Here is a 230,686-nt window from a genome sequence, read left to right as displayed (position 1 = left end):
CCGGGACGTCCGACCGTCGGCCGGATCGTCCTCGCGCCGTCGCTGGACTGGGACCGGCAGCCATCGCACGACACGTTGCTTTACGATGCCGGAGTGCACGGTGCGCCGACCTCCGACCAGGCAAACCCGTCCAGCGTGGAAATCCGGCCAGGACGCTTCCTGACCGTCACGTCCGATCCCTACACCTCGCAGATCGTCGGCGTGTTTTCCAACCTGACCGACTATCTACCGAATCGTTAGGCCGGCCAGCGATCCTTCTTCGCGCCAGTCGCGGAGCAGGTTGAGGAAGGCGACCGCGCCGCGTCCGTAGGACGCGGCGCGCGCCGTCGTCGGCGACGGTTGTCCCTCGTTGTTGTAATAGCCTGGGGTGCACTCGGTGAGGAATGCGCGCCGCAGCTCGGAAAGCTCGACGATGGCGCGGACCCACTCCTGCTCGGCAGCCGGATCCGCCTCGACCGTACGACCGCCGCGCCTGGCCGCCTCGGTCAGCACGTAGGCCAGATGCTCGGCCTGTTCGGCCAGCATGTGTGGAAAGTTTGGCGTGAGGCCGGACTGCATGACGCTCACGACGAAGAGGTTGGGGAACCCGCTCACGTAGAATCCGTGCAGAGTCGAGGGACCGTCGCGCCATCTGTCCGTGAGCGTGACGCCGTCCCTGCCGACGACCTCGAAGCCGACGCGTCGCGTGAATGCCGTCCCGACCTCGAAACCGGTGGCATAGATGAGCAGGTCGAGCTCGATCTCGCGGCCGTCCACCACGACTCCGCGCTCGGTGATCCGGTCGACGCCTTTTCCGTTGGTGTCGACCAGTTCCACGTTCGGCCGGTTGAAGGTGTCCAGGTATTCGTCGTGGAAACACGGCCGCTTGCAGAACTGGTTGTAGTACGGCTTGAGCGCCTCGGCGGTGCGCGGATCGCCGACGATGGCGTCGACCCGTGCGCGGATCTGTTCCATCTTCCGGAAATCGGCCAGCTGCACGAGCTCGCTGGCGTCGGTGTCGCCATCGCGTGAGGCTTTGGACCTGAGCACCAGCAGATTGCGGATGATGTCGGTCCAGCCGTCGCCGACCAGATCCTCTTCCGCTGGCTGACCGTTGACCAAGGCGTTGAAGTTTTCCATCCGGTGCCGCTGCCAGCCTGGTCGCAGACCGGCGACCCAGTCGGGATCGGTCGGCCGGTTGGCGCGTACGTCGATCGACGACGGTGTGCGTTGGAAGACGTACAGTTTCTCCGCGGCAGCACCGAGATGCGGCACGCTCTGCACGGCGGTGGCGCCGGTGCCGATGATGCCGACCCGCTTGCCGGCGAGCCCTGGGAGGCCGTCGGCGGTGCTGCCGGTGTACGCGTAATCCCAGCGACTGGTGTGAAAACTGTGGCCGGCGAAGTCCTCGATGCCTGGCACGCCAGGAAGCTTTGGCCGGTGCAATGGTCCACCGGCGGTGATCACGTAACGGGCGCGGATGCGGTCGCCACGACTGGTGCGGACAAGCCAGCGCTCGTCGGCGTCGTCCCACCGCATGCCGACGACCTCGGTCTGGAACAGCGCGCGCTCGTACAGCCCGAAGTGCCGACCGATCTGCTTGCTGTACGCCAGGATGTCGGCGCCCTTGGCATACTTCTCGGCCGGCATGTAACCGGTTTCCTCCAACAGCGGCAGGTAAATGTAGGACTCGATGTCACACGCCGCGCCGGGATAACGGTTCCAGTACCAGGTGCCGCCGAAATCGCCGCCTTTCTCGACGATCCAGACGTCGTCCAGGCCGGCCTCGCGCAACCGAGCCGCCGCGAGCAGGCCACCGAAGCCGCCACCGACCACGACGACTTCGGCAGTGGTGCTCAACGGCTCGCGCGTGATCGGTTCGGCATACGGATCGTCGAGGTAGTGACCGAACGTGCCGGTCGGCTCCACGTACTGGTCGTTGCCGTCGGCGCGCAGCCGTTTGTCGCGCTCCGCGCGGTACTTCTCGCGCAGCGCGGCAGGATCGAAGCCGAGATCCGCGGTCATTCACCAGCCCTTTTTAGAATCCGGTTCTACGATAGGCGGCGGGCCGGTGGGATGGCAAGGTCAGGTGGCAGGTCTGCCGCGTACGGTGACCTCGGTGAGGTGCAAGCTGCTGCGCGCCCGCGCCTGCACGCCGTAGGTGTCGCCGGCATCGGTGGGCGCCGCGGCGTCGGTTTTGCCGCCGAAATCGAAGAGGTGGGAGCCGTCGGCGCTGGCTTGCAGACGACCTTGATCCACCGCGCTGGTCTCGTCAATAGCAAATGTCAGATAGCCGCGAATTCGTCCGACGAGGCGCTACGGCCGGGTCAGCCCGGCGGCCTCGTACGCGCACATCGCGTGCTCGCCGGTGAGCGCATCCAGCAGCTTGACGGCACTCTCGGAGGCTCGTACGCCGGTGGCGGCGGAGAATTCCGTACGATGCTGGACGTCAGCGGGCAGCGGACCGACGATCCGCACCCCTGGCACGAAAAGCAGCTCGCTCAGCTGCTGGATGGCCAGATCCGCGCGGCCGTCGACGATGGCCAGCGCGGTGAATCCCTGTTCGATGACGGTGGCACGCGCGTTGACCTCGTCGGCGATGCCGAGCTTTTCCATCAGCTGCGCGAAATAGATGCCACTGGCACCGGTACGCGAGTACGCAACGGAGCGTGCCGACCGCAAGGTGGCGATGAGCGCGTCGACCGTACTGATGTCCGAACTGTCGCCGTCAGGTGCGACGGCGATGCCGATGCCGACGCTCGCCACCTCGCGGATGGAGTCGGCGGCGACGAGCCCGCTGCCACCGAGCGCGGACACCGTGGCGGTGACGCCGACGAGTACGTCCGGACGCGCGCCATCCTCGATCCGGCGCAGGAGTGCCTTGGTCGGCTCAAAGACACCGTCCACCACGATGCCGGTTTCCTTCTGGAACGCTGGCAAAATGGTGTCGTCGAGTGCCTTCTTGATGGCGAGCGCACTGAAAAACGAGACAGACATGGTTCCCCTGAGCTAGGCGGATGCGGTCGCGAGCAGGTCCGGTCCGCCGAAGTTGCCGGATTTCAGCAGCAAAGCGGCCGGCCGACCCGACACCGGATACAGCCACGGCACGCCGCGCGCCGCCTCCGGCCCGAGCGCCGCGCCGTCGATCCCAAGCGCGGTCACGACCGCGCCCGAGGTTTCGCCGCCGGCGGCGACCAGCCGCCGGACTCCGCGCTCGACCAGGCCGACCGCGATCCGTCCGGTGGCCTCCTCAAGAACGGCCGCAGCCTGGTCGGCGCCGATTTTCCGTTGGATGTCGCGGAGTTGGTCCGGTGGCGCGGACGAATAGATGATCGGCGCGTCTCCGGCCGGCAGAGCGTCATACCAGTCCAGGGCGCCGGCGGCGAGATCGGTCTGTGCCAACGGATCCAGCCGGAATGCCGGACGGCCGAGACCGGCCATGACCTCGAGCTGTTCGAGCGTACGCGCCGAGCAGCTGCCAGACAGCACGGCGGTCGGTCCTTCGGTGGGGAAGGTGTCGTCGTCGATCGGGGATGGTGGATGTTCCTGGGCGTACGCCTCGGCGAGTCCGCCGGCCAGGCCGGCAGCGCCGGCGATCAGCGGCTGGGAGACGACAGCGCGTCCAAGTGTCCGGATGTCCTCGTCGTCGATGGCGTCGGCGAGGACATACCCAGATTGGTCGGCGAGCGCATTTTGGACCGCTGCCGCGCCTTTTCGTACGGTCGTCAGATCGATGAGCGCCACGTTTTCGTCGGTCTGCGCGGCCAGCAGACGCGGCAGCGACGAGTCGGTCATCGGCGTCAGCGGATGATGACGCATGTGCGACTCGGCCAGCAGAACACCGTCGACGTGCAGATATCCGTGATATTGCGTGCGTCGGTGCTCCGGTGAGCTCGGTGTGAGCAGGACCGTACGCGCCGACAACGCGGCCGCCAGCGTGTCCAGGACCGGCCCGATGTTGCCGCGCGGTGTGGAGTCGAAGGTCGAGCAAAACTTGAAATACACCTGATCCACCCCGCTGGCGCGCAGCCAGTCGAGCGCTCGCAGCGAGAGCCCGGTCGCTTCGGCGGCCGGCAACATGCGGCTTTTCAGTGCCACGACAAGCACATCGTGCGGCGGCAGGTCACTGGTCGATGCCGGCGTGCCGAAGAAAAGGAGCGTACGCAGGCCGACTCGGCGATACGCGACGGCCGCGTCGGTCGCACCGGTGTAGTCGTCGGCGATCACACCGATCATGCCGGATCTCCGCCGATCGCTGCCTTCAGCGCGACGGCCGCCGCGTGTGGCCCGGAAATCACCGGTCGCGCCAACGCGGCGGACAGTCTTTCCGCGGCGGGGGCGAGAGAATACTGCGCGAGCAGCACGGCGTCGTACGAGTCGTCGCAGGCGTCCCGCAGCGCGGTGAAGAGCGTGTCGAGGTCGTTCTTTTTGGCCGCCTCGAAGGCATCCGGTGCGACGACGCCGACCGCCTCGATGCCGGAGCCGGCGACGTACGCGCGAAACCGCGCCAACGAGTCGGTCATGGCGGTCTCAAACGAGGCGAGCACGGCGATCCGGCGATAGCCGCCGTCGAGGGCGCGTTGGAAAGCGGCCGAATCCGGCGCGAAAACCGGCACCGCCGACGCCACGCTGTCGACGACCGGTCCGTAGAGTGAGCAGGTCAGCAGCACACCGTCGGCGCCGCCGTCGATCGCGTAGGCGATCAGCCGTCGCATCCGGTCGGCCAGCGGGGGCGTCAGGCCGTCGGCGGCATCGGCGAGCAGCCGGTCGTCGAGAATGTTCCACGCCAAAGCCTCGGAAAACTCCTCGGCGAGACCGGTCTCTGCCGGCGCGATCGCGGCTGGAGTGGCACTGATCAATGCGATTCTGACGGTCATCGGGCCAACTCCGCGATCCAGCCGAGACCGGACAACGTGTCCTTGGCCGGCCGGTATTCGCAGCCGATCCAACCGCCATAGTCGCCATCACGCAGCGCGCCGAAAACGGTCGGCCAGGCGATTTCGCCACTGCCGGGCTCGGACCGGTCCGGTGGATCGGCGATCTGGACATGGAAGATTCGCGGCAGAAACTCACGTAACCGGTGGACAAGATCGCCTTCGTCGATCTGTACGTGATATATGTCGAAAAGCAGGCCGACCGCGGCGCTGCCGATCGCGTCGACCACGGCCGCGGCCTGTGCCTGGTTGTCCAGCACCATGCCAGGAACGTCGCGTTTGTTCTGTGCCTCCAACAACAGCCGCACGCCGGTGTCACGCGCACGCTCGGCGGCCCAGGCGATGTTCACCACATATTGCGCGTACGCACGGTCGTGGCTCACGCCCGCCGGCCGTGCGCCACCCATGACGTGGAGAAACTGGCTCTCCAGCGCGACGGCGTATTCCAGGCCGCGCTCGATGCCGGCGCGGAAGTCGGCGACCCGGCCCGGCAGGCAGGCGAAACCGGCGCGTTCCGGCGAGCCGGCCGGTCCCGACGGTGTGTTGATCAGCACTTGGCGCAGGCCGGCATCGGCCAGTCGGCGGCGCAGCTCGGCGGCCGGATACGCGTACGGCGCCGGATATTCGACGCCGGTGAAGCCGGCCGCCGCGGCCGCGTCGAACCGTTGTTCGAACGGCAGCTCGGTGAAAAGCCACTTCAGGTTGGCGTCGAACCGCAGGCCGTTGGCCGCGTGCATCAGTGCACCTCCACCACGAGACGTCGCTGTTTACGCAGCCTACTTGTCGTCGGCGACGGTCGCTGCGCGCCAGACCTCCGCGGTGGTAAGGAAAGCCGACGAGCTCGGCCGGTCATCGACCTGGACGTGGCCGGGAAGGGCTTTGCCGGCAACCGAAATCGTGGCCGACCGCAGCGGCGCGATGACCAGGCTCAGGTCGTGGCCGCCGGTGGCCAACGGGAAGTCGTCGGTGGTGAACTGCCGCCGGTCGAGTACGCCGGACATCTCGATCCGGATGTCGGCGGCCGCCGCGGTCAGGCCGGTGGCCAGATCCATCGACACCTCGACGGCGTCTCGCTCGACCGCGGACCGCCGCCAGGGAAGGCCGGCGACCTCGGGGAAGGAGCGTACGAAATAGTCGGTCAGCCAGTCGGCGAGGTCGGCCTCCTCCGAGACGACGCGTACGACCCCGTCGTGCCACAGCACCACCGCTGTGCCGGCGCCGCGGATCGACCAGTCCACCATCCAGACCGATGCGTACGCGGTCACCGTGTCGTCGTCAAACAGCCGTACGCCTGGGTTGGCGCCAACAAGGATCACGCGTCGACTCACGGAAAGATGTTAGAAGCTCGCGTCCTCATGCACGACAACTACCGGACACTCGGCGTGGTGAAGGACCGTGCGGCTGACCGAGCCGAGCGTCATCGCGGCGAAACCGCGGTGGCTGCGGGCACCGACGACGATCAGCCGCGCCGACTGGCCGAGGCGTACCAGTTCGCGCCGCGGATGTCCTCGCGGTGCCAGAAAATCAACGACTATGTCAGGAGAACGGCGAGTCCAACGGCGTAACGCGGTGGACAGCACGAGCCGCTGCTCCGCGTCCATCTTCTGCCAGTCGGCCAGCAGCGGCACGACTCCGCCGAGGTCGTTCCACACGTGTACGGCCAGCAGCCGGCAGTTTTCCCGGTCGGCAGCCGCAAAAGCATAGTCGATGGCCGGACGCACCTGCGGGTTCACGCCGCGCCGGCCGTAGTCGACGCCAAGCAGGATCGGACCCGGGACGCGGTTGTGGACACCGCTCGGCCGCGGCACCACCGCGACCGGACAGGTGGCGTGCGAGACCACGGCACTGCCGGTCGAGCCGAACAGGAGGCCGGCCGGCGACGCGCCGACGACCAGCACGGACGAGATGTCGGCGACCGATATCAGCGCCCGCACCGGCGACTCGCGACTCAGCTGGGTCATGACGGCGACCTCCGGAGCGACGACGTTCGCCCGCCGTACGGCCGCCTGGAGCACGCGGTTGCCGCGCTGTTGGGCAACCAGCTCGCGGTCGCGCCTGGAAGCGTTGGGATGCAGCCCGGCCGGCACGCCGACCATGGCGTGCACGATCTGCAGTCCGGTGCCGCGCCGGCCGGCCTCGGCGGCGGCCCAGCCGGCCGCGGACAATGCCGCCGCCGAGCCGTCGACGCCGACCGTCACCACTTTTCGCTGGATACGCGAGATCGAGGTCATCTCGGTGACTTGGTTGTCCTCAGAGACTGTTGGAGAACTGAGGCACGCGATAGCCGAGCCCAAACGCCGCCTGCCGGCACCGGACGAAACCCCACCATAGCGCTGCTGTTTGAGCTTCCGTCCGGTGCCGGCAGGACGACGTTTGGATCTCGACTCTCACGCACCTCAGTTCCCCAACAGTCTCTCAGGCCGGCCTCCGCACGGATCTGTGCACTGGTCATGTCCTCAGCTCACCGCTGTGACGGTGGCCCGGACAGGGTCGTACGGCTCTGATTTGCCTTGCGACAGGCCGAAAATGGTCAGGCAGGCGCGCGCGGCCGCGGCCTGCGGTCCTGGTCGGCAACGGTGACCGGAGTTTCTCGTAGGATCCGCAGCAGGATCTCCTCCACGCGCCGGGTCGGGAAGTTGGCCGTCGTCGTGGCCACGCCGGTCGCTGGCATCCAGAGAATGTCGACGGAAAACGCGCGCGACTGCAACTGGTTGCACCACCGGTCAAACAGTCGCAGCCGGACCGGCCGCGGTGTCATGCGTGGCACCGCGACGTCGAAAAGTGCCCGCATGCCACGGATCGACAGGGCGTCGGTGAGGATGTGTTCGTACGGCATGGCCGTTCCTGAAACATCGGGGGTTTTCGTTTTCGGCGCGGAGCATATTGCCGACGGCACGGCAGAGCGAGGGCTATGCGCCGTACGCAATGAAACCCGGCGCGGAATTTCCGATATTGCCGTCGTTCCTCGGATGGAATGGTCACCATTCTTAGGAATTCCATAAGGTTGGGAGAAGCCGCGAAGGCGATATGACCTGTTTTTCGCATTTCGCGCGCACCGGCGACATGTCGCCGAAACGACGGAAAAGTGCCTGACGTACCCGTGAGGTGTTCTCACCGAGCGTCATCGGGACTATCGTGGCTTGCGCCTGCAACGCCGGGCTCAGTGGAGCAGGGTCGGGGAGTGCTCGGGGAGTGACTGTGGGGCCAGCTGACGATCGGGAAGAGACGGGTCTGACTTTTCCTGACATCCCGAAGATGCAGCTGGAGGAGCTGCTCGAGCAGCTCGGCGACCGTGCGCGCGACGTGCTGAAGGCGCAGGGCCGGCTGCGCGCTCTGATCCGCGCCAACTCGATGGTCGCCGGCGAGCTGAGCCTGCGCCAGGTGCTCCGGCACATCGTCACGGCCGCGCGCGACCTGGTCGGCGCGCGATACGCGGCGCTCGGCGTGATCGGCCACGGTGGCGCGTTGGAGGCATTCCTGCACGTCGGCATGGACGACGCGCTGGTGGCCAGGATCGGCGCTCTGCCGAAAGGCGACGGCATCCTCGGGTTGCTGATCCGCCATCCACGGCCGGTACGCATCACCGACCTGCGCGAACATCCGGCCGCCGTCGGTTTTCCGGCCGGACATCCGCCGATGGCCAGCTTCCTCGGCGTACCGATCCGGATCAGGGACCGCGTCTTCGGCAACCTCTACCTGACCGAGAGCGTGCACGGCCAGTTCAGCCTGGAGGACGAGCAGCTGGTGGTGGCGCTGGCCGGCAGCGCCGGCGTGGCGATCGAGAACGCGCGCCTCTACCAGGAGCTTGAGCAGCGCGGACAGTGGCTGACCGCGTCCACCGACGTGACCCGGCAGCTGCTCGCGCAGGTCGACGAGCCGCCGCTGGACCTGGTGCTGCGCTATGCCGCACACGGTGCCAGCGCCGACATCGCCAGCCTGATCCTGCCGGACGACGACGGTCACTGGGTCGTACGCGCGGCGTCCGGCGTCTACGCCATGCAGGTCGTCGGCATGGCCATCGAGCTGGACGGCACGCTCAGCGGCAGGGTCGTACGGTCGGGCAAGCCGGCGGTCGTCAACGACTACGAGGACGAGGTGCGGTCGATCCGCAACGTGATGCCGGTCGGTGCCGCGCTCGCCGTACCACTGCTGACCGAGGACAACCGGGTGATCGGCGTGATCACCGTCGCGAGGGTGCCTGGCCGGCCGCCGTTCAGCGAGACCGACACCGAGCAGCTGGTCGGCTTCAGCGGCCACGTCGGCATGGCGATGGAGCTGGCCAGGGCCCGCACCGACCGCGAGGTGCTGCGTACGGTCGAGGACCACGACCGGATCGCCGCCGACCTGCACGACCACGTCATCCAGGAGCTGTTCGCGGTCGGCATGAGCCTGCAGGGCGCGGTGTCGCACATCCGCGACCCGGACATGCAGGCGCGGCTGCTGGGCAACGTCGAGTCGCTGGACGCGACCATCAAACGGATCCGCGCGACGATCTTCCGGCTGCGTTCGGGCATCGTCGGCGCGGACAGCCTGCGGCGGCGGCTGCTCGACGTGATCGGCGAGGAGTCGAGCGCACTCGGCTTCGCGCCGGACGCCGACCTGGTCGGGCTCAACGAGGACCTGCCGAACCGGCTCGCCGACGACGTCGTCGCGGTCGTACGCGAGGCACTGTCCAACGCCGCGCGGCACGCCTCGGCCGGCACAGTCGGCATCCAGGTGGCCGTCGACAGCGGCACGATCGTCATCGACGTGATCGACGACGGCCGCGGCATCGGTGACCGGCCGCGATCGAGCGGCCTGGCCAACCTGCGGCAGCGCGCCGAGCGCTATGGCGGCACATTTGACATCGAATCGCCGCACGGTGGCGGCACTCACCTGCACTGGACCGCCCATACGTTGCCGCGTTGAGCCAGAATCGGCGCCATGCTGTTCGGCGTGCTCGGTCCGTTGGAGGTGCGTACGTCCGCCGGCGAGCCGATCGCGATCGGTGGTCCGCGGCCGCGCGCGCTGCTTGTGATGCTGCTGCTCAATGCCGGCCGCGTGGTCAGTCTCGAGCAGCTGATCGACGGCCAGTACGGCGACGACCCGCCGGCCGGTGCGGCCAACGCGGTGCAGGCGCAGGTGTCCCGGCTGCGGCGTACGCTGCCGGACGGCGCGATCGAGTCGCATCCGGCCGGATATCGCGCGGCGGTCGACCCCGACGAGGTCGACGCGCATCGGTTCGAGCGGCTGGCCAGAGTTGGCCGGTCGATGCTCGCGGCCGGGCAGTACGGACCGGCCGCGGCCGCGCTGCGCGAGGGGCTGGCGCTCTGGCGCGGAGCGGCGCTGACCGACCTGCCGTACGGTCAAGCGCAGGCCGCGCGGCTGGAGGAGCTGCGGCTGGCCGCGACCGAGGACCTGATCGAGGCCGAGTTCGCGCTGCCGGAAGGCACCTCGATCGCGGATCTGGCGGCGCTGGTCGCCGCCCATCCGCTGCGCGAGCGACTGTGCGGTCAGTTGATGCGCGCGCTGCACGCGGCTGGCCGGCAGGCTGAGGCGTTGGAGGCGTACGAACGGACGCGGCGGCTGCTCGCCGACGAGCTTGGCGCCGATCCGTCGCCGGAGCTGGCCGAGATCCACCTCGCGCTGCTGCGCGCCGAGCCGATCGAACGGCCGGCCGCCGCACCGCCGGTGCAGCTGAGCAGCTTCGTCGGACGCGACGCCGACCTGGCGCGGCTGCGCGAGCTCGCCGGCGCGCGGCTGGTGACGATCCTCGGACCCGGCGGGATCGGCAAGACCCGCCTCGCGGTCGAGTACGCGGCGTCGCTCGACGCGGTCTTCGTGGACCTGTCGGACGTGGACACCGCGGAGGCCGTACCGCTCGCCGTGCTCGGCGCGCTCGGCCAACGCGAGTCCGGGTTCGCGCCAGGTCCGGCGATGGAGCCGGCCGCCCGGCTGGTCGGCGTACTCGCGCAGCGGCAGGTGCTGCTGGTGCTGGACAACTGCGAGCAGATCGTCGCCGCGGTCGCGGTGCTGGTCAGGCAGCTGCTCGAAGGCTGTCCACGGCTGACCGTGCTGGCGACCAGCCGCGAGCCGCTCGGACTGACCGGCGAGCGGCTGCTGCCGCTGGCGCCGCTGGACACACCGCCGGCCGTACGCCTGTTCGCGGACCGCGCGGCGGCCGTACGGCCTGGTTTCGCGGTCGACGCGGCCAACACCGCGGCCGTGACCGAGATCTGCGTGGCGTTGGACGGCCTGCCGCTTGCCATCGAGCTGGCCGCGGCACGGTTGCGGCAGTTCGACGTGGCGGAGGTGGCTGCGAGGCTTGCCGGTCACGCGCATTTCCGGCTGCTCTCACGCGGCGACCGGACCGCGGCGGCGCGCCACCAGACGCTGCGCGCGGTGGTCGAATGGAGCTGGGACCTGCTCGATCCGGACGCGCAGGCGCTCGCGCGGCGGCTGGCCGTCTTCGTCGGTGGCGCTCGGCTGCCGGCGATCGAGGCTGTTTGTGGTGCCGGCGTCGAGGATTTGCTCGCCGACCTGGTGGACCGGTCGCTCGTCGAGTCCGACGGCGGGCGCTATCGGATGCTGCAGACGATCCGGCTCTTCTGCGCGGAACGACTCGTCGAGGCCGGTGAGGACGCGCGCGTACGAGCCGCACACGCGCGCTGCCAGCTGGCGCTCGCCGAGGAGGCCGACCCGCACCTGCGGCGCGCCGAGCAGCTGGAGTGGCTGGCACGGCTGTCGGCCGATCACGACAACCTGATGGCCGCGCTGCGGTGGGCGGTCGACAACGACCGGCGTACGGCCTTCCAGCTGGTGGCGGCGCTCGCCGCGTACTGGTGGTTCAGCGGCCGGCGCAGCCAGGCGACCGACGCGGCGGTCGCGCTGTTGGACGGTGACATGCCGGACGGCCTGGAGGAGGAGTGGATCAGCTGCGTCGTACACGCCGGCGCGCGTGCCTCGGCCGAGCAGTGGAAGCGTGCCGGTGAGCTCATGGAACGGTTTGACCGGCCGTTGCGGCATCCGTTTGGCGCGGCGCTCTGGGGGATGACGGCCGGACCGCCCGACGGCGATGCCACGGAGACCCACGGCGTCCTGCTGGACGCCGATCCGTGGAATGTCGCGCTGGGCCGGCTGAGCACGGTGTTGCTGGGATTGCTCGGCGGTGAGCCGACTGCTGAGGAGCCGCAGATGCGTGCCGCTCTGGCGAGTTTTCGTGAGCTTGGCGAGCGATGGGGGACAGCGCAGGCGTTGGACTGGCTCGGTGTGTTGGCCAGCTGGCGCGCGGAATGGGACAACGCGTATGCGGCCTGGGACGAGGCGTACGACCTGCAGGCGCGGCTTGGTGCGTCCGAGGAATGCGCCAGCATTCTTTGTCACCGCGCCGAAAGCCTTGTCCGGCAAGGAGAACTGGTCGCCGCGCGCGCCGAGATCGAACGAGCGAGCGCGCTGCTGGCCGAGGCCGGCGAGCTGGAGGTGCCAGTCGAGATCCAGCTCGGTTTCGCCGAGGTGGCACGGCTTCGCGGTGATCTCGAGACAGCCGCTGATCTACTCCGGCGTACGCTCGCCGCCACCGAAGGCCACGGCTTCGGCGCCGAATGGCTGCGCGGCCGCGTACTCACCGCCTGCGGCCGCCTCGCCGCCGCCACCGGCGATGTCGGTGATTCCGTACGGCGGCACGGCGAGGCTCTCGCCTTCGCGCGCACCTCCCCCTTCGCCGTCGAGCTGGCACACGCCGTCGAAGGCGTCGCCGACGGTGCCACTCTTGTCGGCGCGTACGAGCAAGCGGCATTGTTGCTGGGGATCGCGGTCGCCCTCCGCGGCATGGCCGTCGTCGGCGACCCAGACGTCGCGCGTACGGCCGCGGCCGCCACCACTGCCATCGGACCCGGTGCCTTCGCAGCGGCATACGCGCGCGGCGTGGCGATGAACCGCGACGAGGCCTTGGCGGTTCTCGACAACTTGCGTAGCTGACGACAAAATGTCCTGTTAGACAGTATTACGCAGTCAGTCCGCCTCACCCGCATTGTCAGCCGCACCAGTCGCACCAGCACCACCCCGGCCCCTGCTGGATGTTCGCATGGCCCCCATGCGTGCGTCAGACGCACGTAAGGAGGCCCTGCTACCAACACGCAAACCGGCAAGACGGGCATTTAGCGTTACAGAGGAGGTGATGGCGTCCAGCCCGACGGGGAGAACGAGCAAGCCTGGAGAACTCAGCCCCGACCGCAACCGCCGCCCGCACCCCTATGCACACCGATTGGCATCCACGCGCCCCCTCCCTTGAGGTCGCTCGCCGCGTAGGCGAAAAGCCCACCACCCACCCACGCAACAACCAGAAAACGCAACCACCTCCCCAACGCAACAATCAAGAGACGCAACCGCCCCGGCCGCACCACCGAGAAACCAAAGCACGCCCTGACGCAACGAACATGAGGACGCAACCATCGCAACAATCAGAAACCCAACCACCCCCGACGCAACCCCAACCACCGATAGGCCCCTCACCCGACACCCTTGCGACTGACCTCCACCGGTGTCGTGCGTACGTAATCCCCATCAATAACCCTGACCGCGCCAACAACCCGCACTTTCCCCACACACGGCAGCATCTCGGACGAGGACCCGACAAGGACCTCCACCTCACCTGGCTCCACGATCCGCCGCAGATCCCGACCGACAAAACTGGTCCGATCGGCGTGGACGCTGAAGGTCACTTCGGCCTGCTCCCCAGGATCAAGCCGTACGCGGCAAAAACCGGTCAACTGCCGGACAGGACGAGTCACCTGCGCGTACAAGTCACGCAGATAAAGCTGTACGGTCTCGGCACCATTCCGCGACCCGGTGTTGGTGACCGTGACGGAAACGGCGAACGTTCCATCGACCGGGATCTCGGCCGGTTCCAACCGGAGACCGGAATATGCGTACGTGGTGTAGGAAATGCCGTGTCCGAATGGAAACAGCGGAGACGGATCCAGGTTGCTGATGCCGGCGCTGTCGCCGCCGAGCGGTGGATGTAGGTAGGTGCCGGGCTGCCCGCCGGTGATTCGTGGCACCTGCACCGGCAGGCGACCGGACGGGTTGACGCGCCCGGACAGGACGCCGGCGATCGCCGGTCCGCCTTCCTCGCCAGGCATGAAGGCCTGCACGATCGCGGCGGCGCGGTCGGCGTAGTCGCCGAGTGCGTACGGTCGGCCGGAGACCACCACGATCACGACCGGCGTACCAGTCGCCAGCAGCGCCTCAAGCAGCTCACTTTGCACACCCGGCAACGAAAGGTCCGCGGCGTCGCAGCCTTCGCCGGACGTGCCGAGGCCGAAAAGTCCGGCGCGATCGCCGACCGCGGCGACGCATACGTCCGCTGCGCGCGCGGCTTCGACAGCCGTGGAAATTCCGCCGCGATCAGGATCTCGGATCGGGCAGCCTTCATGAAAGGAGACAACCGAGCTGGGAATTTCGTTGCGAAGACTGGCAAGCAGCGACGGAGCTGCTACCTCGCTGGCTACGCCAGGATAGTGCGGCAGCACATGGTTGGGAAACGAATAGCAGCCCATGAAAGCCAAAGGATCGTCGCCGCACGGGCCAACCAGAGCGATCGAGCTCGCCTCGAGCGGCAGGACGCCGGTGTTCGCCAGCAGGATGACGGACTTTTCCGCCATCTCGGCTGCAATCGTGCGATTGGCAGGTGAATCGAGGGTGGCCACGCCAGCCGCCGGCGTCCAGCCCGGATCGAGCAGGCCAAGCTCGACTTTCTGTGTCAGTACGCGGCGCGCCGCGCGGTCGACGAGTTTTTCCGGCAGCTGTCCGGATCGTACGAGCGCGACCAGCTCGCCATAGCAGTGCGTGCTCGGCAGCTCCACGTCGATGCCAGCATCGATCGCCAAAGCCGCGGCCTCAGCGCGGCTAGCTGCGACGCGATGGGTGGTCTGCAGAAAAGTGACCGCGAAATAGTCGGAGACGACGACCCCGTCGAAACCCCAGTCGTCGCGCAGAATTCCGGTCAGTAGCTGCTCGTTTGCGGCGGCCGGCAGACCGTCCACGTCGGAGTAGGAGTTCATCACCGACCGCGCACCGCCGTCGCGTACGGCCATCTCGAAGGGCCACAGCAACACCTCGGAAAACTCGCGCGGTCCGACCGAAACCGGTGCGTGATTGCGGCCGGCGCGCGAGGCGGGATAGCCGGCGAAATGCTTGAGCGTCGCGACAACTCCGGCCGACTGGAGACCGCGGACGTACGCGGTGCCAAGGGTCGCCACCAGATACGGGTCCTCGCCGAGCGTTTCCTCGACGCGTCCCCAGCGATAGTCGCGTACGACGTCCAGAAGCGGCGAAAGTCCTTGGTGGACACCGACAGCTCGCAGGTCGGCGCCGATCGCCGCGGCCATCCGGCCGACCAGCTCCGGATCGAAGGTCGCGGCCCACGCGATCGACGCCGGATAGACGGTCGCGCCGAGCGTCGCGAAACCGGTGAGGCATTCCTCATGCGCGATCGCCGGAATGCCGAAACGGTTGGCGGCGATAACTTTTCGCTGCAGCTCGGCCAATCTTTCGATGCCATCCTGGTGGCCGATCGGTGCCGTGCCAAATGGCCGGGTGAGATGTCCGAGGCCGTGCTCCGGCAATGAATCGGGGAGCGCGTCCTGCATCGGCGAGACCTCGCCGGCCGCGCGCTGGCCGAGCCATGCGCTGCCAAGTTGACCGACCTTATCCTCCAACGACATTTCCGCCATGAGTGCGGTGACGCGCTCGTCGACGGGCAGGGCCGGATCGCGCCACGGCTCAGCGGAGTTTTCCAAGAAATATCGCCCTTCTAGCCGGCGGCGGAGGTCGACGAGCGTACGACGAGTTGGGTCGCCAGCTCGACGTGGTGCGATTCCAGCGACTCGCCGGCGGCCAGCCGCAGCAGTGTCCGTACGGCCACCCGGCCCATGTCGCGCAACGGTTGCCGGACCGTGGTCAGCGGCGGCGTCGACCACAGAGCCAACAGCGTGTCGTCGAAGCCGACGACGCTGAGATCCCCTGGCACGCGCAGACCGGCCGCGCGCGCCGCCTCGATGACGCCGAGCGCGGACACGTCGTTGCCGGCGAAAATCGCGGTCGGCGGCTTGGCTTCGGCAAGCAACTCGGCGGTCAGCGCACGCGCGACGTCATAGCTGAAATCACCGTTGCGGACCAGCCGCGGATCGGCCGCCAGACCCGCGTTGTCCAATGCGGCGCGATATCCGTGCAGCCTGGCCTGGCTGCAGGACGCGCCGGCCGGGCCACCGAGATAGGCGATGCGGCGGTGGCCGAGACCGGCCAGGTGCTCGGCCGCGGCCAGGCCGCCGAGCCAGTTGGTCGCGCCGACGCTGACGACATCCGCGCGCGGCAGGTTGACCGGGTCGATGACGACCAGTGGCAGGCCGGCTCCGTTGAGCGCGGTGACCTGCGCGCTGGTCAGCTCCGAGGTCACCACGATCAGGCCCTCGCGACCGGAACTGGCCAGCCGGCGAGCCCATTCGTTGTCGTCCGCGTACGTGTGGCCGGCGGCGGGGAACAGATGCACGACCGGGTCGATGCCGGCCTCAGTGCTCGCGTCGACCACGCCACGCAGGATCTCCGACGAGTACGGACTGTCCAGTCCGTCGAACAGCAGCTCCAGGGTCCGGCCGGTCGGCCGCGGCCGGCGGCTGCGTTGTGGCACGTACTGGTGGTCGCGCAGCGCCTGCTCGACGCGCGCACGGGTCTCGGCGGCGACGTCGGTCCTGCCGTTGATCACCTTGGAGACGGTCGGAAGCGAGACGCCGGCCGCGGAGGCGACCGCGGCGAGTGTCGTACGCTTCCGGCGAGGTTGCTCGGCAGGCACCAGCCCTCCGAAAGTTTCGAAACGGATTGTCGGACGTTTTTGCTGTTCTGTCTGGTGAATCGACGCTTGACGGCAGCGTAGTCGGCTTCTATGTTACGTGCATCACCCCAACAGTATCGGAAAATTACCGATCTGCAGAGAGTGAGTCGCGGATGAGTCTCCGAAACTTTCGATCGCTTCGCGTCACCGCCGGACTGGTCGCCGCGGTGCTGGCCGTCAGCCTCAGCGCGGCCTGTGGTTCCAGCGGTCCGGGCGACCGCGCCGGCCAGGCCACCGCCTGGGCCCTGACCGGCGGCGACGAGCGGACCTTCCGATCGTCGTTCCAGCAGTGGAACAGCGGCCACGGCGGTCAGCCGATCGACGTCCAGTTTTTCCAGAACGACGCGTACAAACAGAAAATCCGCACCGCCGTTGGTGCGGGCCAGGCGCCGACGCTGATTTTCGGCTGGGGTGGCGGGATCCTGAAGTCGTACGTCGACGCCGGCCAGGTCGCCGACCTGACACCGGACGTGACCGCGAATCCGACGCTGAAAAGCCGATATCTGCCGTCCGTGCTCGACAGTGGCGTCATCGGCGGCAAGACGTACGCGCTGCCGAACAACGCGATGCAGCCCGTGCTGCTCTATTACAACAAAGACCTGTTCCGGCAGATCGGTGCGCAGCCACCGAAAACCTGGCCGGAGCTGCTCGCGCTCATCCCGAAGTTCAACGCCAGGAACATCGCGCCGCTGTCGCTCGCCGGCCAGAGCAAGTGGCCGTTGTTGATGTACGAGGAATATCTCGTCGACCGGCTCGGCGGCCCGCGGGTCTTCGACGACATCGCCGCCAACAAGCCAAACGCCTGGTCCGATCCGGCGGTGCTGCAGGCGAACACCATGATCCAGCAGCTGGTGAATGCCGGCGCGTTCGTCAAGAACTTCGCGTCCGTGGATGCCGACAGCAACGCCGACCTCGCGCTGCTGTACACCGGCAAGGCGGCGATGGAGGTGATGGGAAGCTGGGCCTATCCGTCGATCAAGACGCAGAACCCGCAGTTCATCAGCGGTGGCAAGCTGGGATACGTGGCATTTCCGGCCGTACCAGGTGGAAAAGGTGACCCGGCCGATGTCGCCGGCAACCCGGCGAACTTCTGGTCGATCTCGGCCAAGGCGACACCGGAGCAGCGCAAGGCGGCCGTCGCGTACCTGACTGACGGCGTGCTCAACCAGTCCTATGTGGACAGTCTGGTCACCGGCGGTGGCGTACCACCGGTCGCCGGTCTGGAGCCGAAGCTGGCCAAAGCGTCCGACCCGGGCTATTTGTCGTTCATCTACGGCATGGCACGTCAGGCGCCGCATTTCCAGCTGTCGTGGGATCAGGCACTGTCGCCGGCGCAGGCCGACGCGCTGCTGACCAATCTCGGGAAGCTGTTTCTCAACCAGATCACGCCTGCGCAGTTTTCCGCCGCGATGAACGCGACCATCGGCAAATGACGGCTCCGCCGCGCGTACGCGCCAGGCACGGCGGACCGACCATCTGGTTCACCGTGCCGGCGCTGGCGTTTTTCACCGTTTTCGCGATCGTCCCGCTGGCGGTCGTCGTCGTGCTCAGCCTGATGCGATGGGACGGACTCGGCACGCCGGCCTGGACCGGCCTGACAAACTGGACCGGCGTACTCAGCGATCCGGTGACCGGCAACGCGATCTGGCTGACCGTCAAGGTGATGGTGGTCAGTTGGCTGGTGCAGACGCCGGTCAGCCTGCTGCTCGGCACGTTCACCGCCGGACGGCAACGATATCGCGCGGTCCTCGCCGTCCTGTATTTCCTGCCGTTGCTGATGTCCGCGGCCGCGATCGCGATCGCGTTCAAGGCCGTACTCGACCCGAACTTCGGTCTCAGCAAAGCGATCCCGCTGCTCGGCCAGGACTGGCTCGGCTCACCCGATCTGGTGTTGTACGTCGTCATCTTCGCGATCGCCTGGCAGTTCGTACCGTTTCACACGCTGCTCTACCAGGCCGGGGTCCGGCAGATCCCGGCCGCCCTGTATGAGTCGGCGGCCATCGACGGCGCCGGCCGGGTCAATCAGTTTCTGCACATCACGCTGCCGCAGCTGCGCTACACGATCGTCACCTCCTCGACGTTGATGCTGGTCGGCTCGCTGACCTACTTCGACCTGGTTTTCGTGCTGACCGGCGGCGGTCCCGGTGACTCCAGCCGCATTCTCGCGCTGCACATGTACATCACCGGCTTCGCCAGCAACGACATGGGCCGCGCGAGCGCGATCGCGGTGATCCTTGCCGCGGCTGGTTTGGTGCTGTCGCTTGGATTGACGCGGCTGTCGGGGTTCAGCCGGATGCGCAGCCAGCAGGAAGGAGCGTGATGGCCGTCGAGGCTACCCGGCATAGGTCTGTCCATCCGACGGTCGTGACGGCCGGTCGGCGCCGGTCAGGACAGCGGCCGAACATCGTTGGTGCGGTTGGCGGCTTCGTCTGGCTGGCGATCATCATCGTGCCGCTCTACTACATCGTGATCACGAGCTTGCGCAGCCAACAGGGTTTCTATGCCACCAACGCGCTGGCGCCGCCGACTGATCCGACGCTGGCCAACTATCAGTTGGTGTTGCAGAATGAGTTTCTCCGCTATCTGGCCAACAGTGTCGTGGTCGCCGGTGGCACGGTGGTGATCGCCGTCGCGGTCTCGCTGATGGCCGCCTACGCCATCGTCCGTGGCACCGGCCGCGCTGTGCGGCTGGTCTTCGCGGTTTTCCTGCTGGGCCTCGCGATCCCGCTGCAGGCGACGATCGTGCCGATCTACTACATGATCACCAGGATCCACATGTATGACACGCTGGCGGCGCTGATCCTGCCAGGTGTCGCCTTCGCGATCCCGCTGACCGTACTGATCCTGGTCAACTTCCTGCGCGACGTGCCGGCCGAGCTGTTCGAGTCGATGCGGCTGGACGGGGCCGGAAACTGGCGGATGCTCTGGAGCCTCGCCCTGCCGTTGGCCAGGCCGGCGGTGATCACCGTAGCGGTGTATGACGCGTTGAACGCGTGGAACGGCTTCCTGTTTCCTCTGATTCTCACGCAAAGTCCGGACAACCGCGTGTTGCCGCTGGCGTTGTGGAGTTTTCAAGGTCAGTTCACCGTGAACATTCCCACCGTGCTGGCGGCGGTGGTCCTGTCGACTTTGCCGATCCTGGCGCTCTACATCGTCGGTCGCCGGTATCTCGTCACCGGCCTCACCGCAGGCTTTGGTCGCTGACGCAATTGGTCATGGGGTGACGGGTGCCGCAGATCCAGGTGGTGCTGGGTCGCTCGGGTAGCCGGCGGCCGTCCTCGCACCCGATTGGACCGTGTGTTGGCGGACAAGGCATTCGGCTCTCCCGGGCTAACCGGGTCTGCCTGCGCGGTCGCGGCATTCGCTGCACGATTGCGGGGAGGGTCGATCACATCCGGCACTGCCAAACCAGTCGAGGACGAGTGCGTGACTCCATCTGCCTGCGTAGGTCGGGTTCGAGTTGGAACAGGTCGACGCGTACTTCACGTTCGTCGATCGCGTGATGGACCAGCGGGTACGCGATGTGCGGTCCGTGCACGGTGACGGTCAGGTGCAGCCGCAGCCCCGAAAGCGGAGGAGAGCGAGGTCAGCGTTGCTAGGGCGTGTCTCTAAAATCTCGTGACTTGCGGCGGACGTGGATGACCGCGCATGCCAGGAGTACGCCGCCGAGGCGATCCCCTCCAGTATCAACCGAGAATCCTTACACGGCCGACCCGTAACCCCTTCTCCCGAAGAGATCACGCCAGCCACGATCCCCCAGAACTCGTCCGAAATCGCACCATCCGCGTCACCACTCAATGATCATCGGACCAGGAGCCAATCTCTTGGAGACACGCCCTAGGCAACGTCGATCCTGGAAATCCTCGCTTCGTTGGCGATCAAGCAGCGGCGAGTCCTGAGACGCGCTTGTTTCTCGTCTCAGCATTCGGTTGCTAAGGCGAGGAAACGAGCGCATTGTGTTGTTGGTTGGTGGTCCACCTGTTCGGGTCAGCCGTACAGGTGGTAGGTATTTCGCAGCGGCTTTTGCTCGTAGTCCACATCGAGTGGTGGGATGAACTCGGGATGGCCGTTGTTCATCCGTATGGTCCAGTCGGTGTGGTGAATTTCGCGGTGATGGCGGTCGCACAGCAGCACGCAATTTTCCAGACAGGTGGTGCCACCGTCCACCCACGACACGATGTGATGCGCCCTCGTGTGCCGGACCGGCCGCGTACATCCGGGCCGGGTGCAACCTTTGTCTCGTGCGATCAACGCTTTCCGCAACTCTGGGCCGGCCAGCCGCTCCTTGCGGCCGACATCCAGCGGGACGCCTTCCGAGTTCAGGATGACCGGAATAATGTCCGCGTCGCAGGCCAGCCGGCGGGCGGTTTCGGGGCTGAGGGTCAGGCCTTCGTACGCGCGCGCCACATCCAGACAGTCGCGGAGCATCTCCCAGGAGATCGTCACCGTCAGGTGCGGCCGCTCGGCGCCCTGGATCGGCAACTTCCCGGCATCAGCGACCAGGTTGAGGATGTCGGCCAACGCGTCACCATTGCGCTCGGCGGCCGATCGAGGATCGGGCTTGCCATCCTCGCCTTCCGGCTTTGCCAGCGGTGACAACACTTCCTGCAACAGACTGCCGGTCTCGGCGTCGAGAATGCCGCGCAACGCGAGGCGGCCGTCGCGACCGGTGTGCAGGTGCAACTCCCGCCGAGGCTTCGCATCGTCCTTGTCCGACGGCGCGGCACCATCGGGGTCCAGATAGGCATGCAACCGGGTGCCGAGCCGATAGAGCCGGCCGGCGTCCATGTGCTTGGCGCCCTCGACCATCGCCGCCTCGGCTTCACGCCGCTGCTGGAAATCGACGTGCGCCGGCAACCTCGTGATCACCGTACGGATCGCGTCCAGCTGCGAGTCGGCGAGGTCGCCGCGGCGCATGGCTTGGGCGGCGAGGTCCAGCTTCGGCGCCAACATCTCACCGGTCAACGCCATGCCCGGACAGAACGCGCGAGCGCGCTGCACCCGGCGACTGGCCTCGGTCGGGGAGAGCAGCAACTGGTCTTCCAACAGCTGCTGGATATTCTTGGCCTGCAGCTTCTCGTACGCCTCTTTGTGCTCAATCGCCTTCACGATATTCAACACCCGCGCAGCGGCCTTGCGATACTCCCGCTCCGCCTCGCGCAGCATCGCCGCGAGCGCGTCCGCGTCTTCTTCCGGCCATGGGTCACCGACTGGCGCGGTGGTGACGGAAGGAGTGGTCATGCCTCCAATAATACCGGCCCCACCGACAAAACCACGCCACCAAACACATCTGTGGATAACTATTTTGCCGCACTCTAAGAGAATCCGACGGGCCGAGCGCGCCGCAGGTTGGCAGATCAACCGGGATCCTTGAACAGGCCGATCAGTTCGCTGCGACCGGTGATGTTGAGCTTCTGGTAGACACGGGCCAAATGATTGTCGACCGTACGCACGGACAGCCGCAACTGGTCGGCAATGGCTTTGCTGCTCACGTTTGCCGCGGCGATCTGCGCGATTTCGCGCTCTCGTGCGGTCAACGCTGTCAACGGGTGGTCGCCGAGGATCGGCGCGAGCGCGGGCGTACGGACCGTGCCGCATTCGGTCAGCCAGGCGCGAGCCTGTTCGGTGACGGCAATCTCCGCGCGCTTGTCGCCGGTCAGCCGGTACGCGTTGGCAGCCTCCGCGGCCGCCTCAGCGGCCAACAATAACATGCCGAGATTGGCGAATTCCGTTGCCGAATCTTGCAAAGAAGCCGCATCGCCGGCAGCGCGGGCGATCGCGTGTCGCGTGTACGCGGGCGCGAGTTTTCCCTCGACACCGGTCGCGATCCGGCGGATGCGGGTCGCGGCGCGCAGGTCGCCGAGCCGCAACGCGTCGTGTGCCGCTTCCAGTTCGAAAACGACTTCTTGTTTCGTCGCGGCGATGTCGGCGGCCGTTGCTGCCAGCCGCCGGGCGTCGACGAATCGCGACTCGGCCGCGGCGATCCAGGCTTTTGCGCGTACGACACCGGATTCCAGCCACTGATACGCGTGGAGGCCACTGCTGTCGGCCTCGGCCACGGCTGACCGCGCCGTCTCCAGATCGCCAAGATGTGCCAGCGCCTGCGCCAAATCACTGAGCGCCCAACGTCGTACGCGGTCCATGTCCTCGAAAACAAGCGCGGCCGTCGCCTCGCGGAGAAGCGTCGCGGCCTTCGACATCTGGCCGCGGTTTGACGCGACCTGGCCGAGCACCAGCGGCCACCAACCACTGTTTCCGCGCCAGCCAAGCGTTTGCTGATAGCCGGCCTCGGCGAGCGACTCGGCGGTGTCGAGGTCGCCGATGAAACGGTATGCCGTGCAACGTCCGCTGACGATGTTGGCGACCACCACCTGTCCACGCGGAAACTCCGCCGCGTCCTTTTCGACCGGCTCCACGAATGCCAGCGCGGTCTCCATCCGGCCGGTCATGCTCAACGCGGCGAACCGCATGAAGGTGGCCCACACGCGGCTTTCCGCGTCGCCGGCCGCGATGCGCAGCAGCTCGTCGGTGGTTGCCAGCACCTTGGTCATCTCGCCGGTGGTGAACTCGAGGGTGATCCGGTGCGCGATCACGCGAGTTTGCTCGGGATGGCCGGAAAGTCGCCGCTGCGCCGCCTGCAGCTCGGCCTCCGCGGCGGAAAGCAGGCCGTGGCCGAAAAACGAGTTGCCGCTGCCGATGATCGCATGGTCGGCGATTTGTCCCGGCGTGGCCGCGTCGAGATCCACCGCGTCGAGAACGTCCTGCGCCTCGGTGAAACGGCCCTGCCATTGCAAACTTTGCGCAAGCGTGAGGTCGGCCGGCAGGTACGGTCCGGCCGACCGCGCGGCGCGCGCCAACCGCTCGGCGAGCGAGTGCTCGTAGACCGCCAGAGTCTGACTGGCCGCCGCGGCCAACAACTGCCGGTCGGTGGCGACGCCGGCCTCGACCTGCCACAGCGCGAGCCGGACCTGGTCGTCCCGCCGGCGGCAACCCACCGCGGCCAATGCCTCCGCGAGTTTGCGGTATGCGCCACGGCGACGCAGAAAAACCAGGCCCTGTCGTACGGTCTCGGCATACAACGGATGTGCCACCTGCACCTGATGCCGCAGACCGTCCGCCGCGCTGGTCAGCAGCCCCGCGACTTCCAGGCTTTCCAGCACCGCGGTGTCGACCGACGCGCCGACCAGGTCGAGGCCGACCGGCTCGGCGAGTGCGACGAGCTCCAGCGCGGACCGTTGCTCTGGCGTCAGGTCTTTCAGCCGGTCTTCCACCAGCTGCGACAGCTGCGTGCCGATCAGCACGTCGCCGGGCCAGGACCACACGCCGTGCCGCTCGACCAAAGCGTTTCGCCGGCGACCGACCGCCACCACCTCGCGTACGACCAGCGGACTGCCGCGGCTGATTTCCCAGAGCCGGCGCAGGCAGTCCGCGTCGGGATGGCCACCGAGCAAGGTCGCGGCCAACTCGCCGGTCTCGCTGCGCGAAAGTGGCTGCAGCTCAAGCAGATCGGCGTGTTCGTCCTTCCACAACGCGCGTACGGCATCGGGGACCGGCTCGCCGGATCGTACGGTCACAACGACAAAAGCCGCACGATTCGCCGTCACCAACTGCAACACACCCGCCGACATGCCGTCCAGGAGGTGCGCGTCGTCGACCGCGAGCACCAGCCGGCGCTCACCGTTGAGCGAGCCGAGCACTTCCACGGCCTGCGTCAGCAGCTCGGCCGGATTTCCGCGCGTCGGAACGAGGTTGGCGAACACGCCGAACGGCACGCAGGCGAGTGAGGCGGTCGCGGTCGCCGACCGCACCGGATGGCCGGCCGCCTCGACCCGTCGCAGCAGCTCACGGATCAGCCGCGTCTTGCCGACACCGGCCTCGCCGGCGACGACGACGCCGGCCGTCCCCTGGTCGAGCAGCGCCAACAGCGTGTCGAGCTCTTCCATCCGGCCGATGACCGGCAGAAGCGGCGGCATGGCGGCATTTTACCGGTAACCGGCCGCGCGAGCAGCCGGCTCGTCAGGCGAAGCGCCGCGCGTTACCCGTCCGGTCAGCGGGCGACGGTCACCGTCGCGGCCACCTGGTCGCAGGTTTGCTCGATGCCGCCCGGTGCGACACACAGCAGCCGATACAGCTTCTTGTCAGTGATCGCGGCAAAAGCGCGGACCTTCAGGCGTACGCCTTTGCTGGAGGTGACGAAATAGTCCCACCGTCCGCTGCTTCTGACGCCGGCGTAGACCACCGGCGCGCGACTGAGCAACTGATAGCCGGTCTCACCGGGTTGGCCGGCCCAGAAAGTCGTCCAGTCATAGCCGTTGACGAAATAGCTGTCGGCCGGCTCGCGGCTGAAGGTCAGGTACGCCGCCGGTGCCGCCGGCCGATAGAAGTCCGTACCTTTCCCGCCGGCGTGCGGCCGGCTTTTCCAACCGGTCGGTACGGAAGCGCTGACACCTTCGGCGACGACCGGCAGGAGCGACCTCGGCTCGGCCGATGTGTCCAGCCGGGCCGATGCGACGATGGCATCGACATCCTTTTGGTACGTGACGAAATCGCCGGCCGGTGCCGCGTACGAGAGGACGTAGAGCCGGCCGTCCTGATCCTGTACGGCATGCTGCAGGACCCTGCGCGTGACGCCGTTGTCACGCCACGTCCATTCCCACTTCGCGCCTTCCGCGCTGCCGGCGAACGGCGCGAGGTTGAGGCTGATCCGGCGATATCCCGGCCGCTCGACGCGGTACGTCGTCTCCGTGATGGCCAGGTCTCGCAGTGCCGCTTCGTTGTTGGGGGCCAACCAGATCTGTACGGCAACCTGCCGGTTGTCCGGCGGCGCGATGCCGGGCCGCGGTTGGTCGTCGGAGCTGGCGATCGGCGTCCAGTCCGCCGGCGTACGTACGAAAAACCGGCCGATCGCGGTTGTTTTGGTCGCATGGTGACCAATCGGCTGCGGTCGAAAAGCGATGACCACACAGGCCGCCGCAAGCGCCAATACCGCGGCAGTGGCGAGGACCGGCCATCGGAACCGCCGATTGGCAGGTTTTGGCGCGGATGCTGACGAAAGCGCCGGCGCGATGACGGTGTCGCTCAGGTTGGCGAGCTGGCGTTTCGCAGTGTCGGCGTCGGTCCGTCGAGTCGGCTCCTTTTCCAGCAGACCGGCCAAAATCGGCGCGAGTGGACCGGCGCGATCGACCGGGTCGGGTGGATCGCTGAGCACGGCGGCGAGCGTCGGCACCTGGCCTGGCCGGCCGAACGGTGGCCGGCCTTCGACCGCCGCGTACAGCGTCGCGCCAACCGAAAACAGGTCACTGGCGGCCGTCGGCGTCTCGCCGCGTACGCGTTCCGGCGCCATGTACTGCGGCGAGCCGATCACCGCACCGGTGGCGGTCAGCGGACTTTGGCTGAGCTCGAAGGCGATACCGAAGTCGGTCAGGTGTACGGCGCCGGTGGCGTCGATCAGGACGTTCGCCGGTTTGACGTCGCGGTGGATGACACCGTGCTGGTGCGCGACGGTCAGGGCGTCGAGCAGCTCAAGGCCGATCTCGGCGACCCGGTCGGGTGGCAGCGGTCCGTTCGCCAGGACCAGATCCTCCAGACTGTGGCCGTCGATCAGCTCCATGACGATCCACTGGCTGTCGCCGTCGGTGACGACATCGTGGACGTGCACGATCCCAGGGTGCCGCAGCCGCGCACCAAAACGCGCTTCGCGCAGCAGCCGCTCGGTCAGGTCGGCGGCCGGCCGGATCAGCTCCTTCAGTGCGACCTGGCGGCCGAGCAGTTGGTCGTACGCGCGCCAGACCCGGCCCATGCCGCCCTGTCCGACGGGCTCGCGGATGAGATAGCGACCGGCGACAAGGCGCGCCGCGTCACGATCGGTGCCGTCCATGCCGTCCCCTCTGTCGTACGCGCGTCAACCGAGGAAGTGTGTGCACCGACCGCCCGGGAACACATGAGTAATGCGCTACTCAACTTCGCCGGGTCGGACGAAAGCTTGCTGTTTCGGCAAGAGCCGCCGCAGCCGCAAGGTTTTCGCAAGGTGCCGGCAGGCTTTTTGCTGGGACGGTTGCGATTTTGCCGAAACCCTTGCCATGTCTCGGATTTCCGGGTCATTCTCTAGACCGTCCGTACGTCCATGCTGAAGGGTGGAACGAATGACCGCACCTGTGATGACAGTCGAGACGACCCCGGCTGAGGCCGACTTCGACCTGGTGATCGGGGATCTGGAAGCGGAAATCCCGGCGCTGGACGACGTCGTCGCGTCCGGCTCGCATCTGAACACCGGCACCAGTTGTGACCTGTGCACCTGCATTTCCGTCTACTGCTTCTGAATCTGCAAGGTCGGAGAAGGTTTTCTGTTGGAAACCACGGAATCCGGGATTTTTTCGAAACGGCCTTGCATGGGGGCGGTTTTCCGGTCATTCTCTAGGCCGTCCGCACCCTCGAGGTGAAAGGTGGAGAGAATGACCGCACCCGTAACGGAAATCCGGGAAGCCGACGCCGACTTCGACCTGGTGATCGGTGACCTGGAGACGGAAATCCCGGCGCTGGACGACATCACCGCGTCCACGACGCATGTCGGCACCGTCTCCGGCTGCCGCTATTGCACCTGCATTTCCTACTACTGCTGGTGATCGCCGGCGGGTGGCGGCCGCGGTCGGCCGTCACCCGCGCGAGAGAAAGCGTGACGACAGACGTGTGGACGCTGGTTGATCCCGGCGCGGACGGCTCCGATCCGCCAGGTGCCGCGGGGTTGCTGGTCGCGGCGGTACGCGCCGGTGTCGCCGGCCCGATGTTTCCGCCGGTGGTGACCGACGGTCCTGATCGCACGGTCGCGTTTCAGCACTGGTTGAGCGGTGAGTCGGACGCTCGTGCGCTCGCGCATTCGTTGCATACGCGGCGATTCGCGCCGTTGTGTGTGGCGCTCGACCATCTCGCCGCCTGGTGCACGGTGGCCGCGTCGACGTACGCACCGGACGTGCCGGCCGATTTGTTGACGGTCACGAATGCCGACCTGTTCGCGCCGTTCGTCCGCGAGGCTTTCGTTGTGTGCGCGGCAAACCGGCCGTCGGTCGCCGAGTTCGTCGGCCTGCGGCGCGCGCAGACCGAGACATTGCTCGACCGCTTTCTCGACCGCCTCTGCCGTGACCTGCCGGCCTGGCCCGACCGTCCGGAGCTGCGCTGGCCGGTCACCGGATTGTGGATGCATGGCGAGGAAACCCACAATGGCGGCCAGCGGGTCATTCGGGTCGACCTGGCCGGCGGTGGCAGCGTCGCGTACAAACCACGACCGGCCTCTGGTGAGCTGCTCTTTCTCGGCGACGACCCGCGGACCTCGGTTTTCGCCCTGCTCAACGGTTTGCCGTCGGCCTCGGGCGAGGTGCGGCTGCCGGTGCTGCCGAGTTGGCGCGGCGAAGGCGCGGATCGCGGTGACTATTCCTGGCAGGAGTGGGTCGAGCGGCCGCGGCAGTGGGGTGTGTTGCGGCGCGAGGGACCGTACGAGCTGGCCGGCACACGGCTGGAGCCGGTCGAGGCCGCGAGGTTCTGGCGCCGCGCCGGCGCCCTGGCCGCCGCCTGTTTTGCCTTTGGCATCACGGATCTGCACGGCGGCAACCTGCTGGCCGGCGCGCGGCCAGGCGGTGATCCGATGCTCTATCCGGTCGACCTGGAGATGTTTTTCACGCAGGCGCCACGACTGTCGCACACCACGCTGGTCTACGCGCCGTCCGCCTCGACGACACACCATGTCGGCCTGGAAAACGAGCCGCGCTGGTGTGACATCGACGGCCATCCGGTGTGCTGGACCCGTGGCCCGGACGGCGCGTTGTCCCTGCGCGTACGCGACGAGTCCATCACCCGCACGACCACTCGGTCAGTGGTCGGCGACACCGCCGGCAACGCCGGCTATGGCGGCTATCTGCCGGCGATGTTACGCGGCATGTTCGACTGCTGGACGTTGATGTGCCGGCACCGCACCGCGATCCACGACCTGGTCGCCGAGGCCGGGGACGCGGTCGTACGCGTCGTACGCCGGTCGACCGCCGAGTACGTGCGGGCATTGCAGGCCGAGTGGGTCAGCGGCGAGCCAGCCGCGGCCGATTTCGACGCGGCCGAGAGACAACAGCTCGACCAGGGCGACGTGCCGTATTTCTTCCGCGCCGTCCACGGCGGACCGCTGCGCCATCTCACCGGTGAGCTGACCGACGACGTGGAGCTGACGGCGGCGACGGGCCGGCTCGACCTCGCCACTCTCGGCACGGCGCTGCGCGACGCCATCGAGCATGTCTTCGACGACATTCCTTCGCTCCATGTCGACGATCCGGACCTCGGCCTGCGCCTGCGGCTGTACGGACCCGCCGACGGCTCGGCGACCTTCGACTGGCCGCGGGCCGGCCGCCGGATCACCTATCGCTGGAGCGGCGCGGCGATGCGGCTGGCCATCGACGCGATCGACACGCCGTTGGTGGAGGAGCCGGTGCCGGCGGTCGCGGAGATCAGGCAGCGGCTGCTGCGGCTGGACCGGCTGGACGGCCGGCTGCGGATGCCGTGGGCGCGCGGCGGCTTCGCCGACGAGTCGCTGCACCGCAGGCTGACGACGCTCACCAGATCGGCGGCCGGCTGGCTGCGCGACGTCCTTGACGAGCACGGCTGGCCAGGTCGCTCGACCGTCGGTACGGCGGCGACGCTGGCGGCCAGCCGGCTGGTCCAGCATCTGGAGGATGATCTGCCGCTGCAGCGCCGCTGCCTGGAGCTGATGACGGCGGCCGCCGAGGCCGGTGACTTCCCGCTCCGCGAGCTCGCGTACGTCACCGACACGATCCGGCTCGCCGAAGGCCGGCCGCAGCTCTATGGCACCAAGTTCGACCGGGTGGACGGCGAGTTCGTGCCGTGCCGGATCGAGGACCCCGACCACGTCGAAGAACGCAGGAGAGCCATGGGACTGCTGTCTCTCGAGGACTACGCCGAGCAGCTGCGACAGCGGTTCGCGTCATGACCGGCAACTGGTCCGAGGTCGTGAGCCGCCACTGGCTGCGCGAGGCGACGGTCGTGCCGGCGGCCGCGCCGATCGGCCTGTCGGCGGCCTTCGGTCTGACGGTCGAGGCGTGTGCGCCGTTTCGTGCCGGTACGCGCTTCGGCGCGCTGCCGGACGTACGGTTTCGCGCCGCGGACGGCGTGATCCGCGCGCCCGGCGAGCTCCTGCCGGACGCCGCAGATCAGAGCTTCGACGGCTACCTCGACCGCGTACGGGGTTGCCAGCTGACCGTCGAGCAGCCGCTGTTGCTCGACTTCGCGCACTGGTCGGCCGTACGCGACGAACTGCGTGCGCTGTGGCGCCGGGTCGGGTGGCCGAGCCTGTCCGTCGTGCCGGAGCTGGTGGCCGGCGACGGAGAGTCGACGGTGACGGCAGGGGAGACGCATGCCGAGCTGGCCTGGATATTGACCGGGTCGCTGCGTACGGCCGACGGCGCCGCGGTTTCGGCCGGAGAGCTGCTTTTCCGGCCGGCCGGCCGGCGAGCCGCCGACACCGTCGATCGTTGCGTGATGCTGCGGCTGCGCGTGCCGACCGACGGCCGGCTCGCCTTCGTCGCGGTGAAGGACGCGCTCGCCGAGGCGCTGGACGCGCGGCGAGACGGCGACGCCGTGCCGTACGTGCCGGTCGGCGAGACCGTGCGGCCGGTCGCCAGGGTCGCCGAGGAGTTTCGCGAGGCGGTCAACTCGGTGGTGGTCGAACGGACTTTGCGCGTACAGGCGGCGAAGCGGTGGTCGGCCGGTGGCCTGGAACCAGTCGCGCCGCGGCCGCCGGCGTCGCTGACCACCGGCACGCGGATCCGCCGGACGGCCGAGATCGCGCGCGTGCCGGCCGGATCCGACCGGTGGATCTGGACCGTGAACGGCCACGGCCTGCCGCTGTCCGGCCGCGCCGGTGACCGGCTGCTCGCCGAGCTGCCGCTGGGTCGTGAGGTCGGCGTCGGCCAGCTGTGCGACGCGATGAACGCCGCGGATCGGGTCGACGCCGTGGTCAGGCTGCTGAGCGCGCTCTATCGGCTGTACGCGTTCGAACTGGTCGGAGAAGGGGCCTGACGATGTCCGACATCGCTGAGCTGGACACGCTGGACTGGGATGTCTTCGTCGAGCGGTTCTGGGACCGCCGGCCGGTGCTGGTCCGGCACCTGCCGTGGGCGCCGTTCCAGGAGGACGAGGTCTATCAGGCCGCGGTGCGGGCGACCGCCGAGCTGGAGCCGGGCCTGATCCCGCCAAACGCACAGTTCACCGTCGAGCGCCGGCAGCAGGTCAGCCGCGGCGACCTGCTGCCGGAAGGCGCCGATGCCAGCCTCGCCGGCTATCAGAAGCGAGTCGCCGAGCGGCTCGGCGGCCGCCGGTACGCGCTGGTCGTACACGGCTTCCACGGCTTCTGTTTCCCGCAGTGGAAGCGTGAGCGCGACTTCTACGCCGGCCTGTGGCAGCGGGTCGGCCTGCCGTTGAGCGGCGCCATCACGACGTTGTTCCACGGCACGTACGAGCACAGTCCGGTCGGCGTCCACAAGGACCGGTTCGCCACCTTCATGTTCGGCCTCTCCGGCCGCAAACGGATGCGGTTCTGGCCGAGCCGGCCGTGGACCGCGCCGGTCAGCACCGTGCTGGACTACCAGCCGTACGTGGCCGACTCCTTCGCCGCCGAGGTTGGTCCCGGTGAGTTGCTCTACTGGCCGTCCAGCTATTTCCACGTCGGCGAGAGTGCCGGCGACACCGCCGCCACCAGCGTCAACATCGGTGTGCCGCGAGAGGGACACCGCGCCGCGTACGACCTCGACGACCTGCTGCTGAACGCGGATCCGGCGCTGCTGGCCGATCCGGGCCTCGGCTTTCGCCAGTTCGACGCGCCGGCCGGAGCCTCGACGGCGATCACCGAGCCGGCCGGCCTGGCGCCGGCGATGGCCGACGCGCTGCGGCATTTCCGCCAGCTCGCCGACCACCAGCTGGCGAGGCGTACGGCCGACCGGTCGTTGCGGATACGGACTGCCGGCGGCTTCCGTCCGGTGCCGCCACCCGCGCCGCGTGTGCCGCTGACCGACGGCACAGTCGTGCGACCAGTGGAGGAGATCGCGATCGCCGGTGGCCTTTGTGCGGCCAACGGTCAGGTGACGTCGTTTGGCGCGCGACTGCGGCCGCTGCTGGACCGGCTGCGCGACGGCCAGCCGGTCACGGCGGACGGAGAAGCTGGCCGCGCGCTGCTGGAGACGTTGGAGAGCTTCCGTGCCGTACGCCGGGACGTCTGAACGTGAACGCGCGAGCGGCATCGTCGCGGAGCTCGCCGCCCGGCTGGCCGATCCGGACGCGGTCGCCGCGGTCGCGAGTGCTCCGGACAACCTGCACGACGCGCTGCCGCGGCCGGTGCCGGTGTGGCTGCCGGACACGCTCGGCGAAGGCCATCCGGGTGTCGCGCTGCTGTTCGCCGAGTTGGCCGCGACGGATCCGGCGATGCGGCGGGCGGCACACGGTCATCTCGCGGCCGCGTCGCGCGCGATCGGCGGCGTGCGGACGCAGTTGTTCATGGGAGCCGCCAGCGTCGGATACGCCGGCCATGTCGCGGCGGCCAGCTACGGCGGCTACACGGCGATGCTCGAGCGGCTCGACGAGCACGTCGCCACCGCTGGTGTCCGGCAGGCTTCGGCGTACCGCGACGATGTCGAAACCGGCCGGTCGCCGGGCGGTGGCCGGCTCGACCTGATCAGCGGCATCACCGGTGTGGGCCGCTATCTGCTGGCGCGCGGCCTGGCGGAGCCGCTGGCCGAGGTGCTGGCATGTCTGGTGGCCGCCGGGTTGGCTCCGGACGTACGCGTCGACGGCGTACCGGTGGCGGCGTGCTGGAGCAGCGACAACGCCGGCGGCGGAGTGGACCTCGGCATCGCGCACGGTGTGAGCGGACCGCTCGCGCTGCTGGCGCTGAGCTGGCGGGCCGGCGTACGCGTCGGGGGACAGGACGCCGCGATCGAACGGATCGTCGGCATCCTGGATCGGTGGCTGGTCGAGGACGACGCCGGTCCGTACTGGCCGGCCTGGGTGTCGGTCGCCGACCACCGCGAGCCGCCGGAGCGTACGCGCGGCCGCGACGCCTGGTGCTATGGCGCCGGCGGCATCTCGCGCGCATTGTTCCTGGCCGGTGCCGCGCTCGACCGGCCGGACTGGCGCAAGCTCGCGATCGCCGCGCTGCGCGGTGCCGTGCAGACCGCCGACTATCCGGCGATCCGCGACGCCGGCCTGTGCCACGGCTGGTCCGGGTTGCTGCAGATCACGGTGCGGATGGCCGGCGACACCGGCGATCCGGGGCTGTGGAGTGCCGCCGACGCACTCGCGGTGCGGACGATGGACGACTATGACGCCGAGTGTCCGTTTGGCTTTCGCTATGCACCGTACGTGGCACCGCGGCCCGCGGACCGGCCGGGTTTCGTCGGTGGCGCCGCGGGAATCGCGCTCGCGCTGCACACGTACGCCGCTGGCGAGCCACCGCGTACGCCGTGGGACGCGGCGCTGCTTCTCGCCTGAGGTTCACCAGTCGAAGGAGAACAGCTGGTACGACGCGGCGGTCCACACCCGGTCGGGCTGGTTGAGCGTGTCGTTGTCGATCCGAATGGTGATGGAGTTTTTGCCTGCTGTAAGGGATTTCGGCAGTGGGAAGTCGTCGTCGCGCCAGCAACGGTCGTGGCCGTCGTAGCCGGTTTTGCGTGACACGCCGGCGTTGTACCAGGTGCCGGCCGGTTGGCCGTCGACGTACGCCTTGGCGCGCTGGTTGGCGACGCAGGAGTTGAACGTACGCCGGAGGAAGGCGCCGGCATTGTTGCTGTGCAACGACATCGTGAACGTCGTGCTGGTGGTCATCCGCGCGACGGTGTCGGTGAGCAGGGGACTGTTGGAGGTGTATTCGTACGCCGCGGTGAGCGGGGAAAGCTGGTCGCTCGGCGACTGGTAGCCGTGGTCGCCGGGTGAGGCGACCGCGAGTTGGTCGGTCGGCGTAGCGGTGACCGTCGGCGTGCCGTACCAGAGCATTGTCGCCTTGTAGGGCTGCGTGTTGTCGTTGACGACGCCGTGTTCCCAGTCGACCCGGAGGTGGTTGGTGAAAGGCACGCTGTCGGCGATCAGGAACCGGTACTCGGCCGCACCGTCCACATCGGACCCGGCTGGATTGTTGGTGGAGCTGGGAAGCCCGGCCATCGGCAGCGAGGTCTGGTTGCCGTTGTGCCAGTAGTCTCCACCCATTCCCCATTCCTCGGTGCCGGTGACCGCGAGCTGCGGCGTTTTGCTGCCGTCCACGTAGATGTGCGGATCGCCTTCCAGCGTGGCGCCGACCGCGCCGAAGTTGATCACCGTGCCCACCAGCTTGCCGCTTCCCTGGTAGTCAAGGAAAGTCATGTCCCTGCCGGCCTGTGGTGTGGGGATGTCGGTGTAGTTGGCGTGAAACCTGCCGACCCAGCTGAGTGGATCACTGAACGGCTCGTACCGGACCGACCAGCCGACCGGGTCCATCGCGGCGCTCGGCACCAGCTCGATCCGTGCGTTGGAGCCAAAAGGCATCGGCCAGTAGAGGCTGAAGTCCATGTAGGTGGAGCCGTCGCTGGTGATGTTGGCCGGCAGGCCGGCGACCAGTTGCCGGCCGGCCGGCTTGTAGACGCCGGCGCCGTCACCGGTCAGGTACTTGACCGGCGCGTCGACGCTCGGTGTCGTCTCGCCGTCCCAGTAGATGCGCAGCCGTGAGTTGCCGAAGCGCACTTTTTGGCCGTACGGCACGTGAAAGCTGATGGCGCGGAGCTGGTTGCTGCCGTCGATGCTGGCGACCGGCACGGCCGCGCCCGCTGTTGGCAGCGCGACCGTGCCTTGCGCTGTCGGGATGTCCTTCGGTGCGATGTCGGTGCCGGCCGACCGAAGAAGCGCGGTCGCCTGGCTGGTGGCCGTGGCGGTCTGCTCCGGCAGTGGCGTGTCGACCGCCAGTTTTCGGTACATGGCATAGAAGTTGCCGTTGGCGGCCGACGACATGAACTGCATGTTGGTGGCGTAGGGGATCGAGGTGGCGACGATGCTGCTGCCTTGGCTCTGGTTGACGTTGAGCGACAGCGGATACGGCAACGTACTCGCCGGCGTCGTCGTCGGACTGGTCTGTCCGAGGTCGGCCGGCTTGAGCGGCGCGAGAAAGACCGGGTTGCGGGTGGCCCACGGTCCGCCGATCTCCTCCTGCATCCGCATGAACGTCACGACACCGGGACCGGCCTGGTCGAACAGCACGCGGCCCCCGAACGGCGATGCACCGAAGGTGGTGACGTTGTCGGTGTTGCTGCCACCGGGATCGGCGCTGGACTGGCCGCCGACCCGGTCGCCGATCTCCAGATACGGCAGCTTGTCCCAGTGCAGATAGCTGTCGAGGCCGAGATAGAGCGGCGGCGGACCGGCCGGCTCGGTGGCGTACGCCGGAGCCGTCGCGGTCAACGCGAACGCGCTCGCCAGTGCGGCGGCCAGGAGCGATCGAGCGGCAGGCATGCGGCCTCCTCGGCGATTTGTAGCGCTATATTAGGCGCGCCGAACCGCCGGTCAAGCCGGTGGCGCGATCAGGCCAACACCACTGTCACGGCGCAGCGACCGCGTCGAGAAGTCGTTTGATCGCCGTACGGTCCCCGACCACGGCGACGCTGCCATTGGCGCATGCGGCGTCGAGGGTCGTGGGATCGGACAGCAGGCCGCTGAGCGTCTTGGGGTCCGTACGCAGCGACACGTCCGCGCTCGCCGGCTCGCCGGCGGCCACCTCCGCACGTCCGGACCCGAGCCGGACGGACCAGACGCGGCCGTCGAGTTCGAGGCGATAGTGCGTCGGCGGCGCTGCCGGGTCGGGTCGGGCGGCTTGGCGCAGGAAGATCAGCACGGACGTGGCGCTGAGCGCGGCGGGGCCTGGCGGTTGTGGCGCGTCGATTCCCCAGTCGCCGAGCGCGAGCACGATCGGTTCGAGTTTTCGGCCCCATTCGGTCAGTTCGTACGTGTTCGCCGGCGGCGCGTCGCGCTGGATCACCCCGTGCCGCTCGAGCTCGCGGAGCCGGTCGGCGAGCAGGTTGGAGCTGACGTGCGGCAACGCGTGCCGCAGCTCGGAGAAGCGCTGCGGCGCGAAGAGCAGCTCGCGTACGACCAGCAGGGCCCATCGCTCTCCGACGACATCGAGTGCTCTCGCGACTCCGCACGAGTCCCGATAGCTGCGACTGGTTGGCACGACCACCCTCCTCGACTGCTCTGATCCGAAAATACCACAACGTTTAGTTGTTTTTAACAACTCACCATGGTTAGTATTCCGCTGATGCGACGACCGTCTGACAACGAACACCTGGAGGAAAAATGTTGCTCAAAGACAAGAACGCCGTGATCTATGGCGGTGGCGGAGCCATCGGCGGCGCGGTCGCACGAGTGTTCGCGCGGGAAGGCGCGCGGGTCTTCATCGCCGGACGTACGCAGCCGAAGCTCGACGCGGTGGCGCACGAGGTCGCGGCCACCGGTGGGAAAATCGAGACCGCGCAGGTCGACGCATTGGACCAGGAGGCCGTCGAAAAGCACGCCGATGCGGTCGCGGAGACGGCCGGTGGCATCGACATCGCGCTCAACGCCGTCAGCGTCATGCACGACCAGGGGACCACGCTGGCGGACCTCTCGCTGGCCGAGTTCATGCGGCCGGTCGACGGCTTCCTGCGTACGCTGTTCATCACCAGCAAGGCGGTGGCGCGGCACATGGGTGGCACGCGTCCCGGCGTCATCCTGACGCTGTCGGAGCCCGGCGCCAAGCTGGCCATCGGCGGCATCCTCGGACACAGCGTGAGTGCGGCCGGCAAGGAGGCGTTCTCCCGGGTCCTGGCCGCCGAGCTGGCACCGGACAACATCCGCGTCGTCTGCATCCGCCCGCACGCCATCGCCGACGCACCGGCGGCGGGCTCGTACACCAAGGACCTCTTCCGGCCAAGCGCGGCCGCGGCCGGGCTGTCGGTGGACGACATGCTCAGCGGTGGACTGGCGCAGGGGACGCTGCTGAAACGGCTGCCGACGCTCTCGGAAACCGCGGAGACGGCGGCCTTCCTGGCTTCGGACCGGGCCGGCGCCATGACCGGCACGGTCGCCAACCTGTCCGCCGGCGCGCTCGTGGACTGATGGCCTGATCGGGACCAACGATTGTGGTGGCACGGGTGGCCCTGAAAGATGCGCTGGAACCGCATGGCGCGCGACCGGGCCATTTGCGCTTCGGCGTACGCCTGACAGGCAGGAGGCGTCGGATGGCATCCCAGCCCCAGGTCAGTGAGGTCGAACGGACCACCATGCGCGCGGTGGCGCTGCGGTTGGTGCCGTTCCTGATGCTCTGCTATTTCCTGTCGTACCTGGACCGTACGAACGTCAGCATCGCGGCGCTGACCATGAACGACGACCTCGGCCTGACGGCGGCGCAGTTTGGCTTGGCGTCAGGGCTCTTCTTCATCGGCTATTTCTTCTTCGAGGTCCCCAGCAACCTGATCATGCACCGGGTCGGTGCCAGGATCTGGATCGCCAGGATCATGGTCAGCTGGGGGATCGTCGCCGCGCTGATGGCGGCGGTGCAGGGGCCGACCAGCGTCTACGTCGTCCGCGTGCTGCTCGGTGTCGCCGAAGCCGGCTTCTTTCCTGGGATCATCCTCTATCTGACCTACTGGTTTCCACCGGAGTATCGCGGCAGGGCGGTCGCGCTGTTCATGTCGGCGATTCCGCTCTCCAACGCGATCGGCGCGCCGATCGGTGGCGTTTTGCTGTCACTGCACGGCATCGCCGGCCTGGCCGGCTGGCGGTGGCTGTTCCTGCTGGAGGGCATCCCGACGGTGATCGTCGGCGTGCTGGTGCTGTGGCTGCTGCCGAGCCGGCCGGCGAACGCGCGCTGGCTGTCCGACCGGCAGCGGACCTGGCTGAGCGGCCGGATCGACGCGGAGGCGGAAAAGACCACCGAGCGGCACCGGATGAACGTGTGGCAGGCGATCAAACGGCCGCGCGTGTTGGCTTTGGCGCTGATCTATTTCTGCCTGCCGCTCGGCACGTACGCGATCGGCTTCTGGTTGCCGCTGATCATCAAGAAGACCCTCGGCATTTCGAGCAACCTCAACGTGTCGCTGCTGACCGCGGTGCCGTACGTGCTGGCCTTCGCCGGCATGATCGTCTGGGGCCGGGTCGTGGACCGCACCGGCCGCTACGCCGCCGGTGGCGCGCTGACCCTCGGGATCGGCGGCCTGGCGCTGGCCGCGTCGGCGCTGCTGACCGGCCTGCCGTGGCTGGGTTACGTCGGCCTGTGCGTCGGCGCCGTCGGTTCGCTCATGACGCATCCGGGATTCTGGGGCCTGCCACGGGCGTTCCTCACCGGCGCGGCGGCCGCGGCCGGCATCGCGACGATCAACTCCATCGGCAACCTCGCCGGTTTCGTCGGACCGTACTGGGTCGGCTGGATCACCGACGCACTCGGCGCTCAGCAGTGGGCGCTGGTCACCATCGGCCTGGTCATGGTCGCCGGCGCGGTCGGCATGCTGTTGCTCGGTGACGCACCGAAAAAGGCCTAGCCTCGATCTTTCGCGTGGGAGTTGAGTGACTGTTTGGCTGGTTGTGGGGTCTGTGTGTTTGTTTGTGGCAGGGCTGGTTTCCGGCGCTGTGTCGCCGGTTCTCCGGTCCTGGTTGTGGGGTTGGTTCGTCGTTTTTAGCTGGGTTGTAGGGATTTCCAGGCGTTGTCGATGAGGTGGTTGAAGGGCCAGTTGCGGGGTAGTCGTAGGCGTCGTCGTCGGCCGCTGTGGATGATGCGGCCGGCGACGGCCAGGATGCGTAGCCGTAGGCGTTTGGGTTCCCAGCGTCTGGCGGGTTGGTGTGTGTCCCAGGCCAGGGTTTGGGTCCAGGCCAGCAAGTCCGCCGCTAGTGCGGCGATTTCCAGCCAGATCTGGTTGTGGGCGTATCCGTGGAAGGGCAGGTTGCGCATGCCGGTGTCTTTCTGCGCGCGGATACGGTCCTCGCAACGGGCTCGTTGCCGGTGGCGTACTTCCAGTGTGTCCAGTGTCCAGCCGGGGCCGTGGGTGTTGGTGGCGAAGCAGGTGATGCGCCACCCGTCCTGGTCGGTGAGGCGTAGTTGCGCGCCGGGGTGTGGTCGTTCCCGGCGGGCGATCACCCGCATCCCGGCTGGCCATTGTTGAGGACCGGGTCGGGTTGCCGGGGTCGGGTCGGGCATCCATCGCGTGAGCTCGGCGACCTGCGCGCCCTCGCGCGGCTGGCCGTCACCGTCAACAGCCGGTCTCCAGGCCTGCGGCGGGATAGCCTCCATCGCGGCTTTGACCGTTTCATGGGCCGGGAATCCGATCGAATACTCCAACCCCAGATCGGTGATGTGATGCAGGAACGCCTTGGAACACGCGCCGGAATCGGCACGGACCAACACCTGCGCGCGCTCGCCTTCGGGCAGCTGGGCCAGCGCCAGATCCAGAGCCTGGACATGGTCCTGCTTGTTCCACGGTGAAGCGTTGCCAGGACGCAGTTGCAGCACCAGGCTTTCTCCGGTCCCGTACTGGCCATGGTCGACGAACGCGCACATCGGCGCGAATCCGAACCCGCGTTTGTGGGTAGCGCAGGCACGTTCTTTGTCCGAGTGCGCGGTCACCAATGTCGAGTCCAGATCGATGATGACTTGGCCGCCGTCGCGACTACCCGCACGGCCGGCCAACGGCCGGCGCCGCTTCCAGACCGCGCACCGCGCCTGAGCCCGCGCGGACCGGATCGCCGGCAGGACAGCATCAACATCGCCAGCCAACGTGCTGACCAGCCGCGATATCGTCGGATCGCTGGCCACCGGCCCGAACAGTCCAGGTTGCGCCCGGACCACGCTCACATCCGCTAAACAGTCACCGCCGAGCGCAACCGCGGTCGCCAGGTCGCAAACGATCTTCCCCGGACCGTGGCGGACCCGGCGACCACGCCACGGATCAAGGGCTACCGACAACGCTCGCCGCACACCTGACAACCGGATCGTCTGCCGTAACAACAGTCCGCCAGCAGAGGACACCAACGACTCGCGAGCCGGATCCAGAACCAACCCGCCAACCCTGTTAACCTTCACCTACGGAGTGCCTTCCAGTGCAGTGACCCTTGAGACGTCGCAATCCCAAGTTTCCCGCACTGGACAGGCACTTCCGTGCATTTCTAGGCCGTGTCACCGGCCAACAGATGAAAGCCCGAGGCTAGGGCGTGTTTCCAAACCCTCGGCGCTGTTTTCGGGCATGCTGGGGTGATGGTGTTTAGGCAGGAGATTTCGGACGAGTCGTGGGCTTTGTTGGAGCCGTTTTTTCCGAAGTGGAAGGGGAATGGTCGGCCGATCTCGGATATGCGGCGGGTGGTGGAGGGGGTCGCGTGGCGGTTTCGGACCGGGGCGCCGTGGCGGGATATGCCGGAGCGTTTCGGGCACTGGAACACGATTTATGGCTGGTTCTGGGACTGGTCGAAAGACGGTACCTGGGATCGAGTGCTGCAGGAGGTGCGGAAACAGGCCGCCAGCGCTGGTGACCTGGAGTGGGTGGTGTCGGTGGACGGGTCGATCGTGCGTGTCCATCAGCACGGCGCAACCCTCGCGCGCGACACGAGTGATGCAGGTGACCACACAGGGGGCTCTACAGGGGGCTCTACAGGGGGCTCTACAGGGGGCTCTACAGGGGGCTCTACAGGGGGCTCTACAGGGGGCTCTGTCGAATTACAAGAAAACCCGCGACCCCGGACCAGGTGAACCGGCCGGTCACGGAATCGGTAAGTCCAGGGGTGGCCTGACGACGAAGTTCCACGTCGCGGCCGACCTCAAGCAGCGACCGTTGGGGCTGGTGGTCACCGGCGGACACGCCGCGGACTCCACGTTCATGCACGTGGTACTGGAGACCATCAGCATCTCCAATGGCCGGCCCGGCCGGCCGCGGACCAGGCCGGACCGGGTGATCGCCGACAAGGCGTACACCGGCAAGCCGTGCCGCGACTACCTGGCCCGGCGCGGCATCAAAGCCACCATCCCCGAACGTGGGGACCAAAAACGTGGTCGCGCCAACCGCGGGTCCGCCGGCGGCCGACCTCGCACTTTCGATCCAGAAATCTACAAAGGCCGCAACGTCGTGGAACGCTGCAACAACAAACTCAAACAATGGCGCGGCATCGCCATGAGAACAGACAAAACCGCACGCAGCTACCTCGCCGGACTCACCCTCGCCGCCACGCTCATCTGGACCAAATCACTAGTTTAGAAACACGGCCTAGTACTCCAGCCGCACTTCGTGATCTTGGTTTGAGGGCCGTCGGCGTGGCGTGGTGAGATGGCGCGGCCACCGCGTGATCATGCAGTGTTTGTGAAGACAACCAATGATTTTGCGGTGGCCGCTGGTCACAGCGTAGAACACGGGGTGGACCCGGTCCGATGGCAGGCGGAGTTCGATGAGCTGGTCGCGAGTATCGGGCCGCGGTTCTTTCGGGTGGAGCCTCGTCTGAGGGTCCAACGGTTCCTGGCTGGTTTGTTGTCGGATATGCCCGTGAAGAACTGCTGGACGATCGCCGAGCATGCAGGTGAGACGGGGCCGGATGGGATGCAACGGCTGCTGGCCAACGCGGCGTGGGATCAGGATGGCGTGCGTGATGATCTGCGTGCCTATGTGGTGGACCGGTTGGCTGATGCCGACGCGGTGCTGGTCGTTGACGAGACTGGAGATCTGAAGAAGGGCAATAAGACAGTCGGGGTGCAGCGGCAGTACTCCGGCACCGCGGGACGGATCGAGAACTGCCAGATCGCCGTTTATCTCAGCTACGTCACCAAACGTGGGCACGCTTTCATCGATCGCGAACTGTATCTGCCGCGCAGCTGGATGGACGACGATCCCAGCTGCCAGGGCCGTCGAGCTGTCGCCGGGGTTCCCGAGGACATCGAGTTCGCCACCAAGCCGGAGCTGGCGAGGATGATGATCCTGGCCGCGCTGGATGCCGGTGTTCTGGCGAAATGGGCGACAGCGGATGAGGTGTACGGGCAAAATCCTGGTCTGCGTGAGACCCTGTCCGCGGCCCGGATCGGCTACGTGCTCGCCGTGCCGTGCTCCTATCTGGTGCCGACCACTGACGCAGATACCGGAGATGGCCGGCGAGTTCGCGCTGACGCGCTGATCGCCGGCCTCGACGCTTCCAGGTGGGGTCGCTACTCGGCCGGTGATGGCGCCAAAGGGCAGCGCCTCTACGACTGGGCCAGAGTCCCCATCGCCGCCGAGGATGGTCACCAATGGCTGCTGGTGCGTCGCAGCATCAGCACCGGGGAACTGGCCTACTACCACTGCTATTCACCACGTCCGGTCAAACTGGCCACTCTGGTCGGTGTCGCCGGCCAGCGTTGGCCAATAGAGGAGAACTTCCAAACCAGTAAAGGGCAAACCGGCCTGGACGCCCACCAGGTCCGGCACTGGATCTCCTGGTACCGATGGACAGTCCTGGTCATGCTCGCGCACGCATTCCTCACCGCGCTCGCGGCAACCGCTCCCCAGTCGCCGATCGTCAACGGAAAGCCAGTCATTCCCTTAACACTTGCCGAGATCCGCCGCCTCTTCAACGCGTTCGTCATCCACATCCGCCAAACAGTCAACGAAGTTCTCCATTGGTCACTCTGGCGTCGACACCATCAAGCCACCGCCAAGCAAGCCCACTACCAGCGACAACAGGCGCTACAGGCCTAAATCACGAAGTGCGGCTGGAGTACTAGGCCCTAGCTTGCGAAGCCGGATCCGGTCCAGCGATAGCGTGTGTTGCGTACGTTTCCGTCGTCGGCTTCGACCGACACCGTGACGACACCGGAGTCCGCCGCGACAGCGTCGACGATGCCGTCGGATCGCGGCACGGTGGCCAGCACGCCGAGTCGCGCGATCGTGCCGTCCGGCTGGGTCGTCATGGCCAGTACGGCCGCTGCCGCCGTCCCGGTGCCCTGCGTCTTCTGGTCATAGCTCAGGCAGTCCACGACCAGGAGCGCCTCCGGTTTGCCATCGCCGTCCAGGTCCGCGGTCGGCACCCGATAGTCGTTGGACCCCAGCGGATCGAGCGACCAGCCGGGGTTGTGACCGGTCGCATCGCCGGCCTGCGAGCCGTGAAAGGCCACCGTACGCGCCGGACAGCTCCCCATCGCCGGCACGGTGATCGACTGTTCTCCCCAGTCGACGTTCTCGATCGCCCCGGCTCCAAACCGGGCGAACGACGTCCCGTTCCAGCGATATCGGCGGGACCGGAGGTTTCCGCCGGAGTCACTGACATCCACGCGTACGGTGCCACCGGCGACACTGACCGAGCTGATCTCCTCGGTGCCGTCCGCTGCGGCCTGCGCCACCTGGTAGGCACGCAGGCGGCCGTCGGCGGCGGCGAGCTCGGCGATGATGTTGTACGAGTCGGGCCGCTCGGTCTGGCAGTCGACCCTGATCAGCGCGTCGGTGGTGCGGTTGCCGTCCAGATCGGCGTAGAGCGGGCCGTTCCACTTCCCGCCCTGGTCGACCACCCAGGTGTCCGCGCCTCTCTTCGCCAGGCCGCCGACCGCGGTCAGGCCGGTGACGGCTGGACAGCCCGGCAAGGCCGGCAGGTCATAGGTGTGGTTTTTCCAGTCCACCGAGCGAACCCTGCTCTCGGCAGCCGGGCGGTCGGGGCGCACCAGGAAGGCGATGGCCGCGGCACCGAGCAGGACGACAGCTGTCGCGGCGAGTGCCACGACGACGCGCCGGCGCCGCGCCGGCTCACGCTCCACGGGTGTCGCGGTCGCCGGCGCCTCGGCGATCGCCAGCAGCTCCTGCTCCGCCCGAGCCGCGGTGAGCCGACTGCGCTGGTCCTTTTCCAGCAGTCCGAACAAAACAGGTGCCAGTGGTCCGGCTTGTCGAGGCGGGTCCGGCGGGTTGTTCAGGATCGCGGCCATGGTCGGCAACGGCCCCTCGCGGTCGAACGGTCCGCGGCCCTCCACCGCGGCATAAAGCGTCGCACCCAACGAAAACAGGTCGCTCGGCACGTCCGCGGCCTCGCCACGCAACCGTTCCGGCGCGAGAAACGGTGGCGAGCCGAGCAGCACACCGCTCGCCGTCAGCGACATCTGTCCGCGCTCGTACGCGATGCCGAAGTCGGTCAGGCTGACTTGTCCGGTGTCGTCCACGATGACGTTCGCCGGCTTCACGTCCCGGTGCAGGATGCCGGCCGCGTGCGCGGCGCTCAGCGCGCCGAGCAGCGCGACCCCGATCTCGGCGACCCGGGCCGGCGGCAACGGTCCGTCGGCGAGTACGTCCTCCAGACTCCGGCCGGTGATCAGCTCCATCACCAGCCACGGTGTAGATTCCACGGTGAGTACGTCGTACACGCGCACGATCGCCGGATGCCGTAGGCGCGCGCCGATCCGCGCCTCCTTCAGCAGCCGTTCCGACATTTCCTGGCGTGCCGCCGCCGACATCGTCAGAGGCAGCAGCAGCTCCTTCAGCGCGACGTCGCGGTCGAGGACCAGGTCGTGCGCGCGCCATACGCGGCCCATGCCACCGCGGCCGATCAGGCCGACGATCGCGTAGCGGCCGGCGAGACAGTCTCCCGGCGCCGTCCTCACGAGCCGGCAGGCCCGCCGCGGGACGCCGGCTCGTCCGGCTGTTTGTTGGCCAGGACGGCTCCGGCGACTCGCTGCCACATCGCCACTGGGTTGGACACGTATGAGCCCCTTCACTGGATGCGTACGGCCGAGACTCGACCGCTCACGACGGTGGGGCCAGCTGTTTTCGATGGATCGAAAACACCTCAGTCCTGGTGCAGGAGAGCGTGTCCCAGTCCGGTGAGGGCGTGCTGGATGGCGTTTCCGTTGCGCATACTGGCGATCAGACCGGCCTGGCGCAACAGCGCGGCCTGTTTGCTTGCCGTCCCGATGGAGATGCCGAGGCGGCCGGCCAGCTCGGTCGTCGTCGCCGGATGCTGGAGGCTGTGCAGGCAGGCGGCACGCGTACGACCGACGACCGCGGCGAGGTGCTCAGGTGGTGCGGTGGCCGAGCCGCGCCGCGCGTCGCCAGCCGCGTAGATCAGCACCGGCGGCAGGTCGGCGTCGATAAAGGTGATCGGGTTGCCGCTGCAGAAATACGACGGCACCACGGTCAGGCCACGGCCCTGCAGGTGGATGGTGTGCGACTCGGGAAAGCGGGTCAGCAGGACGCGTCCGTCCCAGCCCAGAATGCCGGGCAGGCTGGCCAGCATCGCGCCGACGCCGCGCTCGGTGAGCAGCCTGACGCGTTCGCCGCGGTCGTGCGCGACGGTGGTGCCGACCGCCGGCCACTGCGGAGCGACCAGCAGGTCGTACGCCTTCTGGACGGCGCCGCTGAGGGCCTGCACCGAGCCGCGGTCACCGCTCGCGAGCCGGCGAACCCACGGCGGCGGCTCGCGGTGGGCGAAGGCCAATGCCAGGTCGGTGCGCAGCCGCCGGCCGGACAGGCTGGCGATCGCCTCGCATCCGGCCTCCCAGTCAGTGGTCAACGGCGCCGGTGTCAGGAAGTCGGGGAACCGGCCGGTGACCGGCACCAACGTGAACAGGTTGGCCAACGCCGCCTGGTTTTCCGGCGTACGCGGTGCGTCACGCCGGACCCGGCGGCGCCAGTCGGCGAGCCGGGCCGGCTGCGCCGCGTCCCGAGCCCGGTGCAGGCTGAGCACCATCTCCCACATCGGGTCGGGTCCGGCCGCGAGCCGGACCCGCTGCAGGTCCTCTCGTTCGAACACCAGTCGTAGCACCGAAGCTCGTGTCGTGCCGCGCATCGTCCCCGTCGCACTCGGTAGGCTCCAACGGCATTGTATCCCCGGCCTGCCACTCGACCTGCCGTTTTGCCTTACCAGGAAAGATATCCGGCGAGTTGGACGATCCGCAGAATGACCAATACGATCGCCAGCGCGAGGTAAATTCGCAAGGTCAGCATGCCGGCTCGACGCAGCGGCGAGAAGACTGGGCGGGGGAGGGTGTCCAGCGCCGGTGTACGCCAGGACATCTTGTCTCGCACGCCCCGCGTCACCGGGGCTTGCCTGTTGGACAGCAGAAGCGCGGCTCCGCCGAGGACGCCGACCCCCGCGCCGACCGCGAAGCCGATTTCCAGTGTGTTGGTGGAAAGGCCGGGGAAAAGCGTCGCCGCCGTGAGCGAGAGCGACAGCAACACCAGCGTCCAGACGATCGCGCCGGACACGACGTTCTGCCGTACGGAGTTGACCCATGGTCCGAGGACGGCCCGGTCGTTGCACAGCAGGATAAGGAAAACCGTCGCGGACGGCAGCAGGACGCCGGCGAGCGCCTGCACGCCCTGGGTGATCAGCCCGAGAGGCACGCCGGGAATGAGGACGACCGCCGCGGACACGCCGATCAGTGCGCCGTAGGCGACATAGAACAGCGGTGCCTGCGAGATCTTCCAGTGCAGCGAGTGACGTTTTTTCATGATGTCGCCAAGGGTGTACGCCGTCGCCAGACCAACGGCGTTGGCGCCGACCAGGGAAGCGTCGAGCAGGATGATCGCGAACAGCGCGCCGACGACCGGCCCGGCGTGCTGGCGCAGGCCCTCGGCGACGGCGGCCGCGTCGGTGAACTGGCCGACCAGTCTCGTACCGGCGAGACCGTACGCGGTGACCGCCATCAGCGCGATGGCGCCGGCCATCACCACCGCGATGCCGATCCACAGATCCGCGCGCTCGTACCGGATCCAGCCGGGGGTGATGCGCTTGTCGACCACGTTGGACTGCTGGAAGAACAGCTGCCACGGCGCGACGGTGGTGCCGACGATCGCCACGATCACCAGCAACAGCGTGGAATTCAGGCCGCCGGGGAATCCAGGGACCAGGCCGGCGACGGTCGAGGACGCGGTCGGATGCACCAGCAGGGCCATCGGAACGATGAGCACGTTCACGGCGATCAGGCAGAACAGGACCCGTTCCCACCGGCGAAACGAGCCGCCGGTCACCGCCGCGAACAGCAGCACCGCCGCGAGCGGCACGCTCACGTAGGTCGGCAGGCCGAAATAGCCGAGTGCCTGGGAAACACCGATGAACTCGGTGACGATCGTCAGAGCGTTGACCATGAACAGGTCGGCGACGCTGAACGAACCCCAGAACCGGCCGAACCGCGCGAAGATCAGCCGGGCGTGGCCGACGCCGGCGACCGCGCCGAGCCGGACGACCATCTCCTGGTTGACGTACAGAACCGGGACCAGCAACGCGAGTGTCCACAGTAGACCCATGTGGTAGTTCTGGCCGGCCTGCGCGTAAGTCGATACGCCACCGGCGTCGTTGTCGCCGACCATCACGATCAGGCCGGGTCCCATGATGACCAGCAGCGTACGCACCCGCTGCCGCCAGGACCGGCGCGAACCGCGGTCGTATTGGCCGATCGTTCCGAGTGCGCCGACGATGTCGCCGACGTGTGCCGAGTCCGTCACCGCGGAGCTCGGGGAAGTGGTGAGGTCTGGACGAGTGGTCATGGTCGTCCTCCGTAAGGAATGCAGGTCCGCGAAAAGGCGGAAAACTGGCACGCGAAAGGCCAACCGGCGGACGGGAAAACGCGAACGCCGGTCAGCGGAAAGAGGGATGGAAGGCGGCGGGCGAAGGCCGCCCGGTATTACTGCCGTTGGGACTCATGCCCGCCACCTCCCTCATGACCACCGCGCGCAGCGCACCCAGGGAGTGTCGGCGCCACCGATGACGCCGTGTCGAGCACCCCTCCTCGTAAGAGCTTTGGCACTGCACGGCGTGTCCGCCGGCGATTTCCGCCGGCGGAAGCCACTTGGGGTCACCCCTTGGGCCGGGGAGACCTGTCCTGACCGGGAGCGTCTCTCGACGGGTGCGGTCAGTGGCCTGTGTCCGTGCAGACGCCTCACCGAACGAGGTGCTGCGGCCAAAATCCTGCACTTCGCGATCGCGGATGTCAAATGCCGACGATCACACTCGCTGGAATTTCCCTTGCGCTGACCCGATGTTTACCGGGCCAGGCGCCGGCCTGCCGGCGCTGCACGCCGAGGCCAACTCGTGCGACTTTGCCGGAACGCCGTGGCCTTTCGGTGGCCTGTCGCGCTCACTTCGGCTTCGCGTTGTCCGGCAGTTCCTTGTAGTCGGGCAGGTCGACGCCGTTGATGGCGCGTTGGATCAGGTCGAGGTCCCATTCGGGTTCGGTGTGGTGTTGGGTGCCGTTGAGGCTGTTTGCGTGGAGGCGGCCGATTTTCTGGTTGGCTTGCACGTACGGGAGCATCCGGTGTTGGTAGGCGGTGAATCCGGTGTGTGGGTCCCAGTCGGCGGCGGCCAGTTCGCTGGCCAGCAGGTAGGCGCCGACCAGGGCCAGGCCGGTGCCGCCGCCGGACATCGGTGAGGAACTGTAGGCGGCATCGCCGATCAGCCCGACCCGCCCGTTGGACCAGTGCGGCATCACCACCTGGGCGACCTGGTCCAGGTAGAAGTCCGGCGTGTCATCGGCGTGGCCCAGGATGCGCGGAGTCAACCATCCCATCCCCTCCATCCGCTCCCGCAGCAACCGCTTCTGCGCCGCGACGTCCCGATAGTCGACCTGGAAATCAGCCGCCGGGAAAGACAACATCGCCATCGCCCGGCTCGGATCCGGGACCGGCCGCAAACCAGCCGAACGCCCCGAGGCAGCGTCCCGGTAGTCCAACAACCACCGCCCCAACCCAAACTCGTTCGGCACACTGTAGAAGGCCAACACCAACCCCAAATGACGAACAAACCGCTCATGCGGCCCGAACACCATCGCCCGCAACGCCGAATGCAACCCATCCGCGCCCACCACCAAATCAAACCGCCGCCAACCACCACCACCAGCACCACCGGCACCGGCGAACAGCACATCAACACCCTCGCCGTCCTGAGTCAGCTCAGCGATCCGATCCCCAAACACATACTCCACCCCATCCCGCGTGTCCTCATACAACACCCGGGACAGATCACCCCGCAGAATCTCAATCTCCGCGATATACCCATCCCCACCATCATCCTCCGCACGAAACGTCTCCACCACCGCCCCATCCACATCCACCGTGTACGCACCAGCCGTCAACGTCCGCGCCGCCCGCACCCGCGCCTCCAACCCCATCCGACCAATCACCTCCCGCGCCACCCCACGCGCATCCACCGCCTGACCACCCCCACGCAACCCCAACGCCCGCTCCACCACCGTCACCCGCGCACCACGCCGACACAACCAATGCGCCAACGCCGGCCCCGCGATACTCGCACCAGCCACCAACACCCTCACACCACTCATCTGCCCGCCTCCTGCGATCGTTTCGGTCCGTCTGGACAGGCAGACTCGGATACGGCCGGAAACTCATCGCGTGCGTTCCCTGCCGGCGAAGGTGGTTTGTCACGGCGCCGGCAGGATCCCGTGCCGGATGGCGGCGATGACCGCGGCCGTACGGTCGTTGACGCCGAGTTTTTCGAACGTTCGCAGCAAATGTGTCTTGACGGTTGCCTCGCCGATGTGCAGGTGTCGCGCGATGGCCGGATTGGACATGCCGGCGGCGACGTGGCGGAGGATCTCGGTTTCGCGTGCGGACAACGCGGTGAACGTGGTGGTCCGGATCTTGTTGACCAGCATGGCGGCGGCCGGCTGTGCCAGCACTGTCTCGCCGCGAGCGACGGCGCGTACGGCGTCGATCAGCTCGTTCGGCGGCGCGTCCTTGACGAGGTAGCCGGTCGCGCCGGCCTCGATGGCCGCGACCACATCGCGGTCGCCGGTGTACGTGGTGAGGATCAGCACGCGGGACAGTCTCTGCGCGGTGATCTGGCCGGTCGCGGCGACGCCATCCATGCGCGGCATCCGCAGATCCATCAACACCACGTCAGGCCTGGACTCGCGTGCGGTCTGGACCGCCTGCTGGCCGTCGGCGCATTCCGCGACGACATCGATGTCGTCCTCGGCGTGGACGATGTCCCGCAGGCCCGCGCGTACGATCGGATGGTCGTCGGCGATCACCACTCGTATCGTCATGCCGCCACCAATGGCGCGTTGACGACCAGCCGGGTCCCTTTTCCGCCGGGGGACTGAACGCTGACGGTGCCCCCAATCTCGGCGACGCGATTTCTGATATTGGTCAATCCGAAGCCGTGACCGGCGCCGGCGAGGCCGCGGCCGTCGTCCTGGATCGCTAATATTATTTCGTCGTCCAAATAGGTCAGCTCAACCTCCACCCGGTCGGCTTCCGCGTGTTTGCGTATGTTGGCCAGTCCTTCCTGCGCCGCGCGAAGGAGCACCACTTCGCGATCGGCGGCCAAAACGCGTGGAGTGCCGGTGATCCGCGCCGTCACCTCGATCCGCAGTTCCCGGCTGAACTGGTCGGACAGCTGTCGCACGGCGTCGGCCAGGGACGCACCGTCCAACAGCGTCGGTGTCAGGAAAGCAATCAACGCGCGCGCCTCCTCCAGGTTGGCCCGCGCCAGTGTCTCCAAGGTGGCGCGCCGTTGTTCGGCCGCCTCCGGGTCGTCGGCGATTTCCTGTTTCATGGTGCGCAGGCTGAGCAGAATGCCGGTGAAACCCTGCGCGAGCGTGTCGTGGATGTCGCGGGCCAGCCGCTCGCGTTCGGCGCGTACGCCGGCCTCGTGACTCACCATCGCCAGCTGTGCCCTGGTGGCCCGCAGCTCGGCGAGCAACTCGGCTCGCCGCCGGCTTTGGTCGATGATCCGGGAAATCCAGATGCCGCCGAGAATTCCCAGCAGCACCATGGCCGCTGCGATCGCCGGCAGCAGCCCGGAGGACACATGATCCGGGCCCCGATAGCGCACCGCGATCACGACCCCGAGCGCGGCGGCGGCTACGACGTTCGCGACTATGGCCGTACGTAACGGAAGCGCCATCCACAGATGTGAGAAGACCACCAGGAAAACCAATGCGCCGCCAAGGTTGATGCCAGTCAGGATCAGCGCCAACGCGACCATTCCGACGAGATATCCGACGACCAGCGAGCTCACCTGGTCGTACGCCGTCGACAACGCACGGATTCCGAGCGACACGTAAAGCACGCACATGCTGGCCAGGACGATCAGAGCCGCCAGCGTCTGCGCGCCGGTCGTCCTGCCGTCGAAGGCCACCGCACCGGCCGACGTCACCATGACGACCACGAACACCAGATGCCAAAGCGACAGCGTACGCCAGGCGTCCGCGCCCTTGGCCGCCATTCCGGATCTCCTCGCCACATCGGTATTTTCCCGCAACATCCAACGCCTCGTCCACCGCCGGTGTCCACCGGTCGGTGGACACCGGATTCCACCGGCCGTTGGTGTGGCCGAAGCGTCGCGGCGCCATATCATGTGGCTTCGTGACGAATGAATCCACAATGACGACGGACCGCGCCAATTATGGCGTCGACGCGCCGTACGTCCCCACATTGATGATCGCCGGCGGTGTGGTCTTCACCGCCGTCTTCCTGACCGGGCTGGTTCTTGGCTGGGGGACCGGCCTGGAAACCTGGTGGGCTGTCTGGGCAATCGTGTCGTTGGTGAGTGCGGCCAGCTATCTCTACACCACGCGCGTCGGCAAAATTCGCTGCTGGTCGGCCATTCTCGACCAGCTTGAGCTGCGTGGCGACGAGCGGGTGCTGGACCTGGGTTGCGGCCGTGGACTGGTGTTGATCCAGGCCGCGAAACGCCTTCCGGTTGGCGCTGCGATCGGCATCGACCTGTGGCGCGGCGTCGACCAGTCCGGAAACGCGATCGAGGTGACGGCACGGAACGCGGCCGCTGAAGGCGTGAGCGACCGTGTTCAACTGAATACGGGTGACATGACGAAACTGCCTTATGACGACGCCAGTTTCGACCTTGTCGTCAGCAGCCTCGCCATCCACAACATCCCTTCCGCCGCCGGTCGCGCGACCGCGATTGACGAGGCGATCCGCGTGTTGCGGCCCGGCGGCAGGCTGGCCGTGGCCGACATCCGGCACGTTCGCGCGTACGCGCGTCGTCTGGAACAGCTCGGCGCGAGGGACGTACGAAGGCGTGGGCTGGGCTGGCGTTTCTGGTACGGACCGTGGATGCCGACCAAAATGGTGACCGCGACCAAGCCGAACTAGGGTCTGTTTCGAAGTCCCACGCGGCGATAGCCGAGCCCAAACGCCTCTCATCCACGTGGGACTTCGAAACCAGACCCTAGTACGCGGCGATTTCGTCGACGAAGAGCCAGTCCGCGTTGGCGCCGCTGGTTTTGCTGAGTGCGACGCGGACATGGCCGGCGACCGTGTCCGGGAAGGTGATGTCGTACCACTGGCCGGTTGGCCAGAGGGCGGAGCCGCGGTAGGTGTAAGTGCTGCCGTCGGTGCTGGTGTAAATGTCGACGCGGTCCGGTGCGTAGTTGTGTTCGCCTCCGTCGTCGTATTTGGCGACTTTGACTCTGTTGAGGTGTTTCTGCGCCGGCAGGTCGATGTCGATGGTCATCGGTTGTGCGGTGAGGTAGTCGACGATGAAGCCGTAGCCGTGGCCGTCGGTGTAGCCGCCGGCGACCACGCCGTCGGTGGATTCGCGGCCGTCCGTGTCGGGATATCGCGGGTCGGGTTCTTCGGAGATCGTGTATCCGGCGCCTTGTGCGAGGTCGGTTTGTTGACCGGCCGGTGGTGCGTACGCCTCGATTTCGTCCAGGAAAAGCCAGTCGGCGTGACCGCCGCCGGTTTTGGCGAACGTCACGCGTACGTAGCGCGCGTCGGTTGGCGGGAAGGTCAGGTCGTACCAGAGTCCGTCTGTGCCGTTGGCTTCGGTGACGTTGGCTTTCTGTGCGAAGTTTTGGTTGTCGGTGCTCGTGGAAACGACGACACTGTTCGGCTCGTAATAGTCCTCGTATTTCTGGTATCGGTGTATGCGTACGCTTCCCAGTGTTGCCGTGGTTTCCAGGTCGATGGTGATCGTGGCGGTGAAGGTGCCGCTGGTGCCGACGTGGTAGCCGTAGGAGCGATGGTCGTCGAAATGTCCGGCCAGTACGCCGTCGGTGGAGTATCCGTGGTCGGGATAGGCAGGATCTGGGTCGGGTTCGTCGTATGATTTGCCGCCGGCCAGGTTGGGGCTGGCCAGGAACGCGCCGCCGATTTGTACATCAGCGAGCGCGCAGCCGGCGGCTGGGCAGTTGCTGGCGGCGATCCTAATGTATCGCGCTTTTCCATTGATGGCGGCGAAGGTGTCGCCGCCGGCATTGGCGGTCGTGGCGTACGCGTCGGCGAACGTGGTGCCGTCGTAGGAAAGTTGGACCTTGTACGAGCTGGGATAGCCGCTGCCCCAGGTCAGCTTGACGGCGTCGACCTGTGCCTGCCTGGTGAGGTCGACCTGCCACCACTGCGATCCGCCCGCTGTGGATTTCCAGCTGGTGGCAGGGTCAGCGTCGATCGCGTTGCCTGGCGCGGATCCGCTCGATGCCGACGGGTTGGCGTTGGCGGTCAACGCGGTGCTGAAGGTGCGGCCGCCGGCCGCGGCGGCGACCAGCGCGTTGTGCATGCGGGTGACGAAACCGGTGTCCTGGTTGTAGCGCGTGGCGTCGGTGACAAGCGCCGTGCTGATCCCCTTGGCCAGCGCGGGTTTGGCCTGGCCGACGATCTTGAGCAGCTCCCAGTCCTCGATGCCGTCGCGCAGCGATTCCAGCCGGATCGTCGGTTTGATCGTCTTGTGGGCGGTGTCGGCTTTGACGATCCACCCGTCGCCTTTGGTGTCCTCGTCGTCGATCGCGTAATCCCAGGCATCGTAGGCCCAGTGCAGATAGCCGGTGGCGCCGAGTGTGTAGGCATACCACATCATTTCGCGTTGCGCGTACACCGGTTGGTCGATGAACCTGTTCAGGTACGAGCCGGTCGGGATGTTGGCCGTATAAAGCCAGAACGGCTTGCCGGCGCCCGCGTAGTAGTCGGGGTGGTCGTTGGCGATCATGAGGTTGGGGACGAGGAAGTTTTCCTTGTCCGCCACGTTTTCCTGTGATTCCTGGACGTTGTTGGCGTCCGCGATCCTGACCTGCGGCCAGATCGAGTGGATGGTGTCGCAGGCCGCCCGATAACGGTCGGACGTGTCGGTTTGCACCTCGTCCGACACGTGCATCCAGAAGCGGCTTTCCCAGCCTTTGGCCCGGACGTGGTCGCGCAGGGCGGTGATGAACTGCGTCTGCCATCGCTTGGCCTGCGCTGTGTCGGACTGCACGGCGGTCCGCACCGGAGCCGTCGGCGTGCCGCCAATGATGTCGCTGGTCGCAGTGGTGCCGTCCCAGTTGTAGAACCAGCCGAAACCCTCCAGTTGATTGACCGCGTGGTCGGTGCTCATGAACCGGTCGACGACCTGGTCGAAATACGTCCAGTTGAAGTGGTAGGTCGAACCGTCCAGATAGGACTTACCGTCCAGCATCAGGGTGATCAGTGGCAGCGACAGGCTGTTGAGCCGGTACGCGCGCATGGATGCGGCCACCTTGTCCATCAACGCCCACCAGTCGGCGCTGTATTTCGTTATGCCGTACGTGTCTTTCACGATGTCGGTCTGACCGAGATCCAGTGGTCCCAGCTGGCGCATCCACATCGCGGTGGTAAACGAGCTCTGCGCCGCGTTCGGGATCGTGACGTCGCGTACGTCCACGGTGACCGGCACGCTGGTGTTGCCGGCATTGCTGACGACCGTCGCGGTGCCGGTGTAGACGCCGGCTGGTGTCGCGGCCGGCACGTACGCGCGGATCCAGATAGGCGCAGTCTGATTGGCCGGCACCGTGAGCGAGGTGTCGTTGGACAGCGCGTCCGGGAAATCACCGGGTGCGCTGCGGATCGGATTGTCGAGCGGCCATTGCTCGAAATCGGCAATGGTGTTGTGGTTGAGATGCTCGAACTCCACGAACTGGTAGGCAAGATTCGTCGCCGCGAGGGTGTTGGCGCCGCTGGTCAGGTTGCCGAAACTCACGTTCTGGATGGTGAACTGCGCGCTGCGGCGGATCGCGATCTGCGCCGCCTCGTACTCGTTGCGCGCCATCGTCAGGTTGATCGCCGTCGAGGATCCGGGTTGTGGCAGGCTGTCCTGAAACACATTGACCGACGAGTTTTCCGTCCAGACACTGGTAACCGGCGCCGGCGCTGCCTGGCTTGGCGCCGCGATCGCGACAGTTGTCGCCGCGACGGCCGCGACCACGAACATTCTGAGCGCAGCAGGCATCAGGTTCTCCTTGAGATCAGTCGCGTACGCGCGCGCTCTGTCGGGAGTCCAGTCGTGGACCGTCGGGGTTGGGGAGATAGCCGCGAATGACTCCCTCGTAACGGAATCCGGCCTTCTCGATGACTCGCAGGCTCGCCTTGTTGGCGACGGCCGCGCTGACCTCCAGCCGGCCGATCGCCGGCACCGTCATGGCCCAGTCGGCGGCCAGTCGCGCCGCACGCGCGGCATAACCGTGGCCACGAAAGGCCGGATGGATCAGATAGCCAAGCTGGGCGATCCCCATGTCCGGCATCGCCAACCCGACCGTACAGTCACCACAGGGCACGCCGGTCGCCACCTCGACGACGGTGAAATGCGCGGCGCGGCCGATCAGCCAATCCGCGCCACCGCGCCGAATTTCCAGTCGCGCGCGCTCGACCGTCTTGTCCGCCGGTTGGTTCAGCCACCGCTGCGTCTGTGCGTCTTTCCAGCAGGCGACGAAACATTCGGCATCCGCCTCCAGTTGCGGCCGGATCAGCACGACACCGTCGGTCACACCGGCAGCCGGCGGATCCGGAAGCAACCGCTCAGCCGGGCCGTCCGGATCGCCCGGCAGGCGACGCCACACGTACACGTCCTCGCGCCCGCCATCGGCGCCGGTCGCCGCGGCGATTTTCGTTGCCTCGTACGTGAAACCCGCGGCGATGGCGGTCCGATGACCGGCCAGGTCAAGTCGGTTGGTGAACGCCTCGATTCGCTGGTAACCGTGCTCGAAGGCCCACCGGCTCACCATCGCGCACGACCTGCTGGCGACCCTCTGACGCCGCGCTTCTGGCACCACCCGGCAGGCAAGTTCCGCGGTCGCATTCCGCTCGTCGACCCAACGTAGGCGCACCTCGCCGACAACGGTGTCCGTTGGGTCGACAATCGACCAGACCTGACCACTGGGATCAGGCCTCAACTGCATACCGACCACCGTCAGCGGCTCGTCCACTACGCACCCATTCCTGCCATGTCGGAGAAAAACTGGAAACGGCGTCAACAAGATCCAGTCGGCGAAACAATGTTCGATGTGCGCAGCTGTTTATACGGCGAGATGCTCCCGCATCCAATGCTCTAGCGCCTGCGACGCCGGCCTGGGGTGCCAATTCAACTAGACCACTATGCCGGAGCCGCAGCGGTAAAGGCTCTGTCACGGGCGGGAACACGGAAACGACTGGTCTAAGCGAGTGGTGTCTCGGCCATCCCGTAAAAGATGCACCAAGGCTTGGCTCGGACAGGATAGTCCAGATAATCCACGAAAACTGGCGCGCACCAGTTTGTGCCACCCAAACCGGTTAAGGCCTTGATCGAGTGCACACTCCGCGTCGAGAACGTCGTCAACTGTCGTACTGTCCGAGGTTGACGCGCGCGAGAGTGAGAGTTAGCGCTAAAACAAGTGGTTGGTCCGCAACAGGCCGTCGGCTTTACGGCGACGTTCTGGTGGGTACGGTCGAGACATGCTAGCCGCGTACGCCGCACGCATCGATGCGGACGATCCGTTGTCTGCCTTGGAAGTCGGGGAGTTGCCGGAGGCCAAGGCGCCGGACGGTGACTGGGTGGTGGTGGACGTACGCGCGACCGCGTTGAACCATCACGACATCTGGGCCCTGCGCGGGGTCGGGTTGGCCGAGGAGCAGTTGCCGATGATCCTCGGCGGCGACGCGGCCGGCCTGGATCCGGACGGCAACGAGGTCATCGTGCACGGCGTGCTCGGCGATCCGGCGGCCGGCGGTGGCGACGAGACCCTCGACCCGCGCCGCACGTTGTTTTCCGAGCGTTTCCCCGGATGTCTGGCCGAACGGGTCGCGGTGCCGCGGCGCAACCTGCTGGCCAAACCGGCGGCACTGAGCTTCGTCGAGGCCGCCTGCCTGCCAACCGCGTGGCTGACGGCCTACCGGATGCTGACCAGCCGCGGCCGGCTGCCGGACGGTGGCAGCGTCCTGGTCCAGGGTGCCGGTGGCGGCGTCGCGAGCGCGGCGATCGTACTGGCCAAAGCGTTGCGGGCGACCGTTTATGTCACCAGTCGCGACGAGGCCAAGCTCAAGCACGCGGCCGACCTCGGTGCGGTGCCGGTCGAGCCCGGCGCGCGACTGCCGGAGCGCGTCGACGTCGTCATCGACACCGTCGGCGAGGCGACGCTGGGTCACTCGATGAAGGCGCTCAAGCCCGGCGGGCGGTGCGTGATCGCCGGGGCGACAAGCGGCCATCTCGTGCAGGTCGATCTCCGGCAGCTCTTCTTTCGGCAGCTGTCGCTGGCCGGGTCGACAATGGGTACGCGCGCGGAGCTCGACGCGATGCTCGCGCTCGTCGCGCGGGAGAAGCTGCGGCCGATCGTCGACTCGACATTTGCATTGGCGGACGCGCATGCGGCGTTCGTACGCCTGGCTTCCGGCGCGGCGTTCGGGAAAATCGTTCTCACCTGCTGAGCGCGCCAGCCAATATTCGACGTTTGTTTCGGCGGAAATACCAGGCTTTGATCACCGCCAACGGAATGGACTTCCGAAGCGGAGCGGTGGCTTTCGGTCCGTACGCACGACGACCATCTCACCGGCACCCTCGCCATTCTCGCGAACCCAGTTCGCTCACCGCGACCTGACCGGATCGATCTTGCGGCCACCCGGCCCGTCCGCAGTTGACGACGTTGACCCCGTACGCGGTGCCGGCCGGATGATCGGTGCCGTTGCCGAAATGCGCGGCCAGCCGGTTGTGTTTGTTGGACACACCCCACGACCGCGGTAGTCCGAAACCGCCGTCGGCCTGCTGGTTGGCCACCAGCCAGTCCAGCGCTCGGCGGGAGGTCGCCAAATGGGTGGCGTCGCCGGTCATCTGGTGCAGCAACAGATATCCGGTCGCGATGCCTGCGGATCTTCGCGTGGCTCGGTGTTTCCGAGCGCGGTGACCCGCCAGCCGGTCGCTGTGCGACAGGTGTCGAGGTAACCGTTCAGCTTGGTCAGTGCGGCCACGACCGCCGGCCGTAGGCCTGGACCGCGGCGTGGTCCGGCGTCCGAAAACCGCGCGACGACGCGTACACCGTGAAACCGTCGAAGGTGATCGGCTCGAACGCCTCACCGGCCGGCGGGTTCAACCGCGCCGCACAGACCGTCAGCCGGCCCCTGGTGCCGTCCGCGGTGAGCGTGAGTGTGCCAGCCGCCGGATCGTAGCCGAACGCACCACCGACCGGGAACGTCGCCGAGACGCCGTCGGATCCACGCGGCTGCCGCGGCCCGGTCACCTCGTACGTGACGCCGCCGAGCCCGAAACCACGCAACGGCACCGATCCGCCGCGGACAGCTCGACCGTCAACCGGTCGCTACCGGACTCCCGAAACCAGATCGCAACCACCCCAACCGGAAACAGCCACCGCGGCCGACCGCAGTCCGGGCAATGTTTCTGGCAGCGCCGCGGTCAATTCGCCACCCGTCGCGGCGCGCAGCAACGTACGCCGAGAAAAGCCAAATGTCACGACCCTCAACTCCGTCTCCCCGAACCGGTCCCAGCGAGTGAACGTCTCGTTTCCGCGCAGCCACACCTAAACTGACGCGCGGGAACGCTCATCAGGTTGCGGCGACAGCGCGATCGGCACGAGCGCGAGACCCGTCGCGCCGATCGATCACGTCCGCGCCGGGCAGCGTCAAGCGATTACGCTGCCGCGGTGGCCCCCACCCACTCGCTGACCTTCGGCGCAGGAGGCCGGTTGTCCCGTCATGAGAGGACCGACGAACGCCTGATCGGTACGGCCGCGGGCGCACGCGTCCGCCGCCGCATGGCGGCCGCGAGGCGGCAGGCTGAGCACGGGTCGGTCCTGATGGCCCATGGCGTGAACACCTGGGCCTGGTCGCTGACTCCCGGGTGACCGACAGCGATGCGTGGAACACGGCGGAACGAAGGCGGGCGGCCTGACGGGGGTGACAGCGTAGGACGCGACGACTGAGCCGGCGCGCGGTGTGGGCAGTTCACTGCTCGCCGGGATGTTCGCGCTGCTGCTCAGAGGAGTGCTGGCGGTCGCCGGCTCCTGGGTGGGATGGCACTTCGCGGCACCACCTCGGTCCGCCGTCCGACCTCGGTCGCTGCTGGTGCCCCCGGTGCGATTCAAGCAGCATCCACACCAACCAGCCCTCTTCGTGACCTGCATATTCGCGTCGTCGTACGCCTCCCGATCGAGCCCCGCCGGATCACCAGGTCGGGATAGACCCTTCGGCGCCGTGCACGCTGCCGTCGGCGGCTGTCAAGTTACCTTCAAGGTGATCGCGTGGATGGGCATCGAGCCTGTTCCAACGTCGGTAGCCGATGCAGCGGCGGTCTGTAAACGCGTCCGCCCTGAGGCTTGGCGGCCCATAAGTGCGCCGGCGCGAGCCTTACCCCCGGTACGTCGGTCGACCTTTGGTGTGGGAGGACGCTGCGTCGGATCATGAGGGGAATGGAGTGGAACCGTCGACCTTCCGATTTTCAGTCGACAGGAGTGCTGTTCGGACGGTCTCGATCTGTGCCCCTGAGTACGGATTTGTGCGTAGCTTGTCGACCTGACCGTCCAGCTTGTACCGCTGCGTATCACACCGTCTCGGTGCGTCTGGGCACGTTCTGGGCACGTTCTGGAGCAGGTCTGAAACGCGTAGATAGAGGTAGGTCAGCCCGTTGTCTTGGTCTGGCTGCCGGGAATGCGGACTGGCCAGACCAGACACCGGTCGTTGGCTGTCAGGTTCACCTCGCGGCGATCGCGGTGGTGACTATCGAGCCGGCGAGAACCCCGCTGACGGCGGCGAGTGTTTGGTCCAGGCCGAGCCGCAAGAGCAGCTCCCGGACCCAACCGCCAGTAAGGCTGCCGACGATCATGGCGATGATCTGCTTCAACGTCATCCTCTTCCCTCTTTTCAATCGGGGAGATCGTGTTATCTCCACAAGGACTATCGCCTGGCAGGCTCATGAACGCGACATCTCCGACTAGGTCAGTCTCGTGTAATCTCCAACGGGTGGAGGAGATCAGGCAGCCCGGGACGATCGATGACCTCGTCGCGGACGCTGCGGCGGCCGGGTACTCGGTACGGGCCAGATCGATTCGCGACTGGTCCGAACGGGGTCTGCTGGACTACCCGGCGAAACGCTCCGCCGGCCAAGGCCACGGATCCCGGCCCGCGCTCTATCCGGCACGTCAGCGGATGCTCTTGCTGACCCTGCTGCACCATCGACGAACTGGCCAGCGCATCCGCAGCCTCGCTCGGATCCCAGTCGGGCTCTGGCTGTACTGGGGGGACGAGTACGTTCCGCTGTCCCAGGCCCGGCGTGCCTTCATGACCTGGCTCGGTGACTCTAAGGTCAACCTGGACATCGCCACCACAACCGCCAAGCAACTGATCAACCAGATGAGCCACCCCGACGCCACCCGCCAGGCGCGCGACCACCTCCTGGAGGTACTGAGAAATGTCGGGTACACCGCGCGCCTTCCCGACGTACCGGACCCGTACCAGCACATCGACGACGCGCTGCGCGCCGTGTTCGAGCCCGAGCGGCGACAGCTACGACGCGCGATTGGTCACCCCGACGCGCCGTACACCGTCGACGCGATCATCGGGATCGTTCGAGCCCGCACCGACGCCACCGCGCGACTCAACGCTGGGGAGGTGACCGACGCTGAATTCCGGCAGGCACGCACCACTCACCTCATGCATCACGCTGACTACGCAGCCCGGCAACCGGTTCTCGCCGCGAGCGTCGATCCCGCCAGCAACCTCTACGAGAAGGCGGACATGGAAACCGCCCTCAACCACTGCTGCAGCGACCTGCTCACCGTTCTGGGCTTGCCCACCCCGAGCACGAAGCCGTCTGACGAAACTCACCCGCCGACATAGGTTCGGGCGCCTTCTGATGACCTGCCCCCTACACTCGACCTCGGGACGAGGTGTGACGGGAGGTGGGGTGTGGCCGGCTCCGGTGAGCACGTCAAGGCGCTCGTACAGAGCCACGCGAGCGGTGATGACGAGGCGTTCTACTCCGTCGCACTCCAGGTCGCCGCCCAAGCTGCCCGTCAGGGGCACCATCGGCTGGCAGCGGACTTAAAGGCTGCCGTCGAGAACTCTCGCGCCGAGCGGCCGAAGAAGGTCACCTCGATCGCGCAGCCCCGCGGCGACCTGTCTGACCTCGTCATTGCCTCCCACCCATCTGTCAGTCTCAAGGAACTGGTTCTACCCGATGGGCTCGCCGCGCAGATCCGGCGCATCCTGACCGAGCAGCTTCAGCGCAAGAACCTGCTCGATCACGGCTTCGAGCCTGCTCACCGGCTCCTGTGCGAAGGGCCGCCGGGAACCGGCAAGACGATGACCGCCGCCGTACTTGCGCACGAACTGTCGCTGCCGCTGTTGACGATCCGTCTGGACAGTCTCATGAGCAAGTTCATGGGCGAAACAGCGAGCAAACTGCGGCTCATCTTCGACTCCGCTGAGGTCCAGCGTGGTGTCTACCTGTTCGACGAGTTCGACGCTCTCGGCGGCGACCGAGCCGGGAACGACGTCGGAGAGGCCCGCCGCATCCTCAACTCGTTCCTGGTGTTCTTGGAGAACAGTTCAAGCGAGAGCCTGATCATCGCAGCGACGAATCACCGGTCAATCCTGGACAAGGCACTCTTCCGACGCTTCGACGTGGTTCTCGACTACGCCTTGCCGGACGCCAAGCAAGCCGCAGCGGTCATCCGGGGCAGGCTCGGCTCACTCGCGAAGGGCGTCCGATGGCCGGCGCTGGCCGACGACGTGGCCGGACTTTCCCACGCCGACCTGGTGCGGGCCGCGGAGTCTGCCGCCAAGAGCGTCATCCTCGCCGGGAGGACCACGGTGACCGCAGACGACCTCAGGCTCGCTCTCAAGTCACGACAGGCGGCGAGCCTTGGCTGATGGTCACCAACACCTCAGCCACCTCCTAGTAGAGGACCGTTCGGCAAACGAGGCGTTCCGCCGCCCAGGTCGAGGCAATCCCCAGATCCGGCCAGTCGAAGACCGCGCCAGTCACGGCCGCGATCGCCTGAGTGAGCTGCAATCGACCTTCTCTGCTGCCGACGAGAATCGGACTCAACGGCTCACTGAAGACGAGCTTCACGCACTCGGGACCATCATCACGTTGGAAGGCGATGACCCGGCTTATCCACTGAAGCTCGACACGCTCCAACAGCTCACGACCCACAGAGACCCACGACCGAGATGGCTCCTCCTCTCCGTGTTTCCTGCCGACCGCAACACGGGCGCTCCCGAGCGCGCCACAGTCTGGGTAAGTGACGAATACCGGGCGAAGTTCCTCCAACTCTTCGAGGACTACCTCGGCAAGCAGACGCCCAGGGGCATGCCACGCAACAACGAGCTTGTCGCCAACATCGCCCGCATTCGGTCGACCGTCCTACTCGATCTCTGGCAATCTGACGGCGCCCCACCTGAAGGAAAGAAGACTTGGTGGGAAGTCTGGTTACGACCAGGTGAGAGCGGAGCCGTGCTGCTGCGGCGATTCGCTGAGGTCAACGGGCTCCGCATGTCGGATCGGTTGCTCAGTCTTATAGATCGTGAGGTCACGTGGGTCGAATCCACGTGGGCTCAGCTCGAAATACTTCCCTTTACTGCCGTCTCCGTCGCCGAGATTCGGCGCCCTGAGTTCATCGACACTATCGAGGACCTCAGCCTGCAGGAGCAGGCCGAGTACGTCGATGATCTAGCGCGACGGCTTGAGCCCGCAGACGAGCTTCAGCCAGCCGTCTGTCACCTCGACACGGGCGTGGCCCGCACCCATGTCCTTCTCCAAGGATCACTCGCGGCACAGGATCTCCATACAGTGGTCGGCGTCAGCGGCTCCGACCAAAATGGCCACGGCACCAAGATGGCCGGCGTCGCGCTCCTCGGCGACAAAATGGACGAACACCTCGTCGAGTCAGATCAAATACCGCTTCGTCACCGACTGGAATCAGTCCGAATCCTTCCAACGAAAACCGAGCCCCAGCACGTCCCAGTTACCTACGGTGACGTGACCGCGCAGGCCGTGTCGCTACCCGAGATCACCACGACGCGACGGCGGGCGTTCTGCATGCCCGTCAGCACGACGAGCGACACGCCAGGGAATCCCGGTCAGCCAACTTTGTGGTCTGCGACCGTCGATGCGCTTGCGGTGGGTGCGAGCGTGGTCAGGGATGGCAGTGCCCTTCGTCTGCTCGCGCCGCCTGACACCAACGCCGCACGACTGTTTGTCGTGTCCACCGGCAACATCAATCACTTTGCGGTCAACCCTCGTGATGAGTCAGACACATCTGCGATCGAAGACCCTGGCCAAGCCTGGAACGTGCTGACAGTCGGCGCGTATACAGACCTGACCACAATCCCGACCGACCCCGCATACGAGGGGTGGTCGGCTGTTGCCCAACAAGGCGATTTGTCGCCTCATAGCCGCACCTCGCTTCCCTTCGGCGCGCGCAGTTGGCCAATCAAGCCCGACATCGTCATGGAAGGCGGGAACGTACTTCACGACGGCGCTTCCATGTTCGAGCCAAACCATCCAGCACTCTCATTGCGAACCACCGGTCACACAAATGACCAATCGCTGGCATCGGCCAACGCCACCAGCGCAGCCACCGCTCAAGCAGCCAGGCTCGCCGCTCTGGTGATGGCGACTTACCCCGAATACTGGCCAGAGACGGTCCGCGCTCTGCTCGTCCACGCCGCTGAGTGGACGCCCGTGATGCGCAACGAGATCGACCAGAGCCGCAAGCAGGGCCGTCAGGCGCAGCAGCTGCGCCTTCGCCGGTACGGCTGGGGTGTGCCGGCGGAGGAGAGAGTCCTCTACTCAACCGAGCGGGCAGTCACCCTCGTCGTACAGGATGCGTTCACCCCATTTGAAGGTGATGAGTTCAAGGTCCCGTCCTTCCGGCTGCACGACCTTCCATGGCCACGTGAGGTCCTCCAAGACTTAGGCGCTGCCTCGGTGAGCCTGCGCGTAACTCTCTCCTACTTCATCGAACCAACCGCGTCTCGGCGCGGCTGGCGGCAGCGGTACAAGTATGCATCGCATGGCCTCCGATTCGAGCTACAGGACCCACTCGAAAGCGAGGCACAATTCGTCCAGCGAGTCAACCAGGAAGCACGCACCGAGGAAGCAGGTGCACGCCCGGCTGGTGGCCGAGTGTCATGGCTCGTCGGACCTAATCAGCGCAACTACGGCTCCCTCCACCAGGACATCTGGGAGACCTCGGGCGCAGAACTCGCCGCGACCGGCAAACTCGCCGTCTACCCCGTCGGTGGCTGGTGGAAGAACAACAAGAAACGCGACCGTGTCAATCAGCGAGTGCGATACGGGCTGATTGTCTCCCTCAAGACCGGGGCGACGAGCGTCGACCTCTACACACCCATCGCGAATCTCCTCCATCTCCCAGTCGAGATCCCGATCGAGTAGGCAAGAAGGCATCGATCGACCACGCGACGGAAGTTCTATATGCTTGTCGCATTCTGACCAGTCAGATCGAGTTGGCGCACCACGCCAGGCAGGTCGGTCCTGGTAACCGTTTGTTGCGGTCTTGACCAGCCCACGAAGGCCGCTTCCTCTGGCGCATGAATGACGTTACCGCGTGTCACAGTAAAAATGCCCGTCGCCGCACCATGGGCCGCAGTAAGTTTGTGCCGTCAGGTTCGGCTTCTTGGCCTGAGTCAATCGCTAACCAGTTGGCAACGTTGTGGTTTACCTGCCGCTGCGGGCCCGATTCCGCCACGCTGACTTCAGCGACGTGCCGTGTGGAAGATCCGAGAAAACTACAGAGCAGCCCGGATTGCGGGCGGTCATCCGTACGACTGGCCAGGACTGTCGACCGACGTACGCGTCGCGCTGGCGTCAGATGTGGAGCCCCGACGCTACAAGCACATCGTGGTCGACGAGGGACAGGACTTCAGTCCAGAGATGATCCGCTCACTGGCCGAGGTTATACAGAAGGATGGCACTCTAACGCTGTTCGCTGACTATGCTCAGCAGATTTACGGGCAGCGAATTTCGTGGCGCTCCTGCGGGTTGGCGGTGCCCAAGGTTGAGTACTTCTTCGAGAATTATCGAAACAGCCCTGAAATTGCGCGCCTCGCCATTGCAATGGCTCAGATGCCACATTTCACCGACTCGGCTGACTTGGTTGAGCCGCGCGAGCCACGACGCGCAGCTGGTGCAATGCCAACGCTGATTCCTTGCTCATCACGGGAAGCTGAGAAGGCTGCGGTCAGTACGGCGGCAGCGGACTTTGGGAAGGTCTCGCGTGTTGGAGTATTCGCTCATACCCGCGCGGAGCGCGAGCGGCCGTCCAGGCTGTCAACGACGTACGGATGTTATACGACAATGAGCCATTGGGAAGCATTGAACCCGGCGTTTACGCTGGCACCTACTACCCTGCCAAGGGGTTGGAGTTCGATGTCGTTTTCCTTCCATTTTGCGGTGCGGAGAGATGTCCCGACGGTGACAGGATCGAAGCATTCGGGTACGACGAGGCTGCAAGTAGAGACAGTCGGTTCCTCTACGTAGGGGTCACTCGTGCGCGGGAGGAACTCGTCATCACGTACACCGGTGAGCTGACGCCCCTGCTGCCTCCTGCTGACTCGGGCTTGTATCAGGTGGCGGTTGCATGAGGGCCGTCGTAGATCATGAGGTGGCCGCTGCGTTAGCCGACCTACGGTCGCCGACTCAGCCGCGCGAGTCATCGCCAGTGGGGGTAATCCGGCCGATTTCTATAGTCAAGCTGACCTTCGTTCGGCTTAACTCCGCATTCTGCGTTAGCTAGCTAGAGATGAAGTGCGGTAGCGAGAACCGCGTCTAGCGAATCATTGTCTGCTGGCCCGGTCCACTGAACCGAGTAGAATCGATCGTCACCCGTCAGGATGTCGATCTCTCTAGTAGCTGATTGCGGCAAGGACGCGTTCGTGATCAGTATCTTCGGTAGGAATGATGCTCTGGTCGCCTTGATGAACGCCGACAGCCACTTCGTGCTGAGTCCAGACGGCGGTTCGACGTACTTAATTATCCCATCGACCACGCGGCGGCCGGAGAGTCCGGCTCCTCCGGACGAGACCGTGAAGTCGACATCTCCATCAGAGTCGACGCGGTGAAGAGTGAGAGGCGTAGACTTGAGACGCTCAAGTCGGAGTAGACTCAGTTCGGTCTCGGCGATCACGTGCCGCTGGAATATGTGCCCTCTCACGGGTTTCGCCCAGGCGCCTGGTTCGTAGGCTGGGGAATTCTTACGTGGCGACGTCAGCACCGCAGAAAGCGGCAGTGTGACGATGATGTCCTCGATCATGGTCGTATTGTCTACTTCGGGAATATCTAGGCGAACGACGACCCGTGGGGCCGCACCTAAGTCGTAGGTCCGAACTATTGTCCCGGACATTACGTCCAAGCCCCATCGGACGTGTACCTTCTGGCCAATATCTGGCCGGCCGGTCTTATCTGTCACGGTACCTGCGGTGGTGGTGGCGACGCTCGATAGAAATGCGGCCACTACATCGTTCATCCCCAAGGCCAGTTCATCAAGGGCCTTTCGCCACCCACTCACTACCTCGAACGTAATGGGGTTCTTGGCTTTCGGGAGGGTTTGCATCTTGAGTTCATCGTCATGCGCGATTGCGTTTCTGGCCTTGTTGACTAATTCAAGCTCAACTCTCAACTTGGTCGAGTCAGGGTCGGCGGCCGCAAGTGCCGGCCATAGCGCCAGGCCAAGACGTTCGAAGTCGCTCGCTAACCCAGTCGGCGTCGCATTTCCTTTATCGAGTGCTCTGGCGAATGACAGGCTACTCCTGAACACATTATACATGGGAGTATTCCGCTGAAGCATTGAATCACACAAAACGTCGCACGCTTCGTCATGCAGGCTACGCGAGAACCCTTGAAACTCGGCTGCGAGGCGAATTGTAATTGCCCAACTTAGCTGCTGGGTCGGCGCATCCTGTGCAGGTTCGGCAGTTCCGGGAGGTGACCTAAACTCGAACAGTTCGTCCAGACGCCTCTTTCGACGGCTGCACCATTCGGCATATGCGGATAAGGACATGAAGACTCCACCTTTCAAGGCGAAGGGAGAGGTGCGGTCAGGCCTGTCGCCGCGTGGATGAGCCGTGGCTTCGCGAAACGCCGAGCGCCAGCACGCCATGCCGCTGGTACTCAGAGACCCTCTCGAACAACGACCACCTTCCGCGCATGCTTGATCCCGGCACACGGAAGGCTCTGATCCCTGGGAACTTTTTTCTGGTGCCTTTTCTCTGCCAATGCATCCATGCTACGTCACACGGCGGTTGAGATGTCGTCGCCTGGAATCTGATCTTGGCGTCCGATGGCGTTGAGATACTGATCGCGATCACGGGCATCAGACATGATGTCGGTGATGAATTCGTTGAGCGTTTCGGGTTCCGGTGCCATTCGAGCCGGCTCCAGTAAGTGCCGTGTAGCGTTGGCCCATATAGCAAGAAGGCCCACTCCTAGGCGGGAGCACTCGTTCTGGATTGACTCTGGTATCTCATCAATGTCGGGTGGCCATTCCAGAACCAGCGACGAGTAGTGGGCTCGACGTTGGTGGCCGGCTGCCTCGTACACGCCGGCCAGACTCTGGGCCGTTCGGAACGGTTTCAGCTCGTAACTGCGGACTTCGACGTCGACGATTGGCAGATAATCCCAGTTGGTGACTGCCACGGTGACAAGATCAGGACGCGACCATTGACCGGTTCCGCGGCGTTGCCCGCGGCCGTGACCGGTGATTTTGGACAACCACATCGCCTGGGACGCGCGGCGACCCGTCTCGTCCAACCAACCTCGAAAGGGCGCGTACAGATCGCTTTCCCGATCTACCGCACCTGGGCGCTGAAGCGGGTTCACGTCGGCCAGTCGGCGGAGTGTTCCGCCCCGGCCTCGGCCGAGGGCGATCTCTCCAGTTCGGGTCAATAGTTCTCGAGCGGCGGCGTACGCCGGCTCGGACAGGCCTGTCGCTTGCCGCGCCTGGGAATTGGTGATGGCCCTGCCATCGACGGGGAGGACATCGAAGAGCGCAACCGCGTTCACGGAGGTCGTCGTCCGGTAGACCTGCCGGCGGGTCTCGTTAAGGGCGAGATGTCCGGCGTCAACCAGGTCCTTCAAAGCCTTGCGGCTTCCGAGCTTGCCCTCCAGCGGCCCGACGTACCTACTTACCCCTGGTTCCATGTCGATCAACACATTCCACGCGTTCGATCGCAGCGGTGGCACTCCTAGCCTCCTCGTATCCACGGAGCGGGGCTACTACTGTGCACCTCGGCGGCGTCGTCCCGACGGTACTCGCGGCAACGTTGGACCGGACGGCCATCGCAACCTCCTCCATTCGACTCAGCGTCGATTCACCTCTTCCGGTGTTTCTGTCCAGGTAACGTCGGACGGCGTGGATCAGACGCAGCTCACACTGATTGCTGTCGCTGTTGGCGGTGTCGTCGTGGGATCGGCCTGTCGTTGATCATCGCGGCCGTACGGGATCTCTGGTCGGCCCGCCGGCGCGGTTGAGCCAGGGGCGTGGTCGCATCGTGCAATGTGGTGACATCGCAGAAGGCCCTCCGTTGATGCCGCCAGTGATGATGGTCGGTCCGGATCGGGCCGCGCTCCGGTTCGGCAACTTGGTCGGTGAGCGAACATAATGCCCAGTTATCACGCGGCAGGCGAATTCGTTGCCGCGCATCTTCATCGCTCGTCGCTTTCAGCACCGCCGCCGCAACCATCAAAGGGTGATTGAGAGCCGGCATTCCCGCTTGCTGATGACGTACTCGGGGACCGCGCCGGCCTCGGGAAGGTAGGCAGTCAACCGCGGATGGGTGGCGCGGTTGGTGTCCCAGGCGCGGGTTTGGGCGCATAGGCGGTCGGCGAGCTCCGCGCCGGTGGGGCCGTGTCCGATGGCGCCGAGTTCGAACTGCGGGTTGTCGGGGTCGGGTTGGCGCGCCGGTCGGTGAATGGCGAGGTAGGCGAGCGAGGTGTTTTCAACGATCGCGGGAGTGCGTACGCCGACAGCGGGTGTGCAGAGGTCGGTGTCGATGGCGGTTCGGTCCGCGGCGATGCGGCAAGTGCCGGGTTCTGTGGCGGTGAGGCGGAGCCAGATGCCGTCGAAGGTGTCGTCCGGTCCGACGGTGACCCTGGACCATGTTGTGGTTTTGGGCTGGTCCAAAACGTTCGTGAGGTGCTCAGGGGCGATGGGTTGGTCGATGTCCAAGTAGAGCGTGACGTGGCCGTCGGGTTCGATGTGGCCGGTGCGTTCGCCGTCTTGTCCGATCATGGGGACGAAGCCGCATAGGCCCATGGATTCGGAGGTCATGTGGTCGCCGTGGTGGGTGAAGGCGATGCTCTGGGTTTGGCCGCGCCATCGCAGCGGTGCGACGAGCCGGCCGCCGGTACGGAGTTGGGTCCACCAGGCGTGAGGGATGTCCCAGGCGCCGACGGTGACGATGATCCGGTCGTACGGTGCGTGGTCGGCGTCGCCGAGTGCACCATCGCGGGTAGCGACGTGTACGCGGTCGTTGCCGGTGGCGTCGAGGTTGCGGCGCGCGTCGGCGGTGACTTCGGGGTCGATGTCGACGGTGGTGACGTGGCCGGTGGGTCCGGTGAGGTGAGCGAGTAGGGCTGCGTTGTAGCCGGTTCCGGCGCCGACTTCCAGGATGCGCTGGCCGGGTTGCACGTCGAGTTGGTCGAGCATCATGCCGACGATGGTGGGCGTTGAGGCGCAGCTGAGTGCGGTGCCGTCAGGCGCGGTTTTGGTGATGACGCTCATGTCGTCGTACGCGTCGGCCAGCGGTGCGTTGGGGACGAATTCGTGCCGCGGGACGGCCAGCATGGCTTCGACCACCTGTGTAGACGGCGGCCAGATGCTGCGTTGGATTTTGTCGACCATGCGGGTGCGAAGTTCGTCAGGTGAGCTGGCCACGGCGTTGTTCATTTCGTCCTTTTCGCGATTGAACGGGTGTCAAGGAGCAGGCAGGCATCCCACGGAATTTCGGTCGGGCTACGGGAATAGCTCTCGTCAACGAGTCGTACGCCGGCGGTGCCAGTGAGAAGACCGGCATTGGCGAGTTGACCGTCGACCATGCTCTCCTTCAGACGCTCCTGCAGTTGATGCAGCGTGCCGGTGAGAGCGGTACTGCTGGACGCGTCGGCGGCGATGCGGTGAACGGTGTACAGCAGACCCGCCCAGCCATGGCAAAAGGACGCATCGCGGATGAGGCGAAGTTGCTGTTCGTCGGTGACGCAGCTAGCCGCGGCGAATTCAGCGTACTGACTGAGGTCCGGGTCGTTCAGCGCGTGGCCAGCGACTTGGAGAGGGCGCGCGATGCCGGGTGTCCCGTAGCACCATGATGGCCGGCCTTGCAATTGGGTGGCGCAGCCGCGGTCGGACCCGATGAATTCTGGCCACCGTACGCACCCATTGGTTTCGTCTGCCTGCTGTTGCAGCCACGAACTGATCCGGCGGATTGCGTCGAGCTGCCCCTGGACTGCGATCCCGGACTTTGCGGCGAAGGACAACAATGCGAGCGGGCCGGCGATGCCGTGAGCGAGACCGAGGTTGCCGTGACCGCCTCGCTGATGGGAATGCTGGTTGTTCGGCGGTAGGTCGGCGGACCACCAGCCGCACATCCGATCGCCGTTGATGGCGATCGGATGTGTTAGCTGGACAAGATACGCAAGAACGTCGCGGAGTACGTCTTGGTTGGCGCGAGACAACAGATATGCGCCGAGCCCGGTCAGGCCGCGGATGAGATCGAACTCAGCCAGCTGCGGGAGGCGTCGTTCGCTGATTCGACGGTGCGAGCGACGAATCCGCTCGCGAACGAGGTCGACGATGTGTCGATCGAGGGTTTGCAGCGCCGGTTCGTACGCCGGCTGGCCGGTGGCATGCAGGGCGAAAGCAACTGCTGCGACCCCGCGGTAGAGGCCACCGACATTGGGATTGGCGGTGAGTGGGCGGCTGGTGATCTTCCTGGCCCACTGATGCACGACTTCCCAAGGCGCAGCATCGATGTTGGCTCGATGTGCGTGAAGCAGGAGAATGCCCGGCGCCCCGGCGTACAGGTCTTCGTACCAACCTGGCCAGGGCTCGTGGTCGGGTGGGCTGGCGAGGAGGTCGTCCGTCCTGGTCATTGTCATGAGGTGCCGATCGTTGCCGGCGTGGTAGCGCAGTACGCGCGTGCGGCCTGGCCGGCGAGGCGTCGGCAGGTGCGTTCGTGGTCGCCGTTGATGCCGATGGCGCGGTTGTGGTGCATGTGCAGTAGTGATTCCAGCACCGTATCGATATCCGCCAGTCGCGCCACCTGCGGCCTGTACGCGCGCAACGTGTCGGCGCGGACCCGCCAGGCTGCCGAGACTTTGATGGGCCAGCGAGGCAGCTGTCGAGCGCGTACGAGCCCGGTCACGTACGACGCGACCGTACGATCGGGTCGCGCTGCAGGCGACGTGGGCTGGGTCGCCAGCCACGCCATTCCCTCGTCGTCGCCAAGCAGGCCGGTAGCGATGTGCACCATGTTCAAGGTGGCCAACGCCATCGGGTCGACAGCCATTTCGCGGGTGTGCTGCAGCATCGCCATGACGGTTGCGGAATCGGCGGTAAACACCGCTTCGGCTGCATGCATGGCATGGCCGTGGCCGTACCGGCCGAGCTCGGGGTTGTAGGTGTCCAAAGCGAGCCGGCTGGCGATGCCGTGGCCGATCAGGTCCTTCGACCACGCACCTAATGCTGTTGCGGCCGTTCCGTACGCGTGAGGGTCGATGAGGCGCAGCCGCAGTCGGAGGTGGTCCGTTTCGTTGGCGCTGCGGTAGCGGACGAACCAGTACGCCGGCTCAGTGTCGTCGACCGATTGGGAGATGTCGGCCAGTAGCGCCGGTAGGCGATGGCTGATGATCGCGTCGAGATGATCCCGATGGCTGAAGAGTTTCACGGACAGCCAGCGAGAATCCGGGCCTGCTGGGAGCTGTGCGGACCCGTGATTGTCGACGGCGGTTGGCACATGGGTGAGGGGTGATGGTGCCGGCGGATGGGTGGTGGCGAGGGGGAAAGCGATGTCGTGGGCGCGTCCGCCTAGCCATGCATACGTGCTGGGATGCGGCGGTTCGGTGAGTACGGCCTGGCCCGTACGCATGAGGTGGGTGCGCAGGAGGTCGGCGTGCAGCGGCTCGTCGAGGTTGAGGCGGATGCTGCGATCGTCATCGCGCAGGTCGACCTCAACCGGTCGACGCCAGCGGTCTCGCCATCGTCGAAGGTTGGACTGCCACTGCTCGGCGGATCTCGTCGGTGGTAGGTCGCGGCTGGTCACGCGCCATCTCGCCGGGGCGAGGATGGCCCGGCCGTACCGGATCCGAGGCAGGTAGGGGAGCTCGTCACCACCTGGCCCGGCGTCGAAAACCGTGAACGCGGCCGCGTACGCCCGAGTCAGATGCGCCAGAAAGCGCGCCAACGGCGGCGGCTGTTTGTCGAGGTCGAGAGCGTGGAAGACCTGCGGTTCGATGATCCGGTGGCGGGACAGGCTGACCAGGTGGAGGCGATCGTGGGTGGCGTACGCGGCCACGTCGTCGATGGGGATGTTTTCGTCTGGATGGCGATGTTCGCCGAGCGAGAGAACGTGCGGCAGGTACGCGGGCACGCGGCAGACGTTCTCTGCGTGGGCGTACGCCGGAGGAAAAGACACCTGAACCGGCAGCGCGCCTTCCGTGCTCACCGGAAGGTTTCGGTAGACGTCCTCCAAACCAGAGCCCGTCGTGGTGGGAGTAAACCTTGAGGTCAGAACGCCACCGGCACGGGCTGGCGCGACAGTGAGAAGGTAGGCGCCGCGGTCGACTGCGTCCCGGCTGCTGGCGTGGATGCGGGCGGCGATCTCCACGTGCGGCGGTACGCGGTCCGGTCTGAGTGAGTCTCCAGCTATCTCGTCGATCATCTGGTCGGTGAGCATGAGCTCGTTGCTGCCAGTGCACACCTCTGCCCAGATCAATGCGAACAGCCGGCGGTCTCGCTCGCTGACTACGTTCTCGATGGGCAGCGGCAATACGCTGCCGGGATAGCCAGCGGGATATCCAATTCCGCTGGTGCCGGTGACCTCGGCGACCGGGACTAGGGCACCGATGCCGTACCGCTCGACGAACGCCGCGTGGTAGTCCTGCCAGACCGGGCGGCCGGCTGGGTAGCGGGTCAGCCGCAGCAACGCGCTCGCCGCGCGCGCGACCTCGTCAGCCACACCCATCGGCAATGCGAGTTTTGCGTCCAGAGTGAGATCCACGGCAAGCGGAGTACGGCCAACCGTGGAATGACACCGCATTCGATCGACGATCTGTGCGCGCTGATCGTCTGCAGCCGGAGATTTCTCTGCGTCCGTATGGAGTGAAGCGTGGTTGTGATGGTCGAGCTCGGTATGGATCGTACGAAGTTCGGTCAGCAGCGGACCTGCCGCTGGTACGTCGGCTGCGCCGATCGCGTCGAGCTCTCCGATGAGGTTGGCGAGTGGATCGATGATGATTAGGGGAGCGCGCAGGCAGGTGATGAGGAATTCGTGCTGGACCAGTTCGGCCAGGGCGCGTACGACCGTGGCGCGGTCGCTGTTGGGAAATTGCTCGGTCAGCGCGTCAGCGAGATCGTTGAAACGGATGGGCGATCGGGCGAGCTCGCTCGTAGCGGTGAGGGCCGACGTGGCGTTGATCGATACGCGGCTCGGACCGCGGGGGAGTTCCCAGCGGTCACCGCGGCGGCGGGCGAGGTTGCTGAACTGCACGTCGAGTCGCTCCAGCAACGCCTCGTTCGACTCCAGGCGCTGGACGATGTCGGCAAGCCATTCGGTGTCCACACGAGCGATCGGATGATGACGGGTTCCCCACCACGTCTGTACGTCCCTCCCGATCTCCACAGGAGCAACGCCGGCGAACAGCCCGAATGGCGTCGGTCGACCCGTTGCGCGTAGGACATAGCGCGCGGTTGCAGCAGTGGCTCGACGAATCTTTTTCGCTACCGCCGGGTCGTCAAGTTGAAGCTTTTCCGGAGTGGCAGCAAATAGTTGGCGTACGTACGCCGCTAGCCCAGGGCTAGCGTGTGCGATGGCCTCTGCCTGGGCGTCTTCCGTCCACGTTTTTCGCAGCCAGCTGAGGCATTCTTCGGCATCTGAAGGGTCTGGCCACCATGTCGAAGAACCCAACACCGGGCGCACCGCCGCGCGTAGCAATGCCACGCCGGCCTGCCGGTAGTGCTCGCCTTCGGCTGTTTTTCGAGGCACGTGGAACCTTCCTGTGTTTAACGAGATGGTCGGTTGGATCGCGGGTACGGGCACGGACGTGCCGGACCTGTCCCGTACCCGCGAGACCGCCCGGTTTAGCCCCGACTGGCGCAGGACGAGGCGCAACTGGCCGCGCAGCCGTCATTTGTGCTGCATGGCGCCTCGACGCCCCGAAGTTGATCTTCCGTTGTGACTTGCACGTCGAGCGTGAATGTGTCGTCGACGTCGGTGGCGCTCGTCGTTTCCGTGATGACGTACATTGGCTTCCCTTCAGAATGTGGTACGCCTGCTGAAACTTGCCTTCATTCGGTTGTTTGACTCCCTCCTGCGAATCGGCTCGGTTGGCGGCATTTGGCGCAGCAATGCTTCCAACTGCGTGATCATGTCGGCCTGCTGTGCGGCGATCAGGTCGAAGACGTGCTCACTCGACCGCGCGTCGCGATCACATTGGACGTCTTCGATCAAGGACGCGGCCAACGTTTTCACCACTCGCACTTCGCGTGCGAATTCACTGTTGCAGGCCGTTGCCCGCGATACGAGCAGGAACGCGTGCTCGTACCGGTCGTCAGCTGCCTGCATGCGCTCAGCGATGCGCTGTGCGACAGAGCGCTCACGGCTGTGCACCATCCACCTCGCGACCAGCGGTCGCCCGATCAGCGCGGCGGCAACCAAGATAACTGCGTACGGTCGAGCAGGGCACTTCAAGATTACGTCGAAGACGAGCAAGCCAAGAAGAAAGGCTGCTGCCGCGTCCAAAATCCATCCCAGCGGTTGCCGTTTCGAGTACGTCATGGCCTCGCTCCAGTAGCTCTTCTAGCGGAGCGATCACGGATACGCCAGTTCTGTGTCAGTTCGCCGACTTGAAGAGACGGTCGGTCGAATGGAAGAGATATGCGCAGTGGGTTGAAACCAGGACAGGTATCGCCGCTGCGGTCGCCAGCACGAGATGGTCGAGCTGTTTTCTCGTCGCTCGCTGTTGTCGCGCATGCTGTCTTACGGTGTCGGCAAGGTTGCGATGCGTCCCCGCTGTGGACCAGATCATGTACAGGTCCCAATCCAGAATCAGATCCGGTTGCGCTGCTCGTGACACCATAAAGCGTGTCACGTCGTCGGGACTGTTTCCTAACCCTTCTGCCGAAGGGAGCATCCGACAGTTCGTCAAGAACGGCCATGGCTGGTTGGGGTGCAGCTCGGCGAGCAGTCCGCAAGCGACGAGCCGGTTTATCTCCTCGCCAGCCTGTCTCGCGCCGAACGTCCGTTGCGCCAGCGCGGCGAGGTGGCGGCGTGTGAAGGTCAGGTTGGCGTGACGATCCGGATCGTAAAAAGCCGTACGCCACAACATGTATGGCTGGTGATCCAGGCGAAACAGCTGATTCATGCCTGCTCGTACCTCGCCGTACGACGGTCCGACCGTTCGCTGCGACGTCCACATAGCGCCCAGGTCGAATCCGATCGGAACGATGACCGGCGGTCGGTGGGGCAGCAGGCGTTCTGATCGCTGCTGCCCCACCTCCTCGGCCCCCTCCGATTCCATTTCGCCGGCCAGCGATGGCCAACACGGTCATTGCGACGCGCCGTTCGAAGTCGTCGGCGTCAACAGAGCCCTCGCGATGAGCCGACTGTCGGCAGGTTGCCACTTGGCTTCGTGCGGATGCAGATGCCAGAAGAGATCGCCATCAGCCGTACGCGTCGGCGGTGCGAGCACAACGGCGCCATCACAACGAACCCTAATATCGATCCAATGCAACGCCTGGCGGGCATTCTTCAACGCCGAACTCGGCGTGACCATGACCAGCCAGCGGTCGTCACCGCTCCCAATCACAGGTACGGATCGACCACACATCGCGTGTACGCGCGGCCCGAGGCGGCCGGGTACGTCCAGGAACTCAAACAGTTTTCCCGTCACCAGGCCAACGCCGTACGGCACCTCCTGCCACCATGCGACGGCAGTGGCCCGATCAGTTGACGGCCCCACGCCGGCGGCAATCCACCCGGCGGCTGAGCCCCCCACTGGCTCGAGCATGGGTACGATGGGCCACCCGCGTTCCGCATACTCAACGGCCATCGTTTGCAGATTTTCTTGATAACTAACCATCAATGGCCTCATGTCCGGTCGGATAGTTGGCCCGCAGCCAGTTCGACGCCATTGTCGGAACTGACTGCGAGCGGTTTGCGGTGGCGCGTATTGGACCGCCGGTTCATTTGCGTTTCCGCTTCCGCTTTTTCGACCGTGCGCGCCGCGACTTCTCTGGACTCGTAATCAGAAGAACTGAAGAACGGCCAGGCCTCTCTGGTGCCGCGGACACTTTGGGGACGACGATCGGTGTCGCGCCTACGACTCGGGTGACGATGTCGATAACTTGCGAGTAGTTCCACGAACGCTCAGTGACGACGATGCCGACGTTGATCCGCCACTCCAGCCCGTACTTTGTCAGCAGACGATCAATGACCCGTCGGCGCCACGCGGCCAGCACAGCCGACGCCACTTCCGGCTCGCAGTCGGCCGGAAGCGCCTTGGTGCACCATTCGTCCAGGCGGCGCGATCGTAGCTGCGGTACGAGATCCACGTCGAAGAGAGTTCGGCTACCCTCCCGGACTTCGGTCTGCACCGGCCGGATGATCGCCGTCGTACCCGCCGCATCGGGCCCTTCAGGGCATGAGTCGTCGCCAGCGGCCGGCTGAAGGTCGACAAGCTCATCTGCGGTTGGCTGCACTGCGGTCATAGCCATGCTGCCGCCCGGACACCGCGGGTCGAGGACACTAGGAGTGCGTTGAGGAGCACCGCATGCACGACCTCGGCTCGCATTGGTTGCCAGCGCACAACGCGTGGATCGACCAGCCAGTACGTCGACCCCTTTGGCGATGGAGAAGGCGGCATCGCCACCCATTCGCCGCTGCTGTGCTGGCGTACGCCAGCAGCGAAGAGACGGTGCGGAAGCTGCACGTAGGGAGTGACGATGAACAGCCACCGGTCAGCCGGAGTGATCGCGGTCGCCGTCGACATCTCCAAGATCCGATGCGCCGCGGCGCCAAGCGCTGATGGTGCACTCACCACGTTCACCGAGCATCCGGTGGCAAGGCCGACTCGGTAGGGCACATGGCTCCACCACGCGGCGACCGTAGGCGTATCGATCGCCGGGACACGAACCTCATCGAGCGCGCCGTACCCGACCCATGCGGTCTGCTCCGTCGGCTCGACATCCCGGATCGGCACAATCGGCCAGCCATTACCCACGTAACGCGCCGCCGCTTCTCGCAGCCGCGACAGCCGCCGGCGCTCCCGCGCCCGGCGCATCGTCAACGCGGACATCAAGGTCATCGCAGACCACCGTCCGTACGCGATGGAGCCCGTCCGGCTGACCTGCGAGTCCCCGTACGCGGAACAGCCCGCGGAAGGTCGCAGGTCTCGCTGCTGCCAGCGAGGTGGTCGCGTGCCGTGGTCATGTGCTTCGCTCCCCGATACCGGAGGACATCGTCAGCCGGGTGATCTCCGAAATGCCGATGTCCGTGGTGTGGTAAGCACTTAGAGTGAGGCAGGTGAGACATGGCCGGCAGAGGTCACATAGGGGTCATGGGGGTCATCGTGACCCCTGCTCCTGAGGAGTAGCGATGGGCGAGGACGAGCACCTCAAGAGTCGGAAGCGGGAACGACACATCCCCGACTGGGCCCAGCGTGTCCGCACAGGCCGCGATCGCCGCAGGTGGTCGCGGCCTCGGATGGCTAGCGAGATGCAAAAGGCCGCCGCACGGCTTGGTGTGACCTCAGATCTGACACGGCTGACCGAAAACCTCAAACGGTGGGAGACCGGGGGTGTCGAAGCCCCCGACGCGGTCCATCAGACCGTTCTCGCCGCAACTCTCGGTATGTCACCGACAGAACTGTTTGGTGACCTGGCCAGCCCACTTCCTCGACTGTGTCCGCCGACCGAGCGGGGTAGCGTTGATCTCGACCTGCCTCACTACGGACGCGCGGAGGACGATGCCATGCATCGGCGCCGATTCTTGGCATGGATGCACGCACTTGGCGCCAGCCTGACAACAGTTCCGGAACACGTTCAGCAGACCATCGCGATCACCGGCCAGCAGCCCGACGTGCTCCGCAAGATCAGCAATAACGACGTCGCGAATCTTCGCGCCACCACCGAAATGTTCAAGGCCTGGGATCACCGCGTTGGTGGTGGGCTCTCGCGCCCAGCGGTGATTGGCCAGCTTGGGTGGGCGGTGCATCAACTCGATGCCGGAGTCACGGCAGAGTCCGACGCCGTACGCCGTGAATGGATGATCGCTTCGGCTTTGTTGGCCGCGGTCGCAGGCTGGAAGAGCCACGACGCCGGTTTCGAGCAGCAAGGCCGCGGTCTGCTCGCTCTCGGATATCGCCTCGCCGCTCAGGCGAACAGCAACGCCATCCAGGCGTACATGCTCGGCGCAATGATCAAACAGGCCGTTCACGTCGGACACCCGCGGGTGGGCCTCGACCTTGCGCGGCACGGCCTGGAGTTGGCAGACGACGGCACCGCCACGGTGAAGTGCATGCTCCACGCGCTCAAGGCGCGCGCGCACGCCCACCTAGGCGAGCGGCAGAGCCTCGAACGCGAGCTCGGCAGTGCGGAGATCGAGTTCGGGAGAATTTCTGCCGAGGATCGGCAGCGCGAGCCGTGGCTTCGGTTCTACGACGAGGCGGAGCTCAATGGCGACGCCGGCACCGCGTGGCGTCTCCTCAGCTGGCACTTCCCGGCGGCTCCTCGTGCCGATCGCCAGCGCAGCGTCGCACAAGCCGGCATCCGGCTGGCCAATGCCGGCCGACAGTACGGCGACGAGTTCGCGCGTAGCCGTGCTCTCTGCAACCTGATGGCCATTAGCCTCCACATGAAGGCAAGCGACCCTGATGCCGCGCTCGCCATTGACGCCGCCTCCACGATCGCCCACCTAGGCACCATCAACTCCACCCGCGTCGACGGCTACCGTCACGATGTCCAGGCCGCCGCGCGTCCGTTCAGGGCACGAGGAGATGTGAAGGTCCTGCTCGAGCAGCTCGCCTCTGCCAGCTAACCCGATCAAGGAGCCCCCACACCACGTGTCCACGTCGTCGGACCACTTCGCCGCCCTCGAAACTGCAGCGGCACAGGTACGCATCAACATCCACGGCGCGCAGCCGATTCGGATCGGCAGCAATGCGCTGTATCGGCTCCCGGACGGCGTCGTAGCCCGGATATCCAGGACAGGACGGGCAGCTACCGCGGCGAAGGAGGTCGCAGTAGCACAATGGCTTGCCACACAAGGCGTCCCGGCCGTACGACCGCTAGAAGGCATTGACCAACCGGTCATCGTCGAGGAACGTGCCGTCACCTTTTGGCGTGAGCTTCCTGCGCACAAGAGTGGTTCGCTAGGCGACGTGGGACATCTATTGCGGATACTCCATCAGTTGCCGCCGCCTACAACGATCTCTCTTCCGCGTCTCGACCCTTTCGTCGGACTCGACGAGGAAACGATCGATCGACTCCCACGATTGACGCCGGACCAGCGCTCCTGGTTGACCGAACAGGTGGCACACCTTCAACACGCTTACCACACGGACGCGGCTCTGGATCCTTGTTGCGTCATCCACGGTGATGCACACACGGGCAATGTCGTCACGACGGATGACGGAACGACGCTGCTCCTCGACTTCGAACGCGTCGTCGTCGGAGCGCCTGCGTGGGACCTCGTCTCGGTCGCTGTTCTGAACGACACTACCGGCTGGATCAGCGCTGAGAAGTACTCGCTTTTTGTTGACAGTTATGGCGAAGATGTCACGACGTGGCCGCACTACGGCACCTATCGAGCCATCCGAGAACTACGAATGACTTGCTACACGGCACAACTCGGCAACGATCGGGCCGACGCCTTCGGCGAGGCCACCAAACGAATCGAGTGTTTGCAGGGAAAACATGGTCAACGGCCATGGCCCTGGACGGCGATGTAGTCGACCGTCGAAGCCGGCGCTGTCGATAGGAGAACAAAGTCGCGTACTCAGATGCGACGAGGGTTGACGTGCCGCATCACGTTCGATAACAGCGGCTACGAGATCCGAACTGACTCAACCGACCGCGGTCCACGCGTACGGCGCGGGTGCCGAACTCGTCACCTTGCTCCACGATGCGATCGCTATCGAACCGCCACGCGGTGGCCTAAGCCAACACTAGTGTCGCCCACGGTTATGCGACTCTGTTCACGACCGTGCCGGTTGAAACGATGTCGGCGGGCTTTCCCTGCGACGTGCTCAGTGCCCGTTCATGACTCAGGCCGACGATTGCCGGATCAGGGAGCCCCGACTGGTCCAGGACAGTCTCCGAGACCCCGTGAGCTGCGGCCTCGTACTTCTTTGTGTAGATGGCCTTGGCCTTCTCAAATCGCGCCTCGGCGGCTTCGACCGCCGCAAGCGCATTGCCGGCATCCGCGATCAGTTTCAGTTGCGCCCGGATCTCTTTCGCTGCGCGCCGGGCGTACTCGTTTTTGGCTCCAGTCGCCCGTCGCGTCGTCTTCTTCTTGGGCGTGCTTGGGGTCGCCGATTCCATGCCTGCCTCCGGTAAGGATCGTTATTTGAACTCGGGATGAGTTGCCAGCCAGCCGACGGCGTCGGCCATGGGGCCGCGGTAGAAGTCCTCGCCGAGCGGTGTGAGCCAGTAGTACGCACTCCTCGGGCGGTTCTGCAATCGATGTCCGACGAGGCCCCGTTGTCGCAGCACGCGGAGGGTGTCTGTGCATACTCTGTCGCAGAATTGTCTGCCGAATCGCGACCGCAGCTCGGTCGTCAGTTCCATTCGTCCGCGCGGCGGACTGTCGTACAAGACATCGAGAATTTCGCCGGCCCACTTCCGTTGCAGAATGGCACCGACCTGAGGTACGCCGTCGATCTTCATCAATCTGCCCCCGCAGATTCAGCCGTAGATGATCAAGACGATACATCCGGATCGCTGTTCGCGTGACCCCTCATCTGAATAGAAGTTTCCGATCCGATTCAGCCCACTAGTCGACGGTAATGTGGAAATAAAAATCCTGAAATTTCTTAGAGTGATGTCAGATTACTCTACGTGTTCTTATGTCGGGGTCGACTCTTTCTTAAATCTACTGTTTTCCCAGCTCACGCAGCGGATGGCAATCTTGCACGTGCACCTGCAATTGCATTCGCGAGTGCATTTTCGGCAGGTTTTTGATCCGGATGCGTGTGGAGGTCCGCCTCCAGAGGCTTGACTCCTTGTCCCGATGATCGTACGCAGTGTAGGGAAGTAGGTCAGGTTAGCTGGGTAGGGGGAGTGGACATGGGGACAACGACTGTCGTCAATGCGGTTGTAGCGGCCGCCGTCGTCGGAGCGCTCGCGGGGTGCGCTTCGCCGCAACAGGCGGCTACGCCGTCGCAGAGTACGGGCGCGACAACAGAAAACGCCGATCAGGCCGCGCGTCGCCAAGCGCTCACCGCGTACCAAGGGATGTGGACTGCGGTCAAGAAGGCTGGGTTGACCTCGAATTCCGCGGATCCGGATCTGGCGAAGTACGCATCGTCCAACGCTCTGGCCACCATCACGAAGAAGCTCACGATGGATCGCGCCTCCGGTTTAGTGACCAAGGGAGACATTGGAATCCAGCCCAAAGTCAGCTCGGTCGCGCCGCCGAACGCGCCGACGGTCGTCAATATCGTCGACTGTGCTGACGATTCTCGTTGGCTGCGCTACCGGAAAGATAACGGTGCACCGGCCGACACGCCCGGCGGTCGGCATCGCGTGACCGCCATCGTTCAACAGATCGGCGGATGGCGGGTGACCTCCTTCGCCCTGGATGACAGGGCCGGGTCATGTTGATCAGACGGATCTCGTTCGTCGTCGCGGTAGCCGTTGGAGTCAGCCTCGCGTACGGCACAGGTGCGTACGCCGGCGGTTTTGGAGGACTCGGTTGCGAGCAAAGCCAGGCGCCGAACTGCCACGTGACCGCTGGAACTCGCGGTGGCAATAAAGGCGCACCTCGCGGCGGAGGCCACAACAAAGGTGCCTCCCAGGCAGGTGAAAACGCTGGCGTCGTGTGTGTCCCCAGCCAAGCTGGTGCAGCGCCAGAGTGCATGACGAACCTCCCAGGGCAAGGCGGCCCCGGGGGAGCGCCAGTACCGGTCGAGGTCGTCGCGGCGCAATTGGGTGCGCAAGCTGCCGCCGACCTTCAGCTACCGAAACCAGTCCTCCTGATGAATCCGCCGACGACATCTCGGCAGTTGGTCCGCGTACCAACGTGGATGTGGATGTCGAACGACTCGTGGACACCGCAAACAGCGACAGCAAGTGTGCCCGGGTTTTCCGTGACGGCCACAGCCGTGCCTGAGTTCGCCCGCTGGGCGATGGGCGACGGAAGGACCGTGACGTGCCGGGGCCCTGGTACGCCGTGGCGTAGCGGAACGGATCCGCGGCGGGCGTCGCCGACATGTGGCCATACGTATTTGAGACCGGGCAGGGGTGTCCTGGCGTCCGCGACCGTGTCGTGGAAGGTCTCGTGGCGCAGTGCGGACGGCTCGCTGTCTGGCGCAGGACCGGCGCTCGCGACGAGGGCGTCAGCTCGGCTGAGCGTCGTCGAGGCGCCGGCGCTGAACGACTAACCAACCTTCGAACAAAGCAGGACGGGGATAGAGATGGTGGTGCGAGAGCGCGAAACGTTCGTGCCGTCATCGTCGATTCCGACGATGAACGGCAAAACGAGCCGGCTCGGTCTGGCTGTAGCGTGGCGCCGGCGACTACCGTGGCTGCTCGCTGGGCTGCTCGCGGTCGTGTTGGGAATCGTCGGCGTACTGGCTGTGGTGTCGGCGAACAATGAGCGCCGTGCGGTCTGGGCAGCCGCACGCGATCTACCTGCCGGGCATGTACTGACACCTTCCGACGTGCGGATAATCCAGGTTGGCGCCGATCTCAACGTCCCGCTCGTCCCTGCTGCTCGGCGGTCTGCCGTGGTCGGCGCGCGGCTCGCGACGGCGATCCAGGCTGGTGCACCGTTGACAACGCGGCAGCTCGGCGCGCCAGCTTGGCCTGCGGCGGCTCAGGGCGTCGTCGGAGTGGCGGTGGATGTTGGCGAATTTCCTCCACGCATCCAGCCGGGAGATCATGTCGCCGTTCTTCTTGAGCCACCTGACCAGCAGACCGTCGGCGGTGCAGACTCGCAACCATCCAGCAGCACTTCGTCGGCAGGTACGGCGTTAGTCCCCGAGGCGTGGGAGCGCGTCGAGGCGACGGTGATCGCCGTGTCCCTAACCGACGCACCGACTACTAATGGCGGAGCGAACGGAGATCGCGTTGGCCGAGCTGTCGTGACCCTGCAGACCTCTGAGGGCGGTGCTGCTCTGATCGCATCCGCTCCGGGCGTACGGCTCGTCGCCGTCTCGGGCAATGGAGGCTGACCCATGCCGATGATCGTGATCGGGTCCGTTTCCGGAGCTCCAGGGGTGACTACGAGTGCCCTTGCTCTGGCAGCGACGTGGCCGCAGCCAGTGCTGGTAGTTGAGGCAGATGCCAGTGGCGGCGACCTCATCGTCCGGCTGGACCTGAATCCAGAACGCGGTGCAGCATCGCTGGCGGCACAGCAGCGGCATTTTCCTGCTAATGGAACTGTCGCTCCTCATCTGCAATCTGTACGGGTCGCCGACCGCTCGATTGACGTCCTAGCGGCACCGGTCGGATCTGCGGAAGCCGCTGCGTCGATCGCGGCGGTCCTCGCACGCGTGCCCTTCCGGCAGCTGAATACGACGGTCATTGTGGACATTGGTCGACTTGGGCCGCCAGGTCCTTCAACCAGCGCGACGACCTGGTCGTTGCTGTCCATGGCAGATTTCGCGTTGCTGGTGTCTTCCGGACGTCCCGACGCACTGGCACACGTGGCCGCGGCCTACGGCGTGGTCAAGCAGGCGGCGGGCGAGTGTCTGCGTCTTCTGGTTGTCGAGGATGGGCCGTACGACGCCGATGAGATCAATAGCGCGTTCCATTGTCCCGGGATAACGATGATCCCTCACGACGTACGTTCTGTTGGCCTGCTGCACCGAAATGGTCCGCAGACCGTCGCACGTACGGCCCTTGGCCGTGTCTTTCAGCAGCTGTCCAAAAAGCTTGCCGGCACCTCTGTCGACGGTCTGCGAGAGCTACCCTCTTGCGTGGCACCGGTTTCGCCGCCGGTTGCAAGTACGCCGTTGATGTGGCGGACACGATGACTGGCCCGGCGGCGGTGCCTCCGCACCTGCAGGCGTATGCCCATCGGCTGCCAACAAGCAGGAACGGTATCAACGGTGGTGTCGCACCTGCCGGACCTGTCGCTGCAGCCACGGCGAAGAACGCCAAGGCAGTCTCGGCTCCAGCCGATGCAATAGCCCGGATCCGTACGTGGGTGTCGGAGCGGATCAGCGAACGAGCTGATGTAGGAGCGCCACTGAGCGATGCAGCGCGACGTGAGCTGGTGTCCGACCTCCTGCGTGACGCCTGTGACGTTGAGGCGCGCCGAGCCATCAACACCGGCCGGCCAACGATGACTCAGTCCGAGGAGCACGCGGCTTGTGCAGCCGTACGTGACCGGCTTTGCGGCTTGGGTGGCTTCGAGCAGCACATGGCGAATCCGAGAGTCGAGGACATCTACGCGAATGGCTTCGACAACGTATGGCTGCGGTTCACCGACGGCACGACGGCTGAGGCGCCACCAGTTGCCGACAGCGACGAAGACCTGATCACCCTGATTCAGGAGGCCGCGGCGCGGGCCGGCCGTGGTGGCGGTGAGGAGCGCCGATGGGATCCATCGGCACCTCAGCTCCGGTTGCAGCTGCCGGGCGGCGAACGGCTGCAGGCTGTCGCGTGGGTCGCGCGTCGACCATCGGTCGCGATCCGATGTTTTCGTGCATTGGACTGCACTCTGGACGAGCTCTTGGCTTGGGACACAATTGACAGCCGCTTGCACTCCTTTCTCTCGGCCGCAGTACGAGCGAAACGGAACATCCTCATCTCCGGCGGTCAGGGCGTGGGGAAAACGACGATGCTGCGGGCATTGGTGTCGGTCGTCCCGTCGGGTGAACGTTTAGGAACTGTCGAGGATGTCTACGAACTCAATCTGGATGTCGCTCGTCTGCACCGAAATTCGGTTGCCTTCCAGGCGCGCGACTCCACAGTCGAGGGCGTCGGAGAAGTGGATATTCCTGCCCTTACGCAGTGGGGGCTGAGGATGCGCATCGATCGGCTCATCGTTGGCGAAGTGCGTGGGCTGGAGGTCGTTGCGATGTTGCTCGCGATGTCGCAGGGCTGGGACGGATCGATCGGCACGATCCACGCCAGAGCGAGTCAGGATGCGCTCGTCCGGCTGATCGCGTACGGGCATAACCGCGAGGACCGCACCATTGCGATGTTGACATCGATCGCGGCGCCGCTGGTGGTGCATCTTGAATTCGCCAGAGATCGATTAAAAGGGCGGTCGAGCCATCGGGTGGTGTCGTCGATCCGGGAGGTTTCCGGGCTCGATGAGACCGGCCGTCGCGTGCAGTCCAACGAATTATTTGCACCCGCGCCGGATCGGCGCGCGTTGCCCGCGTATCCGCCGTCCGCGGATCTACTCGAAGAGCTCGTGGACGCTGGCTTGGACGCGCAACTTCTTGGTTGGGCCAGGTGAGAACCCGATGATCGACCTATCGATGACCTCTGTCGGCGACTGGCTAATGATTGTGGCTGCTGGTATTGCGCTCGGCCTGGGCACGCTTTTCTTCGTAGTGGCAGCATCCAAGCGTCGTACGGATGCGGCTGATACGACGGCTCGCGGCGATCTCGATCGGCGTGACGGTGGGGCGGCTCGCCCTCCTTGGGGTCGGCGAGCTTCGTTGTCCGTCGCTGCCGGACTCGCAGTGTGGATATTCACTGGCTGGCCCGTTGCGTTGCCGCTGGCAGCGCTCGCGGTCTGGTGGTGGCCGGCGCTCGCGGGAAGTACCCGCGAGCACGAGCAGCGAGTCGCGCGATCGGATGCGATCGCCATGTGGGCGGGGCATCTCGTGTCGTCCGTGCGCGCCGTATCTGGCCTCCAGCAGGCGCTCGTGCGTTCTGCCGCTTTGGCGCCAGCCGCGATCGCCCCAGCGATTCGTCGACTGGCGACCCGGCTCGAAGGCGGTCAGGACACTCGTGAAGCGCTGCGGAAGTGTCAGGACGAACTCAACGACGGGACTGGTGACCTGGTATGCGTCGCGCTGGCTATGGCTGCTCGACGTTCCGAAGGTTTGGCTGACTGCCTGGACGAGGTGCGCAGGGTAGCTCGCGACGATGCGCAGATGCGTCGGGAGGCGTACGCCGAACGAGCCGCGTCGCGGACTGCTGTCCGGATCGTGCTCGGTAGTTCAGCAACTATGGTTGCGGTGATATGCCTATTCTTTGCGAACTATCTCGCCGCGTATAAGACTTTCTTTGGTCAGCTGGTGATTGTGGGAATTGCCGCTGGATACGCCGCTTGTCTCTGGTGGATGCGCCGAGTTGCCGAGATACCCGAACAGCCACGAATTCTTGCCGCCGGTTCAAGCCATTTTGACGCTACGACACATCCGGCGAAGCCCACGCGGATGGGGACAGCAGAACGCGTGTGGAGCTCAGCGTTGCTCCTGCCCGCAACCGCAATGATTGGCGGCGAGGCCAATTCGTCGTTGCCAGTCATCGTGATTTGCGGCGTGCTGATCGGTGGGGGCGCGATCGTCGTCGTGCGAGGTCTCTGGCGTCGGCGGCCCGCGCTGGCCGATGTCATCGCCGCGTCCACCGGCGCCGTTCCACGGTTGCGCCGCTGGAGTGATGACGACGGAGCGCTGGCGCGCGTTGCCGCGTGGAGCGGAATTCTTGGAGAGTCGGCTCGTGCGAACCTGCGGTTGCTTGAGCTACCGGTACGTACGTACGCAGCACGATGCTCCGGAACCGCAGTTCTTGGCGGTATGGCAGGAATTGTTGTGGGAGTCTCGATTGGTACGCCCCTGATCGTTGCGGCGATACTCGCACTTGTCGGCGCGGCCGCAGGCACGTGGGGAGCGGGCCGAGCGTTGCGAACCGAGGCGGCACGCCGGCGAGATCGAATGGTGCACGCGCTATCCGTCTGGCTCGACTTGGTCGCGATGGCCACTCGAGGTGCCGCTGGCATAGAACAGGCGACCGCACAAGCTACCGAACAGATCAGTGGAGATGGCGCAGACCAGATCCGGCACACGCTCGTCGACGCGCGCAACCGCGGCCTGAGCCACTATCGCGGCCTGGAGCGACTGGCTGCACACAGCCAGGTCGCCGAGTTCCGGGATGTCGCGGGCGTCCTCGAACTGGCTACCACCGACGGCACGCGCGTGCGGCCGGCGTTGCGCGACCTGGCAGAAACGCTGCGCGCCAGCCGAAGGGCGGCAACGAGAGCCCAGATCGCGGCGGCATCTGAACGCATCTGGGTGCCGGCGTCGCTGACCTTTACGTGGCTTGTTGGTCTCGCGCTGTATCCAGCGCTCGTCCAGCTAACGATCGGAGTCGCGTGATGATGTCCAACCTTCCTCATTTGGAGAACGAAGCAGTGGCAAGGCAACCTAGTGAGCTACGGATGCGAGTCGGCGATGCCGCTGCAAGGTGGGTAGTCGCGATCCGGCGGCAGGATACTGAGGCAGGCGATGTTTCGCAGACGACCGTCATCACGGTCTTCGGGATCATCATTGCTCTCGGTGTCATGGCGAAGATCGCGCTGTGGGTTGCTGAAAACCTCCACTTGCTACCAATCGGCGGTGGTTGAGGATGGCGAGGTCGTTCAGCAGCAAGCTCGGCGCAGACTGTGGGTCGATAACGGTGCAGGCAGTGCTTGTCCTGCCGGCGTTACTGCTGGTTTTCCTCGGTCTGCTCGACCTGGCAATGTACCTGCGTGGCGAACAAATCGTGACAGTTGTTGCTGACCATGCATTGACGGCTGCCCGCCTTTTTGGTGGCACGCCAGAAGATGGCAGGACCACTGGACTATCGGTGGCTGAACAGCTCGCCGGGCGCTCGCTTCGAGATGTTCGAGTCGAGGTGAGTGGAGACCAGGCAACCGTTCTCGTCACCGTCCGGGCGAGGATTGTCGCAGTGCTGCCTGACCGTTTCGCCGTCGTCGAGGCTCACGCAAGTGGTCCACGCGAGCGGTATGTCCAAGGTCCGGAAATTGGGTCACGATGACACGCGTCGTTCGATCGGCTGCCAGAGGAGCCGCCGGGGACAGCGGTTCGGCCGCTGTCGAGGCGGTTGCCGCAATGCTGGTCGTGGTAATCGTCTTCGGCGTTTTCCTAGCGATCGGTCGCGCGGCAATCGCAGGTCACATCGTGCAAACAGCTGCCGAGCGTGCGGCACGCGCTGCGACGGTTGTTCGTACGAAGGAAGCCGCACGGGAGAAGGCGATCGATCAGGCAGGTAGAACCTTCAATGAACACAAGCACGTCTGCATCGAACATTACGTTGACGTTGACCTCGGGAGCTTCCAACCAGGCGGTCTGGTCACGGTTCATGTACGGTGCATTGTCGGCCTCGCCGACCTCGATCTGCCTGGTGTTCCTGGCACGGTCGTCTTTACAGCGACAGGAATCAGCGGAATCGACGTCTATCGGGCGGGCTCGTGAACCGCCAATTCGTGTGCGTGGGCTGGCGTACAGTCATACGCCGTCCATCCTGGCGATTCGCAGACGATGCGGGTCAGATCAGCCCGATGATCGCTGTTCTCGCGACAGCTTTGATTGTCCTCGCCTGTTTCTATGCGCAGTCTGCACAGGCGATCAACGCGATGGACCGTGCGCTAGGCTACGCAGCGTCAGCGGCTCGGATTGGTGCCCAACAAGTCGATCTCAGAAGCCTTCGCAGTGGCAGCCGTGTACTGACTCTCGATGTCAAAGCGGCTGAGGCCGCAGCCGAGAGCGTGTTGGAGCAGTACCATTTAAAGGGCACGGCCGTCGCCACGCCTGCGCGGTTGCTCGTAACCGTCGTGGTGGAGCCACGTACCGTTCTGCGATTCACGGGACCGAATGGACAGGCACTCACAGCGACCGCATCGGCTCGGCCCTACCTCTTTCCTCTCCGGGCCCGGGAATGACGGCGCGAATAGTCCTGGCAAGCGTCGCCCGGATCGCGCGCGCCCTGTCTGCTGCAGTGGTGCTCATCGGCCTGCTCGTCGGGCCGCCAATCGTATTGCTTGCATTCGCCCCGATATCGCCACCTGGCCATTTGCTGACTTGGGATGAAGTCGTCAACTGGGCCAGCTACCTTTCTGTCGCCGACCTGATTGGACGTGTCGCAGCGTACGTCGGATGGTTCTGCTGGTTAGCTTTGTCGATTTACCTCGTCGTTCACGCAACAGGCGAGGCGATTGGTCAAATACATGCGATACGGAACGGACACAAGTACCAAGCACCAAATGGTGCCGTGCGGACAGCCATTGCTACCCTCGTTAGTCTAGTCATTGCCGGCGTACTCGCTCGTGGCGCCGTCGCCTCAACGGCTTCGACTGCAGTAGTGAGGCCGGATCGGCAGGCGAATCTCATGCAGCCGACCACGACTGCGTCGCCAAAACCTGGACACCGTTACGAGGTAAAGAATAACGATACACTCTCGGCGATCGCGGCTTCGGCGTATGGGAATTCGCGACTTTGGCGTACGATTTGGCGCGCCAACAAGGGCCAAGTCCAGCCCGACGGCATTATCTTCAGCAACCCCAACCGTATCCGGCCTAAATGGATCCTCTACATCCCCGATCGCTCCGCCGTCGGAGCGACGGCGCAACCGAACAAGATCACGCCGCAGCCGGTTGCTCCGTCTCGAAGAACAGTGACGGAACGCGCTGGTGGAGGGGCGAGTTCACGAAAGGCTCCGCCCTCGGCCACCTGTTCCTCACCTCTGCGAGGGACGAACGACCGCGCACAGCCGACGCAGAACGCCGCTGATGAGCCCCGAATGGTCGCTTTGCCCGGCGGTGGCTGGCTTACGCTAGCCGGCGCTGCCACCATCCTTGCCGCTCTCGCGCTCGGATACCGGCAACGCCGTCGTACTGTGCATTACAGCAACCTGGACTCTGCGGCAGAGCCTCGTAGCGCACTTATCCATTCTCTCCGGGCAAATCAGCCAACACTCCGCTGGCGAGCGCCGAATGCGACTGACGCACGCGTCGATAGTTCCGCGGAGTCGTCCGCGCAGTCGCTGCGCCAACCTGTACTGCTTCCGATCGGGGTAGCGGCCGACGGACTCACAATTGGTTTGGAGGCCATCAGCTGGCCCATCTACCTCAGTGGTCCAGGTGCGCTGGCCGCCATACGTTCGATCGTCGCTACGACTGTGGCCGCTGGTATTTCGGCTTCGGCGCCAATAACCGCGCAATCCTCACCGGGTTTCGATGGCGTGGAGCTGCTGGTCGCAACGTCCGCGTTGATCACCTTGCTCGACCCTCATCCCAGCCCGTGGCGGCAGGCTGACCAGCCGTCCAACGAGAGTGACCTGCTCGACAGGTTGGAGGGGATCGTCGTCACCCGACGTCGCATGGTGCTCGACGGCATGAGCTCGCCGACCAAGCCCTTGCTCGTCGTTGTAGTGGCCAGCGCGCTCGCCGACGATCGTCGGTTGAAGGCCGTTTCAGTGGAAATTCAGCGGCACCAGCTTGGCGTACGACTGATCGTGCTTGCCACTAACTCGACCGGGGCCAGTTGCACTGTTGCCGCAGATGGCCTCGTCACGACGGAGTCAACCGGACTGCCGCAGTTGTCGGGCGCGCGACTTGGGTGTCTGCCCGCGAAACACCTGGCCGAGTTGCTAACGCGCATGAACGGCCAGCCCTCGGAGTCGGCCACTCCGATTCCTGCCGCTCGCTCAGCCGAAGAATCCCTTCCTGCCAAGGGAGCTGAAGACCAGGCTGACGTAGCGTCCGCACCAGCGCCGCCCGACCGTACGCTCACCGCAGCCAATAAAGCGTTGAGGATGACTGTCTTTGGGCGATTCGAACTTCATGATTCGACCGGAGCATCGCTTTCGCTGCCCGGTGACAAGGCCGTGGAACTGCTTGTCCTGCTTGCGCTTCACCGCGACGGTCTCGCCCTGGGCGAGGTTCTCGCTGCGCTCTGGCCTGATCAGCGGCATCAATCGGCGCGCAACGCCCTATCGACACTGTTGATCCGACTTCGCCGTCACCTGAACCTTGCGGCAGGCGAGTCCGAAAGCTCGCCAGCGATGCGCGACTGCCAAGCGGTATCGGCCGACTGGGGATTCATCCTCCACGACCGCAAGCGATACCGACTCGATCCGTCGAAATGGCAGGTGGACGCATGGGAACTGCAGGGCTTGATGACGCATCTCGTCGAGAATCGGCGCGACGTTGCAGCTGCGGGGCGGGCTCTGCGAATCCACCAGGGCCACCTCGACGCAGCTGGAGCACCGGCCGACTGGCTTGCGGACGCCGACGAAGCCGTAGTCGCGCAGGTCACCCGCTTACTCGGCGGGGTTGCAGAGCACCTGATTGAGGCTAACGATAACGGGGGACTCGCTGCAGCCATCGCCAGTCATTTGGTAGCGATGACGCCCGACAACGAGTCCTTGTACGTACTTTGGATGCGCAGCGAGGCGGGGCGCTCGACCGCCGTACGCGCCATCCGGGACCTAGCGGTCGCCAGGATGGCCGACATTGGTTCCTACCCGTCCCGAGACATCATCGAACTCGCCGACCGATTGGCTTCGACTGACGCAGTCCCATTGCGAGGTTGAACAGTTTATGCCTGGCGCCGGCGGAACGGGCGAGCAGCGGGTGGTCGCGCGACGTGACGGGCGTGCCGGCAACTGGGCCGTTTCGGCTTGAGCAAAGAAGAACGGTTCACAACTGCGTACGCTGCGCGGCTACGTCGGCGCCGCCAATGGTGTCGCGGGCTCTTGGCGAGGCCGACCTACGACGTCGCCGAGCGTGCGCAACAGATCCGCGATCTGGATCTGAGTATGCGTCTACTCATGCGCGAGGCGCGTGCGGGTGCGCATCATGAGGCAGGCGTCGAAAGGGTGTTGATGGACCGAGCAATGCGGGAGCCGGTTCCTCCCACTACGCCGCCCGTTGCCGTACGTCCGGCTTACCGGCCGGGGCACTGGATGATGGCGTTGCAGAAGGCGGCTGGCAACGCGGCGGTGAGCCGGATGGTCGTCCAGCGCCAGTCTCTCGGTGACGCTGGAACAATGTCGGTGAACGAGGAAGCCGACGTGGCGACCGTCGTCGCCGGAGGACCGGCCGCCGCGGCGGCGGCGACGCGGTTGTCCAGCTACGCCGCGCAGCATCCGGATCGCGTCGACGCGCTGCGATCGCGATTCGACGCGGCCACCGAACAGTTGCGGCTGAATGCCCAGGCAGCCCTCCGAGAGGACTGGGAATCGCACGTACTGCTCGCACATGCCGCCGCGGTGCGCGACTGGGCTCGGGGCGTCCGGCCGGCGTCGGTGATCGGGCCACGCCGGCCGCCGTCGGGCGGTGCGGTCCGCGACCGTCCACTCGACGCGGCGATGGTCGCAGTGATTGCCGAGATCAGCGGGCCAGCGGGCCGTGTTGCGGGCCGCAGCGCAAGTCGGGATGGACGCGCTGCTGGCCGCGACGAACGGCGTACGCGAGCTCGCACCGACCAGCCACGCCGCCATGGTCGCCGAGATGGAACAGCGCATCCGCGGCGACGCCTTCCAAGCGCCACCGACATTCGGGACGGGCGCATTCTCGCCGCGGCCGAGCGCCGGATATCCGGACAGACACGAACACCGCGAGCCGGAGTGGTCGACGAGATCGGTTCCCACACATCCGTAGCACTCGATCGGCTCGCTCCGCGCCCCAGCCAGAGCCACCAGGACGTACTGTCCGATCCGGACACGCCCGACCGGATCGACGCGGCCCGCGATCGACTGCGCGCTCGCCGTGCTGGCCGTCTAGATCAGCTCAGAGTAACGGAAAACCGGCTGCGGCCGGCGTCCGCCGACAATTCTCAACCAATGCGGATAGCCGAGAGTCTCGGCGTCGGCACGGAAACGGGCGGTGGCGGGCGGCTGGACGCCATCGAACTCTTGGCAGCCCGTTACATCCGCGAAGCACCGCCGGGTTGTCCGCCGTTGGAGGAGCACCTACGCCGGTTGCTGACGGCCGAAAACCGCTACCACGACCGTACCGAGCAGACCGGCATCCAGAACAGCCGATCGCTCGGCAGTACCTAGGCCCGTCACGGCGTCGGCGCCACCGACCAGGACACCGCCGTGGGCACGCTTGTCACGACGGCCGCTCCGGCGCAGCTGCCCGGCTCGGTCGACGCGGTCGGCGATGGCGCACAGCCGTTCCAGTGGCATTCCGGACGGATTTCCTGGGTCGACTTTTCCTCGGCCCGCCAGGAACTCGCCGGCAAGATCGCACAGGGATATCTCGGCCGCGGATTCCGGGGACGGTTGCGCGCTCTGCTAGCGCGGCAGGCGAACCGGCCAGGGCGTACCCAGACGGAGCATGACCAGATCAACCGGCTGCTGTCGGATGTCGACGCCGTGAGCGCCAGTACGGTCTATCTACGCAGCCAACAGGGTGGTTCGGTGCAGGCGGGGCCACCGGTGGATCCCGGTTATGTGATGCCAGCCGATATTGTCGGCCGAATCGCGGGCTTGCAGCGCGGTGGCGTGGATCCAGATCGCTTCCTAGCCGGTGTGCTCTTCATCGATCCGGTCATCGGAGTCGAACCCACGCTAGGCCGACGTGCGCCCGCAGCACCAGCGAACCGATCCACGGCCGGTTCCGGCCCGACAGTCGGTGCCATGCGCGCCGAGTTGCGAGCCGCGCTGGTCTCGGCACTGTCGACTGACGTACAGCTCGCAGGTGTACCCGTCGGCGACATTCTCCAGTCGGTGGACGCCTCGCGTCGTTCCACCGCATGGTGGGCGAGCGGCGTGCCGATCGAATATCGGCAGTACGTCGATCCCGTACGACAGGCTACGCGGCGGGCACTGGCCTCGGACGACCAGCTACGTCACGCTGTCGAGCGGTACCTGTGGGCGGTTACGGCGCATACGGCCGCACGTCCGGCGTCGGGGGTGGACCGCCCACCCAGCGGCTCCGGCGACGACGAGACGTACCGGCCAGGTGAGGCCGTCTCGCTGGAGCGCCCAGGCGGTGCTGCGGTGAGTGTTCAACACGTATCGGAACGCGGCAAACCGGCGGATCTTCGTCACGGTGGCCTATACGCACCTGAGCTGGATCACGCCACGGTTACGGATCGGCGACCCCGTCACGCTGGAAAACCCGACCGTTCTCGGCCGTTCAGGAATGTCCGGCAACGCGGTCTCCGGGCACGTCCACGTCGATGTATCCGTGACCGACTGGCAAAGCCCGACCGCCGCGGCGACCGGCGCGCTCAGCCCAGCAACATTCTTCCAGCTGCCCCAACGCGGTCGATGATCAGCCAGTTCCACGCAGTGACCCCGGAGACAAGACCACGATGTCGCCGCGCCAACGAACGACGTAAAGAGCATCGATGAATACGGTCGTCCACGGTAAGGGAGCTCGCGGATGTGTCCGTGAGCGGTGCGGTCGTTGACACGGGCAATCTTCCCTCGGTCCACGTCGTGCGTCGCCGAACCCAGGCGGAGCGGCTGCGTGATCCGTAGAATCCCCTACGTCGCAGCGCGGAGATGGGTCTGGTTGGACCTGAGTGGCCGTGCCTGCGACCAGGCCGGGAGCGGGTTGCCGACGCCTTCGGGCGTTCCGCTCCCGGCCGCCTGACAGCGGTCAGGGTCGAGGCCTTGCACCGTTGACGATGGCCGTGGGTCGGCCGGTTTCCGGCAAGCCGGCTGCGCTATCGATGCTCAGATCCGAGTCGGCCCGGTCCGTGGGCGCGCTGCCACCTGGCGTCTTAGTTTGCTGCGCATCCTTGAACTCGCGGAGCCAGCCCCGGCGCTCGGCACGGGCGTGCGATAGCGACGCCCCTGCCGTACGTGCGAGCTCGGCACTGCTCGGCGTACGACCGGTGGCTGTCTCGTTCAGCCAGTGCGCGCGCATCTTCTCGACTTTGGTCAGGTCATGACCGCAGCCCGCGGATGAAGTGTCGACGGCGGTCGGATGCTCGCGGTCGCTGCGATGCCGCGCGCGTAGGTGTGCGGCGAGGGCAAACATGACCGGCGGCATCGCGGCGACGAAGACCGCGATCCACCACTGCAGGCGGGTGATGCCACCCGGAGTTGTGAGGGCTTGATAGATCGCGTTGGCGAGGATGGATACGATCACAGCGCCGATGGCGCACCGACGTGCGAGCGCGCGAGTGCCCTCGGAGATCGCATGCGCCGGCCGCTGCCAGTCGCGAGTCGTGATGATCAGGAATGCGTCGACGATGAGCGGCAGGAGCCACGCCATCCTGATGGAGACGCCGAGGATCCGTACGGTGGTCGTGACTCCTACGAGGTCGGAGAGGTTCGCCCATGTCGCCAACGACAAGAGCCCGGATCCTGCCCCGACGACCAACAGGCCGACGGTCGTGCCGATGTCTCCGTTCCGCCGCGCCGTCGTTGTGGGAGCCGTCTGGGTGGCGCTCTCAAACGGTTCGGTCTCGTGGGGCTCCGGATCGTCGTGGTTGATCTCGTTCATCAGATTCGCCCGCCCTCGACTCGGCGCTGCAGCGGGCCGACGTACCAGACGCACACGGCCGGCGTGGTGATCAGCGAACGCCAGACGACGTACGCGCCGGCGGCAATAGGCCGCCGAGAGACGCCGACCGGCGGATCGGCGGACGGGCCTGGCGTCTCCAGCCGCTGCACGTCGACGACTGAGAACATTTTGGGGACGACGATCACGGCCGTCGTACCACCGTTACGCACTTCGGAGGCAGCAAGGACTTCGGCGACACTGGCGCGCTCAAGCTCTGAGACGGTGAGGCAACCAACGGAGCCGCCGGTATCGGAGGCGCCAAGGAAGACCTCTGCAAAGAGCACGTCTTCGTTGTTGTCGAGAAAGTGGATTACCGTGCCGCAAGGAAGGGGCTTGGTGAGGATCGCCCGAAGCGGTGCCGCGGTTGAGGGATCGCCAAACAGATCGGGATCGACGGCTGGGGGCTCGCCGGCGTCCGGGGTGGGAAACGCGGTCATAGCGGAACCTCGATGTGGTTGGAATGAGTGGACTTCCGATGGCTCTTCGGGTTGCCGTCCTAGAGCCATCGGCCGCTGCTCGACTACTTGCTAATGCCTGTCGTTGTTCGCCACCTCCTTATGATTTGCGAGTAGAAGTAGGTCATCGTCCATCGGTGTTGGTGAGATCTCAGAGAGCCTGACTCGACGGTGAGATTCGCCAACGATCCGCCAGCAATCGGTGGCCGGATGACGGTCATTCTCTCCGCTTGCCGTTGCAATAGTCAGGCCGGCCGGCGTATGTGCGGTGAGCTGCCTGTGTGCATTTGATTCGCGGTTGTCGGAGGTGAACCAGAACAGCAGTGCGAAGTTCAGTTGCGTACCAACGAGGCGGCCGTATCCGGTCAGTTTCTCCGACAGCTGACGCAGCCGTTCCGTGCCGGTGTCGAACTCCAGCCAGAACGGCGTACGAGCGTCGTGATCGCGCCAGATGCCGTACCCGTCGGGCCGTACGATGCCTTGAACCGCGTTAGTCGCACTTCGCTCTGACAGCCAACTCAAGAGTTTGTACCGCGGATTGGTACGTGCAAACGAGAAGAGACGCACGAAGAACGTGTTGATGCCAAGAAGGTGTTCGGTTGTCGAGGCCGCGAGCCGATCCGTTGCCGCTCGTACGGTCGCGGGCCGAGGAATGTCTTTGCCTGCTTCTGCATGCAGCAAGGCAGCGCCGATGGGTCCGACGGTCCACCGCCAGCTCTGCGATCCCGGCCGCACGTGGTGACGCCAGCGGTCGAGTACGTCGCGCTTGTACAGCAGAAAGAGCCGTTTGCGAGCGCGATGCGCGCTTTGATAGCTCAACTCGGTGATGTGCTCGGTCGTCAGTGTCTGATGTTCGCGAAGCATGCGGAGAAGCCATTTGTCGCGAGGCGTCAGGCGTGCGAGCTCCGCGGCGAGCCTGCGCGGGGTGGCGTTCTCAGTCATTGGGATCCTTTCTTTGCGAGATAGACGTAGAAGTGGAGAACGAGCCGGTGGCGTTCTCTGGGCCTGCTTGGCTTAGCTGACCTAGAAACGAAGCTCTGATCGATCCGGATACGTTCAGCTGCATGACGTAGCCAGGGGCTTTCTTGGCGCTCAGCGGTCGATCTAGCGAGACGTCAGGTTCGGAGTCGAGGACCAAGAAAAGCCAGTGGAGCGATGTCTCCCGCCCACCCCTCCTCGGCGGGAGACATCGCCGTCTCTTGAAGGCGTCCTTTCCTGGACTGGCCCACTCAGATACGGGGATCGAAGATGTGAACCTCAAGGCCATCTTCGGAGGCGGCGATGTCGCCGCCGAGCACCAGGTCTCGCGCGAATGCCTTGATGTCGAAGTAGCCGATCGGAATCCTGTGCTCTTCCATGACTGCGTACCACCCCATGTCATCGATGAGACTGTCGGCGTATGCCTCGACGTCTTTCCAAGTGCCGAGGTACGCGTCTTCAAACCTCGAAGGCTCCGAGAGATAGTCCACAGAGCCGAGCACGTCGGTGACCCAGTGTGCGAACGCGTTGCCGTGCTCTTTGATACCTTGTGCGACCCGGGACACTACGTCCAGCGGTGCGTACTCGCGAATTTCTACGGGACCAAAGCCGTCGTAGTCGAAAATCGTGTACTCTTCCGTTTTAACTCGGTCCGTTATCTCGAGTCGAATATCTTCGGGGTCTTGCGTCGCATCGATCCACGCACCGCGCTGATGGGCGGGATCTGATACGTAGATGGTCGGATTATCTGTGCGCATGTTGTACCTTCAAGTCAGGCAGAGGGATGGAGAGCGCGCGTAGCGCTCTCCGGTGGGCGGTGTCTCAGGTGAGCGCTGTCAGTAGACGAGGAAACCGACGCGTCCCACGATGCAGTACGGACACTTGACGCAGTCGTCGACGTCAAAGTCTTCAGCATCGTCGAACATCCACGGATCGGCAGCGCAGCCGTACTCCGGCTCAAATTTCCAAGAGCCAGACTCGGCGAACCACCGAGACTCGCACGAATTGCACCGAGCATCGCACCGCGAAGCCATAAATCCCTCGACCTCTGCGGCGTAGCAAACCAGATCGGACGGCACGTCCGACGAAAGGCCGAGATAGGCTACGCCGACGGTCGACATGCGGTGGTCGCCCGTTTCGCCAAGCAGATACCAGCCTGCGGGCACGCGAGCCAACGTGTCCGTGATCTCCCAGTGCGAGGCAGAGCAACTGCGTCCACTCCAATACTCCGGGAAGTGGTAAAGAACCTCGACGGGAATCACGGTGCGGGGGACGTAGAAGGTAGTGAGACCACGCCCGTCCGAGAGGTAGGCGCCACTCGAGTCTTCGTGCCATCCGTCAACGTCAGTGACGATTCCGTACTTTTCAAGCTCATAGAGCCGTGAACCGCGGTCCGAATAGCGCTCCAGCGCGGAGAGATCGTTCCCGGGTGAGAAGTCGTCAAGGCTGATCTTCCGCAGCATGTCGACGAGATACAGGGAAGAGTCACGTCCGGGGAAACAGTCGAGAACCTCTCTGATCGCAGCGCTCGCCGCCGAGTCAGTCTCCATGTCGTCCAGTACCGCCCGTACGGTCGGCTCGCTCTCGACGCCGATAAAGAACTGTTCGACACGGGGGCAACAGAGATCGTTTGACACGCCGACCACATCCCTAGCGTTGATTGATTGGGTGGGTCGGATGTTCAGGGTTGCCGTCCCAACCATCCGACTGATGGAAAGCTATCGACCAATTCGGATGCTTGCCAAGAGTCAGTGGCTGGTAATTTTATGTGACGACTCTGGGCTCTCTGTAACGAAAATCTGGTACGGTGGCGCTACTGGCACTTTTTCTTTTGGGGGCGCACGTCGAGGCCGCCAACGTCGCCGAGACGGGAGCAGCTGCCAGTTCCGCCGGCGAGCCGCCGAGGCCGCCGAGGCCGCCGCTAGGCGGAGACCAGAATGAAAGAGGGGTGTGACTCAGCACCCGCTCCACCGGTAGGTGCCAGCGGAGGCTGGGTCGCACACCTCTTTCACTCTGGTCGTAGACCAGTCGGAGACGTTTTCCATCCGGCCGCGCCCCTGCCGGCCAGGGAAAATGCGAGCGCGCCAGGCGGCTCTCTCCAGACCCACCCAAAGCGCCATTGAGCGCGCCACTCAAAGAGCCAGCCAGTTGGCCAGGTCATCACCAGTCAAGATTCGACTCGTCAATGTCCAGGAGCATGGCTGAATCGTTGGGTTCGCATCCAGGTATGGCATCGCTGCCGAGAAACGAAACGGCAGCCGGTACGTGCAGTTTGGCGCGCTCCCTTTCGGCGATCCCCGTCGTCGCGCGAGCGGCTTTTCGTAGCATTTCCGCGCGGCCTGCTACGGGTGCCAACGTCCCGAGCGTACGCAATGTGACCGGCGGTATCGGACGCGAGCCGGATATTGGCCGAAGCGCGATCGTATAAGCCGGCAACCGACGAAGGTCTTGTTCGTCGAGGTACGGTGCGACGTGCCGGGCCAGTTCGCGCGCATCGCCTGCTTCCAAGGTAAAGAATACCTTGTTGCGGGCGTTCCCATCGATTGCCGCCTGCATTGGTCCAGTTAGCTGCCCGAGAATTTGGTTCGCGAGCACGAACGATACGTGAAAGCCGCGCAGCTCGGCCAGCGCGTCGTCTACTCCGATCGGCAGATGGAGAAAGTTATGTGCCTCGTCCAAGATGATCGTGCAGTCGAGCCGTTCGTCTTCGACCTGTCGAGCCCGTGCGCCGGCAGCATTGATCAGGCCCGTCGTCAACATCGATCCGACTAAACGAGCCGCATCGGGTCCGATCTCGTTCTTCGGCAGACGCGCGAGAAGAATCGCGCCGTCTAGGATCTGGTCGAACCGGAAGGTCGTACGCGGTACGCCGAAGATCCCGGCCGGCAGCGGATGTCCCAGGACCATCCGGAGTTTGGCGAGCAGCGGCGCCGCAGACGTGATGCGATTTCCTGGCGGGAGGCGGTCCCAGCTATGCCAGAACTCGCCGATCGTTCCCTCGCGAGCCGGCCCCAGATCTGCTCGGACTGAGGAAACGACACCGCGGCGCCAAACATCGTCGACGAGCAGGCGGGACATTTGGCCGAGAGTTCCGCCGGGAAACTGCGACAAGGTGAGGGCTGCGTGGTACGCGATATCCGCCGAGCGGTGGCCCCACCAACGTGCCCACAGTTGGCCCATCACTGATGTCGTCGTGGCGGCCGCACGGTACGCCGAGCCACCGGCGACAGTGAGATCCAGCAGGTTGATCGCCGGCATCGCGTCGGGGTCGTCCGGATCGATCAGCACCAAGCGGTCGCCGCAGTCGGCCGCAAGCCGGTCGAGAATGTCGCGGATGAGGTCGCCTTTGGGATCGAGTACGGCGATTCCGCGGCCGGCAGTGGCTTCCTGCACGGCCATGTTCGTCAGCAGCGTCGACTTGCCGACGCCGGTGGGCCCAAGCACCGAGAAGTGATGCCGGCCGTCGACCAGCGAAACGCCGGCGGGGATCCGGCGGCCGACAGTCGTGTAGCCGAGCACCTTGCCTTGCGGGCCGCCTCGTTGAGCGGGTGGGACAAGCCGGAGTTGTGACTCGGCGACTCCGGTGTCCGCAGATGCCGTCGTCTTCTTGCGCAGGACAGGTCGCGGCACGGTGTCGCCCTCCTGCCCGTCAGAGATGGTCGGATCTGGACCACGCCGCGGGATCCGGCGACCAAAGCTCGGTGCTCGCCGGTCGCTGACGGCCGGGTGCGGCTGGCATCGCGTAGAGCGTCGGCTCTGCCGGTAGAGGAATCAGCACAGCCGCTTCGGCAGCTGTCGTCAGAATCGACATCCGACCCGGCAGATCACGCCGTGCGACAGCCTTCCGAGCGAACCACCAGGGGATAGGCAGCAGCGCATTCGTCAAGACCGCATAGCCACGGGTGATATCGGCTGCAATGGTCGACGCTTTTCGCCGGGACTTGCACGCGACTGCCGCGCGTACGTCGACGACGAAATGCGGTGCGCCGGCGAGCTTACGACGCGCGAGCCGAACCGTGTACGGGTCGTCGCGCTTTACGTTGGCCTGACTGCTGAGCTGAGTCGAGTTGCTGGGGCCGATCAAATCCACGACGGCTTCGAGCAGCCAACGGGCCACAGCTAGCGGCAGCTTTGCAATCGTTGCGTTCAGGCCCGCCTGTGGCTTTGTGCCAGCCGCCTCGCGCAGTACGCCGAGCCGCCGCATCGGCGGCCGGCTGACAGCTATCTGGAGTATCCCTGCTCCTGCGTTGCTGGCCGCGACGAGCGCGTCGTACACGGCATGCGAATCATCGCTGCGGGCTGAGGACGTACGGCTGGTCGAGGGTTTGTCGTCTTCCCGCAGTTGGTCCCACCCGGTCTCGCGATATCGGAGGCGACGGCCGAGGACGGACAGATCACCAGGAAGTGTCGGCGGAGTCGTGATGCTTGCAGCGGCACCTGGCCAGGCGCGAACAACGGCTCGCATCACCGGGGAAGGGTGAACCGACGGCGGAAGCCAGAGGCCGCATCGCAGCCGGTCAGCGGCGGCGTGGACCTCGAATGTCACGTGACCAGGCGTCAAGCGCCACCATCGGGCGGCCGGCAGAATGCCTGCCACGAGCCGCCATAGCGCCGCCACCTGCCGTGCTTGAAGCGCCTCGGGAACGGTGATCTCGACCCAGACGGCCATTGATCGTGCACGCTTCGTCAGGAATGCCTTGGCAAGCAACCACGAGAGCGCGATTATCGCGCCGGCAGCCAAAAAGTATGGGAGATAAGTGAGCGGTAGCTCGAACGACCGAACGTCCATCCCGAATTTCACCTACCGCAGGTACGGCCACCCGGACATCACGTAGACACCGGACCGAATCGCGAGAACGGCGTAGAAGAGATAGGCGACCATGAGGACGGCGCTTCCGGCGGCGACGGTTCCGAAGCCGGTGAGAACACAGACCAGCGTGATGAAGCGGAGCTGCTCTCGACTGAAGCGCGGCAGGGGCGTATGGACAGAAGCCCGTCCGATGCACTGCGGACGCTCGGCGGAGAAAGACGTGGACTGGTTGTCGGCGGTACGAGTCTGGTGAGGCATGGGTCCTCCTGAGAATTGGTTCAGCTCGATTTGCTGAAGGTTGGATCTGTTGCGATTTCTTGGGCCGATTCGCGCTTGCAGGAACGAAAAATGCCCGCCGGCCAACCGTCATTGCAAGCAAGACTTTCTGGAGGCCTGTTGGAGGTTGGCGAGTACCTCGTTTCGCCAACGGAGTGCGAATCGGGGGCAGTTGGCGCAGCTGCCATGTCGGTGACAGCCGGGAAGCGGTGGACGGAATCGCGCTGCCAGCGACCAGGCGAGGCTATCTGCGCTCGTAAGCAGGTGGCCGTAAAGTGCGAGTCCCGAGGTCTTGACGCCGAATCCGTGTGCCCGGATCCCGGGAACGCGTGTGTGAATTGCGGTGAAGATCGCAGCCGAGTCGGCGGTGCCCTGCCGGCGACAGACCGAGCCGACCCCCACCACGAGCGCGGATGCCAGGTCCACTCCGGCGTCTTCGTACCGGCTTACGCAGTCGAGGTATTCGCGGCTGGTCCACCCTTGAAGAACAGGGATGAAGGGCAGGTTTGGCGTGATGCGCCGCAGTCGGAGGTAGTTCATGACGGTCCGGCGCTGGTGCTCGGCGACCGTTTGGCCGGTGGCCGCGAGCACCTGCGGCTCGCACATCCAATCCTGCGGCGCGGCCCATACGAGCCCACCGATCTCATCGTGGTAGCGCTGGACCCTGGTGGCGTACGCGTGCGCTGGGCTGCGATGCCAGCCGCCATATCTGGTCAGTTCGGTGAACCCGCCGGAGTCCAGCGCCCACAGTCCCGACGCGGTTGGCAGCGTCCGATAACGACGCAGCGTCCGATCGGAGATGAACAGCGGCACTTCGATGGTACGTAGCCAGTGGGGGTGATGTGTGCCGAGGTAGAACCTCATCTGGCGTCGTCTCGGCGTCGGGCGTTTGCAGCGGTCAACGCATCGGCAACGGCGCCCAGAACGGAACTGACAGCTGGACCGATAGCACGACGGATGACAAGGCCTGCGGCGAGCCGAACAGCCAACCCCAGAACGCGGAGAACGAGCAGAGCCGCTAGAGCACCCAACGTCTTGCCGAGGAGTTGGCCGGGGAGCAGCGTCCACAATGTCGGTGGGCCGAAGGCGAGGAAAAGGAAAACCATGCTGTCGGCGATCGCTGCAGCGGCTGCCGATACGACGAGACACAGTGCGGGCCACCGGCGCTCCAGCAGGGCGAATCCTGCGAGCGCGAGTGTCTCGGAGAACGCGAATGCCGCTCCGCTGGCAAGGACAATGTTTGCGTCAGCGGTCGCCAACGACAGTCCTGTGCCAGCGAACACGACCGCCCACGCACCTCGGCTGCCGAGCGCGGCCTGGACGACATTGCGCAGGACGAGCAGCAGACCGACCGCGTAAACGCCGGCGGGTGCTGCCAGCCCGAAACCGATCTGTACCACACCGAGTCGCGTTGTCATCGTGTTGGCGGCGACGACTGTGGCGGCCAGCAGCAGACCGGATGCCACCCCGGCGACTGGATGTCGCCGGCGACAGCGCGATGTCGGGGCCTGCGGGTCGACAGAGGGATCGGCGGGGGTCGTTTCTGCTGCGGGCATGGCAGGCTCCTGGAGATGGTGAAGGCCTCGAAGCAGCGGCAGCCGAACTCCTGCGGCGGACGCATTGAGAGCGACATGGAGCGAGGCGCTCGCAGGTTGACCGACGCTCGGCGGATACCGGCCGGGCGCGTCGCGTCTCATCGCGTACGCCCGGCGTTCTAGCGGAAGTCTGGGTCTGTGCGAATGACGCGCTCTTCTTCGGCGCTGGCTTGGGCGAGAAATCCGACGCGATGTGCGCCGGCGATCAGCAACGCGTGCCCCCGCCGGGCCGTGGAGAGCGCCGTACGCTCGCCGCCGGTGAGTGAGAACGCGCTGGTGACGGCATCGAGAGCCTGAGGGGCCTGTCCTAGCAAGACGTACGTCGCTGCGTTGTTGATGACTGCGCGTCCGAGGTCGCTGTGAAGCACGTCGTCAACGTCTTGAGTAATGACAACTAGGGCGCCGTTGTTTTTGCGGATGGACTTCGCGACCCGGAAGAGAAAGCGCGCTCCGGTTCCGTCGCGGAGCAGGGTCCAGGCCTCGTCGACGTAGATGAGGTGTCGGCGCGTACGCGTCGGGTCCGCGATGGTGCGGCTGATGGCGTTGAGGACGAGGAGCGTGCCGGCGGCGTGCAACTCCTCCGGCAGCTGCCGCAACGAATAAACGGTTAGGTGCCCGCCGGGCGTTATCGTGGAAGGGCCGTCGAAAAGTGCTCGATGGCTGCCCGTCACGTACGGTGCAAGGCGATCAGCGATCGCATTCCCGATCTCACCGTGTGTCCGGAGAGCCGTTGAGAGATCGGCGAGAACAGGCGCGGGCCGACGCCACGTTCTTGGGTCGAGACTGATGCCGGCACCGCGGTACGCATCCATGATCGCGGTGTCCAAGGTCGATGCCTCGGTCGCAGACAATGGCTGTTTCAGCAGCACACCGATGAGCGTGTGCAAGAAGAGCGCCTGCCCGGTCAGGCTGTCCGTGCCGGGTATTGCATCGGAGTCAGGCGAAGCCGCAGCTGGCAGGTCGAACGGATTGATGCGTACGCCGGGCCGGCCGAAATGGATCGTCGTGCCGCCGACCATCTCCGAGAGCGCGACGTACTCGTCTTCGGGGTCGATGACGGTGGCGTCGCTGTCGAGGTAGAGATTGCGCAGCAGGTCGAGCTTGCCGAAATAGGATTTGCCGGCGCCGGAGCGGCCGAGTACGACCATGTTGGCGTTGTCGCAGGCCCACCGATCCCACACCACGACGCCGGGCGAGCTGACGTTGGTGCCGTAAAGAATGCCGTCGCCGAACTCGGTCGGCCGTGTCGGATCCGGCCCAGGCAAGTCCGCGCTCGTGAATGGAAAGGCCGACGACAACGCGGACGTGTCCATGACTCTGGTCAGACACAGCGCGTCGACCGCGACGGGCAGTGTCGATGACCAACCTTCCAAGGCGCGCCACGTCACCGGCGTCGCCTGCAGGAGCATGGAGTCGGCCAACGCTTGGATGTCGGCTAGGTCGCGTTGTAGTGCATTCTCGGTTTCTGCGTGCACGGTGAGGTACAGGCCGAGGCGATAGAGCCGGTCGTGACCGCGGGCAAGTCGTCCGGCAAGGTCGGCGGCGTCGTACGCGGCTGCCTCGACCTCAGGGTCATGCAGTTGGCCGTGCTGGGCAGCAAAACGGCGTTGAGATTCGAACCGCTCCCGCTGTTTCTTCAGCTGCCGGGCGGCGACTAGAGACGGAATCGGCTCGATGTGCAGCGACACATCCACCCGCGCGGGGAAGGTGATCAGCGGCTCAAGCCAGCCGCTCGGGACCTCCGCCGGATAGCCGGTGATCGCCAAGGTGGCGGCGTACCCGTTGCCCGCGCGGACCTGCCGGGCGCTGACTTCCACGCCGTCGGGCGCTATCCGACGGTCGACATCCTCGGCATCGTCGTTGACGCGGAGCAGGCCTGCCAGCAGGTTCCGCATCACGACGGCCCTTCTGTTGTGGTCCAGGTGGGCGCCAAACGGCCGGCGGCGGTGATGATCGCGTCAGGCGGTGCGTACGACGCCTCGGCTGTCGGATCGTCGTAGTCGTCGCGGTAGGGGTCGGCGGTGTCGGCGATGACCCACTGAGCGGTCGGCCCGTCGAGCACGCTCGCGGTGATCCCACATCCGGCCAGTGCGTGGGTTGTCCGTTCGATCGCATGCGCTGCGCGGGCGGCGGCGTGCGCGCCGGACTCAGGTTGGCGTACGGCGATCAGTACACCGCGGTGGAGAAGTTCGTGCCGGTCGCTGAGGTCGCGGATGAAGTCGGCGTGCGACCGGGCGGCGGATTCCAAGGCCGGATGGGGCAGCGCGGGAGCGATGTCGGTGATGCGGTCTGCGAGCGTGGCGAGGTCGGCTCGGTGAGTGCGTACGACGATCTGCGCCGGACCGTCCAGTGTGTTCAACCACGATCCGAATCCGGCGACCAGAGCGGCCTGCTCATCGGCGGTCCGCAGCGCGAAATTGACAGTCCCGGCGGCGGCCAACGCCGCGTAGCCATCGCGTCCGAGATCCAGCACGCCGGTATCGGTGACGTCGCGAACGGGCATGTGCAGCAGGCCAGGCGATGCGTGTACGGCGGGCTGCGTGCTCCGCGCCGAACGTCGCACCCACGGCGGCGGCCCCTCGCCAGCTCCGCCTGCGTCGACGGAGACGAGGTGTTTGTGTCGGAGTTGGTGTCGGGCCGCGGCGACGATCCAGCGATCGAGCGTCACGCCGTCGCGGCGGCCGACCGCTACCGCGAGCGCAGCAGCGCCGATTGGCAGCGTGATGCAGGCGAGAACGGGAATTGGCAGATGAGGGGCGGAGAGCATCCACAGCCCCCACAACGCCAGGCCGACTACGCCCAGGATGAGGAGTTGGCGGGCGCTGAGGCCGAACATCAGGGTGTCTGGCCGGTCGACGTCGGCAGGTAGCCTCGTTGTGCCATACGGGTCGTAGTCGTTCACGGCTGACCTCCCTCCGGTGATCGCCGCACGGGTGGCGTTCGTGGTTTCTGAACGACCTTCTTTGGCGGCAGCGGCGCCTGGTCAGAGAAGGTCGGTCGAGCGGCATAGCCAGACCGTGGATGCGCTGCCTGTGACTTAGGTGCATCGCTGAAACTCGTGTGAGGCGGTGACGGCGGCGTACGGCGCGGTTGATCCGTACCGGGCGCATTGCTGAACGTCGTCGTCCGTGGGGGTGTGGTCGACGTCGATACCGGATGACCCGGTTTGGGTGCACTGGAGAACGCCGCCGTCGGTGGCGGGGTCTTCGGCTTCGGTGGTGGGGTCGCGGCAGAAGGTGCGTGACTAAACGTCGCAGTCGAGGCTGCGCCGGTCGGCGTCGACCGCGGAACTTGATTGATCGGCGCATTAGAAAAGGTCGCGGACGTTGCCTTCGGAGCGCGTGTTGCAGCCGTGGGTTTCGGAGCCGGCTTGTGCGGCGGCCGTCGCCTGGGTCCACCGGTTGCGGGACGCCGTCGTGTCGCCGATGGGAGCGTCTTAGGGGCCAGCTTTGCCGTACGACTGGGTCTGACTTTGCTCGCTCCGCCGAAGCCGACCCCAAGGGCGCCAAGGGTCTTGGCAATGACGATGGTCTTGATGATGCTGATGATTCGCGATCGGCCGGTGGATCCTCCGAAGGCAGCGCGTCGAGCCCAGAAGGGGATCTTTACAGTCAGCCACAACAGGCAGAGCCCGACCAGGATGTTCACCCAGGCGGTGCCACCCGTTGGAATGCCGAACAATGTTCGGCCGGCCGGCGACAGATATACCCGTAGGAAGACCACGAGACAAAACGCCTGGCCGACTTGTGAAGCCAGGCACGCGGTGAGCGTACGCCACCAAATGAATGCGACTTTCTCAGTTTGCGGCAGCGCATGGCAGGCGAGCGCGAGTGGTGCGGCAACAGTCAGCAACACCATCGCCGCCATCCGTACGATGAACGTGACGACGACCATCAACGCCATCACGATGATCGCTATCCGAAGCAGATTTGCGAGAAATCCGAGTCCGTTGAGCTCGTTGCCAACCATCTGCCGAACGGCTACGGACACAGCTGCCGGATCAACTCCAACGCCCACGGCCGCGGCCGTCACGGCGTTGCTTAGTTCTATCGCCTTTGATATCACCAAGCTGCTGGTGTTCGCGGCGATAAAGCCGATCACCAGTCGCGGCGTGATCTCCCGGAGACCTATCCGGGATTGGACGCTCTCGCGCGTCATGAGGATGAATCCGCCGACCAAAATGAACAGCACGTACGCCACATTCACGGCCAGTCGAGCGGCGTCCCACAGTTGATGTACACGGCCATCCTGGGTCGGATCTGGCGTCGTCAGGACCGTCTGGCCAAGGAATTCAAGGACCGGGTTCAGGGTCAATGCGACGACGCCGGCGAACCATTGTGCGATCGCATCCGTTATCCATCCCGTGACCGGATTGACGGATTCTGGTGGCGCGTCGGTCGGTGGCGGGGAGACCGCAGGTGCCGGCGTGTCGCAGGTGGGAAACGGCTTCGGTATGGGCGGTCCTGGCGGCAGATAGATCGTCGGTTTGGGGGTTGGGCGCGACGGTTCGCAGGGCGCGGCCGAAGCGGGGGATCCGGGTGCGATTCCCACGACCAAACCGCTGATCGCGAGTGCCACAAGCAAGCTCACGAGCGCGATGCGGCGAATGCGGAAATGGCCGCGTGAGGTGGTGGAAGTCGACGACATTTCAGTCCACGAATCCCTGCAGGATCGTCAGCGCGAGTGGCGCCAGCATCGTCAAGACGAAACCGATGCACGCGTATCGCATCGTCTGCTTCCCCATTTCCTTGGTTCCGATGCCGGCTGCCGAATAGAGAAGTGCGCCGTAGACGAACATCGCTCCCCAAACGGCGACTGCGAGTCCGGTCAACCAGGCCTTGACGTTGCCGATGACCTCGCCTAGCGAGCCGGCGATCGCCAGTGGTTCGCTGGAACTCGGCGGCGCTGCGTACGACGGCTCGGCGTACGTCAGAACGGTCATCGCAGCGAGGCCAACGACGATCGTGAATACCGGAAGAGCAACGAAGCGAAGGACGTTCCGCATGTACGGATGCGAATCCTCGTCGGGGGTAAGGGTGGCGCCGGTCGTCGGCATGGAATACCTACCTGGCTTCGGTGGGCGGATGCGGTCCGGCGGCACATGCCGCGGCACCTGTCGTGGTCCCCGGAGGCCGAAGAGGTCGGGCTCGTCCGGCCTCCGGGGCGGAGGGGCAAACACCCCGCGTCGTGGCACGGGCGGTCGGGTGTTCCCCTCAACCGGTCAAATGCCTGCCGGAGGCCGGAAACCGAACACCGCACCAGCAAAATTCAGAGATCGCCGCATTCCATGGCAGCCGCCAGACGCCTCTCGGCGCGCTTGCGCCGCATCCTCAACGCGTCCACGTTCGTACCCTGCTCCGCGGCAATGTCAGTCAGCCGCTCGCCGCCGATCCGCGTACGGCTGATGAGCTCCGCCTCCGCCGCCGTGATGATGCTCGCGCGGACCGCGCGGGCCAGTACGAGGTCGGGATGGCCGGCTGAGTCCTGGTGGACGATCGTGGCGCTGAGGTCAGCGTGCCGACCGACCTCGTCGACATCCTTCTTCTTGGCGCGCAGTGCATCCTTGTACGCACCCCAACACAGTCGACCGCACAAGCTGGAGGCGTTGGCGTCGGCCCGACGAAGACGCTCGACGAATGCGGTCACCAGTTCCGCGTCCAAGTCGGCTGTACAACCGCAGTAGCCGCGAGTAAGGCGCCCGGCCATGGTTCGCAGGCGTGGAAGTGCAACCCCGAGCGCACCGATCACCCACTGTGGGCCATCGGTTTGTGCGCTGCTGACGAGCAGGCTCCACGCGGCGTCGCGTGCCGCAGTCGAACACGACGGATGCAGAAGGATCGCCTGGAGTTCGGGCAGCGACATCGACCGTGTTGGCAGGCCGAAGCCGAGGGCGCCGCCGTCGACCGACACCCGCGCCGGCCCTTTCGAAAGCAGCTGGAAGGAAGCCTCGATTTTGTCGAGCAACGATCCGTTCTCGCGGACGTTGGCGACCGATTCCGCGGCCGCTGCTGGAGATGGGTACGGGATTGACTGCATGGCAGATCCACCTCGATATGACGGGATTGCCGGCGTGCCGTACGTGTCGGCGGCGCGGCGATGAATTGGGCCATATCGAGTAGGCCGGAGACCCGAGTACGCACCGCGTACCGAGCGCGTACGCGGGCAGTCGACACGAGTACGCGGCGAGTACGTGGCGCGTACATCAGGGCGCGATGTCCGTCCTGTCTGCCACCACGACGTATCTGTTCTGGTCTATAAAACTGCAGGTCAGAGCCTCTATGACGAACGTGCCGGGCGCCTGTGCCTGAGTACGAGTAAATGCCGACTGTGCGCCCCGTCACATTTGGCCGTCCGTGGACGGGTCGAATAGCGAAAGCGTTCGCCGAGTTGTGCGGTCCCGTGTTCGGTTTCTCGGTTTGTGGAGGCATTCGTCGGGTGAAGCGATTTCATCGAGTCGTCTCCCCGAAAGCAGCCAGACATGGAAGCCATCGCCTGCCCCGCCGCGACGCGTATTTGCGAGAGCGACTACGTCGAAGTCCGGCCGTTAAAGCGGTCCGTCGTACCTCCGCGCACGATGCACATCCGCGCCGGATGGGCGGAGGATCTCGTACGCGACTACAGCCACGCCGGCGAGATCGTCGTGAACGTCGACGGCCTGCCGGCCATCGCGACCGCCGCCGCTCGACTCGGTCGGCGCAGCGTCAATCTCGCCGCGTCGGAAGGGCAGCTCAACCAGCTCTGCCTGCTGCGTGAAACGGCTCTGCCCCTCCACCGTCGCAATCTGATGCGGATCGGCTTGGTACGGCCGGAGAAAGCGGCCACTGTGCTGCCGGATTCATGCCGGCGGCCCAGCCAGAAAGCCGCCCTTGCCGTGGTCAGCACATCGCGAGCCGAGCCAACTGACCGCTTGGGCCTGCTGCCGGCGATTCGGCGCATCCTTCGGCCCGACGGCCACCTGGCGACGCTGCGGATCGCTCACGACGTCGCCGCGGCCGACCACCGGACGGCCGACGTTGAAGCGGTCGTACCGCTCGGCACGCTCGTGGTTGTCACGCCTGGTTATCAGCTCCCGACCGGTGAATTTGCCGTCGCCAGTTAGCCCCTCTGCGCGCCTCCCGACGCGTTCCTCATACGAAGGGACTCTTGGCGTGAGCCTCGTCCTTGTTCCCGTTTCCGTACGCGGCGCACGAGCCTGGATCGCTGTGCAGCCGCGGGACGCACTTGATCATCGCTACCCAGTTCGAGGCACGTCCCGCCGACGTGACCGCCTGGCGATCGCGGTCTTCGACATCGCCGACGGCCGCCCTTTCGCCCGCCGTCGGTCGACAGCTTCGGAGATGGGATCCGTTGACGAAGTGGATGAGATTCTGAGCCGGGCATGCGCAATGGACGCGCGGCCAGTCGCCGTCACGATTGCTGCCGACGCGGCCATCGGCAGCGGCGCGGACGACGGCGTGACGTTGGAACTGACGGACACGTACGTCTTCCGATATCGGTCCGCGAACCACGCGGCCGCCATGATGTACGGCGCCGCTCGACGTGCTGTATTTGGACTCGGATACCAGCGGCTGATCACCCGCGCTGGCTACGTCCCGGCGCTGCGCGCCATGGGGTGGACGTGGAGCCGAATTCCGGTCAGCGACGACGCTGCGACGACGTACGCGTACACCGCTCCAGGCTCATCTCCGAGCTCGATTACCGCCGAGATCGCAGCCGGATATCGATGGCCGCATTGGTGGCGCAAATGGCCGGATTAGACGGCTGCACCGAGGGCCATATGAAGGCGCGGAGGCGTCCACTCGACGCGGCGTCGATCTCATCCAGTGGCGCTTCGTCGAGGAAGCGACGCATTGGCTCGCTCTGCACCGGATACGGCGGCCTCGACGCAGCGGCGATCGACGTGCTCGACGGAGAGGTCGTCTGGTGTGCGGACTCAGATCCGTATGTCGCGACCCTCCTCAAGCACCGGTATCCAGGCGTACCAAATCTCGGCGACATCACCGCAGTCGACTGGAGCCGAGTCGCAGAAGTCGACGCCCTCGTCGCCGGATTCCCGTGTCAGGACACGAGCAACGCCGGCTTCCGAATCGGTCTGAAAGAGGGCAACCGCAGTGGCCTTTGGCTCACCATCGCGGACGCAATTCGCGTACTTCGACCGCCGCTCGTGTTCGTGGAAAACGTACCTCCGCTCCGTGTCCGCGGACTCGACCGGGTCCAAACCGACCTGGCCGCGCTCGGGTATGACACGGCATGGATGTGCGTACGCGCATCCGATGTCGGCGCCGCTCATAACCGCGACCGCATGTTCATCCTCGGTCTTCGAGGCAGACAGGCTTGAGCTGCTGCCCACGCCCCAGACGATTGATGCGGCAGTCGCCGGCGGCCGTTGCGTCACCGAGCGACGTCTTCATCGTCCCCGCCAGCAGGTGAATTTGACGGACGTGTGGCGCTGCTACCTGGCCCCACCAGCGGTTGAAATCAACGCTCGGGTTGCAGGGCTCAAGCCATGTGTATGCCGCGCGAACAGCGTGATGCAGCGAGCTGCAGGCCAGGCGTTGACCTGGGGACCGTACGAGGCCGCGATCCGGCGTTGGGAGCGAGCTCTTGGGCGATCTGCCCCTGAGTCCACCTCGATCGGGCCGACGAAACGACCGCGTCTGAACCCGGTCTTCGTGGAATGGCTGATGGGTCTTCCGGAGGGTTACGTCACCGCGATCGGCCTGCCCCGGACGGCACAACTAAAGATCCTCGGCGACGGCGTCGTACCCCAGCAAGCGGCGCATGCTCTGCGACTTCTCCTGGGCGTACCGGCGGCGGCAAACCTCGCACCAACAGCTCGCGCTTGACGTAATCCACTGCATCGATCGACCGGGGTCGGCAGCGACCGACGCGTCGTTTGGTCGACGCTAACTGGCGCTGAATCCTTCTCAGGATCGGCATTTTCCTTGTTGAAATTCCTCGCGATATTTGCTGTGCCGCTAATGCTGATACTGGTCATCGGTGGTGCCATTGCCGCACGTCTTGGACTTGCCGGTGGTGGCAGTGGCGGTTGCGTTCCCGCCCTTCCCGCAGATCTCGCTCGTGCCGGTATCACAGCTGAGATGTTCGCTAATGCAGCGGTCGTCGTCGAAGTCGGCCAAGAAATGAGAGTCCCGCAAGGTGGATGGGTTATCGCCGTCGCAACGGCAATGCAGGAGTCGAGCCTCATCAATCGGCCAGATGGCGACCGTGACTCCATCGGACTGTTTCAGCAGCGCCCCTCGCAAGGCTGGGGGAGTGCTGCGCAGGTCCACGATCCGCGGTACGCATCGCGGCAGTTCTACACCAAACTCCTCAAGGTGCCGCGCTGGCAAAGGCTTCCACTCACAGTGGCCGCACAAGCGGTGCAGGGTAGTGCCTATCCGAATGCGTACGCGAAACACGAGCCGCTCGCGACTCGCATCGTCGTCGCTGTCGCAACGAACATCTGCTCGGCGGCGAGTGCCTTCGGCCTCCGCGTCGTCGCCTTCGGCAAGCGCCTACTCGGAACTCCGTACGCGTGGGGCGCCGGCGGGTACAACGGACCCACCAGCGGCCACATCGACTGCAGCGGCCTCACCATGTACGCGATCTATCAAGCGAGCAACGGAAGGATCCGTCTACCGCACCTCGCCGGCGCACAGTTGCCAATGGGAACCCAGATCACCCGCGCGCAGGCAGCACCTGGCGACCTCATCTTCTTCTACACGCCAGGCAACCCAACCAGCCGCCGCCACCACGTCGGAATCTACGTTGGCAACAATCAAATTCTCCACGCACCCGACGTCGGTCAAGACGTGAAAATCGAGGAATTGTGGCGCACACGCGACCGTCTCGATTTTGTCCGATACGGCTAAGACCAATCTTTCTTGAATACATCAGACCCTTGCGCCCGGATGCGTATCTCTTTGGAGAGCCTCATGACCAATCCCGCATTCATTACCGCTCCGATAGCAGTCAGCCCGCCTGTCTCGCCGTCCTCTACGACGCCCAGCCGGATCCGTCTGAGTCGCAGGCGTGTACCTCATGTGGCGGCTTTTGCCGTCGCGCTCCTCGCCTCGGCGGCCACCCTGGTTGGGGCGGGAGGATGCGCGGCCGCCATTCCCGAGAAGGTCACGGTCGCCGGTCACATTTTGGGCAAAGAGCAAGTCACCCACTTGATCGACGATGCGGACGCGATTTTCCAACGCGCTGTCCGGGCCGGCGGTGCCGCAGTCAACGGGTCCTCGCGTTGCTTCCTTACCTACGCCACGACCAACCACAGCGAGGCTGGCGACAGCTTGATCTGCGGTCCGGTCCTCATGTACGGCACGGCACGGACCGATCTCTGGGCGACCATGCCCGTGCATGTCACCGACTCCGGCCTCCCACGACCGACTACTCCGGAGTTCCCGCCCAAGCCCCGCCCAGCTGGACTCACCTTGGCGCGACCCGACGGCGCCCAGCCCGACGACGGCGCGAACCTTCCCGCGCCGCGTCCACCGTCCGATCAACCCGGGGACATGAAGTACATCAGCCCGGCCGACCTCGTCAGCGTTCCGATGAAGGCACCAGCGGGCGACGGCCTGCTGCTCAGCCCGATGCTCGCCGCGAAGATCGCCGCTATCGGCGCAGCGCCGGCGTACGGCCGCGGACTGGGAGCTCGCAGCGCCGCCAACGGCGAACAGTTCCTGTTCCTCCAATAGGCGCCCACACCTGCATTCGCCACCGCGGTATCCACCGACACCCCGCCCGGGCAGCTCGCCAACCAGCCCCTTCCGACGGCCACCGGCGCCGTGATCATCGGAGCCACCCCGCGCCCGCTGCCGGCCGTCAACGGCTCACCCGTCATCAACGGCGGCACACTGGCGGTCTCAGTGCCGATCAACACCGCCGCCTACCTGGAAATCAGCGACCAGGGCCGTGCCCAGCGGGTTAACCTGCGTACCGGCGAGCGCGTCACCGTACCCGAGTTCGCGCCGATCTACCGCCGCCGCAACCACGCCATCCTGGGCAACCAGCTCATAGGGGCGCTCACCAACATCCGCAGCGGCAACACCATCCGCTTCCACCTCACCGCCGCCTCAGCCGTGCTCACACCGTTCGACCGCGACCGCGGATACGCCCCACCCGGATCCACCTGGCTCGCCATTACGATCACTGACGCCAGCACCGACTCCGGCATCGGCATCCCCAAATTCGCACTCAACTCCTTCACCCTCACCACCGGGTCGGGGCGCCCGGTCATCGCTCAGCAGGTCACCGTCGGCAGCGAACTGGTCCGGCTCATCGCACCGGTTCCACCGACCACAACCACCGCCACCTTGAGGTGCAGCTGGCGCGGCTCCATCGCCTTCATCGGCACCAGCGCGGCACGACCATCGCACCCGCAGACCCTCGCGGTCACGATCCCGGTGTGAGGCGGACATGGCGGCCACCATCGACACTCAGCCCACGGCCACCCATCCCACCGGTGCACCCGACACCGAGACGAACAAGACAGAGGCCACGTCGCGCCGCGACAGCGCGCTTTGTACGGGGAGGCGGTCGAGCCGGTGTTGAGACTGCTGTCGTTGGGCGCGGGTGTGCAGAGCACAACGCTGCTGCTGTCGGCCTGCCACGGCGATATCCCGCGATTCCACTACGCGCTCTTTTGCCGACACCGGCTGGGAACCGGCGGCTGTGTATCGCCACCTCGACCGGCTCTGCGCGTACGCCGCGCGGCACGGCATCCCCGTCTGCCGAGTCTCGGCCGGAAACATCCGCGCCGACGCGCTCAACCCGGACCGGCGCTTCGTCTCCATACCGCTTTATGTCCGCGACGTTGATGGATCCAAGGCCTCGGTCGTCGCCAGTTCTCAGTTATCTGCACCATCTCCCGCTGATTGATCATGGCTCTTCACGTCGTGATCAAGGAGACGCCAGCGGAACTTCGCCGTCAGCTCATCCACATCGGCGCAGCCCTGCTCGGCCACCTCAACATCCAGACCACCCGCGGCTATGTGGCCGTCTTCGACAAAGACATCGTCCGTCACTACGTCACCTTCCTCGACTACCGCCGCGAGCTCCGACCGATCGACGAGTACCGCGAGGCCACCAGTGAGGAATTGGCCGAGTTTGACGAACACTTCGACAGCACAAGGTCGAGCTCGGCTCCTGAGGGCGCCTCTACGGCACGCCCTGCCAGCACGAACACGCCTGCATCTGCTGCCCGATGCTGCACGTCAACCCAAGATGCTCACCCGGCCCGACGAGCTTGAGACCCGACCTCCTCGACAGCCGAGCCCACGCACAGATCGAAGGCTGGGCCGGCGAGATCGAGGGCATCGACATGACCCTTACCTTCCTCCGAGCCAAACGCGAAGACGCCCAACGCCGACTCCGTCGTCCGGCCGTCGGCCTCGGTATTCCGGCTGTCCCACGCCCCGCTGAGCTACCGGAGGCTCTGCGATGACGAATCCACTGATGACGCAATCGCCGACTGCGCTCCGTGCCACCACGAAGTCGCCGCGCACCGGCCGTTTGACCATCGTGCTGACTGTCCGTGACGAAGCAGCCGCTTTCATCGACGCCCAGCACCGCCATCACGGGCGCCCCCACGGCTATCTGTTCTGCGCCGCGGTCGCCAACGAAAAGGGACAGGTGGTGGGGGTGGTGACCGTTGCCCGGCCTTCAGCTCGCCGGATGCAGGATGGTCGGACCGTCGAGGTCAACCGCTCAGCCACGGACGGCACCCGCAACGCCAACTCCGCGCTCTACGGCACGGCATGGCGCGCGGCCCAGGCACTCGGATACCGCCGAGCCATCACCTACACGCAAGTACGTGAGTCCGGCGCATCGCTCCGCGCGGCCGGCTGGCGACCAGTTGCCGAGTTGGCCCCACGCGCGGGCTGGGATACACCATCACGACGCCGGGCCAATCGCGGAGCCGACAATGTGGCGCGCATGCGGTGGGAGATCACATCAAGCGCACCGCCGTGGCCGCGTCGCCCAACCGCTTCCGACACACCATGCAGCGCTGTGACGCATAAGAAGGCAGCCTGATGAGTCAGCATCTCTCGCCTCAGGAGCACGACCTGCTCGTTGACGCACCCTCGTGCGCCCGGCCAGAAGAGGTGCAGAAAGCACAAGCCAATACAAGATTCGGCCCCTGAAAGCGGCGGCCCACCGGTTGTTCGGATTCCCGCACCCAAGAAGGGCGCCGGACGAGGCGATGTAGAGCATGCCGATGACGATGCCGGCCGCGAGCAGGGTCAGCACGAGCGTACGCATTCCCGGAGTGCTCAGTGTACCGAGCAGGCTCGTTCGCCTCACGGCTCGTCCGCGAGCGGCTCGCGCGGCTGGAGCTCTGGCGTAGACCACCGTCCCGGTCAGCGCGGCGGCCTCGGCGAGGGCCAGGATCGCCGCCGGCGGCACGACAAACAGCAGTGCGGAGGTGATCAGTGGTCCGGCGACCGAGACGAGGTCCTCCAGCAGGGCCTGTAGCGCGTACGCCGTCGGTAGATCATCGGCCGAATCGACGAGCGAGGGCCAGATCTGCTGCATCGATCCGCCAAATGTCGAGCTCCGCGTGGCTGCGAGACAACGGCGACCACGACGCGGTACTCGAGGCGCTCAACGAGCTGACGACGGTCACCACCACACAAGACGAATTCAACTACTGGTGGGACGAAATCTACGACCACGCCGACATGGACCGAATCTGGATCGAGACGTAGAAACCTCGTCATGATCAGCGCTTGACGCCTGCTACCGCGAAGAGGGTCCCACGCTGGCGACGTCGCCACCGAGGCGCTCGCCCTGCCTACGCTTCGCCTTCGGAGTCGTCACAACCTCAGATGCCATCACTGTCCGTGCCCATCCCACCGGACCTTAGCCCGGTGTGTCGGACCGAAAACACCGTTCCTGGGACAGTCCCCACTGCGCAGTCCTGCTGGCTCCGCGTCTGGGAGAGCATCCGCGCCGAAGGTAGAAAGGACGGCGAGGTAACTGACCGCATGGGCATCTCCGAACGGCAGGTCCGCCTCGTACGCGCTGCCGGTCGTGCCGGAAATTTCGAGATGTTCGATGCAAGCGTGGCAGGGTCCGATATCGCCCCAGCGCCGGTGAGTAGTAGGTGTTCTCTGGCACCCGGCCCAGATAGGCTGGGGGAAATGGTCAAAACAATCACCATCGCAGATCTTGCCGACGGCGCGGCGCATGCGCCGGTTCTAAATGAGGATGGCCGGCTGGTCGATCCGGTAATGCTCGTCGACATCCAGCCGGGCGCGTCCCAACACGCGCAGAAGCGGGCCCGCGCATTTGCCGAGGGCTGCGATCGGCTGCTGATCGGGGTCACGTCAAATGTGGCTTCGCGGCTGACCGCGGCTGTCGACCTCACCCTCAGCACTGCCGATGTCGGCTGCGAAACGGTCGCGGTCGCGGAGCCTGAGCGGGAGGCGCACGAGCTCGCGGCGGCCGTCGTACGCAATCCGCAGGCGGCGCTGTCGCTGCGCCAACTGCTCCGCGGCAACGTCAGACTTCCGGTGCGGACGGCACTGGAGATGGAGTCGTACGCGTATTCCACCTTGCTGGGGGGCTTGGAATTCCGGCAATGGCTGGAGGACCGCGGCCCGCTCGCACCCATGGCGACCGCGGACGAGCCGCTGCTTGTCGGGCGTACGGATGACACTCTGTATATCACGCTCAACCGCCCAGAGCGCCGCAACGCGTACGGCAGGGAAATGCGTCAAGCCTTGTGTGACGCGCTGAGAATCGCGTTGGTGGATCGCTCAGTCAATCAGGTCGTGGTCGACGGCGCCGGCCGGTCTTTTTGCGCCGGTGGCGACTTGGCGGAATTCGGCACCACGCCGGATGTCGCCACCGCGCATTTCATTCGTACGACGGTTAGTGCCGGTCTGCTCGTACACGCACTCGGAAACCGGATCGAGGTGCGAGTGCACGGGAGTTGTGTCGGTGCAGGTGTGGAAATTCCCTCTCTGGCACGCCGCGTTGTCGCGGCCGCGGACGCCAGTTTTCGGCTGCCGGAGATTGCCATGGGGCTTATTCCGGGCGCGGGCGGCACCGTTGGCATTCCGCGCAGGATCGGTCGCTGGCGTACGCTCCATCTTGCGCTTTCCGGCCAGCCGCTGCCGGCGGAGACGGCGCTGCGGTGGGGCTTGGTGGACGGTTTCGCGGATCCGTGAATCAAAAAATGGTGCCGACGTCGTTGGCGACGATCCTGTCGAGCGCGCGCTCGGCGACGGCCGCGATGGTCATCGACGGATTGCATGCCGCGGTCGTGCCCGGCATGAGCGCGCCGTCAAGCACGTAGAGCCCGCGATGTCCCTGGACACGGCCTTCGAGATCGCACACCAGGTTCATCGAGGCTCCGCCGAGCGGATGCCAGGTGCTGGGCAGCAGGCTGGTGGTGTCGAGCTTGACCGCGAGAGGGCCGCCGATATCGTTGATCCGCTTGGCAATTCGGGCGGCTAGTACGCTGTCTGAACCGGCCGCCCAGTTCAGCGTGGCGTCGTCTTTCCGCGCGTCATACGCGAAATGACCCCGTCCCTTGCTGACGCCGTAACCGACGAGCATCGTGCTGCGTAGGTTGGGCGTCGGTGGCAGTGATGCCTGGATGACCGTGTTGGCGGAATCCGGGTTATCCCATTCCCGGCTGCCGTAGACGACCGGACCGCCCTGCGGGGAGCCGAAATCGTCGGCCAGACTGGTCCAGGTGTAGATCTGATCTCCGTTGGAGCCCCAGTTCTTTCCCAGGCCGTCCGGCAGGTCGGGAATCAGCCCTTTGCCGCTCGCCCGCATGAGCAACCGCGTCGTGCCCGCGGTCCCCGCGGCCATGACAAGTGCCTTCGCGGTGACGACTTTCTTCTCCAATACGGTCCCATCGGTATCGATCCGATCGACGTTGATGGTCCACCGCCCGTCGGGAGCAAGCGCGACGTCGGTGACGTTGTGCTGGGTTGCGACAGTGCAGTTTCCGGTCGCCTCTGCGGCGGCTATATAGGTGACATCGACGGAATGCTTACCGCCGTTGTTGACACCGACGGCACAGTCGCCGTTGGTATACGACGGTTTCATCTCCCCGCGTAGTTCCGCTAGCGCGAAATTCCAGTCGATCGGCATCGCGATTTTCGATAGCGGATAGCCCTGTTGCGTTGTGTTGCGGGCGAAAACACGGGCAGCCGCGTACGTTTTGCTGTTGATGAGCTGATCTGGCGCGGTCGCGATCCGCAGCATCTGCGCGACTCGCGGATAGTACGTCCGGCTCAGCTCCGCATAGTCCAGCGCGTCAGGGAAAGTCGCGTTGAAGACGGCCTCGGCGGGCTGCAGCGTCATGCCCTGGTAGACCAGCGAGCCGCCGCCGACACCGGCCGCGACCACCTGCGTCATCCCGTTGCCGACGATGAATTCCAGCAGCCCGGTGTAGTGCTCGGCCGGCGTACCGCCGGGCAGGCTGGGCATACCCGGCAGCAAGCCGGACAGTCCCATCCAGAACATCCGCTTGTCCGGGCTGCTCGCGTGTGGGAACGTCTCCGCGTTGGGGCCGGTGGGCCAGCGGATCCCGCGTTCGAGCACGTGCACCCGTACGCCGGCCTGCGCGAGCCGCAATGCGGTGACGCCGCCGCCGAATCCGGAACCGATGACGACGACGCGGTGGTCCTCGTTGGTCGAGCGGACCTGAGCTTTTGCCGCACTGGGTAACAGAATCAGGCTGGTCGCGGCGGCGCCTTGAAGGAAAGCCCTCCTGCTGAGATCTGGCATGACCTAACCTCCTGGGATTGCCGTCGGACGGCTACCTGTTCGTGTCGGCCTCACATGCGTGTTCCGCGGCCACAAAACCGAAAACCATAGTGTTGCCGATGCTGCCACCGGCCCCCAGATACTGCCGGCCCATCACGGTGGCGGTGATGTTTCCGGTCGCGTACAGGCCAGCTAACGGCCCGCCGGCACCGAGTACGCGTGCGTGTTCGTCCGTCACCAACCCGCCACATGTGCCCACGTCGCTGGGAAAGATCGGGAGGGCATAGAACGGCGCCCGGTCGATCGGCCCGATGGCCGGATTGGTTTTGTTGGCGGGATCGCCCAAATGTTTGTTGTACGCGGACTCCCCGCGGCCGTACGCCGGATCGAGTCCGTCGCGCGCATGCAGATTGAACTCGGTGACCGTCCTGGCCAGACCGGTGGCGTCGATCCCGCAGGCCCGAGCGAGTGCGGTCACCGTTTCGGCCGTTTTGATCTCACCGCTCTTCAGCCATTCGGCGGGCAGCCGACCGACACTGGTTTGCGAGTGGGTGTACGCGCGCCGGTAGCTGTCGTCGAAGACCAGCCAGCACGGCACCGCCTTCCGCGCGAACATGGCCTTCCCGACCTCGACGTAGGAATTGGCCTCGTTGCAGAAACGTTTCCCCGCGTTGTCAACGAAAATGGTGTGTGGCCGTTGGCGCGCGCTGTTCAACGCCGACATGCCGAAGTACGCCGACGGACTGGGCAGCCACCAAGCCTCGTCCAGCAGGTCGGTCCGCGCACCGAGCGCCATCGCAGCGGCCAGCACCTCGCCCGTGTCACCCGGATTGGACATCGACCATTCACCCGACGTCCGCTGGTCACCGCCGTACTTCAGCCGCATGTCCTTGTTGTGCGCGAAACCTCCGGCGGCCAGTAGCACGCCTTTGCGGGCCTGGACTGTCAAGATGACATTGTTGCGGCGGACGAGTACGCCGGTCACCTGCCCGTCCTCGACGACGAGATCCTCAACAGTGGCGTCCAGCCAGATCGGGATGTCTCGCGCGACGGCGCGTTCCACCAACTGCCCGACCAACGAGGAGCCGTTTGTCAGCACCGGCCGGCGAAACACCGAAGCGCGCAGCGTCCGCAACGCGATCCGAGCGGTGACGCCAAGACTGCGCAACGACCGGTTGAAGTGCATCATGTACGGGATTTCCTCAGTCATCGCCGAAAACCCGATGGAGGCGGCCAAACCCGGTTGCAGCTTCAGCCGCCACTCGCCGAGCCGGCGCGCGTCGTACGGAATGCCTTCGATGGACCGTCCCTGCGCGTTGCCGCCCTTGGCCGTGTCGTAGTAGTCGGGATATCCGGCACATCGGTGGAAAAGCAGCCCGGCGCCCTGCAGGAAGGAGACCATCCGCGGTCCGGCGGTGAGATACGCGTGCCGCCGCTCGCGCGACGAGCCGGGCCCGGCATTGCCGACGACGTCCTCGAAGTAGGCCATCCCGTCGTCGTACGAGTCGGCGATGCCGTCCACCTTCATCAACGGATTGTCCGGGATCCACACCATTCCACCGGACATCGCGGTCGAGCCGCCGACCAGCGGTTGTTTTTCGATGACCAGAGCCGAGTTTCCCAGGTCGGCCGCCCGCAACGCGCCGACCAGCCCGCCACCGCCGCTGCCGACGCTGACGAAATCGTACGAGGAGTCCCAGTCCGGCATGGCTCAGCCCACCGTCGTCCCGGCTGCCCGCAGCAGATCGGGCATCGTGAGGGGAAAACCGGCCGAAGAGCCGCCGTCCACCGCCAGGACCGCCCCCGTCACGTACGCCGACCGGTCGCTGGCCAGATAGAGCGCGGCCTCGGCGACATCGGCGGGCGTGCCGGTTTTCCGCAGCGGACGGGTCATGTTCATGACGGCGCGGTACGGCGCCGTGCTCTCGTCGTCCATCGAGCTGGCGAGCAGTTCGGTGGGGATGTTGCCGGGCGCGATGCAGTTGACGCGCACGCCGTGCTCGGCCAGGTCGATCGCGACCGACTTGCTCAGGTGAATGACCGCCGCTTTGGAGGCGCGGTAGCTCATCACCCCGCGCCCGGCGGTGATTCCGCCGATCGAGGTGACGTTCACGATCGAGCCGCCGCCGTTGGCGGCCATGTGCCGGGCGGCGTGCTGCGTGCCCGCCATCACCCCGAGCACGTTGATCGCCATCACCCGGTCGAAGTCGGCGAAGTCGTCGTCCAGGAAGGCGGCGTGCATGGCGCCGGAGACACCGGCGTTGTTGACCATGACGTGGAGCCCGCCGAAGGTGTCCACCGCGTACGCCACCAGATCCCGCATCTCGTCGGGATTGGCGACATCGGTCCTGCGGAACGCGAAGGCCGGTCCGGAGGCGACGACCCGGCCGCGTTCCTCGTCGACATCGGCAACCACGACCCGGGCGCCGGCGGCCGCGAAACGCTCTGAGATGCCACGACCCAGGCCCGCGGCGCCGCCGGTGACGATCGCGACCCGTCCTGACAGCTCGCTCATGTCCTCGCCTTTCTCGACTACCACGCGACCGGGAGTTCGTAGACGCCGTACGCCAAGCGGTCCTGCTTGAACCGGATCTGGTCGATCGTGGTGGCCAGCCGCAGCGCCGGCACCCGGCGGAAAATCGTCGGGAACACCACCTGCAGCTCGACCCGCGCCAGCTGCTGGCCGATGCACTGGTGAGCGCCGTAGCCGAACGCGTGATGCTCGCGCGCCGAGCGCCGTACGTCCAGCTCGTCGGGGCGGTCGAACGTACGCGGGTCACGGTTGGCGGTGGCGAACTCGATCAGGATGCCCTCGCCCGCACGGATCACCTCGCCGGCGATGTCGATGTCCGCGGTGGCGATCCGCCGCTGCGCGCCATGGATGATGCCCAGATAGCGGAGCAGCTCCTCGACGGCGTTCGCGACGGCGTCGTCGTCCGCTTCCCGCAGCAGCGCCAGCTGGTCGGGATTTTCCAGCAGTACGAGCGTGCCAAGGCCGATCATGTTGGCGCTGGTTTCGTGGCCGGCGACCAAGAGCCCCAGCGCCATCTGCGCTGCCTCGGCCACGCCGATCTCGCCGGCGTTGACCCGCGCGGCGAAGTCGGAGACAACGTCATCCTGTGGCGCGGCCATCCGTTTCTGGACCAGCCCGGCCAGATATTCGTTCTGTGCCGCGAACGCCTTCATCGCCGCCTCGCCGGTGGCGTTGCTGTCTATGCCGATGGCCGCCTGTTTCTGGAAAAACTCGTGATCCTCGTACGGCACGCCAAGAATCTCGCTGATCATCAGCGTCGGCAGCGGCAGCGCCAATGCCTCGACCAGATCGGCCGGCTGCGGCCCGGCGACCATCCGGTCGAGCAGATCCTCGGTCATTTTCTGTACGACCGGCCGCATCGCCTGGACCCGCTTGACCGTGAACGGCGCGGTCATCCTGCGGCGGTGCTGCGTGTGCACCGGCGGGTCGGTGTTGAAAACCGCGTCCGGCCGGTGCGGCGCCATCGCCGCCATTCCCTCGTGCCAGTGCGGAAATCCCGGCAGCCGGTCGTCGACGCTGACGCGCGGGTCGGCGAGCAACGCACGCTGCTCCCGGTGGCCGGTCACGATCCATGGCGTGCTGCCGTTCCAGATTCGTACGCGGGACAGCGGCCGCTCGGCGACCGTCGTTCGCAGTGGCGGCGGCGGGTCGAACGGGCAGCCCTCCGCGCGCGGCATCGGAAAGTACGGAACGTCGGTCGCAGGTTCGGTCATCTCAGTCCTCAACGTCGATGTGAATGGCGGCAGCGGGGCAGACCGCGACGGCGTGGCGTACGCCGTCCTGCGTCCCGGCCGGCGCCGACGGCGTGAGAAGCACCACGACGCCGTCCTCGTCGCGCTGGTCGAAGACCTCCGGCGCCGCCAGAGCGCACTGCCCGGCGCCGATGCATTTGTCCTGCTCGATACTGACCCGCACGGCGGATCTCCTCCCGGATGAGATCGAAGACTACGTTCCGAGACTACTTTCAATCAACCGCTTGACGCAAAGTCGCGTACGGGTGTCTACTGCCTCACAGCCGTGTGACTGCGACCACTCGCAAATCGCCCAAGGGGGCCAGATGACCGACATACCGAAACGCCTGGGACCGAGATGATGATCGCGATTCCGCAGACCCCCGACCTGTCACGGATGCGCCGAGAGGTTGGCGCGCGGCTCCGGGAGACTATGACGGCGCAGGGCGTCGACGTCCTCGTGCTGCTCGGCAACAGCAACGTCACGTACGCGACCGGCGCCAGCTGGCCACTCGGCGACTGGGGTCTCGCACATGACGACCGGCCGGTGGCCGTAGTGCTCGCCAGTGACGACTGGCCGCATCTGTTCCTGCCGTTCAGCGAGGGTTTGGCGCACGAGTCGGCGCTACCGGCCGACCACATCCACCCGCCGGTCTATCTCGAGTTCGACGAGGGCGTGGAGAAGTTCGCCGCCGTACTCGCCGATCTCGCACCGGCCGGCGCGGCGTACGCAGTCGACGAGCTCACCGGTGCGATGCGACGTAACCACGAGCGACTGTTCCGCGGCCAAACCCCGGCTGACGGCGTCTCGCTGATGGCCATGGCGAAGCTGATCAAGACACCGGACGAGCTGGCTTGCCTGCGGATCGCGTCGCGCATCACGGCCGAGGCGATGGTCGACATCGACGCGGCGGTCGCGCCAGGGGTCCGGCAGATCGACCTGTCCGCCCGGTTCGTACGCCGCTCCTTCGAGCTGGGCGCGACGGCGTACCTGCTCGACCCGATCTGGGAGGTCATGCCACCCAGCCGGGCCGAGCAGGAGGTGTGGACGCCGCACGGCGATCTCTCGCTGCCCCGCAAGTCCACCGAACGCGAGCTCGCCCGCGGTGACGTGCTGTGGACCGACGTGAGCATCACGTACGAGGGATATTGCTCGGACTTCGGGCGCACCTGGTGCGTCGGCCAGGACCCGGCGCCGCGTCAGCAAGCGCAGTTCCGCCGGTGGCGGGAGATCCTCGACGCCGTGCTCGCGGTGCTCAGGGCCGGCGTCACCGCGGCCGACCTGACCCGGGCGGCCATCGAGGCCAACGGCGGCGAGCGGCCGTGGGTCGAGCACTTCTACCTCGGTCACGGGCTGGGCGTCGACGCGGCGGAGCTGCCGTTCGTGGGCACCGACCTGGGCCAGGCATTCGACGAGAACCAGGTGTTGCAGGCCGGCAGCGTGCTCGTACTGGAGCCAATCGCCTGGGCGGACAACACCGGCGGATTCCGCGCTGAGGAGATCTTCGTGATCACGGACGACGGCTACATCCAGCTCACCGATTACCCCTATCACCCCTATGGCGACTGACGTCGTGCCGCACGACCACGCTCTGCGCTCCGGGCGGCGTGAGCGTGTGTTGGCGCAAATGAAAGCCCACGATCTCGACGCGCTCATCGTCGGCCGCGCCGCCAATGTCCATTACGTGACCGGCGCGATCACCCTGTGGCTCGCCGGGACCTCACCGTTCGCACCGACCTGTGCGTTGACCCGGTCAGGCGATATTCACCTGTTCAGCCAATGGGACGACGAGGGCATCCCGGACGACATCCCGCATGAGCACCTGTTCACCCTGACCTGGAACCCGATGAACACCATCGAGCTCCTGCGCGGGATAAAGGGCGTCGCGGACGCGCGGCGCGTCGGGACCGACGCACTGTCGCCGATGTTCGGCCAGTTGCTGCCGATGGCGTTCCCGGCGGCGGAGCTGGTCGACGGTGAGCCGGCGATGCGAGCGGCCCGCCGGATCAAGACGATCGAAGAGCTGACGGCCATCCGCGAGTCCGTCGCGGTCGCCGAAGCCGGCCTGGCCGCGGCGGTCGGCGAGCTCCGGCCCGGAGTCACCGAGCGGGAGCTGTCCGGTGTGCTGCTGGAAGCGGCGGCCGCGGGTGGCGTGACCACCCCGGCCGTGCAGGACGCCGCGTGGATCACCAGCCGCCAGCACCGGTGGCGGCGCGTACGAGAGCAGCGGGCGGCCGTGCCTGGCGATCTGGTCGCGTTCTCCGCCGGGGTGGTCGCCGGCGGATACATCGGCGAGGTCGGCCGGACGTACCCGGTCAGCGGAGAGCGGGACGAGCCCACCAACGGGCTGTACGGCCGGTGCGACGCGCTCTGGGATCGGCTGATCTCCGCCTGCCGCGCGGGCGCACCAGCGAGCCGGCTGTTCGACGCGTACGAGGCGGCCGGCGAGCCGTTGCCGCCAATGGCAGTGGCGCGCGGGCTGGGCCTTGGCTTCGATCCGCCGGTCGTGACTCGCGGCCTGCCCGCCACCGCGGCCGCCGAGACACTCGAGGCGGGCATGGTGTTCGCGCTCACCGCCTACGTGTGGGAGCAGGACATCGGCGCGGTTTTCCGGAGAGACACCATCGTCATCACCGACGGCGACGCCGAGGTGTTGTCCCATGGCTGACCGTCCTACCCCCGAGCAGATCATCCGCTACGACAAGGATCCGGCGACCCGGATCGCCACCATCACCTTCGACCGGCCCGAGCAGCTCAACGCGCCGACGGTCGGTGCCCGACTCCGGTACGCCGAGCTGCTGCACCGCGCCAACATCGACGACGAGGTCAAGGTGCTGGTCATCCGTGGGGCCGGCAACGATCTGGGCAGCGGCGTCGATCTCCCGGAGTTCATGGAGATCTACGGGTCGGACGACGACGAGCCGCGGCTGCGGGAGTTCACCCTCTCGGCCGCGGACGACGTACGGTTGCCGCCGCGCGGCTCGTTCCGCGGCGGAGCGCAGATCGGCCAGTGGTTCGCCGATCCGCGGTCGGGCTGTCGCACCCTGCAGGACTTCAAGAAGATCAGCATCCTGGAGGCCAAGGGGTACTGCTACGGCTGGCACTTCTACCAGGCGGCCGACGCGGACCTGGTGATCTCGTCTGACGACGCGCTGTTCGGGCACGCCGCGTTCCGCTATGCCGGCTGGGGTCCGCGGATGTGGACCTGGGCGCAGACCATGGGGCTGCGCAAGTTCCAGGAAATGGTGTTCACCGGCCGGCCGTTCACCGCCGCCGAGATGCACGAATGCAACTTCCTCAACTCGGTTGTGCCTCGCGACCAGCTGGCCGCCGAGGTCGACAAGTACGCGCTCGCCTGCGCCCGTAACCGGCCGACCGACACCGTCTACCAGCAGAAGCTGTTCTTCATGATGATGAAACAGTTTCAGGGCGAATACCTGGGCAGCATGCTCACCGGCCTATTCGAGAGCCTGGGCAACTACGCCCGCCCCGACAAGGACGAGCTGGTGCTCGACGACGGAGTTTTCGAGCGTGGTCTGAACAACGCCGTCAAGGACAACGACGCCCAGTTCCCCCCAGACTTCCGGCTCAGCCGGAAGGGCCGAAGGAAACCGGAATGAACCCCCTCGCCGGTTTCACGGTCGTCGACCTGTCGGTCGGGATCGCCGGTGCGTACTGCACCAAGATCCTGGCCGACGGGGGTGCCAACGTCATCAGGGTGGAGCCGCCGCAGGGTGATCCGCTGCGGCGGTGGTCGGCCTCCGGCGCCGACATCCCGCCGGACTCCGACGGTGCTCTGTTCAGCTTTTTGTCCTGTTCCAAGAAAAGCGTCGTCGCTGACCCGGACGGCGTACGTGCGCTGCTGGCTGGCGCCGACGCGGTCCTGTGGTCGCAGGGTTCGCCTTTGCACCCGTACGAGATCCGCGCGGCCCACCCGCATCTGACGGTCACCTCGATCACCCCGTTCGGGTTGGCGGGGCCGTGGCGGGACAAGCCGGCCACCGAGTTCACCCTGCAGGCGTGGTCCGGCGGCATCATCGGTCTCGGCCGCGGCGCGCCCGACCGGGCCCCGGTCCACATCGGTGGGCAGGTCGGCGAGTGGTTGGCCGGTGCGTACGCGGCGGCCGGAACGCTGATCGGCCGGGGCCGCCTCGTCGACCTCTCGATGCTGGAAGTCAACGTCCTGTGCCTCACCTACTACCCGGTGACCTTCTTCGAGGTGAACGGCCGGCCGTTCCGCTCGGTACGGTCGCTGTTCATCCCCGGGGTGTCCACGGCGAAGGACGGGCTCGTCGCGCTCGGCTGCGCGACGGCACAACAGTTGATGGACCTGTGCGCGATGGTCGGCCATCCGGAATGGGTCGACACTGACGCGCCCATCGCCATCTTCGAGGTCACCACGAAGCACGCCGCGCAGATCTACGGCTGGATCGCGGAGCACACGGTCGCCGAGATCTGTGAGCTGGCGACCGCCTTCCGGATCCCGAACGGGCCGGTCGGCAATGGGTCGGTCATCCCCGGTTTCGAGCAGTTCGCGGACACCTTCCGGCCGCATCCGCGCGACGGGTTCCGACAGCCGCGTCCGGCGTACCGACTGACCCCGGACGTGCTCCGCGAGCCGGTCGGCATCGAGCCGTACGCCGCAGAACCGGATTCCGACTTCCCCCGGACGCCACCGGATCCACGCCTTCCGCTCTCGGGGATGCGGGTGCTGGACATGACGGCGTTCTGGGCCGGCCCGTCGTGTACGCATGTGCTGGCGATGCTCGGCGCCGAGGTGATCCACCTGGAGTCCACCACCCGTCCCGACGGCACCCGGATGATCGCCGGTGTGCCGATGACCGAGGACCGGTGGTGGGAGAAGTCCGGGATATTCGCCGGGCTCAACACCAACAAGAAGAGCGTGACGATCAACTTCCAGACCGAGCGCGGCCAGCAGCTGGTACGCGAGTTGATCGCCCAATGCAATGTGGTCGTGGAAAACTACACGCCGCGAGTGCTGGACCAGGTCGGACTGGGCTACGACGCCGTACGCGCGATCCGGCCCGATGCGATCATGGTTCGCATGCCGGGCTTCGGTCTGGCCGGGCCGTGGCGTGACAACACGGCTCTGGCGTACGTCATCGAGGACGTGTCCGGGCTGACCTGGCTGACCGGCCATCCGGACCAGAATCCGGTCGAGCCGTACACGCTGGGCGACCCGAACGCCGGGCTACACGCCCTCAACGGCCTGCTGCTCGCGCTCGAGCACCGGCGGCGTACGGGCGAGGGCATGCTGGTCGAGGCTTCGATGGCCGAGGCCGCGATCAACATCGCCGCCGAGCAGGTCATCGAGCACTCCGCGTACGGCGCGCGGCTCGACCGGGCGGGTAACCGCGGGCCGGTGTCGGCGCCGCAGAACCTCTACCGGACGGCCGAGCCGGACGAGTCCGGCGGCGACGACTCGTGGGTGGCGATCGCGGTCAGCACCGACGAGCAGTGGTCGGCGCTGTGCCAGGCGATCGACCGGCCCGACTGGATCGCGCAGATGCCGGACGCCGCGGCCCGGCGAACGCGGCACGATCTCATCGACAAGCAGCTGAGCCTGTGGTGCGCACGGCGTACCAGCGCCGAGATCGTTGACCTGCTCTGGGAGGCCGGTGTCCCGGTCGCGCCGGTGCTGCAGCCACATCGCCAGACCGAGCTTGAGCAGCTGCGGGCGCGCGGTTTCTTCGAGACCGTCGAACATCCGGTGGTGGGCAGTGCCCGTTACAGCACCCTGCCGTTTCGGTTGGGAGATGAGATGCACCGGCGGCACGCGCCGCTTCTTGGCGAGCACAACACCGAAGTGCTGAGCGGACTCGGGTTGACCGCCGACCAGATCGCCGCGCTCGCGGAGGAAGGCGTGATCGGTGACCGGCCAGCCTGGTAGTGACGCATGAACCTGACGACGTTGCTGGACATGGCGGCCGACGGCTCGGACGGGCGTACGGTGCTCGGCGAGCTGTCGGCCGGCGACCTGCGTACGGCGGCGCGGCGCGGCGCGGTGGTGTTGACCCAGGCCGGGGCGTCCGCGGTGGTCTATCTGGCGCCGAACGGGCCGGCGTTTCCGGTCGCGCTGTTCGCGGCCGCTGTCGCCGGGGTGCCGTTCGTACCGGTCAACTATCGATTGGGGGAGGCGCAGCTGATTTCCTTGCTGGCCAACCACCCGGGCGCTTTGGTGATCGCCACCGGGCCGCAGGCCGTGATCGCCAAGCCGGGCGCCGCGGGACTGGTGACCCCGGACGAATGGTTTGACCTGACGACCGACCGGCCCGGCAACCCGTTGCCGGAACCGGATCCGGAGTCGACGGCGGTGATCATCTACACCAGTGGGACCACCTCAGCGCCCAAAGGTGTGCTCCTGAAGCACGCCAACCTCGTGTCGTACGTGATCGGCACGGTCGAGTTCGGCAGCGCGGCCGCCGGCGAGGCGTCTTTGTTGTGCGCGCCGCCCTACCACATCGCGGGCGTGTCGAACGTGCTGACCAACCTTTATTCCGGCCGCCGGCTGGTGTTTCTCGATCCGTTCACGCCGGCCGGCTGGCTCGACGCCGTACGCGGCGAGCGGGTCACCCACGCGATGGTGGTGCCGACCATGCTGGCCCGGATCATGGCCGACGACACCGTGGACCGTAAGGTCCCGAGCCTGCGTACGCTCGCGTACGGCGGCGCGTCGATGCCGCCGCGGGTCATCGAACAGGCAATGCGTGAATGGCCCGACGTCGGGTTCGTCAACGCATACGGGCTGACCGAGACCAGCTCGACCGTCTGCGTTCTCGGACCCGACGACCACCGGAACGCGTTCGCCGCGACCGACCCGGACGCGCGCGCCCGGCTGCATTCGGCCGGGCGCCCGATCCCCGGTGTGGCGATCGAAGTCCGCGACCCAGCCGGGAAGGTCGTGCCCGTCGGGGTCTCCGGGCGCATCTGGATCCGCGGCGCCCAGGTTTCCGCGGGATATGCCGGAAAGCCGGGACGAAGCGACGGTTGGCTCGACACCCGCGACCTCGGCCGGCTCGACAGCGCGGGCTTCCTGTTCATCGAAGGCCGCGAGGACGACACGATCATCAGGGGAGCGGAGAACATCGCTCCCGCCGAGATCGAGGACGTGCTGCTGCGGCTGAGCGGCGTTGCCGACGCCGTTGTCGTTGGCGTCCCCGACCAGGAGTGGGGGCAGCGGATCGAGGCGGTCGTCGCGCCCGAGCCCGGTGTCTCGCTGGACCCGGACCAGCTTCGCGAGAGCGTCCGCCAGGTCGTACGCGGCTCCAAAACCCCCGACCGGATCGCCGTCTGGGACGAGTTGCCGCGTACCCCCACCGGCAAGATCCGGCGCGACGACATCGTCGCCCAACTAGGGCCTGCCTCGAAGTCCCAGGCGGCGATAGCCGAGCCCAAACGCCGCGTGCCGGCACCGGCCGATGACCCACCATAGCGCTGCTATTTGGGCCATCGTCCGGCACCGGCACACGACGTTTGGATCTCGACTCTCATCCACCTGGGACTTCGAGACAGACCCTAGGGGCACACCGATGACCGTCCTCACGTTGCTGAGTAACCACCGGGACACGCTGCTGTCGATGTACGCGGCGATGGTGAAGACCCGGCTGTGCGAGGAGGCCGTCCTGTCCCTGGCCGGGGCCGACTACCTGCCCGTACGAGGGCAGGAGGCGGTCGCCGCCGGGACCGCGGCGGCCCTGGACGAGGGCGACCGGCTGGTCACGACCCGGCGCTGCCTGCATGAGCTGGTCGCCTGCGGCGTGCCGCTGCGAGACGTCGTACGGCTGGCGGCCGCGCAGTGGGGTGCCGCGGAGGCGCGTGCGTCGGCTCCGGCGCACGGTGTCATTTTCTCCACCGGCACTCCGGGGGCGGGCATTCCGGTGGCGGCTGGCGCGGCCCTTGCCGCGAAGGTCACCGGGAGCGACCGGGTGGTGGTCGTGTCGTTTGGTGACGGTGCGACGAACACCGGCGCTTTCCACGAGGCGGCGAACCTGGCGGCCGTACAACGGCTGCCGCTTGTGCTGCTGTGCCAGAACAATCTCTACAGCCGTTACACCCCGGTGCTGGAAACGATGCGAATCAACCGGATCGCGGCGCGGGCGCAGGCGTACGGGATGCCGGGACGGACCGTTGACGGCAACGACCCGGTGGCCGTACGCGAGGCGGTCGGCGAGGCGGTCGCTTTGGCCAGGGCCGGTGGCGGGCCGATGCTGGTGGAGTGCGTGACGTTCCGGCTCGGCGGCTATCGGGCCGGGGACGGGCCGGACTACATCCCGCCGGAGGACCTGGCGATGGCCATGGCGGAGGATCCCGTGCCGCGATACGAGCGGTGGCTGCGGGAGACCACTGGCATCGATCCGGAGAGCCTGGCGCGGATCGCGTCGGCCGCCAGGCGTGAGGTCGAGGAGGTCATCTCATGGTGAGCGAGTACTCCGGTCGCGATGCGCTCAACCAGGCCCTCCGTCGCGCCCTCGCCGCCGATGATCGCGTTTTGCTCCTCGGTCAGGACATCGCCGACCCGATTGGCGGCGCGTACGGAGTCACCGGCGGCCTGTCGACCACGTACGGTCGCCACCGGGTGGTCAACCTGCCCGGCCCGGTGACCGGCATGACCGGCGTCGCTGTCGGCGCGGCGCTGGAGGGGATGGTCCCGGTCGTCGAGCTTTCGGTCGCGGCGATCGCCGGGCCGGCGTTGGATCAGCTGGCGCATGCGGCGGCGCTTTTCCCCGGAGCTAACGGGTACGGCTCACCGGTCTTCCGGGTGCCGATGCCCGCTGACGCCCTGCGTGGCGGCGCGCGTACGCGCTGGTTCGCGTTGATCCCGGGCCTGAACGTGCTGACCCCGCGTACTCCCGCCGAAGCCGAGACCTTCCTGCACGCCGCGATCCTCGACCCGGCTCCGTGTGTCGTCGTCGAGCCGGTCGCCCTCTACGACGCGACCGGCCCTCGGTCAGCCGCCGCGCCGGCCCGGTTCTGACACGGGCGCGGTCAGCAATCCCACGATCGCGTCGATGATCACCGCGGCCGACTCGCTCCAGGACGGAAACGGCAGCGGCAGGCCGTTTGCCATGGCGCGTTCGAGGTCGGCGCAGCTGTGCACGATGACGTGGCTGGCGATCCGCGTACGCTCGCGCTTCAGCTCCGGCGACAGCTCCGGCAGGCAGCGGTCGAGACCGCGCAGCAGGCGCCGGAAGGTCGCCGTGTTGGTCTCCTGTACGGCGATGTCGCGCAATGTCGGGTCGGCCACGATCTGGACGCCGAGCCGCGCATGCCAGCCGGGAACACCGTCGGCGTCGAAGATGTCGGTGTACGGGTAGACCAGGCATTCGATCCAGTCGCGCAGCGACTCCGACTCGCCGACCTGGTCAAGCATCTTGTCCCGCAGCAGGTCGACCCGCGTGTTGTAGCGGCGCAGCAGCTCCCTGACCAGGTCGGCCTTCGACTCGAAGTAGTAGCCGACGACGGATGTGTCGCCGCGGCCGGCGGCGGCGGCGATCTGGCGGTTGGAGACGGCTTGGACGCCTTCCTCGGCGAACAGTCGCTCGGCCGCGTCCAGGATCGCCCGCCGGGTTTCGGTGTTGCCGGCGCCGCTGCTCATCCGAGACCGGGTGATGGCTGGCTTCGGCACGATGGAGAGCTTAGCCGCCTCATGGTTGGTCAGCGCGCTGCCCAATTGATGGTCTTGGTTTGCAGGAACTCGTCGAGCCCGAACTCGCCCCACTCGCGACCGATCCCGCTCTGCTTGTAACCCCCGAACGCCGCACGGGGCGAGACCCCGGCGCTGCCGCCGTTGATGGTGACCGTGCCGGTACGCAGGCGGGCGGCGATGTCGTACGCGGCCACCATGTCGGCGGTGAAGACGCCGCCGGACAGACCGTACGGGCTGTCGTTGGCGATCTCGACGGCCTCGTCATCGGTGCGGAACGGGATGACGACACCGACCGGGCCGAAGATTTCCGTACGTGCGATCGTCATCGCGTTGGTGATACCGGTGAACAGCGTGGGCTCCACGAAAAAGCCGCGGTCGAGGCCGGCCGGACGCCCACCGCCGAAGACGACCTGCCCGCCCTGCTGTTCGCCGGAGCGGATCAGCTTCTCCACTTTCGCTCGCTGTGCCGCACTGATCAGCGGACCCATCGTGGTGGCCGCCTCGATCGGGTCGCCGACCACGACCCTCGCCAGCCCGGTGCGGACCCGCTCCACCAGCTCGTCGTGCACCGACTCGTGGACCAACGTGCGGGTCAGCAGCGAGCAACCCTGCCCGGCGTGCGTGGTGATGCCGGCAAGCGTGGACCGCGCGGCGGCGTCGAGGTCGGCGTCGGCGCGTACGATGTTCGCCGACTTGCCGCCGAGCTCCAAAACGACCTTCTTCATGGAGGCGGCGGCCTGGGCGTAGACCGTCCGGCCGACCGAATCCGAGCCGGTGAAGCTCACCACGTCGACCATCGGATCGGTGGTGAGCACCCGGCCAGCCTCGGCGTCGCCGGTGACGACGTTGACCACCCCCGGCGGGATGCCGGCCACGTCGGCGAGATCACCGATCAGCAGTGACTCCAGTGGCGTCATCGGCGCCGGCTTCAGCACCGCCGTGCAGCCGGCGGCCAGGGCCGGGATCAGCTTCATCATGCTGAGGAAGAACGGGAAGTTGTACGCCGGGATCAGCGCGCACACGCCGTACGCCTCACGGCGCAGCACACCCTGGAAGATGGCCGGACCCACGGTGGGCTCGATCGCCCGCTCCCAGGCGAAGCGGGGCAGCACGCGCTCGGCCATGTCCCGCAGGTGCGCCACCGGCACGCCGGTCTGGATGCTCTCCGCCAGTGCCCGCACCGATCCCGCCTCGGCCATGTTGACCGCCACCAGCTCCGGCATCCGGCGCTCGGCCTCCTCGGCCATCCGCAGCAGCACCGCTGCTCGCTCGGCCGGCTTCATCCGTGGCCACGGGCCGTCGTCGAACGACGTACGGGCGGCGGTGATGGCCTGCCGTACGTCGGCCATGGACGCCTTGGGGACCTCGGCGATCTGCTCCTGTGTCGCCGGGTTACGGACCGTCGTCCAGTGGTCCGAACCGCCGTCGGTACGCCGGCCGCCGATATAGAGCTGCGAGGAGAACATGGATTAAGGATACTGAATTTGGCTAGACTGTGATGGTGTCATGGGAAGCGATAGCTAAGTCATCTTATTGGGAGCACCCAATACGGCTGTGTGGTCGGGTGATGCGGCAGGATCGCGCGTTGCTCATGGCGATCGTGAACCGCACCCCGGACTCCTTCTACGACCGTGGCCGGACGTACGACTGGGCGAGTGCCGTCGCCGCCGTCGAGCGGGCCGTCGCCGAGGGCGCGGACGTCATCGACGTCGGAGGCGTCAAGGCAGGGCCCGGAGCCGAGGTGGACGTACGCGAGGAGATCCGCCGGGTGATTCCGGTGGTGGCGGAGATCCGTGGCCGGTTTCCCGAGGTGGCGATCAGCGTCGACACCTGGCGGCACGAGGTCGGCCGGCCGGCCTGCCAGGAGGGCGCCGACCTGCTCAACGACAGCTGGGCCGGCGCCGATCCGCAGCTCGCCGAGGTGGCCGCCGAGTTCGGCGCCGGCTATGTCTGTACGCACACCGGCACCGCCGCTCCGCGTACCCGGCCACACCGGGTCGCGTTTGGCGATGTGGTGGCGGACGTGGTCAACGAGGTCATGCACCGCGCCGAGGCGTTGGTGCGCGCGGGCGTTCCGCGAGAGGGCATCCTGATCGACCCCGCGCACGACTTCGGGAAGAACACCTGGCATTCGCTGGAGCTGACCCGGCGGTTCGGCGAGTTGACCGGGCTCGGCTGGCCGGTGCTGGCGTCGGTGTCCAACAAGGACTTCATCGGTGAGGCGCTGGACGCGGCGGTGCCGGACCGGCTCGCCGGCAGCCTCGCGGTCACCGCGGTGTGCGCCTGGCAGGGCGCCGCCATGTTCCGTACGCACAATGTCGGCCAGACCCGAGAGGTCCTGGACATGGTCGCGGTGCTGGCGGGACGTAAGCCGCCGACGCGAGCCGTACGCGGGCTGGCGTGATCGTCGCCGTCGCCAGTTGCCCGCAGCCGCCGCTGCTGCTTCCCGGTGTGACCGGCGGTGTGGTGCCCGAGGTCGAGAAACTGCGCGCGTCCTGCGCGGCCGCGATCGACCACCTCGCCGCCGCCGACCTCATCGCGGTCGTCGGGGGTGCGGCGCGTACGGGTCGGTGGTCGCCGCTGGCTCCTTCCCCGCGACTTTTGTTTGCACCGTATGGGAAACCGGAGCCCGACGAGACGCTGCCGCTCAGTCTCGCCGTCGCCCGGGAGCTGCTGGCCAGTGTCAGGCTGCCGATCGAGCTGCATGGCATCGACCACGCGTCGCCGCCCGCGGATTGCCGCGCGTACGGCCGCGGTCTCGCCCGCCACGCTGACCGGATTGGCCTGCTGGTCATGGCCGACGGCAGTGCGCGACGCGGCCCGAAGGCACCCGGATATGCCGATCCACGTGCATTGGTGGTGGACCGGCAAATCGAGGACGCTCTGCGTTCCGGCGCGTTCGAGCGACTGCTCGGGCTGCGGCCAGACGTGGCCGACGACCTGCTGATCGGCGGCCGGGCGGCATGGCAGGTGCTGGCCGGCGCGTGCGGATCGCTCGTCCGCACCGAATGTCACTACAGCGACGATCCGTTCGGTGTTTGGTATCCGGTGTTCAGCGCGAGGCTGGACAGCGCGTAGGCGGCGCGGCGCTTGCGGCCCACCAGGAAGCTGGGCGGCGCGAAATACCCGATGTCGCGGGGGAGCGATCCGGCGCGGCGTACCAGCGTCTGCTTCGCGTCCGACGTCGTACCGCAGATGGCGATCTCGGCAAGCATCTCGTCGGTGACGGCGGCGGCCATTCCGTCGGTGTCGCCTCTCCGGAACGCTGTTCGCAGCTGTCGGACCGGACTCTCCCAGTCGTGGTGAGTGACGTAGGGGTCGTACGTTTTCACGGTGAGATAGAACGCGATCATCCGCCGCGCGTCGGCGATCGCGCGCTCCGGGGCCGCGTCGTCGATGGCGGTGATGATCCAGCCATGCTCGGCCGCCGGCTCCGGACGCGGGTATGCGTCATGCACCGCCGGTCGTACGACGTCGTCCCACCACGAGCGGGTGAACAGCCCGTGCCCGATGACGCCGTCGGCGATCCGGCCGGCGGTTTCGGCCATGCGTTTGTTGAACGCGGCGAGCAGCACCGGCACGTCCAACCGGCCGAGGACCGGTGCGCGTACGTCGGCGTCGATCTCGTAGAACTCGCCGGAATAGCGGACTTTTTCGCCGTTGTCCGCCCGCAGCCAGGCGCGGACGGCCTGCGCGGTCTCGGCGACCCGGTCCACCGGGCGATCGGCGGGCACGGCGAACCAGTCGCGGTTGACGCGGTAAGCACCGGTGCCCAGCCCGAGGAACAGCCGGCCGGGTGCCGCCGCGTGCAGTTGCCGGATCGCGGTGGCATGCGCGTACGGAGTCCTGGCGAAGGCGTACGCGATGGCCGGGCCGACCAGTGCGCGATCGGTGTGCGCGACCATCTCGGCGAGCGTGAGGTACGCGTCGTGGTCGGCGAAATCGCCGGTGCAGAACGCGCTGACACCGGCGCGCTCGGCCTCGCGGGCGAGGGCGGCGCCGGGCCATGGCATGCCGAAGCGCATAAAGTGTGCTCTTTTCAGCGAAGGTGCCACCGTTGCCTAGGCACCGCGGAACGGTCGATGTCGGCCTTGCCGATCGGGTTACCGAGCTGTGTGTAGGACAACCCGGTGCGCAATGCCTGCGTGCGGGAGGTGTCCAGCGATTCCCAGATCGCTCGTACGGTGCCCTGGATCGCGGCCGGCGGCTTGGCGGCGATGATCCGGGCGATCTCGTCGGCGCGGTGCCACAGCTGATCGCGTGGCACCACCTCGCTGACCAGGCCGATCTGCAGGGCGCGCGCCGCCGAGAGCCGTTCGTCCAGGCCGAGCAGCGCGATCCGCAGGGCTTCGCCGAGCGGAATCCGCCGGGCCAGACCGATCGGCTCCAGCGCGGCGGTCATCCCGTAGCTGACGTGCGGGTCGAAAAACGTGGCGTCCGCGGAGCAGATCACGATATCGGCTTCGTTGAGCCAGTAGAACGCGCCGCCGGCGGCCATGCCGTGAACCGCGCAGACCAGCGGTTTCCACACCTGGTTGAGTTTGGGGGAGAGGTGTTCGCCCGGATCGGTCTGGCTCCAGACGTTCGGGTGCCGGTCGATGCCCTCCTTGACGTCCACCCCCGTACAGAATGCCTGGTCACCCTCGGCGCGCAGGACGACGACGCGTGCGTCGTCATCTGTTTTGACCGTCCGCCAGATCGCCGCGAAGTCGTCCAGCATCGCCTGGTTGAAGCTGTTCATGGCGTCCGGGCGGTTGAGCGTGACGGTCGCGACGTGATCGGTCAGGTCATACCGTACGGTCATAGGCTGCACTGATTAATAGTATACTCTTTTTCCGGGAGGTGCCGATGAAGGTGCGGATTGGGCAGACGCTGGCGAGCACTGTCGACACGACGGCGGTCATCGTGGTGCGCGCGCCTGACGACGATCTGGCGATCACCTGCGGCGGGGCTCCGATGGTGGATCCGCGCGGCCCGGAGGCGGGCATCGCGGGGCGGGCCGATCCGGCTCAGCAGGGCGGTGCGCTGCTCGGCAAGCGCTATGCGGACAACGAGCTCGGCTTGGAGTTGCTGTGCACCAAGCCGGGCCAGGGAACGCTGGCCGTGAACGGCGTGCCGCTGCCACTGAAACCCGCCAAGCCGCTTCCCGCCTCCGACTAACCATCTGCCTGATGGGTGCCCTGGGTGAGGGAGCGCCCGCCGCGCAGGCGTGTCGGTCAGCGGGGGGCCATCCGGATGGCGCCGTCGAGGCGGACGGTCTGGCCGTTGAGGTACGGGTTTTCCAGCAGCTCGATGGCCAGCCGCGCGTAGTCGTCCGGGGCACCGAGGCGCTTGGGGTGCGGCACCGACGCGGCCAGGGCCGTACGGATGTCGGTGCGCAGCCGGCCGAGCATTGGCGTGTCCATCACGCCGGGAGCGATCGTGTTGACCCGAATCTGCCAGCTGGCCAGGTCGCGGGCGGCGACCAGTGTCATGCCGTGTACGCCGGCCTTCGACGCACTGTACGAGGTCTGGCCGATCTGACCGTCAAACGCGGCGACCGATGCGGTGAGTACGATCGCACCGCGGTCGCCGTCGTCCAGGAGGTCGTTCTCGGCGATGCGCGATGCGGCCAGCCGCAGCACGTTGTACGTGCCGACCAGGTTGATCCGCACGACTTCGGCGAACGTTTCCAGCCCTCCGGGCACCCGATCTCTGTTGATGATTCGGGTACGGTCACCGCCGCGGCCGGCGCAGTGCACGACGAAGCGTACGCCGGCGGCCGCGTCCAACGCGTTCGCGACATCCGCCTCGTCGGTCACGTCGGTGCGTACGAAGCGGGCGGCCCCGTCGAGCTCGGCGGCGGCTTTTTCGCCCTGTTCTTCAGAAACATCGGTGATCACCACACGCCCGCCGCGCGCGGCGATGCGGCGGGCGGTGGCCAGGCCGAGCCCGGAGGCGCCGCCGGTGACCAGGCATACCGACTCGTTGACGCGCATGGACGAACTCCTCACAATCCCAGGGATTTGCTGATGATTGTTTTCATGACCTCGCTGGTGCCGCCGTAGATACGGCTGACCCGCGCGTCCGCGTACAGCCGTGCGATCGGATATTCCAGGATGTATCCGTATCCGCCATGCAACTGTAGGCAGCAGTCGACCACGCGGCCCTGCATCTCGGTGCAGAACAGCTTGGTTTTCGCCGCGTCGACCGCGCTCAGCTCGCGGTTGACATGCGCGGCGACGGCCGCGTCCAGCATCGCCTGACCGGCCGCCAGTTCGGTGGCCATGGCGGCCAGTTCGAACTTGGTGTTCTGGAAATCCGCGACCGGCTTACCGAAGACGCGCCGGTCGCGCACGTACGCGATCGTCTGGTCGACCGCCGCGCGCGCCTGGGCCACCGCGCCGACCGCGATGGCCAGCCGTTCCTGGGCCAGATTGCTGGTGAGATGCGTGAACGCCGCGCCTTCGTCGCCGAGCAGGTTGGCCGCCGGCACGCGTACGTCGGTGAACGACAGCTCCACCGTGTCCTGCACAGTCAGCCCGAGTTTTTCCAGCTTGCGGCCGACTGTGTAGCCGTGCATGCCTTTTTCCACCACGAGCAGCGAAAGTCCGCTCCGGCGGTTGTCCGGATCGGTGCCGGTGCGGGCCACCGCGATCACCAGGTCGGCGTGCTGGCCACCGGTGATGAACGTCTTCGCGCCGTTGAGCACGAAATGGTCGCCGGCACGGACCGCCTTCGTGGTGATGCCGGCCAGGTCGGACCCGGCGCCCGGCTCGCTCATCGCGATCGCGGTGTAGAGCTCGCCGCGGGCCAGCCTGGCAAACCAGCGGTCGCGCTGTTCTTCGTTGGCAAGACTGAGAAAATACGGCAGGACGACGTCCAGGTGCGTACGCAAGCCGCCCAGTGTCACGCCCGCCCTCGCGGTCTCCTCCTGGATGACGACGTTGAAGCGGTAGTCGTCCTGACCGCCGCCACCGTACGTTTCCGGGATGGCGGTGCCGATGATGCCGAGCTTGCCCAGCTCGGTGAACAGCTCGCGGGGCACCAGCCCGGCGCGCCGCCACCGCTCGTACACCGGCTCGACCTCGCGGGCCAAGAACTCCCGCACCAGCATCCGGAAGTCCTCGTGGTCCTGGTTGAAGAGGGTCCGGCGCACCGAAAAAGAGTATCATCAATTGTGATGTTGACAATTGCCTCGCGAGAGCAGGTCTCGTAGGTTCGCCGTATCGTTCGGTGATGAGGAGACCAAATCATGCGAGATGCCGTCATCGTCGACGCGGTACGTACGCCGATCGGGAAGCGCGACGGTGCACTCGCGCAGGTGCACGCGGCCGACCTGTCGGCCCACGTGCTCAACGCGCTGGTGGAACGCACCGGGGTCGATCCGGCGACCGTGGACGACGTGATGTGGGGTTGCGTGACGCAGATCGGCGATCAGTCGAGCAATGTCGCCAGGAGCGCGGTGCTGGCCGCCGGCTGGCCCGAGCACGTGCCGGGCGTGACGATCAACCGCGCGTGCGGCTCCAGCCAGCAGTCCGTGGACTCCGCCGCTCACGCGGTCATGGCCGGCCAGTACGACCTGGTGGTGGCCGGCGGCGTGGAGACGATGACGCGGATCCCGCTCGGCGCGCACCGCACCACCGGCCAACCGTACGGGCCCTCGGTTTTGGCGCGCTACAACGGTTTCGAGTTCAACCAGGGCATCGGCGCCGAGCTCATCGCGCAGCGGTGGGCCTTCAGCCGCGAGCTGCTCGACGCGTACGCGGGCAGGTCGCACGCCAACGCGGCCGCCGCGATCGACGCGGGTGTCTTCGACGACCATCTCGTGCCGGTCGAGGTGGACGGCACGACGTTCACCACGGATGAAGGGCTGCGGCGGGGCACGTCGGTCGAGACGCTGGCACGCCTCACACCGTCGTTCAAATCGGACGGTGTCATCCACGCTGGCAACGCCTCGCAGATCTCGGACGGAGCCGCCGCGCTGCTCATCACGACGACCGAGCGGGCCCGCGAGCTGGGTCTGACCCCGCTGGCCCGCTACCACAGCGGCGCGGTCAGCGGCGCCGACCCGATCACCATGCTGACCGGCCCGATCCCGGCGACGGCGAAGGTGCTTGGCCGGGCCCGGCTGTCCATCGAAGACATCGGGGTTTTCGAGGTCAACGAGGCCTTCGCCCCGGTCCCGCTGGCCTGGCTCGCCGAGACCGGCGCCGATCCGGCGCGCCTGAACCCGCTGGGCGGTGCGATCGCCGTCGGCCACCCACTCGGCGCGTCCGGGGCGATCCTGATGACCCGTCTGCTCGCGCAGATGCGGCGCACGGGGTCGCGCTATGGCCTGCAGACCATGTGCGAGGGCGGTGGCACCGCCAACGCCACCATTATCGAGCTGCTCAGCTGAGCCAGGGCCGGTGGGCAGGTCAGAACTGGGGTTGTTGCGGGCGTTTGCGGACGATGGCGCCGGCGTCGACCCGGAGTTGGACGCCGGTTACGTAGCGGGATTCGTCGGAGACCAGGAAAAGGACGGCCTCGGCGACATCGCCGGGCTCCACGTACGGCAGGCCGAAGGCGGTCATGACGTGGAATGCCGGCAGTGCGTCCTCGCGGGTCGGGTTTTCCAGGTCCGGGCGGAATTCCCGGTACATCGAGTCGTTGTTGAGCATGTCGGTGTTGGTGTTCGTGGGGTGCACCGCGTTCGCCCGAATGCGCCGCGGGGCCAGCGCGATGGCGAGGTCGTTGACAAAGCTGGCCACCGAGCGTTTCGCGAAGGAATAGCCGAGTTTCCCGAAGTCCGGGCGGCCGTTGTCGGACGGCGGCATCAACGCCGCGGCCGAACCGGTGGCGACGATGGCGGCGCCGTCGGGCAGGTGCGGGAGCGCGGCCTCGACGGTGTGTACGACGCCGTTGAAGTCGACCGTGATCGCATCGAGAAAGGGCTGTGCATCGGCCAAAGTTCCAATAGGGGCGATCCCGGCCTGTGCGATGACGGCGTCCAGTTTGCCGAGTGCTGCGACGCCTTCGGCAACAGCAGCCAGCATTGCGGCCCGATCGCGTACGTCGGCGGTGAGAGCGACGATCCGGCGGCCGAGTTTTTCCACCTGCCGTACGGTTTCGTCGAAGTCTTCGCGGGTGGCCAACGGGTAGCGGACGCTGTCGATCTGCGCGCACAGGTCGACGGCGATGATGTCGGCGCCCTCCTGTGCGAGCCGTAGTGCGTGTGCGCGTCCCTGTCCGCGGGCGGCTCCGGTGATGAGTACGACCTTGTCCTGTACGCGTCCCATGATGTGCCCCTTCACCAACCGACCAGCTGGTCCAGGACCAGTGAGGTTGTCGAGAAATAGTCGCCATATCCGCCGCGGAAGAACAGCAGCGGCGTTTTCGCCGACTCGATGTTGAGATGGTGCACTTGGCCGACGACCAGTTGGTGGTCGCCGATCTCGGCGACCTGGGCGATCTCGCAGTCGACCCAGGCGACCGCGCCGCTCAGCACCGGATTGCCCAGTGGAGACGGCTTCCAGGCGACGCTGGCGAACCGGTCGGTGCCGCGTGCCGCGAGTTGTCGGCAGAGGCCTTCCTGGTCGCTGGCGAGCGCGTTGGCGCAGAACCGCCCGGCGGCCCGGATCCTGGGCAGCGTCTGCGACGAGCTGTCGGCGAGAAATGACACCAGCGAGGGGCTCAGCGAGACCGAGGTGAACGTTCCGACGACCATCCCCTCCGGTCGCCGGTCGACCTCGGTGGTGATGGCGACCACGCTGGTGGGGAAGTGTCCCAGCACGTCGCGGAAAATCCGGCCGTCCATCAGATCAGTACGCGCATCGGTGCGGGCAGCTCCAGCCCCATCTTGGCCAGCGCGTTGCCGTGGTACGCGGTGCCCGGAATGTGGATCATGTGCTGCAACGCCACGTGCGCGTCCCGCCAGAACCGCTGCAGCGGGTTGTTGCGCCGGATCGCGTTTCCGCCCGACCACGCGAAAATGCTGTCCAGGGCGGAGACCGCACGCCACGCGCAGCGCACCTGGTTACGCCGTACGTCCGACCGGTCTTCGACGGTCAGCGGCTTGCCGGCGTCGACAAGATCGTAGAGCCGGCTGACCCCGTCGATCAGTTGCACGCGCGATGCCGCGATCTCCGCCGCCGCTTCCCCTGCGGCATAAAGGGCGTACGGATCGTCGCGCACCTGCACGCCGGTCACCGCCACCCGGTCGCGTTGCAAGCTCAGGTGTGCGGCGAGCCCGCCCTCACAGATCCCGATGACGGCCGCCGTGAGGCCCAGCGGAAACATCGTGGCGAACGGCAGCTGGTAGAGGGTCTCGGTCGCACCGTTGCGTTTCGCCGCCTCGCCGGCCTGGACGTCGATTTGGTTGACAGTACGATATTGCGGCACGTATGCGCCGCTGACGACCACATCTTTGCTGCCAGTGCCGGAAAGTCCGATCACATCCCACGAGTCGTCGATGATCTCGTAGTCGTTCCGCGGCAGGACCACGTGCAGCACGGTCGGTGGCGCGGCCGGTTTCCCGCTCCCGTTTCCGACCAGTGCGCCGAGGAAATCCCATACACAGTGGTCGCTGCCCGAGGAGAACGGCCACCGTCCATTGAGGACGTAGCCGCCGTCCTTGGGTTCGGCGATCCCGTTGGGCATGTACGGCGACGCGATCCAGGCGTCCGGGTCATCGCCCCAGATTTCCTGGCCGAGCCGCGGATCCATCTGCGCGATCTCCCACGGGTGCACGCCGACGACGCCGCACACCCAGCCGGCGGCGCCGTCGTGGCCGGCGACCGCCATCACGGCCTCGGCGAAGTCGCGCGGATGTGCCGCGTAGCCACCGAACGTCGTCGGCTGCAGCAACCGCATCACACCGGCCGAGCGCAGCAGGGCGACGGTGTCTGCGCTGAGCTTGCCGAGTTTCTCGTTCTCGTCAGCCAAGGCCGCGAGCCGCGGCCCGTGTTCCCCGATACGGTCGAGGACTTCATGTGCCATCCTGCGCACCTCCTACTGACTTACGAGTGAGAAATTCGGTCACGACGCGCTCGAAGTCGGACTTGCGCTCGACCTGGATCCAGTGGCCGCAGCGGGCGAAGGTGTGCAGTTCGACATCGGGCAGCCAGCGGGTCGCGAAATGCGCTTGGTCGTACGGGAGCATGCGGTCGTCGCGGCCCCACAACAGCAAAGTGGGCGTCGCGATGGTGGTCGCTCGCGTCCACAGCGGCGGCGACGTTTGGTTGCCGAACATAGAGCCGAAAATCGCCTGCATACGCCCGACAGCACCGTCGGCGGTGGCGTTGCGCATCCGTTCGTCGATGAGCTGGTCGGTGATCCGGCCGTGGTCGTAGACCATGGTCCTGAGCCACGTGACCATCCGCTCACGGCTGGGGTCGCCGAGAAACTCGAACAGCCGCTGGAAACCCTCGCTCGGCTCGGTCTGGAAGATGCCGACCGACAGCCCGCCGGAGCCCATCAGCGCCATCCGCGAGACCCGTTCCGGACATCGTGCCGCCAGCTCCGCAGCGACCGCGCCGCCCATGGAGTTTCCGACGAATACCGCCGATTCGATGCCCAGGCGGTCCATCAGTCGCGTGATCGACTTCGCCGCGACCTGCGGGTATGGCTCGTCCAGGGTGGGCAGCGCCGACCCGCCAAAACCTGGCAGATCCGGCATGATCGTACGGAACTTCTCGGCGAACACCGGCAGGTTGTGCTGGAAATTGGACCAGGCGCTGACACCGGGCCCTGACCCGTGCAGCATCAGCAGCGGTTCGCCGTCACCGGCCTGGTGATAGGCGAAGGTGAGCCCGTCGACGTCAACGGTGCGCCGGGTCGACTCGTACGTCGTCACGGCTGCAGTCCCGCGGATGGCGTGGTGCCAAGGAAAGACCCGCCAGGGCCGACGTCGAGCACGTCGCCATACCAGGTCTGCCCGAGCGCCAGCTCCGGGAGCTTCCACTCCAACGCGTCCCAGTCGGGGTCGTAAATGTGGTAGCCGCCGGAGTACAGCTCGATCCGGTGGCCGGACCCGGGGTCGTGGACGTAGAGATACATCGCCTGGCCGATCCCGTGTTTGCCGGGGCCCGCACCGTACGCGATGTCCAGGTCGCGGATCTCGTCGGCGGCGGTGAGGATGTCGTGGAAATTCTCCACATTGAAGGCCACATGGTGGAACTGGGCGGGCGCGTCCTCGGCGGCCACACCAATGGCGACGTCATGCACCTGCGAGGTGACCGACAGCCAGGACGCCATGATGATGTCCGGCGCCTGCGGAATCCGGACGAACTCCCGCCGCTTGAAGCCCAGCTCGTCGCGCATCCAGCTCTCCGCCTGATTGACTGTACTCGCGCTGGTCTGCAGGTTGATGTGGTCGATCCGGCGGACGCCCAGACCGCGGCGGCGCGAGCTGTTGCTGAGGTTCTTCGAGCGGATCGACTCCTCGGCGAGCGGCTTGTCGATGTCGTAGTAAAACTCGAAGGGATGTTCGCTGCCCGGCACCAGAAACCGGACCGCCTCGCCACGACCGCGTTCCCGACCCGACGCGTCGAGGGTCTGCACACCCTGGTTTTCGAACTTCTTGTGGAAAAGCTCGACATCCTGCTTGCGCTTGACCCGGAAGCCGTACGAGTTGACGACGGCCTCGTCCTGCGAGGTGAGCACGAGCGAGTGGTGGACCTTTTCCTGATAGCCGCGCAGATACGCGACGCCGTCGACCTGCTCGACCAGCTCCATGCCCAGCAGGTCACGGAAAAACCAGAGTGAGGCGTCCAGGTCCGGGGTGCCGAGGTTGATGCTCCCTGCGTACGCGACCTGTGGTCCTGGATCGTACTCGGGCTGGGTCATGCGCTGTTCTCCTTTGCCAGCGTCAAAGCGATGTCGGTGAGCATGTCTTCCTGGCCGCCGACGAGCTTGCGCCGGCCGGCCTCGACGAGAATGTCGCGGGTGTCCACCTGATAGAGCCGGGACGCGGTTTCGGCGTGCCGCAGGAAACTTCCGTAGACGCCGGCATAGCCGATCGTGAGCGTCTCCCGGTCGACCCGCACCGGCCGGTCCTGCAGCGGCCGCGCCAGATCGTCGGCGGCGTCCTGCAGTCCGAAAACGTCGCATCCGGTTTCCCAGCCGAGAAGGTTGGCGACAGCAACGAACGGCTCGATCGGCGCGTTGCCGGCCGCCGCTCCCTGACCGGCGAGCGAGGCGTCCACCCGGTAGGCGCCTTCCTCCACCGCGGCGACCGAGTTGGCCACCGCGAGCGACAGGTTTTCATGCGCGTGAATGCCAATCTGGGTGGCCGGATCGAGCACGTCACGGTATGCGCGCACCCGGTCGCGTACGTCCCTGGTGGTCAGCCGGCCGGCGGAATCGGTGATATAGACACAGTGCGCGCCGTACAACTCCATCAGGCGGGCCTGCTGAGCCAGCTCGGCCGGCCCGATCATGTTGGCCATCATGAGAAAGCCGGCGACGTCCATGCCCAGCTCGCGCGCCTGGGAAATGTGTTGCGCGGCCACGTCGGCCTCGGTGCAGTGGGTGGCGATCCGGACCGACCGCACCCCGAGCTCGTACGCGCGTCGCAGCTCATCGACCGTACCGACGCCCGGCAATAGCAGCGCGGTGACGATCGCCCGAGAGTCGTTCGCGACCGCCGCCTCGATCCACTCCCAGTCGGTGTGGCTGCCCGGTCCGTAGTTCAGGCTCGAGCCGGCGAGCCCGTCGCCGTGGCTGACCTCGATCGCGGCGACGCCGGCCGTGTCGAGAGCGGCGACGATTTTCCCCACCTGCTCCGGAGAAATCCGGTGCCGGATGGCGTGCAGCCCGTCCCGCAGCGTGACGTCCACGACGAAAACCCGGGTCATCGAGCCACCGCCGGCTCCGGCCGGGTGGCGATCAGTTCCGCGACCCGCAGGGCCGCCGAGGTCATGATGTCGAGATTTCCGGCGTACGACGGCAAATAGTGTGCCGCACCCTCGATCTCCAGGAACACCGAGACCTTCGTGTCGACCGGGCCGGCGCCGGCCGGCAGCAAGGTGGTGAGCTCGTCCGGATCGACGGGGGTGAACTGCACTTCCTGTACGAGTCGATATCCCGGCACGTACGCGGCGACCTCGGCGACCATGTGCTCGATCGACGCGCGTACGGCGTCGTGGTCGGCCCGGCCGACCAGGCAGAAGATCGTGTCGCGCATGATCAGCGGCGGCTCGGCCGGGTTGAGGATGATGATCGCCTTGCCACGCCGGGCGCCGCCGACCGCCTCGATGGCTTTTGCCGTCGTGGCGGTGAATTCGTCGATGTTGGCGCGGGTGCCGGGGCCGGCGGACCGGGACGCGACCGACGCGACGATCTCCGCGTACGGGACCTCGGTCACCCGGGAGACGGCCGCGACGATCGGGATGGTGGCCTGCCCGCCGCAGGTGACCATGTTGATGTTCGGCGCGTCCAGGTGTTCTGCAAGGTTGACCGGCGGGATCACGTACGGGCCGAGCGCTGCCGGCGTGAGATCGACCAGCCGCAGTCCGTACGGTTCAAGAGATTTCGCGTTGGCCACATGAGCCGCCGCGCTCGTCGCGTCCAATACGATGCGTACGCCCGCGAACTCCGGCATCCTGACGAAGCCGGCCACGCCTTCCGAGGTGGTCGCGACGCCCAGCCGGCTGGCGCGGGCAAGCCCGTCGGAGTCGGGGTCGATGCCGACCATCGCGCGCACCGCCAGGCGCTCGGACAGCCGGTTGATCTTGATCAGCAGATCGGTGCCGATGTTGCCGGAGCCGACGATCGCGACTCCCACCCGATCGGTCATTCGTCGTCCTTTCCCGAAAAACGCGCGGTGACCGCGCCCAGTGGTGCGATCGCGGCTTCGAACACGTCACCCGGCCGGACCTCGACCATCGGGCCGAGCGCGCCGGACAGCACGACCTCGCCGGCGCGCAGCGGCGAGCCGATCTCGATCGCGGTGGTGGCCAGCCAGACCAGCGCGTTGACGGGATCGCCGAGGCAGTCGCGACCGGTGCCACGCGACACCACCGTGCCGTCCTGCCACATCGTCATGCGTACGTCGGCCGGCTCGAACTCCTTGAGTGTTTTTCCTTGCGTACCAACGACGAAAACGCCCGACGAGGCATTGTCGGCGACGGTGTCGGTGATGCCGATCCGCCAGCCGGCGATCCGGCTGTCGACGATCTCCAGCGCCGGATGGGCCAGCTCAACCGCTTTGCGTACGACGGCCGGATCGGGGTCGGTGATGTCGTCACCAAGCAGGAACGCGATCTCGGCCTCGGCTCTGGCCTGCAGCAGCCGCGCGTACGGGATGGTCTCGCCGTCGGCGTAGCGCATGTCGTCGAAGAGCACGCCGAAGTCGGGCCGGTCGACGCCGACCTGCGCCTGGATGGCCGCCGAGGTCAGCCCGATCTTGCGGCCGACCGCGGTGGCCCCGGCGTCCAGGCGGCGCTGGGTCAGGGCGCTCTGCACCCGATAGGCGACGCCGATGTCGGTGCCGCCGATCAGGTCGCTGACTGGCAGGCAGGTTTGCCGGTCACGGCTGGCTCGCTCCAAGCGCTCGACCGCGGTGGCCACGGCATCGGCCGACGGGGTTAAGCGGCTCAGTTGGGTCACGGGCTCATTATGACCTCGAGTTGCTGAGATGAGTATACCAAATTGAGGATTGACATCGCGATCATCGGCCGCAACGATCCACTACACGGCGGATGTAGTCCACGCCACAGTGAGATAAGGCTACTCAGTTGGAGGTAGTGATGGCGGCTGCCGACGAGACGTACGACGTTGTGGTGGTCGGGTCCGGGGGTGGCGGCTTGGTCGGCGCTTACCTTGCGGCGTCGCGCGGTCTCCGTACGTTAGTAGTCGAGAAGACCGGCCTGGTCGGCGGTACGACCGCGTACTCCGGCGCCGGCCTGTGGTTTCCCGGTTCCGCACCGATCGAGCGCGCTGGCGTCGAGTCGGGTGTTGCGGACGCCCGGACCTACCTGCGGCACATCATTGGTGACAGGTCGCGCGAGTCGCTGCAGGACGCGTATCTGGACGCGGGCGTACGGTTGATCGACGAGCTGGAGAAATGCCCGCGGTTCGGTGAGTTCGTCTACGGCCCGGTGCCGGATTACTACGCCGGCGCGCCCGGCGCTACCGCGGCCGGCAGGACCGTCTTTCCGCAGCCACTTCCGGTCGCCGACCTCGGTACGCAGATTTCGTTGCTACGCAGGAACATCTACCAGGAGCGGTGGGGAATCGACGAAGGGCCGGTGCTCAGCGGCGGTCGTGCGTTGATCGGTCGGGCGCTGTCAGCGTTCCGCCAGACGCGGACTGGTTCAGTGCGGGTGAACACGGCGCTGGAACGCCTCATTGTGGCGGACGGCCGGGTCGTCGGCCTCGGAGTGGTCAGTGATGGTGAGCGGACCACCATCCACGCACGTCGCGGCGTCATCCTGGCCGCCGGCGGTTTCGAGCGCGATGCGCAGTTGCGCGCGAAACACCAGCCGCCGCTGACCGGCGAATGGTCCAACGGCGCACCGGGCAACACCGGCGACGCGTTGCGGGCCGGGATCGCGATCGGTGCCGCCACCGAGCTGCTCGACGAGGCCTGGTTCGTGCCGGGTCTCGTCCAGCCGGACGGGACCACGTTGTTCTTCTGCGGCACCCGCGGCGGCTTCTGGGTGGACGGCGCCGGCGAGCGTTTTGTGAACGAAACGGCGCCGTACGACCAGGTCGGGCACGAGATCATGCGCCGGCGTGCCATCCCGACGCACTGGGTGCTCGACCAGCGGCAGCTGGACAGGGACAGCTTCGGCGGACCGCCCGACGAGCCGGTCGACCCGCGCTGGTTTGCCTCGGGTGCACTGAAAAAGGCTGACACGCTGGCCGAGCTGGCACGGCTGATCGACGTGCCGTACGACGCGCTGAGCCGGACGGTCCAGACGTACAACGGCTACGCGGAAAGCGGCGTCGACAAGGAGTTTCATCGCGGCGAGACGCCGTGGGACCTGATGCAGCAACACATCGTCGGTTTTCCCGCGCTGCCGGCGCAGGCGTACCCGTCGAAGCCGTCGGAGGGCTGGCCGAACCCGCTGCTGCCGCCGCTGGACACCCCGCCCTATTACGTGGCGACGATCGTGCCGGCCGACATCGGCACCAAGGGCGGCCTGAAGATCGACGAGCACGCGCGCGTACTACGCGAAGACGGCACGCCAATCGCGGGGCTGTACGCGGCGGGCAACACGGCGGCGCCGATGTCCGGGCGGGTTTATCCCGGTGCGGGCACGCCCATTGGATCCAGTCTCGCTTTTGGGTATCTCGCCGTGCTCGATATCGCCGGTACGTGAGGAGATTGACGTGGACGAGAAACTGAAGTTCCGGTTTTATCGCCTGTCGGTGTGGTGCGGCGCGGTTGTGCTGGTCGCGTTCATCATCGCCTTTGCCGTCGTGGGCAAGCTCAATCCGCCGCCCTCGCCGACCGCCGACGCACAGCAGATCGCCGCGTTCCTGACCGGAAACCGGACCAGGATTCTCACCGCCGTGGTGATTATGGGGATTATCGCCCCGCTCTTCTATCCGTTCGCGGTCGTCACGAGTTTGCAGATGAACCGCATCGAGGGCGGTTGGGGACTGCTGTCGATGATCCAGCTGACCACCGCCGTCGTCGCGCCGACCGGTTGGCTGTATCCGATGGCCGTGCTCGCGACCGCCGCGTACCGGCCGAACCGCGATCCCGACCTGATGCTGCTGTTGAGCGACCAGTTCTGGCTCACGTACGTCGGTGTCGCAGTCATTTTCGTTGTCAACGTGGCCATCATCGGTGTGGCCACCATCGTGGACCGCCGCCCTGAGCCGGTTTTCCCGCGCTGGTTCGGCTATCTGAACTTCGCGCTGGCCATCATCCTGCTGCCCGGAGTCTTCGTCTACGTCAGCGCCGACGGGCCATTCGCCTGGAACGGCGTTTTCGCGATGTGGCTGCCGGCTTTTGCCTTTCTGATCTGGAAAGTCGCCATGATCTACGTGCTGCTTCGCGCGGTGAGATCGCACGAACACGAGTCGTTGCAACCAGCAGTCGCGTGACGGCCGCGCCGTGACTACCGAGACGGTGCGGCCGCAGCTGGTGTGGACGTTGCTGCCGGCGTACGTCGGGAACGTACTCCGGCCGGGGCTGCCCCACGCCGGCAGCGAGATTCTCCGGGAGATTCGGCTGCACGTCCCGGAATACCAGGTCGCTGGCCCGTTGTCCGCGCAGAAGCTGGCCCGCGGTGTCGATGCCGGCCTTGCGTTGTTCGTCCGCCGGCTGGAGCTCCGGAATGCCACCGACGGTGCGCTGGCCCGGTGGTTTCGGAGGATCGGACGGCAGGAGTTCGCCGATGGGCGGTCGCTGGGCAGCCTGCTGACCGTGTACCGTCTCGGCGGCCAGGTCGCCTGGCGGCTCGCCGCCGCCAACTGCCAGCGTGCCGATCTGTCCACTGCGGTCCTCTGCCTGGTCGGCGAGGCGATTTTCGCGTACGTCAACGAAATCTCCCGACTGTCCACCGACGGCTACACCACCGCCCGTAGGCAGAGCGCGGGCGTCATCGAACGGCGCCGACGACAGCTCAGAGACGCCTTGCTCGCCGACCAACCGGCCCGCCACCAACTCGCCGACCTCGCCGATGCCGCCAACTGGCCGGTTCCAGCGCGCCTGAGCGCCGTGGCTTTTGAGCGCCCGCAAGGAAATGGCGACCAGAGCCTGCCGGGCTTCGGGTCGACCGCGCTGGCCGATCTCGACGGGCCGCAGCCGTACCTGCTGACGCCCGACCCGGACCGGGACCTGGCCGACCTGTCCACCGAGCTACCCGGTTGGCGAGCCGCCGTCGGTCCGCCCGTCCCGGTCGAAAACGCCCGCTCGTCCCTGCGCGTCGCCCGGCGCGCCCTGACCGCCGTACGTACGGGTGCGTTGCCCGACAAGCTGGTGACCACCTGTGCCGATCATCTCGCTGACCTCTGGCTTCTGTCCGATCCGGTCACGGCTCGCGCGCTCGGCGACCGGGTTCTGGCGCCACTGGCGTCGCTGACTCCCAAGCAGCGTTCGCGGCTGGGGGACACGTTGCTCGCGTGGCTAGAGGCGCGGGGCGGGGCGCCGGAGATGGCCGTACGGTTGGGAGTCCATCCGCAGACCGTGCGGTATCGGGTGCACCAGTTGGAGACGCTTTTCGGGGACAGCCTGCGAAACCCTGATCTGCGGTTTGACATGGAGCTGGCGTTGCGCGCGCAGCGGTTGGGTAAGGAAGCCTAAGCCTGGATCCACCGATTCGTTGACATGTCACGCTCGCCGCGCGGCCGGCTCGTCTGCGAGGGGCGGGTAAAGACCCACTTTCGCCGTCGAGAGTGGAACTTTTTCCGTCTCTCGGTGAATCGGTGGGGTAGCTGCCAAAGCTTCACCCACGACACTCATCAGGCAGATGGCGAAACTCAAGGCTAGGACGACTGGCGTAGGAGCATGGCGCCGGAGGGGACGCCGCCGCCGGCGGTGACGACGGCCGTACGTGCGTCTGGCACCTGAGTGCTGGCTTCGCCGCGCAGTTGAAGCATGGCTTCGCGGATGAAGCCGTAGCCGTGTAGGCGGCCGGCGGAGAGCTGCCCGCCGTGCGGGTTCAACGGGAGCGCCCCATCCGCGGCGATCGTCTTCCCGCCGGCGATGAAGTCCGTTGCCTCGCCCAGTCCGCAGAATCCGAGACTTTCCAGCCATGACAACGCGTTGAAGGTAAACCCGTCGTAGAGCAGCGCGACGTCCACATCGGACGGTGTGAGATCGGTACGGGTCCAGAGATGCGCGGCCGGGCCACGGGATTGTGGCAGATGGCTGAAGGTGTCCTGGTCCCAGCTGAGCCGTTCGAGAACGGCCGACCCGACGGCCTCCACCAGCACCGGCGGCTTCGGCCGGTCGACGCTGGTTTCGACCGCTGACACGACGACCGCCACCGCGCCGTCGCACGGCACATCGCAGTCGTACAGGCCAAAAGGCGTCGTGATGATGCGAGCGGCGTAGTAATCCTCAACCGTCAAGGGATCCCGATAAAGCGCGTCCGGATTGCGCGCGGCACCGGCCCGCGCGGTGATGGCGATAGCGGCCATCGCCTCGCGGCCGACGCCGTAGCGGTGCAGGTAGTGCGAAGCGTTGCAGCCGATCCACTGTGCGGGCGACATCGCCCCGAACGGCGCTCGCCACTCGTACATCCCGGTCGCCCGTCCGTTGTCGGCAGACCATTGGCCGGAGCGTATGAGCGCGGCATGCGAGGACTCCCACACCGTACGGAAGCAGAGCACGTGCCGGCACAAACCGGCGGCGACGGCGAGCATCGCGGCGGTGATCGAGCCGATCTGGCCGGGCACCTCGGTGCCGCCGTTGATCCAGGTGGGGCGCAGTTGCAGCGCCTCGGACAGGGCCGTGACGCCGCCCTCGCTCAAGCCGGTCGGGCTCGGGCCGGGATAGGTCGAGAGGCCGTCGATCTCCGCCAGCGACAGGCCCGCGTCGGCGACGGCGGCCAGGCAGGCGTCGACGGTCAGCGACACGGGGTTGACCATCAGCCGCCGGCCCACCCGCGACTGCCCGACGCCGGTTAACGCGACCTTGTCTTCGTATTTGCGCGCCGAAACCGGTGCGGTCGCGGGTACGTCGCGTACGACCGGCAGGGGACCGGGTCCGCCGGCGTCGGGGTCCGGCTCGAACAGCGGAACGTACACGTCCTCGTGCTGCTCGAAGCGCACCCGTACGCGCATGCCGACGTGCACCTCGTCCGGCTCGCAGCCGACGATGTTGGTCGTCAGCCGGGCCCGGTCGTCCTCGGCGAGCGCGACGACGGCCACCACGTATGGCGGCGGGAAGTCCGGCAGCCAGCGCTGGTGGTTGACGCTGAACCCGACGACCACCGCGGTCCCCGACGTGGGGCTCAGCGAGACCTCGCGGCCACGGCAGGACGGGCACAGCGGCAGCGGCGGATGGAAGTGCCGGCCGCAGTCGCCGCACCGGCAGATCCGGAGCACGCCGTCGGCGCCGGACCGCCAGAACGCGGCGCTGGCCAGCGTTGGCTGCGGCAATGGCCTCACGTCGCGCTCCTCCAGATAGGTATACCGAACAGCGGCATTGGCTCGCGTAAACGCCCAGGAACTGGCTAATTGAGTATACCGAAATACGTCGACGGGGGTTACAGTCGAAGGATGCCGCTGCAGCCGTGGATGAAGTTGCTGTCGACCGATGACCACCTGATCGAGCCGCCCCGGCTGTGGTCGGATCGGCTGCCGGCGAAGTTCCGGGAGGCCGGTCCGCGGATCGTCGAGAAGCCGCGTGGCGAGGGCGCCGCGCCGGCCGAGGTATGGACGTACGAGGGCCGGATCTACCCGTACATCGGGCTCAACGCGGTGGCCGGCAAGAAGCCGGAGGAGTTCGGCATGGAGCCGACCCGTTACGACGAGATGATCCCGGGCTGCTACGACCCGAAGGCGCGCATCCGCGACATGGACCTGGACGGCGTGTGGGGTGGGCTGAGCTTCCCGTCGTTCCCGCGCTTCGCCGGCACGGTTTTCCTGGAGGGGCAGGATAAAGAGTTGGCCCTGTTGTGCGTACGGGCATGGAACGACTTCTCGATCGATGAGTGGGCGGCGACCGCTCCGGGCCGGCTGATTCCACTGGTCGTCCTGCCGCTGTGGGACCCGCGGGCCTGCGTCGAGGAGATTCACCGTACGGCCGCCAAGGGTGCGAAAGCCATCTCCTTCCCGGAAAATCCGGTGCCGCTGGGTCTGCCGTCCTTTCACACCGACCATTGGGACCCGGTGTTCTCCGCGGCTGAGGAGACCGACCTGCCGATCTGCCTGCATTTCGGCACCTCCAGCAAGCCGCCGATCACCGCGCCGGAAGCGCCGTTCGCGGTGACGATCGCGCTGTTCGGCTGCAACTCGATGTACGCGACGGCCGACCTGGTCTTCTCCCCCGTGTTCCACCGGCATCCCCGGCTCAAGGTGGCGCTGTCCGAAGGCGGCATCGGCTGGATGCCGTATCTGCTGGAGCGGCTCGACTTCACCTGGGAGCGGCACCGCTTCTACCAGAACGTGAATCAGGAAGCCCGGCCGTCCGACCTGTTCAGGAAGCACATCCACGGCTGTTTCATCGACGACCGCTTCGGCGTGGGCGTACGCCATGAGATCGGCGTCGAGCGGATCACCTGGGAGTGCGACTATCCGCACTCCGACTCGTACTGGCCGAAGAGCCGTGCGTACGCGGCGGAAGTGCTGGCCGACGTGCCCGACGACGAGGTGCACCAGATCGTCGAGCTGAACACCCGCCGGCTCTACAACGTCCCGGCATGACCTGGCGGCCGGAGTCCGAACGGTCCGACTGGACCGACCTGGACCTGCTGACCCGAGACGAGGCGCGGCAGCGGCTGGCGCAGGAGATCACCGAGACCGAACGACTTTTACCCAACGCCGGCCCGGAAACGCGGGAACTGCACGAGACGCGGCTGCGCGCATTGCGCGAGGCCGCGGCCGACCTTGACGGAACGACCAAGCCGTGACGGTGGGGTTCGTCGGCGCCGGACGGATCGGCGAGCCGATGGTCGAGCGGCTGCTGGCCGCCGGTCATCAGGTCCATGTGTACGCGCGGCGGGCCGACGTGCTGGAGCGGCTGGTGGCCGCCGGTGCGAAGCCGGTCGATGAGGTACGCGAGCTGGCTACCTGCGATGTCGTGGTCAGTTGCCTTTACAGCGACGCGCAGGTGTTGGAGGTGTTGCCGGCGATCGTCGCCGAGCTGGATGGCCTGTTGATCTCGCACACCACCGGCCGGCCGGGCACGCTCCAGCGGCTGGGTCATGCCGCGATCGTGGAGGCGCCGTTCAGCGGCACCGCCGACGCCGTACGCGCCGGCCGGCTCACCGTCTATCTCGCCGGCGAGCCCGAGCAGGTCGCGACCGCCCGCTGGATCATCAGCTCGTACGCGGGACCGGTTGTCGCAACCGGTGGGCGTGGCACGGCGATGCGGGTGAAGCTGATCAACAACCTGCTGCTCGCGGCGATCACCCAGGCGACGCTGCGCGGGCTGGCGGCCGGCCGCGCGATGGGGATCGACGAAAGCGTGCTGCTGGAGGCGCTCGCGGTCAGCAGCGGTGGGAGCACCGCGGCGCGGCAGATGGACGCCCGCGGCGGCTCGGAAAACTACCTTGCCGCGATCACGCCGTTCCTCCGCAAGGACCTGGTGGCCTGCCGGGACGCCGCCGCCGAGGTGGGTGTCGACCTGTCGGATCTGCTGGCCGCCGCGTACGACGGTCCGATGAATCTGGGAGTGTGAATGAAGGTCACTATCGACGCCAACAAATGCTCTGGACACGCTCGGTGCGCGGCGACGGCACCTGAGGTGTTCGAGCTCGATGACGCCGGCTACGCGATTCCGTACGACGGCGAGGTGCCGGACGGCTTCGAGGAAGCGGCGCGCGAGGGCGCGTACGCCTGTCCCGAGCGCGCGATCACGGTCGACTGACGTGCATCGACCGATGGAAGGCGTACGCGTACTGGAGGTCGCGCAGTTCACCTTCGTACCGGCCGCCGGTGCGGTGCTGGCCGACTGGGGCGCCGACGTGATCAAGATCGAACACGCCGAGCGGGGTGACGGCCAGCGTGGGCTCTCGCGGGTGCTGGGGTTGGCGGTCGGCGACGGCTCCTCGTTCCTGCCGATCATGGAGGGACCCAACCGGGGGAAGCGAAGTGTGGGGCTGGCGCTGGAAAAGCCGTCCGCGCGCAAGGTTCTTGATGAGTTGATCCGGTCCAGCGATGTCTTTCTGACCAACTTCCTTCCCGAGGCGCGGGCCAAGCTGAGGATCGAGGTCGAGGACGTACGCGCGGTCAATCCCGACATCATTTACGTGCGGGGCAGTGGTTTTGGCCCTAACGGTCCGGAAAGTAACAAGGGTGGTTATGACGCCACGGCATTCTGGGCCAGGGGTGGCAGCGCTGCGGGCGTGACGCCGCCGGGGTCCGAGCGGATGATGCGGATGCCGGCCGGCGCGTACGGCGACTCGATCGGCGGCATAACGATCGCCGGCGGGATCGCGGCGGCACTATATGCCCGGCAGGTCACCGGCGAGCCGTCGGTCGTCGACGTGTCGCTGCTCGGGGTCGGTGCGTGGGCGACGCAATACACGGTGAACCAGGCGCTGATGCGCGGCGGGCCGCTGCCGCCGCGTGAGCTGCCGCGCCATGGATCGCCGACGAATCCGTTGATCGGCGCCTATCAAACTGCTGACGGCCGCTGGCTGGAGTTTTCGATGCTGCAACCGGGCCGGTATTGGCCCGAGTTCTGCCGGCTCGCCGGCCGGGCGGACCTGGCCACCGACGAGCGTTTCGCCGACGTCGAGAAAATCATGGCCAACGCGGCCGAAGCCGCGCGGATCGTCGCCGGGATCATCGGGCGCCGCCCGTACGCCGAATGGGTCGAGATCCTGTCACGGGGTGAGGGCCAGTGGGCCACCGTACAGAATTCCTGGGAAGTCGGGCAGGATCGGTCGCTACGAACCAATGGGCTGATTGCCCAGGTCGTTGATGCCGAAGGGAAACCGCGGGAGCTGGTGGCCAACCCGGTCCAGTTCGACCAAACACCGGTGACGCTCACCCGGGCTCCGCAGTTCGCCGAACACACCGACGAGGTTTTGCGCGAGATCGGGCTGTCGGACGAGGAAATGCTGCAACTCAAAATCGACGGTGCCGCGACCTGATCAGTAAAAGGAGTCTGAGCATGAGTACGACGCTCGAGCCGGATGGCACCTACGAAGGCGTGCCCGCGTACTGTTACGACAACACCGCCGGTGGCCCGATCGGCAGTCATCACCAGCGCTGGGACGACGTCGCCGCCACCCATTCCGGGTTTCGCAGCAGCATCGCGCGGGGATTCTGGGTCGTCACCGAGGGGACGGCCGTGCAGGAGGCGTTGCAGGACTGGCGTACGTTTTCCAGTACGTCGGTGACGGCGCTGGACCCGGACCCGAAATTCCTGTGGATTCCGGAAATGCTGGATCCGCCGATGCACACCGAATGGCGGCGGCTGTTGGGCCGGGAGTTTTCCCCCAAGGCGGTCGCGGCCCGCGAGCCGGAGATCCGCCGGGTGGCGGTCGAGCTCATCGACCAGTTGGCGCAAACCGACGGTGCGGACGTGCTGGACGGGTTCGCCCGCCGATTTCCGACCACGATTTTCCTGCGGCTGATGGGTTTGCCCGAGGAAGACCTGGAGCGGTTCCTGGACTGGGTGCACGACGTGCTGCACCTGTCGTACGAGCAGGACCCGGACCGCAGTCGCCAGTTTTCGGCCATCCAGCAGGTGTCGGCGTACTTCCAGGAGCAGATCGCGCTGCGCCGCGAGGCACCCAGGGACGACCTGCTGTCCCGGGCGATGACCTGGCGGATCGAGGGCAAGCCGATCAGCGACCGCGACCTGCACGCGTTCTGCGTGCTGATGTTCATGGCCGGCTTGGACACCGTGCCGATCGCGGTCGGCTGGGTGCTCTATCACTTCGCCCAGCATCCTGAGCAGCGCCGGGCGATCCTCGCCGATCAGGCACTTATCGCCACCAGCGTTGAGGAAATCCTGCGCGTCTATTCGTTCGTCATTCCGGCTCGCAAGGCGACCAGGGATGTCACCGTCGGCGGCTGCCCGGTCAGGGCTGGTGAGATGGTGATGCTGCCGTTGTCGGTCAGCAACCGCGATCCGCGGCGGTACGACAATCCGCGGCAGGTGGATTTGGCGCGTACGACGAGCAATCACATCGCGTTCGGGTCGGGACCGCATCGTTGCCTCGGCTCGCACCTGGCCCGGTTGGAGCTCAACGTGGCGGTCGAGGAATGGCATCGGCGGATTCCCGACTACCGGGTCGCCGACGGGCAGGATCTGCGGGAGACCGGCAACATGTACGGCATCACCTCGCTCCGGCTCGAATGGACGTGACCGGCGAGCAGCACGAGCTGCGTGCCACCGTACGCCGGTTCCTGGCCGAGAAAGCCGGAGATTCGTTGCTGTGGCGGCAAATGGCGGATCAGCTCGGACTGCAGGGCGTGGCGTTGCCGGAAAAGTACGGCGGCGCCGGCGCCGGTCTGACGGAACTCGCGATCGTCATGGAGGAGCTGGGCCGGGTTTTGTTGCCGTCGCCGTACTTCGCGACCGTCGCCCTCGCCGGCCACGCCCTCGCGGAATGTGGTGATGAGGCGAAATCCCGTTGGCTGCCGGCCATCGTCGATGGCTCGCTCACCGCCACCGTCGCTTTCTCCGGAGCCGACGTACGGGCCTGCGGCGGCGAGCTGACCGGGACTGCGATGTTCGTCGTGGATGGTGACACAGCTGACCTGCTGCTCGTGGTGGCGGGCGCGGATTTGTACGCCGTCGAGGGAAAATCCGTTCGGCGCACCCGGCTGCAAACGCTCGATCCGACCCGCCGGCTGGGCCGCCTCGAGCTGGACCGGACACCGGCCGTACGGCTGGACGCGAACGTCGACCGCGTACGCGATCTGGCCGTGATCGCGCTGGCCGCCGAGCAGGTCGGCGGGGCGCGGGCATGCCTGGACGCGGCCGTCGGGTACGCCAAGGTGCGGGTCCAGTTCGGCCGGCCGATCGGTTCCTTCCAAGCGATCAAACACAAATGTGCCGACCTGCTGTTGGAGGTGGAGGCGGCTCGGTCGGCCGTCGAGCACGCCGCTGCCACGACAGGCGACGATTTGCCGATCGCCGCGGCGCTGGCCGCGGCGTACTGCTCGGTCGTCTATACCCGGGTGGCGAAGGAAAACATCCAGATCCATGGCGGCATCGGCTACACCTGGGAGCACGACGCACACCGGCACCTGAAACGGGCGAAGTCGTCGGAGCTGCTGTTCGGCACGCCGGCCACGCACCGTGCTCGGTTGGCCGATCTGGTGGGGATCTGACGTTGAGCGAGACAGACGAGGAATTCCGCCTTCGCCTGCGCGCGTTCCTGACCAGCAGCCACCCGGGCCGACGCCCGAAGGATCGTGCGGATCGGCTCGGCTGGCAGAAAGCCTGGCTGGCGGCGCTTTTCGACGGCGGATTCGCCGGCCCGAGCTGGCCGCGGGCGTACGGCGGGATGGAGCTGAGCTTCGCGCGGCAGGTGATCTATCACGAGGAGTACGCCAAGGCACGACTGCCCAGACCGCTGGGCACTGGAGTCAGCATCGCCGCGCCGACGATCATCACGTATGGCACGGACGAGCAGAAAGACCGTTATCTGCGGCCAATGTTGCGCGGTGATGTCGTGTGGGCGCAGGGATATTCCGAGCCGGACGCCGGCTCGGACCTGCCGGCGCTGCGTACGACGGCCAGTCGGGACGGCGACGTGTACGTCGTCAACGGGCAGAAAGTGTGGACGAGCGCGGCGGATATCGCCGACATCATCTTCACGTTGGTGCGCACCGGCTCGGTGGAGTCCCGCCAGGACGGCATCAGTTACCTGCTCATCGACGCGCACGCGCCCGGCGTGACGATCCGGCCGCTGCGCGACCTCACCGGCGACGCGCATTTCTGCGAGATTTTCTTTGACGATGTACGCGTGCCGGTGGCCAACCGCGTCGGCGCCGAGAACGGCGGCTGGCCGCTGGTCCGTACCAGCCTCGGCCACGAGCGTGCGGCCGGCGTGATGAACCAGGCCGCGACGTATCGGCGCGTGCTGGACGAGCTGATCGAGCTGGCCCGGGAGCGCGGCCTGACATCCGATCCGCTGGTACGCGACCGGCTGGCCGGTTTCGAGATGCGGGTGCGGATCATGCGCTACACCGGCATGCGGACGATCGCCGACATCATCGCCCGCGGCGAGCCAGGTCCGGCTTCCTCGACCTCCCGGCTTTTTGTGGCCTTGTTCGAACAGGAGCTGCACGAGTTCGCCGTCGATGTGCTGGGGCCGTACGGAGTGTTGGACCGAGAGGACCCGCACGCGGTGCAGCGCGGCCGGTGGGTGTGGGGGTTTCTGCGTACGCGCGCGTCGACGATCGGCGCCGGTACGGCGGAGATTCAGCGAAACACCATCGCGGAGCAGGTGCTCGGGTTGCCCCGAGATCCGGGCATGCCCGCACGGTGACGACTTTAAAACAGAAGGGCTGATGCTGTGGGGATTCGCGAGCGGCTGGCGCAGTTGTTGGCGCAGGCGCCTCCGGACGCTCCGGCGATTGAGTATGAGGAGACCACCTGGACCTGGGCCCAGCTCCAACGCACCGCGTCCAGCTTCCTCGAAACGGCCAGGCTGCCAACAGGCGCTCGAATCGGCGTAGTGCTGGAAAATCGGCCGGAGCATGTGGCTGTCCTCGCGGCCGTCCTGGCCTCGGGCCGATGCCTGGTGACTCTCAACCCGCTGCAGCCCGCGGCCCGGCTCGCCGACGACATAGCCCGAGGCCAGCTCTCGATGGTGGTCGCGGGGCCGGGAAGCGGCGCGACGGTGGAGCTGGACAAGGACGGCGAGGTCCGTACGGTCGACGCGGCGCCTCGGACGGCGCAGACGAGTCCGGGGGTGGCCGTGGAGATGCTGACTTCGGGTACGACCGGGCCGCCGAAGCGGGTGCGGCTGCGCGATGAGCAACTGGACCAGGGACTCGTCGCCGCCGGTCAGGTCCCGCGACCCGGGCGGCTGCTGGCCCGTTCGGCGGCGTTGGTGAACAGCCCGCTGGTCCACATCGGCGGCCTGTGGCGGGCGTTGGCGTGCCTGTCGACCGGTCGCCGGCTGATCCTGATGCCGAAATTCGTGTTGGAACCGTGGGTGAGCGCGGTCGAGCGGCACCGGCTGCGTGCGGCCGGGTTGGTGCCCGCGGCGTTGCGTACGGTCCTCGACGCCGACGTGCCGAGAGAGCGGCTGGCGAGCCTGCAGGTGGTCACGTCCGGCACGGCGCCGTGTCCGGCGGAGCTGGCCGACGCGTTCTTCCGGAAGTACGGCGTGCGGGTGCTGATGACCTACGGCGCGACCGAGTTCGCCGGTGCGGTCGCCGGGTGGACGCTGCCGCTGCACGAGAAGTGGTGGGACCGCAAGGCCGGCAGCGCCGGGCGCGCGCTGCCCGGGATCGAGTTGCGGGTCGTCAGCGAGGGCGTGCTGGAGATCCGTGGCGGCCAGACCGGGCAGGGCGACGCTTGGGTGCGTACGGGTGACCTCGCCCGCATCGACGGCGACGGCTTCCTCTGGATCGACGGGCGTACGGACGACACGATCATCCGCGGCGGTTTCAAGGTGCGACCCGAGACGCTCCAACGCGTACTCGAAGCGCATCCGGCCGTACGAGAAGCGGCGGTGGCCGGCCTGCCGGACCAGCGGCTCGGCGCGGTGCCGGTCGCCGCGGTCGAAGTCCAGAAAGGCCACGTGTCGCCGACGGAGGCCGAGCTGATCGCGCATTGCCGCGCGGAGTTGGTCGCGTACGAGGTGCCGGTGCGCGTGTTGGTGCTCGACGAGCTGCCGCGTACGCCGTCCAGCAAGGTCAGCCGCGTCGAGCTGCTGGACATGGTGCGAGCATGAGCTTCGGCGAGCTGACCGACGAGGCGATCGAGCGGTCCCGCCGCCGCCTGGGCATCCCCCGCCCGCAGCGCAACCCGCCGCACAACTACCTGGTGACCTGGGACGGGGTGCGGCACTTCGCGTACGGCTATGGCGACGACAACCCGCTCTACTGCGATCCCACCTATGCCGCCGGGACCCGCTGGCACGCCCTCGTCGCGCCACCGACTTTCCTTTACACCATGGGCGAGGACGCCGCCCCGAAGCCGGACCCGGAGACCAGGGAACTGCTGAGGGGCGACCCGTTCGCCGGGCTCGGGTCCTACCAGGCGGCGATGGAGTTCGAGTGGTGGCGGCCGTTGGTGCTCGGTGATCGCTGCCGGGTGCTGCAGACACAGGTCGGCGTGCTGCCCAAGCGGAGCAGCTTCGGCGGCCGTACGGCGCACGTCACCCAGGACTATCTCTACGCCAACGGCCACGGCGAGCTGCACGCCGTACGCCGCGGCACCTGGATCAACGCCGAGCGGCACACCTCGAAGAAACGGGCCAAGGAGAGGCTGGAGCAGCCGCCGTACACGCAGGACGAACTCGCGGCGATCGATGCCGCGTACGCGGCGGAGACCCGGCGTGGAGCGCAGGCCCGCTATTGGGAGGACGTCCGGGTCGGCGACGTGCTGCAGCCAAAGGTCAAAGGCCCGCTGACCACGACGGACGTGATCGTGTGGCACCTGGGCTGGGGGATGCAGCTGACCCCGCCGGGCGCGTTCCGGATCGCCGCCGGCGTACGACGGAAGGCGCCGGGGCTGTATCCGCCGAACGCGCTGAACGTGCCGGACACCGTGCAACGCCTGCACTGGGAGCCGGCGCGCGCGGTGGAGCTCGGGCTGCCCAACTCGTACGACTACGGCGGCATGCGCGAGACCTGGCTCTGCCATCTGCTCACCGACTGGATCGGCGACGATGGCTGGTTATGGAAGCTGCGCTGCGAACACCGCCGCTTCAACTACCTCGGTGACACGACCTGGGTACGCGGCGAGGTGACCGAGAAAGTGCTGACCGACGGGCGGGCCGAGGTGCACATCGCGGTGCGCTGCGAAAACCAGCGCGGCGAGGTCACCACCCCCGGCACGGCCGTCGTCCTGCTGCCCACTCGTACGAAACCAGTGGTCCTGCCCGAGCCGCCGGCGCCCGATCTGGACGCCATGGTGGCGTACGAACTGGACCGGTTTCGGGTCAGTGACACCACGGAATGAGCGCGTCGAGGTGGCGGCGCATGCGCTGGCGGGCGACGCCGGAGTCGCCGGCCAGGATGGCGTCGAGGATGCGTTGGTGCGCGTGCTGAACGTCCCCAGCGGCCGCGTCGCCGGGCAGTGACCCGGCCGCGTGCCGGCGGAACAGCTCGGTGACGATCGACAGGAACAGGGACAGCACGGGGTTGCCGGCCAGCGCGGCCAGCTCGGCGTGGAAGACGTCGGCCTTGCCGGGACTGTCCGGCGGACCCTCGGTCGGCCAGCGTACGGCGGCGGCCAGCCGGGCGCCGACCTCCTGATCGGCGTGGCGGGCGGTGACGCGGGCGACCGTGTCGAGCTCGATCGCGTCGCGGACGATGCGCAGGTCGTCGGCGGTGGCGCCGGCGTACTGCAGGAACAGCGCCATGGTGTCGACGCTGGCCTGCGGCTCAGGCTCGGCGATGATCAGCCCGCCACCCGGGCCGCGGCGCATCCGCGCGACGGAGTGGTATTCGAGCAGCCGTACGGCCTCCCGCAGCACGGCCCGGCTGATGTCATAGCGGGCCAGCAGGTCGGCTTCGGAGCCGAGGGCGGCGCCGACCTGCCAGCCGCGAGCGGCGATGTCATCGTGGATCCGGGCGGCGACCACCTCGGCGAGCTTGGCCCGCGGCCCCTCGGCCATCTCCGGCTCGATCACCGCGCCGGCGATCCGCGAGCGCTGCACGCGGTGCTTCTCGATCCAGTCGGCGACCCACTCCAGATGCGCCGACAGCGTCATCTGCGCGCGGGCGCCGTCGCCGGCGATCACCGCGTCGGCGACCGCCCGGTGCGCCTCGGCCGAGGTCGCCGTGCTGGTCAGCAGCTCGGCCTTGGAAATCCGCCGGGACGTGTGCGCGTATCGGGTCGTGAGCCGGGTCAGCACGTCGGTGAACAGGTGCAGGACGGGGTTGCCGGACAGCTGGCCGAGCAGCTGGTGCATCGGGTCCTCGTCATGCGGATCCTCGACCGCGGCGCGCAGCGTCTTGATGCCGTCCTCGTCGATACGCTCCGCGGCGAGGCCGGCGGCGATCGGCTCGAACAGCAGCCGCGCGTGCAGCAGGTCGGTGACGCTGGTGCCGACGTACTCCAGATAGATCAGCAGCGAGCGCGTCGCCGGCCCGGCGTCCGGCGCTCGTACGATCAGGCCGCCGCCCGGCCCGCGGCGCATCCGCCCGACCTGGTGGTGCTCGACCAGCCGGATGGCCTCGCGCAACACCGCACGGCTGACCGCGTGACGCTCGCGCAGCTCCGGCTCGGAGCCCAGCGACTCGCCGACCGGCCAGCCGCGCCGGGCGACGTCGGCCTCGATCCGGCGGGCGATCTGGGCGGCGAGCTTGCCGACCGGTGCGTCGGCCTCGTCGCCGGGAGGCTCGACGTCGACGGCGGTCGCCATGCGGCCCACTCCTCGTCTGCGGTTTGCGTACCCTGATTCTAGTCGTCAGCGGGGTCCGAACCGCTGACCGGCGTCGAGGCGAAGGCACTGCCCGTTGAGCATTGGGTTGTCGACGATCGCCAGCACTAGCTTCGCGTACTCCTCCGGCCGTCCCATCCGCTTCGGGAAAGCGGCGTCCCTGACCAACGACGCCTTCATCTCGTCCGGGACTTTCCGGACCGCGCCGGTGTCGAACAGGCTCGGCGCGATCGCCAGCACCCGGATCCCCAGCGAGCCCAGGTCGCGGGCCATCGTCAGGCACATGCCGGCGATCGCGGCCTTCGCGGCGCTGTACGCGACCTGGCCGATCTGGCCTTCGAAGGCGGCGATGGACGCGGTGTTGACGATGACGCCGCGTTCGCCGTCCTCGGGGTCGTTGCCGCTGACGTACGCCGCGGCCAGCCGGCTGATGTTGAAGGTGGCGACCGCGTTGAGGTCCAGCACCCGGCGGAAGGTGGCCAGGTCGTGCGGCCCGTCCTTGCTCAGCGTACGTCGGGCGACGCCGCCGCCGGCCGTGGTGACGATGACGTGCAGGCCGCCGAGGCCGTCGACTGCCGCAGCGAGTGCCTTTTCAGTGCCCTCAAAATCGGTGACGTCGACCGGTTGGAAGCGGCAGTCGGCCGGCGCCCCGTCCGACTCCGCGCGGTCGAGCACGGCCACGTCGGCGCCGCGGGACGCGAGCAACTCCGCGGTCGCACGGCCCATGCCGGACGCGCCGCCGACGACGACAGCCTGTTTTCCCTTGATTTCCAACGTGTTCCCCTTGTCAGGCGGAGATCAGGTCGCAGAGCCGGTCGCGGTGGATCGCGGCGTCGCCGTAGAGCACCGCGTTGGCCTGCGCCCGGCGCAGATAGAGGTGCAGGTCGTGCTCCCAGGTGAAGCCGATGCCGCCGTGTAGTTGGAGTGCGTTGCCGGCGACCTGCGCCGCGACGTCGCTGGCGTACGACGCGGCGACGCACGCGGCCTGGGCGGCGTCGGCCGACCCGGCGTCAGCGGCCATCGCGGCGTAGTACGTGGAGGCCCGGATGCCGTGCAGTTGCATGGCTATCGTGGCGCAGATGTGTTTGACCGCTTGGAAACTGCCGATCGGCCGGCCGAACTGAACCCGGGTTTTCAGGTATGCGACGGTCATCTCCAGCATCCGGTCCAATACGCCGAGCGTCTCGGCCGCCAGCAGCACGCACGCGTCGTCCAGTTGCCGCCGCAAGCCGTCGACGCGGCGATCGAGATCGACGCGTACGCCGTCCAGCCGCACTTCGTAGAAGGCGCGGATCAGGTCGACGGTTTTCTGCCGCCGTACGGTGATTCCCTCGGTGTCGCGGTCGGCGAGAAAGGACACCGGCGCGCCCTCGTGGACGGCGGTCACCAGCAGCCACCGCGCTTCGCCGGCGTCCGGTACGGCGGTCTTGACCCCGTCGATCACCACCGCGTCGCCGTCGGTGCGCGCGGTGGTGCGTACGCCGTCGGGCGTCCAGATTTGGTGTGGCTCGGCGAAAGCCCAGGTCGCGTACGCGGTGCCGGCGGCCAGTGCGGGCAGCACGTCGGCCCGCAGGCCGGGTGAGCCGCCGCGCACCACGCCGAGTCCGACGGTCGCGCTCGGCAGGAATGGTCCGGGTGCGGCGGCGCGCCCGATCTCCTCGGCGACCAGTGCCTGCTCCACCAGGCCCTGACCGGCGCCGCCGTGCTGCTCCGGCAGGGCCAGGCCCGGCCAGCCGAGTCGCGCCGCCAGCCGCCACAGCGTCGGGTCCACATCGGTGCCCTGGGCGCGTACGACGCCGATCGGAGCGCGGTCGCCCAACAGGGCACGGGAGGCGTCGCGGAGCATCTCCTGCTCGTCGGTCAGTTCAAAGTCCATCGCAACAAAGTATACTCTTTTAGGTTGAGGGACCAGTGAGGAGCGGTGCATGCGGTTGACTGCGACGCCGGAGCTCGACGCGTTCCGCAAGCGGGTGCGGGAGTTCATCGCCGAGCACGCGCCGGGCGTCAAGGCGCACGCCGGCGTACGTGCGCCGGAGCCGGACCTCGTGCCGCGGATCCGCGCCTGGACTGCGAAGTTGTACGCGGCGGGGCTGCTGGGGATCGACTGGCCGGCGGAGTACGGTGGCCGGCCCGACGCGCATCCGCTGGAGCCGTTCATCGTCGCCGAGGAGATCGCCCGCGCCCGCACCTGGCCGCCTATCGGCGCCGGAACGCTGGCGGCCGCGGCGTTGATCGAGTTCGGAGCCGAGGAGCAGCAAGCTCAATTCCTGCCACTGATTCGTACGGCCGAGCATGTCTGGTGCCAGCTGTTCAGCGAGCCCGAGGCGGGCAGCGACCTCGCCGCACTGCGTACGAAGGCGCGCCGCGACGGCGATGAGTTCGTCGTTGACGGCCAGAAAGTGTGGACGACCAACGGCCAGCATGCCGACATGGGCTATCTGCTGGCCCGCACCGACCCCGACGCGGCGAAACATCGCGGCATCACGGCTTTCGCGCTGGACATGCGCTCGGCCGGCGTCGACATCCGGCCACTGCGTGAGATCACCGGATCGACCGACTTCAATGAGGTGTTCCTGACCGGCGTACGCATTCCGGCCGGCAACGTCATCGGCGAGGTCAACGGCGGCTGGCGGGTCGCGATGAGCAGCCTCGGCCGCGAACGCTCCGGCGTCGCCGCACGCGGCGTCGAGCTTTTCGCGGCTCTGAAAGACTTGCTGGGCCTGGCCGGCCCGCTGACGGACGCCGCGATCCGGCAGCAAATCGGCGAGCTGGCCACCCGGGTGCGGGTGAACGCCGCGATGGTGGGGCTGGCTCGTTCCCGGATGTTGCGCGGCAGCGAACAGCCGGCGGACGCGGCGATGGGCAAGGTGTTTTTCAGCGAGCTCAACCATGATCTGGTGGAGCTCGGAGTCCGGCTGCAGGGCGTCGACGGGTTGCTGGTCGAGGGGGATCCGGAGGTGATCGGTGGCGGGTGGTGGCAGGACGCGCGGCTTTATTCGCGCGCGTACACCATCGCCGGCGGCGCCAACGAAATCCTCCGGACCCAGATCGCCGAACGCGGCCTCGGACTGCCGCGCGAGCCGGCCTGACCGGATCAGGTGTCGAGTGCCGGACTTTGTTCCACTCTCGATGCCGAGAGTGGAACAAATCCCGCCAGTCGAGGTCGCCTGCGGCGGCCGGGGCTATTTCAGCATGCTGCCGGCGTCGATGGGCAGTGGTACGCCGGTGATGTAGCGCGACTCGTCCGATGCCAGGAACAGTACGGCGTTGCTGATGTCCTCCGGCTCGACCCACGGCACCGGCAACATGTGCGCGAGCTGCGACACCGGGGCGAAATCGTCGACGGTCGGACTTTCCAGGTCTGGCCGGAAAAGCCGGTACGTCGACTCGTTCATCACCATCGGGGTGTTGACCTGGCTGGGGTGCACCGAATTGACCCGGATGTGGTGCTGCGCCAGTTCGACGGCGAGCGTACGCATCACCCCGACGACACCGTGCTTGGCGGCGACATAGTGGCCGGTGTTCGGGTACGCCTTCAGGCCGCCGACCGAGCTGGTCAGCACGATCGAGCCGCCGCGCCCACCGTCGACCAGGTGGGGGATCCCCGCCTTCGCGGACAACCAGACGCCGGTCAGGTTGACGTCGAGCATGTCGCGCCAGACTCGTTCGTCCAGCTCGGAAAGTGGGCGCCCGAACGTACCGATGCCGGCGTTGGCGACGATGATGTCCAGCCGGCCGAACTGTTCGACGCCGCGGTCGACGACGGCCTTCATTCCGGCGAAATCGCGTACGTCCACCTCGGCCGCGACGATCCGGCGGCCCTCTTTTTCAACCAGCGACACGGTTTCGGCCAGATCTTCGGGTGTCGACATCGGAAAGGGCACGTCGTCGAGCTGCCGGCAGACGTCGATCGCGATGATGTCGGCGCCTTCCCGTGCCAGCCGTATGGCGTGGCTGCGGCCCTGGCCGCGGGCCGCGCCGGTGATGAAGGCGATCTTGCCGTCAACTCGTCCTGGCATCGTGGCCTCGTTTCTGGTCGGCGGCCGCGCGTACGGCCTGGAGGATTCCCTGGTATCCGGTGCAGCGGCACAGATTTCCGGACAGTGCTTCGGCGATCTGCCCGTCGGTGGGTTCCGGGTGGTCCCGCAGAAACGCGGTGACCGACATGATGAAACCGGGTGTACAGAAGCCGCACTGTATGGCGTGATGGTCGCGGAAAGCGGCCTGTACGGTCGAAAGTTCGCCGTCCGCGCTGGCGATTCCTTCGATCGTGGTGACGTCCGCGCCAGTGGCCTGCACGGCGAACACCAGGCAGGCGCGTACGGCGTCGCCGTCGACGAGTACGGTGCACGCGCCGCATACGCCGTGCTCGCAGCCCAGGTGCGTGCCGGTGAGTTCGCAATGCAGCCGGAGAAAATCGGCGAGCGTCAGCCGCGGCTCGACGGTGGCCCGGCGTACGGTGCCGTTGACCGTCATCTCGACATCAGCCATCCCGCGCCTCCGCGCATGCTCGGCGCCAGGCGCGCGCGACCATCGCGGCGCCAACGCGTTTCCGGTATTCCGCCGGCCCGTGCAGGTCGGAGGGGACGGACCGCAACCCGGACACGGCCGTGCGGCCAAGGTCGTCCGGCACGACATCGGCGATGTCGCGTCCGGTGAGATCGCCTTCCGCCGTAACCGCCCGTTCGGGCGTGGAACCGAGGCCGAACAGCCCGATGCCACACCGGCGTATTCGGTTGCCGGCATCCACCTCGATCGCGACTGTCGCGCCGGCGATGGCGAAATCGCCGTGCCGCCGGGCGAATTCCTCAATGGCGAATCCGGTACGCCCGGGCCACACGGGAAAAGTCACGTTGGCCAGCACTTCGTCATCGGCCAGCGCGGTGCTCCACATGCCAGTGAAGAAATCCGCGGCAGGGATGTTTCGCCGGCCGGCCGCCGATATCGCTTCCATGTCGGCATCCAGAGTGAGCGCCACGGCCGGATATTCGGCTGCCGCGTCGGCGTGGGCGATCGAGCCGCCGAGCGTGCCCCGGTTGCGGATCTGGAAATGGCCGATCAGCGGGGTGGCGCGGGCGAGCAACGGCACTGCCGCCGCGGACCGCTCGATCGTCGCCTGCGTGGTGCCGGCACCAATGCGTACGGTCGCCTCGCCCTTTTCGATGCCGCGGAGTTCCGGCAGGCGGCCGATATCCACCAGGTGTTCGAAGGCCGCGAGCCGCAGCGCCAACATCGGGATCAGGCTCTGTCCGCCGGCGATGATCTTCGCGGTGTCGCCGAACTCGGCCAGCAGTGCGACGCCCTCCGCGAGAGTGGCTGGTGCGTGGTAGGCGAACGCGGCCGGCTTCATCGCGATTCCTCAAGCAGAGCCACTATCGCGGCTGGAGTAAGCGGCAGCCGGGTGACCTCCACACCAAGCGCGTCGGCCACCGCGTTGATGACCGCGGGAGGCGCACCGATCGCGCCGCCTTCGCCGACTCCCTTGTACCCGCCCGGTCCGGGCCCGGGTGTTTCGACATGGCCGTACTCGATGATGGGCACCTCGGCGGCGGTCGGGATCAGATAGTCCATAAATGTTGTCGTGATCGGGTTCGCGTCCTCGTCGTACGCGAGATGTTCGTACAACGCACCGCCAATTCCCTGCACTGTGCCGCCGGCGATCTGCCCTTCGACCACGTCCGGGTTGATCATCGGGCCGCAGTCCTCGGTCACGATGTAGCGCAACAGCCGTACGTGACCGGTCACGACATCGACCTCACAGGTGCACACATGGGTCGCATTGGCCCAGATAATCGGGTTCTGGGGCCGATAGCGGCCGCTCGCCTCCAATCCGGCTGGCAGGCCAGCTGGCAGTGCATCGACCTGGAAATACGCCAGCCATGCGATCTCGGCCAGCGATATTCCGGCGTTTGGCACGCCGCGTACGGTCGCGCGGCTGCCGGTCAGCTCGATGTCGTCAGCCGACGCCTCCAGCCGATGGGCGGCAATCGCGACTATCCGGTCGCGCAACACCGATGCGGTCGCAGCGATCGCACCGGCGATCATCGAGCCCGAGCGGCTGCCGGCGGTCCCGCCACCGAAAGGTGTGATCGCGGTGTCGCCCTGGATTGTGTTGATGTCCGCGATATCGACGCCCAGTGCGTCGGCCGTGAGCTGGATGGCGGTGGTCTCCAGGCTGTTTCCGGTGGAGCCGCCGGAAAGATAGACGTTCACCGTGCCGGACGGCTCGATCCGGATAGTGGCGCCCTCGGTGGCGTGCAACCCCATCGCGGCCGTGGTGGGCTCGACATAACTGCACGTGCCGACGCCGAGATATCGACCCGCCGCCCGCGCCTGTGCTTGCTCACGGCGAAAAGCCGGGTAGTCGAGCAGGTCGATGGCGTGGTCGAAGGTCTCCAGCGGGCTGACGTGGTCGTACGGCATGCCACTGGGATTGGCGTAGGGAAGTTCGTTGCCGCGTAACAGATTGCGCCGGCGTAGCTCGACTGGGTCGATGCCGATCCGGCGCGCCGCCGCGTCCAGCAGCACCTCGCGCGTCACCGACTCGAACTGCCACGGTCCGCGGTACGCGGCGCGGCCGGCGGTGTTGGAGAAGACCGACTTCGACGAGAACGTGCCCTGCGGGACGCGGTACGGGCCAGGAAAAAGCATGCCGACAGCGGCGGCGGTCTGCACCGGCCACGGCGTCGGATACGCGCCGACATCCTGGACGTAATTGATCTGCGTCGCCAGGATTGTGCCGTCGTTGTCGAAGGCCATCCGTACGTCGGCGTGCTCGTGCCGGGATTGGCTGGCCGCCATCAGGTTTTCCCGCCGGTCCTCGATCCATTTCACCGCGGCCGGCAGCTTTCTGGCGGCCAGCATGACGCACATGTCCTCGCGCATCGGCAGCACCTTCTGGCCGAACCCACCACCGGTGTCGCGCATGATCACCCGGACCCGGTGTTCCGGGATTCCCAGCAGTCGAGAGCAAAACAGGCGCATCTCGTGCGGCGCCTGGGTGGCCGCCCAGATCGTCAACGCACCGTCGGACGCCGACCACTCGACGACTAGGCCGCGGGTCTCCATCGGCACCGGTGCGTATGTCTGCTGGTGGATCGTCCGCTCGATAACGTGCGGTGCCTCGTCGAACGCCGGCTCAATGCCGGGCAGGGCGATCTCGCCGGCGAGGTTGCCGGGGTAGTCCGGGTGCACCAACTCCGCCGACTCGTGGGCGGTGGCGTAGTCAACGACCGGCGGCAACGGTTCGTAGTCGACGGTGACAAGGTCGGCGGCGTCCTCGGCGACGTACCGGTCCGCCGCGACCACCAGCGCCACCGGGTCGCCGACGAACCGCACCTCGCCGTCGGCCAACGGCGGACGCGGGGTGTCGGGGATGTCCTTGCCGGTCAGCGTGTACCACTGCTCGCGTACGTCCGGATTTAGGTCCGCGGCGGTGAAAACGGCGCGTACGCCGTCGAGCGCGAGTGCTTCGGCCGGGTCGATCCCGGTGATGCGGGCACGGGGAAACGGGCTGCGTACGAAGCAGGCGTGCAGCATCCCGGGGCGTACGACGTCGTCCACGAACGTGCCGTGGCCGGTCAGCAGCCGCGCGTCCTCGACGCGGCGCACGCGGGTGCCCGCGTAGCGGGTCGCGCCGGTGTTCACGTGCGGCGCAGGACGGCCAGGCGCAGCCCCCGCTTGATCCGGTCGGAGATGAACAGGGTCAGGACCGGCGTTCGCAGGTCCTCCCGCAGCCGGCTCAGCCGGGACGTTTTTATCAGCCATTTCCCCACATTCTTTTCGTACGTCTCGTGGTAATGGCCGAAGCCGTGCATCGTCAGCCCGGGCAGCAGCCGTACCAAGTCCTGCATCGCCCAGATCCCGAGTGCTTCGACCGGTGACGTGAGCTCGATCTCGGGCTGCAGCACGTGGTGGACAGTGACCCGGCCGGCGAGGGCTTTGCGTACGAAGGCGACGAACTCGTCGGCGCCATCGCACACCCTGCCGCCGGCTTCGGTGTTGTCGCCGACGAAATCATCGGCGAACAGGGCACGGAATCCGGACCAGTCCTTGGTGTCCAGGGTCCGGCAATAGCGTGACTTCAGGGCCGCTATCGCCTGGATGTCGTCGAGGGTGTCGATCACCGCATGCCCCATTCACGAGTGCTGTGCAGTCGCTTAGCTTTTTGTTGTGCAGATGCTTAGCATGGGCGTACGAGCCCGGTCAAGGGTGGCTTACGATGGCTGCGGTGCCAGCGCTACCAGGGAGGTGGACAGACGTGACGACGCAGCGGCGGATTGGCGCGCCCGACGCGAAAAACCGCACGCTCCTGCTCGACGCGGCCGAGCAGTTGATGCTGGCGGACGGGTACGCCGCGGTGACGTCGCGGCGCCTCGCGGACAAGGCCGGCCTCAAGCCGCAGTTGGTGCACTACTACTTCCGTACGATGGACGACCTTTTCCTGGCCATGTTCCGCCGGCGCGCCGAAGAAGGGCTTCAGCGGCAAAGGGAGCTGCTGGAGTCTGAACGGCCACTGCGGTCGTTGTGGGAGTTCAACACCGATGCCGAGCGCACCGGCTTCATCATGGAAATCGCCTCGCTGGCCCAACATCGCAAAGCCATCCGGGCCGAGGTCAGGCGTTATTCCGAACAGTTCCGGCTCGCGCAGCTCGAGGTCGTCGCCGCGGTCATGGAGCGCTATCACATTCCCCGCGAGGTGTGCACTCCGGCGGCGCTCGTCGTGCTCATGACATCCGTCGCGCGGGTCATGTCCCTGGAGGAGAAGCTCGACTTCTCGTTGGGTCACAAGGACGCGATCGACTTCATGGACCGCTATCTGGACCAGTTGGAGGGCTTCGCTACGAAGGGATGACGACCGGCAGTGTTTCCCAGCCGCGAACGGTGGACGTGGGAGAAATTCGCGCTTGATCGTCGTCCACCTGCCATTCCGGAAATCGCTTCAGGATCTCCTCAAGGGCGATCCGTCCTTCCATTCGGGCCAAGGCCGACCCGAGACAGAAGTGAGTGCCCATGCCAAAAGTGAGATGCTGGCGGGCGTCTCGCCGTACGTCGAAACGGTCACCGTCGGGAAACTGCCGGTCGTCACGATTTGCCGAGCCGATGAGAAACATCATGACACTGCCCTCAGGCACGGCCAGGCCGTAATAGTCGACATCGCGGGTGACGTAACGCGCCACGTGCGGTGCGGGCGGCTCGTACCGGAGTAGTTCCTCGATCGCCGACGGGATCAGCGATGGATCCTGGACAAGCTGTCGTCGTTGGTCGGGATGCTCGGCCAGGACCTTGCCGGCCCAGCCGATCAGCCGGGTGGTGGTTTCGTTTCCGGCGCCGGCCACCACGGTGACGTACGTCAGGATTTCCTCGCGGGTCAGCCGCCGCGTCGTGCCGGTCTCATCCGCGAACTCGACGTTCAGCAACTCGGTCATGATGTCGTCGGAAGGATGTTCGGCCCGCCATTCGATGTAGTCGGCGAAAATCTCGCCACTGGCGAAGTCGCCCTGCTCGGCATATCGGGTCATCGGCCGGCCCCGCTCGGTGCGCAGCTCGGCGTCGACCTGGTCGCGGACGGCTTCCTGGTCCTGCTCCGGAATGCCCAGCAGCATGCCGATCACCCGCATCGGCATCTGCTTGCCGATGTCAGCGACGAAGTCGAACCGCTCGGCGCCGGCCAGCCGATCCAGGCTGCGTACGCAGAACTCCCGGATTTTCGGCTCCAGGTCACGGATTTTCTTCGGTGTGAACATTCGGACCAGCAGGTTGCGATGCACGGTGTGGATCGGCGGATCCTCAAAGATGAGTACGCCGCGCGGAATGTCGATGTTCGCCTTGATCAGCTCGATGATCGCGCCCCGCGCGGAGCTGAACGTCTCGCGGTCGGCCAGGCCGCGGCGTACGTCCTCGAACCGGCTTAGCGCGTAGAAATCGTGCTGCTCGTTGCGATAGAGCGGAGCCTCCTCGCGTAGGCGCCGGAACATGGGATACGGGTTGGCGTTCAGTTCGACGTCGTATGGGTCGTAATAGGCATGGCCGGTCGCGGGAGTCACCGACATTCTCCTTTCGGTGCGATGCTGAGCACTTGCACAGCATAGTGAGCGCCAGATTGGCACCGATGTCGAGATGTGTCAATCCGTCAGGACGGGCGGAAGCGCTCGCGCAGCGGCCGGTCGTCCGGGGTCGGGCGGTAGATGCCACGGTCGATGAGACGGGGTACGACCTCGTCGATGAACTCCCTGATCGAGAGGTGCCCGGCTGCGAACATCAGATTGAAGCCGCCGACCTGCCCGTCCTCATGCCACAGCGCGAGGTCGTCGACCAGTTCGTCGTACGAACCGACGAACTTGCGGTGCGTCGCGCCGCCGCGCCCGATGGCGTGGGCGGTCACGTCCCGTACCGTCGCGCCGGGGTGTTCCTGGATCCAGTTGTACAGGCCCACGTAGTTGCCGAAGGTGCTGGTGATGGTCTTCTCGACGTCCTCGGGCCTGGGGAGCTCGTCCACTGGGAAGGTGGCGTTCACGTCGTCGTAGGTGCGATAGATCCCGAACTGCGCCAGCGCGAGCGGCGCGAGCATCTCCCAATCGACGAGGTCGTCTAGGGCACGCAGCCGCTCCTGTGCTTCCGCGGCCGTACGGCCGAGAAACGGGATGAACCCGGGGATGGCCGGAACGCTGCCCGGCGGCCGCCCGGCCTGCACCAGCGCCTTGTCCAGATCCGCGCGGTAGGCGGCCGCGCCCTCGCGTGTGGTGGCGTTCGTGAACACCATCTCCGCGTGCTTGGCCGCTACCGCGATCCCGGCACCCGAACCGCCGGCCTGGGCGATCATCGGGCGACCCTGCCGGCTGGGCGCGAGGTTCAACGCGCCTTCGACGCGGAACAACTCACCGTGGTGCGTGAGCCAGGTCGGATAGAGCCGGCGTACGCCGTCGGAGTCGGTACGCATTTCGCGGTTGTCCCACAGAGCCTTGACCACTTCGAGGAACTCGTCGGCGCGGCGATAGCGGGTCTCCCGGTCGGGATGGGCCGCCAGGCCGTACGCGAGCGCGAAATGGTCGCCCGCGGTGGTGACCGCGTTGAACCCGGCTCGCCCGTCGCAGGCCTGGTCGAGCGAGCCGAGCAACCGGGCCAGGGTGTACGGGTCGTAGAACGTCGTCGAGGCGGTCGCGATCAGGCCCACATACCGGGTCACGCTCGCCATGGCGGTCAGCGCGGTGATTGGTTCGGCAGGCCCGCCGTCGGGCGAAGGCGAGCCCACCGCGCCCGGGACGTCGCCGAGGAAGATGGCGGTGAACAGCCCTTCGTCGCCGAGTTTTCCGTACTCCAGCAGGCGTGCGAAGGGATCCTGCGGTGGCCGGTCAACCTGCGCGCGCTCGTACGTGAGCGCGCCCTGGTGGAGGTTGATGTCGTTCCCCACCAGGTTCAGGTGCAGATAGCGTCGATCCGACATGCGTTCCTCGTCCCTCCCGGCCTGCGTGGTCTACGCCACTCCACGTCGCAGTAGTGAACACCTCCAGAGCTCGTTGCGTCAATCGATTGATTGAAGTTACGCGCGGAGAGTGATGATCCCGCATACTTGTACGCGTGAATGCCGCAGCCGACTGGGCCCGCAGCGGAGTCATGGCCCTGACTGGGCGTGCCGCGGGTCCGCCGGTCGTGCCGCCCGGCCGGGCAGCTTCGGTCGCCACAGCAATGGCCGATCAGTTCGCGGCGGCTACCGGCGTACGGCTGGATGGTGCACGCCTGCTGTCCGAGCGTGCGGCGTTCACCGGGAATCGACGGCGAGGCTCCGTGTCACCTGGCGGATCCTGCCGGCTGCTGTCCACTGTGGACGGCTGGGCGGCGGTTTCCGTTGCGCGGCCGGACGATCCGGCATTGCTGGGCGCGTTGGTCGGCGAAGAGGTGCGAGGTGATCCGTGGCCCGTTGCCGCTGAATGGCTGCGCTCGCACACCGGTGCCGAGCTGGCCGAGCGAGCCGAGCTGCTCGGGGTCGCCGCCGGGCCGGTGACCCGCCGCGTCGCGGATTTCACTGTTGTCAAAGGCAAGCCGCGCGATCTCCGTGGTTTGCTGGTGGTGGACTTCAGCGCGTTGTGGGCCGGTCCGTTGTGCGCGCGGCTGCTGGGGTTGGCTGGCGCGCGGGTAGTCAAGGTCGAGACCCCGTGGCGGCCGGACGGCGCCCGTGCCGGGAATCCGGACTTCTATCGCCTGCTGCACGCCGGCCATCGCTCGGTATGCCTTGATCCGCTTGACGCCTCGGGACGTACGGCGATGGCGGCGTTGGTGACGGCCGCGGACGTGGTTATCGAAGCGTCCCGTCCGCGGGCGCTGGCCGGCTTCGGGTTGGATGCCCGTGCCGCGGTAGCGGCCGGGAAGACCTGGGTGACGATCACCGCGTACGGGCGGGGCAGCAACCGGGTGGGCTTCGGCGATGACGTGGCGGCGGCAAGCGGTCTGGTCGCGTACGACGACGCCGGGCCGATGTTCTGCGGGGACGCGATCGCCGATCCGTTGACCGGGCTGACCGCCGCCGCGATGGTCGCCTACGCGCCAGCCGGCGTGATGCTCGACGTGTCGATGGCCGACGTCGTCGCGGCAACCCTGACCGACGAACAAAGTGCTGACGGGACCGTGCCGGTCGTGGAGCCGCAGCGACCACCGGTCAACGGGTATGCGGCGCGGATCGGCGAGCACACCGCCGAGGTGCTGGCAGAGCTGCGCGTATGACGTTGCTCCTGCGCAACGCCGACGTCGACGGGTGTTTCCGCGCCGACGTACGAATATCGGGCCGCCGCGTGGTGGAGGTCGGGACGGCTCTTGCCCACCAGACGGGCGAAGAGATGTTTGACTGCCGCGGTGGCGCGGTGCTGCCCGGGTTGTGCGATCACCACCTGCACTTGCACGCCATCGCGGCCCGCGCCACGTCGGTCGTGTGCGGGCCACCGGAGGTGACCGACCGGGCCGGGCTGGCCGCCGCGTTGGCTGGCGCGACCACTGACGCGTACGGGTGGATCCGGGGTGTCGGGTATGTCGAGTCGGTCGCCGGGCCGCTGGACGCGGCCGCGCTGGATGATCTGCGCAGCGACGTGCCGGTCCGTGTCCAACACCGCAGCGGCGCCCTGTGGTTGCTCAACACCGCGGCCCTGACCGCGATCGGCACCGAGCAGGCCGATGGCCGGCTATGGCGCGCCGACCGCTGGCTGCGCTCCCGGCTGCCCGCGAGCGACCCGCCCGACCTGGGCGAGGTCGGGACTCGGCTGCTGCGGGCCGGCATCACCGCGGTCACCGATGCGACGCCGGATCTCGACCCAACCGCTATCGACGCGATCACCGGCGCGATGGCCAGCGGTGCGCTGGCGGGTCGGGTCTGCCTGCTCGGCGTACCCATCGGCGTCTCGCTGTCAGGCAGCGGACCGATGGCGGGGCCGTACAAGATCGTGCTGGCCGACTCCGGGCTTCCGGCCCATGACGACTTGGTCGAGCGGATCCGCGCCGCCCATGCGGCCGGCCGGCCAGTCGCCGCGCACTGCGTGACACGCGAGGCGCTGGTGCTACTCGTCTCCGCACTCGACGCCGCCGGCGCACTCCCCGGCGACCGGATCGAGCATGCCGCCTTGGTGCCCGAGCAGTTGATCGGCGACCTCGTACGGTTGGGTGTACGGGTGGTCACCCAGCCCGGGTTCCTCCACGATCGCGGCGACGATTTTCTCCGGGACGTCGCCGACCACCTCGACCTTTACCGCTGCGCCAGCCTGATCGGGGCGGGTGTGCCGGTCGCGCTGTCCAGCGATGCTCCGTACGGGCCGCTGGATCCGTGGTCGATCATGGAGGTGGCGGTATCCCGGCGAACGGCGTCAGGACAGGTGGCCGGACAGTCGGAACGGCTCGGTTTCCGGCAGGCGCTGGACGCCTACCTGGCGCCGCCGGAGGATCCCGGCGGCCCGGCTCGCCGCGTACGACCGGGCGCCGCGGCCGACCTCATTGTCTTGCACGGCCCACTGGCCGAGGCGCCTGGCTACTCCGACCCGGTTCGCGCCGTCGTTCTCGACGGAAACCTCCAGCCGGTCTGACCGTCGCCGAAGTGGCACCTTGGAGACAATCGGGCTACGCCAAGCATGATCATCAGCACTGCTCCCCGGTCGGTCGAGCTTCGGAATTGTTACTGAGGCACTGTGAGACGGCGAGGACCTGCAGCTCGACGATTCCGAGCTCTGGTGCCTATTCAGTCGATTTACGACAGGCATTCATGTGGAGTTACTGGAGCTTCCAGGCGTGCTCTTAATCGCCCGAAGCCGCTTGATCGACATTACTGGCGTCGCTGACTGTCTTTGAGAAGTGCCCATCTGTGGTGAGCAATGGTGTTCGAGTCAGTGATTCGGTAATGGCGTCGCAACGTTCATCGCCATATGAGTTACCGCTAGATGCTGCTCGCAAGCGCAGGCGGCGGTACAGATCAGTGTCGGCAGCCAATGCGTGGAGTGCCACCGCCCCGCGGTCGCTATCGTCGTCACGGGCGAGCATTTCAGCTCACCGAGAGGAGCCAGCCGATCTTCAACTACGGCACCCTTCCGCTGGACGCCGTACCAACCGAGATCGAACAGCGTTGCGCCGAGGACGCCGTCATCGGCATTGTCCTGAACCAACCCAGGGCACTCGACTACCTTGGCGACCGGCTCGACCGGTACGATTTTGCCCACGAAGAACTCGGTATCACCTTCGACATTGCCAAACGCATGCACCAGCGGCGAGCATGTCGACATCGTCACGGTTGCCTGGGAACAGCAGCGTCGCGGCGGGGGAGCAGCAGTGGTTCGGCTCATCCCGCTGGTCGGGGAGGTCTCCATCGGCACTCTCAACTTCCATGCCGAAAACGTCATGCGCGGTGCCCTCGCCCAACGCGTAGGTCAAGCCGCTGTGCTTGTCCAGCAAGCAGCCCAGCAGCCTTCACTCGACCCGACCCAACTCTTCCACCGAACCCAGGCCGCCTACCAAGGCATACGCGACGCTGCATCCCGGATGAACCGCAAGGAAAACCTCGCCGCAAAACTCGTCGGAACTGCCAATCCCGTGTCGTCTCAACGAGCGGTACAACGGGGAGGACAGCCATCGACGGTGCGGCCAGTGGTGCCCCAGCGCGACCTTGATCGGGATCGCGATCTCGATCGATGAGGTCGGCGGACGTCGAGGGTCTGTCAAGAAATCTGTCAAGAAAATGGTGTAACTGATTTCTGATTAGTCTATTTTCGGCCTGCTGACAGTCGTCCTTGGAAGGTGATCTCGAAGGCGTTCAGGGCTGCTTTCCAGCGGTTGGACCAGCGTTTCTGGCCTTTGCCGGTTGGATCCAGGCTCATCAGCGCGAGGTAGACGCACTTGATGGCGGCCTGTTCGGTCGGAAAGTGGCCGCGGGCGTTCACGGCGCGGCGGATCCGGGCGTTGATCGACTCGATCGCGTTGGTGGTGCAGATGACGGTGCGGATCTCGGTGTCGAAGGCGAGGAACGGCACGAACGAGGAACGGCACGAACTCGGCCCAGGCGTTCTCCCACAGTTTCACGATCGCCGGGTAGCGGGTCTCCCATTTCTCCGCTGAACTCGGCGAACCGATCCAGCGCCCCGGACTCGGACGGTGCGGTGTAGACAGGTTTGAGGTCAGCGGCGATCTGCGGCCAATACTTCCGGCTGGCGTAACGGAAACTGTTGCGCAGCAGGTGCACGATGCAGGTCTGGGTGATCGCCTGGGGCCACGCGCTCGCGATGGCCTCGGGCAGGCCCTTGAGGCCGTCGCAAACCACGATGCACACATCACGCGTGCCGCGGTTCTTGATCTCAGACAGCACCCGCAGCCAGTACTTCGCGCCCTCCCCATCACCGTGCTCACCGGCCCACAACCCGAGAATGTCCCGGGTGCCCTCGGTAGTAACCGCCAGAGCCACGTAGATCGGCCGGTTCGCCACGTTCCCGTCGCGGATCTTCACGTTCACCGCGTCGATGAAGATCACCGGATACACCGGGTCCAACGGCCGGTTCTGCCACTCAGCCATGCCCTCCAGCACCCGGTCGGTGATCGTGGAGATCGTTTGCTTGGACACCTCGGCGCCGTACACCTCGGCCAGGTGCGCGGAGATCTCACCGGTCGTCAATCCCTTTGCGGACAACGAAATCACCATGTCCTCCACCCGGCCAGGCGCCGCTGCACCTTACGCACCAGCATCGGAGTGAAACTGCTATCCCGATCCCGCGGAACCTCGACCCGCACCTGCCCGGCCTCGGTCAACAACGTCTTGGACCGCTTCCCGTTGCGCGAGTTCCCGCCGTCACGGCCAGCCGGATCGTGCTTGCCATAACCGAGATGATCATCCATCTCACCGTCCAACGCAGACTCCACCACGATCCTGGTCAACCGGGACAGCAACCCACCCTCACCGGTTAACCTCAGACCTTCCGCCCGCGCACGCTCCGCGAGCTGGCGAACCAGCTGCTCATCCAGCACATCCACCGCCGCCGGCGCCGCCCCATCCGGCGCCCGCCCCACCGCCACATCAGTCACTGGTGCCTCCTACGTCCCAGGAGTTACACCGTTTAAATTACAGTCCCTTACGAGACACGAACCATGATCATCACGATTCCGTCGAGGTCAAGCATCTATCGAGAACAAACGGGTAAACGTGTCTTGAGACTTCACAGGACATCCGTGGACCTGTCCCCAGCCTGACGTGCGTCGCGGGTGACTGCGGGGTGCGAAGCTCAGGTGGTTAAGCCCAAGCGGTGCTCGTTCCATCCGGGTGTCGCAGGCGAAGGGGAAGGCTGGACGGGCGAACGTGAGTGAACCCTTGGTTGATGCCTCGTAATTCGAGACTCCGGCGATGGGAAATCGTTCTCCAGGGAACGTTGTACGAAGCGGGTTACTACGTGATCCCGTTCGCCATCCAGATCGCTCGCGACGCCGCTGACCCTGCTCGGGAGTACGCCCTGGAGTTGTTGAATGAGCTTGCTTGGTCAACGCCGGTCGAGGAAAGGTATGGAGGTCGAACTGGCCCGTCGGGAGGCGCTAGCCGATGGGCTCGACATCGCCTACCGGTATCTCGGCGACTCGAATCCTGCCGTCGCCACAGTCGCCCCTACTCTTCTCGGCGCGAGGCGGCTGTCAGGCGGCTGTCAGGCGGCTTGTCGCTGTAGTTCCTCGATTCGTTCGAGTAGGGAACGCACTTCGTCGATGGCTTTTTCGTCCTCCGCGCCGAATCCCCGGTTCCACGGCTGGTCCACGAGCCATTCCATGTGCTGGAGCACATTTGCGTGGTGTGCACGCACGACGTCAAGCAGAGACTCGCCGTGCCGCGTGATCGGGTCGCGGGCCGTGGCAGTGGCCTTGATGCTGAACACAGCGGTCCTGCCAGCCCGGAGTTCGCTCAGGCGGTAGCACATCACCGGACGTTCGCGTGTGGTCCTGGATCCGATGAGCCGCACGAGCGGAACCAGATCGGGATCACGGGCGAAGATCCGTTTCTCCAGTTCCTCCGAAGGCGCGGACGGCGGACTGCTCTCGCCGAGGGTCACCAGCTTCCACGGCAGGTTGGTGAAGATCACCAGCAGTGGAGGACGGCGCAGCCGCTCCCCGGCGGTCGCGAAGAACTCCGAGGGAAAGTCTGCTCCGTAGCACTCATGCAGGACCTCCCGCGTACGAAGCTTCCTGTCGTATAACGCCTTGGCGAGTCGCGCCATCGAGGCGTAATCCCTACCCGATACACCGGCGCGGAGCCGCTCGATGGCGCCGTCCGTCATCGACGTCCCCCTGGTCGGCTGCACATGATGTCGCGAAGCAGCTTACGCAACCGGGCACCAGTGAACCGTGAGCTCCTCGCCGGTCATCTGCGCGGCCAGGTGGCCCAACGCGATGACGAGCTTGGCGCAGCGAAGAAGGCAAACCGAGAACTCATGGCCAACACATCAACCGAGCGGCGTTCGGATCGACTCTCTCGGTGGCGACACCGAGCATCCGTGGTCGATCGCGCTCAGTGCCGATGGACGGGGCCGAGGCCATCGCGAGCGACGGGGACAAGAATGTCCACGTGTGGCTCCTGGATGAGTAAGGGTTTCCCGGAGCAAGGATGGTGTCCGCCCGGCGGACTCGTCACGCAATTGCACTCCATACGCTTGAAAAGCCCGATTCTCGACCCAAACGGAGTGCCCTCAATAGCGATAACGAAAGTCGTGGTCGCGATCACCGCGGCCCGCACCCAGTAACACCATAAGAGGTCCTGCCTCGGCTACACCGATCGCACTGCGCGGCGACGCCGCATGACCAGATCAAGCGGGTCGTCGCGGGCGGCGCTGAAACAAGCGAGCGCGCGATGCCTCATGAGCACACCAGCGGCCGGACTTGTCGCGCTCGCCGCTGCGGAAGTGCTCCAGCAGAGTTCGTCCATCGACCTGGACAGCAAGATCGTCAGGCTCGACGCCCGCCTCGATAAGACCTGAAGACTTCTATGCTGCCAAGCACGCGGTGGTTTTCAGCCAACTGCGTGAAATGGTGTCCGAAGGCGGCGCAAATCCTTCGCCTGCCGGCCTCTATCAGCGGATCGCCGCCAGTGCTCAGCGACCACAAGTATCTCCGGTGGAAATGCACACCTGGATGGCCGCTCGCCCGCAGAAAGCCCAACCGCACCTGTACGCAGCGATGGTGCTGGAGGCGAGCATCCGCCGGCACGCTGAGGAGTACGGCGTACGCGTCGCGCAGACCAGCGAATCCCCTGACTTGCTTCAAATGCTCGACATGGTCGAGCAAGCAGCGACCGACATCGAACACGCGGCACAACGATGGGCCAGCGTCCGCGGCGACGACAATCCCACCAGCCTCACCGAGACGAGCGAACCAACGCTCAACTACGGCAACCTCCCACTGGACGACGTACCGACACAGGACGAACAACACCGCGCAGAAGATGCCGTGATCAGCATCGTCCTCAACCAACCGACAGCACTCGACCACATCGGCGATCGGCTCGACCGGTACGACTTCTCCGACGACGAACTAGGCATCACATTCGACATCGCCAAGCGCATGCATCAACGCGGCGAACACGTCGACATCGTCACCGTCGCCTGGGAACAACAACGTCGCGGTGGAGGAGCAGCAATTGACCGCCTCGTACCACTGGCCGGCGAGGTCTCGATCTTCACACTCAACTTCCACGCAGAAATCATCATGCGTGGCGCGCTCGCTCAACGCGTCGGCCACGCCGCCGCACTCGTCCAGCAAGCCGCGCAACAGCCAGCTCTCGACCCGACGCAGGTCTTCCACCGAGCCCAGGCCGCGTACCAAGAAGTCCGCGATGCCGCCTCCCGGATGACGCGAAAGGAGAATCTTGCGGCAAAGCTCCTCGGCGCAGCCACTCCGGTGTCGACCCGACAGGCCGTACAACAAGGAGGACCGCCGACGACGGCGCGCCCAGCTGTCTCTCAACGTGACCTCGATCGCGATCGCGATCGAGGTCACGATCGTTGACCTGACTGGACAGCCCGATGAGCTGGAGCGGTGTGTTCCACGGCCGGGGTCGACGCAGTACTTGGATGATTTCGGTTGTCGCTGCTGCGGAGTGGTGGTGCGCGTTCCTGCATACGCGGTTCTGCGCAAGAGCCCTGTCCAGGCCGGTGTGACTGGAGTGGCGCTTCAGGCGAAGCAGACGCGCTTGGGTGACGCGGACTGCCGCCGTCACGATGTACATCAGTGCGATGCCTGCAAGGGATGCTGATTGCGAAGGCGCAATCCCGCGCGGCCGTCGCGTGGAGAGCGATGACAGGCATGCCGGATGTTAGCGAGGTTGCATGCGGTTGGTGCATCATGACGGAAACTCTGGCGGGAACTGCCAGCTTCGGGTTCACCTACTGCGCAGGGTTCCACACGGCACTGACTGAACGGACGCTGCGCCGGGCCGCCGGCGCGGCCGTGTCAGTGACGGGACCAACGCCACAGAGTCGCCAGGGCAATCCCTGCGCTTGAAACGCGGATCCTTTCGTGCGAATGCCAGTTACAGTAACCACTCGGCTAGTGCAGGGTGATAGTCGGACCAGCCGTCCACTGGCCCTCGCAGCAGCGAGCGTTGCCCTTGCTTCGGGGCGTACGCCGGTGACCCAAGCCGTTGAAGCAGGTAGCACAATGCGACAGTCTCGCGAAATTCTCGTTCCACCGTCTCGAGTGCTCGTGGAACGAACAGCGGCCCATTGCTTTCCCAGAAGCAGCCGTTGTCATGACCCGCGCGGCTGTGCGCGTAGTCGCATAGCCGTTTGTACTGAGTTTTTAGCCATGCGTTGTCGGAATTACCGAAAATCGAATGCGGAAATACTTTTGCTTCGATTTTTCTCCCCGCTGCGCTGTCGCGCAACGACGCGCGTGCACGCCCGAACTTCGTCTCGAGGGTGCCTCGTTGCCATGACATGAACGAGGTCATGTCATCAACGACGGCGAAGCTCGCCGCCATCGTCAGCGTTTCCAGGGCTACGCGTAGGCAGCTAATCGCCTGCCGATAATAGCCATGTAGCGCGTTGAAGACCAAGGCGTCGAATTCCTCTCCCGCGATGAGAGACGGGTAGTCAACGTACGGAGCGGTCTCAGGGTCAGGCCAAGAGAACACCCAGTCGCTGTGCAACTGATTGAGCCGCGCTATCACAGAGCCCGCTCGGCCAGACGACTCCAATGCAACGTGGGTCGTGAGACCCATGATGTGGCTCCAGGCGTCCCTCGGGATCACGTCCGTGTGCGGCGGCCACTGGTCGAGTTCACCGTTCGGCCAAAGGAATATCGCAGGGCTCAACAACCTCCGCTCACGTCGAAAGTCATCCTCATGGAGCGGTACGGGGTCAGCCTCATGCATCGCCATATTATCGCGCAGCGGCGTTACGTGAGCCATGTCCGTCGCGCGTAGTTCTGTCCTCAACAGCTGCCTGGGCTGGTACTTGGCGGCGCTAACGAGTGGTTCCGGAGGATCGTCCTTGCATCAAATTAGTCGCTTTTGTGCTTTATAGTCCCTAAGTTGCGTTAGCCGTAGCTGGAGGCAATAGTGAGCTGTTGACCGGACTAAGGAGCGCACGCCGGGGCGGTCAACGCGTTCGGAGTCGGACGGCCCGTTCCTGGCTAGCGCCACCGGTATCGTGGACGGCGTGGCTGTCCTGCGTCCCTGGACGGCTTGGTGGCGGCGTCAGAAGTCCAGTCGCGCAGCTGGTGTCATCGAAAGTCTCGGCCGAAGTCGCGAGTACCGACGACTGGCGGCCTGTCCGTTGATTGACTCCTCTCCGGCTAACGCACATGCGCATCAGATCTCGTCGAGCGTTGGTGCGCTTGCATCCGACCACAACGAGAGTTCGGCAACGGCCAGGGGAAACCCCGTACAAACGGCATTGATTGCCCAGCAATAGCCGGAAGTGTTGGGATGTCAAATCCGACGAAACACCAGTTCGGAGGCACTGTCGACAACCAACGAGTAACAGCGGAAAGTGAGAACGAATATCCGAAGGTTTACCGGTTAGGTCTGATAAGGCTGGCGATCGATGCCGACGTCGTGTGGACGACCTGTTCATGGAACCGGTGCCGGCGGGCCGCCGACGACAACCTCCCGGACCTTCTGGTCGCTGACCGTGTTCGCGCGTGAGGTGGCTGATCGGCTCGATCTCGGGTCTGGCAAACGATTTCTGCAGTTCGCCTCGCCGCATTTCGATGTGCTGGTCGGGAGTTTTCCGACTGGGTTGACCGGTGGCGCGCTGGTTGTCTCGATGCGGCACATCGTCAGCGGAAGTGTCGATCTCGTGGACCTGATCGAGCCGGAACGGCTGACCGTTATGAGGCTGTCGGTCGCCTACCGGCACGAGTGGACACGCGGTCTAGACCGCCGCGGCCGCGAGCTGCCGGACTGCTGGCTGCTGGTGATCATCAGCAGCGAGCGTGCGCCGCCGGACCGGCTGGCGATGTGGCGGCAGCTCAACGTGCGGCTGATGAACTGCTACGGGCTCAGCGAAATCACGGTCACGTCGGCGTTCTTCCGTCTCGACCCGGCCAGCCGGTGGGATTCTGCCAATCGGTGCCGTCGGCCGATCTGCGCGTGCTGGGCAAGTCGGCTGCAGCCGACTGCCGCCTGGCGCGTACGGCGGACTCGGTGCTGGTGGCCCTCTAGTCGCGTCCGCTGAGGTAACGGATTGCGTAACGGCAGGTCGCCCTCGGCTCCAAGCCTGCCGATTGGATCGCCGACGCAGCGTGGCTTGATCGTGGAGCGTTGCGATGGTCGGCGCTGCCGAGGGTGCGGCGGTGCCCGGTTGCAGAGTGACCTCTAGTCGTAGGCAGAGCCAGGGCTCGAAATGACGTGTTCGGTTTCAGCGCTGGGCGAGGCATTTGTCTAACGACGGAGGCCATGGCCGGAGCGTGAACCCGTGGAAAGTGCATGGCGATTGGCGTAACAGGTTCCGCAGGAACGGTGTATGGAACGGCCGGGCATGGAGGAGTGGCGTCACGGGTGATAGTCGGCTGTCGCCGATCGATGGACGGCTATCACGAACTGTCGCCGGAGCGATGGTGAACTGTCGCGGAGCGGCAGGCCTGGCGATAGTCGACTGCGCTGGTGTCGCAGCGGGCGATGGTTGGAATCCATGGCACCGACTGATGATCGACTGGCGCCAGGCATCATCAGGTATGAGTAGTGGCAATGCATCACTTCGGTGGCGGCTGGCGGCAGTGGTACTCGGCGGGCGCGTGACAGGGCATCGTTCGGATACATGCCCGCGCGACATGTTGACTGTCCGTAGCAGATTCTTGGCAAGTCCAATGCGCGCTGGTTATCATTGGCGCGCCGGGAAGGCTGATTCATCTGGTATTGCCAGGCGGTGGCCCGCCTCGCGACTGTTCTCACTCCGTGGTCGCATGTGGTCGTGGTCTGAGCTTGCATCGGATACCGGCAAGGAAGACTCTGTCGTGCGTGATTCTCGCCAACATCGTGAAAGCAGCGATGTACCGCAGGTCTGGATGGTTGGTACCGCGCTGCACTATGTGAGCGGTCTGGAAGCGGTGTGGCTTTCCCATGAGTTGGCGTGCGTGCTCCGAGACTTGTTGGTCTGGGCGAAGGCAGATGTCGACAATGGCCGTACGACAAAGGTGTTGGAAGCGTGAGCGCAGAACCGAATCCACCTGTGCCGGGTCTAACGGAGAGGTTTGCTCGGGCGGGCTTGTCTGATCTGGCCGTCTCACCCTTCGGGTTGCCTATGGCGGTGCGGCAGAAGGAGGTGCGCGTCGCCTGGGTGGGGCGTACGTCCACTGAGGAGCATCAAGACCCACGGCAGTCGTTGCTGCGTCAACTGGAGCGATCGAAGATCGCATTGCCGGAGTCGTGGGTCGTTGCCTGCCACTTCTACGATGTGGAATCCGGCCGACTGGAGCTCGAGAGGCGCGGCCAGAAAACGAACTACGAGCGATTTGACATTCCCATCGCGAGAGATGGCGGAATCGCTGATCTGCTTGCGGAATCTGCACAAGCGTCGTCGCGTCGATTCGACGTGGTGATTTGCGAGTCGATGGCAAGGATTGCTCGAAAGATGTACGAGACCTTGTCTGTCGAGCGGCAGCTAGAGGATGCGGGTGTCGCGGTTTTCGCATCGAACGAGCCGATTCTATTGACCGGCGGCCGTGCTCAGCAGATTCTGCAGCGACGGATCAATCAGTCAGTGGCAGAGTTCGAAGTGCTCAACATGTTGGAGCAGTCCTGGGGCGGAACCTGTACGCACGTCCGTGAGGGTTACAACATTGGCAAGCCGCCGTACGGCTATAAGGCGAAAAAGTTCCGCCACCCCAATCCGGTCAAGGCGGAGAAAGGGTTGACGAAGACGCGGTTGGAGCCGGACGGTGAGCGGGCGGCGACCGTCGCGCTGATCGTGAAATGGCGCTATCACGAGAAACTTGGGCTGGACACGATCGCTGAGCGGCTCAATGCAGATCTGGAGGCGCATCCGCCGCCGGAGCCGCCAGGTGGGCGACGGGCGAGAGGTGCGTGGTCGAAGTCGGCAGTCGCTGAGATCGTCAAGAACCCGAAATACACCGGGTACCAGGTCTACAATCGCCGCGCTCGGCGTAGTCGCGGCGGCAGGAGCGTGGTCAATCCGCCGGAGATGTGGGTGTGGTCGGTCGAGCCGGCCCACGAGCCGTTGACAACGAAATGGATGTTCGACGAGCTTACTCAGCGAGCTGCAGACAAGCGCGGTTCGCGAGACGGGGCTGATCCGAACTCGCATCCGGCGACCGTACGGACCTATCCGTACCGCGGTCGTCTGTTGTGCTTGTGTGGCCGGCGGATGAATGGCCATCACACACGCGGACGCCGTTACTACCGGTGCTGGCCGCGCAACAACAACCGCGGACGGATGGACCGGTTCGCCGACCACCCAGCAACTGTCTACATACGCGAAGAGTTAGTCACCGATGCCGTCGAAGATGCGTTCAACGAATGTCTGTTCGGAACGGCCCGTCTCCAACGGCTAATGGCCGACATCGATCAAAGCGATGATGGGCAGGGGAGCCGGGACTCCGCGACGCGGACGCAGCTGCAGAGGAGGCTGAACGACGTCGTACGCAAGCAGGACAACCTCTTGAGGCAAGCAGAGGACCTGGACCCGGAGGACCCGTTTGGGCAAGCACTGCGAGACCGGTTCAACGCACTGGTCACCCAGCGGGACGAGATCACGAGCGAGATGACTCAACTCGACGAGCGGACAAAACAGGCGCCGATCGCGATCACGTCCGCCGACTTGGCGTCGGTCGAGTTGCTCTCGCACTTAACGCTCAACCTGCATCGGGCGCCAGCAGACCTTCAGGCGCGCCTCTATGACCTGACCAAACTGGCCGTCCACCTCGACCACGAGACCGGCTCAGCCACTGTCCACATCACACTGCCAGCCGACCAGCTCGACGAAGTCGAAGCCGCCGCACAAGCCGTCGCGGCCGTGAACACGAGGCCCGAGCCGGTGCCTTCGACGATCACGCACGTCAGCATTGGTGTGGATGCTGTACGTGCCCCCGGTGCGATTCGAACGCACACTGGACGGGTTTTGAATCCGTTGCCTCTGCCGTTGGGCTACGGGGGCCTGACCGTCCTACAGAGTATCCCGGTACGCTGCGGCCTCGAACGATTAGGGTACCGGTGAGGGCAACACGCTTGTCGGGCTGCGGTTCGTCGAGTCCGCGGTTTCGTATTGTTGAGCCTTCACGCCGCCATCGCAGTCGAGGAGTCACCGTGACAGACGCTTCCCCACGCCGTGTGCTGATCGCGGAGGATGAAGCGCTGATCCGCCTGGATCTTTCCGAGATGCTCACCGAGGAAGGGTTCGAGGTCGTCGGCGCCGTCGGCGACGGCGAGCAGGCGGTCCAGCAGGCCGAGCAGCTGCGACCGGACCTGGTGATCCTGGACGTGAAGATGCCGGTGCTGGACGGCATCGCGGCCGCCGAGCGGATCGCCGGCGCGCGGATCGCGCCGGTGGTCATCCTGACCGCGTTCAGCCAGCGTGACCTGGTCGAACGGGCACGCTCGGCGGGCGCCATGGCCTATCTGGTGAAGCCGTTCCAGAAGAAGGACCTGCTGCCGGCCATCGACATGGCCACGGCCCGGTTCGCCGAGATCGTCACGCTGGAGGCCGAGGTCTCCGACCTCACGCAGCGGCTGGAGACCCGCAAGATCGTGGAGCGCGCCAAGGGCGTGCTGATGGACGAGCACGGGATGACCGAGCCGGAGGCGTTCCGGTGGATCCAGCGCGCCGCGATGAACCGGCGTACGTCCATGCGTACGGTCGCCGCCGCCGTGCTGAAGGGCCTTGCCGAGCAACCCTGACCCGCTGACCCATCGGTCAGCGGCAGGTTCTACCCCGGCCTCGGGGTGGTCCGCAACTCGGCGCTACCGTTGATCCCGGTCGGGGGACCCGTCGCCGTCTGCCGTGGCTCGTCTCCGCGGTCCGCCGGCACGGGCCAGGGGTGCTAGGGGGGTCGCGTTGGTCCACAACTTCACCGTCCGCCGCGCTGGCGTCGCCGACCTGGAGCTGGTGCTCCGGTTCGCCGCGATCGCCTCCGACCTCGCGACGCGCCGGCCGCTCGGCCGGCCGTCCGGCCAGCCGTTGCCGGCGCACCGCAGCCGCTACGAGGCGCTGCTATGCGATCCCCGGCGGCACGTCGTCATCGTGGAGGACGACCATGGCGACGCCGCCGGCATGGGGGTGCTCGCCGAGGTACGCACCGGTCCGCTGATGGACCTGCCGGCGGCGCGGCTCTCGCACGTGGTGGTCGAGCGGCACCGCCGCGGCCAGGGCGCCGGCCGCAGCCTGATCGGCGCGGCCGCCGCGTTCGCCGAGCAGATCGGCGCCGAGCACGTGGTGGCCGGCGTGGTGCCGGCGTCCCGAGAAGGCAACAAGTTCTTCGCGCGGCTCGGATTCGTGCCGCTGGCCGTGCAGCGCGTGGCGTCGGTGCAGTTGCTCCGCCGCAACCTCGCCGTTCCGGACATCGCCATCGACTTCGGCCACGGCCACACCGAGCCCAGTGCCGGCGTCGCCTGATCAGCCCGAGCCGTAGGTCTGGCTCCAGATCGTGAGATCGACCTGAGTCGTGGTGCCGTCGTACGACGCGATGGAGGCGAATCCCAGCTGGTGGTTTTGTCCACCTTGGGTGCAGAACCGCAGTCCCGGTGCCTCGGAGAGTGTCGTCGCGGGCTGGGTGGCGAGCACGTTGGCGCAGCCGCCCGCGGTGGCGGTTTCGGACCCGGTCCACTCGGCTATGCCGGACGACGCGCGGATGTCCTCGCCGGCATGGATCTTCCCCTTGTACTGGAAAAACGCGACGGGCGGATTGACCGTGCTCGGCGAGACCACCGTCGGTGGCACCGTCGCCGTGTCCACGCCGGAGTATCCCTCCAGACGCAACTTGCCGTGCCACAGCACAGGTGCGGGTCGGGCCGTTGGGGAAGCCGTCGTCGACGGCGTGGACGCCGGCGGCGTGGCCTGGCCAGCGGCGGCCGCGGTGGGCGGCGAGGTCGTGGCATTGTCGCCGCCGCCATGACCATCGGCCAGGACGTTCGCGGCGATCACGAGGACCGCCAGCACGACGGTCGCCCCGCCGACGATGGCCGCCGCCTTCTGCTGCCGCCTCCTGACGGTGCGCCGGTTCGACCCGCGGACCGTGCTGCCGCCGACAGAGGTGTCCTGCCCCGTGAAAGCCGCGGCGAAAAGAGTCAGAGCGAAAAGCGCGAGTGCGACGATGAGCCCACCAGCGACGGTGTTGATCAGTGCCACGTCCCCGTACCTCTCAGCGGCGGCATAGGTGACAGGTTAGTGACACCAGGCAACCTTGGGGCCGGTTTGGCCGGTCAGCTTCTCGGCCCGGTGGTCAGGAGCGGGGATCGGGCAGGTACGAGCCGGAGGTCGTGATCAGCTGGCACGTCATCCTGGCCGAGCACACCAGCCGGCCCTCGTCGTCGGTGATGGCGATCGAGTGCGTGGTGACGCTGCCGCCTTCGTAGAGCGGCGTACACACAGCGGTGACCGTGCCGGACCGCGCGGCGCGGTGGTGGGTGGCGTTGATGTCGACGCCAACCGAGACGCGGCCGCGTCGCTGGCCGTGCAGGGCCGCGGCGGTGGAGCCGACGGTCTCGGCGAGTACGCACGACGCGCCGCCGTGCAACAGGCCGAGCGGCTGCCGGTTTCCCTCGACCGGCATCGTCGCGACCAGCCGGCCGGGCCCGACCTCGACGTACCGGATCCCCATCCGCGACGGCAGCTCGCCGAGGAAGCCGTTGAGCTGGGCCAGGACGGCCTGCTGGACGGCCGGGTCGGACAGGTCGAGCCGGTCCGCGGCCTCTGTGCTGGTCACCGGGGGTTGACCTCCACCCTGGAACGGAAATGTCGTAGCCGAAGACTAGGCTCTCAGTGGTGAGCGACCAGCCCCCTCGTGACGGATCTAACGCACAGCGACTGCTGCTTCTGGACGGCCATTCGCTGGCATATCGCGCGTTCTTCGCGCTGCCGGTGGAGAACTTCTCGACCACCACCGGCCAGGTGACCAACGCGGTGTTCGGCTTCACCTCGATGCTGATCAACGTGCTGCGCGACGAGGACCCGACGCACATCGGGGTGGCCTTCGACCTGGCGCGCAAGTCGTTCCGCACCGAGCAGTACGCGGAATACAAGGCCAACCGCAGCGAGACGCCGAGCGACTTCAAGGGGCAGGTGAGCCTGATCCAGGAGGTCCTGGACGCGCTCAAGATTCCTTACATCACGCTGGAGAACTACGAGGCCGACGACATCCTCGCCACGCTCACCACGCAGGCCGAGGCCGAGGGCATGCAGGTGCTGGTCTGCAGCGGCGACCGCGACACCTTCCAGCTGGTCACCGACAACGTCACGGTGCTCTATCCACGTAAGGGCGTGTCCGACCTGGGCCGGATGACGCCGGCCGCGGTGACCGAGAAATACGGCATCGCCCCCGGTCAGTATCCGGATCTGGCCGCCATCGTCGGCGAGAGCAGCGACAACCTGCCGGGCGTGCCTGGCGTCGGCCCGGGTTTCGCGTCCAAGTGGATCCAGCAGTACGGCTCGCTGGACGGCGTCGTGCAGCACGCCGACCAGATCAAAGGCAAGAAGGGTGAGGCGCTGCGCGAGCACCTCGCCGACGTGATCCGCAACCGGCAGATCAACGGCCTGATCCGCGATCTGAGCCTGCCGATCGGCATCCCGGAGCTGGTCCGGCGCAACTGGGACCGCGACGCCGTGCACCGGCTGTTCGACTCGCTCGAGTTCACCGTGCTGCGCAACCGGCTGTACGAATACCTCGAGGCCGCCGAGCCGGAGGCCGAGTCCGGCTTCGAGCTGGACATGCGCCGGCCAGGCCCCGGCGAGCTGGCCGGCTGGCTGCGGGAGCACGCGTCCGGGTCCGAGCCGATCGGCGTCGCGCTGGCCGGTTCGTGGAGCCGCGGCACCGGTGAGGTCACCGCGATCGCGCTGTCCACGTTGTCCGGCGCGACCGGCGGCCACGCGGCCTGGATCGACCCGGCGAGCCTCGACCTCGATGACGAGCAGGTGCTGGCCGGCTGGCTCGCCGACCCCACCCGGCCGAAGGTGCTGCACGACGTGAAGGGGCCGATCCTGGCCTTGGCCGCGCGCGGCCTGACGCTGGACGGCGTCGTCTCCGACACCGCGCTCGCCGCGTACCTGATCCGACCCGACCAGCGCTCGTACGACCTCGCCGACCTGGTACTGCGCCAGCTCAAGCGCGAGCTGCGTACGGAAGAGCCGGACACCGGCCAGCTGTCCTTCGACGACGCGGAGAGCGATAACGCGGCGGAGGCGCTGATGCTGCGCGCCGCCGCGACCGTCGACCTCAACGAGGCGTTGAGCGGTGAGCTGACCGCCAGCAACGGCACCGAGCTGCTGGCTGACGTCGAGCTGCCGCTGATCGGCGTGCTGGCGCGGATGGAACAGGCCGGCATCGCCGCCGACACCGACTATCTGGCCGAGCTGCAGGCGCAGTTCGCGGCCGGTGTCAAGGAGGCCGCGGAGTCCGCGTACGGTGTGCTCGGCCGCGAGTTCAACCTCGGCTCGCCCAAACAGCTGCAGGCGATCCTGTTCGACGAGCTGCAGCTGCCCAAGACCAAGCGGATCAAGACCGGCTACACCACCGACGCCGACGCGCTGCAGGGCCTGTACGCGCAGACCGAGCATCCACTGCTCATGCACCTGCTGCGGCACCGCGACGTGGCCCGGCTCAAGTCCACAGTGGATGGTCTGATCAAAACGGTCTCCGACGACGGCCGCATCCACACCACGTACAACCAGATGATCGCCGCCACCGGCCGGCTGTCCTCCAACGACCCCAACCTGCAGAACATCCCGATCCGCACCGACGAGGGCCGGCTGATCCGCCGCGCGTTCGTGGTGGGCAAGGGCTTCGAGACGCTGCTGACCGCCGACTACAGCCAGATCGAGATGCGGATCATGGCGCACTTGTCCGAGGACGAGAAGCTGATCGAGGCGTTCAACTCCGGCTTCGACTTCCACGCGGCGACCGCGGCCACCGTGTTCGGCGTCGAGCCGGAGGCGGTCTCGCTGGAGCAGCGCGCCAAGATCAAGGCGATGAACTACGGCCTCGCCTACGGCCTGTCCGCGTACGGCCTGTCGCAGCAGCTGCGCATCTCCACCGAGGAGGCGCGCGGGTTGATGGACGGCTATTTCGAGCGCTTCGGCGGCGTACGCGACTATCTGCAGTCGCTGGTCACGCAGGCACGCCGCGACGGCTACACGGCGACCGTGCTCGGCCGCCGGCGTTACCTGCCGGACCTGATCAGCGACAACCGGCAGCGGCGCGAGATGGCCGAGCGGATGGCGCTCAACGCGCCGATCCAGGGGTCGGCCGCCGACGTCATCAAGCTGGCGATGCTCGGCGTCGACGAGGCACTGCGTACGTCCGGCCTGAAGTCGCGGCTGCTGCTGCAGGTGCACGACGAGCTCGTCTTCGAGGTCGCCGACGGTGAGCGCGAGGCGGTCGAGGAGCTGGCACGCCGCGAGATGGGTTCGGCCTATCAGCTGTCCGTGCCGCTCGACGTGTCGATCGGCGTCGGCTGCGACTGGAACGAGGCGGGCCACTAGTGCGGTTGCTGGCGTTGTCCGGCGAGCAGACCGTCGAGCGGTTCGGCAGCACCGGCCGGACGGCGTCGCCGCTGGTACGCGTGGACGGTTGTTCGGTGACCTCGTTGCGCGTCGAGCCCGGCGGCGTCATCGGTCGTCATCCGGCGACACAGCCGCAGTGCTGGTCGTCGTCGACGGCACATGACAGTGCTTTCCAGTGGAACGGTGACTAGCCGGTCGCGCGTGCGCGGATCAGCGACAGCAGCTCGTCGCGGACATCGGCTGTCGGCCGGGGATTGGCCGACAGCCGATTGTCCAGCGCCACCACCAAAGTCGAGCCGAACAGCGCGCTTGCCGCCAGGCCGGTGTCGCGCAGGTCGGGGGAGGCGACCCCGGCGCGTACGGCCTCGTCAAGGCCGTCCTGCAGCAGGCCGATGACCCGCGACCGTACGAGCCGCAGCGTCTCGTCCCACTGGCGCTTGGTCAGCCACATCTCGGCGACCAGCAACTGCGCGTATCCGTGGTAGTTGTCGACGAAGTCCAGCAACGTGCCGACCATCGCGGTCATCGCGTCGAGTGGCGCTTTTCCTTGCGCCGCAGCCGACATTGCCTCGGTGACCCGGTCGACGCCATACGTCAGCAGGGCTTCGATCAGGCCGGACTTGCTGCCGAAGTTGTAGAAAATCGTGCCCTTGGCGACACCGGCCGTCGCGGCGATCTCGTCGACGGACATCTCGACCGCACCGCGTTCGGCGATGAGTTTGAGCGTGGCCTGGAAAATCCGGCCGCGCGTCTCCAGCGACCGCGCGCTGCGACCGTCTTCTTTCGCGCTCATATCGCGATTTCCGGGTGCAGGCGGCTCAGCGACCAGGTCCGCTTGCGATATGCCGCGTACGTCGTGATCGCCAACGCTCCGACGCCGAATGCCAGCAGCACCAACGCATCGCGGACGATCGTGCCACCGCCGTCGCCGGCGATCAGGTGCCGCAGCGCGTCCACGACGTACGACATCGGCAGCAGCGGATGCAGGAAGCGCAGCACCGGCGGCGTCGTCTGCCACGGATACGTGCCGCCGGCGCTGACCAGCTGCACCATCAGCGCGACCAGGCCGAGCAGCCGCCCGGGCGTGCCGAAGGTCGCCAGGAACATCTGGACCAGGGCGGTGAACACCAACGCAGTCAACACCAGGAAGGCAACCATGCCGAGCGGATTGCCGACCTGCAGGCCAAGTCCGAAAACCACGACCGCGATCAGCAGCAGGCCTTGCAGCGCGCCGATCGCCGCCGCCGGGAGCCAGCCCGCGAGCGCGGTCGAGAAGGCCGGCGTACGTGCCGCGAGAGCGCGCTCGGACAGCGGCCGCAGCAGCATGTAGAGCACGACCGCGCCGACCCAGAGGGCCAGCGGCAGGAAGTACGGCGCGAAACCGGTGCCGTAGTTGGGGACCTTGTTGTCCGCGACGGTGTGTACGGCCACCGGGTCGCCCATGGTGCCGGCCTGCTGGTTGCGCGTGGCCGCGTCCGGATGCGGGATCTGGTCGGCGCCGCCGCTCAGCTTGCTCGACAACGTGTGCGCGCCGGTCGCCAGCTTCGACGCGCCGGTGTGTGCCTGCTGGAGACCGCTGGACAGCTGCCCGGCGCCGGAGTCGAGCTGTGCGGCACCAGTGGCCGCTTTGTGGATGCCGTTGTGCAGTGCCGGCGCCGCGGCGGCGAGTTTTGCGTTGCCAGCGGCCACTTGTGCGGCTCCGGCGGACAGCTGGTCGAGCTGTGCGGCTTTGCCGGAGACGACGGTCGAGGCCGATGACAGCCGGCCGGTCGCTTTGTCGTACGACGCCATGATCTCGGTGATCTGCGCGTCCGTGAGGCCGTCCTGCCGCAGCCGCTGTACGACCGAGGACCGGTCGGTTTTGAGCGTACTGACGGCGTTGCCGAGCGCGGTGTTGGCCTGGTCGCCGATGGCCGCGATCTGCTTGTCACCGGCGGCGACCTTGGCCGATCCGGCGGCGAGTTTCTGTGTCGCGGAAGGAAGATCCGCTGTCGAGGTGTCCAGCTGGTCGAGGCCGCTGGAGAGCTGCCCGGTGCCGCTGCTCAGCTGGCCGGCGCCGCTGGCGAGCGTGCCGAGGCCCGCGGTCAGCTGGTCGGCACCGCCGGCGAGCTGGTTGCTGCCGGAGGCGGCCTGCAGCGTCGAGGCGTGCAGCTGGGTGAAGCCGATCAGCATCGTGTCCGCGTACTTGGCGCCGGCCTGCGCGGCGACCGCGGTGCGCACCTCGCTGAACACCGCCTTGCCGATCGTGCCGGCGAGATAGTTGTTGGCGTCGTTGGTGGTCACCTGCAGCTGTGCCTGCTGCGGATCGTCGCCGGCCGGCGAGGCGAGCTGCTCGGAGAAGTTGGCCGGGATCGTGAGCGACAGGTAGTAACTGCCGTCGGCGACGCCTTTGGACGCGTCCGCGGCGGTGGTGACCTGCCAGCCAAAGGCCGACTTCGACGCGGTGAGCCGCTTGGCCAGGTCCTGGCCGGCGTTGGTGTGCCGGCCGTCGACGGTCGTGCCTTTGTCGGCGACCACGAGCGCGGCCGGCGCGTTGGGCAGCCGGCCGTACGGGTCCCAGAAGGCGTAGAGATAGAGCGCGCCATAGAGCAGTGGCAGCAGCAGCACCGCTACCATTGCGAGCTTTGGCATTTTCCCAGTGGTAAACCGGCGAAGCTCGGTGCCGGCGAGCCGAAGCGTACGCATGTCTCCTCAGATCCGGATCGTGTCGACAGGTGCGTCGGCATGTGTGTTCACCGCGATCGCGACACCTTGGTCTGCGATAGCGCGCATCGCGTCCCAGTCGTTGGCGCTGCGCGGCGCGTCGACGACAACCGCCGCGACGCCTGGCGTACTCGCCGCGATGCGGGTCAGCAGCGGGATGAGCCGCTCGGTCGCGGTGGCGTCGGTGCGCGCGTCGCCGTCGAGGCCGTCGAGCCAGCGGCGCACGTCGTCGCGGTGCGCCGGCCGGCCGGTGAGGTGCAGTGCTTCGGCAACCGTGACGGACAGCGGCAGCGACGGCTCGGGACCAAACGGCGCCTGGTCGCTGACGAGGCGGACCGCCTTGGCGAGCGCACGCTGGTCGGCACGGCCGTCGATGCGTACGGCGCCTTCGGTCGGCCTCATCCGGCCGGCCAGCACCAGGCTCAGCACGGTGTGGCCGGACCCCGGCGGACCGCTCAGCGCGACCACGTCTCCGCTGGTCAGCGTGACGGTGACCGGCGCGAGCGCGGTGCCACGCCTGGTCCGTACGGCCACGCCGTCCGCCTGGATCTCCATCGACCCGCCTCCGCTACTATTTGAACTGACCAGCCAGTACAAATTTATCCCGCCACCTGCCCGCGCTCAACCTTGCGTGGCCGTGATGTCCCTCTCGCCGGTGCCCGAATGTCTCCAGTTATGACAAACCCGCAGCTCAGCCACCATTCGACGACGCAATCGGAACCCGATTGCGTCGTCGGACGTCAGCGCTTGTCGCAGACGAAGATGGCCGTACCAGGGAAGATGTGGCCGCGCAATGGACTCCACTGGCCCCACAGTCGCACGTGACCCTCCGGCCACTCCGGTTCGATCAGGTCGGTCAGCGCGAAACCGGCGGCGACCAGCTCGCGCAGCCGGTCGCCGAGCGTCCGGTGGTGCTCGGCGTAGGTTGCTGCGCCCGCCTCGTCCACCTCCACGTACGGCGTGCGGTCGAAGTACGACGTCTGCGCGACCAGGCCGGCCTCGCCGGGATCGTCGGGGAAGACCCAGCGCATCGGATGCGTCACCGAGAAAACCCATCGGCCACCCGGCTTGAGGACGCGGGAGACCTCGGCCATCAGCCGGTCGGAGTCGGCGACGAACGGCACCGCGCCGAACGCCGAGCAGGCCAGATCGAAGCTGGCGTCGGCGAAGGGGAGTGCGGTCGCGGTGGCCTGCACCAGCGGTGGTCGTACGCCGGTCGCGTCGGCGATCTTTCGCGCGTGCCGGAGCATTCCGGCGGACAGGTCCATGCCGACCGCGTGCGCGCCTTGCGTGGTGAGCCAGCGCGCGCAGTGTGCGGCGCCGCATCCGACCTCCAGCACGCGTTTGCCGGCGACCGGTCCGAGCAGCCGCACGTCGGCCTCGTCGAGGCCTTCCGGACACCAGACGAACCGTACGTCGCCGAGAAAGTCGCCGTGCTCGGCTTGGTAGTCGTCCGCGTCGGCGTCCCACCAGCGGCGGTTGGCGGTGACACTCTCGGCCGCCGAAATGTCGGCGTGCGCGACGCCGACGGTGCCAAGCTGGACGGTGGCCGACACGTGCGGTTCGGTCATACGCTGGATCCTACGGCGACCGTCGCGAGCGGTGTGAATGCCGTTCGCGGAAACGGGATTTCCGTTATGTCCGCCGGAGTCCGGCCGAAGGGCGGGGCTCGTTGGACCACCTCAGCGGGGGACGGTACGCTCGAGCGTACGCCGTGGATTCTGTGTGCCTCAGCAGGGAGCAGGTCCACGCCTGACGGTTCGCCCGCGTTCCGCTGGGACGGCCCGGTTGGTCTTCCACCCGTCAAACGGTGGCAGGGATCCGGAAAGTTCCCCCGCTCGCAGTCCGTTCCGCCGGAAGTATTCGCGGCGTAGGAACCAACACCATAAACCACCCACCGGAGCAACCCCCCAGATGACGAGCAGCACCGAGGCACCCCCGACCACTCCGCAGGTAGCGGTCAACGACATCGGGTCGGAGGAGGCGTTCCTCGCCGCCATCGACGAGACCATCAAGTACTTCAACGACGGAGACATCGTCGAAGGCACCATCGTCAAGGTTGACCGGGACGAAGTGCTGCTGGACATCGGCTACAAGACCGAAGGCGTCATCCCGTCCCGCGAGCTGTCGATCAAGCACGACGTCGACCCGTCCGAGGTCGTCTCGGTCGGCGATCACGTCGAGGCCCTCGTTCTCCAGAAGGAGGACAAGGAAGGCCGGCTCATCCTGTCCAAGAAGCGCGCGCAGTACGAGCGTGCCTGGGGCACGATCGAGCAGATCAAGGAGGCCGACGGTGTGGTCACCGGCACGGTCATCGAGGTCGTCAAGGGCGGCCTGATCCTGGACATCGGTCTGCGCGGCTTCCTGCCGGCGTCGCTGGTCGAGATGCGCCGGGTCCGCGACCTGCAGCCGTACGTCGGCCGCGAACTCGAGGCCAAGATCATCGAGCTGGACAAGAACCGCAACAACGTGGTGCTGTCCCGCCGCCAGTGGCTGGAGCAGACCCAGTCCGAGGTGCGCAGCGAGTTCCTCAACAAGCTCGCCAAGGGCCAGGTCCGCAAGGGTGTGGTCTCCAGCATCGTCAACTTCGGCGCGTTCGTGGACCTCGGCGGTGTCGACGGTCTGGTGCACGTCTCCGAGCTGTCCTGGAAGCACATCGACCACCCGTCGGAGGTCGTCGAGGTCGGCCAGGAGGTGGAGGTCGAGGTCCTCGACGTCGACCTCGACCGCGAGCGCGTCTCGCTGTCGCTGAAGGCGACCCAGGAAGACCCGTGGCGCCAGTTCGCGCGTACGCACGCGATCGCGCAGGTCGTCCCCGGCCGGGTCACCAAGCTGGTGCCGTTCGGCGCGTTCGTCCGGGTGGACGAGGGCATCGAGGGTCTGGTGCACATCTCCGAGCTGGCCGAGCGCCACGTGGAGATCCCGGAGCAGGTCGTCAACGTCGGCGACGAGATCCTGGTCAAGGTCATCGACATCGACCTGGAGCGCCGGCGGATCTCGCTGTCGCTGAAGCAGGCCAACGAGGGCGGCCCGGTCGAGGCGGCCGAGTTCGACCCGACGCAGTACGGCATGGCCGCGCAGTACGACGAGGCCGGCAACTACATCTACCCGGAGGGCTTCGACCCGGAGACCAACGACTGGCTCGAGGGTTACGACAAGCAGCGGGAAGAGTGGGAGCGGCAGTACGCCGAGGCGCAGGCCCGGTTCGACGCGCACCAGAAGCAGATCGCGGCGGCGCAGAAGGCCGACGCGGAGGCCGGTGCCGGCGGCAGCGGTGGCGGTGGCGGCAGCGCGCCGTCGTCGTACTCGTCCGACTCCGACCAGTCCAGCGGCGGCACCCTGGCCACCGACGAGGCGCTGGCCGCTCTGCGCGCCAAGCTCTCCGGCGGCAACTAGGCACCATCCGAGGAGGTCCCCTGAGCATTGCGCTCAGGGGACCTTCCCCTTTTGTCGCAACGCCCCTTTCCGTGCAGTAGACGCATGGAAAGGGGCGTTCCGACAACGCTGCTCGCCGGAAGTGTCAGAGCGCGGTGGAAGCATCGGTTTCGGGGGGTCCAAGAATCAGGGCGGCGGCGAGGCGGTTCCATTCGGCGGCTGTCAGCGCGGCGACCGGAGTCGGCGGGTCGATGCCGGTCGACGTGAGCAACCGATGCGCCCGTTTGCGGGGATGGATCTCGCCGAGCGCGGCGGCCACGGGTCGTTGCGGCGCCGCGAAACCGCGGCGGATGAGCGTACGCATCGGCGGCGTCAACCGGACCGTACGCCGGATCACCAGATGAGCGGCGTCGACCCGTGGCGCCGGTGAGAAGCTGGCCGCTGGTACGCGCCGGCCGATGCTGATCGAGTAGGCGGCGACCCAGGCGGCGGCCTCGGCCGTACGCGGCGTCGACCGTGCCAGCCGACCGCCGAATCCCCACTCCACCAGCAAATCCGCCGCCGTCATCGTGCTGGACGGATGCAGCAGCCGCCGTACGAGCGCGGTCGACACGGCGAACGGCACGTTGGCGACAACGGCATACGAGCGGCGGGGGAGCGGCACCGTACGCAGGTCGGCGCGTACGACGGTGACGCCGCCAAACCGTCGCTCCAACCGCCGCGCGAACGACGGGTCGCGCTCGATGGCCAGGATTTTGGCGCCGGTACGGGAAAGTGGCGCGGTCAGCGCGCCCTGGCCGGGACCGAACTCGACGACCAGGTCGCCGGGTTTGGGCGCGGCCGAGCGAAGCAACGCGCGGATCGTCCGCTGGTCGGTCAGGAAGTGGACGCCAGCGGAGGTGTTGGGCAACCGGGACACGTGTGTCCTCCAGTGAGTACGTCGGGAAAGACGAAAGCCACATCCGAGCGGCGGACGTGGCAACCGACGACGTACTCACTGAGCGGCTCGGACAGGCCGTCAGGAGATCAGGAAAGCGTCGCCGGTCTCACCGGACGCGCAGCCGCATGAACGCGGTCGCGCCGCAGTTGGGGGAACCCATGTGCACGACGGTACCGTGACCACCGGTGCGGTCGCCAACCGATATCAGTCGCTCACGTCCCAGAAATGGCAACGACTTTTGTCGGACTCGGCGTACGCGACAGATCGTGGTGCCATGACGACAACGACAAGACAGGAGGCCGCTGGCCGAGCCTCGCGGCGGTTGCCATTCGGCGTCTATCTGCTCGCGTTCAGCCTGTTCGCGATGGGAAGTGCGGAGTTTCTGCTCGCCGGCGTGCTGCCGGCGGTCGCGGCCGACCTGCGGATCACCCTGGCGTCCGCTGGCGCACTGTTCTCGGCCTTCGCCGTCGCCGTGGTGATCGGCGGTCCACCGCTCGCCGTGCTGACGCTGCGCTGGCCGAGGCGTACGACCCTGGTGGCGACGCAGGCGGTGTTCGCCGTGTCGGTGGCCGTCGGCCTGTTGACCGACAGCTATCCGATCCTGCTCGCTACCCGCTTTTTGTGCGGCCTGGCCTACGCCGGTTACTGGGCCGTCGCGGCGGTCACCGCGATCAGCCTGGTCAGCAGCGACCGTACGGCGCGCGCCTCCGGCGTCGTGGTCAGCGGACTCAGCCTGGCGATGATCGTCGGTGGGCCGGCCGGCGCGTTTCTCAGTTACTTCACCGGCTGGCGCGGCGGTTTCTGGGCCGTTGTGGTGCTGACCATCGTCGGCGCGGTGCTGATGCTGGTGATGCTGCCGGCGACCGACACGCGCGAGCAGCCGCGCGTACGCGACGAACTGCGCACCATGCGCCGGCCTCAGCTGTGGCTGATCTTCGCGGCCACGCTGCTCAGCACCGCCGCGTACATGGTCACCTTCAACTACCTCGCGGCCTTCCTGACCGCGGTCACCGGCATCGCGGCGGTGTGGGTCCCGGCGATCCTCACGCTCTTCGGTGTCGGTGCCTTCGCCGGACTGTGGATCGGCGGCCGGATCTCCGACCGCCGGCCGACGCGGGCGCTGCTCGGCGGCGCCGCCGGAATTCTCGGCTGCTCCGTCCTGCTCGCCGTGCTGGCGCAACAGGCCGTGGCCGTCGTCGTGCTGGTGCTGCTGCTCGGCGTCGCCGGTTTCGTACTCAATCCGGCGATCTACGGTCGCGTGTTCACGATCGCCGCGGCGGCGCCGACGCTGGCCGGAGCCACTACGGTCTCGGCGTTCCAACTGGGCATCAGCCTGGTGCCGGTGTTCGCCGGTGCCGCGCTCAACACCGGCGCGTCGGTGGTCTCGGTCGCCTGGATTGGCGCCGGCCTGGCTGCGGCGACGCTGCTGGTCATCGCGATTTCTACGGTGTCACAACGAGATCAGGCGTGAGATCGCCGATCTGAGCGGCGCCGATGAGGGTCATAGCGTGCGCCAGCTCGGCAGTGAGCTCGACGAGCAGCCGGCGTACACCGGCCTCGCCTTCGACGGTCAGCGCGTACAACACCGGCCGGCCGATGAAGACGGCGCGTGCGCCGAGCGCCAGTGCCGACACCGCGTGCTCGCCGCGCCGGATGCCGCCGTCGACGTAGACCTCGGCGCCGGTGCCGGCGAGCGCGTCGACGATCTCCGGCAGCGCGTACGCGCTGGACACCGAGCCGTCGAGCTGGCGGCCGCCGTGGTTGGAGACGACGATGCCGGCGGCGCCGGCCGACACGGCGTCGCGCGCGTCGTCACCGCGCAGCACCCCTTTGAGCACGATCGGCAGGCCGCTCACCTCGTGCAGCCAGCCGATGTCGTCCAGGCTCAGGTCGTCGGCGCGGGCCGGTGCACCGGGCTTGTGGTTGTCGCGGTCGGTGACCTTCCAGTTGGCCATCGTGTTGTCGGCTGGTACGACGTCCCAGACGTCCGGAATGTCGGTCGGCGGCAGCGCGCCGACGACCGGTACGTCCGCGGTCAGCGCCACGGCGCGAGCGCCGGCCTCGCGTGCGCGCTGCAGCATGTCGCGGCACCGGCCGCGATCTCGCAGCAGGTATGCCTGGACCCACCACGGCGTGCCGGTCTCGCCGATCCGCGCGAAAGGCACGCCGGTGTTGCTGGTGACCGCCATCAGCGAGCCGGCCTTGCCGACACCGGCCGCGGTGGCGGCCTCGCCGTCGGGGTCGCACTGGATCTGCAGGGACGACGGCGACACCAGGATCGGCGTACTGACCTCGGTGCCAAGCACGGTCGTCGCGGTCGACACCTGCGACACGTTGCGCAGCACATGCGGCCGCAGCCGGAGCCGGTCCCAGGCCGCGGTCGCCTCGGCGACGCTGCGTTCGGCGGAGGCGCCGCGGCGGAAATACTGGTAGACGGACGGGTTCAGCCGAGTGGCCGCCAGCTCAGGCAGTTGGTCGATCCAGCGCATGACCCTCATCTTGCACAAACATCCGACGAACCGGAGCAGCCGGATCAGGTCAGCGCGGCTGCCCGCTGCTCCAGGATCGCGTCGACGGTCTGGTCCGGAGTCAGCGTCGTGGTGTCGAGCCAGAGTCCGCGCCGGCTGGTCTCGGTGCGCAACATCTCGTCCATGGCAGCCGGCGTCCAGCCGTCGCCGTATCCGGTCTTGTCCCGCCGTGCGTCCCGGGCGGCCAGCGCACCGGCCGATGGCGCCAGGACGATGGCATAGCGGGGACGTGTCCGTACGGAGTCGACGAAGTCGTCGAAGGCTGGCCCGAGCGACACGTCCTGGACGACGACAATGAACCCGGCGGAGGCGTACTCGTCGGCGACCATGCCGGCCAGCCGATAGCGCAGCGCCAGCTGGCGGAGTGCCTCCGGGCCGGCGTCGGCGGTCATCTCGGCGCGGCCGGACACGACCATGCGCCGGAACACGTCGCCGCGTACATGGACACCGCGGTCGAAGCGGCGCGCCAGCAGGTCGGCGACGGTGGACTTCCCGGCGGCCATCGCACCGGTGATCAGGTAGACGCTCATCTCCGTCAGCTTGTCACGTCGGGTCCGATTGACACTTTGTCGACCATTACTGGCGCGTAACCGGTCAACAACCTCTCGATCGGACTCCGAATGGCGTGTCCGATTGGGAGGTCGCAGAGTGGAGTTGCAGGTCAGAGGGGCACAGAAGATCGCGATCGGATTCCGATTGCGTCGTCGGACGCGACAAGGCCGCTCGCGGTGGTGCGAGCGGCCTCCTGCCTACGACCCGGCGCGCTACCGTCCGAGGATGTCGGCGAGAGCCGTCGATCCGGTGACCAGCCATCCGCCGACGACCGCGGCGCCGGCCGCCGCGGCGGCGCCGACCACCAGCGCGGGACGGATCCGCCAGCGGGCGGACGCCGAGCCGTGCGGGTGCCGGGTCGTGGTGGGTTCGAGCCGGTCGCGGACCTCCGGAATCTCCCGGCAGTAGCGCAGACCGGGTTGGCCGAGCCGATGCCGGCCGACACGCTGCGCACTCATCCGAGCCTCCTGGTCGCGATCTGGACGTCTCGACCATAAGCCGACCGACGCCGTCCGCACGTCAGGCGCGCCGCGTGTCACCTGCGAAAATGCCGGCGACCACTGATCGATAACGGTGTGTTACGCAGCAGCTGGACCATGGATTGTCCAACACTCTGCGCGACATTGGTCGACAAATACGGCAAAAGGTCCGCAGGTCACGCGTGTCACTTCCGGATCACCAGCACCGACCGACCCCGGCGGGCCGTCGAGGTGATCACCGTCTGCGACACTCGATCCCGTGCTTCGCATCGGACTCACCGGCGGCATCGGCGCCGGCAAATCGGCGGTGTCCGGACGGCTCGCGGCGCGCGGCGCGGTGGTGATCGACGCCGACAAGCTGGCGCGCGAGGTGGTCGCGCCCGGCACGCCCGGGTTGGCGGCCATACGCGAGGCCTTCGGCGACGACGTGATAGCCGACGGCGCACTGGACCGGCCGGCTCTGGCGCGGATCGTCTTCGCCGACGAGGCCAGGCGCCGGCAGCTCAACGCGATCGTCCATCCGCTGGTCGGCGCGCGTACGGCCGAGCTGATGCATGCCGCCTGGCCGGAGGCGATCGTCGTGCACGACGTGCCGCTGCTGGTCGAGAACGGCCTCGCGCCGGCCTATCACCTCGTCGTCATCGTGCACGCGCCGGTGGACGTACGCATCGACCGCCTGCACCGCGACCGCGGCATGACCACCGACGAGGCGCGGGCCAGGATCGGCTCGCAGGCCACCGAGGAGCAGCGCCGAGCCGTCGCGGACGTCTGGCTGGACAACAGCGGATCCCTGGCAGAGCTGGAAAAGTCGGTCGACACGCTGTGGGACGACCGGCTGGTCCCGTACGAGGCCAACATCCGCGAGCGGCGTAACGCGTGGCGCAGCGGGCGCGCCGAGATCGTGCCGCACGACCCCACCTGGCCGGTGCAGGCCGAGCGCATCGCCAACCGTCTCCGGACCGCGCTCGGCGAGCGCGCGACGCGTGTCGACCACATCGGCTCGACCTCCGTGCCGGACCTGGCGGCGAAGGACATCCTCGACATGATGGTGTCCGTACGCTCCATCGAGGACGCCGACGCGATCGCCGACACGCTCAACGACGCCGGCTTTCCGCCCAACCCGCGGATCCGGTCCGACGAGCCGAAGCCGGCCGACCCCGATCCGGCGCACTGGGCCAAGCGCTATCACAACAACGCCGACCCCGGTCGCACGGTCAACCTGCACGTACGCGTCGAAGGCTGGCCAAACTGGCGCTATGCGCTGCTGTTCCGCGACTGGCTGCGCGCCGACGCGGGCGCTCGCGCCGACTACGAGCGACACAAGCTCGCGCTGGCCGCCGAGCATGGGTCATACGAGGCGTACGCCATCGCGAAGGAGCCGTGGTTCGACCGGGCGCTGCCGCTGGCCGAGGCCTGGTCGAAACAGGCCGGTTGGTCCGCATAGCCAGAGGTCCCTGGATCTTTGTTTGCCAGTTGTTTACGTTCAGGTCGCTGCCCGCTCATCGGTGCCGCATAGCTTGCTGACCGGTCGAGTCGCCTGAACAGGAGTCGTTGTGCCAGCTGAGCCCACAGATGCCGGACTTGTCCCGGACGTGACCATCGCCGATCCCGCTCCGGAGCCCACCGGCCTGCGCCGGCTGCTGCCGTTGCTGCCGAAGCGTACGCACGGTCGCAGCGAGATGACCTGCCTCTACCGCTGCGGCAACGCCTGCTTCCATCCGGTGCCGAACGAGTCGGACAACTCCTACTTCGCCGACGAGGTCTCTCGCCGCGACGTGTTCCGCGCCGGTGCGCTTGGCGCGATCGCCATCGGCGTCGGTGGTGCGATCGCCTCGAGCACTCCGGCCTCGGCAGCCGAGCAGACCGGCAGTGCGGTGATCCCGGAAGCGTACGCCGCGACCGGTGGAGGCAACGGCAAGCTGACCTTCTCGCCGATCCCGCCCAACACGCTCGACACCGTCGTGGTGCCGAACGGCTACGACCACGCCGTGATCATCAAATGGGGTGACGCGGTCGAGGCCGGTGCGCCGAAGTTCGACATCAACAGGCAGACGGCCGCCGCGCAGGCCAAGCAGTTCGGCTACAACAACGACTTCACCGCGGTGTTGCCGCTGGACCGGCACGACCGGCGTGGCCTGCTGGTGTGCAACCACGAGTACACCGACGAAAACCTGATGTTTCCCGGCTTCACCAAGCCGGAGAACCTGACGGTCGAGCAGCTGCGGATCTCGATGGCCGCGCACGGCCTGTCGGTGGTCGAGATCGAGCGGGTCGGCTCGACCGGCCAATGGCGGGTGGCCGGCAACGGCCGCGCGTACAACCGGCGGATCACCCTGATCGGCACGCCGTTCCAGCTGACCGGGCCGGCCGCCGGCAGCAAGCTGCTGCAGACCGCCGCCGACCGGACCGGCCGCAAGGTCATCGGTACGCAGAACAACTGCTCCGGCGGCGTGACGCCGTGGGGCACGGTGCTGTCCGGCGAGGAGAACTTCAACCAGTACTTCGTCGGCGGCGACGGCGCGCCGGAGTCGGTCAAGGCCGGGCTGAAGCGTTACGGCATCAGCACCGACACGCGCTATCCGGACGGCAACCGCCGCTGGGACCGCGCCGACGAGAGGTTCGACCTGGCCAGGCATCCCCACGAGGCACACCGGTTCGGCTGGGTCGTCGAGGTCGACCCGTACGACCGGCGCTCGACGCCGAGGAAGCACACCGCGCTCGGCCGGCTCAAGCACGAGGGCGCCAACGTCATCCTCACCAAGGACGGCCGCGCGGCCGTCTACACCGGCGACGACGAGCGGTTCGAATACCTCTACAAGTTCGTCTCCGACAAGAAGATGATCCCGGGTCAGTCGTCGTACGCGCGTAAGCACAACATGACGCTGCTGGAGTCCGGCACGTTGTACGTGGCGACCTTCGACTTCACCTCGGCGGGGGAGATCGACGGCTCCGGCAGGCTGCCGTCCGATGGTGGTTTCAACGGCACCGGCCGGTGGATCCCGCTGGTCAAGGACGGTCAGTCGATGGTGCCCGGTATGACCGTCGACGAGGTGCTGGTCTTCACCCGGCTGGCCGGCGACAAGGTCGGCGCGACCAAGCTGGACCGGCCGGAGGACGTCGAGCCCAACCCGGTCACCGGCAAGGTCTACGCGGCGCTGACCAACAACACCGACCGCGGCAAGGCCGGCAAGGCGGCGGCCGACGAGGTCAACCCGCGCAACCTCAACAAGCACGGCCACATCCTGGAGATCACCGCCGACGGCGGCGACCACGGGCGCGACACGTTCACCTGGACGCTGCCGATCGTCTGCGGCGACCCGAAGGATCCGGGGACGTACTTCGCCGGCTTCGACAAGACCAAGGTCTCGCCGATCTCCTGTCCGGACAACGTCGCGTTCGACAGGTACGGCAACCTGTGGATCGCCACCGATGGCAACGCGCTCGGCAGCAACGACGGCCTGTTCGCGGTGCCGCTGTCCGGTCCGGACCGCGGCCACCTGCGGCAGTTCCTGACCGTGCCGCACGCCGCGGAGACCTGCGGCCCGTTCATCTCGGCGGACAACCGTACGGTCTTCACCGCCGTACAGCATCCCGGCGAGGACAACGGCGCCTCGGTGGAGAAGCCGCTGTCGACCTGGCCGGACGGCGACCTCGGCAAGCCGGCGATCATCTGCACCTGGCGCCTCGACGGCCGCGAGGTCGGCGCCTAGGGTCTGTCTCCATGTTCCGGGGGATGAGAGTCGAGATCCAAACGTCGTGCCGTCAGGCGGCCCGAGAAAGATGTGACAGCGGCTCGGCTATCGCCCGCGGAATATGGAGACAGGCCCTAGATGATCTGTTCCAAGGGCTGGGGTAGCTTGCGTTCCTGACTTGGTGCCCGATAGTTGGACGCCGTCGCGGTCGAGGAAAGCTCGAACCAGGGGCAACGAACAAACCAACCCACATGAGTCACAACAGCATCGCCCGCCTCAACAGTCGCACCAGTCACAGCGGTGGTCAGGTGGGAGTGAGGGCCGTTTTTCTTGCGTCCAGCGCTAGCAAATCGGCCTTCGCGTCAACCATGAACACCGCAAGGCGGACATTGATCATGGGACTGTCACGCACTTGACGTACGCGAAACAACACACGGCCTCCTGACGACCCGGCGGGTGCAACCCTTGGAAGAGATCATCTAGACGCGCAGCGTCTCGCGCCGCGGCCGGATCCGTGCCGGTGCGGCGCGCTCGGCATAGCTGGCGACGAACGCTCCGTGATAGCCGAACAGCGGTCCAAACCGGTGGTTGTCGACGCGAACGGAGATGCGAAATTTGCCGAGCGCGTCGTCGTACGACTCGCGGACCGTCGCTACACCGCTGACGAGCAGTGGCACGCCGAACGTCACCGGCCCCTCGGTCCACCTTTGCGCGCCGGTGCGGATGACCAAGTCACCGTCATCGACGGACATCGCCAGGTCGACGGCGAGGTGCTGGTGCGTGCCGAGATAGTCGACGACCGTGCCGCGTTCCTCGCTGTAGACCATCGTCGCGTCCCACCTGTGTGGCCGGTCGAAGTCGAAGGTACGGACGAAGGTGACCGTCTCGCGTCCGTACGAGTCGCGATAGGCGTAGTTCTCGATGACGAAAGGGACGTCCGCGCCGATCTTCGGCACCAGGATGTGCCGCCTGGCGCCGAGCGCGAGAAACGGCCGGGTGAAGGCCTTGCCGCGCCAGACCTCGTCCATCACGCCGGTGCCGACGCACGCGTGGCCGGACGAGAAGCCGAAGCGGCGCCGCAGCTGGGGATGCAGCCGGTCGAAGTCGGCACCGAGAGCGCGCTGGAAGATCGAGGTCACAGTTCCTCCAAGGTGGACATGACCGACGGCGTACGGGCGGCACGCCGGTCGGGTGGCTGGCGGCGGCACCGCCTGGCGGCGGGGGTTGTCGGCAGCGGCGGAGCGAGCAGCGCCGCGGCGGTCGCGAGGGCCGCGATCAGCGGTGGCGCGAAAAGCCAGGTCAGAGCGATGATCGCGAGCCGCACGCCGGCATCGATCAGCGCGCGGCGCAGTGAGACCTCAGGCGGCGTGCCGGTCTCCAGCCAGATCCGCAGCCGGTCGAACGACCACGCCGTGGCCCACCACATCAGCGGCCGGAAGACCAGGTCGACGATCCGCCCCCAGCCGGGCTGGTAGTCGTAACCGGTGACGAACCGGACGCCGTCAGCGGTCGGCACGTATCGCCAGAAGCCTGATCCCGAGCGGATCGGCGACAGCGGATGCGGCGAGCCGAAGCGCAGCACCGACGTACGCGTGCCGTCGCTGCGGACCCGCTCGCCGGCCGTGACACCGGTGCCGGCGACGCGCAATCCGAGTGCGCCGACCGCGTACCGAAAGCGCTGCGCCTCCCCGGCTGCGCGCGGCAGACAGTCGATCTCGGTGAACCGCAGATCCCAGCGCTGGTGCTGGTCCGGCAGCTGCGTACGCCGCCACAACTCGTCGAGGTCGCAGCGGATCGTCGTCTCCACGTGCAGCCTGCGCATCTCGCTCCTTAAGCAGTCGCTCAAGATGGACGATACCTGATTTGAGCAACCGCTCAAGAGGAGGTCGGTCCGACTGTCATACGCGCGGCGTACCGTTGGACGTATGAGGGAGAAGCTCGACATCATCCGCCGTCCCGGTCAGTTCGAGGTCGTCAGCGAATACCGGCCGTCCGGCGACCAGCCGGCCGCGATCAAGGGCATCGTCGAGCGCGTCAACGCGGGTGAGTCCAACGTCGTGCTGCTCGGTGCCACCGGCACCGGCAAGTCGGCGACCACGGCGTGGGTCGTCGAGCAGCTGCAGCGGCCGACCCTGGTGATCGCGCCGAACAAGACGCTCGCGGCGCAGCTGGCCAACGAGTTCCGCGAGCTCTTCCCGAAGAACGCGGTCGAATACTTCGTCTCCTACTACGACTACTACCAGCCGGAGGCGTACGTCCCGCAGACCGACACCTACATCGAGAAGGACTCCTCGATCAACGACGAGGTCGAGCGGCTGCGGCATTCCGCGACGCGCAGCCTGCTCACCCGGCGCGACACGATCGTGGTCGCCAGTGTGTCCTGCATCTACGGTTTGGGGACGCCGCAGGAATATCTGGACCGCTGCGTCCGGCTGAAGGTCGGCGAGGAGATCGAGCGCGACAAGCTGCTGCGCAAGTTCGTCGACGTGCAATACACCCGCAACGACCTGGCGTTCCAGCGCGGCACGTTCCGAGTCCGCGGCGACACCGTCGAGGTGTTTCCGATGTACGAGGAGCTGGCCGTCCGGATCGAGATGTTCGGCGACGAGATCGAGCGGATCTACTATCTGCATCCGCTGACCGGCGAGGTGGTCGAGGAGACCGACGCCGTCATGGTGTTCCCGGCGACCCACTACGTGGCCGGTCCGGAGCGGATGGAGCGCGCGATCCGCGGCATCGAGGCCGAGCTGGAGGAGCGGCTGGCCGAGCTGGAAAAGCAGGGCAAGCTGCTGGAGCTGCAGCGGTTGCGGATGCGGACGACCTACGACATCGAGATGATGCGCCAGGTCGGCTTCTGTTCCGGCATCGAAAACTACTCGATGCACATCGACGGCCGTTCGCGCGGTTCCGCGCCGTACTGTCTGCTCGACTTCTTCCCCGACGACTTCCTGCTGGTGCTCGACGAGTCGCACGTGACCGTGCCGCAGGTCGGCGCCATGTACGAGGGCGACATGTCGCGCAAGCGGACGCTGGTCGAGCACGGTTTCCGGCTGCCGTCGGCGATGGACAACCGGCCGCTGAAGTTCGAGGAGTTCCTGGACCGGATCGGCCAGACGGTCTACCTGTCCGCGACGCCGGGTCCGTACGAGCTGGGGCTGACCAAGGGCGACTTCGTCGAGCAGGTGATCCGGCCGACCGGCCTGGTCGACCCGGAGGTCATCGTCAAGCCGACCAAGGGCCAGATCGACGACCTGGTCGAGCAGATCCGGCTGCGCGCCGAGCGCGACGAGCGAGTCCTGGTCACCACGCTGACCAAGAAGATGGCCGAGGACCTCACCGACTACCTGCTGGAGCTCGGCGTCAAGGTGCGTTATCTGCACTCCGAGGTCGACACGTTGCGGCGCGTCGAGCTGCTGCGCGAGCTGCGCAAGGGGACATACGACGTGCTGGTCGGCATCAACCTGCTGCGCGAGGGCCTGGACCTGCCGGAGGTGTCGCTGGTGTCCATCCTGGACGCCGACAAGGAGGGTTTCCTGCGCTCGGGCACCTCGCTGATCCAGACCATCGGCCGCGCGGCACGAAACGTGTCCGGCCAGGTGCACATGTATGCCGACAACATCACGCCGTCCATGGAGAAGGCGATCGACGAGACCAACCGGCGGCGCGCCAAGCAGATCGCGTACAACGAGGCCAACGGCGTCGACCCGACACCGCTGCGGAAGAAGATCGTCGACATCCTGGACGGCATCTACGCCGAGGCCGACGACACCGAAGGCGAGCTCATCGGCGGCTCCGGCCGGCAGCAGTCGCGCGGCAAGGCGCCGGTGCCCGGCCTGTCGTCGAAGGCGAAGGCGGCGACGCCGGTCAAGACCGAGGGGATGGCGCGCGCCGAGATGGCCGACCTGATCCAGCAGCTCAACGACCAGATGCTGGCCGCCGCGCGCGAGCTGCAGTTCGAGCTGGCGGCGCGGCTGCGCGACGAGATCGCCGAGCTGAAGAAGGAGGTCCGCCAGATGGACCGGGCCGGCGCCGGCCGCTGAGTCTACGGGCGGCCGCGGCTGGGCATTGTCGCGTAGTCGGTGAAGCCGACGACGTTGCCGTACGGGTCGGCGACTTCGACCGTCCAGCCGGTCGCGACCTCGAAAGGCTCCGCGAGCGGTTGGACGCCAGCGGCGCGCAGGGATTTCGCGGTTGCGCGCGCGTCGCGCACCTCCAGCCAGACGCGGCCGCCGGCCGGCGTGCCGGCGCGTACGAGCAGTCCAGGTGTCTCGTCGCCGAGGCGAAACAACGCGATTCCCGGCTCGTCGAGGCGAAAGGCCAGCGGCAAGCCGAGCTTGTCGGCGTAGAAATCGACGGCTGTGTCGAGGTCGTCGACGCCGAAAAGTACGTTGTCCACTCCGAGCACGTTCACTGGTTCTCCAAACGTAGGTTGAAAAGCTCGACGGCATCGTCGAATGCCTCGGCGAGCCGGCGCAGCCGAGCCGGGTCCGCCTTCACGTAACGCAGGCGGACCGGACCGGCCAACGGTGTTTCCCGCAGCAGCCGGCGACCTTTCTTTGTCACGCGTACGATCCGGCGGCGGCGGTCGGTCGGATCGTTGGCCAGGCTGACGAACTCGCGATCGGCGAGCCGGTCGACGAGCTGGCCGAGCGTCGCCGGATGCATGGCCAGTTGGTCGCGCATCTCCTGCAGCGCGAGGTCGCCACCCCATTCCTCCACCATCCGCAGGATCGCCAGCTGTCCGCCGGTCACCTTGTGGCGGCGCTGCAGTTGCCGGTTGAACTCCGCAAACGCCTGATCAAGCCGAGCCCAGGCCCGAATGGCCGCCAATGCCTCAAGGTCCGTCACAGTTACTATGTATCACATAGTATCTGTCATCACTACGGTGAACGCGTGCGAATAGAGCGGAAGTTGGCTGAGTTGGGTTTGTCGCTGCCGGCGCCGTTGCGGCCGACCGGTGTCGAGCTGCCGTTTCCATGGGTGCGCGTCCATGGCGACCGTGCCTTCGTCTCCGGCCACGGCCCGCTGGCCGCCGACGGCTCACTCGCGAGGCCACTCGGCAAGGTCGGCGACCAGGTCAGTGCGGAGCAGGCGTACGACGCGGCGCGGCTGGTCGCGCTGGCGATGCTGTCGTCGCTGAAGCAGACGCTCGGCGATCTTGACCGCGTCAGCGCCTGGCTGCGGGTCTTCGGCATGGTCAACACCGCGCCTGGCTTCGTCCACACGCCGCCGGTGATCAACGGCTTCTCCGACCTGATCATCGAGCTGTGGGGACCGGAGGCCGGCAGCCACGCGCGGTCGGCGGTCGGCGTGGCGGCGCTACCGTTCGACATCCCGGTCGAGATCGAGGCCGAAGTCCTCATCGCCTGAGCGAATTGTCCGCTTGTCACCTTGTTGCCGGCCTGAATCGATCCGCCCGGTCAACAAGGCGACAATCGGACGCCGAATGCCGCGTCCGAATGCGACCGGCGAGAGTATTTGCGCTGGTCAGGCCACCTCGTCGGGGTCAGGCGAGGGCGGTGATGCCTTGGCCCGGCGCGTCCGGCAGGCGTACGGCGGCGCCGTCGTAAGACAGGCCGCCGGTGACCGGCGAGTGCTTCAGCCACCAGGCCGCGTCGAGGTCGACGGCGTATGGGCAGGCGGTCACGGTCGCCAGAGCCGCGGCGGCGCCGATGCCGACGTGCGTCTCCATCATCGAGCCGACCATCACCTGCACGCCGCTGGCCTCGGCGACCGCGAGCAGCGCGCGCGCCGGCCGCAGCCCGCCGGCCTTCGCCAGCTTGATGTTCACCACGTCCGCGGCGTGCCGGCGTACGACCTCCACCAGGTCCGCCGGCGACCACACCGCCTCGTCGGCGGCGACCGGCGTCGACACGCGTGAGCTGACGAAGGCGAGGCCGTCCAGGTCGCCGGCCGGCACCGGCTGCTCGACCAGCTCGATGCCCAGCTGCGCGTCCTCGAGCCGCGAGATGAGCCGTACGGCCGTGCGCGCGGTCCACCCCTGGTTGGCGTCCAGCCGGATGACGGCTTTCGGTGCGGCACGGCGGATCTCGGTCAGCCGAAGCAGGTCCTCGGCCTCCTCACCGCCGACCTTGATCTTGAGCACCTCGAAGCCCTCGGCGACCCGCTGGCGCGCCGCGTCGGCCATCTCGGCGACCGGCCCGAGCGCGAGCGTGACATCGGTCGGCAGCGGCCGCGGTGCCGCGCCGAGCAGCTGGCTGAGCGGTACGCCGAGGCGTACGGCCGCGAGGTCGTGCAGTGCGCAGTCGACGGCCGACTTGGCCGCGGTGTTGCCGACGATCGCGCCGGCCACCTCGCGGCAGAGCGCGTCCAGATCGGCCGGGTCGCGGCCGGTGACGACCTCGGCGAGCGGACCGGAGATCGCCGCCGCCATGCCGGGCAGCGAGTCGCCGGTGATCTTCCAGGTCGCCACCCCCTCACCCCAGCCGGACCGGCCGTCGGCGTCGACCAGCTCGACGAGCAGGCTGTCGACCACCTCGGTCCGCCGTACGGCGGTGACCCAGGGCGTGTGCAGGGGAGCGGAAACCTGATGGACACGAACTTCGGTGATGGTCACACCGGCACTCTACGACGAGGCGGGCCGGCACTCCGAAAATGACAATTAGGTATCAGAAAGCGGCAATTCGACTGTGATCTGTGTCGTTGCTTGGCGAATCGTGGATGGAACCGGGAAGATCGGCGCAGCTTGCCGCGATCCAAGACGGTGTGGATCGCGATCGACGAGGGAGTGGCCCGTTTGAGCTTGCCGCCGACAGACGCGGTGGACGCCGCGCCACCGACCGCGCGCAGCGCCGTTGTCGGACGTACGCCGTGGCAGCTGGCGTGGCAGCGGTTGCGCCGCGACCGGTGGGCTTTGGCCGGCGCGGTGGTGGTGCTTTTGTTCGTGCTTGTGGCGATCTTCGCGCCACTGCTCGCGGCGCTGGAGGGCCAGGACCCGTTCACTTACCACACCGAGCTGCTCGACCCGGTCCAAGGCAACGCGCCGCGCGGTGCGTTCGGTGGGGTGAGCGGCGGGCACTGGTTCGGCGTCGAGCCGCTGACCGGTCGTGACATGTTCGCGATCGTGGTCTACGGCGCGCGTACGTCCTTCCTGATCGGCGTCGCCGCGTCGCTGGTGGCCGTGGTGCTCGGCACCATCGTCGGCCTGGTCGCCGGACTGACCGGTGGCTTCGTGGACAGCCTGCTCGGCCGGATCATGGACGTGGTGTTCAGCTTTCCGTCGCTGATCTTCATGATCGCGCTGACCGTGATCGCGCCCGACTGGCTGCCGCGGCCGGTGCTGCTGATCGTGATCATGGGATTTTTCAGCTGGCCGACGGTCGGCCGGGTCGTACGCGCCCAGGTGCTGTCGCTGTCGCGGCGCGAGTTCGTCGACGCGGCGCGTACGCTCGGCGCGCGGCCGGCATACATCATGGTCCGCGAGCTGCTGCCAAACGTCGCCGCGCCGATCATCGTCTACAGCTCGATCCTGATCCCCGGCATGATCGGCACCGAGGCCGCGCTGTCCTATCTCGGTGTCGGCATCCCGCCGCCGACGCCCGACTGGGGACGGTCGATCAGCACCGCGGTGGAATGGGTGCAGACCGACCCGATGTATCTACTTTTCCCCGGCGGTGCACTGTTTCTGGCGGTGCTCGCGTTCAACATTCTGGGTGACGGCATCCGGGACGCTCTCGACCCGAGGCTGGCGCGGCTGTGATCCGATACGTTCTGCGCCGGCTGCTCGGCATCGTGGTCGTCCTGCTGCTGATCGCGATCATCACGTTCGTCGTTTTCTATCTGCTGCCGTCGAATCCGGCGCAGCTGTCGTGCGGCAAGCCGTGTACGCCGGACCGACTCGCCTCCGTGCTGCATTTCGAACACTTGGATTTGCCAATATATGTCCAGTTTGGCGAGTTCCTGGTGGGGATCGTCGCCGGTCGTACGTTTGGCGAGGGCGCCGGCGTGGTGCACTGCGCGGCGCCCTGTTTCGGTTATTCGTTCCAGCAGGGTGCGCCGGTGACGCAGCTGATCGGCGAGCGTTTTCCGGTCACCGCGTCGATCGCGGTCGGCGCGGCGATTCTGTGGTTGCTGATCGGCGTCACGATCGGGGTGATTTCGGCCGTACGGCGCGGAAGCCTGCTCGACCGCTCGACGATGGTGCTGGCCCTCGGCGGCGTCTCCGCGCCGACCTACCTGGTCGGCCTGCTCGGCATCCTGATCTTCGGCTTCGGCCTCAACATGGTGCCGGTCAACGGTTACGTGCCGTTTTTCGACGATCCGGTGCAGTGGGCCTGGCATCTCGTGCTTCCCTGGTGCACCTTGGCTTTCGTGTCGATGGCCGTGTACGCGCGGCTGACGCGCAACCAGATGCTGGAGGTGCTGGGGGAGGACTACATCGTCACGGCTCGGGCCAAGGGCCTGACCGAGCGGCGGGTCGTGATCGGCCACGGCCTGCGTGCCGTACTCGCGCCGATCGCCACGGTTTTCGGCCTGGATCTTGGCTCGTTGCTCGGCGGCGCGGTGATCACCGAGTCGGTCTTCGGCATGCAGGGAATGGGTCAGCTGCTGATCCAGGCGGTCAACCAGCTCGATCTGCCGCTGGTGGTGGGCCTGACACTGTTTTCCGGATTTCTGATCATCGTCGCCAACCTGGTGGTCGACGTGGCGTACGTCTTCCTGGATCCGCGGGTGAGTTATGAGCAGTGACGCACATCTGGCCGGCTGGCTGCGTGCTCTGGAGTCGCACAGCCGCGCTCGGGTGCGATGTTTCGGCGGCTTTGTCAACGTCGACGGTCCCGTTTCCTGAAAGGAATCCTCCGGTGAACAAAAGCCGGGCTTTGTTGGCCCTCACCGCCGCGGTCGCGCTGGTCGCGGCCGCCTGCAACGCCAATCCGACCAGCTCCACCAACGGCGGCGCCGCCACCAAGGGTGGCACGCTGCACATTCTTTACGACAATCCGACGCTGAAGGAGGATCCGGCGAAAAGCCAGAGCCTCGCGGTCAGCTCGATCCACCTGATCCTGCGCAGCCTGACCACCTGGCAGACCTCGCCGGACCAGCCGGCCAAGGTCGTGGGTGACCTGGCCACCGACACCGGCACGCCCAGCGATGGCGGCAAGACGTGGACCTATCACCTCAAGCCCGGTGTGCTGTACGAGGACGGCAAGAAAATCACCGCGCAGGACGTGAAATACAGCGTGGAGCGGACGTTCGCACCGCAGCTGTCCGAGGGTTTGGCGTATCACAAGACATTGCTGGTCGGCGGCGACAAGTACAAGGGCCCGTTCAGCGGCCAGGAGCTGCCCTCGATCGAGACGCCGAACGACAGCACGATCATCTTCCACCTGAACAAGCCGTTCGGCGACTGGCCGTGGATCGTCAGCATGCCGGCCTTCACCGGCGTGCCGAAGGCGAAAGAGGACATCGTCCACTATCAGGACCACCCGGTCGCCAACGGACCGTACAAGGTCCAGTCGGCACAGCAGGGCAGCAAGATCGTGTTGGTACGCAACGACAAGTGGGACCAGAAGACCGATCCGGTGCGTACGGCCCTACCTGACTCGATCGTGCTGGACATGGCGCTGGACGACACCGTCATCAACCAGCGGGTGATCGCCGATTCCGGCGCGGACAAGTCGGCTTTCTCCTTCGTCAACCTGCAGGCAGCGCTCGCGCCGAAGGTGCTCAACAACCCGCAGGTGAAGTCGCGGCTGGCGATCTCGCCCAGTGGTGCGCTGAAATACCTGGCGCTCAACACCCGCAAGGCGCCGCTGAACAATCCGGACGTACGCCGCGCGATCGAATACGCGGTCGACAAGAACGCCGTACAGATCGCCGCGGGCGGACCGGTCATCGCCGGTGACATCGCGACGACACTGATCGAGCCGGGCATTCCCGGCTATCAGAAGTACGACCTGTATCCGGCGCCGCCGGCCGGTGACCCCAACAAGGCCAAACAACTGTTGGCGCAGGCGAAGTTCACCCAGACCGCACCGCTGGTGCTGCTGACCGACAACGTCTCGTACAACGTGGCGATCGCGCAGGCCGTGCAGGCGTCGCTGCAGAAGGCCGGCATCAAGGTCACCATCAAGAGCGTCGACTACGACTCGGCGACGGCCGACTCGACCAGCGGCAAGCCGCTCTACGACATCTCGTTGACCAGTTGGCTGCCGGACTTCCCGAGTGCGCAGGGGTCGATCCAGCCGTTGTTCGCGAGCAGCGAGATCGGCAACAACGCCTACAACATCGCGCAGTATTCCAATCCGCAGGTTGACGCGGCGATCAACACGGCCATCGCGCAGACCGACCTGACCAAGGCCGGTCAGCAGTGGGCCGCGCTGGACAAGCAGATCATGCAGGACGCGCCGGTTGTTCCGTTGTATTACGCGAAGAACGCGTTTCTCCGTGGCTCCAACGTGGCCAACTTCTACCTGCCGCCGTATCCGCCGTATCCAAGCACGCTGACGGTCGGTCTCAGCAGCAGCAAGTAGGCCGGGGCGAGGGTGACGTTCCAGCGCGGGACGTCACCCTCTCGCGGATCTGCCTGTTCGGGCAGCGAACGGTGTCCACCGGATCCTTGCCCTCGGTTCACGCCGCTGGGACCGTTCCTAGCGTGACTGGTCAGGGTGGCAGGGCCGCGGATGACCAGGTGGCGGGCGGAGCTGACGACCGCCAAGACCCTGCCGGGCACCCGCCCGATGCTGATCGCCCTCCTTCCGGCGCCGGCCGACCAGGTGACCGCGCTGCGGATGCTCGACCAGGGGATGCTCGACGAGCAGACCGGGCTCGGTGGCCCCTGGTCGGAGACGCTCCAGGTCGCCAACGGGGCCGGTGTCTACGTGCCAACCGTGTTTCCGGCGACCTCCGGCTACGAGCTGGAATACCAGCGTACGGGCCTGGTCTGCACGGTCCGTATCAACGTCACCGGGGCCGGCGCCGCGGTCAACAACAACCTGGCGCGGTCGAAACAGATCTGGGAAGGCAACATCGAAAGGGCCTGGAACCGCCGGTACAAGCTCACCAACGCCAACCATGACATTCCGTTGATCTTCAACGTGAACTTCACCTCGTCCTCGGCGCACCACAACGTGACCGCACACGCCGGCGTACCCGTGTGGCCAGGGCTGAACATGACGAACTGGTTCGTCGACGACCCGTCGACCAACAGGGCCAACCGCGACTATGTCAACAACGCCGCGATCCACGAGTTTGGCCACATGATCGGCAACCCGGACGAATATCAGCTCTCGCAGGCGCATTACACCGCGACCGTCGGCACCAACCCGACGACCGACCCCAACGCCACCGCGACGCCGGACACGGCCGGTACGAACAGCTACACCAACACCAACAGCGTGATGGGCGGCCAGCTGCCGGGCACCAACCTGCCGGGGCCGGTGCAGATGCGGCATGTGCAGTTCATGACCACCTGGCTCAACGCGCATCGCAACGCGACCGAGCCAGCCTTTACGCTGGCCACCGCGTGAACCGAAAGGAGTGCTCGTGGCCGACGACCAGATCCGGTACGCCGCGTCCGGGGGGAGCCAGCGTACGGACGTGCGGCTGGCCATAGAGCCCGGCGGCACGGGCCGGTTGTTCGTCGGCTCATCGATGTCGCTGCCCACGGCCGGTCCGCTCGACACCCTTGGCACGTTCGAGGGAGCACTGGACAGCGGCGTGCTCTCGCGACTGCGGTCGTTGCTCGCCGGCGGTGCGCCGGTCGTGCCTGCCGAGCCGGCGATTCCCGGCTCCGTCGTACGCCATCTGGCCACCGCTGGGTGGGAGGTGATGATTCCCGGCTATGCCCCGGCGCCGCTCGACGAGGTGGAGTCGCTGCTTCAACAGGCCATCGCGACGCTGCTGGAGCATCCCGCCGAAGCCGTACGGCTGTGGATCGACCGCGACGGCGCGTTCGTACTCACAGCGGCGGGCGATCGGCCGGTCGAGCTCGGTTCGCTGGCGACGTTGCGAGGGACGTACGTCGTCCGGGACGCCGACGGCGCCGTACTGGCTGCCACGCCGGTCGTCGCGCCGTCCGACACCTCAGGCCGCCTGCTCGGTCCGGGTGAGTCGCTGCGGCTGCCGGCCGCCGAGGCCGCTTCCGGCGGGCTGTCCGGAGGCGTCGAGCTCGACGCGGTTATCGGAGGGCGCTCCTGCCGGCTGCTGCTGCAGGCCGCGCCCATCACACGTTAGGCCTCCTCGGCGCCGTCCGCGTCGAGGGTGACGCTTGGCGCCGCATTTCACGGCCGCCAAACGTCACCCTCGCCCTGGTCCTTACTTGACCGCACCCATGGACAGGCCGCGGACCAGCTGTTTCTGTGCGATCCAGCCACAGATGATGACCGGCAGCGAGGCCAGCGTGGCAGCCGCCGACAGCTGGGCCCAGAAAAGTCCTTCGCTGGTAATGAAACCGACCAGGAACACCGGCACGGTCGCGGCGCGCGCCGCGGTCAGGTTGACCGCGAAGAAAAACTCGTTCCACGCGAAGATCACGCAGATCAGCGCGGTGGCGGCGACGCCGGGAGCAACCACCGGCAGCATGATCTGCCGGAGGATACGCGGCAGGCCGGCGCCGTCGACCTGGGCCGCCTCGATGATGCCTTTGGGCACCTCAAGGAAAAACGACCGCATCATCCACACCGCGATCGGCAGGTTCATCGCGGTGTAGAGGACGACCAGCGTCCAGATGTTGTCCAGCATCGCCAGCTGCTTGGCGGCGACGTAGAGCGGCACGATGACCGCGGCCACCGGCAGCATTTTGGTGGAGATGAAGAAGAAAAGCACGTCCTGGGTCTTCTTCACCGGCCGGATCGACACCGCGTACGCGGTCGGGATCGCCAGCACCAGCACCAGCAGTGTCGACATGATGGTGGCGAAAGCCGAGTTGAGCAGATACGGCACGACGCCGCGCGCGAACACCTGCTCGTACTGTTCGAGTGTCGGCAGGAAAAACAGCCGCGGCGGGTTGGTGTAGGCGTCGCCCTCGGTCTTGAAGCCGGTGAGAAACATCCACAGCACCGGAAAGAAGAACCCGATGCCGATGATCCAGGTGAGAGCGGTGAGCGCGGTCGAGCCCGGCCGCCAGCGGCGGTCCGTACGAGGCGTGGTCATGATCCCTCCGCGGCGGTGAAGCTCTTGAAGATCAGCCGGAGCGCGACGGTCGCGACGATGATGGTGCCGACCACGACGACGACACCGAGCGCGGCCGCCTGGCCGATGTCGAAGCCGAGAAACGCGCGCTGATACAGGTAAAACGGCAGGTTGGTGCTGGAGGTGCCCGGTCCGCCCTGCGTCATCATGTAGATCTGGTCGAAGGTGTTGACGACGTAGATCGCGCCGAGCAGCACGCCGAGCTCGATGTAGCGGCGCAGATGCGGCAGTGTCACCGAAACGAAGGTCTGCCAGCGGTTGGCGCCATCCACCGACGCGGCCTCCAGCACCTCGTGCGACTGGCTTTGCAGGCCGGCGAGTACGAGCAACATCATGAACGGCGTCCACTGCCAGACCAGCGCGGCGATCACCGACGTCAGTGGAAACTCCGCGACCCAGGCGGTGTCACCGGCGCCGAACACCCGCAGGACCGCATTGACCAGACCAAAAGTCGGGTCGAACATGGTGGTTTTCCAGAGCAGCGCGCCGGCCACCGGCATGATCAGGAACGGCGTGATGAGCAGCGTACGCACGACGGCCCGGCCGGGAAACGCGCGGTCGAGCAACAATGCGAGGCCAATTCCCAGCAGCATCGCGACGATCACGCAGCCGGCGGTGATCAGGATGGTGTTCAGCGCGGCCTGCCGGAACACGCTGTCGGTGAACACCCGCGCGTAGTTTTCCAGTCCGACAAAGTGTTGCGAGCCGGGGCGGACCAGGTTCCACGACTGCACCGAGTAAAACAGCGTGAACAGGAACGGCAGCTGGGTGACGATAATGGCGAAGACCAGGCCCGGCAGCAGCGGCAGCCGCCGCGACCAGCCCTCTCGCCGGACCGTCTGTTTCTCCGCTCTGGTCAGCGGACGCATGCCGGTTGCGATGGTGGTCATCTGCACTCCCTATTGCCGGTACGTCTCGCCGACGGTCTCGGCGTATTGCTGCGACTGTTGCAGTGCCTGGTCGACGGTGATGTTGCCGGCGATCGCCGCGGCGATCTGCTGGCTCACCCGGGTGCCCAGATCCTGGAACTCCGGTATCCGGACGAACTGGATTCCCTGATATGGCACCGGTTTCGCGGTCGGATGCGCCTGGTCGGCGGTGCGCATCGCGGACAGCGTGGCCTCCGCGTATGGCTTGGCGATCGCCGCGTACCGCGGGATCTGGTAGGTGGACAAACGACTTCCCGGTGGCACCCGGGCCCAGCCGAGCTGGCTGCCGACGGTCGTCATGTATTTCTTGTTGGTCATCCACTGGATGAAGTCCCACGCGGCCTGTTTGTGTTGTGACGTCGACGGAATTCCGAGCGCCCAGGTGTAGAGCCAGCCGGAGGCCGGTGTCGCGACGACCGGCGCCGGCGCGTAGCCGATCTTGCCGGCGACCTTGCTGTTGGCCGGGTCCTCGATCGTGCTCACCATCGAGGTGGCGTCGTACCACATCGCCACCTGGCCCTGGCTGAACTGCGTGACACACTCGGAAAATCCGCTGATGGCCGCGCCTGGCTCGCCATATTTTTGTACGGTGTCGACGTAGAACTGGACGGCCTTGCGCACCTCTGGAGAGGTCAGCTGCGCGTTCCATTTCTCGTCGAACCAGCGCCCGCCAAAGGTGTTGATGACGGTGTCCAGCGGCGCCAGCACCTCACCCCAGCCGGGCAGGCCGCGCAGGCAGATGCCAGCGACGCCGCCTTTGGGGTTGTTGAGCTTCGCGGCCATCGCGGCGACCTGTGGCCAGGTCGGACGCGCCGGCATCGTCAGGCCGGCCTTGGCGAGAAGATCCTTACGATAAGCCAAAAACGACGACTCGCCATAGAACGGCGCGGCGTACATGCCGCCGTGGTAGGAAACGGACTCGCGGATCGACGGCACGAAGTCGTTGGCGTCGTAGCCGGCCGACATGTACGGCGTGAGGTTGGTCAGCCAGCCGTTCTGGGCCCACTGCGGCGCCTCGAAGTTGCTGATCATGGTGATGTCGTACTCGCCGCCCTGGGTCGCCACCGACGCGGTGATCTTGGCGCGCGCCTCGTTCTCCGGCAGCGTCACGAAGCGCAGGTGGATCTCCGGATGGTCGCGGGTGAACTGGCTGGACAGCTGAATGGCGTCCTTCATCTGCGGGTTGGCCACGATCGCGACGGTCAGGCTGATGCCGCCGCCGGCACCCAGAGCGCCGGCGCCGGCGCAGCCTCCGAGCATCAGCACGGCCGTGAGACCGGCGGTGATCAGGCGCCATCTGTGCGTGCGGGGGGTCTTCACAGGCGCTCCTCTTCGGTTGTGACCGGCATCTCTCTTGGTACGCCTCTGCAGGCACCGTACGGGCACGTAAGCGTTTACGCAAGCGTTTACGTGATATGGTCGCGCTGACCGTGGGGGTGGCGATGACCAGAAGCAAGCCGGCGGTGACGATGACCGAGGTCGCCCGCCTGGCCGGTGTGTCCATCGCGACCGTGTCGCACGTGCTCAACGGCACCAGGGTGGTGCGCGACGAGACGCGGCAGGCCGTACTGGCCGCGATCGCCGAGACCGGCTACACGCACAACGTGCTGGCCAGAGCCCTGGTCACGCAGCGGACGCGGTCGATCGGCGTGGTCGTGTCGGCGATCTCCAACCCGTCACTGGTCGAGGTGCTGCAGGGGATCGAGGCGGCGGTCGTACGCGCCGGCTACACGTTGCTGCTGGCCGACTCGCACGACGAACCGGACAACGAGCTGTCGGTCGTGCAGGCCCTTCACCAGCGCCGCGTCGACGGCCTGATCGTGGCGCCGTCGATCGACCCGGCGCGCACGATCGGCTACCTTGCCGACCGCGACGTGCCGGCTGTGTTCGTCGACCGGATGGTGGACGACCGGTTCGACCAGGTGGGACCGGAAAACGCGGAGCCGGTCGCCGAGCTGGTCGCGCACCTGGCCGGCAACGGCCACCGGCGGGTCGCGTTCGTACGCGGCCGCGCCGGTTTCAGCACGACCGTCGAGCGCGACGAAGGTTATCGGCGCGGTCTCCAGCGCTGCGGGCTGCCGGTGCTTGAGGACCTGGTCGTGGACGGCGACTCCGAGCAAAACGCTGGCTGCAAGGCGATGCACGCGTTGCTGGAGCTGGACGAGCGGCCGACGGCGGTGGTGGTCGGCAACAACATGATGACGATCGGCGCCGTACGCGCGATCCGCGAGGCCGGCCTGCGTGTGCCGGACGACATGGCGTTGGTGGCCTTCGACGACTTCTCGTGGGCCGCGGACTTCTCGCCTCGGCTCACCGTGATGGCGCAGCCGACGCACGACATCGGCACGCTGGCCGTACAACGGCTGCTGGACCGCCTCGCCGACCCGGCCCGCAAACCACACTCCGACCGGCTGGCGCCACGCCTCGTCCACCGCGACTCCTGCGGCTGCGACTCTTGATCATGGGAAAATGCCGCACGTTTCGGGTCCGAAACGTGCGGGATTTCCCGTGATCAACAAGCCGTGGCGAAGAGGTCGACCAGGTTGTCGCCGCGGACCGAGCGATGGATCATCACCGTACGTTGCCGCCGGTGCCGGTAGATGAGGCCGGCTCGCTCCAGATACTGGCAGTGATGTGTCATCGTCGTCGCGCTGCAGGCGGCCAGCGCGGCCGCGTCGCTCATGCTCATCGGCGCCGACAGTCCGCGCAGCAGCGTGGCGCGTACGGGTCCGATCAGGATGCGCAGCGGGTCGGATCCGCAGGCGGCCGGCGGCTCGCGTTCCCAGAGGTTGCCGATCCCGGGCACCGGATAGCCGATCCACACCAGGTCGGGCCGGTCCAGGTTGAAGGTGTTGGCGCCGATCCCGGACACCACCGGCACGAGTACGAGCGGCCGGCCGGCGGTTCCGGTGGCGACCGGGAAGGCGTCCGGCAGCAGGAGCCGGCCGTCGGAATAACGAAACCGGCTGCTCAGGCTGCTCAGCAACACGTCGACGGCGTCGGTCACGACGGCCGCGCCGATCCGGTCGGTCTCGGCGGCGAGCAGGCTGCGAGCGCGGCTCCACAGCCGTTGGGTCGCCGTCCACGCCTCGGTGAGCGCGGTCGCGTACGCGTCGAGCCAGCGGTGTGGCTGGCTGAGCACCGGACGCCAGCAGGCCGGCGGTCGGCCGTCGTACGTCTGGTCGATCTCGCCGACCAGGTTACTGGCCGAGACCGCACGTAACTCGGCCAACTGGTCGGCCATCGCCGCGTTGCCGGGCCGGCCAAAAGGTACGAGACAGTCAGGAACGGCGGACGACTCTCGCGCGAACAGTGGTCGCAACACGTCCGGATGCGACACGGCCGATCGGACCGTCGACCGTACGGCCTCCGGCGTCCCCTGCGACCGGCCGCCGATGCTGTCGGCGACCAGCGAAAACGCGCTGACCAACGGATTGATGGACACCTGCACCGACAGTGGTCCGGTAAGGTCGACAGAGGTGGAGAACGTCCCTGTCATGGTCACATCGCACCTTTCATCCGCCATGAAACCGTAAAGGCTGATCTCCGTCGTAAAGGCATCGACACGGTCCACGAAAGGCATCGCAACGTCAAGAGACTTTCCTTGCGTGACTGGAAATCGGCTGTGCGTCTTAGGTCACGCCAGCGGTGGTCCGTAGACTCGGTCGGGTGAGCGTGACCGCGGAGATCGACGTACGGCTCGAGGAGCACCGAGCGGCGCTCACGGGCTATTGCTATCGCATGCTCGGTTCCGGCTCCGAGGCCGAGGACGCCGTCCAGGAGGCGTTCGTACGCGCGTGGCGGGGGATCGACAGTTTCCGCGCCGGTCGCGCGTCGTTCAAGACGTGGCTCTACGCGATCGCCACGAATGTCTGCTTCGACATGTTGCGCAGCGGCCAGCGCCGGGCGCGTCCGATGGATCTGAGCGGTCCGGCGCAGCCTGGCCCCGGCCTCGACGCGCCGCTGCCGGAGACCGCGTGGATCCAGCCGGTGCCGGACAGCCGCGTGCTCAGTGCTGCCGATCCCGCTGAGTTGGCGGTGGAGCGCGAGACCATCCGGCTCGCGTTCGTCGCCGCGCTCCAGCATCTGCGGCCACGCCAGCGCGCCGTACTCATCCTGCGAGACGTGCTGCGTTGGAAGGCAGACGAGGTGGCCGGTCTGCTCGACACGTCCGTCGCGTCCGTGAACAGCGCGTTGCAACGCGCGCGTACGACCATGCAGTCACGCGACCTGAGCGGCGGCGAGCCGTTGGGCGACGAGCAGCGAAAGCTGCTTGAGCGCTATATCGCGGCATTCGAACGCTATGACGTTTACGCGCTGACCGCCTTGCTGCACGAGGACGCGACGATGTCCATGCCGCCGTTCGCCTGGTGGCTGCGCGGCCGCGAACACATCGCGACCGCGTTGCGCGGCTCCGACGGCAGTTGCCATGGCTCGCGTTTCGTTCCTACGGCGGCAAACGGGGTGCCGGCGTACGGCCAGTACGTGCCGCGCGGCGACGCCCTCGTGCCATGGGCCCTGGTGCTCTTCGACGTCCGCGACGGCCGGATCGCCGGCATGTGTTCGTACCTGTCGGCGAGCGAGCTGTTTCCACTTTTCGGCTTGCCGCTTGCTTTACCTCTTGATGGCGCGCGCCAAAGGTCCGGTTAAGGCGATCCACCGGAAAATTGCGGATAAATCAGACCGGAATCGGTAAGGAATCTTGTCAACGCCGCCGGCTCGGGATTAGGTTTCGCACGCACTGGAAGGCCGCGGCACGTTTTGCGGTCATTTGGGGTCATCGTACGGTAAATCCCTGCTGCAGAGGCGGTGTTGGCGTGCGCGTACGCAGATTCTCCGGACTACTGGCGGCCACCAGCCTGGTGGCGGCCGTGCTGGCGGCCGCTCCGGCCGCGGCGCACGGGCCCAACACACCCAACGCGACCGCCGTCGCGAAGGCCGTTCGCGCCGGCACTTTGGCCGCCGGCCACGGAATCCGCCACACCTGCCGGGCCGCCCTGCGCGGCAGGCTGGTCAATCTCGGCTGCGATCTGCTGACCGTCACCAAGGACAAGGCGTCGGCAGCGCCGATGACGACCGCGACGCCGGCTGGTTACGGTCCGGCCGAGCTCGCCAAGGCCTACTTCCTGCCGGCCGCCAGCGTCGGCCAGGCCAACACCGTGTCGATCGTCGCGGTCGGCGCGTATCCGAAGCTGGAGTCCGACCTCGCCACGTATCGCAGCCAGTACGGCCTGCCGGCCTGCACGACCGGCAACGGCTGCCTGAAAATCGTGGACTACCACGGCGGTGCGCCACTCGCGCCGAACTCGTCGCTCGCCTCGGTCGAGGAGTCGTACGCGACCGAAACCGCGTTGGACGTCGACATGGCGTCGGCCGGTTGTCCGACCTGCCACATCACCGTCG

The 230,686-nt window shown here is 66.6% G+C and carries 206 protein-coding genes, 1 tRNA gene, 4 pseudogenes and 1 riboswitch (2 of these 212 running past the window's edge); of the genes and pseudogenes, 98 read left to right on the top strand and 113 right to left on the bottom strand.

All coding sequences use genetic code 11. From position 1 onward, the window contains the following. On the top strand, window positions 1-240 hold the 3' end of the coding sequence (locus GNX95_RS08870) for a sialidase family protein (RefSeq protein ID WP_163506632.1). 840 nt of this gene lie to the left of the window's left edge; 240 of the gene's 1,080 nt are visible here — the last part of the coding sequence; its start codon lies off the left edge, out of view; the stop codon is at window positions 238-240. Here the strand turns inward: GNX95_RS08870 and GNX95_RS08865 are convergent. The 9 genes from GNX95_RS08865 to GNX95_RS08825 all read right to left on the bottom strand — a co-directional run bounded on the left by GNX95_RS08865 (window position 226) and on the right by GNX95_RS08825 (window position 7,749). Next, complete coding sequence (locus GNX95_RS08865) at window positions 226-2,004, bottom strand: flavin-containing monooxygenase (protein WP_163506631.1); 1,779 nt, start codon at window positions 2,002-2,004, stop codon at window positions 226-228. The two genes, GNX95_RS08870 and GNX95_RS08865, sit on opposite strands and share 15 nt — an antisense overlap. Before the next feature lie 60 nt (window positions 2,005-2,064). After that, window positions 2,065-2,238 carry a hypothetical protein gene (locus tag GNX95_RS08860; protein WP_163506630.1) on the bottom strand — a complete coding sequence of 58 codons (174 nt, stop codon included), beginning with the start codon at window positions 2,236-2,238 and terminating at the stop codon, window positions 2,065-2,067. Window positions 2,239-2,295: 57 nt separating this feature from the next. After that, window positions 2,296-2,976: a molybdate ABC transporter substrate-binding protein gene (locus GNX95_RS08855; protein ID WP_163506629.1), complete on the bottom strand. Its 681-nt coding sequence runs from the start codon at window positions 2,974-2,976 to the stop codon at window positions 2,296-2,298. 12 nt (window positions 2,977-2,988) lie between these two features. Beyond that, window positions 2,989-4,215 (bottom strand): 3-oxo-tetronate kinase, encoded by a 1,227-nt coding sequence (otnK, locus tag GNX95_RS08850; RefSeq protein ID WP_163506628.1) that lies wholly within the window; start codon window positions 4,213-4,215, stop codon window positions 2,989-2,991. Further along, the gene (locus GNX95_RS08845) at window positions 4,212-4,856 is read right to left on the bottom strand and encodes an aspartate/glutamate racemase family protein (RefSeq protein ID WP_163506627.1); all 645 of its coding nucleotides are present in this window, start codon (window positions 4,854-4,856) and stop codon (window positions 4,212-4,214) included. Before GNX95_RS08845 ends, otnK begins: the two co-directional genes overlap by 4 nt. Beyond that, window positions 4,853-5,650 carry a hydroxypyruvate isomerase family protein gene (locus GNX95_RS08840; RefSeq protein ID WP_163506626.1) on the bottom strand — a complete coding sequence of 266 codons (798 nt, stop codon included), beginning with the start codon at window positions 5,648-5,650 and terminating at the stop codon, window positions 4,853-4,855. The genes GNX95_RS08845 and GNX95_RS08840 overlap by 4 nt, the downstream gene beginning before the upstream one ends. A 39-nt stretch (window positions 5,651-5,689) precedes the next feature. Next, entirely contained in the window at window positions 5,690-6,241 is a 552-nt protein-coding gene (locus GNX95_RS08835; protein ID WP_163506625.1) for a hypothetical protein, read from the bottom strand. A 9-nt stretch (window positions 6,242-6,250) separates the two neighbouring features. Next, on the bottom strand, window positions 6,251-7,144 hold the full coding sequence (locus GNX95_RS08830) for a universal stress protein (RefSeq protein ID WP_163506624.1): 894 nt from the start codon (window positions 7,142-7,144) through the stop codon (window positions 6,251-6,253). Window positions 7,145-7,443: 299 nt separating this feature from the next. Further along, window positions 7,444-7,749, bottom strand: a complete 306-nt coding sequence (locus GNX95_RS08825; protein ID WP_163506623.1) for a hypothetical protein — start codon at window positions 7,747-7,749, stop codon at window positions 7,444-7,446. Window positions 7,750-8,111: 362 nt separating this feature from the next. Between GNX95_RS08825 and GNX95_RS08820 the strand changes: the two genes are divergently transcribed. Together GNX95_RS08820 and GNX95_RS08815 are read left to right on the top strand one after the other, a co-directional pair. Continuing rightward, entirely contained in the window at window positions 8,112-9,821 is a 1,710-nt protein-coding gene (locus tag GNX95_RS08820) for a sensor histidine kinase (protein WP_163506622.1), read from the top strand. A gap of 15 nt (window positions 9,822-9,836) precedes the next feature. Continuing rightward, window positions 9,837-12,869 (top strand): AfsR/SARP family transcriptional regulator, encoded by a 3,033-nt coding sequence (locus tag GNX95_RS08815; protein WP_163506621.1) that lies wholly within the window; start codon window positions 9,837-9,839, stop codon window positions 12,867-12,869. A 530-nt stretch (window positions 12,870-13,399) separates the two neighbouring features. Here GNX95_RS08815 and GNX95_RS08810 read toward each other — a convergent pair. Beyond that, complete coding sequence (locus GNX95_RS08810; protein ID WP_246281547.1) at window positions 13,400-15,691, bottom strand: beta-xylosidase/alpha-l-arabinosidase; 2,292 nt, start codon at window positions 15,689-15,691, stop codon at window positions 13,400-13,402. Between the two features lie 14 nt (window positions 15,692-15,705). Continuing rightward, window positions 15,706-16,740, bottom strand: coding sequence for a LacI family DNA-binding transcriptional regulator (locus tag GNX95_RS08805; RefSeq protein WP_163506620.1), 1,035 nt, complete (start codon window positions 16,738-16,740; stop codon window positions 15,706-15,708). A gap of 152 nt (window positions 16,741-16,892) precedes the next feature. Between GNX95_RS08805 and GNX95_RS08800 the strand changes: the two genes are divergently transcribed. The 3 genes from GNX95_RS08800 to GNX95_RS08790 are packed head-to-tail and all read left to right on the top strand — an operon-like array spanning window position 16,893 to window position 19,983. Continuing rightward, window positions 16,893-18,212, top strand: a complete 1,320-nt coding sequence (locus GNX95_RS08800; RefSeq protein ID WP_163506619.1) for an extracellular solute-binding protein — start codon at window positions 16,893-16,895, stop codon at window positions 18,210-18,212. Beyond that, window positions 18,209-19,099, top strand: a complete 891-nt coding sequence (locus tag GNX95_RS08795) for a carbohydrate ABC transporter permease (protein WP_163506618.1) — start codon at window positions 18,209-18,211, stop codon at window positions 19,097-19,099. Before GNX95_RS08800 ends, GNX95_RS08795 begins: the two co-directional genes overlap by 4 nt. Then, the gene (locus GNX95_RS08790) at window positions 19,099-19,983 is read left to right on the top strand and encodes a carbohydrate ABC transporter permease (protein WP_163506617.1); all 885 of its coding nucleotides are present in this window, start codon (window positions 19,099-19,101) and stop codon (window positions 19,981-19,983) included. The genes GNX95_RS08795 and GNX95_RS08790 overlap by 1 nt, the downstream gene beginning before the upstream one ends. A 783-nt stretch (window positions 19,984-20,766) precedes the next feature. Here the strand turns inward: GNX95_RS08790 and GNX95_RS08785 are convergent. The 3 genes from GNX95_RS08785 to GNX95_RS08775 form a co-directional block, all read right to left on the bottom strand. After that, entirely contained in the window at window positions 20,767-22,020 is a 1,254-nt protein-coding gene (locus tag GNX95_RS08785) for an HNH endonuclease signature motif containing protein (RefSeq protein ID WP_163506616.1), read from the bottom strand. Between the two features lie 116 nt (window positions 22,021-22,136). Then, window positions 22,137-24,752 carry a helix-turn-helix transcriptional regulator gene (locus GNX95_RS08780; RefSeq protein WP_163506615.1) on the bottom strand — a complete coding sequence of 872 codons (2,616 nt, stop codon included), beginning with the start codon at window positions 24,750-24,752 and terminating at the stop codon, window positions 22,137-22,139. A 74-nt stretch (window positions 24,753-24,826) separates the two neighbouring features. Continuing rightward, window positions 24,827-26,656, bottom strand: coding sequence for a serine/threonine-protein kinase (locus GNX95_RS08775; protein WP_163506614.1), 1,830 nt, complete (start codon window positions 26,654-26,656; stop codon window positions 24,827-24,829). A 265-nt stretch (window positions 26,657-26,921) separates the two neighbouring features. Between GNX95_RS08775 and GNX95_RS08770 the strand changes: the two genes are divergently transcribed. The 6 genes from GNX95_RS08770 (at window position 26,922) to GNX95_RS08745 (ending at window position 33,312) form a co-directional block, all read left to right on the top strand. Beyond that, window positions 26,922-27,098 (top strand): hypothetical protein, encoded by a 177-nt coding sequence (locus GNX95_RS08770; protein WP_163506613.1) that lies wholly within the window; start codon window positions 26,922-26,924, stop codon window positions 27,096-27,098. 132 nt (window positions 27,099-27,230) lie between these two features. Continuing rightward, window positions 27,231-27,401, top strand: a complete 171-nt coding sequence (locus GNX95_RS08765; protein WP_163506612.1) for a hypothetical protein — start codon at window positions 27,231-27,233, stop codon at window positions 27,399-27,401. Between the two features lie 50 nt (window positions 27,402-27,451). Further along, on the top strand, window positions 27,452-29,761 hold the full coding sequence (locus GNX95_RS08760) for a DUF4135 domain-containing protein (RefSeq protein WP_163506611.1): 2,310 nt from the start codon (window positions 27,452-27,454) through the stop codon (window positions 29,759-29,761). Continuing rightward, window positions 29,758-30,849 carry a hypothetical protein gene (locus GNX95_RS08755; RefSeq protein ID WP_163506610.1) on the top strand — a complete coding sequence of 364 codons (1,092 nt, stop codon included), beginning with the start codon at window positions 29,758-29,760 and terminating at the stop codon, window positions 30,847-30,849. Before GNX95_RS08760 ends, GNX95_RS08755 begins: the two co-directional genes overlap by 4 nt. Window positions 30,850-30,851: 2 nt before the next feature. Continuing rightward, the gene (locus GNX95_RS08750; RefSeq protein WP_163506609.1) at window positions 30,852-32,045 is read left to right on the top strand and encodes a JmjC domain-containing protein; all 1,194 of its coding nucleotides are present in this window, start codon (window positions 30,852-30,854) and stop codon (window positions 32,043-32,045) included. Next, a complete protein-coding gene (locus GNX95_RS08745; protein WP_163506608.1) occupies window positions 32,023-33,312 on the top strand; it encodes a lanthionine synthetase C family protein in 1,290 nt (429 codons plus the stop codon). Before GNX95_RS08750 ends, GNX95_RS08745 begins: the two co-directional genes overlap by 23 nt. A gap of 3 nt (window positions 33,313-33,315) precedes the next feature. Here the strand turns inward: GNX95_RS08745 and GNX95_RS08740 are convergent, their stop codons facing one another. After that, a complete protein-coding gene (locus GNX95_RS08740; RefSeq protein ID WP_163506607.1) occupies window positions 33,316-35,295 on the bottom strand; it encodes a DUF2961 domain-containing protein in 1,980 nt (659 codons plus the stop codon). 85 nt (window positions 35,296-35,380) lie between these two features. Continuing rightward, on the bottom strand, window positions 35,381-36,013 hold the full coding sequence (locus GNX95_RS08735) for a winged helix-turn-helix transcriptional regulator (RefSeq protein WP_163506606.1): 633 nt from the start codon (window positions 36,011-36,013) through the stop codon (window positions 35,381-35,383). A 122-nt stretch (window positions 36,014-36,135) separates the two neighbouring features. Between GNX95_RS08735 and GNX95_RS08730 the strand changes: the two genes are divergently transcribed. After that, window positions 36,136-36,936, top strand: coding sequence for an SDR family NAD(P)-dependent oxidoreductase (locus GNX95_RS08730; RefSeq protein WP_163506605.1), 801 nt, complete (start codon window positions 36,136-36,138; stop codon window positions 36,934-36,936). A gap of 122 nt (window positions 36,937-37,058) precedes the next feature. Further along, window positions 37,059-38,357 carry an MFS transporter gene (locus tag GNX95_RS08725; RefSeq protein ID WP_163506604.1) on the top strand — a complete coding sequence of 433 codons (1,299 nt, stop codon included), beginning with the start codon at window positions 37,059-37,061 and terminating at the stop codon, window positions 38,355-38,357. A 134-nt stretch (window positions 38,358-38,491) separates the two neighbouring features. Here the strand turns inward: GNX95_RS08725 and GNX95_RS08720 are convergent, their stop codons facing one another. Then, complete coding sequence (locus GNX95_RS08720; RefSeq protein ID WP_281356868.1) at window positions 38,492-39,892, bottom strand: IS1380 family transposase; 1,401 nt, start codon at window positions 39,890-39,892, stop codon at window positions 38,492-38,494. A gap of 171 nt (window positions 39,893-40,063) precedes the next feature. Between GNX95_RS08720 and GNX95_RS44245 the strand changes: the two genes are divergently transcribed. From GNX95_RS44245 to GNX95_RS08705, 3 genes are all read left to right on the top strand, one after another. Continuing rightward, window positions 40,064-40,552 (top strand): IS5 family transposase, encoded by a 489-nt coding sequence (locus GNX95_RS44245; protein ID WP_163506603.1) that lies wholly within the window; start codon window positions 40,064-40,066, stop codon window positions 40,550-40,552. Next, on the top strand, window positions 40,512-41,054 hold the full coding sequence (locus tag GNX95_RS44240) for an IS5 family transposase (RefSeq protein WP_425483895.1): 543 nt from the start codon (window positions 40,512-40,514) through the stop codon (window positions 41,052-41,054). Before GNX95_RS44245 ends, GNX95_RS44240 begins: the two co-directional genes overlap by 41 nt. A 126-nt stretch (window positions 41,055-41,180) precedes the next feature. Continuing rightward, window positions 41,181-42,518, top strand: a complete 1,338-nt coding sequence (locus GNX95_RS08705) for an IS701 family transposase (protein WP_425483885.1) — start codon at window positions 41,181-41,183, stop codon at window positions 42,516-42,518. Window positions 42,519-42,547: 29 nt separating this feature from the next. Here GNX95_RS08705 and GNX95_RS08700 read toward each other — a convergent pair whose 3' ends face one another. The 6 genes from GNX95_RS08700 to GNX95_RS08675 all read right to left on the bottom strand — a co-directional run bounded on the left by GNX95_RS08700 (window position 42,548) and on the right by GNX95_RS08675 (window position 50,985). Continuing rightward, on the bottom strand, window positions 42,548-44,401 hold the full coding sequence (locus GNX95_RS08700; protein ID WP_163506601.1) for a serine/threonine-protein kinase: 1,854 nt from the start codon (window positions 44,399-44,401) through the stop codon (window positions 42,548-42,550). A gap of 185 nt (window positions 44,402-44,586) precedes the next feature. After that, window positions 44,587-45,549: a winged helix-turn-helix domain-containing protein gene (locus tag GNX95_RS08695; RefSeq protein ID WP_163506600.1), complete on the bottom strand. Its 963-nt coding sequence runs from the start codon at window positions 45,547-45,549 to the stop codon at window positions 44,587-44,589. Between the two features lie 107 nt (window positions 45,550-45,656). Continuing rightward, entirely contained in the window at window positions 45,657-47,285 is a 1,629-nt protein-coding gene (locus GNX95_RS08690; RefSeq protein WP_163506599.1) for an NRAMP family divalent metal transporter, read from the bottom strand. Window positions 47,286-47,516: 231 nt separating this feature from the next. Continuing rightward, window positions 47,517-47,696, bottom strand: a riboswitch (M-box (ykoK) riboswitch). A gap of 179 nt (window positions 47,697-47,875) precedes the next feature. Next, window positions 47,876-49,075: an FAD-dependent monooxygenase gene (locus GNX95_RS08685; RefSeq protein WP_163506598.1), complete on the bottom strand. Its 1,200-nt coding sequence runs from the start codon at window positions 49,073-49,075 to the stop codon at window positions 47,876-47,878. 99 nt (window positions 49,076-49,174) lie between these two features. Continuing rightward, the gene (locus GNX95_RS08680; RefSeq protein ID WP_163506597.1) at window positions 49,175-49,801 is read right to left on the bottom strand and encodes a response regulator; all 627 of its coding nucleotides are present in this window, start codon (window positions 49,799-49,801) and stop codon (window positions 49,175-49,177) included. After that, window positions 49,798-50,985 (bottom strand): sensor histidine kinase, encoded by a 1,188-nt coding sequence (locus GNX95_RS08675; protein ID WP_163506596.1) that lies wholly within the window; start codon window positions 50,983-50,985, stop codon window positions 49,798-49,800. The genes GNX95_RS08680 and GNX95_RS08675 overlap by 4 nt, the downstream gene beginning before the upstream one ends. Before the next feature lie 158 nt (window positions 50,986-51,143). Here GNX95_RS08675 and GNX95_RS08670 point away from each other — a divergent pair, with 158 nt between their 5' ends. Next, window positions 51,144-51,875, top strand: a complete 732-nt coding sequence (locus GNX95_RS08670) for a class I SAM-dependent methyltransferase (protein WP_163506595.1) — start codon at window positions 51,144-51,146, stop codon at window positions 51,873-51,875. 76 nt (window positions 51,876-51,951) lie between these two features. Here the strand turns inward: GNX95_RS08670 and GNX95_RS08665 are convergent, their stop codons facing one another. After that, window positions 51,952-54,960: a discoidin domain-containing protein gene (locus GNX95_RS08665; RefSeq protein WP_163506594.1), complete on the bottom strand. Its 3,009-nt coding sequence runs from the start codon at window positions 54,958-54,960 to the stop codon at window positions 51,952-51,954. A gap of 16 nt (window positions 54,961-54,976) precedes the next feature. Further along, window positions 54,977-55,906, bottom strand: a complete 930-nt coding sequence (locus GNX95_RS08660) for a GNAT family N-acetyltransferase (RefSeq protein ID WP_163506593.1) — start codon at window positions 55,904-55,906, stop codon at window positions 54,977-54,979. 532 nt (window positions 55,907-56,438) lie between these two features. On the opposite strand from GNX95_RS08660, the gene GNX95_RS08655 reads away from it, so the two are divergent. Then, on the top strand, window positions 56,439-57,407 hold the full coding sequence (locus tag GNX95_RS08655; protein WP_163506592.1) for a zinc-binding dehydrogenase: 969 nt from the start codon (window positions 56,439-56,441) through the stop codon (window positions 57,405-57,407). Window positions 57,408-57,525: 118 nt separating this feature from the next. Here GNX95_RS08655 and GNX95_RS08650 read toward each other — a convergent pair whose 3' ends face one another. The 3 genes from GNX95_RS08650 to GNX95_RS08640 all read right to left on the bottom strand — a co-directional run bounded on the left by GNX95_RS08650 (window position 57,526) and on the right by GNX95_RS08640 (window position 59,835). After that, window positions 57,526-57,807: a hypothetical protein gene (locus tag GNX95_RS08650; RefSeq protein WP_163506591.1), complete on the bottom strand. Its 282-nt coding sequence runs from the start codon at window positions 57,805-57,807 to the stop codon at window positions 57,526-57,528. A 124-nt stretch (window positions 57,808-57,931) separates the two neighbouring features. Beyond that, a complete protein-coding gene (locus tag GNX95_RS08645; protein ID WP_163506590.1) occupies window positions 57,932-58,255 on the bottom strand; it encodes a hypothetical protein in 324 nt (107 codons plus the stop codon). A 1,424-nt stretch (window positions 58,256-59,679) separates the two neighbouring features. Beyond that, complete coding sequence (locus GNX95_RS08640; RefSeq protein WP_163506589.1) at window positions 59,680-59,835, bottom strand: hypothetical protein; 156 nt, start codon at window positions 59,833-59,835, stop codon at window positions 59,680-59,682. Window positions 59,836-59,948: 113 nt separating this feature from the next. Between GNX95_RS08640 and GNX95_RS08635 the strand changes: the two genes are divergently transcribed. Continuing rightward, entirely contained in the window at window positions 59,949-60,824 is an 876-nt protein-coding gene (locus GNX95_RS08635; RefSeq protein WP_163506588.1) for a hypothetical protein, read from the top strand. Between the two features lie 69 nt (window positions 60,825-60,893). Continuing rightward, entirely contained in the window at window positions 60,894-61,859 is a 966-nt protein-coding gene (locus GNX95_RS08630; protein ID WP_163506587.1) for an AAA family ATPase, read from the top strand. Between the two features lie 25 nt (window positions 61,860-61,884). Here the strand turns inward: GNX95_RS08630 and GNX95_RS43075 are convergent, their stop codons facing one another. Further along, window positions 61,885-62,130 (bottom strand): hypothetical protein, encoded by a 246-nt coding sequence (locus tag GNX95_RS43075; RefSeq protein WP_246281546.1) that lies wholly within the window; start codon window positions 62,128-62,130, stop codon window positions 61,885-61,887. Between the two features lie 48 nt (window positions 62,131-62,178). Here GNX95_RS43075 and GNX95_RS08625 point away from each other — a divergent pair, with 48 nt between their 5' ends. The 3 genes and pseudogenes from GNX95_RS08625 to GNX95_RS44230 all read left to right on the top strand — a co-directional run bounded on the left by GNX95_RS08625 (window position 62,179) and on the right by GNX95_RS44230 (window position 65,597). Then, window positions 62,179-64,389 carry a S8 family peptidase gene (locus GNX95_RS08625; protein WP_246281545.1) on the top strand — a complete coding sequence of 737 codons (2,211 nt, stop codon included), beginning with the start codon at window positions 62,179-62,181 and terminating at the stop codon, window positions 64,387-64,389. A gap of 333 nt (window positions 64,390-64,722) precedes the next feature. Then, window positions 64,723-64,962: pseudogene (locus tag GNX95_RS44235) on the top strand (hypothetical protein); the annotation flags it as partial. Between the two features lie 335 nt (window positions 64,963-65,297). Next, a complete protein-coding gene (locus tag GNX95_RS44230) occupies window positions 65,298-65,597 on the top strand; it encodes a 3'-5' exonuclease (RefSeq protein WP_163506585.1) in 300 nt (99 codons plus the stop codon). Between the two features lie 152 nt (window positions 65,598-65,749). On the opposite strand, the gene GNX95_RS08615 is transcribed toward GNX95_RS44230, so the two are convergent. From GNX95_RS08615 to GNX95_RS08565, 11 genes are all read right to left on the bottom strand, one after another. Beyond that, entirely contained in the window at window positions 65,750-66,769 is a 1,020-nt protein-coding gene (locus GNX95_RS08615; protein ID WP_163506584.1) for a hypothetical protein, read from the bottom strand. Between the two features lie 473 nt (window positions 66,770-67,242). Further along, window positions 67,243-68,193, bottom strand: a complete 951-nt coding sequence (locus GNX95_RS08610; protein ID WP_163506583.1) for a hypothetical protein — start codon at window positions 68,191-68,193, stop codon at window positions 67,243-67,245. A 499-nt stretch (window positions 68,194-68,692) separates the two neighbouring features. After that, window positions 68,693-69,898: a methyltransferase, FxLD system gene (gene fxlM, locus GNX95_RS08605; RefSeq protein ID WP_163506582.1), complete on the bottom strand. Its 1,206-nt coding sequence runs from the start codon at window positions 69,896-69,898 to the stop codon at window positions 68,693-68,695. After that, complete coding sequence (locus GNX95_RS08600; RefSeq protein WP_163506581.1) at window positions 69,895-71,097, bottom strand: lanthionine synthetase C family protein; 1,203 nt, start codon at window positions 71,095-71,097, stop codon at window positions 69,895-69,897. Before GNX95_RS08600 ends, fxlM begins: the two co-directional genes overlap by 4 nt. 2 nt (window positions 71,098-71,099) lie before the next feature. Then, window positions 71,100-74,132, bottom strand: coding sequence for a lantibiotic dehydratase (locus GNX95_RS08595; protein ID WP_246281633.1), 3,033 nt, complete (start codon window positions 74,130-74,132; stop codon window positions 71,100-71,102). Window positions 74,133-74,302: 170 nt separating this feature from the next. After that, window positions 74,303-74,467: an FxLD family lanthipeptide gene (gene fxlA, locus GNX95_RS44225; RefSeq protein ID WP_163506579.1), complete on the bottom strand. Its 165-nt coding sequence runs from the start codon at window positions 74,465-74,467 to the stop codon at window positions 74,303-74,305. A 10-nt stretch (window positions 74,468-74,477) separates the two neighbouring features. Next, a complete protein-coding gene (locus tag GNX95_RS08585) occupies window positions 74,478-74,999 on the bottom strand; it encodes a hypothetical protein (protein WP_163506578.1) in 522 nt (173 codons plus the stop codon). A gap of 55 nt (window positions 75,000-75,054) precedes the next feature. Beyond that, the gene (locus GNX95_RS08580) at window positions 75,055-75,585 is read right to left on the bottom strand and encodes a hypothetical protein (RefSeq protein WP_163506577.1); all 531 of its coding nucleotides are present in this window, start codon (window positions 75,583-75,585) and stop codon (window positions 75,055-75,057) included. A 183-nt stretch (window positions 75,586-75,768) separates the two neighbouring features. Then, window positions 75,769-76,314, bottom strand: a complete 546-nt coding sequence (locus tag GNX95_RS08575) for a bifunctional DNA primase/polymerase (RefSeq protein WP_163506576.1) — start codon at window positions 76,312-76,314, stop codon at window positions 75,769-75,771. 91 nt (window positions 76,315-76,405) lie between these two features. Further along, window positions 76,406-76,930, bottom strand: coding sequence for a hypothetical protein (locus GNX95_RS08570; protein WP_163506575.1), 525 nt, complete (start codon window positions 76,928-76,930; stop codon window positions 76,406-76,408). Next, window positions 76,927-77,517 (bottom strand): bifunctional DNA primase/polymerase, encoded by a 591-nt coding sequence (locus tag GNX95_RS08565; protein ID WP_163506574.1) that lies wholly within the window; start codon window positions 77,515-77,517, stop codon window positions 76,927-76,929. The genes GNX95_RS08570 and GNX95_RS08565 overlap by 4 nt, the downstream gene beginning before the upstream one ends. A gap of 299 nt (window positions 77,518-77,816) precedes the next feature. On the opposite strand from GNX95_RS08565, the gene GNX95_RS08560 reads away from it, so the two are divergent. Together GNX95_RS08560 and GNX95_RS08555 are read left to right on the top strand one after the other, a co-directional pair. Continuing rightward, complete coding sequence (locus GNX95_RS08560; RefSeq protein WP_163506573.1) at window positions 77,817-79,256, top strand: NsdA family TPR-like regulatory protein; 1,440 nt, start codon at window positions 77,817-77,819, stop codon at window positions 79,254-79,256. Between the two features lie 25 nt (window positions 79,257-79,281). Then, window positions 79,282-80,169, top strand: coding sequence for an aminoglycoside phosphotransferase family protein (locus GNX95_RS08555; RefSeq protein ID WP_163506572.1), 888 nt, complete (start codon window positions 79,282-79,284; stop codon window positions 80,167-80,169). A 232-nt stretch (window positions 80,170-80,401) separates the two neighbouring features. Here GNX95_RS08555 and GNX95_RS08550 read toward each other — a convergent pair whose 3' ends face one another. Next, window positions 80,402-80,761, bottom strand: coding sequence for a hypothetical protein (locus tag GNX95_RS08550; RefSeq protein WP_163506571.1), 360 nt, complete (start codon window positions 80,759-80,761; stop codon window positions 80,402-80,404). A gap of 21 nt (window positions 80,762-80,782) precedes the next feature. Further along, on the bottom strand, window positions 80,783-81,106 hold the full coding sequence (locus GNX95_RS08545; RefSeq protein WP_163506570.1) for a hypothetical protein: 324 nt from the start codon (window positions 81,104-81,106) through the stop codon (window positions 80,783-80,785). A gap of 399 nt (window positions 81,107-81,505) precedes the next feature. Here GNX95_RS08545 and GNX95_RS08540 point away from each other — a divergent pair, with 399 nt between their 5' ends. The 11 genes from GNX95_RS08540 (at window position 81,506) to GNX95_RS08490 (ending at window position 94,714) form a co-directional block, all read left to right on the top strand. Then, window positions 81,506-82,042, top strand: coding sequence for a hypothetical protein (locus GNX95_RS08540; protein ID WP_163506569.1), 537 nt, complete (start codon window positions 81,506-81,508; stop codon window positions 82,040-82,042). An 812-nt stretch (window positions 82,043-82,854) separates the two neighbouring features. Then, entirely contained in the window at window positions 82,855-83,613 is a 759-nt protein-coding gene (locus GNX95_RS08535; RefSeq protein ID WP_163506568.1) for an SAF domain-containing protein, read from the top strand. Between the two features lie 3 nt (window positions 83,614-83,616). Then, window positions 83,617-84,417 carry a CpaE/TadZ family protein gene (locus tag GNX95_RS08530; protein ID WP_163506567.1) on the top strand — a complete coding sequence of 267 codons (801 nt, stop codon included), beginning with the start codon at window positions 83,617-83,619 and terminating at the stop codon, window positions 84,415-84,417. 242 nt (window positions 84,418-84,659) lie between these two features. Then, window positions 84,660-85,853: a TadA family conjugal transfer-associated ATPase gene (locus GNX95_RS08525; RefSeq protein WP_163506566.1), complete on the top strand. Its 1,194-nt coding sequence runs from the start codon at window positions 84,660-84,662 to the stop codon at window positions 85,851-85,853. A 7-nt stretch (window positions 85,854-85,860) separates the two neighbouring features. After that, on the top strand, window positions 85,861-87,723 hold the full coding sequence (locus GNX95_RS08520; RefSeq protein WP_163506565.1) for a type II secretion system F family protein: 1,863 nt from the start codon (window positions 85,861-85,863) through the stop codon (window positions 87,721-87,723). Between the two features lie 62 nt (window positions 87,724-87,785). After that, window positions 87,786-87,971 carry a hypothetical protein gene (locus GNX95_RS08515; RefSeq protein ID WP_163506564.1) on the top strand — a complete coding sequence of 62 codons (186 nt, stop codon included), beginning with the start codon at window positions 87,786-87,788 and terminating at the stop codon, window positions 87,969-87,971. A gap of 2 nt (window positions 87,972-87,973) precedes the next feature. After that, window positions 87,974-88,387 (top strand): TadE/TadG family type IV pilus assembly protein, encoded by a 414-nt coding sequence (locus tag GNX95_RS08510; protein ID WP_163506563.1) that lies wholly within the window; start codon window positions 87,974-87,976, stop codon window positions 88,385-88,387. Next, window positions 88,384-88,824 carry a hypothetical protein gene (locus GNX95_RS08505; RefSeq protein ID WP_163506562.1) on the top strand — a complete coding sequence of 147 codons (441 nt, stop codon included), beginning with the start codon at window positions 88,384-88,386 and terminating at the stop codon, window positions 88,822-88,824. The genes GNX95_RS08510 and GNX95_RS08505 overlap by 4 nt, the downstream gene beginning before the upstream one ends. Window positions 88,825-90,589: 1,765 nt before the next feature. Further along, window positions 90,590-91,942, top strand: coding sequence for an AfsR/SARP family transcriptional regulator (locus GNX95_RS43065; RefSeq protein ID WP_246281543.1), 1,353 nt, complete (start codon window positions 90,590-90,592; stop codon window positions 91,940-91,942). Window positions 91,943-92,029: 87 nt separating this feature from the next. Beyond that, window positions 92,030-93,412, top strand: coding sequence for a hypothetical protein (locus tag GNX95_RS08495; protein ID WP_163506560.1), 1,383 nt, complete (start codon window positions 92,030-92,032; stop codon window positions 93,410-93,412). A gap of 39 nt (window positions 93,413-93,451) precedes the next feature. Then, a complete protein-coding gene (locus GNX95_RS08490; protein ID WP_163506559.1) occupies window positions 93,452-94,714 on the top strand; it encodes a hypothetical protein in 1,263 nt (420 codons plus the stop codon). Between the two features lie 250 nt (window positions 94,715-94,964). Here the strand turns inward: GNX95_RS08490 and GNX95_RS08485 are convergent, their stop codons facing one another. The 16 genes and pseudogenes from GNX95_RS08485 to GNX95_RS08415 all read right to left on the bottom strand — a co-directional run bounded on the left by GNX95_RS08485 (window position 94,965) and on the right by GNX95_RS08415 (window position 109,954). Further along, window positions 94,965-95,816 carry a hypothetical protein gene (locus GNX95_RS08485; RefSeq protein ID WP_163506558.1) on the bottom strand — a complete coding sequence of 284 codons (852 nt, stop codon included), beginning with the start codon at window positions 95,814-95,816 and terminating at the stop codon, window positions 94,965-94,967. Continuing rightward, entirely contained in the window at window positions 95,816-96,313 is a 498-nt protein-coding gene (locus GNX95_RS08480) for a hypothetical protein (RefSeq protein ID WP_163506557.1), read from the bottom strand. The genes GNX95_RS08485 and GNX95_RS08480 overlap by 1 nt, the downstream gene beginning before the upstream one ends. A 90-nt stretch (window positions 96,314-96,403) precedes the next feature. Then, window positions 96,404-97,273 carry a replication-relaxation family protein gene (locus GNX95_RS08475; RefSeq protein ID WP_163506556.1) on the bottom strand — a complete coding sequence of 290 codons (870 nt, stop codon included), beginning with the start codon at window positions 97,271-97,273 and terminating at the stop codon, window positions 96,404-96,406. Window positions 97,274-97,560: 287 nt separating this feature from the next. Further along, window positions 97,561-98,067: an antirestriction protein ArdA gene (locus GNX95_RS08470; protein ID WP_163506555.1), complete on the bottom strand. Its 507-nt coding sequence runs from the start codon at window positions 98,065-98,067 to the stop codon at window positions 97,561-97,563. 78 nt (window positions 98,068-98,145) lie between these two features. After that, window positions 98,146-99,012, bottom strand: coding sequence for a hypothetical protein (locus tag GNX95_RS08465; protein WP_163506554.1), 867 nt, complete (start codon window positions 99,010-99,012; stop codon window positions 98,146-98,148). 457 nt (window positions 99,013-99,469) lie between these two features. Beyond that, entirely contained in the window at window positions 99,470-100,939 is a 1,470-nt protein-coding gene (locus GNX95_RS08460) for a type IV secretory system conjugative DNA transfer family protein (RefSeq protein ID WP_163506553.1), read from the bottom strand. Between the two features lie 19 nt (window positions 100,940-100,958). Beyond that, window positions 100,959-102,098, bottom strand: a complete 1,140-nt coding sequence (locus GNX95_RS08455; RefSeq protein ID WP_163506552.1) for a hypothetical protein — start codon at window positions 102,096-102,098, stop codon at window positions 100,959-100,961. A gap of 12 nt (window positions 102,099-102,110) precedes the next feature. After that, complete coding sequence (locus GNX95_RS08450; protein ID WP_163506551.1) at window positions 102,111-102,377, bottom strand: hypothetical protein; 267 nt, start codon at window positions 102,375-102,377, stop codon at window positions 102,111-102,113. A gap of 108 nt (window positions 102,378-102,485) precedes the next feature. After that, the gene (locus GNX95_RS08445; RefSeq protein WP_163506550.1) at window positions 102,486-103,259 is read right to left on the bottom strand and encodes a deazapurine DNA modification protein DpdA family protein; all 774 of its coding nucleotides are present in this window, start codon (window positions 103,257-103,259) and stop codon (window positions 102,486-102,488) included. Further along, on the bottom strand, window positions 103,256-103,861 hold the full coding sequence (locus GNX95_RS08440) for a VUT family protein (RefSeq protein WP_163506549.1): 606 nt from the start codon (window positions 103,859-103,861) through the stop codon (window positions 103,256-103,258). Before GNX95_RS08440 ends, GNX95_RS08445 begins: the two co-directional genes overlap by 4 nt. 248 nt (window positions 103,862-104,109) lie before the next feature. Beyond that, window positions 104,110-105,885 carry a VirB4 family type IV secretion system protein gene (locus tag GNX95_RS08435; RefSeq protein WP_222853465.1) on the bottom strand — a complete coding sequence of 592 codons (1,776 nt, stop codon included), beginning with the start codon at window positions 105,883-105,885 and terminating at the stop codon, window positions 104,110-104,112. Continuing rightward, complete coding sequence (locus GNX95_RS43060; RefSeq protein WP_246281542.1) at window positions 105,885-106,493, bottom strand: hypothetical protein; 609 nt, start codon at window positions 106,491-106,493, stop codon at window positions 105,885-105,887. The genes GNX95_RS08435 and GNX95_RS43060 overlap by 1 nt, the downstream gene beginning before the upstream one ends. A gap of 162 nt (window positions 106,494-106,655) precedes the next feature. Continuing rightward, a pseudogene (locus GNX95_RS44220) lies at window positions 106,656-106,826 on the bottom strand (PrgI family mobile element protein); the annotation flags it as partial. Window positions 106,827-106,888: 62 nt separating this feature from the next. Further along, window positions 106,889-108,637 carry a TrbL/VirB6 family protein gene (locus tag GNX95_RS08425; protein ID WP_163506547.1) on the bottom strand — a complete coding sequence of 583 codons (1,749 nt, stop codon included), beginning with the start codon at window positions 108,635-108,637 and terminating at the stop codon, window positions 106,889-106,891. Between the two features lies 1 nt (window position 108,638). Then, window positions 108,639-108,932, bottom strand: coding sequence for a pilin (locus GNX95_RS08420; RefSeq protein ID WP_163506546.1), 294 nt, complete (start codon window positions 108,930-108,932; stop codon window positions 108,639-108,641). A gap of 326 nt (window positions 108,933-109,258) precedes the next feature. Then, on the bottom strand, window positions 109,259-109,954 hold the full coding sequence (locus tag GNX95_RS08415) for a hypothetical protein (protein WP_163506545.1): 696 nt from the start codon (window positions 109,952-109,954) through the stop codon (window positions 109,259-109,261). A gap of 514 nt (window positions 109,955-110,468) precedes the next feature. Between GNX95_RS08415 and GNX95_RS08410 the strand changes: the two genes are divergently transcribed. From GNX95_RS08410 to GNX95_RS08380, 7 genes are all read left to right on the top strand, one after another. Continuing rightward, window positions 110,469-111,089: a hypothetical protein gene (locus GNX95_RS08410; RefSeq protein ID WP_163506544.1), complete on the top strand. Its 621-nt coding sequence runs from the start codon at window positions 110,469-110,471 to the stop codon at window positions 111,087-111,089. A gap of 286 nt (window positions 111,090-111,375) precedes the next feature. Then, a complete protein-coding gene (locus GNX95_RS08405) occupies window positions 111,376-111,747 on the top strand; it encodes a hypothetical protein (RefSeq protein ID WP_163506543.1) in 372 nt (123 codons plus the stop codon). Continuing rightward, entirely contained in the window at window positions 111,714-112,328 is a 615-nt protein-coding gene (locus GNX95_RS08400) for a DNA cytosine methyltransferase (protein ID WP_222853464.1), read from the top strand. The genes GNX95_RS08405 and GNX95_RS08400 overlap by 34 nt, the downstream gene beginning before the upstream one ends. Before the next feature lie 346 nt (window positions 112,329-112,674). Then, a complete protein-coding gene (locus GNX95_RS08395) occupies window positions 112,675-112,836 on the top strand; it encodes a hypothetical protein (protein WP_163506542.1) in 162 nt (53 codons plus the stop codon). Window positions 112,837-112,935: 99 nt separating this feature from the next. Continuing rightward, a complete protein-coding gene (locus GNX95_RS43780) occupies window positions 112,936-113,865 on the top strand; it encodes a C40 family peptidase (RefSeq protein WP_163506541.1) in 930 nt (309 codons plus the stop codon). 63 nt (window positions 113,866-113,928) lie between these two features. Continuing rightward, complete coding sequence (locus tag GNX95_RS08385; protein WP_163506540.1) at window positions 113,929-114,693, top strand: hypothetical protein; 765 nt, start codon at window positions 113,929-113,931, stop codon at window positions 114,691-114,693. A 90-nt stretch (window positions 114,694-114,783) separates the two neighbouring features. Next, on the top strand, window positions 114,784-115,407 hold the full coding sequence (locus tag GNX95_RS08380; RefSeq protein WP_163506539.1) for a hypothetical protein: 624 nt from the start codon (window positions 114,784-114,786) through the stop codon (window positions 115,405-115,407). Between the two features lie 438 nt (window positions 115,408-115,845). Here GNX95_RS08380 and GNX95_RS08375 read toward each other — a convergent pair whose 3' ends face one another. Beyond that, window positions 115,846-116,115: a hypothetical protein gene (locus GNX95_RS08375; protein ID WP_163506538.1), complete on the bottom strand. Its 270-nt coding sequence runs from the start codon at window positions 116,113-116,115 to the stop codon at window positions 115,846-115,848. Between the two features lie 322 nt (window positions 116,116-116,437). Between GNX95_RS08375 and GNX95_RS08370 the strand changes: the two genes are divergently transcribed. The 3 genes from GNX95_RS08370 to GNX95_RS08360 all read left to right on the top strand — a co-directional run bounded on the left by GNX95_RS08370 (window position 116,438) and on the right by GNX95_RS08360 (window position 119,172). Then, window positions 116,438-117,031 carry an XF1762 family protein gene (locus GNX95_RS08370; RefSeq protein ID WP_246281540.1) on the top strand — a complete coding sequence of 198 codons (594 nt, stop codon included), beginning with the start codon at window positions 116,438-116,440 and terminating at the stop codon, window positions 117,029-117,031. 512 nt (window positions 117,032-117,543) lie between these two features. Next, on the top strand, window positions 117,544-117,705 hold the full coding sequence (locus GNX95_RS08365; RefSeq protein WP_163506537.1) for a hypothetical protein: 162 nt from the start codon (window positions 117,544-117,546) through the stop codon (window positions 117,703-117,705). A gap of 279 nt (window positions 117,706-117,984) precedes the next feature. Next, window positions 117,985-119,172 carry an enoyl-CoA hydratase/isomerase family protein gene (locus tag GNX95_RS08360; protein WP_343034788.1) on the top strand — a complete coding sequence of 396 codons (1,188 nt, stop codon included), beginning with the start codon at window positions 117,985-117,987 and terminating at the stop codon, window positions 119,170-119,172. A gap of 1 nt (window position 119,173) precedes the next feature. Here GNX95_RS08360 and GNX95_RS08355 read toward each other — a convergent pair whose 3' ends face one another. From GNX95_RS08355 to GNX95_RS08335, 5 genes are read right to left on the bottom strand one after another with little or no spacing between them, the layout of a single operon-like run. After that, window positions 119,174-120,748, bottom strand: a complete 1,575-nt coding sequence (locus tag GNX95_RS08355) for a GMC oxidoreductase (RefSeq protein ID WP_163506536.1) — start codon at window positions 120,746-120,748, stop codon at window positions 119,174-119,176. 31 nt (window positions 120,749-120,779) lie between these two features. Beyond that, window positions 120,780-122,435, bottom strand: coding sequence for an FAD-binding protein (locus GNX95_RS08350; protein WP_163506535.1), 1,656 nt, complete (start codon window positions 122,433-122,435; stop codon window positions 120,780-120,782). 3 nt (window positions 122,436-122,438) lie between these two features. Continuing rightward, window positions 122,439-123,242, bottom strand: coding sequence for an SDR family NAD(P)-dependent oxidoreductase (locus GNX95_RS08345; RefSeq protein WP_163506534.1), 804 nt, complete (start codon window positions 123,240-123,242; stop codon window positions 122,439-122,441). 17 nt (window positions 123,243-123,259) lie between these two features. Continuing rightward, window positions 123,260-124,474 (bottom strand): cytochrome P450, encoded by a 1,215-nt coding sequence (locus GNX95_RS08340; protein ID WP_163506533.1) that lies wholly within the window; start codon window positions 124,472-124,474, stop codon window positions 123,260-123,262. 1 nt (window position 124,475) lies between these two features. Next, entirely contained in the window at window positions 124,476-124,676 is a 201-nt protein-coding gene (locus GNX95_RS08335) for a ferredoxin (protein WP_163506532.1), read from the bottom strand. A 174-nt stretch (window positions 124,677-124,850) separates the two neighbouring features. On the opposite strand from GNX95_RS08335, the gene GNX95_RS08330 reads away from it, so the two are divergent. The 7 genes from GNX95_RS08330 (at window position 124,851) to GNX95_RS08300 (ending at window position 133,488) form a co-directional block, all read left to right on the top strand. Further along, complete coding sequence (locus tag GNX95_RS08330) at window positions 124,851-126,062, top strand: M24 family metallopeptidase (protein WP_163506531.1); 1,212 nt, start codon at window positions 124,851-124,853, stop codon at window positions 126,060-126,062. Next, entirely contained in the window at window positions 126,052-127,161 is a 1,110-nt protein-coding gene (locus GNX95_RS08325) for a M24 family metallopeptidase (RefSeq protein ID WP_163506530.1), read from the top strand. Before GNX95_RS08330 ends, GNX95_RS08325 begins: the two co-directional genes overlap by 11 nt. Next, window positions 127,154-128,113 (top strand): enoyl-CoA hydratase/isomerase family protein, encoded by a 960-nt coding sequence (locus tag GNX95_RS08320; RefSeq protein ID WP_163506529.1) that lies wholly within the window; start codon window positions 127,154-127,156, stop codon window positions 128,111-128,113. The genes GNX95_RS08325 and GNX95_RS08320 overlap by 8 nt, the downstream gene beginning before the upstream one ends. Beyond that, window positions 128,110-130,404, top strand: coding sequence for a CaiB/BaiF CoA-transferase family protein (locus tag GNX95_RS08315; RefSeq protein ID WP_163506528.1), 2,295 nt, complete (start codon window positions 128,110-128,112; stop codon window positions 130,402-130,404). The genes GNX95_RS08320 and GNX95_RS08315 overlap by 4 nt, the downstream gene beginning before the upstream one ends. Window positions 130,405-130,410: 6 nt before the next feature. Further along, the gene (locus GNX95_RS08310; protein ID WP_163506527.1) at window positions 130,411-131,946 is read left to right on the top strand and encodes a class I adenylate-forming enzyme family protein; all 1,536 of its coding nucleotides are present in this window, start codon (window positions 130,411-130,413) and stop codon (window positions 131,944-131,946) included. A 97-nt stretch (window positions 131,947-132,043) separates the two neighbouring features. Next, on the top strand, window positions 132,044-132,934 hold the full coding sequence (locus GNX95_RS08305) for a thiamine pyrophosphate-dependent dehydrogenase E1 component subunit alpha (RefSeq protein ID WP_163506526.1): 891 nt from the start codon (window positions 132,044-132,046) through the stop codon (window positions 132,932-132,934). Then, window positions 132,928-133,488 (top strand): hypothetical protein, encoded by a 561-nt coding sequence (locus tag GNX95_RS08300; RefSeq protein ID WP_163506525.1) that lies wholly within the window; start codon window positions 132,928-132,930, stop codon window positions 133,486-133,488. Before GNX95_RS08305 ends, GNX95_RS08300 begins: the two co-directional genes overlap by 7 nt. Here GNX95_RS08300 and GNX95_RS08295 read toward each other — a convergent pair. Further along, entirely contained in the window at window positions 133,462-134,139 is a 678-nt protein-coding gene (locus tag GNX95_RS08295) for a TetR/AcrR family transcriptional regulator (protein ID WP_222853463.1), read from the bottom strand. The two genes, GNX95_RS08300 and GNX95_RS08295, sit on opposite strands and share 27 nt — an antisense overlap. A gap of 29 nt (window positions 134,140-134,168) precedes the next feature. Next, window positions 134,169-135,626 (bottom strand): aldehyde dehydrogenase family protein, encoded by a 1,458-nt coding sequence (locus tag GNX95_RS08290; RefSeq protein WP_163506524.1) that lies wholly within the window; start codon window positions 135,624-135,626, stop codon window positions 134,169-134,171. Between the two features lie 32 nt (window positions 135,627-135,658). Here GNX95_RS08290 and folP point away from each other — a divergent pair, with 32 nt between their 5' ends. Both folP and GNX95_RS08280 read left to right on the top strand, forming a co-directional pair. After that, window positions 135,659-136,564, top strand: a complete 906-nt coding sequence (folP, locus tag GNX95_RS08285; protein ID WP_222853462.1) for a dihydropteroate synthase — start codon at window positions 135,659-135,661, stop codon at window positions 136,562-136,564. Then, the gene (locus GNX95_RS08280) at window positions 136,561-137,238 is read left to right on the top strand and encodes a class III extradiol ring-cleavage dioxygenase family protein (protein ID WP_163506522.1); all 678 of its coding nucleotides are present in this window, start codon (window positions 136,561-136,563) and stop codon (window positions 137,236-137,238) included. The genes folP and GNX95_RS08280 overlap by 4 nt, the downstream gene beginning before the upstream one ends. Here GNX95_RS08280 and GNX95_RS08275 read toward each other — a convergent pair. Beyond that, a complete protein-coding gene (locus GNX95_RS08275; protein WP_163506521.1) occupies window positions 137,175-138,185 on the bottom strand; it encodes an LLM class flavin-dependent oxidoreductase in 1,011 nt (336 codons plus the stop codon). The genes GNX95_RS08280 and GNX95_RS08275 overlap by 64 nt on opposite strands. A 14-nt stretch (window positions 138,186-138,199) precedes the next feature. Beyond that, window positions 138,200-138,964, bottom strand: coding sequence for an enoyl-CoA hydratase/isomerase family protein (locus GNX95_RS08270; protein ID WP_163507925.1), 765 nt, complete (start codon window positions 138,962-138,964; stop codon window positions 138,200-138,202). 44 nt (window positions 138,965-139,008) lie between these two features. Between GNX95_RS08270 and GNX95_RS08265 the strand changes: the two genes are divergently transcribed. Beyond that, on the top strand, window positions 139,009-139,320 hold the full coding sequence (locus GNX95_RS08265; RefSeq protein WP_163506520.1) for a hypothetical protein: 312 nt from the start codon (window positions 139,009-139,011) through the stop codon (window positions 139,318-139,320). A gap of 56 nt (window positions 139,321-139,376) precedes the next feature. On the opposite strand, the gene GNX95_RS08260 is transcribed toward GNX95_RS08265, so the two are convergent. Together GNX95_RS08260 and GNX95_RS08255 are read right to left on the bottom strand one after the other, a co-directional pair. Continuing rightward, the gene (locus GNX95_RS08260; protein ID WP_163506519.1) at window positions 139,377-140,138 is read right to left on the bottom strand and encodes an SDR family NAD(P)-dependent oxidoreductase; all 762 of its coding nucleotides are present in this window, start codon (window positions 140,136-140,138) and stop codon (window positions 139,377-139,379) included. Window positions 140,139-140,149: 11 nt separating this feature from the next. Beyond that, window positions 140,150-141,298: an acyl-CoA dehydrogenase family protein gene (locus GNX95_RS08255; RefSeq protein ID WP_163506518.1), complete on the bottom strand. Its 1,149-nt coding sequence runs from the start codon at window positions 141,296-141,298 to the stop codon at window positions 140,150-140,152. 96 nt (window positions 141,299-141,394) lie between these two features. On the opposite strand from GNX95_RS08255, the gene GNX95_RS08250 reads away from it, so the two are divergent. After that, window positions 141,395-142,540 carry a thiolase family protein gene (locus tag GNX95_RS08250; protein WP_163506517.1) on the top strand — a complete coding sequence of 382 codons (1,146 nt, stop codon included), beginning with the start codon at window positions 141,395-141,397 and terminating at the stop codon, window positions 142,538-142,540. Between the two features lie 19 nt (window positions 142,541-142,559). On the opposite strand, the gene GNX95_RS08245 is transcribed toward GNX95_RS08250, so the two are convergent. The 8 genes from GNX95_RS08245 to GNX95_RS08210 are packed head-to-tail and all read right to left on the bottom strand — an operon-like array spanning window position 142,560 to window position 149,730. Continuing rightward, window positions 142,560-143,420 (bottom strand): mycofactocin-coupled SDR family oxidoreductase, encoded by an 861-nt coding sequence (locus GNX95_RS08245; protein ID WP_163506516.1) that lies wholly within the window; start codon window positions 143,418-143,420, stop codon window positions 142,560-142,562. Between the two features lie 11 nt (window positions 143,421-143,431). Further along, window positions 143,432-143,938: a flavin reductase family protein gene (locus GNX95_RS08240; protein WP_163506515.1), complete on the bottom strand. Its 507-nt coding sequence runs from the start codon at window positions 143,936-143,938 to the stop codon at window positions 143,432-143,434. Then, window positions 143,938-145,119 (bottom strand): acyl-CoA dehydrogenase family protein, encoded by a 1,182-nt coding sequence (locus tag GNX95_RS08235; protein ID WP_163506514.1) that lies wholly within the window; start codon window positions 145,117-145,119, stop codon window positions 143,938-143,940. Before GNX95_RS08235 ends, GNX95_RS08240 begins: the two co-directional genes overlap by 1 nt. After that, window positions 145,109-145,975 carry an alpha/beta fold hydrolase gene (locus GNX95_RS08230; protein WP_246281539.1) on the bottom strand — a complete coding sequence of 289 codons (867 nt, stop codon included), beginning with the start codon at window positions 145,973-145,975 and terminating at the stop codon, window positions 145,109-145,111. The genes GNX95_RS08235 and GNX95_RS08230 overlap by 11 nt, the downstream gene beginning before the upstream one ends. Next, window positions 145,972-146,967 (bottom strand): VOC family protein, encoded by a 996-nt coding sequence (locus tag GNX95_RS08225; protein ID WP_163506513.1) that lies wholly within the window; start codon window positions 146,965-146,967, stop codon window positions 145,972-145,974. The genes GNX95_RS08230 and GNX95_RS08225 overlap by 4 nt, the downstream gene beginning before the upstream one ends. Then, window positions 146,964-147,977 carry a 4-hydroxy-2-oxovalerate aldolase gene (gene dmpG, locus GNX95_RS08220; RefSeq protein ID WP_163506512.1) on the bottom strand — a complete coding sequence of 338 codons (1,014 nt, stop codon included), beginning with the start codon at window positions 147,975-147,977 and terminating at the stop codon, window positions 146,964-146,966. Before dmpG ends, GNX95_RS08225 begins: the two co-directional genes overlap by 4 nt. Then, window positions 147,974-148,918 carry an acetaldehyde dehydrogenase (acetylating) gene (locus tag GNX95_RS08215; protein WP_163506511.1) on the bottom strand — a complete coding sequence of 315 codons (945 nt, stop codon included), beginning with the start codon at window positions 148,916-148,918 and terminating at the stop codon, window positions 147,974-147,976. The genes dmpG and GNX95_RS08215 overlap by 4 nt, the downstream gene beginning before the upstream one ends. Further along, window positions 148,915-149,730 carry a 2-keto-4-pentenoate hydratase gene (locus GNX95_RS08210; RefSeq protein ID WP_163506510.1) on the bottom strand — a complete coding sequence of 272 codons (816 nt, stop codon included), beginning with the start codon at window positions 149,728-149,730 and terminating at the stop codon, window positions 148,915-148,917. Before GNX95_RS08210 ends, GNX95_RS08215 begins: the two co-directional genes overlap by 4 nt. Window positions 149,731-149,870: 140 nt before the next feature. On the opposite strand from GNX95_RS08210, the gene GNX95_RS08205 reads away from it, so the two are divergent. From GNX95_RS08205 to GNX95_RS08195, 3 genes are read left to right on the top strand one after another with little or no spacing between them, the layout of a single operon-like run. Continuing rightward, entirely contained in the window at window positions 149,871-151,448 is a 1,578-nt protein-coding gene (locus GNX95_RS08205) for an FAD-binding protein (RefSeq protein ID WP_163506509.1), read from the top strand. A gap of 10 nt (window positions 151,449-151,458) precedes the next feature. Next, window positions 151,459-152,181: a hypothetical protein gene (locus tag GNX95_RS08200; protein WP_222853461.1), complete on the top strand. Its 723-nt coding sequence runs from the start codon at window positions 151,459-151,461 to the stop codon at window positions 152,179-152,181. Window positions 152,182-152,191: 10 nt separating this feature from the next. Next, complete coding sequence (locus GNX95_RS08195) at window positions 152,192-153,382, top strand: PucR family transcriptional regulator (RefSeq protein ID WP_163506508.1); 1,191 nt, start codon at window positions 152,192-152,194, stop codon at window positions 153,380-153,382. 182 nt (window positions 153,383-153,564) lie between these two features. On the opposite strand, the gene GNX95_RS08190 is transcribed toward GNX95_RS08195, so the two are convergent. Continuing rightward, the gene (locus tag GNX95_RS08190; protein ID WP_163506507.1) at window positions 153,565-155,193 is read right to left on the bottom strand and encodes a thiolase C-terminal domain-containing protein; all 1,629 of its coding nucleotides are present in this window, start codon (window positions 155,191-155,193) and stop codon (window positions 153,565-153,567) included. Between the two features lie 111 nt (window positions 155,194-155,304). Between GNX95_RS08190 and GNX95_RS08185 the strand changes: the two genes are divergently transcribed. Genes GNX95_RS08185 through GNX95_RS08140 form a run of 10 tightly spaced genes read left to right on the top strand, consistent with a single transcriptional unit; the run spans window position 155,305 to window position 164,851 of the window. Further along, a complete protein-coding gene (locus GNX95_RS08185; RefSeq protein ID WP_187369608.1) occupies window positions 155,305-156,450 on the top strand; it encodes an amidohydrolase family protein in 1,146 nt (381 codons plus the stop codon). After that, window positions 156,447-156,656 (top strand): hypothetical protein, encoded by a 210-nt coding sequence (locus GNX95_RS08180; protein WP_163506506.1) that lies wholly within the window; start codon window positions 156,447-156,449, stop codon window positions 156,654-156,656. Before GNX95_RS08185 ends, GNX95_RS08180 begins: the two co-directional genes overlap by 4 nt. After that, window positions 156,653-157,426 (top strand): NAD(P)-dependent oxidoreductase, encoded by a 774-nt coding sequence (locus GNX95_RS08175; RefSeq protein ID WP_246281538.1) that lies wholly within the window; start codon window positions 156,653-156,655, stop codon window positions 157,424-157,426. The genes GNX95_RS08180 and GNX95_RS08175 overlap by 4 nt, the downstream gene beginning before the upstream one ends. Continuing rightward, window positions 157,427-157,615, top strand: a complete 189-nt coding sequence (locus GNX95_RS08170; protein ID WP_163506505.1) for a ferredoxin — start codon at window positions 157,427-157,429, stop codon at window positions 157,613-157,615. A 1-nt stretch (window position 157,616) separates the two neighbouring features. Continuing rightward, a complete protein-coding gene (locus tag GNX95_RS08165; RefSeq protein ID WP_163506504.1) occupies window positions 157,617-158,846 on the top strand; it encodes a CaiB/BaiF CoA transferase family protein in 1,230 nt (409 codons plus the stop codon). Between the two features lie 20 nt (window positions 158,847-158,866). Further along, a complete protein-coding gene (locus GNX95_RS08160; RefSeq protein WP_163506503.1) occupies window positions 158,867-160,069 on the top strand; it encodes a cytochrome P450 in 1,203 nt (400 codons plus the stop codon). Further along, window positions 160,060-161,040, top strand: coding sequence for an acyl-CoA dehydrogenase family protein (locus GNX95_RS08155; protein ID WP_163506502.1), 981 nt, complete (start codon window positions 160,060-160,062; stop codon window positions 161,038-161,040). Before GNX95_RS08160 ends, GNX95_RS08155 begins: the two co-directional genes overlap by 10 nt. 2 nt (window positions 161,041-161,042) lie before the next feature. Beyond that, window positions 161,043-162,203, top strand: coding sequence for an acyl-CoA dehydrogenase family protein (locus GNX95_RS08150; protein WP_163506501.1), 1,161 nt, complete (start codon window positions 161,043-161,045; stop codon window positions 162,201-162,203). A gap of 27 nt (window positions 162,204-162,230) precedes the next feature. After that, window positions 162,231-163,619: a class I adenylate-forming enzyme family protein gene (locus tag GNX95_RS08145; protein WP_163506500.1), complete on the top strand. Its 1,389-nt coding sequence runs from the start codon at window positions 162,231-162,233 to the stop codon at window positions 163,617-163,619. After that, on the top strand, window positions 163,616-164,851 hold the full coding sequence (locus GNX95_RS08140; protein WP_163506499.1) for an FAS1-like dehydratase domain-containing protein: 1,236 nt from the start codon (window positions 163,616-163,618) through the stop codon (window positions 164,849-164,851). The genes GNX95_RS08145 and GNX95_RS08140 overlap by 4 nt, the downstream gene beginning before the upstream one ends. On the opposite strand, the gene GNX95_RS08135 is transcribed toward GNX95_RS08140, so the two are convergent. From GNX95_RS08135 to GNX95_RS08125, 3 genes are read right to left on the bottom strand one after another with little or no spacing between them, the layout of a single operon-like run. Next, window positions 164,832-166,259, bottom strand: coding sequence for a FadR/GntR family transcriptional regulator (locus tag GNX95_RS08135; protein WP_163506498.1), 1,428 nt, complete (start codon window positions 166,257-166,259; stop codon window positions 164,832-164,834). The genes GNX95_RS08140 and GNX95_RS08135 overlap by 20 nt on opposite strands. 45 nt (window positions 166,260-166,304) lie before the next feature. Further along, window positions 166,305-167,051 carry an SDR family NAD(P)-dependent oxidoreductase gene (locus GNX95_RS08130; protein WP_163506497.1) on the bottom strand — a complete coding sequence of 249 codons (747 nt, stop codon included), beginning with the start codon at window positions 167,049-167,051 and terminating at the stop codon, window positions 166,305-166,307. 13 nt (window positions 167,052-167,064) lie between these two features. Continuing rightward, the gene (locus GNX95_RS08125; RefSeq protein WP_163506496.1) at window positions 167,065-168,153 is read right to left on the bottom strand and encodes an acyl-CoA dehydrogenase family protein; all 1,089 of its coding nucleotides are present in this window, start codon (window positions 168,151-168,153) and stop codon (window positions 167,065-167,067) included. A gap of 49 nt (window positions 168,154-168,202) precedes the next feature. Between GNX95_RS08125 and GNX95_RS08120 the strand changes: the two genes are divergently transcribed. After that, window positions 168,203-169,366, top strand: a complete 1,164-nt coding sequence (locus GNX95_RS08120) for an acyl-CoA dehydrogenase family protein (RefSeq protein ID WP_163506495.1) — start codon at window positions 168,203-168,205, stop codon at window positions 169,364-169,366. 93 nt (window positions 169,367-169,459) lie between these two features. On the opposite strand, the gene GNX95_RS08115 is transcribed toward GNX95_RS08120, so the two are convergent. Genes GNX95_RS08115 through GNX95_RS08095 form a run of 5 tightly spaced genes read right to left on the bottom strand, consistent with a single transcriptional unit; the run spans window position 169,460 to window position 174,403 of the window. Beyond that, on the bottom strand, window positions 169,460-170,296 hold the full coding sequence (locus GNX95_RS08115; protein ID WP_163506494.1) for a mycofactocin-coupled SDR family oxidoreductase: 837 nt from the start codon (window positions 170,294-170,296) through the stop codon (window positions 169,460-169,462). Then, complete coding sequence (locus GNX95_RS08110) at window positions 170,280-170,768, bottom strand: (2Fe-2S)-binding protein (protein WP_163506493.1); 489 nt, start codon at window positions 170,766-170,768, stop codon at window positions 170,280-170,282. The genes GNX95_RS08115 and GNX95_RS08110 overlap by 17 nt, the downstream gene beginning before the upstream one ends. Next, window positions 170,761-171,627, bottom strand: a complete 867-nt coding sequence (locus GNX95_RS08105) for an FAD binding domain-containing protein (RefSeq protein WP_163506492.1) — start codon at window positions 171,625-171,627, stop codon at window positions 170,761-170,763. Before GNX95_RS08105 ends, GNX95_RS08110 begins: the two co-directional genes overlap by 8 nt. Beyond that, window positions 171,624-173,924, bottom strand: a complete 2,301-nt coding sequence (locus GNX95_RS08100; protein WP_187369657.1) for a xanthine dehydrogenase family protein molybdopterin-binding subunit — start codon at window positions 173,922-173,924, stop codon at window positions 171,624-171,626. The genes GNX95_RS08105 and GNX95_RS08100 overlap by 4 nt, the downstream gene beginning before the upstream one ends. Next, window positions 173,921-174,403 (bottom strand): nuclear transport factor 2 family protein, encoded by a 483-nt coding sequence (locus GNX95_RS08095; protein WP_425483875.1) that lies wholly within the window; start codon window positions 174,401-174,403, stop codon window positions 173,921-173,923. The genes GNX95_RS08100 and GNX95_RS08095 overlap by 4 nt, the downstream gene beginning before the upstream one ends. Window positions 174,404-174,537: 134 nt before the next feature. Here GNX95_RS08095 and GNX95_RS08090 point away from each other — a divergent pair, with 134 nt between their 5' ends. After that, window positions 174,538-175,131 carry a TetR/AcrR family transcriptional regulator gene (locus tag GNX95_RS08090; RefSeq protein WP_163506489.1) on the top strand — a complete coding sequence of 198 codons (594 nt, stop codon included), beginning with the start codon at window positions 174,538-174,540 and terminating at the stop codon, window positions 175,129-175,131. On the opposite strand, the gene GNX95_RS08085 is transcribed toward GNX95_RS08090, so the two are convergent. Beyond that, entirely contained in the window at window positions 175,118-176,329 is a 1,212-nt protein-coding gene (locus tag GNX95_RS08085) for a cytochrome P450 (protein WP_163506488.1), read from the bottom strand. The genes GNX95_RS08090 and GNX95_RS08085 overlap by 14 nt on opposite strands. An 80-nt stretch (window positions 176,330-176,409) precedes the next feature. Further along, window positions 176,410-177,720: an NtaA/DmoA family FMN-dependent monooxygenase gene (locus tag GNX95_RS08080; RefSeq protein ID WP_163506487.1), complete on the bottom strand. Its 1,311-nt coding sequence runs from the start codon at window positions 177,718-177,720 to the stop codon at window positions 176,410-176,412. 170 nt (window positions 177,721-177,890) lie between these two features. Between GNX95_RS08080 and GNX95_RS08075 the strand changes: the two genes are divergently transcribed. Continuing rightward, window positions 177,891-178,994, top strand: a complete 1,104-nt coding sequence (locus GNX95_RS08075) for a CoA transferase (RefSeq protein ID WP_163507920.1) — start codon at window positions 177,891-177,893, stop codon at window positions 178,992-178,994. After that, the gene (locus tag GNX95_RS08070) at window positions 178,991-180,337 is read left to right on the top strand and encodes an amidohydrolase family protein (protein WP_163506486.1); all 1,347 of its coding nucleotides are present in this window, start codon (window positions 178,991-178,993) and stop codon (window positions 180,335-180,337) included. Before GNX95_RS08075 ends, GNX95_RS08070 begins: the two co-directional genes overlap by 4 nt. Before the next feature lie 297 nt (window positions 180,338-180,634). Here the strand turns inward: GNX95_RS08070 and GNX95_RS43040 are convergent, their stop codons facing one another. Continuing rightward, window positions 180,635-181,006 (bottom strand): hypothetical protein, encoded by a 372-nt coding sequence (locus GNX95_RS43040; RefSeq protein WP_246281536.1) that lies wholly within the window; start codon window positions 181,004-181,006, stop codon window positions 180,635-180,637. Here GNX95_RS43040 and GNX95_RS44215 point away from each other — a divergent pair. Next, entirely contained in the window at window positions 180,890-181,411 is a 522-nt protein-coding gene (locus GNX95_RS44215) for a hypothetical protein (RefSeq protein WP_425483894.1), read from the top strand. The genes GNX95_RS43040 and GNX95_RS44215 overlap by 117 nt on opposite strands. 93 nt (window positions 181,412-181,504) lie before the next feature. On the opposite strand, the pseudogene GNX95_RS08060 reads toward GNX95_RS44215, so the two are convergent. Both GNX95_RS08060 and GNX95_RS08055 read right to left on the bottom strand, forming a co-directional pair. Further along, window positions 181,505-182,762: pseudogene (locus tag GNX95_RS08060) on the bottom strand (IS256 family transposase). Between the two features lie 659 nt (window positions 182,763-183,421). Continuing rightward, window positions 183,422-184,045 carry a hypothetical protein gene (locus GNX95_RS08055; protein WP_163506484.1) on the bottom strand — a complete coding sequence of 208 codons (624 nt, stop codon included), beginning with the start codon at window positions 184,043-184,045 and terminating at the stop codon, window positions 183,422-183,424. Window positions 184,046-184,790: 745 nt separating this feature from the next. On the opposite strand from GNX95_RS08055, the gene GNX95_RS08050 reads away from it, so the two are divergent. Continuing rightward, window positions 184,791-185,768, top strand: coding sequence for a DnaB-like helicase N-terminal domain-containing protein (locus tag GNX95_RS08050; RefSeq protein ID WP_163506483.1), 978 nt, complete (start codon window positions 184,791-184,793; stop codon window positions 185,766-185,768). 523 nt (window positions 185,769-186,291) lie between these two features. On the opposite strand, the gene GNX95_RS08045 is transcribed toward GNX95_RS08050, so the two are convergent. Continuing rightward, window positions 186,292-186,930, bottom strand: coding sequence for a hypothetical protein (locus GNX95_RS08045; RefSeq protein ID WP_163506482.1), 639 nt, complete (start codon window positions 186,928-186,930; stop codon window positions 186,292-186,294). 979 nt (window positions 186,931-187,909) lie between these two features. Between GNX95_RS08045 and GNX95_RS08040 the strand changes: the two genes are divergently transcribed. From GNX95_RS08040 to GNX95_RS44210, 3 genes and pseudogenes are all read left to right on the top strand, one after another. Further along, entirely contained in the window at window positions 187,910-188,440 is a 531-nt protein-coding gene (locus tag GNX95_RS08040) for an AMP-binding protein (protein WP_246281534.1), read from the top strand. Between the two features lie 727 nt (window positions 188,441-189,167). Next, window positions 189,168-189,413, top strand: a complete 246-nt coding sequence (locus GNX95_RS08035) for a hypothetical protein (RefSeq protein WP_163506480.1) — start codon at window positions 189,168-189,170, stop codon at window positions 189,411-189,413. Between the two features lie 92 nt (window positions 189,414-189,505). Then, window positions 189,506-190,723, top strand: a pseudogene (locus tag GNX95_RS44210) (recombinase family protein); the annotation flags it as partial. Window positions 190,724-191,304: 581 nt separating this feature from the next. On the opposite strand, the gene GNX95_RS08020 reads toward GNX95_RS44210, so the two are convergent. Continuing rightward, window positions 191,305-191,377, bottom strand: a tRNA-Leu gene (locus GNX95_RS08020). A gap of 149 nt (window positions 191,378-191,526) precedes the next feature. Here GNX95_RS08020 and GNX95_RS08015 point away from each other — a divergent pair. Together GNX95_RS08015 and GNX95_RS08010 are read left to right on the top strand one after the other, a co-directional pair. Further along, window positions 191,527-192,117 carry an ANTAR domain-containing response regulator gene (locus tag GNX95_RS08015; RefSeq protein ID WP_281356883.1) on the top strand — a complete coding sequence of 197 codons (591 nt, stop codon included), beginning with the start codon at window positions 191,527-191,529 and terminating at the stop codon, window positions 192,115-192,117. Window positions 192,118-192,274: 157 nt separating this feature from the next. After that, window positions 192,275-192,832 carry a GNAT family N-acetyltransferase gene (locus GNX95_RS08010; protein ID WP_163506479.1) on the top strand — a complete coding sequence of 186 codons (558 nt, stop codon included), beginning with the start codon at window positions 192,275-192,277 and terminating at the stop codon, window positions 192,830-192,832. On the opposite strand, the gene GNX95_RS08005 is transcribed toward GNX95_RS08010, so the two are convergent. Both GNX95_RS08005 and GNX95_RS08000 read right to left on the bottom strand, forming a co-directional pair. After that, the gene (locus GNX95_RS08005; protein ID WP_163506478.1) at window positions 192,833-193,564 is read right to left on the bottom strand and encodes a superantigen-like protein SSL4; all 732 of its coding nucleotides are present in this window, start codon (window positions 193,562-193,564) and stop codon (window positions 192,833-192,835) included. 94 nt (window positions 193,565-193,658) lie between these two features. Next, window positions 193,659-194,141, bottom strand: a complete 483-nt coding sequence (locus GNX95_RS08000; RefSeq protein ID WP_246281533.1) for a PaaI family thioesterase — start codon at window positions 194,139-194,141, stop codon at window positions 193,659-193,661. Between the two features lie 59 nt (window positions 194,142-194,200). Here GNX95_RS08000 and polA point away from each other — a divergent pair, with 59 nt between their 5' ends. Both polA and GNX95_RS07990 read left to right on the top strand, forming a co-directional pair. After that, window positions 194,201-196,912: a DNA polymerase I gene (gene polA / locus GNX95_RS07995; RefSeq protein WP_163506477.1), complete on the top strand. Its 2,712-nt coding sequence runs from the start codon at window positions 194,201-194,203 to the stop codon at window positions 196,910-196,912. Then, entirely contained in the window at window positions 196,912-197,124 is a 213-nt protein-coding gene (locus GNX95_RS07990; protein ID WP_163506476.1) for a hypothetical protein, read from the top strand. Before polA ends, GNX95_RS07990 begins: the two co-directional genes overlap by 1 nt. Here GNX95_RS07990 and GNX95_RS07985 read toward each other — a convergent pair. The 4 genes from GNX95_RS07985 to GNX95_RS07970 all read right to left on the bottom strand — a co-directional run bounded on the left by GNX95_RS07985 (window position 197,121) and on the right by GNX95_RS07970 (window position 201,207). After that, window positions 197,121-197,726, bottom strand: coding sequence for a TetR/AcrR family transcriptional regulator (locus GNX95_RS07985; RefSeq protein WP_163506475.1), 606 nt, complete (start codon window positions 197,724-197,726; stop codon window positions 197,121-197,123). The genes GNX95_RS07990 and GNX95_RS07985 overlap by 4 nt on opposite strands. Continuing rightward, window positions 197,723-199,618 carry a YhgE/Pip domain-containing protein gene (locus tag GNX95_RS07980; RefSeq protein WP_163506474.1) on the bottom strand — a complete coding sequence of 632 codons (1,896 nt, stop codon included), beginning with the start codon at window positions 199,616-199,618 and terminating at the stop codon, window positions 197,723-197,725. Before GNX95_RS07980 ends, GNX95_RS07985 begins: the two co-directional genes overlap by 4 nt. 6 nt (window positions 199,619-199,624) lie before the next feature. Next, on the bottom strand, window positions 199,625-200,191 hold the full coding sequence (locus GNX95_RS07975) for an ATP-binding cassette domain-containing protein (protein WP_163506473.1): 567 nt from the start codon (window positions 200,189-200,191) through the stop codon (window positions 199,625-199,627). Between the two features lie 185 nt (window positions 200,192-200,376). Continuing rightward, window positions 200,377-201,207: a class I SAM-dependent methyltransferase gene (locus tag GNX95_RS07970; protein ID WP_163506472.1), complete on the bottom strand. Its 831-nt coding sequence runs from the start codon at window positions 201,205-201,207 to the stop codon at window positions 200,377-200,379. 343 nt (window positions 201,208-201,550) lie between these two features. On the opposite strand from GNX95_RS07970, the gene rpsA reads away from it, so the two are divergent. Then, the gene (gene rpsA, locus GNX95_RS07965; protein ID WP_163506471.1) at window positions 201,551-203,032 is read left to right on the top strand and encodes a 30S ribosomal protein S1; all 1,482 of its coding nucleotides are present in this window, start codon (window positions 201,551-201,553) and stop codon (window positions 203,030-203,032) included. Window positions 203,033-203,156: 124 nt separating this feature from the next. Here the strand turns inward: rpsA and GNX95_RS07960 are convergent, their stop codons facing one another. Then, window positions 203,157-203,930 (bottom strand): ribosomal RNA small subunit methyltransferase A, encoded by a 774-nt coding sequence (locus GNX95_RS07960; protein ID WP_163506470.1) that lies wholly within the window; start codon window positions 203,928-203,930, stop codon window positions 203,157-203,159. A 295-nt stretch (window positions 203,931-204,225) separates the two neighbouring features. Between GNX95_RS07960 and GNX95_RS07955 the strand changes: the two genes are divergently transcribed. Beyond that, complete coding sequence (locus tag GNX95_RS07955; RefSeq protein ID WP_163506469.1) at window positions 204,226-205,422, top strand: MFS transporter; 1,197 nt, start codon at window positions 204,226-204,228, stop codon at window positions 205,420-205,422. Here GNX95_RS07955 and GNX95_RS07950 read toward each other — a convergent pair. The 3 genes from GNX95_RS07950 to GNX95_RS07940 form a co-directional block, all read right to left on the bottom strand. After that, window positions 205,394-206,440: an alpha-hydroxy acid oxidase gene (locus GNX95_RS07950; protein ID WP_163506468.1), complete on the bottom strand. Its 1,047-nt coding sequence runs from the start codon at window positions 206,438-206,440 to the stop codon at window positions 205,394-205,396. The genes GNX95_RS07955 and GNX95_RS07950 overlap by 29 nt on opposite strands. 44 nt (window positions 206,441-206,484) lie before the next feature. Next, window positions 206,485-207,009, bottom strand: coding sequence for an AAA family ATPase (locus tag GNX95_RS07945; protein WP_163506467.1), 525 nt, complete (start codon window positions 207,007-207,009; stop codon window positions 206,485-206,487). Between the two features lie 234 nt (window positions 207,010-207,243). After that, window positions 207,244-207,489, bottom strand: a complete 246-nt coding sequence (locus GNX95_RS07940) for a hypothetical protein (protein WP_163506466.1) — start codon at window positions 207,487-207,489, stop codon at window positions 207,244-207,246. Window positions 207,490-207,769: 280 nt separating this feature from the next. Here GNX95_RS07940 and coaE point away from each other — a divergent pair, with 280 nt between their 5' ends. Continuing rightward, entirely contained in the window at window positions 207,770-208,954 is a 1,185-nt protein-coding gene (coaE, locus tag GNX95_RS07935; RefSeq protein WP_163506465.1) for a dephospho-CoA kinase, read from the top strand. A 235-nt stretch (window positions 208,955-209,189) separates the two neighbouring features. Next, window positions 209,190-211,220 (top strand): PhoX family protein, encoded by a 2,031-nt coding sequence (locus GNX95_RS07930; protein WP_163507918.1) that lies wholly within the window; start codon window positions 209,190-209,192, stop codon window positions 211,218-211,220. A 461-nt stretch (window positions 211,221-211,681) separates the two neighbouring features. Here the strand turns inward: GNX95_RS07930 and GNX95_RS07925 are convergent, their stop codons facing one another. Then, on the bottom strand, window positions 211,682-212,341 hold the full coding sequence (locus GNX95_RS07925) for a DUF4166 domain-containing protein (RefSeq protein WP_163506464.1): 660 nt from the start codon (window positions 212,339-212,341) through the stop codon (window positions 211,682-211,684). Beyond that, window positions 212,338-213,024 (bottom strand): hypothetical protein, encoded by a 687-nt coding sequence (locus GNX95_RS07920; RefSeq protein ID WP_163506463.1) that lies wholly within the window; start codon window positions 213,022-213,024, stop codon window positions 212,338-212,340. The genes GNX95_RS07925 and GNX95_RS07920 overlap by 4 nt, the downstream gene beginning before the upstream one ends. A gap of 103 nt (window positions 213,025-213,127) precedes the next feature. Here GNX95_RS07920 and uvrB point away from each other — a divergent pair, with 103 nt between their 5' ends. After that, window positions 213,128-215,242: an excinuclease ABC subunit UvrB gene (gene uvrB, locus GNX95_RS07915; protein ID WP_163506462.1), complete on the top strand. Its 2,115-nt coding sequence runs from the start codon at window positions 213,128-213,130 to the stop codon at window positions 215,240-215,242. A gap of 2 nt (window positions 215,243-215,244) precedes the next feature. On the opposite strand, the gene GNX95_RS07910 is transcribed toward uvrB, so the two are convergent. Both GNX95_RS07910 and GNX95_RS07905 read right to left on the bottom strand, forming a co-directional pair. After that, on the bottom strand, window positions 215,245-215,613 hold the full coding sequence (locus GNX95_RS07910) for a VOC family protein (protein ID WP_163506461.1): 369 nt from the start codon (window positions 215,611-215,613) through the stop codon (window positions 215,245-215,247). Next, the gene (locus GNX95_RS07905; RefSeq protein WP_222853459.1) at window positions 215,610-216,050 is read right to left on the bottom strand and encodes a MarR family winged helix-turn-helix transcriptional regulator; all 441 of its coding nucleotides are present in this window, start codon (window positions 216,048-216,050) and stop codon (window positions 215,610-215,612) included. The genes GNX95_RS07910 and GNX95_RS07905 overlap by 4 nt, the downstream gene beginning before the upstream one ends. Window positions 216,051-216,095: 45 nt before the next feature. Here GNX95_RS07905 and GNX95_RS07900 point away from each other — a divergent pair, with 45 nt between their 5' ends. Then, a complete protein-coding gene (locus GNX95_RS07900; protein WP_222853458.1) occupies window positions 216,096-216,572 on the top strand; it encodes a RidA family protein in 477 nt (158 codons plus the stop codon). Between the two features lie 136 nt (window positions 216,573-216,708). Here GNX95_RS07900 and GNX95_RS07895 read toward each other — a convergent pair whose 3' ends face one another. Continuing rightward, window positions 216,709-217,779 carry a dipeptide epimerase gene (locus GNX95_RS07895; RefSeq protein WP_163506458.1) on the bottom strand — a complete coding sequence of 357 codons (1,071 nt, stop codon included), beginning with the start codon at window positions 217,777-217,779 and terminating at the stop codon, window positions 216,709-216,711. A 180-nt stretch (window positions 217,780-217,959) separates the two neighbouring features. Between GNX95_RS07895 and GNX95_RS07890 the strand changes: the two genes are divergently transcribed. The 5 genes from GNX95_RS07890 to GNX95_RS07870 all read left to right on the top strand — a co-directional run bounded on the left by GNX95_RS07890 (window position 217,960) and on the right by GNX95_RS07870 (window position 223,397). Next, on the top strand, window positions 217,960-218,922 hold the full coding sequence (locus GNX95_RS07890) for an ABC transporter permease (protein WP_222853457.1): 963 nt from the start codon (window positions 217,960-217,962) through the stop codon (window positions 218,920-218,922). Then, a complete protein-coding gene (locus GNX95_RS07885; protein WP_163506457.1) occupies window positions 218,919-219,911 on the top strand; it encodes an ABC transporter permease in 993 nt (330 codons plus the stop codon). The genes GNX95_RS07890 and GNX95_RS07885 overlap by 4 nt, the downstream gene beginning before the upstream one ends. Before the next feature lie 113 nt (window positions 219,912-220,024). Beyond that, complete coding sequence (locus GNX95_RS07880; RefSeq protein WP_163506456.1) at window positions 220,025-221,695, top strand: ABC transporter substrate-binding protein; 1,671 nt, start codon at window positions 220,025-220,027, stop codon at window positions 221,693-221,695. A 150-nt stretch (window positions 221,696-221,845) separates the two neighbouring features. Next, window positions 221,846-222,691, top strand: a complete 846-nt coding sequence (locus GNX95_RS07875; RefSeq protein WP_163506455.1) for a hypothetical protein — start codon at window positions 221,846-221,848, stop codon at window positions 222,689-222,691. 16 nt (window positions 222,692-222,707) lie between these two features. After that, complete coding sequence (locus GNX95_RS07870; RefSeq protein WP_163506454.1) at window positions 222,708-223,397, top strand: hypothetical protein; 690 nt, start codon at window positions 222,708-222,710, stop codon at window positions 223,395-223,397. Window positions 223,398-223,478: 81 nt separating this feature from the next. Here the strand turns inward: GNX95_RS07870 and GNX95_RS07865 are convergent, their stop codons facing one another. The 3 genes from GNX95_RS07865 to GNX95_RS07855 are packed head-to-tail and all read right to left on the bottom strand — an operon-like array spanning window position 223,479 to window position 226,603. Beyond that, complete coding sequence (locus GNX95_RS07865; RefSeq protein WP_163506453.1) at window positions 223,479-224,315, bottom strand: carbohydrate ABC transporter permease; 837 nt, start codon at window positions 224,313-224,315, stop codon at window positions 223,479-223,481. After that, entirely contained in the window at window positions 224,312-225,244 is a 933-nt protein-coding gene (locus GNX95_RS07860; RefSeq protein ID WP_163506452.1) for a carbohydrate ABC transporter permease, read from the bottom strand. The genes GNX95_RS07865 and GNX95_RS07860 overlap by 4 nt, the downstream gene beginning before the upstream one ends. 9 nt (window positions 225,245-225,253) lie before the next feature. Beyond that, entirely contained in the window at window positions 225,254-226,603 is a 1,350-nt protein-coding gene (locus GNX95_RS07855; protein WP_484489524.1) for an ABC transporter substrate-binding protein, read from the bottom strand. 122 nt (window positions 226,604-226,725) lie between these two features. Here GNX95_RS07855 and GNX95_RS07850 point away from each other — a divergent pair, with 122 nt between their 5' ends. Continuing rightward, on the top strand, window positions 226,726-227,742 hold the full coding sequence (locus GNX95_RS07850) for a LacI family DNA-binding transcriptional regulator (protein WP_163506451.1): 1,017 nt from the start codon (window positions 226,726-226,728) through the stop codon (window positions 227,740-227,742). 53 nt (window positions 227,743-227,795) lie between these two features. Here the strand turns inward: GNX95_RS07850 and GNX95_RS07845 are convergent, their stop codons facing one another. Beyond that, window positions 227,796-228,782 carry a helix-turn-helix domain-containing protein gene (locus GNX95_RS07845; RefSeq protein ID WP_163506450.1) on the bottom strand — a complete coding sequence of 329 codons (987 nt, stop codon included), beginning with the start codon at window positions 228,780-228,782 and terminating at the stop codon, window positions 227,796-227,798. Window positions 228,783-228,952: 170 nt separating this feature from the next. Here GNX95_RS07845 and GNX95_RS07840 point away from each other — a divergent pair, with 170 nt between their 5' ends. Next, on the top strand, window positions 228,953-229,933 hold the full coding sequence (locus GNX95_RS07840; protein WP_246281532.1) for a sigma-70 family RNA polymerase sigma factor: 981 nt from the start codon (window positions 228,953-228,955) through the stop codon (window positions 229,931-229,933). A gap of 167 nt (window positions 229,934-230,100) precedes the next feature. Further along, window positions 230,101-230,686 carry the beginning of a S53 family peptidase gene (locus GNX95_RS07835; RefSeq protein WP_163506448.1) on the top strand. 824 nt of this gene lie beyond the right edge of the window, so the window shows 586 of its 1,410 coding nt (coding positions 1-586); its start codon is at window positions 230,101-230,103; its stop codon lies beyond the right edge, outside the window.

Origin of the sequence: Fodinicola acaciae (assembly GCF_010993745.1) — a bacterium.
In the GTDB taxonomy this organism is placed as follows: domain Bacteria; phylum Actinomycetota; class Actinomycetes; order Mycobacteriales; family HKI-0501; genus Fodinicola; species Fodinicola acaciae.
This window is presented reverse-complemented; position numbering and strand designations above follow the sequence as displayed.

What these genes read in the sequence shown, in the direction of transcription:
- GNX95_RS08865 (WP_163506631.1), bottom strand. Translation starts at nt 2,004, where the DNA reads ATGACCGCGGATCTCGGCTTCGATCCTGCCGCGCTGCGCGAGAAGTAC.
- GNX95_RS08855 (WP_163506629.1), bottom strand. Translation starts at nt 2,976, where the DNA reads ATGTCTGTCTCGTTTTTCAGTGCGCTCGCCATCAAGAAGGCACTCGAC.
- otnK (WP_163506628.1), bottom strand. Translation starts at nt 4,215, where the DNA reads ATGATCGGTGTGATCGCCGACGACTACACCGGTGCGACCGACGCGGCC.
- GNX95_RS08845 (WP_163506627.1), bottom strand. Translation starts at nt 4,856, where the DNA reads ATGACCGTCAGAATCGCATTGATCAGTGCCACTCCAGCCGCGATCGCG.
- GNX95_RS08840 (WP_163506626.1), bottom strand. Translation starts at nt 5,650, where the DNA reads ATGCACGCGGCCAACGGCCTGCGGTTCGACGCCAACCTGAAGTGGCTT.
- GNX95_RS08830 (WP_163506624.1), bottom strand. Translation starts at nt 7,144, where the DNA reads ATGACCTCGATCTCGCGTATCCAGCGAAAAGTGGTGACGGTCGGCGTC.
- GNX95_RS08825 (WP_163506623.1), bottom strand. Translation starts at nt 7,749, where the DNA reads ATGCCGTACGAACACATCCTCACCGACGCCCTGTCGATCCGTGGCATG.
- GNX95_RS08815 (WP_163506621.1), top strand. Translation starts at nt 9,837, where the DNA reads ATGCTGTTCGGCGTGCTCGGTCCGTTGGAGGTGCGTACGTCCGCCGGC.
- GNX95_RS08800 (WP_163506619.1), top strand. Translation starts at nt 16,893, where the DNA reads ATGAGTCTCCGAAACTTTCGATCGCTTCGCGTCACCGCCGGACTGGTC.
- GNX95_RS08795 (WP_163506618.1), top strand. Translation starts at nt 18,209, where the DNA reads ATGACGGCTCCGCCGCGCGTACGCGCCAGGCACGGCGGACCGACCATC.
- GNX95_RS08790 (WP_163506617.1), top strand. Translation starts at nt 19,099, where the DNA reads ATGGCCGTCGAGGCTACCCGGCATAGGTCTGTCCATCCGACGGTCGTG.
- GNX95_RS08785 (WP_163506616.1), bottom strand. Translation starts at nt 22,020, where the DNA reads ATGACCACTCCTTCCGTCACCACCGCGCCAGTCGGTGACCCATGGCCG.
- GNX95_RS08780 (WP_163506615.1), bottom strand. Translation starts at nt 24,752, where the DNA reads ATGCCGCCGCTTCTGCCGGTCATCGGCCGGATGGAAGAGCTCGACACG.
- GNX95_RS08775 (WP_163506614.1), bottom strand. Translation starts at nt 26,656, where the DNA reads ATGGACGGCACCGATCGTGACGCGGCGCGCCTTGTCGCCGGTCGCTAT.
- GNX95_RS08770 (WP_163506613.1), top strand. Translation starts at nt 26,922, where the DNA reads ATGACCGCACCTGTGATGACAGTCGAGACGACCCCGGCTGAGGCCGAC.
- GNX95_RS08765 (WP_163506612.1), top strand. Translation starts at nt 27,231, where the DNA reads ATGACCGCACCCGTAACGGAAATCCGGGAAGCCGACGCCGACTTCGAC.
- GNX95_RS08755 (WP_163506610.1), top strand. Translation starts at nt 29,758, where the DNA reads ATGACCGGCAACTGGTCCGAGGTCGTGAGCCGCCACTGGCTGCGCGAG.
- GNX95_RS08750 (WP_163506609.1), top strand. Translation starts at nt 30,852, where the DNA reads ATGTCCGACATCGCTGAGCTGGACACGCTGGACTGGGATGTCTTCGTC.
- GNX95_RS08740 (WP_163506607.1), bottom strand. Translation starts at nt 35,295, where the DNA reads ATGCCTGCCGCTCGATCGCTCCTGGCCGCCGCACTGGCGAGCGCGTTC.
- GNX95_RS08730 (WP_163506605.1), top strand. Translation starts at nt 36,136, where the DNA reads ATGTTGCTCAAAGACAAGAACGCCGTGATCTATGGCGGTGGCGGAGCC.
- GNX95_RS08725 (WP_163506604.1), top strand. Translation starts at nt 37,059, where the DNA reads ATGGCATCCCAGCCCCAGGTCAGTGAGGTCGAACGGACCACCATGCGC.
- GNX95_RS44245 (WP_163506603.1), top strand. Translation starts at nt 40,064, where the DNA reads ATGGTGTTTAGGCAGGAGATTTCGGACGAGTCGTGGGCTTTGTTGGAG.
- GNX95_RS08690 (WP_163506599.1), bottom strand. Translation starts at nt 47,285, where the DNA reads ATGACCACTCGTCCAGACCTCACCACTTCCCCGAGCTCCGCGGTGACG.
- GNX95_RS08685 (WP_163506598.1), bottom strand. Translation starts at nt 49,075, where the DNA reads ATGAGTGGTGTGAGGGTGTTGGTGGCTGGTGCGAGTATCGCGGGGCCG.
- GNX95_RS08680 (WP_163506597.1), bottom strand. Translation starts at nt 49,801, where the DNA reads ATGACGATACGAGTGGTGATCGCCGACGACCATCCGATCGTACGCGCG.
- GNX95_RS08675 (WP_163506596.1), bottom strand. Translation starts at nt 50,985, where the DNA reads ATGGCGGCCAAGGGCGCGGACGCCTGGCGTACGCTGTCGCTTTGGCAT.
- GNX95_RS08670 (WP_163506595.1), top strand. Translation starts at nt 51,144, where the DNA reads ATGACGACGGACCGCGCCAATTATGGCGTCGACGCGCCGTACGTCCCC.
- GNX95_RS08665 (WP_163506594.1), bottom strand. Translation starts at nt 54,960, where the DNA reads ATGCCTGCTGCGCTCAGAATGTTCGTGGTCGCGGCCGTCGCGGCGACA.
- GNX95_RS08660 (WP_163506593.1), bottom strand. Translation starts at nt 55,906, where the DNA reads ATGCAGTTGAGGCCTGATCCCAGTGGTCAGGTCTGGTCGATTGTCGAC.
- GNX95_RS08655 (WP_163506592.1), top strand. Translation starts at nt 56,439, where the DNA reads ATGCTAGCCGCGTACGCCGCACGCATCGATGCGGACGATCCGTTGTCT.
- GNX95_RS08650 (WP_163506591.1), bottom strand. Translation starts at nt 57,807, where the DNA reads ATGACCGGCGACGCCACCCATTTGGCGACCTCCCGCCGAGCGCTGGAC.
- GNX95_RS08640 (WP_163506589.1), bottom strand. Translation starts at nt 59,835, where the DNA reads ATGACGTTGAAGCAGATCATCGCCATGATCGTCGGCAGCCTTACTGGC.
- GNX95_RS44230 (WP_163506585.1), top strand. Translation starts at nt 65,298, where the DNA reads ATGTTATACGACAATGAGCCATTGGGAAGCATTGAACCCGGCGTTTAC.
- fxlM (WP_163506582.1), bottom strand. Translation starts at nt 69,898, where the DNA reads ATGAACAACGCCGTGGCCAGCTCACCTGACGAACTTCGCACCCGCATG.
- GNX95_RS08600 (WP_163506581.1), bottom strand. Translation starts at nt 71,097, where the DNA reads ATGACCAGGACGGACGACCTCCTCGCCAGCCCACCCGACCACGAGCCC.
- fxlA (WP_163506579.1), bottom strand. Translation starts at nt 74,467, where the DNA reads ATGTACGTCATCACGGAAACGACGAGCGCCACCGACGTCGACGACACA.
- GNX95_RS08585 (WP_163506578.1), bottom strand. Translation starts at nt 74,999, where the DNA reads ATGACGTACTCGAAACGGCAACCGCTGGGATGGATTTTGGACGCGGCA.
- GNX95_RS08580 (WP_163506577.1), bottom strand. Translation starts at nt 75,585, where the DNA reads ATGAATCAGCTGTTTCGCCTGGATCACCAGCCATACATGTTGTGGCGT.
- GNX95_RS08575 (WP_163506576.1), bottom strand. Translation starts at nt 76,314, where the DNA reads ATGAGGCCATTGATGGTTAGTTATCAAGAAAATCTGCAAACGATGGCC.
- GNX95_RS08570 (WP_163506575.1), bottom strand. Translation starts at nt 76,930, where the DNA reads ATGACCGCAGTGCAGCCAACCGCAGATGAGCTTGTCGACCTTCAGCCG.
- GNX95_RS08565 (WP_163506574.1), bottom strand. Translation starts at nt 77,517, where the DNA reads ATGTCCGCGTTGACGATGCGCCGGGCGCGGGAGCGCCGGCGGCTGTCG.
- GNX95_RS08560 (WP_163506573.1), top strand. Translation starts at nt 77,817, where the DNA reads ATGGGCGAGGACGAGCACCTCAAGAGTCGGAAGCGGGAACGACACATC.
- GNX95_RS08550 (WP_163506571.1), bottom strand. Translation starts at nt 80,761, where the DNA reads ATGGAATCGGCGACCCCAAGCACGCCCAAGAAGAAGACGACGCGACGG.
- GNX95_RS08545 (WP_163506570.1), bottom strand. Translation starts at nt 81,106, where the DNA reads ATGAAGATCGACGGCGTACCTCAGGTCGGTGCCATTCTGCAACGGAAG.
- GNX95_RS08540 (WP_163506569.1), top strand. Translation starts at nt 81,506, where the DNA reads ATGGGGACAACGACTGTCGTCAATGCGGTTGTAGCGGCCGCCGTCGTC.
- GNX95_RS08535 (WP_163506568.1), top strand. Translation starts at nt 82,855, where the DNA reads ATGGTGGTGCGAGAGCGCGAAACGTTCGTGCCGTCATCGTCGATTCCG.
- GNX95_RS08530 (WP_163506567.1), top strand. Translation starts at nt 83,617, where the DNA reads ATGCCGATGATCGTGATCGGGTCCGTTTCCGGAGCTCCAGGGGTGACT.
- GNX95_RS08520 (WP_163506565.1), top strand. Translation starts at nt 85,861, where the DNA reads ATGATCGACCTATCGATGACCTCTGTCGGCGACTGGCTAATGATTGTG.
- GNX95_RS08515 (WP_163506564.1), top strand. Translation starts at nt 87,786, where the DNA reads ATGCGAGTCGGCGATGCCGCTGCAAGGTGGGTAGTCGCGATCCGGCGG.
- GNX95_RS08510 (WP_163506563.1), top strand. Translation starts at nt 87,974, where the DNA reads ATGGCGAGGTCGTTCAGCAGCAAGCTCGGCGCAGACTGTGGGTCGATA.
- GNX95_RS08505 (WP_163506562.1), top strand. Translation starts at nt 88,384, where the DNA reads ATGACACGCGTCGTTCGATCGGCTGCCAGAGGAGCCGCCGGGGACAGC.
- GNX95_RS08485 (WP_163506558.1), bottom strand. Translation starts at nt 95,816, where the DNA reads ATGAACGAGATCAACCACGACGATCCGGAGCCCCACGAGACCGAACCG.
- GNX95_RS08480 (WP_163506557.1), bottom strand. Translation starts at nt 96,313, where the DNA reads ATGACCGCGTTTCCCACCCCGGACGCCGGCGAGCCCCCAGCCGTCGAT.
- GNX95_RS08475 (WP_163506556.1), bottom strand. Translation starts at nt 97,273, where the DNA reads ATGACTGAGAACGCCACCCCGCGCAGGCTCGCCGCGGAGCTCGCACGC.
- GNX95_RS08470 (WP_163506555.1), bottom strand. Translation starts at nt 98,067, where the DNA reads ATGCGCACAGATAATCCGACCATCTACGTATCAGATCCCGCCCATCAG.
- GNX95_RS08465 (WP_163506554.1), bottom strand. Translation starts at nt 99,012, where the DNA reads ATGGTTGGGACGGCAACCCTGAACATCCGACCCACCCAATCAATCAAC.
- GNX95_RS08455 (WP_163506552.1), bottom strand. Translation starts at nt 102,098, where the DNA reads ATGGACGTTCGGTCGTTCGAGCTACCGCTCACTTATCTCCCATACTTT.
- GNX95_RS08450 (WP_163506551.1), bottom strand. Translation starts at nt 102,377, where the DNA reads ATGCCTCACCAGACTCGTACCGCCGACAACCAGTCCACGTCTTTCTCC.
- GNX95_RS08445 (WP_163506550.1), bottom strand. Translation starts at nt 103,259, where the DNA reads ATGAGGTTCTACCTCGGCACACATCACCCCCACTGGCTACGTACCATC.
- GNX95_RS08435 (WP_222853465.1), bottom strand. Translation starts at nt 105,885, where the DNA reads ATGCGGAACCTGCTGGCAGGCCTGCTCCGCGTCAACGACGATGCCGAG.
- GNX95_RS43060 (WP_246281542.1), bottom strand. Translation starts at nt 106,493, where the DNA reads ATGCCCGTTCGCGACGTCACCGATACCGGCGTGCTGGATCTCGGACGC.
- GNX95_RS08425 (WP_163506547.1), bottom strand. Translation starts at nt 108,637, where the DNA reads ATGTCGTCGACTTCCACCACCTCACGCGGCCATTTCCGCATTCGCCGC.
- GNX95_RS08420 (WP_163506546.1), bottom strand. Translation starts at nt 108,932, where the DNA reads ATGACCGTTCTGACGTACGCCGAGCCGTCGTACGCAGCGCCGCCGAGT.
- GNX95_RS08410 (WP_163506544.1), top strand. Translation starts at nt 110,469, where the DNA reads ATGGAAGCCATCGCCTGCCCCGCCGCGACGCGTATTTGCGAGAGCGAC.
- GNX95_RS08405 (WP_163506543.1), top strand. Translation starts at nt 111,376, where the DNA reads ATGGACGCGCGGCCAGTCGCCGTCACGATTGCTGCCGACGCGGCCATC.
- GNX95_RS08400 (WP_222853464.1), top strand. Translation starts at nt 111,714, where the DNA reads ATGGCCGCATTGGTGGCGCAAATGGCCGGATTAGACGGCTGCACCGAG.
- GNX95_RS08395 (WP_163506542.1), top strand. Translation starts at nt 112,675, where the DNA reads ATGGGTCTTCCGGAGGGTTACGTCACCGCGATCGGCCTGCCCCGGACG.
- GNX95_RS08385 (WP_163506540.1), top strand. Translation starts at nt 113,929, where the DNA reads ATGACCAATCCCGCATTCATTACCGCTCCGATAGCAGTCAGCCCGCCT.
- GNX95_RS08370 (WP_246281540.1), top strand. Translation starts at nt 116,438, where the DNA reads ATGACGAATCCACTGATGACGCAATCGCCGACTGCGCTCCGTGCCACC.
- GNX95_RS08365 (WP_163506537.1), top strand. Translation starts at nt 117,544, where the DNA reads ATGTCGAGCTCCGCGTGGCTGCGAGACAACGGCGACCACGACGCGGTA.
- GNX95_RS08360 (WP_343034788.1), top strand. Translation starts at nt 117,985, where the DNA reads ATGGGCATCTCCGAACGGCAGGTCCGCCTCGTACGCGCTGCCGGTCGT.
- GNX95_RS08355 (WP_163506536.1), bottom strand. Translation starts at nt 120,748, where the DNA reads ATGCCAGATCTCAGCAGGAGGGCTTTCCTTCAAGGCGCCGCCGCGACC.
- GNX95_RS08350 (WP_163506535.1), bottom strand. Translation starts at nt 122,435, where the DNA reads ATGCCGGACTGGGACTCCTCGTACGATTTCGTCAGCGTCGGCAGCGGC.
- GNX95_RS08345 (WP_163506534.1), bottom strand. Translation starts at nt 123,242, where the DNA reads ATGAGCGAGCTGTCAGGACGGGTCGCGATCGTCACCGGCGGCGCCGCG.
- GNX95_RS08340 (WP_163506533.1), bottom strand. Translation starts at nt 124,474, where the DNA reads ATGACCGAACCTGCGACCGACGTTCCGTACTTTCCGATGCCGCGCGCG.
- GNX95_RS08330 (WP_163506531.1), top strand. Translation starts at nt 124,851, where the DNA reads ATGATGATCGCGATTCCGCAGACCCCCGACCTGTCACGGATGCGCCGA.
- GNX95_RS08325 (WP_163506530.1), top strand. Translation starts at nt 126,052, where the DNA reads ATGGCGACTGACGTCGTGCCGCACGACCACGCTCTGCGCTCCGGGCGG.
- GNX95_RS08320 (WP_163506529.1), top strand. Translation starts at nt 127,154, where the DNA reads ATGGCTGACCGTCCTACCCCCGAGCAGATCATCCGCTACGACAAGGAT.
- GNX95_RS08315 (WP_163506528.1), top strand. Translation starts at nt 128,110, where the DNA reads ATGAACCCCCTCGCCGGTTTCACGGTCGTCGACCTGTCGGTCGGGATC.
- GNX95_RS08310 (WP_163506527.1), top strand. Translation starts at nt 130,411, where the DNA reads ATGAACCTGACGACGTTGCTGGACATGGCGGCCGACGGCTCGGACGGG.
- GNX95_RS08305 (WP_163506526.1), top strand. Translation starts at nt 132,044, where the DNA reads ATGACCGTCCTCACGTTGCTGAGTAACCACCGGGACACGCTGCTGTCG.
- GNX95_RS08300 (WP_163506525.1), top strand. Translation starts at nt 132,928, where the DNA reads ATGGTGAGCGAGTACTCCGGTCGCGATGCGCTCAACCAGGCCCTCCGT.
- GNX95_RS08290 (WP_163506524.1), bottom strand. Translation starts at nt 135,626, where the DNA reads ATGTTCTCCTCGCAGCTCTATATCGGCGGCCGGCGTACCGACGGCGGT.
- folP (WP_222853462.1), top strand. Translation starts at nt 135,659, where the DNA reads ATGGTGTCATGGGAAGCGATAGCTAAGTCATCTTATTGGGAGCACCCA.
- GNX95_RS08275 (WP_163506521.1), bottom strand. Translation starts at nt 138,185, where the DNA reads ATGCGCTTCGGCATGCCATGGCCCGGCGCCGCCCTCGCCCGCGAGGCC.
- GNX95_RS08270 (WP_163507925.1), bottom strand. Translation starts at nt 138,964, where the DNA reads ATGACCGTACGGTATGACCTGACCGATCACGTCGCGACCGTCACGCTC.
- GNX95_RS08265 (WP_163506520.1), top strand. Translation starts at nt 139,009, where the DNA reads ATGAAGGTGCGGATTGGGCAGACGCTGGCGAGCACTGTCGACACGACG.
- GNX95_RS08260 (WP_163506519.1), bottom strand. Translation starts at nt 140,138, where the DNA reads ATGCGCGTCAACGAGTCGGTATGCCTGGTCACCGGCGGCGCCTCCGGG.
- GNX95_RS08250 (WP_163506517.1), top strand. Translation starts at nt 141,395, where the DNA reads ATGCGAGATGCCGTCATCGTCGACGCGGTACGTACGCCGATCGGGAAG.
- GNX95_RS08245 (WP_163506516.1), bottom strand. Translation starts at nt 143,420, where the DNA reads ATGGGACGCGTACAGGACAAGGTCGTACTCATCACCGGAGCCGCCCGC.
- GNX95_RS08240 (WP_163506515.1), bottom strand. Translation starts at nt 143,938, where the DNA reads ATGGACGGCCGGATTTTCCGCGACGTGCTGGGACACTTCCCCACCAGC.
- GNX95_RS08235 (WP_163506514.1), bottom strand. Translation starts at nt 145,119, where the DNA reads ATGGCACATGAAGTCCTCGACCGTATCGGGGAACACGGGCCGCGGCTC.
- GNX95_RS08225 (WP_163506513.1), bottom strand. Translation starts at nt 146,967, where the DNA reads ATGACCCAGCCCGAGTACGATCCAGGACCACAGGTCGCGTACGCAGGG.
- dmpG (WP_163506512.1), bottom strand. Translation starts at nt 147,977, where the DNA reads ATGACCCGGGTTTTCGTCGTGGACGTCACGCTGCGGGACGGGCTGCAC.
- GNX95_RS08215 (WP_163506511.1), bottom strand. Translation starts at nt 148,918, where the DNA reads ATGACCGATCGGGTGGGAGTCGCGATCGTCGGCTCCGGCAACATCGGC.
- GNX95_RS08205 (WP_163506509.1), top strand. Translation starts at nt 149,871, where the DNA reads ATGGCGGCTGCCGACGAGACGTACGACGTTGTGGTGGTCGGGTCCGGG.
- GNX95_RS08185 (WP_187369608.1), top strand. Translation starts at nt 155,305, where the DNA reads ATGCCGCTGCAGCCGTGGATGAAGTTGCTGTCGACCGATGACCACCTG.
- GNX95_RS08180 (WP_163506506.1), top strand. Translation starts at nt 156,447, where the DNA reads ATGACCTGGCGGCCGGAGTCCGAACGGTCCGACTGGACCGACCTGGAC.
- GNX95_RS08170 (WP_163506505.1), top strand. Translation starts at nt 157,427, where the DNA reads ATGAAGGTCACTATCGACGCCAACAAATGCTCTGGACACGCTCGGTGC.
- GNX95_RS08160 (WP_163506503.1), top strand. Translation starts at nt 158,867, where the DNA reads ATGAGTACGACGCTCGAGCCGGATGGCACCTACGAAGGCGTGCCCGCG.
- GNX95_RS08155 (WP_163506502.1), top strand. Translation starts at nt 160,060, where the DNA reads ATGGACGTGACCGGCGAGCAGCACGAGCTGCGTGCCACCGTACGCCGG.
- GNX95_RS08140 (WP_163506499.1), top strand. Translation starts at nt 163,616, where the DNA reads ATGAGCTTCGGCGAGCTGACCGACGAGGCGATCGAGCGGTCCCGCCGC.
- GNX95_RS08135 (WP_163506498.1), bottom strand. Translation starts at nt 166,259, where the DNA reads ATGGCGACCGCCGTCGACGTCGAGCCTCCCGGCGACGAGGCCGACGCA.
- GNX95_RS08125 (WP_163506496.1), bottom strand. Translation starts at nt 168,153, where the DNA reads ATGGACTTTGAACTGACCGACGAGCAGGAGATGCTCCGCGACGCCTCC.
- GNX95_RS08120 (WP_163506495.1), top strand. Translation starts at nt 168,203, where the DNA reads ATGCGGTTGACTGCGACGCCGGAGCTCGACGCGTTCCGCAAGCGGGTG.
- GNX95_RS08115 (WP_163506494.1), bottom strand. Translation starts at nt 170,296, where the DNA reads ATGCCAGGACGAGTTGACGGCAAGATCGCCTTCATCACCGGCGCGGCC.
- GNX95_RS08110 (WP_163506493.1), bottom strand. Translation starts at nt 170,768, where the DNA reads ATGGCTGATGTCGAGATGACGGTCAACGGCACCGTACGCCGGGCCACC.
- GNX95_RS08105 (WP_163506492.1), bottom strand. Translation starts at nt 171,627, where the DNA reads ATGAAGCCGGCCGCGTTCGCCTACCACGCACCAGCCACTCTCGCGGAG.
- GNX95_RS08085 (WP_163506488.1), bottom strand. Translation starts at nt 176,329, where the DNA reads ATGTCGGTGACTCCCGCGACCGGCCATGCCTATTACGACCCATACGAC.
- GNX95_RS08080 (WP_163506487.1), bottom strand. Translation starts at nt 177,720, where the DNA reads ATGTCGGATCGACGCTATCTGCACCTGAACCTGGTGGGGAACGACATC.
- GNX95_RS08075 (WP_163507920.1), top strand. Translation starts at nt 177,891, where the DNA reads ATGGCCCTGACTGGGCGTGCCGCGGGTCCGCCGGTCGTGCCGCCCGGC.
- GNX95_RS08070 (WP_163506486.1), top strand. Translation starts at nt 178,991, where the DNA reads ATGACGTTGCTCCTGCGCAACGCCGACGTCGACGGGTGTTTCCGCGCC.
- GNX95_RS08055 (WP_163506484.1), bottom strand. Translation starts at nt 184,045, where the DNA reads ATGACGGACGGCGCCATCGAGCGGCTCCGCGCCGGTGTATCGGGTAGG.
- GNX95_RS08050 (WP_163506483.1), top strand. Translation starts at nt 184,791, where the DNA reads ATGGTGTCCGAAGGCGGCGCAAATCCTTCGCCTGCCGGCCTCTATCAG.
- GNX95_RS08035 (WP_163506480.1), top strand. Translation starts at nt 189,168, where the DNA reads ATGTGGTCGTGGTCTGAGCTTGCATCGGATACCGGCAAGGAAGACTCT.
- GNX95_RS07985 (WP_163506475.1), bottom strand. Translation starts at nt 197,726, where the DNA reads ATGAGCGCGAAAGAAGACGGTCGCAGCGCGCGGTCGCTGGAGACGCGC.
- GNX95_RS07980 (WP_163506474.1), bottom strand. Translation starts at nt 199,618, where the DNA reads ATGCGTACGCTTCGGCTCGCCGGCACCGAGCTTCGCCGGTTTACCACT.
- GNX95_RS07975 (WP_163506473.1), bottom strand. Translation starts at nt 200,191, where the DNA reads ATGGAGATCCAGGCGGACGGCGTGGCCGTACGGACCAGGCGTGGCACC.
- GNX95_RS07970 (WP_163506472.1), bottom strand. Translation starts at nt 201,207, where the DNA reads ATGACCGAACCGCACGTGTCGGCCACCGTCCAGCTTGGCACCGTCGGC.
- rpsA (WP_163506471.1), top strand. Translation starts at nt 201,551, where the DNA reads ATGACGAGCAGCACCGAGGCACCCCCGACCACTCCGCAGGTAGCGGTC.
- GNX95_RS07955 (WP_163506469.1), top strand. Translation starts at nt 204,226, where the DNA reads ATGACGACAACGACAAGACAGGAGGCCGCTGGCCGAGCCTCGCGGCGG.
- GNX95_RS07950 (WP_163506468.1), bottom strand. Translation starts at nt 206,440, where the DNA reads ATGCGCTGGATCGACCAACTGCCTGAGCTGGCGGCCACTCGGCTGAAC.
- GNX95_RS07945 (WP_163506467.1), bottom strand. Translation starts at nt 207,009, where the DNA reads ATGAGCGTCTACCTGATCACCGGTGCGATGGCCGCCGGGAAGTCCACC.
- GNX95_RS07940 (WP_163506466.1), bottom strand. Translation starts at nt 207,489, where the DNA reads ATGAGTGCGCAGCGTGTCGGCCGGCATCGGCTCGGCCAACCCGGTCTG.
- GNX95_RS07930 (WP_163507918.1), top strand. Translation starts at nt 209,190, where the DNA reads ATGACCTGCCTCTACCGCTGCGGCAACGCCTGCTTCCATCCGGTGCCG.
- GNX95_RS07920 (WP_163506463.1), bottom strand. Translation starts at nt 213,024, where the DNA reads ATGCGCAGGCTGCACGTGGAGACGACGATCCGCTGCGACCTCGACGAG.
- uvrB (WP_163506462.1), top strand. Translation starts at nt 213,128, where the DNA reads ATGAGGGAGAAGCTCGACATCATCCGCCGTCCCGGTCAGTTCGAGGTC.
- GNX95_RS07875 (WP_163506455.1), top strand. Translation starts at nt 221,846, where the DNA reads ATGACCAGGTGGCGGGCGGAGCTGACGACCGCCAAGACCCTGCCGGGC.
- GNX95_RS07865 (WP_163506453.1), bottom strand. Translation starts at nt 224,315, where the DNA reads ATGACCACGCCTCGTACGGACCGCCGCTGGCGGCCGGGCTCGACCGCG.
- GNX95_RS07860 (WP_163506452.1), bottom strand. Translation starts at nt 225,244, where the DNA reads ATGACCACCATCGCAACCGGCATGCGTCCGCTGACCAGAGCGGAGAAA.
- GNX95_RS07850 (WP_163506451.1), top strand. Translation starts at nt 226,726, where the DNA reads ATGACCAGAAGCAAGCCGGCGGTGACGATGACCGAGGTCGCCCGCCTG.
- GNX95_RS07845 (WP_163506450.1), bottom strand. Translation starts at nt 228,782, where the DNA reads ATGACAGGGACGTTCTCCACCTCTGTCGACCTTACCGGACCACTGTCG.